Source organism: Nonomuraea sp. NPDC048881 (assembly GCF_040649795.1).
Taxonomy (GTDB): domain Bacteria; phylum Actinomycetota; class Actinomycetes; order Streptosporangiales; family Streptosporangiaceae; genus Nonomuraea.
Genome location: NZ_JBEZGC010000002.1, coordinates 618855 through 847740, shown reverse-complemented (window position 1 = coordinate 847740; position 228886 = coordinate 618855). Strand labels below are relative to the sequence as shown.

The 228886-nt window shown below is 73.2% G+C and carries 192 protein-coding genes (2 of these 192 only partly in view); 87 read left to right on the top strand and 105 right to left on the bottom strand.

Going from position 1 to position 228886, the window contains the following annotated elements:
- On the bottom strand, window positions 1-705 hold the 5' portion of the coding sequence (locus tag AB0C33_RS09430; RefSeq protein WP_358285363.1) for a thiamine pyrophosphate-dependent enzyme. 1062 nt of this gene lie to the left of the window's left edge; only the first 705 of its 1767 coding nucleotides appear in the window; it begins with the start codon at window positions 703-705; the stop codon falls past the left edge of the window.
- An 87-nt stretch (window positions 706-792) separates the two neighbouring features.
- On the opposite strand from AB0C33_RS09430, the gene AB0C33_RS09425 reads away from it, so the two are divergent.
- From AB0C33_RS09425 to AB0C33_RS09415, 3 genes are all read left to right on the top strand, one after another.
- Window positions 793-1680, top strand: a complete 888-nt coding sequence (locus tag AB0C33_RS09425; RefSeq protein WP_358285360.1) for an NAD(P)H-binding protein — start codon at window positions 793-795, stop codon at window positions 1678-1680.
- A 166-nt stretch (window positions 1681-1846) separates the two neighbouring features.
- Window positions 1847-2473 carry a cupin domain-containing protein gene (locus AB0C33_RS09420; protein WP_352356863.1) on the top strand — a complete coding sequence of 209 codons (627 nt, stop codon included), beginning with the start codon at window positions 1847-1849 and terminating at the stop codon, window positions 2471-2473.
- The gene (locus tag AB0C33_RS09415; protein ID WP_358285358.1) at window positions 2470-3888 is read left to right on the top strand and encodes an FAD-binding oxidoreductase; all 1419 of its coding nucleotides are present in this window, start codon (window positions 2470-2472) and stop codon (window positions 3886-3888) included. The genes AB0C33_RS09420 and AB0C33_RS09415 overlap by 4 nt, the downstream gene beginning before the upstream one ends.
- Window positions 3889-3909: 21 nt before the next feature.
- Here AB0C33_RS09415 and ligD read toward each other — a convergent pair whose 3' ends face one another.
- Window positions 3910-5106, bottom strand: coding sequence for a non-homologous end-joining DNA ligase (ligD, locus tag AB0C33_RS09410; RefSeq protein WP_358285356.1), 1197 nt, complete (start codon window positions 5104-5106; stop codon window positions 3910-3912).
- 29 nt (window positions 5107-5135) lie between these two features.
- Window positions 5136-8339 (bottom strand): BTAD domain-containing putative transcriptional regulator, encoded by a 3204-nt coding sequence (locus AB0C33_RS09405; RefSeq protein ID WP_358285354.1) that lies wholly within the window; start codon window positions 8337-8339, stop codon window positions 5136-5138.
- Window positions 8340-8394: 55 nt separating this feature from the next.
- Here AB0C33_RS09405 and AB0C33_RS09400 point away from each other — a divergent pair, with 55 nt between their 5' ends.
- Complete coding sequence (locus tag AB0C33_RS09400; protein ID WP_358285353.1) at window positions 8395-9675, top strand: FAD-binding protein; 1281 nt, start codon at window positions 8395-8397, stop codon at window positions 9673-9675.
- A 5-nt stretch (window positions 9676-9680) separates the two neighbouring features.
- On the opposite strand, the gene AB0C33_RS09395 is transcribed toward AB0C33_RS09400, so the two are convergent.
- Window positions 9681-10535 carry a crosslink repair DNA glycosylase YcaQ family protein gene (locus AB0C33_RS09395; protein ID WP_358285350.1) on the bottom strand — a complete coding sequence of 285 codons (855 nt, stop codon included), beginning with the start codon at window positions 10533-10535 and terminating at the stop codon, window positions 9681-9683.
- A gap of 5 nt (window positions 10536-10540) precedes the next feature.
- Window positions 10541-11665 (bottom strand): epoxide hydrolase family protein, encoded by a 1125-nt coding sequence (locus tag AB0C33_RS09390; protein WP_358285348.1) that lies wholly within the window; start codon window positions 11663-11665, stop codon window positions 10541-10543.
- Between the two features lie 110 nt (window positions 11666-11775).
- Here AB0C33_RS09390 and AB0C33_RS09385 point away from each other — a divergent pair, with 110 nt between their 5' ends.
- Window positions 11776-12750 (top strand): YafY family protein, encoded by a 975-nt coding sequence (locus AB0C33_RS09385; RefSeq protein WP_358285346.1) that lies wholly within the window; start codon window positions 11776-11778, stop codon window positions 12748-12750.
- On the opposite strand, the gene AB0C33_RS09380 is transcribed toward AB0C33_RS09385, so the two are convergent.
- Together AB0C33_RS09380 and AB0C33_RS09375 are read right to left on the bottom strand one after the other, a co-directional pair.
- A complete protein-coding gene (locus AB0C33_RS09380; RefSeq protein WP_358285344.1) occupies window positions 12747-13490 on the bottom strand; it encodes a crotonase/enoyl-CoA hydratase family protein in 744 nt (247 codons plus the stop codon). The two genes, AB0C33_RS09385 and AB0C33_RS09380, sit on opposite strands and share 4 nt — an antisense overlap.
- Window positions 13491-13548: 58 nt before the next feature.
- Window positions 13549-15201, bottom strand: a complete 1653-nt coding sequence (locus AB0C33_RS09375; protein WP_358285342.1) for an acyl-CoA dehydrogenase family protein — start codon at window positions 15199-15201, stop codon at window positions 13549-13551.
- A gap of 31 nt (window positions 15202-15232) precedes the next feature.
- Between AB0C33_RS09375 and AB0C33_RS09370 the strand changes: the two genes are divergently transcribed.
- Complete coding sequence (locus AB0C33_RS09370) at window positions 15233-15952, top strand: PaaX family transcriptional regulator C-terminal domain-containing protein (protein WP_358285340.1); 720 nt, start codon at window positions 15233-15235, stop codon at window positions 15950-15952.
- 13 nt (window positions 15953-15965) lie between these two features.
- On the opposite strand, the gene AB0C33_RS09365 is transcribed toward AB0C33_RS09370, so the two are convergent.
- The 3 genes from AB0C33_RS09365 to AB0C33_RS09355 all read right to left on the bottom strand — a co-directional run bounded on the left by AB0C33_RS09365 (window position 15966) and on the right by AB0C33_RS09355 (window position 19224).
- Window positions 15966-16994 carry a hypothetical protein gene (locus tag AB0C33_RS09365; protein ID WP_358285338.1) on the bottom strand — a complete coding sequence of 343 codons (1029 nt, stop codon included), beginning with the start codon at window positions 16992-16994 and terminating at the stop codon, window positions 15966-15968.
- Between the two features lie 86 nt (window positions 16995-17080).
- Entirely contained in the window at window positions 17081-18478 is a 1398-nt protein-coding gene (locus tag AB0C33_RS09360) for a glutamate--cysteine ligase (protein ID WP_358285336.1), read from the bottom strand.
- Between the two features lie 35 nt (window positions 18479-18513).
- Complete coding sequence (locus AB0C33_RS09355; RefSeq protein ID WP_358285334.1) at window positions 18514-19224, bottom strand: SDR family oxidoreductase; 711 nt, start codon at window positions 19222-19224, stop codon at window positions 18514-18516.
- Window positions 19225-19456: 232 nt separating this feature from the next.
- On the opposite strand from AB0C33_RS09355, the gene AB0C33_RS09350 reads away from it, so the two are divergent.
- A complete protein-coding gene (locus AB0C33_RS09350) occupies window positions 19457-20170 on the top strand; it encodes a helix-turn-helix transcriptional regulator (RefSeq protein WP_358285332.1) in 714 nt (237 codons plus the stop codon).
- A gap of 1 nt (window position 20171) precedes the next feature.
- Complete coding sequence (locus AB0C33_RS09345; RefSeq protein WP_358285330.1) at window positions 20172-21209, top strand: zinc-dependent alcohol dehydrogenase family protein; 1038 nt, start codon at window positions 20172-20174, stop codon at window positions 21207-21209.
- A 33-nt stretch (window positions 21210-21242) separates the two neighbouring features.
- Here AB0C33_RS09345 and AB0C33_RS09340 read toward each other — a convergent pair whose 3' ends face one another.
- Window positions 21243-21731: a carboxymuconolactone decarboxylase family protein gene (locus AB0C33_RS09340; RefSeq protein WP_358285328.1), complete on the bottom strand. Its 489-nt coding sequence runs from the start codon at window positions 21729-21731 to the stop codon at window positions 21243-21245.
- A gap of 143 nt (window positions 21732-21874) precedes the next feature.
- On the opposite strand from AB0C33_RS09340, the gene AB0C33_RS09335 reads away from it, so the two are divergent.
- Window positions 21875-22483 (top strand): response regulator transcription factor, encoded by a 609-nt coding sequence (locus AB0C33_RS09335; protein WP_358285326.1) that lies wholly within the window; start codon window positions 21875-21877, stop codon window positions 22481-22483.
- A gap of 34 nt (window positions 22484-22517) precedes the next feature.
- Here the strand turns inward: AB0C33_RS09335 and AB0C33_RS09330 are convergent, their stop codons facing one another.
- The 6 genes from AB0C33_RS09330 to AB0C33_RS09305 form a co-directional block, all read right to left on the bottom strand.
- Window positions 22518-24509 carry a prolyl oligopeptidase family serine peptidase gene (locus tag AB0C33_RS09330; RefSeq protein WP_358285324.1) on the bottom strand — a complete coding sequence of 664 codons (1992 nt, stop codon included), beginning with the start codon at window positions 24507-24509 and terminating at the stop codon, window positions 22518-22520.
- Complete coding sequence (locus AB0C33_RS09325; protein WP_358285322.1) at window positions 24506-26266, bottom strand: ABC transporter ATP-binding protein; 1761 nt, start codon at window positions 26264-26266, stop codon at window positions 24506-24508. The genes AB0C33_RS09330 and AB0C33_RS09325 overlap by 4 nt, the downstream gene beginning before the upstream one ends.
- On the bottom strand, window positions 26263-27927 hold the full coding sequence (locus AB0C33_RS09320) for an ABC transporter ATP-binding protein (RefSeq protein WP_358285319.1): 1665 nt from the start codon (window positions 27925-27927) through the stop codon (window positions 26263-26265). Before AB0C33_RS09320 ends, AB0C33_RS09325 begins: the two co-directional genes overlap by 4 nt.
- A 69-nt stretch (window positions 27928-27996) precedes the next feature.
- Entirely contained in the window at window positions 27997-28128 is a 132-nt protein-coding gene (locus tag AB0C33_RS09315) for a SapB/AmfS family lanthipeptide (protein WP_352327332.1), read from the bottom strand.
- A gap of 4 nt (window positions 28129-28132) precedes the next feature.
- Window positions 28133-30688 carry a class III lanthionine synthetase LanKC gene (gene lanKC, locus AB0C33_RS09310; protein ID WP_358285317.1) on the bottom strand — a complete coding sequence of 852 codons (2556 nt, stop codon included), beginning with the start codon at window positions 30686-30688 and terminating at the stop codon, window positions 28133-28135.
- A 127-nt stretch (window positions 30689-30815) separates the two neighbouring features.
- Window positions 30816-31946 carry a histidine kinase gene (locus tag AB0C33_RS09305; RefSeq protein ID WP_358285314.1) on the bottom strand — a complete coding sequence of 377 codons (1131 nt, stop codon included), beginning with the start codon at window positions 31944-31946 and terminating at the stop codon, window positions 30816-30818.
- Between the two features lie 183 nt (window positions 31947-32129).
- Here AB0C33_RS09305 and AB0C33_RS09300 point away from each other — a divergent pair, with 183 nt between their 5' ends.
- Both AB0C33_RS09300 and polX read left to right on the top strand, forming a co-directional pair.
- The gene (locus tag AB0C33_RS09300) at window positions 32130-33110 is read left to right on the top strand and encodes an aldo/keto reductase (RefSeq protein ID WP_358285312.1); all 981 of its coding nucleotides are present in this window, start codon (window positions 32130-32132) and stop codon (window positions 33108-33110) included.
- A gap of 38 nt (window positions 33111-33148) precedes the next feature.
- Window positions 33149-34828 carry a DNA polymerase/3'-5' exonuclease PolX gene (polX, locus tag AB0C33_RS09295; protein ID WP_358285310.1) on the top strand — a complete coding sequence of 560 codons (1680 nt, stop codon included), beginning with the start codon at window positions 33149-33151 and terminating at the stop codon, window positions 34826-34828.
- A 518-nt stretch (window positions 34829-35346) separates the two neighbouring features.
- Here polX and AB0C33_RS09290 read toward each other — a convergent pair.
- Window positions 35347-36012, bottom strand: coding sequence for a hypothetical protein (locus AB0C33_RS09290; protein WP_358285308.1), 666 nt, complete (start codon window positions 36010-36012; stop codon window positions 35347-35349).
- Window positions 36013-36502: 490 nt separating this feature from the next.
- On the opposite strand from AB0C33_RS09290, the gene AB0C33_RS09285 reads away from it, so the two are divergent.
- The 3 genes from AB0C33_RS09285 (at window position 36503) to AB0C33_RS09275 (ending at window position 40116) form a co-directional block, all read left to right on the top strand.
- Window positions 36503-37210 (top strand): hypothetical protein, encoded by a 708-nt coding sequence (locus AB0C33_RS09285; RefSeq protein WP_358285306.1) that lies wholly within the window; start codon window positions 36503-36505, stop codon window positions 37208-37210.
- Between the two features lie 172 nt (window positions 37211-37382).
- Complete coding sequence (locus AB0C33_RS09280) at window positions 37383-38456, top strand: sulfite oxidase (protein ID WP_358285304.1); 1074 nt, start codon at window positions 37383-37385, stop codon at window positions 38454-38456.
- Window positions 38457-38634: 178 nt separating this feature from the next.
- The gene (locus tag AB0C33_RS09275) at window positions 38635-40116 is read left to right on the top strand and encodes a wax ester/triacylglycerol synthase family O-acyltransferase (protein WP_358285302.1); all 1482 of its coding nucleotides are present in this window, start codon (window positions 38635-38637) and stop codon (window positions 40114-40116) included.
- On the opposite strand, the gene AB0C33_RS09270 is transcribed toward AB0C33_RS09275, so the two are convergent.
- Window positions 40054-40599: a TetR/AcrR family transcriptional regulator gene (locus AB0C33_RS09270; protein WP_358285300.1), complete on the bottom strand. Its 546-nt coding sequence runs from the start codon at window positions 40597-40599 to the stop codon at window positions 40054-40056. The two genes, AB0C33_RS09275 and AB0C33_RS09270, sit on opposite strands and share 63 nt — an antisense overlap.
- Window positions 40600-40719: 120 nt before the next feature.
- On the opposite strand from AB0C33_RS09270, the gene AB0C33_RS09265 reads away from it, so the two are divergent.
- From AB0C33_RS09265 to AB0C33_RS09255, 3 genes are all read left to right on the top strand, one after another.
- Complete coding sequence (locus tag AB0C33_RS09265) at window positions 40720-41292, top strand: TetR/AcrR family transcriptional regulator (protein WP_358285297.1); 573 nt, start codon at window positions 40720-40722, stop codon at window positions 41290-41292.
- Complete coding sequence (locus AB0C33_RS09260) at window positions 41292-42797, top strand: MFS transporter (protein ID WP_358285296.1); 1506 nt, start codon at window positions 41292-41294, stop codon at window positions 42795-42797. Before AB0C33_RS09265 ends, AB0C33_RS09260 begins: the two co-directional genes overlap by 1 nt.
- Window positions 42798-42874: 77 nt before the next feature.
- A complete protein-coding gene (locus tag AB0C33_RS09255) occupies window positions 42875-43804 on the top strand; it encodes an aldo/keto reductase (RefSeq protein ID WP_358285294.1) in 930 nt (309 codons plus the stop codon).
- 43 nt (window positions 43805-43847) lie between these two features.
- Here AB0C33_RS09255 and AB0C33_RS09250 read toward each other — a convergent pair whose 3' ends face one another.
- Window positions 43848-44870: a polyprenyl synthetase family protein gene (locus tag AB0C33_RS09250; RefSeq protein ID WP_358285291.1), complete on the bottom strand. Its 1023-nt coding sequence runs from the start codon at window positions 44868-44870 to the stop codon at window positions 43848-43850.
- 186 nt (window positions 44871-45056) lie between these two features.
- Here AB0C33_RS09250 and AB0C33_RS09245 point away from each other — a divergent pair, with 186 nt between their 5' ends.
- From AB0C33_RS09245 to AB0C33_RS09215, 7 genes are all read left to right on the top strand, one after another.
- Window positions 45057-46328, top strand: coding sequence for a cytochrome P450 (locus AB0C33_RS09245; RefSeq protein ID WP_358285289.1), 1272 nt, complete (start codon window positions 45057-45059; stop codon window positions 46326-46328).
- On the top strand, window positions 46325-47152 hold the full coding sequence (locus AB0C33_RS09240; protein WP_358285287.1) for a hypothetical protein: 828 nt from the start codon (window positions 46325-46327) through the stop codon (window positions 47150-47152). Before AB0C33_RS09245 ends, AB0C33_RS09240 begins: the two co-directional genes overlap by 4 nt.
- Window positions 47149-48660, top strand: coding sequence for a prenyltransferase/squalene oxidase repeat-containing protein (locus AB0C33_RS09235; RefSeq protein ID WP_358285285.1), 1512 nt, complete (start codon window positions 47149-47151; stop codon window positions 48658-48660). The genes AB0C33_RS09240 and AB0C33_RS09235 overlap by 4 nt, the downstream gene beginning before the upstream one ends.
- Before the next feature lie 187 nt (window positions 48661-48847).
- On the top strand, window positions 48848-51133 hold the full coding sequence (locus tag AB0C33_RS09230; RefSeq protein WP_358285283.1) for a nitrate- and nitrite sensing domain-containing protein: 2286 nt from the start codon (window positions 48848-48850) through the stop codon (window positions 51131-51133).
- Window positions 51134-51167: 34 nt separating this feature from the next.
- Window positions 51168-51587 (top strand): roadblock/LC7 domain-containing protein, encoded by a 420-nt coding sequence (locus tag AB0C33_RS09225; RefSeq protein WP_358285281.1) that lies wholly within the window; start codon window positions 51168-51170, stop codon window positions 51585-51587.
- Window positions 51584-51961, top strand: a complete 378-nt coding sequence (locus AB0C33_RS09220; RefSeq protein ID WP_352356948.1) for a DUF742 domain-containing protein — start codon at window positions 51584-51586, stop codon at window positions 51959-51961. The genes AB0C33_RS09225 and AB0C33_RS09220 overlap by 4 nt, the downstream gene beginning before the upstream one ends.
- A complete protein-coding gene (locus AB0C33_RS09215; RefSeq protein WP_352324453.1) occupies window positions 51942-52529 on the top strand; it encodes an ATP/GTP-binding protein in 588 nt (195 codons plus the stop codon). Before AB0C33_RS09220 ends, AB0C33_RS09215 begins: the two co-directional genes overlap by 20 nt.
- A 61-nt stretch (window positions 52530-52590) precedes the next feature.
- Here AB0C33_RS09215 and AB0C33_RS09210 read toward each other — a convergent pair whose 3' ends face one another.
- From AB0C33_RS09210 to AB0C33_RS09200, 3 genes are all read right to left on the bottom strand, one after another.
- Complete coding sequence (locus tag AB0C33_RS09210) at window positions 52591-54210, bottom strand: cation acetate symporter (protein ID WP_358285986.1); 1620 nt, start codon at window positions 54208-54210, stop codon at window positions 52591-52593.
- Between the two features lie 17 nt (window positions 54211-54227).
- On the bottom strand, window positions 54228-54557 hold the full coding sequence (locus AB0C33_RS09205) for a DUF485 domain-containing protein (RefSeq protein WP_358285279.1): 330 nt from the start codon (window positions 54555-54557) through the stop codon (window positions 54228-54230).
- 165 nt (window positions 54558-54722) lie between these two features.
- Window positions 54723-55901, bottom strand: coding sequence for an aminotransferase class I/II-fold pyridoxal phosphate-dependent enzyme (locus AB0C33_RS09200; protein WP_358285277.1), 1179 nt, complete (start codon window positions 55899-55901; stop codon window positions 54723-54725).
- An 11-nt stretch (window positions 55902-55912) separates the two neighbouring features.
- Here AB0C33_RS09200 and AB0C33_RS09195 point away from each other — a divergent pair, with 11 nt between their 5' ends.
- Window positions 55913-56905, top strand: coding sequence for a LacI family DNA-binding transcriptional regulator (locus AB0C33_RS09195; RefSeq protein WP_358285275.1), 993 nt, complete (start codon window positions 55913-55915; stop codon window positions 56903-56905).
- A 1696-nt stretch (window positions 56906-58601) separates the two neighbouring features.
- Here AB0C33_RS09195 and AB0C33_RS09190 read toward each other — a convergent pair.
- From AB0C33_RS09190 to AB0C33_RS09165, 6 genes are all read right to left on the bottom strand, one after another.
- A complete protein-coding gene (locus tag AB0C33_RS09190; RefSeq protein WP_358285273.1) occupies window positions 58602-60089 on the bottom strand; it encodes a cation acetate symporter in 1488 nt (495 codons plus the stop codon).
- A gap of 19 nt (window positions 60090-60108) precedes the next feature.
- Window positions 60109-60579, bottom strand: coding sequence for a hypothetical protein (locus AB0C33_RS09185; protein ID WP_358285271.1), 471 nt, complete (start codon window positions 60577-60579; stop codon window positions 60109-60111).
- Window positions 60576-61325 carry a LytTR family DNA-binding domain-containing protein gene (locus AB0C33_RS09180; RefSeq protein ID WP_352324464.1) on the bottom strand — a complete coding sequence of 250 codons (750 nt, stop codon included), beginning with the start codon at window positions 61323-61325 and terminating at the stop codon, window positions 60576-60578. The genes AB0C33_RS09185 and AB0C33_RS09180 overlap by 4 nt, the downstream gene beginning before the upstream one ends.
- A gap of 112 nt (window positions 61326-61437) precedes the next feature.
- Window positions 61438-62616 carry a histidine kinase gene (locus AB0C33_RS09175; protein WP_352356966.1) on the bottom strand — a complete coding sequence of 393 codons (1179 nt, stop codon included), beginning with the start codon at window positions 62614-62616 and terminating at the stop codon, window positions 61438-61440.
- Between the two features lie 46 nt (window positions 62617-62662).
- On the bottom strand, window positions 62663-63076 hold the full coding sequence (locus tag AB0C33_RS09170) for an HIT domain-containing protein (RefSeq protein WP_358285268.1): 414 nt from the start codon (window positions 63074-63076) through the stop codon (window positions 62663-62665).
- Window positions 63073-63780, bottom strand: a complete 708-nt coding sequence (locus AB0C33_RS09165) for a DUF1838 family protein (RefSeq protein ID WP_358285265.1) — start codon at window positions 63778-63780, stop codon at window positions 63073-63075. Before AB0C33_RS09165 ends, AB0C33_RS09170 begins: the two co-directional genes overlap by 4 nt.
- Window positions 63781-63832: 52 nt before the next feature.
- Between AB0C33_RS09165 and AB0C33_RS09160 the strand changes: the two genes are divergently transcribed.
- Window positions 63833-65389 (top strand): MFS transporter, encoded by a 1557-nt coding sequence (locus AB0C33_RS09160; protein WP_358285262.1) that lies wholly within the window; start codon window positions 63833-63835, stop codon window positions 65387-65389.
- Between the two features lie 5 nt (window positions 65390-65394).
- Window positions 65395-65991 (top strand): helix-turn-helix domain-containing protein, encoded by a 597-nt coding sequence (locus tag AB0C33_RS09155; RefSeq protein WP_358285260.1) that lies wholly within the window; start codon window positions 65395-65397, stop codon window positions 65989-65991.
- Here AB0C33_RS09155 and AB0C33_RS09150 read toward each other — a convergent pair.
- From AB0C33_RS09150 to AB0C33_RS09130, 5 genes are read right to left on the bottom strand one after another with little or no spacing between them, the layout of a single operon-like run.
- On the bottom strand, window positions 65978-66427 hold the full coding sequence (locus AB0C33_RS09150) for a protease inhibitor I42 family protein (protein ID WP_358285258.1): 450 nt from the start codon (window positions 66425-66427) through the stop codon (window positions 65978-65980). The genes AB0C33_RS09155 and AB0C33_RS09150 overlap by 14 nt on opposite strands.
- A complete protein-coding gene (locus AB0C33_RS09145; protein WP_358285256.1) occupies window positions 66424-67362 on the bottom strand; it encodes a YihY/virulence factor BrkB family protein in 939 nt (312 codons plus the stop codon). Before AB0C33_RS09145 ends, AB0C33_RS09150 begins: the two co-directional genes overlap by 4 nt.
- Before the next feature lie 2 nt (window positions 67363-67364).
- On the bottom strand, window positions 67365-67997 hold the full coding sequence (locus tag AB0C33_RS09140; RefSeq protein WP_358285254.1) for a DUF3618 domain-containing protein: 633 nt from the start codon (window positions 67995-67997) through the stop codon (window positions 67365-67367).
- Window positions 67994-68371, bottom strand: a complete 378-nt coding sequence (locus AB0C33_RS09135) for a phage holin family protein (protein ID WP_358285252.1) — start codon at window positions 68369-68371, stop codon at window positions 67994-67996. The genes AB0C33_RS09140 and AB0C33_RS09135 overlap by 4 nt, the downstream gene beginning before the upstream one ends.
- Before the next feature lie 51 nt (window positions 68372-68422).
- Window positions 68423-68587 (bottom strand): hypothetical protein, encoded by a 165-nt coding sequence (locus AB0C33_RS09130; RefSeq protein WP_358285249.1) that lies wholly within the window; start codon window positions 68585-68587, stop codon window positions 68423-68425.
- Between the two features lie 79 nt (window positions 68588-68666).
- Here AB0C33_RS09130 and AB0C33_RS09125 point away from each other — a divergent pair, with 79 nt between their 5' ends.
- Both AB0C33_RS09125 and AB0C33_RS09120 read left to right on the top strand, forming a co-directional pair.
- Window positions 68667-71594 carry a DEAD/DEAH box helicase gene (locus AB0C33_RS09125; RefSeq protein WP_358285247.1) on the top strand — a complete coding sequence of 976 codons (2928 nt, stop codon included), beginning with the start codon at window positions 68667-68669 and terminating at the stop codon, window positions 71592-71594.
- 2 nt (window positions 71595-71596) lie between these two features.
- Complete coding sequence (locus AB0C33_RS09120) at window positions 71597-72370, top strand: SWIM zinc finger family protein (RefSeq protein ID WP_358285245.1); 774 nt, start codon at window positions 71597-71599, stop codon at window positions 72368-72370.
- Window positions 72371-72372: 2 nt separating this feature from the next.
- Here AB0C33_RS09120 and AB0C33_RS09115 read toward each other — a convergent pair whose 3' ends face one another.
- The 3 genes from AB0C33_RS09115 to ctaD all read right to left on the bottom strand — a co-directional run bounded on the left by AB0C33_RS09115 (window position 72373) and on the right by ctaD (window position 78039).
- The gene (locus tag AB0C33_RS09115) at window positions 72373-73311 is read right to left on the bottom strand and encodes a diacylglycerol kinase family protein (protein WP_358285242.1); all 939 of its coding nucleotides are present in this window, start codon (window positions 73309-73311) and stop codon (window positions 72373-72375) included.
- A 78-nt stretch (window positions 73312-73389) separates the two neighbouring features.
- Entirely contained in the window at window positions 73390-76140 is a 2751-nt protein-coding gene (locus AB0C33_RS09110; protein ID WP_358285240.1) for an immune inhibitor A domain-containing protein, read from the bottom strand.
- Between the two features lie 201 nt (window positions 76141-76341).
- Entirely contained in the window at window positions 76342-78039 is a 1698-nt protein-coding gene (ctaD, locus tag AB0C33_RS09105) for a cytochrome c oxidase subunit I (protein ID WP_358285238.1), read from the bottom strand.
- A gap of 184 nt (window positions 78040-78223) precedes the next feature.
- Here ctaD and AB0C33_RS09100 point away from each other — a divergent pair, with 184 nt between their 5' ends.
- A complete protein-coding gene (locus AB0C33_RS09100; protein ID WP_358285236.1) occupies window positions 78224-79429 on the top strand; it encodes an aminotransferase class I/II-fold pyridoxal phosphate-dependent enzyme in 1206 nt (401 codons plus the stop codon).
- On the opposite strand, the gene AB0C33_RS09095 is transcribed toward AB0C33_RS09100, so the two are convergent.
- Entirely contained in the window at window positions 79426-79899 is a 474-nt protein-coding gene (locus tag AB0C33_RS09095) for a hypothetical protein (RefSeq protein WP_358285234.1), read from the bottom strand. The genes AB0C33_RS09100 and AB0C33_RS09095 overlap by 4 nt on opposite strands.
- Before the next feature lie 151 nt (window positions 79900-80050).
- Between AB0C33_RS09095 and AB0C33_RS09090 the strand changes: the two genes are divergently transcribed.
- From AB0C33_RS09090 to AB0C33_RS09060, 7 genes are all read left to right on the top strand, one after another.
- Window positions 80051-81412 carry an FAD-linked oxidase C-terminal domain-containing protein gene (locus AB0C33_RS09090; protein WP_358285232.1) on the top strand — a complete coding sequence of 454 codons (1362 nt, stop codon included), beginning with the start codon at window positions 80051-80053 and terminating at the stop codon, window positions 81410-81412.
- Window positions 81413-81575: 163 nt separating this feature from the next.
- Window positions 81576-83939 (top strand): protein kinase, encoded by a 2364-nt coding sequence (locus tag AB0C33_RS09085; RefSeq protein WP_358285230.1) that lies wholly within the window; start codon window positions 81576-81578, stop codon window positions 83937-83939.
- A 60-nt stretch (window positions 83940-83999) separates the two neighbouring features.
- The gene (locus tag AB0C33_RS09080; RefSeq protein WP_358285228.1) at window positions 84000-84629 is read left to right on the top strand and encodes a TetR/AcrR family transcriptional regulator; all 630 of its coding nucleotides are present in this window, start codon (window positions 84000-84002) and stop codon (window positions 84627-84629) included.
- A gap of 53 nt (window positions 84630-84682) precedes the next feature.
- On the top strand, window positions 84683-86215 hold the full coding sequence (locus AB0C33_RS09075; protein WP_358285984.1) for an acyl-CoA carboxylase subunit beta: 1533 nt from the start codon (window positions 84683-84685) through the stop codon (window positions 86213-86215).
- On the top strand, window positions 86212-88101 hold the full coding sequence (locus AB0C33_RS09070; RefSeq protein WP_358285226.1) for a biotin carboxylase N-terminal domain-containing protein: 1890 nt from the start codon (window positions 86212-86214) through the stop codon (window positions 88099-88101). The genes AB0C33_RS09075 and AB0C33_RS09070 overlap by 4 nt, the downstream gene beginning before the upstream one ends.
- The gene (locus tag AB0C33_RS09065) at window positions 88098-88859 is read left to right on the top strand and encodes an enoyl-CoA hydratase-related protein (protein WP_352320246.1); all 762 of its coding nucleotides are present in this window, start codon (window positions 88098-88100) and stop codon (window positions 88857-88859) included. The genes AB0C33_RS09070 and AB0C33_RS09065 overlap by 4 nt, the downstream gene beginning before the upstream one ends.
- The gene (locus AB0C33_RS09060) at window positions 88859-90571 is read left to right on the top strand and encodes an acyclic terpene utilization AtuA family protein (protein WP_358285982.1); all 1713 of its coding nucleotides are present in this window, start codon (window positions 88859-88861) and stop codon (window positions 90569-90571) included. The genes AB0C33_RS09065 and AB0C33_RS09060 overlap by 1 nt, the downstream gene beginning before the upstream one ends.
- On the opposite strand, the gene AB0C33_RS09055 is transcribed toward AB0C33_RS09060, so the two are convergent.
- Window positions 90497-91402 carry an ROK family protein gene (locus AB0C33_RS09055; RefSeq protein ID WP_358285224.1) on the bottom strand — a complete coding sequence of 302 codons (906 nt, stop codon included), beginning with the start codon at window positions 91400-91402 and terminating at the stop codon, window positions 90497-90499. The two genes, AB0C33_RS09060 and AB0C33_RS09055, sit on opposite strands and share 75 nt — an antisense overlap.
- 169 nt (window positions 91403-91571) lie before the next feature.
- On the opposite strand from AB0C33_RS09055, the gene AB0C33_RS09050 reads away from it, so the two are divergent.
- The 4 genes from AB0C33_RS09050 to AB0C33_RS09035 all read left to right on the top strand — a co-directional run bounded on the left by AB0C33_RS09050 (window position 91572) and on the right by AB0C33_RS09035 (window position 94179).
- Window positions 91572-92585, top strand: coding sequence for a phosphotransferase family protein (locus AB0C33_RS09050; RefSeq protein WP_358285222.1), 1014 nt, complete (start codon window positions 91572-91574; stop codon window positions 92583-92585).
- Window positions 92586-92671: 86 nt separating this feature from the next.
- A complete protein-coding gene (locus AB0C33_RS09045; RefSeq protein ID WP_358285220.1) occupies window positions 92672-92932 on the top strand; it encodes a hypothetical protein in 261 nt (86 codons plus the stop codon).
- Window positions 92933-92991: 59 nt separating this feature from the next.
- The gene (locus AB0C33_RS09040) at window positions 92992-93843 is read left to right on the top strand and encodes a helix-turn-helix transcriptional regulator (RefSeq protein WP_357964569.1); all 852 of its coding nucleotides are present in this window, start codon (window positions 92992-92994) and stop codon (window positions 93841-93843) included.
- Window positions 93844-93912: 69 nt separating this feature from the next.
- Entirely contained in the window at window positions 93913-94179 is a 267-nt protein-coding gene (locus AB0C33_RS09035) for a hypothetical protein (RefSeq protein ID WP_352320256.1), read from the top strand.
- 45 nt (window positions 94180-94224) lie between these two features.
- On the opposite strand, the gene AB0C33_RS09030 is transcribed toward AB0C33_RS09035, so the two are convergent.
- From AB0C33_RS09030 to AB0C33_RS08995, 8 genes are all read right to left on the bottom strand, one after another.
- Window positions 94225-94842, bottom strand: coding sequence for a TetR family transcriptional regulator C-terminal domain-containing protein (locus AB0C33_RS09030; RefSeq protein ID WP_358285218.1), 618 nt, complete (start codon window positions 94840-94842; stop codon window positions 94225-94227).
- 54 nt (window positions 94843-94896) lie between these two features.
- The gene (locus AB0C33_RS09025) at window positions 94897-96900 is read right to left on the bottom strand and encodes a glycosyltransferase family 39 protein (protein WP_358285216.1); all 2004 of its coding nucleotides are present in this window, start codon (window positions 96898-96900) and stop codon (window positions 94897-94899) included.
- Window positions 96897-98072 (bottom strand): bifunctional glycosyltransferase family 2/GtrA family protein, encoded by a 1176-nt coding sequence (locus tag AB0C33_RS09020; protein ID WP_358285215.1) that lies wholly within the window; start codon window positions 98070-98072, stop codon window positions 96897-96899. Before AB0C33_RS09020 ends, AB0C33_RS09025 begins: the two co-directional genes overlap by 4 nt.
- A gap of 9 nt (window positions 98073-98081) precedes the next feature.
- Window positions 98082-99446, bottom strand: coding sequence for a HAMP domain-containing sensor histidine kinase (locus AB0C33_RS09015; protein WP_358285213.1), 1365 nt, complete (start codon window positions 99444-99446; stop codon window positions 98082-98084).
- Entirely contained in the window at window positions 99443-100141 is a 699-nt protein-coding gene (locus tag AB0C33_RS09010; RefSeq protein WP_358285211.1) for a response regulator transcription factor, read from the bottom strand. The genes AB0C33_RS09015 and AB0C33_RS09010 overlap by 4 nt, the downstream gene beginning before the upstream one ends.
- Window positions 100142-100241: 100 nt before the next feature.
- Window positions 100242-101747, bottom strand: coding sequence for an NAD(P)/FAD-dependent oxidoreductase (locus AB0C33_RS09005; protein WP_358285209.1), 1506 nt, complete (start codon window positions 101745-101747; stop codon window positions 100242-100244).
- A 112-nt stretch (window positions 101748-101859) separates the two neighbouring features.
- Window positions 101860-102162 (bottom strand): hypothetical protein, encoded by a 303-nt coding sequence (locus AB0C33_RS09000; RefSeq protein ID WP_358285207.1) that lies wholly within the window; start codon window positions 102160-102162, stop codon window positions 101860-101862.
- A gap of 113 nt (window positions 102163-102275) precedes the next feature.
- Entirely contained in the window at window positions 102276-103166 is an 891-nt protein-coding gene (locus tag AB0C33_RS08995) for a LysR substrate-binding domain-containing protein (protein WP_358285206.1), read from the bottom strand.
- Between the two features lie 70 nt (window positions 103167-103236).
- Here AB0C33_RS08995 and AB0C33_RS08990 point away from each other — a divergent pair, with 70 nt between their 5' ends.
- From AB0C33_RS08990 to AB0C33_RS08975, 4 genes are all read left to right on the top strand, one after another.
- A complete protein-coding gene (locus tag AB0C33_RS08990) occupies window positions 103237-104343 on the top strand; it encodes a putative sulfate exporter family transporter (protein ID WP_358285204.1) in 1107 nt (368 codons plus the stop codon).
- A gap of 120 nt (window positions 104344-104463) precedes the next feature.
- A complete protein-coding gene (locus AB0C33_RS08985) occupies window positions 104464-105390 on the top strand; it encodes a pseudouridine-5'-phosphate glycosidase (RefSeq protein WP_358285202.1) in 927 nt (308 codons plus the stop codon).
- Window positions 105387-106316, top strand: a complete 930-nt coding sequence (locus AB0C33_RS08980) for a sugar kinase (RefSeq protein WP_358285200.1) — start codon at window positions 105387-105389, stop codon at window positions 106314-106316. Before AB0C33_RS08985 ends, AB0C33_RS08980 begins: the two co-directional genes overlap by 4 nt.
- An 82-nt stretch (window positions 106317-106398) precedes the next feature.
- Entirely contained in the window at window positions 106399-108582 is a 2184-nt protein-coding gene (locus AB0C33_RS08975; RefSeq protein ID WP_358285198.1) for a hypothetical protein, read from the top strand.
- Window positions 108583-108595: 13 nt separating this feature from the next.
- Here the strand turns inward: AB0C33_RS08975 and AB0C33_RS08970 are convergent, their stop codons facing one another.
- The 6 genes from AB0C33_RS08970 to AB0C33_RS08945 form a co-directional block, all read right to left on the bottom strand.
- Window positions 108596-111508 (bottom strand): AAA family ATPase, encoded by a 2913-nt coding sequence (locus AB0C33_RS08970; protein ID WP_358285196.1) that lies wholly within the window; start codon window positions 111506-111508, stop codon window positions 108596-108598.
- A 58-nt stretch (window positions 111509-111566) separates the two neighbouring features.
- Window positions 111567-112001, bottom strand: a complete 435-nt coding sequence (locus tag AB0C33_RS08965) for a GNAT family N-acetyltransferase (protein ID WP_352320284.1) — start codon at window positions 111999-112001, stop codon at window positions 111567-111569.
- Window positions 112002-112081: 80 nt separating this feature from the next.
- A complete protein-coding gene (locus AB0C33_RS08960; RefSeq protein WP_358285193.1) occupies window positions 112082-113218 on the bottom strand; it encodes an acyl-CoA dehydrogenase family protein in 1137 nt (378 codons plus the stop codon).
- Between the two features lie 2 nt (window positions 113219-113220).
- Complete coding sequence (locus tag AB0C33_RS08955; protein ID WP_358285191.1) at window positions 113221-114126, bottom strand: hydroxymethylglutaryl-CoA lyase; 906 nt, start codon at window positions 114124-114126, stop codon at window positions 113221-113223.
- Window positions 114126-116075, bottom strand: coding sequence for a biotin carboxylase N-terminal domain-containing protein (locus AB0C33_RS08950; protein WP_358285189.1), 1950 nt, complete (start codon window positions 116073-116075; stop codon window positions 114126-114128). Before AB0C33_RS08950 ends, AB0C33_RS08955 begins: the two co-directional genes overlap by 1 nt.
- A gap of 2 nt (window positions 116076-116077) precedes the next feature.
- On the bottom strand, window positions 116078-117646 hold the full coding sequence (locus AB0C33_RS08945) for a carboxyl transferase domain-containing protein (protein WP_358285187.1): 1569 nt from the start codon (window positions 117644-117646) through the stop codon (window positions 116078-116080).
- A gap of 109 nt (window positions 117647-117755) precedes the next feature.
- Here AB0C33_RS08945 and AB0C33_RS08940 point away from each other — a divergent pair, with 109 nt between their 5' ends.
- Together AB0C33_RS08940 and AB0C33_RS08935 are read left to right on the top strand one after the other, a co-directional pair.
- On the top strand, window positions 117756-118307 hold the full coding sequence (locus tag AB0C33_RS08940) for a TetR/AcrR family transcriptional regulator (RefSeq protein ID WP_358285980.1): 552 nt from the start codon (window positions 117756-117758) through the stop codon (window positions 118305-118307).
- 231 nt (window positions 118308-118538) lie between these two features.
- Complete coding sequence (locus AB0C33_RS08935) at window positions 118539-120674, top strand: thiamine pyrophosphate-dependent enzyme (RefSeq protein ID WP_358285185.1); 2136 nt, start codon at window positions 118539-118541, stop codon at window positions 120672-120674.
- Here AB0C33_RS08935 and AB0C33_RS08930 read toward each other — a convergent pair.
- Together AB0C33_RS08930 and AB0C33_RS08925 are read right to left on the bottom strand one after the other, a co-directional pair.
- A complete protein-coding gene (locus AB0C33_RS08930; RefSeq protein WP_358285182.1) occupies window positions 120663-122252 on the bottom strand; it encodes a protein kinase in 1590 nt (529 codons plus the stop codon). The two genes, AB0C33_RS08935 and AB0C33_RS08930, sit on opposite strands and share 12 nt — an antisense overlap.
- Window positions 122253-122298: 46 nt before the next feature.
- A complete protein-coding gene (locus AB0C33_RS08925) occupies window positions 122299-123003 on the bottom strand; it encodes a M50 family metallopeptidase (protein WP_358285179.1) in 705 nt (234 codons plus the stop codon).
- Between the two features lie 34 nt (window positions 123004-123037).
- Here AB0C33_RS08925 and AB0C33_RS08920 point away from each other — a divergent pair, with 34 nt between their 5' ends.
- The 8 genes from AB0C33_RS08920 to AB0C33_RS08885 all read left to right on the top strand — a co-directional run bounded on the left by AB0C33_RS08920 (window position 123038) and on the right by AB0C33_RS08885 (window position 131993).
- Window positions 123038-123925, top strand: a complete 888-nt coding sequence (locus tag AB0C33_RS08920; RefSeq protein ID WP_358285177.1) for an amidohydrolase family protein — start codon at window positions 123038-123040, stop codon at window positions 123923-123925.
- Window positions 123926-123929: 4 nt separating this feature from the next.
- Window positions 123930-124406 (top strand): nuclear transport factor 2 family protein, encoded by a 477-nt coding sequence (locus AB0C33_RS08915; RefSeq protein WP_352357058.1) that lies wholly within the window; start codon window positions 123930-123932, stop codon window positions 124404-124406.
- Between the two features lie 29 nt (window positions 124407-124435).
- Window positions 124436-125554, top strand: coding sequence for a magnesium and cobalt transport protein CorA (locus tag AB0C33_RS08910; RefSeq protein WP_358285175.1), 1119 nt, complete (start codon window positions 124436-124438; stop codon window positions 125552-125554).
- A gap of 162 nt (window positions 125555-125716) precedes the next feature.
- Window positions 125717-126322, top strand: coding sequence for a TetR/AcrR family transcriptional regulator (locus AB0C33_RS08905; RefSeq protein WP_358285173.1), 606 nt, complete (start codon window positions 125717-125719; stop codon window positions 126320-126322).
- 11 nt (window positions 126323-126333) lie between these two features.
- Window positions 126334-128559: a glycoside hydrolase family 3 C-terminal domain-containing protein gene (locus AB0C33_RS08900; protein WP_358285170.1), complete on the top strand. Its 2226-nt coding sequence runs from the start codon at window positions 126334-126336 to the stop codon at window positions 128557-128559.
- Window positions 128560-129151: 592 nt separating this feature from the next.
- A complete protein-coding gene (locus tag AB0C33_RS08895) occupies window positions 129152-129388 on the top strand; it encodes a hypothetical protein (protein WP_358285167.1) in 237 nt (78 codons plus the stop codon).
- Window positions 129385-131451, top strand: a complete 2067-nt coding sequence (locus tag AB0C33_RS08890; RefSeq protein WP_358285164.1) for a hypothetical protein — start codon at window positions 129385-129387, stop codon at window positions 131449-131451. Before AB0C33_RS08895 ends, AB0C33_RS08890 begins: the two co-directional genes overlap by 4 nt.
- Window positions 131448-131993: a hypothetical protein gene (locus AB0C33_RS08885; protein ID WP_358285161.1), complete on the top strand. Its 546-nt coding sequence runs from the start codon at window positions 131448-131450 to the stop codon at window positions 131991-131993. Before AB0C33_RS08890 ends, AB0C33_RS08885 begins: the two co-directional genes overlap by 4 nt.
- A 56-nt stretch (window positions 131994-132049) precedes the next feature.
- Here AB0C33_RS08885 and AB0C33_RS08880 read toward each other — a convergent pair whose 3' ends face one another.
- On the bottom strand, window positions 132050-132802 hold the full coding sequence (locus tag AB0C33_RS08880; protein ID WP_358285159.1) for an IclR family transcriptional regulator: 753 nt from the start codon (window positions 132800-132802) through the stop codon (window positions 132050-132052).
- A 452-nt stretch (window positions 132803-133254) separates the two neighbouring features.
- Between AB0C33_RS08880 and AB0C33_RS08875 the strand changes: the two genes are divergently transcribed.
- Window positions 133255-134076 carry a fumarylacetoacetate hydrolase family protein gene (locus AB0C33_RS08875; RefSeq protein WP_358285157.1) on the top strand — a complete coding sequence of 274 codons (822 nt, stop codon included), beginning with the start codon at window positions 133255-133257 and terminating at the stop codon, window positions 134074-134076.
- Between the two features lie 577 nt (window positions 134077-134653).
- Here AB0C33_RS08875 and AB0C33_RS08870 read toward each other — a convergent pair.
- The 8 genes from AB0C33_RS08870 to AB0C33_RS08835 all read right to left on the bottom strand — a co-directional run bounded on the left by AB0C33_RS08870 (window position 134654) and on the right by AB0C33_RS08835 (window position 145702).
- Window positions 134654-136168, bottom strand: a complete 1515-nt coding sequence (locus AB0C33_RS08870) for a heparinase II/III family protein (RefSeq protein ID WP_358285155.1) — start codon at window positions 136166-136168, stop codon at window positions 134654-134656.
- A gap of 99 nt (window positions 136169-136267) precedes the next feature.
- Window positions 136268-137359: a hypothetical protein gene (locus AB0C33_RS08865; protein ID WP_358285153.1), complete on the bottom strand. Its 1092-nt coding sequence runs from the start codon at window positions 137357-137359 to the stop codon at window positions 136268-136270.
- Window positions 137352-137936 carry an RNA polymerase sigma factor gene (locus tag AB0C33_RS08860; protein WP_358285151.1) on the bottom strand — a complete coding sequence of 195 codons (585 nt, stop codon included), beginning with the start codon at window positions 137934-137936 and terminating at the stop codon, window positions 137352-137354. Before AB0C33_RS08860 ends, AB0C33_RS08865 begins: the two co-directional genes overlap by 8 nt.
- Window positions 137937-138311: 375 nt before the next feature.
- Window positions 138312-139262, bottom strand: a complete 951-nt coding sequence (locus tag AB0C33_RS08855; protein WP_358285149.1) for a winged helix DNA-binding domain-containing protein — start codon at window positions 139260-139262, stop codon at window positions 138312-138314.
- Window positions 139263-139270: 8 nt separating this feature from the next.
- A complete protein-coding gene (locus AB0C33_RS08850; RefSeq protein ID WP_358285147.1) occupies window positions 139271-141331 on the bottom strand; it encodes a DUF3488 and transglutaminase-like domain-containing protein in 2061 nt (686 codons plus the stop codon).
- A 116-nt stretch (window positions 141332-141447) separates the two neighbouring features.
- Window positions 141448-142548, bottom strand: a complete 1101-nt coding sequence (locus AB0C33_RS08845; protein WP_358285119.1) for a DUF58 domain-containing protein — start codon at window positions 142546-142548, stop codon at window positions 141448-141450.
- Complete coding sequence (locus tag AB0C33_RS08840) at window positions 142549-143547, bottom strand: MoxR family ATPase (protein ID WP_358285117.1); 999 nt, start codon at window positions 143545-143547, stop codon at window positions 142549-142551.
- A gap of 13 nt (window positions 143548-143560) precedes the next feature.
- Complete coding sequence (locus AB0C33_RS08835; protein WP_358285115.1) at window positions 143561-145702, bottom strand: hypothetical protein; 2142 nt, start codon at window positions 145700-145702, stop codon at window positions 143561-143563.
- A 151-nt stretch (window positions 145703-145853) separates the two neighbouring features.
- On the opposite strand from AB0C33_RS08835, the gene AB0C33_RS08830 reads away from it, so the two are divergent.
- Genes AB0C33_RS08830 through AB0C33_RS08820 form a run of 3 tightly spaced genes read left to right on the top strand, consistent with a single transcriptional unit; the run spans window position 145854 to window position 151470 of the window.
- Window positions 145854-147053 carry a hypothetical protein gene (locus tag AB0C33_RS08830; RefSeq protein WP_358285113.1) on the top strand — a complete coding sequence of 400 codons (1200 nt, stop codon included), beginning with the start codon at window positions 145854-145856 and terminating at the stop codon, window positions 147051-147053.
- Window positions 147050-148378: a hypothetical protein gene (locus AB0C33_RS08825; protein ID WP_358285110.1), complete on the top strand. Its 1329-nt coding sequence runs from the start codon at window positions 147050-147052 to the stop codon at window positions 148376-148378. Before AB0C33_RS08830 ends, AB0C33_RS08825 begins: the two co-directional genes overlap by 4 nt.
- Window positions 148379-148422: 44 nt before the next feature.
- Entirely contained in the window at window positions 148423-151470 is a 3048-nt protein-coding gene (locus tag AB0C33_RS08820; protein WP_358285108.1) for a chromosome partitioning protein ParA, read from the top strand.
- 19 nt (window positions 151471-151489) lie between these two features.
- Here AB0C33_RS08820 and AB0C33_RS08815 read toward each other — a convergent pair whose 3' ends face one another.
- Window positions 151490-152806 carry an FAD-dependent oxidoreductase gene (locus tag AB0C33_RS08815; protein ID WP_358285106.1) on the bottom strand — a complete coding sequence of 439 codons (1317 nt, stop codon included), beginning with the start codon at window positions 152804-152806 and terminating at the stop codon, window positions 151490-151492.
- A 74-nt stretch (window positions 152807-152880) separates the two neighbouring features.
- Window positions 152881-154170: an MFS transporter gene (locus tag AB0C33_RS08810; RefSeq protein ID WP_358285104.1), complete on the bottom strand. Its 1290-nt coding sequence runs from the start codon at window positions 154168-154170 to the stop codon at window positions 152881-152883.
- Window positions 154171-154299: 129 nt separating this feature from the next.
- Here AB0C33_RS08810 and AB0C33_RS08805 point away from each other — a divergent pair, with 129 nt between their 5' ends.
- Entirely contained in the window at window positions 154300-154926 is a 627-nt protein-coding gene (locus AB0C33_RS08805; protein ID WP_358285978.1) for an HAD family hydrolase, read from the top strand.
- 433 nt (window positions 154927-155359) lie between these two features.
- On the opposite strand, the gene AB0C33_RS08800 is transcribed toward AB0C33_RS08805, so the two are convergent.
- Complete coding sequence (locus AB0C33_RS08800; protein WP_352357102.1) at window positions 155360-155554, bottom strand: hypothetical protein; 195 nt, start codon at window positions 155552-155554, stop codon at window positions 155360-155362.
- Window positions 155555-155629: 75 nt separating this feature from the next.
- Between AB0C33_RS08800 and AB0C33_RS08795 the strand changes: the two genes are divergently transcribed.
- Entirely contained in the window at window positions 155630-156679 is a 1050-nt protein-coding gene (locus AB0C33_RS08795; protein WP_358285102.1) for a LacI family DNA-binding transcriptional regulator, read from the top strand.
- 28 nt (window positions 156680-156707) lie between these two features.
- On the opposite strand, the gene AB0C33_RS08790 is transcribed toward AB0C33_RS08795, so the two are convergent.
- Together AB0C33_RS08790 and AB0C33_RS08785 are read right to left on the bottom strand one after the other, a co-directional pair.
- On the bottom strand, window positions 156708-160277 hold the full coding sequence (locus AB0C33_RS08790) for an AAA family ATPase (protein ID WP_358285099.1): 3570 nt from the start codon (window positions 160275-160277) through the stop codon (window positions 156708-156710).
- Window positions 160278-161387, bottom strand: a complete 1110-nt coding sequence (locus tag AB0C33_RS08785; protein WP_358285097.1) for an exonuclease SbcCD subunit D — start codon at window positions 161385-161387, stop codon at window positions 160278-160280.
- A gap of 107 nt (window positions 161388-161494) precedes the next feature.
- Here AB0C33_RS08785 and AB0C33_RS08780 point away from each other — a divergent pair, with 107 nt between their 5' ends.
- Window positions 161495-162988, top strand: a complete 1494-nt coding sequence (locus AB0C33_RS08780; protein WP_358285095.1) for a prolyl oligopeptidase family serine peptidase — start codon at window positions 161495-161497, stop codon at window positions 162986-162988.
- Here AB0C33_RS08780 and AB0C33_RS08775 read toward each other — a convergent pair.
- Both AB0C33_RS08775 and AB0C33_RS08770 read right to left on the bottom strand, forming a co-directional pair.
- Window positions 162961-163923 carry an alpha/beta hydrolase gene (locus tag AB0C33_RS08775; protein ID WP_358285092.1) on the bottom strand — a complete coding sequence of 321 codons (963 nt, stop codon included), beginning with the start codon at window positions 163921-163923 and terminating at the stop codon, window positions 162961-162963. The genes AB0C33_RS08780 and AB0C33_RS08775 overlap by 28 nt on opposite strands.
- Window position 163924: 1 nt before the next feature.
- Window positions 163925-164794 (bottom strand): enoyl-CoA hydratase-related protein, encoded by an 870-nt coding sequence (locus tag AB0C33_RS08770; RefSeq protein WP_358285072.1) that lies wholly within the window; start codon window positions 164792-164794, stop codon window positions 163925-163927.
- 143 nt (window positions 164795-164937) lie between these two features.
- Between AB0C33_RS08770 and AB0C33_RS08765 the strand changes: the two genes are divergently transcribed.
- Window positions 164938-166368 (top strand): LCP family protein, encoded by a 1431-nt coding sequence (locus AB0C33_RS08765; RefSeq protein WP_358285069.1) that lies wholly within the window; start codon window positions 164938-164940, stop codon window positions 166366-166368.
- 71 nt (window positions 166369-166439) lie between these two features.
- Window positions 166440-166712, top strand: coding sequence for a hypothetical protein (locus AB0C33_RS08760; protein ID WP_358285066.1), 273 nt, complete (start codon window positions 166440-166442; stop codon window positions 166710-166712).
- Here the strand turns inward: AB0C33_RS08760 and AB0C33_RS08755 are convergent.
- Complete coding sequence (locus tag AB0C33_RS08755; RefSeq protein ID WP_358285064.1) at window positions 166698-167579, bottom strand: alpha/beta hydrolase; 882 nt, start codon at window positions 167577-167579, stop codon at window positions 166698-166700. The two genes, AB0C33_RS08760 and AB0C33_RS08755, sit on opposite strands and share 15 nt — an antisense overlap.
- 104 nt (window positions 167580-167683) lie before the next feature.
- Between AB0C33_RS08755 and AB0C33_RS08750 the strand changes: the two genes are divergently transcribed.
- Entirely contained in the window at window positions 167684-168658 is a 975-nt protein-coding gene (locus tag AB0C33_RS08750; protein WP_358285063.1) for a BtrH N-terminal domain-containing protein, read from the top strand.
- A 31-nt stretch (window positions 168659-168689) separates the two neighbouring features.
- Here AB0C33_RS08750 and AB0C33_RS08745 read toward each other — a convergent pair whose 3' ends face one another.
- The 4 genes from AB0C33_RS08745 to AB0C33_RS08730 all read right to left on the bottom strand — a co-directional run bounded on the left by AB0C33_RS08745 (window position 168690) and on the right by AB0C33_RS08730 (window position 172672).
- A complete protein-coding gene (locus AB0C33_RS08745; RefSeq protein ID WP_358285060.1) occupies window positions 168690-169346 on the bottom strand; it encodes a class I SAM-dependent methyltransferase in 657 nt (218 codons plus the stop codon).
- Between the two features lie 38 nt (window positions 169347-169384).
- A complete protein-coding gene (locus AB0C33_RS08740; protein ID WP_357964663.1) occupies window positions 169385-170389 on the bottom strand; it encodes an enolase C-terminal domain-like protein in 1005 nt (334 codons plus the stop codon).
- A gap of 100 nt (window positions 170390-170489) precedes the next feature.
- On the bottom strand, window positions 170490-171881 hold the full coding sequence (locus AB0C33_RS08735; protein WP_358285058.1) for an MFS transporter: 1392 nt from the start codon (window positions 171879-171881) through the stop codon (window positions 170490-170492).
- 62 nt (window positions 171882-171943) lie between these two features.
- Window positions 171944-172672, bottom strand: a complete 729-nt coding sequence (locus AB0C33_RS08730) for a TetR/AcrR family transcriptional regulator C-terminal domain-containing protein (protein WP_358285057.1) — start codon at window positions 172670-172672, stop codon at window positions 171944-171946.
- Window positions 172673-172771: 99 nt separating this feature from the next.
- Here AB0C33_RS08730 and AB0C33_RS08725 point away from each other — a divergent pair, with 99 nt between their 5' ends.
- Window positions 172772-174220, top strand: a complete 1449-nt coding sequence (locus tag AB0C33_RS08725) for a DHA2 family efflux MFS transporter permease subunit (RefSeq protein ID WP_358285055.1) — start codon at window positions 172772-172774, stop codon at window positions 174218-174220.
- 108 nt (window positions 174221-174328) lie between these two features.
- On the opposite strand, the gene AB0C33_RS08720 is transcribed toward AB0C33_RS08725, so the two are convergent.
- Genes AB0C33_RS08720 through AB0C33_RS08700 form a run of 5 tightly spaced genes read right to left on the bottom strand, consistent with a single transcriptional unit; the run spans window position 174329 to window position 181538 of the window.
- Window positions 174329-175468 (bottom strand): VWA domain-containing protein, encoded by a 1140-nt coding sequence (locus tag AB0C33_RS08720; protein ID WP_358285975.1) that lies wholly within the window; start codon window positions 175466-175468, stop codon window positions 174329-174331.
- 4 nt (window positions 175469-175472) lie between these two features.
- On the bottom strand, window positions 175473-177812 hold the full coding sequence (locus tag AB0C33_RS08715) for a DUF5682 family protein (protein WP_358285053.1): 2340 nt from the start codon (window positions 177810-177812) through the stop codon (window positions 175473-175475).
- On the bottom strand, window positions 177809-178873 hold the full coding sequence (locus AB0C33_RS08710) for an AAA family ATPase (RefSeq protein ID WP_358285051.1): 1065 nt from the start codon (window positions 178871-178873) through the stop codon (window positions 177809-177811). The genes AB0C33_RS08715 and AB0C33_RS08710 overlap by 4 nt, the downstream gene beginning before the upstream one ends.
- Window positions 178870-180207 (bottom strand): DUF5691 domain-containing protein, encoded by a 1338-nt coding sequence (locus AB0C33_RS08705; RefSeq protein ID WP_358285049.1) that lies wholly within the window; start codon window positions 180205-180207, stop codon window positions 178870-178872. Before AB0C33_RS08705 ends, AB0C33_RS08710 begins: the two co-directional genes overlap by 4 nt.
- Window positions 180204-181538, bottom strand: a complete 1335-nt coding sequence (locus AB0C33_RS08700; protein ID WP_358285047.1) for an SWIM zinc finger family protein — start codon at window positions 181536-181538, stop codon at window positions 180204-180206. The genes AB0C33_RS08705 and AB0C33_RS08700 overlap by 4 nt, the downstream gene beginning before the upstream one ends.
- A 100-nt stretch (window positions 181539-181638) precedes the next feature.
- Between AB0C33_RS08700 and AB0C33_RS08695 the strand changes: the two genes are divergently transcribed.
- The 7 genes from AB0C33_RS08695 to AB0C33_RS08665 all read left to right on the top strand — a co-directional run bounded on the left by AB0C33_RS08695 (window position 181639) and on the right by AB0C33_RS08665 (window position 190220).
- Window positions 181639-182190 (top strand): cupin domain-containing protein, encoded by a 552-nt coding sequence (locus AB0C33_RS08695; RefSeq protein ID WP_358285045.1) that lies wholly within the window; start codon window positions 181639-181641, stop codon window positions 182188-182190.
- Window positions 182191-182217: 27 nt separating this feature from the next.
- Window positions 182218-185460, top strand: coding sequence for an NACHT domain-containing protein (locus tag AB0C33_RS08690; protein ID WP_358285043.1), 3243 nt, complete (start codon window positions 182218-182220; stop codon window positions 185458-185460).
- A gap of 234 nt (window positions 185461-185694) precedes the next feature.
- Window positions 185695-186621 carry a hypothetical protein gene (locus tag AB0C33_RS08685; protein ID WP_358285041.1) on the top strand — a complete coding sequence of 309 codons (927 nt, stop codon included), beginning with the start codon at window positions 185695-185697 and terminating at the stop codon, window positions 186619-186621.
- A gap of 78 nt (window positions 186622-186699) precedes the next feature.
- Window positions 186700-187299 (top strand): hypothetical protein, encoded by a 600-nt coding sequence (locus AB0C33_RS08680; protein ID WP_358285039.1) that lies wholly within the window; start codon window positions 186700-186702, stop codon window positions 187297-187299.
- Window positions 187300-187358: 59 nt separating this feature from the next.
- On the top strand, window positions 187359-187622 hold the full coding sequence (locus tag AB0C33_RS08675; protein ID WP_357964681.1) for a DUF1876 domain-containing protein: 264 nt from the start codon (window positions 187359-187361) through the stop codon (window positions 187620-187622).
- An 82-nt stretch (window positions 187623-187704) separates the two neighbouring features.
- Window positions 187705-188595, top strand: a complete 891-nt coding sequence (locus AB0C33_RS08670) for an aminoglycoside phosphotransferase family protein (RefSeq protein ID WP_358285037.1) — start codon at window positions 187705-187707, stop codon at window positions 188593-188595.
- A 113-nt stretch (window positions 188596-188708) separates the two neighbouring features.
- The gene (locus tag AB0C33_RS08665; protein WP_358285035.1) at window positions 188709-190220 is read left to right on the top strand and encodes an aldehyde dehydrogenase family protein; all 1512 of its coding nucleotides are present in this window, start codon (window positions 188709-188711) and stop codon (window positions 190218-190220) included.
- A gap of 52 nt (window positions 190221-190272) precedes the next feature.
- Here the strand turns inward: AB0C33_RS08665 and glnII are convergent, their stop codons facing one another.
- Window positions 190273-191292, bottom strand: coding sequence for a glutamine synthetase (gene glnII / locus AB0C33_RS08660; RefSeq protein ID WP_358285033.1), 1020 nt, complete (start codon window positions 191290-191292; stop codon window positions 190273-190275).
- Between the two features lie 206 nt (window positions 191293-191498).
- Here glnII and AB0C33_RS08655 point away from each other — a divergent pair, with 206 nt between their 5' ends.
- Window positions 191499-192998: an LLM class flavin-dependent oxidoreductase gene (locus AB0C33_RS08655; protein WP_358285031.1), complete on the top strand. Its 1500-nt coding sequence runs from the start codon at window positions 191499-191501 to the stop codon at window positions 192996-192998.
- Window positions 192968-194188, top strand: coding sequence for a TerC family protein (locus AB0C33_RS08650; protein ID WP_358285029.1), 1221 nt, complete (start codon window positions 192968-192970; stop codon window positions 194186-194188). The genes AB0C33_RS08655 and AB0C33_RS08650 overlap by 31 nt, the downstream gene beginning before the upstream one ends.
- On the opposite strand, the gene AB0C33_RS08645 is transcribed toward AB0C33_RS08650, so the two are convergent.
- Genes AB0C33_RS08645 through AB0C33_RS08635 form a run of 3 tightly spaced genes read right to left on the bottom strand, consistent with a single transcriptional unit; the run spans window position 194181 to window position 199422 of the window.
- Window positions 194181-195641 carry an MFS transporter gene (locus tag AB0C33_RS08645; RefSeq protein ID WP_358285027.1) on the bottom strand — a complete coding sequence of 487 codons (1461 nt, stop codon included), beginning with the start codon at window positions 195639-195641 and terminating at the stop codon, window positions 194181-194183. The genes AB0C33_RS08650 and AB0C33_RS08645 overlap by 8 nt on opposite strands.
- A 27-nt stretch (window positions 195642-195668) precedes the next feature.
- Window positions 195669-198764, bottom strand: a complete 3096-nt coding sequence (locus AB0C33_RS08640) for an AAA family ATPase (RefSeq protein WP_358285015.1) — start codon at window positions 198762-198764, stop codon at window positions 195669-195671.
- A 10-nt stretch (window positions 198765-198774) separates the two neighbouring features.
- On the bottom strand, window positions 198775-199422 hold the full coding sequence (locus AB0C33_RS08635) for a hypothetical protein (protein ID WP_358285013.1): 648 nt from the start codon (window positions 199420-199422) through the stop codon (window positions 198775-198777).
- A gap of 292 nt (window positions 199423-199714) precedes the next feature.
- Between AB0C33_RS08635 and AB0C33_RS08630 the strand changes: the two genes are divergently transcribed.
- Window positions 199715-200050, top strand: coding sequence for a carboxymuconolactone decarboxylase family protein (locus AB0C33_RS08630; protein WP_352324894.1), 336 nt, complete (start codon window positions 199715-199717; stop codon window positions 200048-200050).
- Here the strand turns inward: AB0C33_RS08630 and AB0C33_RS08625 are convergent.
- Entirely contained in the window at window positions 200010-201167 is a 1158-nt protein-coding gene (locus tag AB0C33_RS08625) for a PQQ-dependent sugar dehydrogenase (protein WP_358285011.1), read from the bottom strand. The genes AB0C33_RS08630 and AB0C33_RS08625 overlap by 41 nt on opposite strands.
- Window positions 201168-201213: 46 nt before the next feature.
- Between AB0C33_RS08625 and AB0C33_RS08620 the strand changes: the two genes are divergently transcribed.
- Window positions 201214-201966 (top strand): SDR family oxidoreductase, encoded by a 753-nt coding sequence (locus AB0C33_RS08620; RefSeq protein ID WP_358285009.1) that lies wholly within the window; start codon window positions 201214-201216, stop codon window positions 201964-201966.
- A 114-nt stretch (window positions 201967-202080) separates the two neighbouring features.
- Here AB0C33_RS08620 and ugpC read toward each other — a convergent pair whose 3' ends face one another.
- Complete coding sequence (gene ugpC / locus AB0C33_RS08615; protein ID WP_352357172.1) at window positions 202081-203292, bottom strand: sn-glycerol-3-phosphate ABC transporter ATP-binding protein UgpC; 1212 nt, start codon at window positions 203290-203292, stop codon at window positions 202081-202083.
- 174 nt (window positions 203293-203466) lie between these two features.
- Here ugpC and AB0C33_RS08610 point away from each other — a divergent pair, with 174 nt between their 5' ends.
- Window positions 203467-204549 carry a LacI family DNA-binding transcriptional regulator gene (locus AB0C33_RS08610; RefSeq protein ID WP_358285006.1) on the top strand — a complete coding sequence of 361 codons (1083 nt, stop codon included), beginning with the start codon at window positions 203467-203469 and terminating at the stop codon, window positions 204547-204549.
- A gap of 18 nt (window positions 204550-204567) precedes the next feature.
- Here the strand turns inward: AB0C33_RS08610 and AB0C33_RS08605 are convergent, their stop codons facing one another.
- Window positions 204568-205365, bottom strand: a complete 798-nt coding sequence (locus tag AB0C33_RS08605) for an alpha/beta hydrolase (protein WP_358285005.1) — start codon at window positions 205363-205365, stop codon at window positions 204568-204570.
- A 156-nt stretch (window positions 205366-205521) separates the two neighbouring features.
- Here AB0C33_RS08605 and AB0C33_RS08600 point away from each other — a divergent pair, with 156 nt between their 5' ends.
- Together AB0C33_RS08600 and AB0C33_RS08595 are read left to right on the top strand one after the other, a co-directional pair.
- Window positions 205522-206472: an alpha/beta hydrolase gene (locus AB0C33_RS08600; RefSeq protein ID WP_358285003.1), complete on the top strand. Its 951-nt coding sequence runs from the start codon at window positions 205522-205524 to the stop codon at window positions 206470-206472.
- A 37-nt stretch (window positions 206473-206509) separates the two neighbouring features.
- Window positions 206510-207664, top strand: coding sequence for an acyltransferase (locus tag AB0C33_RS08595; protein WP_358285001.1), 1155 nt, complete (start codon window positions 206510-206512; stop codon window positions 207662-207664).
- Here AB0C33_RS08595 and AB0C33_RS08590 read toward each other — a convergent pair.
- The gene (locus AB0C33_RS08590) at window positions 207661-208146 is read right to left on the bottom strand and encodes a glutathione peroxidase (RefSeq protein WP_358284999.1); all 486 of its coding nucleotides are present in this window, start codon (window positions 208144-208146) and stop codon (window positions 207661-207663) included. The genes AB0C33_RS08595 and AB0C33_RS08590 overlap by 4 nt on opposite strands.
- Window positions 208147-208333: 187 nt before the next feature.
- On the opposite strand from AB0C33_RS08590, the gene AB0C33_RS08585 reads away from it, so the two are divergent.
- Both AB0C33_RS08585 and AB0C33_RS08580 read left to right on the top strand, forming a co-directional pair.
- The gene (locus AB0C33_RS08585; protein WP_352324904.1) at window positions 208334-208729 is read left to right on the top strand and encodes a transglycosylase SLT domain-containing protein; all 396 of its coding nucleotides are present in this window, start codon (window positions 208334-208336) and stop codon (window positions 208727-208729) included.
- 333 nt (window positions 208730-209062) lie between these two features.
- Window positions 209063-209518, top strand: a complete 456-nt coding sequence (locus AB0C33_RS08580; RefSeq protein ID WP_358284997.1) for a transglycosylase SLT domain-containing protein — start codon at window positions 209063-209065, stop codon at window positions 209516-209518.
- 42 nt (window positions 209519-209560) lie between these two features.
- Here AB0C33_RS08580 and AB0C33_RS08575 read toward each other — a convergent pair whose 3' ends face one another.
- Window positions 209561-210193, bottom strand: coding sequence for a TetR/AcrR family transcriptional regulator C-terminal domain-containing protein (locus AB0C33_RS08575; protein ID WP_352357184.1), 633 nt, complete (start codon window positions 210191-210193; stop codon window positions 209561-209563).
- 88 nt (window positions 210194-210281) lie between these two features.
- Between AB0C33_RS08575 and AB0C33_RS08570 the strand changes: the two genes are divergently transcribed.
- Window positions 210282-211400 carry a ferritin-like domain-containing protein gene (locus tag AB0C33_RS08570; protein ID WP_358284995.1) on the top strand — a complete coding sequence of 373 codons (1119 nt, stop codon included), beginning with the start codon at window positions 210282-210284 and terminating at the stop codon, window positions 211398-211400.
- Between the two features lie 26 nt (window positions 211401-211426).
- Here the strand turns inward: AB0C33_RS08570 and AB0C33_RS08565 are convergent, their stop codons facing one another.
- Window positions 211427-211906: a nucleoside deaminase gene (locus AB0C33_RS08565; protein ID WP_358284993.1), complete on the bottom strand. Its 480-nt coding sequence runs from the start codon at window positions 211904-211906 to the stop codon at window positions 211427-211429.
- A gap of 280 nt (window positions 211907-212186) precedes the next feature.
- Here AB0C33_RS08565 and AB0C33_RS08560 point away from each other — a divergent pair, with 280 nt between their 5' ends.
- A complete protein-coding gene (locus AB0C33_RS08560) occupies window positions 212187-213908 on the top strand; it encodes an ABC transporter ATP-binding protein (protein ID WP_358284991.1) in 1722 nt (573 codons plus the stop codon).
- On the top strand, window positions 213905-215737 hold the full coding sequence (locus AB0C33_RS08555; protein WP_358284989.1) for an ABC transporter ATP-binding protein: 1833 nt from the start codon (window positions 213905-213907) through the stop codon (window positions 215735-215737). Before AB0C33_RS08560 ends, AB0C33_RS08555 begins: the two co-directional genes overlap by 4 nt.
- Window positions 215738-215780: 43 nt before the next feature.
- On the opposite strand, the gene AB0C33_RS08550 is transcribed toward AB0C33_RS08555, so the two are convergent.
- From AB0C33_RS08550 to AB0C33_RS08525, 6 genes are all read right to left on the bottom strand, one after another.
- Window positions 215781-216221 (bottom strand): hypothetical protein, encoded by a 441-nt coding sequence (locus tag AB0C33_RS08550; RefSeq protein ID WP_358284987.1) that lies wholly within the window; start codon window positions 216219-216221, stop codon window positions 215781-215783.
- 166 nt (window positions 216222-216387) lie between these two features.
- A complete protein-coding gene (locus AB0C33_RS08545; RefSeq protein ID WP_358284985.1) occupies window positions 216388-216693 on the bottom strand; it encodes a hypothetical protein in 306 nt (101 codons plus the stop codon).
- Window positions 216694-216752: 59 nt separating this feature from the next.
- Window positions 216753-217082, bottom strand: coding sequence for a DUF202 domain-containing protein (locus AB0C33_RS08540; protein ID WP_357964720.1), 330 nt, complete (start codon window positions 217080-217082; stop codon window positions 216753-216755).
- Window positions 217083-217409 (bottom strand): DUF202 domain-containing protein, encoded by a 327-nt coding sequence (locus AB0C33_RS08535; protein WP_352363977.1) that lies wholly within the window; start codon window positions 217407-217409, stop codon window positions 217083-217085.
- A 47-nt stretch (window positions 217410-217456) separates the two neighbouring features.
- Window positions 217457-217843: a hypothetical protein gene (locus tag AB0C33_RS08530; RefSeq protein WP_358284983.1), complete on the bottom strand. Its 387-nt coding sequence runs from the start codon at window positions 217841-217843 to the stop codon at window positions 217457-217459.
- Between the two features lie 45 nt (window positions 217844-217888).
- Window positions 217889-219073, bottom strand: a complete 1185-nt coding sequence (locus AB0C33_RS08525; RefSeq protein WP_358284980.1) for an aminotransferase class I/II-fold pyridoxal phosphate-dependent enzyme — start codon at window positions 219071-219073, stop codon at window positions 217889-217891.
- A 174-nt stretch (window positions 219074-219247) separates the two neighbouring features.
- On the opposite strand from AB0C33_RS08525, the gene AB0C33_RS08520 reads away from it, so the two are divergent.
- Window positions 219248-219505, top strand: a complete 258-nt coding sequence (locus AB0C33_RS08520; protein ID WP_358284978.1) for a UBP-type zinc finger domain-containing protein — start codon at window positions 219248-219250, stop codon at window positions 219503-219505.
- A gap of 42 nt (window positions 219506-219547) precedes the next feature.
- On the opposite strand, the gene AB0C33_RS08515 is transcribed toward AB0C33_RS08520, so the two are convergent.
- Complete coding sequence (locus AB0C33_RS08515; RefSeq protein WP_358284976.1) at window positions 219548-221152, bottom strand: Na+/H+ antiporter; 1605 nt, start codon at window positions 221150-221152, stop codon at window positions 219548-219550.
- A 63-nt stretch (window positions 221153-221215) separates the two neighbouring features.
- Window positions 221216-222301 carry a hypothetical protein gene (locus tag AB0C33_RS08510; protein WP_358284974.1) on the bottom strand — a complete coding sequence of 362 codons (1086 nt, stop codon included), beginning with the start codon at window positions 222299-222301 and terminating at the stop codon, window positions 221216-221218.
- 371 nt (window positions 222302-222672) lie between these two features.
- On the opposite strand from AB0C33_RS08510, the gene AB0C33_RS08505 reads away from it, so the two are divergent.
- Window positions 222673-224646, top strand: coding sequence for an ATP-dependent DNA helicase (locus AB0C33_RS08505; protein WP_358284972.1), 1974 nt, complete (start codon window positions 222673-222675; stop codon window positions 224644-224646).
- A gap of 227 nt (window positions 224647-224873) precedes the next feature.
- Here the strand turns inward: AB0C33_RS08505 and AB0C33_RS08500 are convergent, their stop codons facing one another.
- The 6 genes in view from AB0C33_RS08500 to AB0C33_RS08475 are tightly spaced (at most 43 nt apart) and all read right to left on the bottom strand, a layout consistent with a single transcriptional unit that may run on beyond the window.
- Window positions 224874-225626: an SGNH/GDSL hydrolase family protein gene (locus tag AB0C33_RS08500; RefSeq protein ID WP_358284970.1), complete on the bottom strand. Its 753-nt coding sequence runs from the start codon at window positions 225624-225626 to the stop codon at window positions 224874-224876.
- Window positions 225623-226057, bottom strand: a complete 435-nt coding sequence (gene aroQ / locus AB0C33_RS08495; protein ID WP_352363963.1) for a type II 3-dehydroquinate dehydratase — start codon at window positions 226055-226057, stop codon at window positions 225623-225625. The genes AB0C33_RS08500 and aroQ overlap by 4 nt, the downstream gene beginning before the upstream one ends.
- The gene (gene aroB, locus AB0C33_RS08490; RefSeq protein WP_358284968.1) at window positions 226054-227124 is read right to left on the bottom strand and encodes a 3-dehydroquinate synthase; all 1071 of its coding nucleotides are present in this window, start codon (window positions 227122-227124) and stop codon (window positions 226054-226056) included. The genes aroQ and aroB overlap by 4 nt, the downstream gene beginning before the upstream one ends.
- Window positions 227121-227621, bottom strand: a complete 501-nt coding sequence (locus tag AB0C33_RS08485; protein WP_358284966.1) for a shikimate kinase — start codon at window positions 227619-227621, stop codon at window positions 227121-227123. The genes aroB and AB0C33_RS08485 overlap by 4 nt, the downstream gene beginning before the upstream one ends.
- A 37-nt stretch (window positions 227622-227658) precedes the next feature.
- Window positions 227659-228840 (bottom strand): chorismate synthase, encoded by a 1182-nt coding sequence (aroC, locus tag AB0C33_RS08480; protein ID WP_358284964.1) that lies wholly within the window; start codon window positions 228838-228840, stop codon window positions 227659-227661.
- A gap of 43 nt (window positions 228841-228883) precedes the next feature.
- Window positions 228884-228886, bottom strand: the 3' portion of a protein-coding gene (locus AB0C33_RS08475) for an A24 family peptidase (protein ID WP_358284962.1). Its footprint extends 579 nt past the window's final position; 3 of the gene's 582 nt are visible here — the last part of the coding sequence; its start codon lies off the right edge, out of view; its stop codon occupies window positions 228884-228886.

Genomic DNA, 228886 nt, shown 5'->3' with positions numbered 1-228886 from the left:
CGCCTCGGCCACGGCCAGCACCTCCTGCCGGGCGTGCAGCGCGCCCTGCCCGGCCAGGATGGCGGGCCGTTCGGCGGCGTTGAGCACCTCGGCGGCGCGCGCCAGGTCCTCCCGGCGCGGCAGCCCCGAGGGCCGCAGGTAGATCGGCGCGGTCTCCGGCGCGCGCACCGGCGCGACCGTCCGGTACGGGTCCTCCCCCGCGTCGGCCACCTGGATGTCGTTGGGCAGCGTGAGGTGGGCGACGCCGCGCCGCGCGTACGCCGTCCGGACGGCCAGGTCCACCAGCGAGGGCAGCTGGGCCGGGTTGGTGATCATCATGTTGTACTCGGCCACGTCGGCGAACAGCTTGTCGAGGTGGACCTCCTGCTGGTAGCCGGTGCCGAGCACGGCGGTCTCCTGCATGCCGGTGATGGCCAGCACGGGGACGTGGTCGAGCTTGGCGTCGTAGAGGCCGTTGAGCAGGTGGATGCCGCCGGGGCCGGAGGTGGCCAGGCAGACGCCGATCCGTCCCGTGGCCTTGGCGTAGCCGGTGGCCATGAAGGCGGCGGCCTCCTCGTGGTGCACCAGCACGAACCGCACCCGGTCACGATGACGGCGCAGCCCCTCCATGATGCCGTTGATGCCGTCGCCCGGCAGGCCGAAGACGGTGTCCACGCCCCACTCGGCGAGCCGTTCGATCAGGGATTCGGATGCGATACGAGCCATATTGGCGGCTCTACCCCGCACCGCCGTCCACAGACCTCGTCACGAAAATCATTGTCATCTCTGGGGATTCGCGGGTATGGACCCGGCATGCGCATTCTGGTCACAGGAGCCACCGGCACCCTCGGCAGGGCCCTCGTGCCCGTCCTGCTCAAGGCGGGACATCGGGTACGGGCGCTCAGCCGTACCCGGCACGAGGACCGCGGGGGCGTGGAGTGGGTGTGGGGCGATCTGGCCTCGGGCAAGGGCGTCGCCGAGGCCGTCCGGCAGGTCGAGGCCGTCGCGCACCTGGCCACCGGCGGCCGGCAGGGCCGCGCCCAGGTGGACCTGGCCGGCACCCGCACGCTGACCGCGGCGGCCCGCGCGGCCGGGGCCTCGCACGTGCTGCTGCCCTCGATCGCCGGCGCGGACCGCGCGCCCGGCCACCGGCACAAGCTGGAGGCCGAACGGCTGGTCAGGGAGAGCGGCATGGCCTGGACGGTCGTCCGCGCCACCCCGTTCCACCAGTCGGTGGACCGGCTGCTGCGCGACCTGGCGGCGCTGCCCGTGCTGCCCATGGACCGCTCGCTGCTGTGGCAGCCGGTGCACGTGGACGACGTCGCCGGCCGCCTGGCCGCGCTGCTGGCCGGCGGCCCGGCCTGCGCCGTCGTCGAGTACGGCGGCCCGCAGGTCCTCGGCACCGAGGAGCTGACCAGGACCTGGCTGGACGCCCGCCGCCTGCGCCGCCTGTGCCTGCCGGTGCGCATCCCGGGCAGGCTGGCCGCCGCGCAGCGCGCGGGCGCGTTCACCACCGAGGCCGACCCCAAGGGCCGGATCACCTGGCACGACTACCTGTTCCCGCCGCCGCCCGTGCCCTCGGACGACTTCGCCGAGGAGCACACCGCCTCGCCGACCAGCCCGGCCACGCAGCCCGAGCGGGACCCGTCGGTGCGCGTCTACGGCGGCGACGAGGGCTACCAGCGGCCGACCCGCGGCTGACCCGCGGCCGATTCGCGGCCGATTCGCGGCCGATCCGCGCCGACCTGCGCCGACCCGCGGCTGGGACCGGTTACCGATTCGTTAGGCACCCCCCTCTTGCTGGGCTTTCTCAGCCGTCGGTACCGTCACTGAACAACTTGTTCAGCCTGACCGATCGAGAGGTTCGATGACGGACCTGGGCACCCGCATCCGGGTCTACCGAGGCATGCGCGGCATGACCGTGCGCGCCCTGGCCGGCGAGGCCAAGGCGAGCCCCAGCTTCATCAGCCAGCTCGAACGCGGGCAGACCAGCGCGAGCATCGGCATGCTGCGCAGGATCGCCTCCGCGCTCGGCATCACCGTGGCCGACCTGTTCAACGAGGACGACGAGCCCGCCCACCGCGTGGTGCGCCGCGCCGAGCGTCCCGAGCTGGCCACCGCGCCGGGCACCCGCAAGTTCCTGATCTCCCAGCGCCCGCTGCGCACTGTGGAGATGTACGCCGGCGAGTTCGACCCCGGCGCCTCCACCGGCGACGAGCCGTACACGCACGGCGACTCGCAGGAGATCTTCCTCGTGCTGCGCGGCAGCCTCACGCTCTGGCTGGGCCCCGCCGGGTCCGCCGCCGCGCACCCGCTGGGGCCCGGCGACAGCGTGGAGTACCGCACATCGGTCCCGCACCGGGTGGTCAACGACGGCGACGAGACCGCCGAGGTGCTCTGGGTGATCAGCCCGCCCACCCCGTCCGCCGGGGACAGAGCGGATGGGGAATCAGCGGAGGGGCACGTAGCAGCCGTGGAGGCAGAACAGTCATGACAGGCATCCCGCTCACCGACGACTACGCCAACGGGGGCGTCTCGTTCTGGTACCGGCAGATCGGCCTGCCCGCCAGGCGGCCCGCGCTGCCCGGCTCTCGCGAGTACGACGTGGCGATCGTCGGCGGCGGCTACACCGGCCTGTGGACGGCGTACTACCTGAAGAAGGCCCAGCCCGACCTGCGGATCGCGATCCTGGAGAAGGAGTTCGCCGGGTTCGGCGCCTCCGGGCGCAACGGCGGCTGGCTGTCGGCCGAGTTCGCCGGCTCCCGCGAGCGGCACGCCCAGGCCCGCGGCCGGCAGGCCATGATCGACCTTCAGCACGCCATGTTCCGCGCGGTGGACGAGGTCATCGACGTCACCCGCGCCGAGGGCATCGACGCCGACGTGCACAAGGGCGGTCTGGTGCACGTGGCGACCAACCCGGCCCAGCGGCGGCGGCTCCGCGAGGAGGTCGCCGACCTGCGCTCCTGGGGCTACGGCGAGGACGACATGCGGCTGATGGACCGCGACGAGCAGCGCGAGCGCCTCCAGGTGGCGGGCACGCTGGAGGCCGCGTACTCGCCGCACTGCGCCCGCGTGCAGCCGGCCAAGCTCGCCGTCGGACTGGCCTCGGCCGTGGCCGCGCTGGGCGTGGACGTCTTCGAGGGCACGACGGTGACCGAGATCCGGCCGCGCGTGGGCGGCGGCAAGGCGACCGCGCACACGCCGCTCGGCATCGTCTCGGCCGACTACGTCATCCGCGCCACCGAGGGCTTCACCGCGTCACTGGCCGGGCAGCACCGGCAGTGGCTGCCGATGAACAGCTCCATGATCGTCACCGAGCCGCTGCCCGCCGAGGTGTGGAAGCACATCGGCTGGGCCGGGCACGAGCTGCTCGGCGACCAGGCCCACGCCTACGTCTACGCCCAGCGCACGGCCGACGACCGGATCGCGATCGGCGGGCGGGGGGTGCCGTACCGGTTCGGGTCGCGTACCGACCGCCGGGGGGCCACCCAGGCGCGGACGGTGGCGCTGCTGTGGCGGATGCTGGTGAAGCTCTTCCCGGCGGCGGCCGACGCGCGGGTGCAGCACTCGTGGTGCGGCGTGCTCGGCGTGCCGCGCGACTGGTGCTCGACCGTGCATCTCGACCACGCGAGCGGGCTCGGCTGGGCCGGCGGGTACGTCGGCAGCGGCGTCACCACCACGAACCTGGCCGGGCGCACGCTGCGCGACCTGGTGCTGCGGCGGGACACCGAGCTGACGGCGCTGCCGTGGGTGGGCCGGCAGGTGCGGCAGTGGGAGCCGGAGCCGCTGCGGTGGGCGGGCGTGCAGCTCATCTACACGCTGTTCCGGGCCGCCGACCGCCACGAGAACGACCGCGGCACCGGCACCTCGCTGTACGCCCGCCTCGGCAACCTCGTCTCGGGCCGCTGACCTCCACTCTCCGGTGAGAGGTCAGGGGCCGCCGGCGCCCTGCCAGGGGTCGTAGTCGACCTCCAGCGGCTCCTGCGCCGGCCGCTCGCCCTCCGGCACGTGCTGGAGGTTGACCCGGATCCGGTACCACACGCTGCTGCGCCCGCGCATGCCGTCGACCAGCACGTCGGCGGGCTCCAGCAGGGCCGCGACCTCGGGGTGGCGGGCCTTCCAGCGGTCGAGCCCGGCCAGGGCCTCCTCCTTGTGCTGGGCCCTGGCGATCTCGATGACCGGCATGGTCTGCTGCCTGCGCCCGCTGCCCTTGGGCGGCTTGGGCGCGGGCCCCAGCTCCTCGGCCAGCTCCAGCAGGCCGTCGAGCGACCCGGCGTGCAGGTCCATGTCCTCCCACGGGTCGCCGAGCTCGGCCAGCCGCTTCGGCACGCTGTCGACGGTGAACTCCTCGGGCCGGCAGCCGGGCACCTCCTCCCAGCTCAGCGGGGTGGACACGCGGGCGTCGGGCACCGCCCGCACCGAGTACGCCGAGGCCACCGTGCGGTCGTAGGCGTTCTGGTTGAAGTCGACGAACACGCCGTGGCGCTCCTCCTTCCACCACCGGCTGGTCGCCAGGTCGGGGGCCCGCCGCTCGACCTCGCGCGCCACGGTCTCGGCCGCCTTGCGCACCTGGGCGAACGACCACCGCCGGTCGATCCGGGCATAGACGTGGAAGCCCCGCGACCCGGACGTCTTGGGCCAGGCGACCAGCCCGTGGTCGGCCAGCACCTCGCGCGCCACCTGCGCGGTCGCCAGCACGTCGGCCCACCCGACGCCCGGGACGGGGTCGAGGTCGATGCGCAGCTCGTCGGGCCTGGCCAGGTCGTCGGCGCGGACCGGATGGGGGTTGAGGTCGACGCAGCCGAGGTTGACCACCCAGAGCAACTGCGCCAGATCGGTGCAGACCACCTCTTCGGCGCTCAGCCCGGACCGGTAGCGCAGCTCGGCCACCTCGATCCAGTCGGGCCGCTTGGCCGGCGCGCGCTTCTGGAAGAACGCCTCCTGCTCGATGCCGTGGACGAACCGCTTGAGCACCATCGGCCGCCCGTGCACGCCGCGCAGCGCCGCCTCACCGACCGCCTGGTAGAACCGGATCAGGTCGAGCTTGGTGTGGCCGGACTGCGGGAAGACCACCTTGTCGGGGCTGGTGACGCGGACGGAACGGCCCGCGACCTCGATGTCAGGCATGAGATCACGATACGCGGCGGGTCCGACAGTCAGCCGGGACGCCACCCCCGGCTGCGCGCCTCCCAGTAGGTCAGCCCGAGCCGCCGGTGCAGCTCGACGGCGGCCTCGTTGTGCTCGCGCGCCTCCCGTCCACGGCCGAGCCGCCGGGCCAGCTCGGCCAGCACGTCGTGCACCGAGCCCCAGGCGGCGCTGCCCATGCCCATGACGATGAGCTGGCCGGCGATGGGCAGCAGCCGTTCGTACAGCTCGGCGGGGTCGGGCGTGCCGAGGCGGGCGGCCACCAGCCCCCAGACGGGGTGCAGGAAGTCCGCGGCCCAGTCCTCGCGCAGCTCCACCCCCCACCGGCCGATCAGCTCCCGGGCCAGCTCCGGCCGCCCGGCCTCCAGCGCCGCGAGCACGGCCAGCGGCCGCACCGGGCTCATCAGCGGCCGCTCCCCCGCCGCCACCAGCTCCTCCAGCAGCTCCGCGCCCCGGCCCCGGCCGCGCCTGCAGGTGTAGAGGGTGCCCAGGCGGCGCGCCTCGATCCCCCACAGGCTGCCGCCGAACGCGAGCCCCGGGAAGCGGGCGAGCAGGGCCTCGGCCTCGTCCCAGCGGGCGTGCAGGGTGTGCGCGGCGGTATGGGAGACGCGGACCATGGCCTCCAGCTCGGGCCGGGCGACCTCGTGCAGGAGCTGCTCGCAGCGGTCCAGGTCCCTGGCCCACTCGGCCAGGTCGCCCGCGCGCAGCAGGCACGACATGCGCAGGACGCGCCCGACCAGCCGGGCCTCCCTGGGCAGGCCGGGCACGGCCAGCATCTCCTCGGCCGCCCTGCGCCGCGCGTCGTTGCGGCCCGGGACGAACCCGGCGATCAGGTAGTTGTTCAGCGCCTTGGCCAGCAGCATCGGGTCGTCCAGGCCGCGGGCCAGCTCGACGGCCTCCAGCGCCAGCCGTTCGCCCTCCGCGCGGCGCGGGCCGTAGTGCAGCTCGATGCCGAGCGTGCCGAGCAGCGCCGCCCTGGACGCCGGGTCCTGGCCGCCGGCGAGCAGGTCCTCCAGCACCGCGACCATCGTCTCGTCCACGACGCCGTACGGCCGCCAGTTCCACACCGACAGCCCGCCGAACACCGAGACGGCGGCCACCAGCGCGTCCCGGTCGCCGAGCCGCTGGGCCTGGGCGACGGCCTCGTCCAGGTCGCGGTGGGCGCCGGCGGCGTCGCCCAGGCTGCGGCGGGCCCGGCCCAGCTCGGTGAGCAGCCGGCAGCGCCGCGGCGAGTCGCCGGGCGGGAGGTGGGCGAGCGCCAGCTCCCACAGCTCGACGGCCTCCTGGTAGCCGTGCCGGGCGGCGGCCTGGGCTGCGGCCTCGCAGGCGTGCGTGACGGCCTTGGGCGCGCCGCCCAGCCTGGCCGCCGCGGCGAAGTGGCCGGCCAGCAGCGCCGGGTCGGCGCCGGGCACGCTCTCCAGGTGCAGGCCGGCGCGCAGGTGCAGCCGGGCGCGGGCGAGCGTGGTCAGGCCGGCGTCGAGGGCCTGGCGGACGAGGGCGTGCGAGAAGCGGTAATCGGCGGCCTCGGTCAGCAGCCCGGCGGCCAGGGCCGGTTCCAGGCCGGTCATGACGTCCTCGACCGGCTGCTCCACGAGCGCGGCCAGCAGGTCCAGCTCGACCTCGCGGCCCGCGACGGCGGCGGCCCTGAGCAGGTCCAGTGTCGTCCCGGGCAGCCTGGCGAGCCTGCGGTCGATCACGTCGCGTGCGCCGGGCGGGACGAGATGGCGTTCGCGTTCGGGCAGCCGCAGCAGCTCGGTGAGGTAGAACGGGTTGCCGCCGGAGCGGTCGAGCAGCTCTTCCGGGTCGGCGCTCACCTCGCGCAGGCGCAGGAAGTCACGCACCCCGTCGGCGTCGAACGGCGCGAGCGGCAGCCTGCGGCCCTCCCTGGACAGGGCGGCCAGGGTCTCGCCGAGCTGGGCCGGGTGGCCGTCCGGCTCGGGCCTGAGCGTGGCCAGCACCAGGGCGGACGTGCCCGCCAGCTCGCCGGCGACGTGGCCGAGCAGCTTCAGCGAGGAGGCGTCGGCCCAGTGCAGGTCCTCCAGCACCAGCAGCAGCGGGCCGCCGCGCAGCGAGTCGAGCACGGCGTCGTAGAGGTCGAACAGCTCGGCGTGCGGCGACGGCGGGATCATGCCCGCGCGCGTCCACGGCCAGAACGCCGGGGCCCTGGCGTCGTCCAGGCACCTGCCCCACTCCACCCGGAATCCGCGGGCGGCGGCCAGGTCGGCGGCGGCCCTGGCCAGGCTGGTCTTGCCGATGCCCGGCTCGCCGGTGACCAGCGCCAGCCCGCCGCGCCCAGCCCGCGCCGCGCCCAGCAGCTCCTCCAGGGTCCGCAGCTCCGCCTCCCGTCCCACCAGCCGCTCGCCCGTGCCCCGGCCCGCCATCGGTACGGGCTCCGGGGCGGCCTCCGTGTCCTTGTCCGGTCGCCGGTCCGCCGCCGGGCGGGCGGTCGTCGCGCCGGGGGCGTCCAGGGCCGGGGACTGGTCGAAGACGGCCTGTTCCAGGCGTCTGAGCTCCGGGCCCGGCTCGATGCCCAGCCGTCCGGCCAGCAGGCCGCGCACCCGGCGCAGGGCGGCCAGCGCGTCGGCCTGCCGGCCCGCCCGGTAGAGCCCGAGCACCAGCAGCCGCCACGCCCGCTCCCGGTACGGGTACGCCTCGGCCAGCGCCTCCAGGTCGGGCACGGTGGCCTCGCCCAGCTCCAGCCGCGCCTCCAGCCGGTCCTCCTCGGCCGCCAGCCGCAGCTGCTCCAGCCGGGCCGGCACCTCGGGCGCGAGCCCGGGGAACTCCGCCAGCGGCTCGCCGCGCCACAGGCCGAGCGCCCGGTCGAGCACCCGCGCCGCCTCGCCGTGCCGTCCCCGCCGCACCAGCCGGGCGCCGTCGGCCGTCCAGGAGGCGAAGCGGGCGACGTCCGTCTGGCCGGGCGCGATGTCCAGCAGGTAGCCGGGCTCGCGGGTGAGCAGCACCCGGGGCGGCGTGCGCGGCCTGCGTCCGGGTTCGAGCACCCGCCGCAGGTGCGACACGTACGCCTGGAGCGTGGCGGTGGCCCTGGCCGGGGCCTCCCCCGCCCACAGCTCGTCGATCAGCCGGTCGAGCGGCACGATGCGGCCCGGTTCCAGCGCCAGCATGGCCAGCACCGCGCGCTGCTTGCGGGTGCCGAGGTCGAGCCGGACGCCGTCGGCGTCGTCCACCTCAAGCGGCCCGAAAAGTCTGAACTCCACAGACCTCAAGTCAACCCCAATTCCCACGCAAGTGGGACGACGCATCATCGATCACATGAACGAACTGAGGAACATGACGGCCGGCCCGGTGCTGCTCCCCGGCGACGACGGCTTCGACCAGGCGCGACGGCCCTGGAACCTGGCGGTGGACCAGCCGGTGCGCGCGGTGGTCGAGGCGGCCGACGCCGACGACGTGGCCGCCGTGATCGGCTACGCCCGCCTGCACGGCCTGGCGGTCACCGCGCAGCCGAGCGGCCACGGCGCGTCGGGCGACACCGAGGGGACGATCCTGCTGCGCACCGGCCGGCTGGGCGGGGTGGAGATCCGCGACGGCGTGGCGCGCGTCGGCGCGGGCGTGAAGTGGGGCGAGGTGCTGGCGGCCGCGAGCCCGCTCGGGCTGACCGGCCTGGCGGGCAGCTCGCCGGTGGTGAGCGTGACCGGTTACACCCTGGGCGGCGGCCTGAGCTGGTTCAGCCGCAAGTACGGCTTCGCCGCCGACAGCGTGCGCGCCGTCGAGGCCGTGGACGCCGACGGCGGCCGGGTCCGGGTGACCGCCGAGCACGACCCCGAGCTGTTCTGGGCCCTGCGCGGCGGCGGCGGCGACTTCGCGATCGTGACGGCGCTGGAGTTCGACCTGCACCCCGCGCCCATGCTGTACGGCGGCCGGATCATCTGGCCGGCCGACCGCGCCGAGCAGGTCATGGCGGCCTTCCGCGAGGTCACCGCCGGCGCGCCGGAGGAGCTGTCGGTGTGGTTCCAGCTCCTGACGCCGCCCGGCGCCCCCGGCTTCGTCATGGCCGACTGCACCTACCTCGGGGCCGACCCCGGGGCGCTGCTGCGGCCGTTCGAGGCGGTGGGCGGGGCGATCGCCGACACCAGGCGGCGGCTGCCGGTGGCCGAGCTGGCCTCGATCTGCGACGAGCCGGTCGACCCGAGCCCGGGCGTGGGCCACACCGAGCTGCTGACCAGGCTGGACGACGAGGTCGCCGGCGTGCTGGCCGGCGAGCCGATCGAGCCGCTGCTGGCGGTGCAGGTCCGGCACCTGGGCGGGGCCGTGGCCAGGCCGGTCGAGGGCGGGGGCGCGGTGGAGCGGCTGGCGGAGCCGTACCTCGTGCACGCGCTGGGCCTGCCGTCGCCGGAGGTGGCGGAGCGGATGGAGCGGCTCGGCAAGTCGCTGGTGCCGTTCAGCACCGGGCGGCGTCCGTTCACGATGCTGCACGGCGGGGAGCAGGCGGCGGCGGCGTTCTCGCCCGAGACGCTGGCCCGGCTGCGCGACCTCAAGCGCGCCCGCGACCCGCTGAGCGTCATCAGGTCCAACTTCCCGGTGCTGGGCTGACCGGCCTACGGCTCTTCGAGGACCAGGTCGCACGTCGCCCGGGGGTCGAGGAAGGCGCACAACCCGGCTGCCTCGGTCAGCAGGGCGTCGCGATCCGTGCGGCGCAACGGGGTGAACGGCCGGATGCGCAGCGTCCGGTCCCGGATCCGCCAGGTGCCCTGCCACATGCCGTCGATCAGAAAGGTGCCGGTGGTCGCGAAGGTGCCGGTGGTCGCGAAGGTGCCGGTGGTCGCGCCGTTGCCCGGAGGGAGCGGGACGGGGCGGTTGCCGGGGATCACCCGGGTCCGGTCCTTGTGTGACAGCAGCACCTCGCGCAGGTGGGTCAGCCCGGACCACAGCTGCACGTCCGCGACGCTCGCCGGGCCGAACGCGCCGAGATAGCGCAGGACCAGCGCGTCCACCGGCACCGGGCGCAGCGGCGCGCCCAGCCAGCTCTCCACCGGCGCCCACGCGGCGGGGCCGGTGCCGCCCCAGACGCCCCGCGGCGGCACCTGGCACAGCGCGAGGTGATGCGTGACCGCGTAGGCCAGCGCGCTCGGATCGGCGCCCGGCCGGCTCCGCGCGAGCAGCCTGCCGAGCTCGCCGCGGGTGCGCGGCCGCTCCGCCAGCAGCCGCCCGGCCTGGTCGAGCAGCGCACGCATCAGGTGCAGCCGCACCACCTGGCGCTGCTCGGTCAGCGCCGACAGCTCATCCGGTGCGAAGCCCCGCAGCCGGGTCCACAACCCCACGTACGGGGCCAGCGGCGCCTGGGACTGCATGCCGCCCAGGTGCTCGATCGTGTCGATCGCCCGGCCCGGCGCGTGTTCCAGCAGGTACTGGCGGGCCAGCGTGGCCCGGTTGAGGCGACGCCGGCTCAGCACGTCGCTCACCGCAGCGGCCCGAAGAAGGCCCGCAGGTCGGCCGCCAGCAGGGCGGGGGCCTCCATCGCGGGGAAGTGCCTGCCGCGCTCGAACTCGCTCCAGTGCGCGCCGGCCGGCGCGGGCACCAGCCGGCGCACGGTCTCGTCGGCGCCGAAGACCGCGAACCCCTGCGGCACGGCGGGCGGCGCGCCCCAGTCGGCGGAGTGGGCCTGCTCGTACAGGGTGTGCGCGGCGGAGGCGCCGGAGCCGGTGAACCAGTACAGGCTGACCGTGGTGAGCAGCTGGTCGCGGTCGACCGGCAGGTCGGTCCATTCGTGGACCTTCTCGGCGATCCAGGCGAGCTGCAGCAGCGGCGAGTCGGCCAGGCCGTAGCCGATGGTCTGCGGCCGGCTGTTCTGGATCGCCAGGTAGCCGGAGCCCTCCGTCCGGAAGGCGTCCATCCGGCTCAGGATCAGCTTGTCGACCGGGTCGTCGGCGTCGAGCCGGTCGGCGATCCCCGGCATGAAGGTGGCGACGTTCGCGGCGGTGAACGGATCGGTCACCACGTGCACGCCGACGACGTGCTCGCCGTCGAGGCCGGCGAGCAGGCCGGACACGCCCGCGCCGACGTCGCCGCCGTGCACGCCGTACCGCTCGTAGCCGAGGCGGCCCATCAGCTCGGCCCAGGCGCATGCGGTGCGCCCCATCGACCAGCCGGTCCCGCCCAGCGGCGTGGAGAAGGCGTAGCCGGGCAGCGACGGCGCGACGACGTGGAAGGCCGGGCCCTCGTCCGGGGTGACCAGCGGCTCGATCAGGTGCAGGAACTCGGCGACGGAGCTCGGGTAGCCGTGGGTGATCAGCAGCGGCCTGGCGTCGGGCCGGTCGGACCTGACGTGCAGGAAGTGGATGCGCTGGCCGTCGATCTCGGTGGTGAACTGCGGGTACCGGTTGAGCCGGGCCTCCTGGGCGCGCCAGTCGTACTGCGTGCGCCAGTACTCGGCGAGCTCCTTCAGGTGGCCGAGCGGCACGCCGCGGGTCCATCCGACGCCGGGCAGCTCGCCGGGCCAGCGGGCGTGGGCGAGCCGGTCGTGCAGGTGGTCGACGTCGGCCTGGGGGATCTCGACGCGGAAGGGCTGGATGTCGTCGCGCACGGCGCTACTCCTTGTGAACGGCTCGGCCATGAGTGCTCTTGCGCTCATGCGGAGAACACTAGGAACATTCGCGGAAAGGATCGTTCCTAGATCGTCGTCAGGATCGAAGAATGCTGGAAACCTCGGCGCGGCTGCTGCGCCTGCTGTCCCTCTTCCAGGCCCGGCGCGACTGGACGAGCACCGAGCTGGCCGCCCGGCTCGGCGTCACCACCCGCACGATCCGCAACGACGTCGGACGGTTGCGCGCGCTCGGCTACCCGGTCGACGCGCGGCCGGGCGTGGCCGGCGGCTACCGGCTCGGCTCGGACGGCGCCCTGCCGCCGCTGCTGCTGGACGACGACGAGGCGGTGGCGGTCGCGATCGGCCTGCGCACCGCCGCGAGCGGCTCGATCGCCGGGATCGAGGAGACCTCGATGCGGGCGCTGGCCAAGCTGCAGCAGGTGCTGCCCGCGCGGCTGCGTCACCGGGTGAGCGCCTTCCAGTCGTACGCGCTGCCGATGCCGTCGCGCGGCTCGCAGGTGGATCCCGACGTGCTGACCGTGATCGCGAGCGCGTGCCGCGACCATGAGCGGCTGCGGTTCGACTACCGGGCGCATTCCGGGGCGGCCGGCCGGCGCTCGGTGGAGCCGTACCGACTGGTGCACGACCGGCGGCGCTGGTACCTGGTGGCCTGGGACGTCGACCGGGACGCCTGGCGCACCTTCCGGGTCGACCGGATCGAACCGCGGACGCCGGCGGGGCCGCGTTTCACGCCCCGCGAGCTGCCGCCCGACCACGAGATCACGGCGCGGGTGGCCCGCGGGGCCGGCGAGGCGACCTGGCGCTACCGGGCGCGGGTCATCGTGCACGCGCCCGCCTCGCACGTGCGCGACCGGCTGCCGATCCCGGTGGACGTGCAGCCGCTGGGCGAGGACCGGTGCGTGTTCGAGCCGGGCTCGGACCACCCGGAGACGCTCGCCCTCCACCTGGGCCTGCTCGACGCGGACTTCACGGTCGAGGACTCGCCGGAGCTGGTGGCCGCGCTGCGCACGCTGACGAGCCGCTACCAGCGCGCGATCGCCGCCGCCGACCAGCCACCCGGCTAGGCGAGGTCGCCGTGGCGGCCGGCGCCGGCAGCGAATCTGGCGGCGCCCTCCGCGGCGTCCGGCAGCGAGACCAGGCCGTGGCGCAGCTCGTTGCGCATGGCCTCGTCCTCGGGCAGGCCGTGCTGCTCCAGCAGCGACATGCGGTCGCCGCGCAGGCACGTCTGCGGGAACGCGGCGATCCGCGCGGCCAGCTCCTCGGCGTGCCGCCGGGCCGTGCCGGTGGGCACCAGGCGGTTGACCAGGCCCATGTCACGGGCCTCCGGGGCGCTCACCGCGCGGCCGGTGAGGATCATGTCCATGGCGCGGGAGGCGCCGACGAGCCGGGGCAGCCGCACCGTGCCGCCGTCGATCAGCGGCACGCCCCAGCGGCGGCAGAAGACGCCGAACACCGCGTCCTCCTCGGCCACCCGCAGGTCGCACCAGAGGGCGAGCTCCAGCCCGCCGGCCACCGCGTGCCCGGCGACGGCCGCGATCACCGGCTTGGACAGGCGCATCCTGGTGGGCCCCATGGGGCCGTCGCCGTCCTCGCCGACGTGGTTGTCCAGCGCCTTGAGGTCGGCTCCGGCGCAGAACGTGCCGCCCTCGCCCCACAACACCGCCACGGCCGCGTCGGAGCGCTCGAAGCCGGCGAACGCGTCCGTGAGCGCGTCGGCGGTCTTCCTGTCCACCGCGTTGCGCGCCTCCGGCCTGCTGATCACGACGGTGGTGACGGGCCCCTCGCGCTCGACGCGTACGGTCATGCGCCCCTCCTCCGGGGAACGTGCGGCTTCGCCTCGGGGAAACCTGCCGAGCGTACCCTCAGGCGAGGGCCCCGGCCAGCAACGCGTCGAAGTGGTCGGCGGCCGGGGCGTCGATGCCGCGCAGCGGGCCCCGCTCGGCCAGGTGCGCCTCGGCGTACAGGCGGGCGACCAGGGCCTTGCGCCCGTCGTCGAGGCCCCATCCGGCCTGGTCCTCCAGCAGGGCGGCGGCGTAGACGTCGGCCATGAACTGGGCCAGCGGATAGAGGCGCTCCTCGGCGAGCGCCGGGTCGAGCCCGTGCCAGGCCGCGACGGCCTTGGACAGGTCGTCGATCCGCGCGTGCACCAGGTCGGAGGTGGCCAGGGCGCGCAGGCGGGCCAGGAACGGCACGTGGGCCTCCTCGCGGAGCATGGCGCGGCGCACGTCCAGGCACAGGATGTTGTCGCCGCCCTCCCAGATCGGGTTGACCTGGGCGTCGCGCAGCAGCCTGGCCACCGGCCACTGCTCGATGTAGCCGTTGCCGCCGTGCACCTCGATCGCGTCGCTGGCCGCCGTCAGGCCGAGCCGGGCGGCGCGCAGCTTGATCAGCGCGGGCCCGAGCCGCAGCCGGGGGCCGACCAGGCCGTCGAACACCATCGCCTGGGCGGCCTCGACCTCGACGATCAGCTCGGCCAGCTTGCGGCGCATCAGGGGCTGGTCGATGAGCGGGCGGCCGAACGCCTCGCGGGAACGCGCGTAGCAGACCGACTCGACCAGGGCCCGCCTGGCCACGCCGACGCCCATCATGGCCACGCCCAGCCGGGAGGCGTTGGTGAGCTTCATCATCGTGCCGAGCCCGGAGCCGGAGCCCCGGCCGGCCAGCAGGAACGCCTCGGCGTCGGTGAACTCGACCTCGGCCGAGGCGACCGAGCGGGTGCCCAGCTTGTCCTTCAGCCGCCGGATGCGCACCCCGTTGCGCGAGCCGTCGCGCCGCTCCCACAACGCCAGGAACGGCGCCACCGACCCGTCGGGCGTGCGGGCGAGCACCACGAACGCCGAGCCGTTGGCGTTGGAGGCGAACCACTTGAACCCGGTCAGCCGCCACGCCTCGCCGTCGGGCTCGGCCCACGCCTCCAGGGCGGCCAGGTCGGAGCCGCCGGTGCGTTCGGTGAACATCTGGGCGGCCTCGCCGGAGTAGTAGCCGTCGGCGAAGATCTCCCGGACCCGGTCGCGCACGTCCGGCGGCGCGTGCTTCTCGGCCAGCGAGACCACCATGTCCCCGCCGGTGCCGAGTGCGCAGCCCATCCCGATGTCGGCCTGGTCGAGCAGGTACGTCCAGGCCGCCGCCAGCGCGGACGGGTCCGCCCCGTTCGCCCGTGCCTCCTCGGCGAACGACGGCGAGGTGAAGTTGTCCTCCATGAGCGCCGCGCGCGCGGCCTGGAAGGACGGCGGCATGACGACCCGGCTGACGTCCCTGCCCCACTTGTCGTACTTCTCCAGGCGGGGCGGGTTGCGGTCGGTCTCCTCGGCACACTCGGCGACCAGGCCGCCCATCAGCGCGCCGAGCCGTTCGAGGTGGGGCTCGGCCCAGGCGAAGCCGTCGCCGAGGTGGCGCCGCATGAGCAGGCGCAGCGTGGGGTCGCAGGTCCACCAGTTGCGCCCGGCCGCCCCCTGGTAGCGCTCGGTGGCGTAGCGGTCGCTGTGGTCGAAAGGTTCGATGAGATACCGGCCCATACTCGCGAGTGTTACATATAATCAACACGCGATGGAAGACCGTAACACCTCACTCAGCGCCCGGTCGGCGGTGCTGAGCGCGCTGCTCGGCAGCCACCCGCCCCGGCTGCCCGCCCGTCACCTGGTGCGCATCGGCGCGCTGTTCGGCATCGCCGAGGGCACGGTCCGGGTGGCGCTGTCGCGCATGGTGGCGGCCGGCGACCTGACGCAGCAGGGCGGCCGCTACACGCTGTCCGAGCGGCTCGTCGAGCGCCAGGCCCGGCAGGACGAGAGCCGCGACCCGCACACCAGGCCGTGGGACGGCACGTGGGAGGTGGCGGTGGTCACCGCCGAGCGGCGCGCCCCGGCCGACCGGGCCGCGTTCCGGCACACGATGTCCGCGCTGCGCATGGGCGAGCTGCGCGAGGGCACCTGGCTGCGTCCGGCCAACCTGGTGCGCGAGTGGCCCGAGACCGTCACCGCGCAGTGCACCCTGATCGACGGCCGCCCGCACGGCGACCCCACCCCGCTGCTGTGGGACCTCGACGGCTGGGCGGCCGAGGCGGGCCGGCTGGAGCGGGCGCTCGACCGGGCCGACGGGCTGGCCGAGGGCTTCCTGGTCTCGGCCGCCGTGCTGCGCCACCTGCTGGCCGACCCGCTGCTGCCCGCCGAGCTGCTGCCCGCCGGCTGGCCGGGAGCCGCCCTGCGGGCCCGCTACGACGCCTTCGACCGCCGCTACCGCGAGGTCCTGCGCGCGCACATGGAGGGCTGAGCCCCCTCCTGAATCAGAGTTCGACGCCGAAGACGATGCGCTTGTTCCTGAACTCGGTGACGCTCCACACCTTGCCGCCGCGCACCGTCAGGTCCTCAGGCCCGATCGGGTACGGCCTGGTCAGCAGCTTGTCGCCGCTGTGGACGAGCAGTCTGCCGTTGGTGGCGGCGTCGGCCGCCTGGCTCAGGTACCACTTGCCGCCCCACGAGACCGCGCCCTGGATCTTGGGGTGGCCCATGACGAAGGCGTCCTTGGGCGTGCCGTCGGTCAGCGGCAGGTTCCAGCGGGCGACCCACCCGCCGGGGTCGTTCTCCCGGTACTCGCCCGCGACCAGCGCGGGCGTGCCGCCGCTGCGGTCGACCGACAGGAACGAGAAGTGCGGCCCGCCGCGCGCAAGCTTCCAGCAGTCGGTCTGCGGGAGCAGGTAGCGGTAGCCGAAGGCGTGGAACCGGCCGCCGGAGCGCCCGATGCGCGCGGGGTCGCCCAGGTCGGGCTGGGCGGTGCGCAGGTCGAGCAGGTTGCCCAGGTCGAAGACGCGCAGGCCGTTGTAGGTGTCGGCGACGTAGAGCAGGTCGCCGTGGCAGGCCAGGCCGCCCGCGTGCACGTCGATCGGCCCGTACGAGCCGTCGGGCCTGGCCTCGACCAGCAGCGCGTGCTGGTACTTCAGCGTCCGGGGGCTCAGGAACGACAACCTGATCCCCCGCTCGCCCGCCGCCGGCTTGAAGTACCAGCTCACCAGCAGCACCGGCACGCCGATGTTGCCGGACTCCTCGCCGCAGGTCACGCCCTGCGGGTACCAGTCGACCGTGTCCTGGTCCTTGGCGTCGAAGGCGTACCAGTCCGCCGGCCTGGGCCGCATCGAGCCCAGCGCCGCCGTCGCGCCCTTGTGGACGGCGGTCCTGTTGGCGTGGGCCAGCAGGGCCTCGACCCCGGTCGCGCCGATCTCCCCGGCCAGCTTCGCCGCCCCCGTGGCCAGCGTCCCCGTGGCCCGCGTTAACGCGTAGGGCGCCTTGTCGGCCGGTACCATCCCCGTCGCCGCCATATCTGCCTCACTTCGTCCGTCTCTCGGAGTAGTTTGACGGACGCGCGGCGGCATTTGTTGGCGTTCAGTCCCAGTTCAGTCCCAGTTCAGTCCCACAGGTGCACCGGCAGGCCCGACAGGGCCAGCTCGCGGTAGCGGCGCACGAGCCGTTCCCGGTCGCCGCCGAAGCGCGCCAGCGCCTCGCGCTGCCAGACGGCGCCGGTGCGCCGCAGCCGGGTGCGCTGGGCGATGACGTCCAGCGCGGTGTCGGCGTCGTGCGGGGTCACCCCGGCCGCCAGCAGCGCGGCCCGCGCCTCGGGCAGCAGCCTGAGCACCAGGTCGGCGGCCTCGAACTCGCCGTCCAGCCCCGGCCAGGTCAGCTTGGCCTCCAGCCCGTCCTGGGCGGCGCGGTAGAAGTTCTGGTACGCCTCGGCGAACCGGTAGCCGGTCAGGTCCCGCTCGGCCTGCGACAACGTCAGCCCCAGCAGGAACGCCGTGTTCGCGGTCATGTCCGCGCACGAGGGCCCGGCGGGCAGCGCGCGCATCTCGACCCGCAGGTGACCGCCGTCGGCCGGGTCGTAGACGGGCCGGTTCCACTGCCAGATCGTGCCCTGGTGCAGCCGCAGCTCGGGCACCTCGTGCGGCTCGGCGTCGTCGGACAGGTCGGGCACGATCGGCTCGTAGTCCTGGACGTACCGCTCGAACAGCTCGTGCGCGCCCTCCCGCACCCAGTCCGAGCCGAACGTGACCCGCCCGTCCCTGCGCCCGCGCCGCTCCACGTCGCGGTCGTCGGCCGCCTCCTCCATCAGCGCGATCCGCGTCTCCGCCCACAACTGCCTGCCCAGGAAGAACGGCGAGTTGCCGCACGCGGCCAGCACCGGCCCGATGGCGAGCTGGGCGGCGTTGAACAGCCGGGCGAAGCGGTCGGGCGGCGTGCGGATGTGCACCTGCCAGGAGGTGTTGGCGCTTTCCAGGATCACGTCCTCCACCGACAGCTCCAGGTCCTCGATCTTGACGAGGAACGGCTCCAGCCGCAGCCGCCTGATGCCCCTGCTCATGGCCCGGTAGCGGTTCTGGTCGCTCATCGCGCCGATGGTGAAGTCCTCGGCGGCCAGCGTGGGGAGAATGCCGATCGGCAGCGCGCCGCCGTCCTCGACGGCGGCGTCCACCTTGGTCACCGTCTCCTGGATCTCGGCCCCCATGCGCTCGAAGGGCGCGCCGGCCAGCGGCATCGGGGTGAGGTTCACCTCGATGTTGAAGCGGCCCAGTTCGAGCACCACGCGTGGGTCGCCGAGCTTGTCCCGCACCTCGTCGTTGCGCGGCAGCGGCCGTCCTTGCTCGTCAATGAGGAACAGCTCCAGCTCGGCCCCGATGGTGGCCGGCCCCTGGCCGAAGCCAGGGGTTTCGAGCAGCTCGCGAAGAGTGCCGAGCTGCTCCCGGATGCGTTCTCCGAAGCGCGCGTACTCCGCCTCGGAGAACCGCTCTTTGTCCAGATCTCGTCCCATCGCCCCCTTCTGTCCAGTACGCAAGTGTCCACACCTCACCAGCCGATCGGTCCGTCGTCCTCCAGGTAGGCGCCGGTCGGTCCGTCGGCGTCCAGGGTCGCCAGCCGTACGGCGATGGCCGCGCCCTGCTCGGCGGTGCGGAAGCCGGTGTGGGCGTTGAGGTCGGTGGCGCAGTAGCCCGGGTTGGCGGCGTTCACCTTGACGGAGGTGCCCATCAGCTCCTTGGCGTAGCAGACGGTGATCATGTTGAGCGCGGTCTTGGAGGAGTTGTAGGCGGCGAAGTTGAGGTCCCAGAACGGGCTGTCCGGGGTGAGCGCCAGGCTGATCGAGCCCAGCTCGCTGGACATGTTCACGATCCGGCCCGCCGGCGATTCGAGCAGCAGCGGCAGCATGGCGTTGGTCACGGTGACCACGCCGAACACGTTCGTCTCGTAGACCTCCCGCAGCTCCCGCGCGGTGACGGCGCTCGGGGCGCCGCCGTCCAGCCCGCCGGCGACGCCCGCGTTGTTGACCAGGATGTCCAGCGAGCCGTACTCGGCCTCGATCCACTTGGCGGCGGCGGCCACGCTCTCCTCGTCGGTCACGTCGATCCGCACGTACGGCAGGCCCAGCCGCCCGGCGGCGGCCCGTCCGCGCTCCTCGTCGCGGGCCCCCACGATCGCGGTGATCCCCCGCTCCGCAAGCAGCCGCGCGATCTCGTGGCCGATCCCCTTGTTCGCGCCCGTGATCAGGGCAGTCGTCGTCATGGCCCAACGTTCTCCCAGGCCGCTGCGGGGACGGGAGAGACCCGCGGAGGCTGGGATCAGCGGTACCACCTTCGCGCGCCCGCTCACCTGGCCTCAGGACGGAGGATGGAGGCATGAACCGCGACGAACTGGCCGGCTTCCTGCGCAGCAGGCGCGCCCGCGTCACCCCGTCCGACGTGGGCCACCTCCTGGCGGCGGACGCCGGCGCACGCCCGGCCTGCGCCGCCAGGAGGTGGCCCAGCTCGCCGGGATGTCGATCGACTACTACATCCGGCTGGAGCAGGGCCGGGGCCCGCACCCGTCGCGGCAGGTGCTCGGCGCGCTCGGCCGGGCGCTCATGCTGGACCAGGACGAGCGCGCCCACCTGTTCCGGCTGGCCGGCCAGGTGCTGGAGACGCCCCGGATCAGGCAGGACGTGCCCGCGGGCATCCTGCACCTGCTCGCCTTCCTGGAGGACGTCCCCGCCTACGTCCTGGACGCCCGCTACGACCTGCGCGCCTGGAACCCCCTCGCCGGCATGCTCATGGGCGACCTGGACTCCCTCCCGCCCGACGGGCGCAACGTGATCCGCTGGGTGTTCAGGTCACCCGGCATCGCCGAGCACCTGTCGGACGAGGAGAAGAGCCGCTTCGCCCGCGCCTCGGTCGCCGACCTGCGCGTGGCCGCCGGCCGCTACCCCGACGACCGGGCGCTGCAGGCGCTGGTGGCCGAGATGCTGGCGCTCAGCCCCGAGTTCGCCGAGCTGTGGGCCCGGCACGAGGTGGAGGTGCGCAGGGAGCAGCGCAAACAGGTCACCCATCCGGCCGTCGGCACGATCGACGCCATCTGCCAGGTGCTCCCCGTGCCCGACCGCGACGACCTGCGGCTGGTGCTCTACACCACCGAACCCGGCTCGCCCTCCCACCGGGCCTTGCGCGACCTGCGGCGACTCACTCTAAGCTCATGAGATGCGAGCGGTTGCCTTTGACATCTTCGGCGGGGAGCTCGACGTGCGCGAGCTGCCCGATCCCACTCCCGCGCCCGGCGGGGCGGTGATCCGGGTCGAGGCGACCGGGCTGTGCCGCTCCGACTGGCACGGCTGGCAGGGGCACGACCCCGACATCAAGGTCCTTCCCCACGTGCCCGGCCACGAGCTGGCGGGCGTGATCGAGGCCGTGGGCCCCGACGTGCGCGGCTGGCTGCCGGGGGCGCGGGTCACCGTGCCGTTCATCTGCGCCTGCGGCACCTGCGCGGCCTGCGCCACGGGCCAGCAGCAGGTGTGCGAGCGGCAGACCCAGCCGGGCTTCACCCACTGGGGCTCCTTCGCCGAGTACGTCGCCGTCGACCACGCCGACGTCAACCTCGTCCCGATCCCCGAGGAGATGGCCTACGCCACCGCCGCCGGGCTCGGCTGCCGCTTCGCCACCGCCTTCCGGGCGATCGTCCAGGTGGGCGAGGTGCGCCCGGGAGAGTGGGTGGCCGTGCACGGCTGCGGCGGGGTCGGGCTGTCGGCCGTGATGATCGCGGCGGCGTCCGGGGCGCGGGTGGTGGCCGTGGACATCAGCACCGACGCGCTGGAGCTGGCCGAGCTGGCCGGGGCCACGCACTTCGTCAACGGCTCGGCCGGCGACGCGGCGGCCCAGGTCAGGGAGCTGACCAGGGGCGGCGCGCACGTCTCACTCGACGCGCTGGGCAGCCCCCGCACGTGCGCGGCCTCGGTCGAGAGCCTGCGCAGGCGGGGGCGGCACGTCCAGGTCGGCCTGCTGCCGGGCGGCGCGACGCCGGTGCCGATGGACCGCGTGATCGGCCACGAGCTGCGGCTGCTGGGCAGCCACGGCATGGCCGCGCACGCCTACCCGCCCATGCTGGAGCTGATCAGGGCCGGGATCCTGCACCCCGACCAGCTCGTCACCCGGACGATCGGCCTGGCCGACGCCGGCAAGGCGCTGGCCTCGATCGGCTCGGTCCCGGGCGTGACGATGATCCTGCCGCGGGCGGGCGCGTGAGGGCCGGGGCGCGTACGGGCGAGTGAGGGGGGCTCACTCCTCCAGTTGCACGCCGAACGTCCTGAGCACCAGCGCCAGCATGGCGTAGTGCGCGACGAGGACGACCAGCTCGATCCTGCGCACCTCGTCGTAGCGGTCGCACAGGGCCGCCCAGGTGGCGTCGGTGAGGTCGCCCGCGTAGTGGAGGTCGTCGGCCACCTGTAACACCAGGCGGTCCTCGACCGACCAGAGGGCGTCGAGCTGGCGGACCGACTCGATCTCGACGTCGGTCAAGCCGACCTCGCGGGCGATGCGGGCGTGATGGGCCCATTCGTAGGCGCTGCCGCTGTGGAAGGCGGTGCGCAGGATGGCCAGCTCGCGGTCGCGGGCCGGCAGCGTGCCGTTGAGCAGCGCGCCGCCGAAGCGCAGCCAGCCCTGGTAGAGCGCGGGGTGCCGGCCCAGCGTCGTGAACACGTTCTGGGGGTTCGCCTGCTGAAAGTCGTCCCATTCCGCAGGAGGCAGGGGCTTCACTCGAGGCTTCATGGCCATGAGCATTCCCCAAATGAGCGTCCACTTGTCCGGTGGCGGCTTTACCGTCACTTAGGAGGACTTTCCACAGTGCGGGCTTTACGTCAGGATTGAGTGGCCCGCAGGACGTTGCAAGCCTGGTCGACCGCAAGGACCCCATGGTGATTCGAACGTTGCTCGCTGAGGACATGAACCTGGTACGAGGGGCGCTCGTGGCGCTGCTGGCCTACGAGGAGGACATCGAGGTCGTCGCCGAAGTCGAGCGGGGCGACCGCATCCTGGCCGCCGCCCAGTCGTGCCGTCCGGACGTGGCGGTGCTGGACATCGCCCTGCCCGGCATGGACGGGCTCGCCGCGGCCGGCGAGCTGCACGAGAAGCTGCCCGGCTGCGGCGTGCTGATCCTGACCGGCGTCGGCACCCCCGGGCTGCTGAAGCAGGCGCTGGAGGTGCACGTCCGGGGGTTCATGGCCAAGGACGCGCCGCCGGAGCGGCTGGCCGACGCCATCCGCCGGGTCGCCGACGGCGAGCGGGTCATCGACTCGGAGCTGGCCATCGCGGCCATGCGCCCGCCGGAGCCGCCGCTCACCCCCCGCGAGCTGGACGTGATCGGCGCGGCGGCCGACGGCGCCTCCATCGGGGAGATCGCCGCGTCGCTGTTCCTGGCCGAGGGAACGGTCCGGAACTACCTGTGCCGGACGACGTCCAAACTGGGCGCGCGCAGCCGCATCGACGCCATCCGCATCGCCCGCGAGTCCGGCTGGATCTGACCTCCCTCCGCCGTCCAGGCCCGCCCCCGCCCGCTCAAGGGCGGGTGTGGGCGGCCAGGAAGGCCAGGACGTCGGCGGCGAGCGCGATGGACCGGCTGACGGCGCGGGCGCCGTGGCCGACGTCGCGCTCGTGGCGCAGCAGGACAGGACGGGAACCGGCCCCCCTGGTCCCCTGGGCCCACTGCATGGCCGCGCACATCTTGCGGGCGTGCATCGGGTCCACCCGGGTGTCGGCGGCCGAGACCGTGAACAGCGTCGCCGGGTAGCCGGCGTCCGGCCGGACGTGGTGGTAGGGCGAGTAGGCCATCAGCCAGGCCAGGTGGTCGGGGTCGGCGGGGTCGCCGTACTCGCCGGTCCAGGACGGGCCGAGGCCGCTGAGGTGGTAGCGGGCCATGTCCAGCAGCCCGGCCGAGCAGACGGCGGCGGCGAACAGGTCGGGGCGCTGGGTGAGGGCCGCGCCGACGAGCAGGCCGCCGTTCGACTCGCCCCAGATGCCGAGCTGCTCCGGGGTCGTCCAGCCGTCGGCGACCAGTTTCTCGGCCGCGGCGACGAAGTCGTCGAAGACGTTCTGCTTGCGTTCCAGCATGCCGTCGCGGTGCCAGGACTCGCCCTCCTCGCCGCCGCCGCGCAGGTTGGCGATGGCCAGCACGCCGCCCGACTCCACCCAGGCCAGCGAGTCGGCCGCGTAGCCGGGCATGAGGGGGATGCCGAAGCCGCCGTACCCGTTGAGTATCGCCGGGCGCGGGCCCGAGCCGGAGGACAGCGCGACCACGACCATGCGCACGGGGGTGCCGTCGGCCGAGGTGTACTCCACGTGGTGGCTCCGCACGTCGGGCAGCGCGACCCGGCCGGGTGGGGCGGCCCACAGGGTGGCGGCGCCGGTGCGGGCGTCGTAGCGCCAGATCTCGGCGGGCGTGACGGCGTCGGTGTAGGTGAACCAGGCCTCGTGGCCGCCCTCGGGCCGGGAGCTGAGCGAGGCGATCGAGCCGCTGCCGGGCAGGGGCACCTCGCCCAGCCGCTCCCCCGTCCTGGCGTCGTGCACGGCGATCTCGCCGATCGCGTGGCGGGTCCTGGAGACCAGCAGGCGGTCGCCGTCCAGCAGGGTGAACGCGCCGAGCACCGCCCGGGGGTCCTCGGGAACCAGCTCGCGCCACACCTCGGGCTCGGCCGGGTCGGCCACGCACAGCCGGCGCCGGGGGGCGTTGCGGTCGGTGAGCAGGTACAGGCGGCCGTCGGAGGCCACCGCGCCCGCCGTGCGCACGTGCGTCCCCTCCTGGACGACCCGCAGCCGCGGCCGGGCCGGGTCGCCGCCGGACAGGTCCGCCAGCCAGAGCGAGTTGCCGGCCGTGCCGCCCGCGGAGATCGTCAGCCAGCGGCCGTCCGCGCTGAGCTGCACGCCGTACGAGATCGGCCCGCCGGTCAGGACGGGCACGTCGTCGGGGACGCCGAGCCGGTGCAGGTGCACGCCCTCGTGGAAGCGCACGTAGTAGAAGGCCTCGCCGCCGGGCAGCCAGGCGACCGGCGAGTAGCGGCAGCCGCCGATGGGGCCGTCCACGAGCTTGCCGGTGTCGACCTCCTCGACGTACAGGTCGGCCTTCTCGTCGCCGCTGCGCGAGATCTGGTAGGCGACCAGGCGGCCCTGCGGGTCGGGCTGCCAGTCGTCCAGGGTGGTCAGGCCGGTGGGGTCGCGGTCGGCCGGGTTCAGGAAGGGCCGGTCGTCGCAGTACAGGACCGGGTGCTCCTGGCAGCCGGTCTGCCGCAGGTGGAAGCGTCGGCCGCCGCGCCAAACGGGCGGGGTGACCAGGCCGGTGACGCTCAGCTCGGTGAGCCTGGCCAGGAAGCGCTCGCGGTCCGGCAGGCGCGCGGCGGCCGCCCGCCACAGCCGGTCCTGCGCGGCCAGCCATTCCCCGGTCCGCGGGTCGAGGGGGTCCTCCAGCCAGCGGTACGGGTCGGGGATGTCGCGCCCGTGGAGGCGGTCGGTGACCGGTTGACGTTCGGCGGGCGGGTACTCGTCTGCAAATGTCATGACACGGGCTCCGGTTGCCAGTGGCCGGCCAGGTCGGCGTACAGGGGCGAGACCCGGATCAGCTCGTCGTGCGTGCCGATCGTGATCCGGGGTCCGTCCATGAGCAGGACGCGGCGGGCGCGCAGCGCGGAGGTGAGGCGGTGCGCGACCACGATGAGCGTGCCGCCCCTGGCCGCGAAGGCGTTCTCGGCCAGGGCTTCGGCGGCGGGGTCCAGGTGACAGGTGGCCTCGTCCAGGATGACCAGCGGGGCATCGGTCAGGTGGGCGCGGACGAGGGCGAGGAGCTGGCGCTGCCCGGCCGACAGCGCCGCCGGATCCAGCGTGGCGTCGTACCCGCCCAGGCTCTCGACCAGGTCCGTGGCGCCCAGGGCGGCCACGGCCTCGTCCAGGCGGCCGGACCCGGGCGCGAGGTAGGCGAGGTTGTCGCGCAGCGTGCCGCGGAAGACGTACGCCTCCTGGGGGATGAGCACGCGGGCGGCGGGGTCGGCGCGGTCGGCGGGCACACCGCCGACCAGCACCTCCCCCTCGCCGGGCGGCAGGATGCCGCTGAGCAGGGCGGCGAGCGTCGACTTGCCCGCGCCGCTCGGGCCGACGACGGCCAGGTGGTCGCCCTCGGGGACGGTGAGATCCAGGCGGTCCAGGACCGGCGCCGAGTGCGGGCCGTAGGCGAAGGTGACCGACCGCAGCGTGACGTCGCCCCCGGACGGACGGACCTTGGGCGGCGACGGCGGCCGGGGCGGCGCGGCGGCGGCGATCCGGCGCAGCGTGGCCACGAGCCGCACGCCGCTCACCCCGAGCCCCTGGACGAGCCCGCCGAGCGCGGGGGCCAGCGACTGGGTGACGTAGGCCAGCGCGCCGACGATCACGCCGGGCCGGGCGCCGCCGTCGAGCAGCCAGGGCGTGCCGGCCAGCAGCAGGACGACGGGCAGCCAGCCGCCGACGGCCAGCGCGGCGGTGCGCACCGCGGTCACCCTGGCCAGGGCGCGGGCGGCGTCGCGCTGCGCGCCGACCTGGCGGGCCAGCCGCTCGTCCTCGCGGTCCTGCAGGCCGCACGCCTCGATGTCGCGCAGCCCGGCGGCCGTCGCGGTCATCGACCGGGCCAGCTCCTCGTCGGCCAGCAGGAACGCGCGCTGCCGCCGGGCCAGCGCGGGCAGCGAGGCCAGGAAGAACGCCAGCCCGGCCGCGAACGGCGGCAGCACCAGCACGAGCGTGCCCGGCGCCAGCGTCAGCAGCCCCAGCACCACACTGACCAGCGTGAACGCGAACCCCCTGACCGTGGTGACGACGGCGGCGAAGGCGTCCCTGGCCAGCTCGACCTGGAGCCCGGCCCGCGCGGTGGCCGCGCTGTCGGGGCGCTCGTCGAGCGGGCGGCGCAGCGCTCCCTGCACCACCCGCGTCAGGAGGTCGTCGCGGAACGGCTCGGCCACGGCGGCCACGGCCAGCACCACCTGACGGGCGCCGACGGCCGAGACCAGCCACGCCAGCCCGAGCGCCGCCAGCCAGGCCAGCCCGGTCAGCGGCCGGGCGCGGGCGAAGCCGTCCTCGATGGCGCGGGCGACGGCGTGCCCGACCAGGAAGGCGGGCGCGGCCTCCAGCACCGACCAGAGCAGGATGGCGACCAGCCGCCGCGGGTCGCGCACGAGCGCCCGCCGAAACCCGGCCGCCGCGCCGGGGACCGCGGGCACGCCGGGAGCCGCGGGGACGCCGGGAGCCGCGGGGACGCCGGGAGCCGCCGGGACGCCGGAGTCGGGGGTCATGGGCGGGCCTCCTGGAAGACTGCCCGGTAGGCGGGGTCGCGCCACAGCACGTCGTGCGGGCCGGCGGCGCGCACCCGGCCCTCCTCCAGCCAGACGACCTGGTCGGCGCGGGCGGCGGTGGCCAGGCGGTGGGCGGTGATCAGGCGGGTGCGGCCCCTGGGGTCGCCGGTGAGCGCCCGGCTGACCTCGCGTTCGGTGACGGTGTCCAGGCTGGAGGTGGCGTCGTCGAGCACCAGCAGCCGATCCCCCCGCGCGAACGCCCTGGCCAGGCCGAGCCGCTGCCGCTCGCCGCCGGACATGGGCGTCTCGGCCAGCGGCGTGTCGTAACCGGCGGGCAGCCGGCGGACGAACCCGTCGGCGCGCGCCGCCAGGGCGGCCTCCCGTCCCGCCTGGGAGCCGGGGACGGCGCTGATCGCCTCGCCGACGGTGTCGCCGACCAGCACCGGCCGCTCGAAGGCGTAGCCGATGGCCGAGCGCAGGCCGTCGCGGGTCAGCTCGCGCAGCGGGACGCCGTCGAGCAGCACGTCCCCGCGTTCGGGGTCGGCCAGGCGGCCGGCGAGCGCGGCCAGCAGGGACTTGCCGGAGCCGGACCGTCCCACCACGGCGGTGACCGTGCCGCCGGGGATCGTCAGGTCGCCCACGGTGAGCCCGTCGGCGGCGACGTCGCGGAACTCGACCGTGCCGGGGCCGGGCGGCAGCGCGCGCGAGCCGTGGCGGACCGGGGGCAGGGTGAGGACGTCGGCGACGCGGGCGGCGGCGGCCCGCGCCCTGGCCAGGCCGCCGACGTAACCGAGCGAGGTGCTGAGCGCGGCCCCGAGGGCGGCGTAGCGGGCGGCGGCGTACAGGTCGCCGACGGTGAGCCGCCCGGCGGCCAGCATGAGCCCCCCGGCGGCCAGCACGGCGACCTCCAGCAGCGGGATCATCAGCCCCGACCGGACCCCGGCGGAGGCGTTCGCGCGCCACAGGGCCATGCCGTGCGCGCGCAGCCGGGGCAGGGGCGCGAGCACCCGGCGGGCCTCCTGGTCGGCGGTCCCGGCGGCGGCGATGGTGCGGGCGCCGTCGAGGGCGTCCACGAGGCGGGCCGCGATCTCGCCCTGGATCTCCTGGTAGCCGCCGGAGATGACGGTCGTGACGCGCAGGAAGGCCCGCAGGACGAACACGATGACGACGATGCCCGCCGCGAGGGTGAGGGTCAGCAGCGGATGGATGAGGGTGAGCGCGACCAGGGCGCCGACGGTCGGCACCAGCAGCGCCAGGGCGCCGGTGACCGTCTCGGGGGCCCGTCCGGCCTCCTCGGCGTTCAGCCCGGCCCGGGTGACGAGGTCGCCCTCGGGGAAGCGGCGGGTGGCGGCCCGGCCGACGCCGAGCACGTGCCGCAGCACGCCGAGCCGCAGCCGGGCGGCCGCGTACGCGCTGCTCGCCCCTCTGGCCCAGCCGCCGAGGCTCTCGCAGAGCACCACCACGGCGACCACGCCCGCGCACAGCGCCAGGGCGGTGGCGGCGTCCGGCGAGCGGGCGAGGAGCAGGTCGAGCGTGCGGCCGACGAGGAACGGGACGGCCAGCTCACCGGCCGCGCCGGCGACGGCGGTGACCGCCAGCACGGCGGGCCACGGGCCGCAGCGCCGTACGGCGTCCGTCACCAGGCGGTCTCCCGGTCCCACCTGCCGGCCTCCTTCAGACTCGGGAGGTCCCCGCGCCACCACGAAACGGCGCGGGGACCCTGTCAGCTATCAGTGGCAGAGAGCGACACTGAGGTTGCTCGGGTGACCCGAGTGACACGTGAGAGCAGTGAGCGAGCTGCCGCCGCTGGCCACGTCGCTGGCCGCGGGAGCCTCCAGACCCTGCAGGTCGAGAAGAACCATGTTCTTACACCTCCTTCCGCGGTTGATCATGCGCAGGCCGCTCTGGTGCGGCCTCCAGGAACGGCAGGCGTGCCGGCTGGTCTCCCAGCACCGCCCCGAGGGCGAACAGCACGCCGGCCGTACCGGTCGCGAAATCCATGGACAGGCGCAACAGCCCGTCGCCGGGGAAGGCCAGGCCGCCGCCGTACGGCATGGCGTGCCAGCTCAACCCCTTGATCAGCTCGCGGGCCACCGGATCTCCGGCGAGTGCCGCGATGATGCCCGCGCGGCCGGTGAACAGCCCCGGCTGGACGAAGAACCCGGCGCGGGCGACCAGTTTGAGCCGGTCCAGCTCGGCGGCGAGCTCGTCGTCGTCGCGGTGCGTGAGATAGCGTCCGAGCACCATGGCGATGCCCACGGAGCCCTCGTCCAGGTAGGGCAGCATCCGCCAGCCCTGGTTCACCTGGAGCGAGCCGTCCTCCGAGGCCCGGCAGCGCCGCAGGTCCTGCCTGAGCGCGATCTCGGCCAGGTCGAGCAGCGCCCGGTCGCCGGTGTGCTCGTAGGCGTGCAGGAAGAGCAGGGCGGAGCCGGACGAGCCGTACATGAGGCCGGCTCTGGGGTTGTCGCCGCCGCTGATCTCGGGCACGTCCTCGGGGCCGCCGAGGCGGTCGGCGCAGATGTCCACCGCGCGCATGGCGTGCCCGGTCAGGGCGGGCTCGGTCCGGCCGAGGCGCAGGAGGTTCAGCCCGATGCCGGGCAGGCCGGAGAACAGCGCCGTCTCCAGGCGGTCCCACTGCTCGCGCAGGGCGATGTCGACGACGTCGAGCGCGTCCTGGCGGTGTCCGAGCCGGTCGAGGACGTGGGCGATGCCGTGCAGGCCGTCGTACAGGCCGATGCCGGAGCCGGGGGCCGGGCGCAGGGCGCGCTCGCGCAGCCAGGTCTCGTACTCGGGGAAGGGCCCGAGGCCGGTGGCCGACAGGGCGAGCAGCACGCCGGCCGCGCCGGTCGCCACGTTGAGGCCGCCACCGGGCTTGAACTGGGCGACGTCGCCGGGGAAGAGGCGGTCGTCGCGCCCGGGGGTCGCGCCGGCCCGGATGGCCCGGCACATCGCCTCCCGCAGCTCGGCCCAGGTGGCCGTCCCCGGCGTCGGCACGGGGGTCTCCACGGCCTGGTCACCCGCGATGGTCGCGGCGGCGGTGTCCATGAAGGCACCGGGGACGGGGAAGGTCTCCTTGACGATCCGCGCGAGCTGGACGATCTTCGGCCGGTGGATCGGCAGCATGATCGTGCACTGCGGGGCGAACAGGGCGAAGCGCAGGCAGGCCAGCGCGTACCGGTCGACCTCGACGCCGTGGCGGTCGCGCGGGGCGGCGAAGGCGGGATGGGCCAGCGCGGCCCTGGCCCGGTCCGCGGCGAGGGTGGCGACCTCGTAGTCGATGAGCACGACCCGGCCGTCCTGGGTGAGCAGGATGTTGTCGGGGTGCAGGTCGCCGAAGACGACGCCGCGTCCGTGCAGCGACTCGACGGCCTCCTCGACGCTCTCCAGGGTCGTGGTGGCCCAGGCGGTGTAGTCGGCGAGGTCCTGCTCGTCGCAGGTGGCGCTGGTCAGCGGGAAGCGGCGCACCAGCCGCCGCTGGAGCGGGGTGCCGTCCACGAACTCCTGGACGAGGAAGTGGTGGCCGCCGATGGTGAAGTAGTCGCGCAGCTCGGGGGCGGCGGGCAGGCCGGCCAGGCGGCGCAGCATGTCGCGCTCGTGTTCGAGCCTGGCGACCGCGTCCCGGCCGGCCACGTCGAGGCCGGCGTGCGGCCTGCCCTCCTTGAGCACCACCCGTTCGTCGGTGCGGGTGTCGCGGGCCAGGTAGACGCCGCCGCCGTTGGAGAAGTGCAGCACGCTCTCGATCCGGTACGGCAGCCCCTCCATGGTCACCGCGTTGCGCGCGGCCAGGTGGGGTTCGAGGAACTCGGGCAGCGTGGTCCAGGGCGGCACCGAGAACGTCGCGCCGCGCACGTCGGGGATCAGCTTGCCCTGGCCGTCCTCGACGGCCAGCACCCGCTCCCCGGACGGGGACAGGCAGTGCCGCTCGGCGAAACCGCCGTAGCGGACGAACATCGGCCCGTCGCCGTAGCGCAGGTCGCTCAGGATGTACGGCCCCTCGACGCCGCGCAGCAGCTCGTCGAGCTCCTTGAGCACGAGTTCGAGCTGCCCCTCGTCCCGGGGGTAGATGGTGACCAGCTTGCCGCTGGAGGCCCGGGAGGCGGCCTTGGAGTTGACCATGACCAGCACCGCCGGGCCGCGCAGGAACTTGAAGGCGACCCCGCGGGGCACGCAGTAGTCCCACACGGTGTCGACGACCTTCTCGGCGTCCTCGACGCGGGCCGACACGTGGATCTTCCAGCCCTGGGTCGGCAGGGGCGCCTCACCGGTGGGCATGTAGTACGCCCAGGTGTCGCTGAGCTCGTGGGCCCAGCCGTCGGGGACGGGCCGGCGCAGATGGGCGAAGTCGACGTCCGCCGCCGTGCTGTGGTCGGGAGTGTCGTAGAAACACTGGTCCACAAGGCAGTAGAGCTCGTACTTGTCCATTTGGCGCGGCCCTCCGAGGCGGTGTGCTTAGAGCCTGCCGCACCCGCGCCGGGTCGGACTAGTAACACGCAACATGAGCCATATATGGCTATGAAATGTGCTTTGATGCGTTTTTCACAAATGGTAATTATATGCGCGGGGCATAAACACTGAACGAGAATTCCCCGCTGCGCGACGTGGACGCCTCCAGCCAGCCGCCCAGCGCCGAGACGCGTTCGGCCAGGTTGAGCAGGCCCTGACCGGCGTCTCCCGGCCGGCGCGGCGGGCGCACGCCGTCGTTCCTGATGGACAGGCGGACCACATTGTCGCGTTCCATGAGCTGGATCCAGCACTGCCCGGCCTCGGCGTGCCGCAGCACGTTCGTCACCCCCTCGCGCAGCGCGTGCGTGAGGGCCTCCTCCACGTCGGGATGCAGGTCACGGCAGGCCACCCTGATCTGGCAGCGCACCCGCGCCGACTCCAGCAGCGCCCGCGCCGCGCCCAGCTCGGCCGCCAGCGAGGAGCTGCGCAGACGGCCGTGCGCGACGGCCCGGACGTCGGCCGACAGGTCCCGCAGCAGTTCGAGCGTCTCGCCCACCTCCTGCCGGGCCTTCTCGTCGTCCTCGGCCACCAGCCGCTGGATGAGCTGCGCCTTCAGCGTCAGGACGGTCAGCCGGTGCCCGACCAGGTCGTGCAGGTCGCGGGTGAAGCGGCGGCGCTCCAGCGTCACGGCCTGGCGCATGACGTCGGTACGGGCCCCGGACAGCCGGCGCACCCGGGCCAGCAGGCTCAGCAGCGCGAACTCCACGACGCCGATCAAGGGGGTGACCAGCGCCCACACCGGCTCGACCTGCCACGAGCCCGGCGCGGCCAGCAGCACCGGCCCGCACGACAGCGCCAGCGCCACCAGCACGAGCGACCTGACCCGGGACGCGACCACGAGCAGCGCGCCGGCCAGCAGCCCGCACACCGGCGTCCAGGCCGGCCCGAGCACCGCGAGCGGCACGTACGTCAGCCACGCCTGGACGGCCACCAGCCACCACGAGCCGGCCCGCCGCACGGGCTCCTCCAGGACGAACCTGCCGTGCAGCGTGAGCAGGACGGCCAGCGCCACCGACCCCTCGACCACCAGCCCCGATCCGGCCAGCCCGGCCTGCACCGGGATCACCAGCCCGACGCCGCCGGCCACCAGGCCGAGCCCGCCGGCCCAGCCGGGCGACGCCAGGACGTGCGCCTTGGAACGTAATCGAGGCGCCGGGCCACGGCGTGTGGCGTCCACCTCACCCCCGGTGTGCGGTTGACGTGACGGGACAGTACGCGTGGCGAGTGCGCTCACCGCTCCCTCGTTCCTCTAATCGACCTGACACGGCCACCTTGTGTAAAGACCGAGGCCGCTTCCGGACACGCTGACTTCCCACCCCACAAGGGGTTAGGCAGTTCATATCAGTCATAGGGTGTCGGTATGGAATACATGCGACTTGGCACCACGGGTATGAAAGTTTCTCGCATCTGTTTGGGGATGATGAGCTACGGCGATCCGGCGCGCCAGGAATGGGCATTGCCGGAGGAACAGGCCGAGCCGATCATCCGGCGGGCCGCCGACGCGGGCGTGACGTTCTTCGACACCGCCGACATCTACAGCCGCGGCCAGAGCGAGGTCGTCACCGGGGCCGTGCTGCGCCGGATCTTCCCCCGCCGCGAGGACTACGTGCTGGCCACCAAGGTCTACTTCCCGATGGGCAGGGGCGCCAACGACGGCGGGCTGTCGCGCAAGCACATCCTCGCGGCCGTCGACGCCTCGCTCGCCCGGCTCGGCACCGACTACGTGGACCTGTACCAGATCCACCGGTGGGACGACGAGACGCCCATCGAGGAGACCATGGAGGCGCTGCACGAGGTGGTCAGGTCGGGCCGGGCCCGCTACATCGGCGCGTCCACGATGTGGGCCTGGCAGTTCGCCAAGGCCCAGCACGTCGCCGAGGCCAACGGCTGGACGCGGTTCGTCTCGATGCAGAACCACTACAACCTGCTCTACCGCGAGGAGGAGCGGGAGATGCTGCCCCTCTGCGCCGACCAGGGCGTGGGCGTGATCCCGTGGAGCCCGCTCGCGCGCGGCGTGCTGGCCAGGGCGGGCGCGGCCGGCCCGGCGGCCTCCGCGACCGCCAGGACCGGCTCCGACGCGCGCATCGACTTCCTGTACGACCCCGACAACGACCGGCGCATCCTCGACCGGGTCGCCCAGCTCGCCGCCGAGCGGGAGCTGCCGCCGGCCCAGATCGCCCTGGCCTGGCTGCTGCACCAGCCGGGCGTCACCGCGCCGATCGTCGGGGCCACCAAGGACGGGCACGTGGACGACGCCGTGGCGGCCGTCGGGGTGGAGCTGTCGGACAAGGAGCTGGCGTTCCTGGCCGAGCCGTACCGGCCGCGGGAGGTCAAGTTCTGAGCACCGGGATTGTCGGTCGGAGATCCTAAGGTAGGGGCATGCGGGCTAATGAGGAGGCGGCGGCGGCGCTGCAGGAATACGCGGAGCTGTTCGCGCTGAGCGGCGGCGACGCCTTCCGGGTGCGGAGCTACCAGAAGGCGGCCAAGGCGATCGCCGGGTTCCCCGAGGACATCTCGGAGGTCGACGTGCGCGGCGTCCCCGGCGTCGGGGAGGCCATCGCCAAGAAGATGGAGGAGTTCCTCCAGCGCGGCAGCTTCCGGCAGCTCGACGACCTGCGGGGCCGCGTGCCCGAGGGCGTGCGGCGGCTCACCCGGGTGCCCACGCTCGGCCCCAAGACGGCCATCATGCTGTTCGAGGACTACGGCATCGACTCCACGGTGGCGCTGGGCGAGGCCATCACCTCCGGCCGGCTCGACGGCGTCAAGGGCCTCGGCCCCAAGACGCTGGCCAACCTGCTCAAGGGCATCGAGCAGCTTGAGCAGGCGGGCCGCCGGGTGCACATCGGCGTCGCCATGGCGCTGGCCGAGCAGGTCATCGGCTCGCTCAAGACCGAGCGGGTCGCGTACGCGGGGTCGCTGCGGCGGATGAAGGACACGATCGGCGACATCGACATCCTGGCGGTGGCGCCCGAGTCGATCATGGCCGACTTCCGCGCGCAGCCCTACGTCGCCGACGTGATCGCCGCGGGCGAGAAGAAGACCTCGATCCGCACGACCTCCGGCGTCCAGGTCGACCTGCGCCTGATCCCGGCCGGGTCGTGGGGCGCGGCGATGCAGTACTTCACCGGCTCCAAGGAGCACAACGTGGCCATCCGGGAGATGGCGGTGAAGAAGGGCTGGAAGCTGTCCGAGTACGGGCTGTTCGAGGGCGAGCGGGTGATCGCCGCGGAGTCCGAGGAGGACATCTACGAGGCGCTCGGCATGCAGTTCGTGCCGCCGCCCATGCGGGAGGACGGCGGCGAGGTCAAGGCGGCGCTGCGCGGCGAGCTGCCGGTGCCGGTGGAGCTGGCCGACCTCAAGGGCGACCTGCACACCCACACCGACCTCACCGACGGCATCGCCTCCCTGGAGGACATGGTGGCCGCCGGCGCCGCGCGCGGCTACTCCTACTACGCGGTCACCGACCACGCGCCCGACCTGGCCATGCAGCGCATGACCCTGGACAAGGCGCTGGAGCAGCGCGGGCGGGTGGCGGAGCTGCAGAAGAAGTATCCGCACATGCGCATCCTGCACGGGTCGGAGCTCAACATCGCGCCCGACGGGTCGGTCGACTGGCCGGGCGAGGTGCTGCGCGAGTTCGACGTGTGCGTGGCCTCCGTCCACTCGCACTTCGGCATGTCGCGGGAGGAGATGACCCGCCGGTTCATCACCGCCTGCGAGAACCCGTACGTCGACATCATCGGCCATCCGACCACCCGGAAGATCGGCAAGCGGCCGCCGGTCGACGCCGACTGGGACGCCGTCTTCCGGGCGGCCGCCCGTACGGGCACCGCGATGGAGATCGACTCCTACCCCGACCGCTCCGACCTGCCGGCCGACCTGGTGCGGCTGGCCAAGCACCACGGGGTGAAGTTCTCCATCGACAGCGACTCGCACGCGATCCCCCACCTGGCCCACCAGCGGTTCGGGGTCGGGATCGCGCAGCGGGCCTGGCTGACGAGCGACGACGTCATCAACACCTGGCCCCTCGACCGCCTCCTCGCCTTCCTGGGCCGGTAACCCTCCGCCCGGGTCGAGGCGGGCGGCCGGGCACGTCCAGCGTCGGGATGCCCAGTCCGGCAGGGCCCGCCATGGCCTGTCGGGGGTGCGGCCCGCATCGGGGCTCGGAGTGGGCCGCACCCCTGGTTGGCGCGCGGGTCTGCGCGGGCCGCATCAAGGCGCCGGTCGGGTGCGGCCCGCACCCAGCGCGGGCCGCACCCGAGCCTCGACGGGGGCATCCGCCGCGGATGGTCGCGGCCCTGCTCCAGGAGCGGGCGTCCACCAGAATTCCTGCTCTCAAATTCGGACTTAACACCCCAAAACGGGACATTTGCCGTAGCCTTGGAGCGGCGCCGCTCCTTGGAGTGCGGGCCGGCGCACACACCCGGCGTCCGGTCGAGCGGCACGCGCCGGCCCCTCCGACGGACGGCACGCGTACGGCTCCGCCGCGCGAGCGGCGCACCCAGACCTTCTGGCGCCCGCGCGGACCGCGTGCACACGAGCCCCACCCGCAGGCAGTGCGCGCCCGGACGACGCCGTCACTCGCCGACTCGGCCGCCGTCCGGGCCCCGGACCCCGGGCCGCAGGACCGGCAGCCCGGCCCGCAGCCGGTCCAGGAACTCGTCGACGTTCAGGCAGCGGTCCTCCGCGTCGACGACCTCGGGCACGAACGCCTCGACGATGCCGTCCCCGACGGCGAAGTCGGCGTCGTCGTCATCGTCGTCGTAATTGTTCACCCAGCGCCCGCCGGGGGCGTACACGTCCATGGCGTGGTCGTAGTCGATCACCCAAGGGGTGTCGACGATCCCGGTCCGCAAAGAGCCGTGGTTGTACCAGCCGTAGACCAGGTGGGTGAAGGCGCCGTCGTGGATGTAGATCTCCGCTTCGCCGCCCTCCAGGGTCTCCGCCTCGGTGTGACCGCCGACGTACAGGCCGGGCCGGTCCTCATAGAGCGCGATCGGGCCGTTGACCTTCAGGTCGCCGGTGACCACGATCAACTCGACGTTGCCCTCGGTGTCGCCGCCGCGCAGTTCGTTGACGGCGTCCAGGAAATCCCCGTCGAGGGTGAGGTCGCCGTCGAAGAACAGCACCTCGTCGTAGCCGGGCGACGCTCCCGCCCCCTCGAACACGGCGGACAACGCGCCGCCCAGACGGGCATCGGCATCGGCATAGGACAGGGATGCGGCGATGGCGGATATCGGCATGGGGAAGAGCCTAAGCCCGTGTACTGACAATCCGGCGTGCGGCGTATGCGGGGTTCCTCAGGAAGTGTGCGCGTGGCCCCGCCGACAGATGGCGCGCGCACGGTCGTCTCGGCAGATGACGCGCGCAGGAACCCTCCTGCGGTCGGTGCGCCAGGAAGCCAGTCCGGCAGCCCGCGCGGCACCCGTCCGGCGGAAGGGGACGGGGTCCGGCTGGTGGCGGGACAGCGCCCGGCCGTCGGCGGGTGTGCGCGTAGATCCTTCTGCTTCGCTAGCTTGGACGGCGATGGAGGACAACCAGCCCCCGCGCCCCGCAGCCCCGGACCCGGCCTCCGCGCCCCGGCCCGCCGACTCCGCCGCCGGGCCACCCCGCGATCCGGCCAACCCTCCCGCCGCCGCGCCTGATTCCAGCAAAGGTCCCGCCGTCGGGGCGCCGGGCGGTCCTGCCGGGGCGTCCGCGCCGCGCCTCAGGACGGGGCGCCGGGGGCGGCGAGTGTGGAAGGTCGTCGTCGTCGCGCTGGCCGGGCTGGTGGTCGCCGCCGTCGGCGGGGTCGCCCTGGCCTATCCCTCGCTCGCCGCCACCACCTGCCCCGGCTGCTACGGCCTGACCGAGCTGAGCCCGGGGGTGCACGTCGAGGACGGCCTCACCCCCGCCCAGCGTGAGCGCGTCGGCGAGGTGGCCGACCAGGCCGCCCGCCGGGTCACCGCCTTCTACGGCGGCCGACTGAGCTCCCCCGGCCTCCTGGTCTGCCTGACCGAGGCGTGCTACCGGCGCATCGGCGGCGGCCAGGAGCGCGGCGTCGCGGTGCTCAACCGGTCGGTCATGCTCTCGCCGCGCGGCCTCGACCCGGTGATCGCCTCCCACGAGATGTCCCACGTCGAGCTGCACGCCAGGCTCGCCTCCTCCGCCGAGGTGCCGCAGTGGTTCGACGAGGGGCTGGCGGTGGTGGTCTCGGGCGACCCGCGCCACCTGGCTCCGGAGTCCGCGCCGGACCGCTGCCTGGTGGCGCCGTCCGGGCCGCTGCCGGTGACGCTCGAGGAGTGGCTGCGCACGGCGAGCGCCGACCCCGCCACGTACGCCAGGTCGGCCTGCCAGGTGAGCCGCTGGCTGGGTGAGAACGGCGGCCGTGCCGGGCTGCTCGGCCTGGTGACCAGGCTCAACGCCGGCGAGCCCTTCTCCGCCCTCGTCCGGACGCGCTGACGAACCACCTCGAAAGGCACGGTTGCCGCACCCGTGCCGCTGGGTAGGTCTTCGTACGGCTGGAACGGTCCCAGGATCGGGACAGCATTCGGCGAGCACGCGCACGCGGAGACAGCGCGAGGAGATTAAATGGTTTCCAGGTAGGAAATACGTCTTGCGAGAGGTGGCTCCCATGAAGCAAGTCGCGGCGACGATCGTCAAACCGCTGCCCGACCACCTGTTCCGGGTCCACGACGGGAACGCGGAGATGCGGTGGGAGGCGATGTCCGGGGTCGGCTACCACACGCCGAACGACCGCTTCTTCGTCAGGAACCACACCTCCACCCCGCTGATCGACGCCGCCGGCTGGCAGCTCCACCTGCACGGCGCCGGGCTGCGCGGGCCGCGCGCCTTCACCTACGACGAGCTGCTGTCGATGCCCTCGCGCACCCACGACGTGGCCATCGAGTGCGCCGGCAACGGCCGCGCGTTCTACGGCACCCAGCAGGGCGACCCCGCGCCCGGCACGCAGTGGGGCCTCGGGGCCGTCGGCGTGGCGAGGTGGCGCGGCGTGCCGCTGCGCGACCTGCTCGCCGAGGCCGGCCTGCGTCCCGAGGCCGTGGACGTGCTGCCCACCGGCCTCGACGCGCCCTTCGAGGACCACGGCCACGTCCGCCGCCCGCTGCCCGTCGCCAAGGCGGTGCGCGACGTGCTCGTGGCGTACGAGATGAACGGCCGCCCGCTGCCGCCCGACCACGGGTTCCCGGTGCGGCTGGTGGTGCCGGGATGGGTGGGGATCGCCTCCATCAAGTGGCTGGGCGACATCGAGGTCTCGACCAGCAAGCTGTTCACGCCGTGGAACACCGTCTTCTACCGGGACGTCGCGGCGCAGCCGGTGAAGAGCGCCTTCGAGCTGCCCTGGGACGCCCGGCTGCCGATCCGCGGCCCGCACGCCTGGCGCGGCCGTCCGGGGCCGCACGTGCTGCGCGGCCGGTCGTGGTCGGGGCGCGGGCGGATCGTCGCGGTCGAGGTCAGCTTCGACGGCGGGCAGTCCTGGCACCCGGCCGAGCATCACGGCCCGCACCTGGTCGGGGCGTGGTTGCCGTGGCACGTCCAGTGGGCGCCGAAGCACACCGGGCCCGCCGTGCTGATGGCCAGGGCCACCGACGAGACCGGCGCCACCCAGCCGCTGCGCACGCCCAAGCACCCCTTCGGCTACTCCTTCGACGCGGTCGTGCGGCATCCGGTGCAGGTGGTCAACGGATAGATAAGTGTCACGAACGCGGCTGAGCTGGCCGTTCATCAGGAAGTGGTTCGGAGGTGTGCATTTCATCTGAAAGACTCTCGCGGAAACGTTACGGAAATGACACCGTGCGAGGCTTTCGCACAAGACGAAGCAGTCATCGAAGCATCCGTCGAAGAACGCAACGGAGAAGGGAGAGCAGATGCGCCAGCTGACCCCGTTGGACGCCCAGTTCCTCCATGTCGAGTCCGAGACCACCGCGGCGCACGTCGCCGGGCTGGCGGTCCTCGACCCGGCCGGCGGCGCGGTGGACCGGGACGCGCTGGCCGAGCTGCTGCTGGACCGCGTCCACCTCTCCCCCGCGCTCAGCCTGCGCCTGGTCGAGGTGCCGTTCGGGCTCGACCGTCCCTACTGGTGCGCCGACCCGGACTTCGACCTGGCCGACCACCTGTTCGAGACGACGCTGCCGGCGCCCGGCGACGACGCCGCGCTGGCCGAGGCGGTGGCCGCGATCCACGAGCGCCGGCTCGACCGGTCGCGTCCGCTGTGGGAGATGCACCTGATCAAGGGGCTGGCGGGCGGCCGGGTCGCGGTCTACACGAAGGTGCACCACGCGGCCATCGACGGCGTGTCGGGCGCGGAGACCCTGGCGACCCTGCTCGACCTGAGCCCGGAGGGCGTGCGGGAGCGCGGGCCGCGCCCGGCGCCGCCGCGTCAGGACCCGCCGGGCCTGGTGGAGATGCTGGCCGGGGCCGCCGTGCGCTCGCTCACCCATCCGGTGCGCGCCGCCCGCTCGGTGGTCAGGGCCGCGGGCGACCTCGACGCGATCCCGCTGGCCGGCGCGCTGCCCGGCGCGCAGGCGATCGCCAGGGCCGCCCGGCTGGTGACCGGCGACCAGAAGCAGCGCCCCGAGCTGCCGGGGCTGACCGCGCCGCGCACGCCGTTCAACGGGCCGATCAGCGCGCGGCGGGAGCTGTCGTTCGGGTCGGTGCCGCTGAAGGAGGTCAAGAAGGTCGCCAAGGCCAACGGCATCAGCGTCAACGACGTGGTGATGGCGCTGTGCGCCTCGGCGCTGCGGTCGTGGCTGGACGAACGGGACGCGCTGCCCGCCGAGCCGCTGGTGGTGGCCGTGCCGGTGTCGGTGCGTACGGGCGGGGCCACGGACGTGGTCGGGAACCAGATCTCGGCCATGGTGGCGCCGATGCCGACGAACGTCCCCGACGCCGGGGAACGGCTGCGGGCGGTCGGCGAGACCATGAGCAGGGCCAAGCGGCGCTTCGCCGTCGCGCCGGCGAGCTGGCTCGGCGAGCTGTGCTCGCTGCTGCCCGCGCCGGTCACCAGCCTGGCCACCCCGGCGATCTTCCGGCTGGCCGGGACGGCGTTCCCGCCGATCAACCTGATCATCAGCAACGTGCCGGGCCCGCAGTTCCCGCTCTACATGTGCGGCGGCCGGGTGCTGGCCTACTACCCGCTGTCGGTGCTGACCGACCTGTCCGGTGGCGTGAACATCACCTGCTTCTCCTACGACGGCATGCTCGACTTCGGCATCGTGGCCTGCCCCGAGCGTATGGACGACGTGTGGGGCCTGCTCGGCCACCTGCGCGACGCCCTCGACGAGCTGCTAGCCGAGGGCGTGGGCGATGAGTTCGGCGACGGCGTCGGGGTCGATCTGGTGACCGGTTAGCTGGCAGAGGTTCTCCTGGTAGAGCAGCACGGCGGCGAACGTCGCCGCGGCCACCTCCAGGCGGGCCGCGTCGCCGCGCGTGCCGGGCAGCGCCAGCTCCAGCGCGAACCTGGCCCTGCTGATCAGCTCGCCGTTGAGCCGGCCGAGCCGCTCCTTGACCGAGCCGTGCGTGTCGGCCTCGCGGAACAGGATGCGCCGCATCGCCGGTGAGGCCCGCAGCGGCAGCCCGCGCGCCAGCTGGGCCAGCGTGCCGGCCGGGTCGCCGGGCACGGCGTCGACCTCCCGGCCCTCCTCGACCAGGGTGCGCTCGTCGACGAGGGCGACGAGTACGTCGATCTTCCGCGGGAAGTAGTGGAAGATCAGCCCTTTGGGGACTCTCGCGAGCCTGGCGATCACCGCGGTCGGAGTGGCCTCGTAGCCGCTGCCCGCGAACAGTTCCTCGGCCGCGTCCAGGATGCGCGTGCGCGCGTCACCGATCGACACAGCTCGCACCCTAACGCCACCTGCGGCTTCATCGCCATCCCGCCGGGGCGAGAGCCTGCTGCCCTCCGGCCCCCGTGTAGGATTGAGACGTAAATGTCTCATATTTGACGGAGTTGTCTCATGGTGGTGAGCCGGGAGCAGATCATGACCGCGGCGATCCAGCACCTCAACGAGCATCCGGCCGCCTCGATGGCCCAGCTCGCCGAGGCGGTGGGGATCAGCAGGGCCACGCTCCACCGGCAGTTCAGCAGCCGGGAGGAGCTGATGACGGCGCTCGGCCACCGCGCGCACGACCGGTGGCACGACCTCCAGGCACGCGCGGACGTGCCGGCCGCCGCCGCCTCCGACGACCCGGGCGTGCTCCGCGAGTCCCTGGAGATCCTGCTGGAGGGGTGGATCGAAGTGGCCGACGAGTACGGATTCGGCCTCACCGACTACGCGATGGCCGTGCACCCGGAGCTGCTGCGCCGCGCCGAGGAGCTGGAGGAGCGCGAGATCGCGCTCTTCGCCGCCGCCCAGCGGGCCGGCCTGCTGCGTGCCGACCTGCCGCCCCGCTGGATCAGCAACACGGTCTACGGCCTGCTGGTGGCCGTCCGGGAGAGCCTGCGACGCGGCGACGTCGCCCGCCGGGACGTCGCCAGGCTGCTGCGGGAGACGTTCCTGACCGGCGCGGGCGCCGGGGGGTGGTCGTGATGACGGTCACCGGCCTGTCGGCGCGCCGGCGGTGGGCGGGTCTGGCCGTGCTGTCGGCCAGCGTGCTGCTCGTGGTCATGGACATGACCGTGCTGAACGTCGCCCTGCCCGCGATCACCGAGGACCTGCGGCCGACCTCGGTCGAGCTGCTGTGGATGGTCGACGCGTACTCGCTGGTGCTGTCCGGGCTGCTGGTCACGGCGAGCGCGCTCGGCGACCGGTGGGGGCGCAAGCGCATGCTGCTGGCCGGGTTCACCGTGTTCGGGGTGGCCTCGACGGCGGTGCTGCTGGCCGACTCGGCCGCCGAGGTGATCGCCGTACGGGCGCTGCTCGGCGTGGGCGGCGCGATGATCATGCCGTCCACGCTGTCGATGATCCGGAACCTGTTCACCGACCCGGGCGAGCGGGCCAGGGCGCTCGGCGTCTGGTCGGCGATGGCGGCGATGGGCGCGGCGCTCGGCCCGATCCTGGGCGGGTTCCTGCTGGAGCACTTCTCCTGGCAGTCGGCGTTCCTGGTGAACGTGCCCGTCATGGCGGCGGCCGTCGTCGCCGGGCTGCTCCTGCTGCCCGAGACGCGCAACCCCAGGCCGGGCCGGTGGGACGCGCCGGCGACCGTCCTGTCGATGGCGGGCATGGCCGCGCTGCTGTACGCGGTCAAGACGTTCGGCAAGGACGGCCTGACCTCGCCCGCCGCCCTGGCCGCCACGGTCGTCGCGGCGGTCGCGCTGGGCTGGTTCGTGGTGCGGTGCGCGCGCCGGCCCGATCCGCTGCTGGAGATCAGGCTGTTCCGCAGCGCGCCGTTCTCGGCGGGCGTGGTGACGGCGCTGACCACGTCGATCGCGATGGCCGCCGTGCTGCTGCTGCTCGCGCAGTGGATGCAGCTCGTCCAGGGGTACGCGCCGCTGGAGACGGGGGTGCGGCTGCTGCCGGCCGCGCTGGCCGCGCTGATCGCCTCGCCGCTCGCGCCGGTCCTGGCCGAACGCGTCGGCGCCCGGACGGTGCTGGCGGGCGGGCTCGCGGTGACGGGGCTGGGGTTCCTGCTGGTGTGCCTGGCGCCGGAGCCGCTGGGCTACTGGCCGGTCGCCGTCGCGCTGGCGCTGATCGGCGCGGGCAACGGCGCGCTGGCCATCGCCTCGGCGGTGATCATGGCCGGTTCGCCGCCGGAGAAGTCGGGCAGCGCGGCGGCCATCGAGGAGACCAGCTACGAGGTGGGCGCGGCGCTCGGCGTGGCGGTGCTGGGCAGCGTGGCCGCCGCGGTCTACCGCAACGGGCTGGACTACGCGGGCCCCGGCGCGGGCGCGGCGCGCGAGTCGCTGGGCGGCGCGCTCGACGTGGCCGCCGAGCTCGGGGCGCAGGGGGCGCGGCTGGTGGAGACGGCCAGGGCGGCCTTCACCGACTCGCTGGCGCTGACCTCGGGGGCGGGGGCGGCGCTGATGCTGGCCGGCGCGCTGGTGGTCTGGCTGCTCACCCCGCGCACCCTCGACCTGGCCTCCGTGGAGCACTGACCGCACGTCTCCCACCAGCGCGGACGTGACCGGGGCGCCGTCCGTGCCTGTTCGCGGGGGGCACGGATAATGGCCGTATGAGATCAATAGGCACGACGGACCTGTCCGTTTTCCCGATATCGCTCGGCACCAACGTCTTCGGCTGGACCGCGGACAAGGAGACCTCGTTCGCGATCCTCGACGCCTACGTCGAGGGCGGCGGCAACTTCATCGACACGGCCGACGTCTACCCCCACTGGGTGACCGGCGAGTCCACGTCCGAGCTGATCATCGGCGAGTGGATGGCCGACCGCGGCAACCGGGACTCGGTGGTCGTGGCCACCAAGGTCGGCATGCTGGAGGGGCTCGAAGGGCTGGCCCCGGCCACCATCCGGACGGCCGTCGAGGACTCGCTGCGCCGCCTGCGCACCGACTACATCGACCTGTACTGGGCGCACGTGGACGACCGCGACACGCCCCTGGTGGAGTCGCTGGCCGCCTTCGACGCCCTGGTCAAGGAGGGCAAGGTGCGCCAGATCGGCGCGTCCAACTACGGGCCGGCCCGGCTGGCGGAGGCCCTGCGGATCTCCCGGGAGGAGGGGCTGGCCGCGTACGTCGCGCTCCAGCAGCCGTACAACCTGGTCGACCGGGGGTACGAGGGCGAGCTGCGGGACGTGGTGGCCTCGGCCGGCCTGTCGAGCACGCCGTACTTCGGGCTGGCCCGCGGGTTCCTGACCGGCAAGTACCAGCCGGGCGTCACGGTCGACAGCCCGCGGGCCGGGAAGGCGGCCGAGTACCTGGACACCGAGCACGGGCGCAGGGCGCTCGAAGGGCTGCTGAAGGTGGCGGCCGAGCGCGGCGCCGAGCCCGCCTCCGTGGCGCTGGCCTGGCTGGCCGCCCAGCCCACGGTCACCGCGCCGATCGCCAGCGCGCGCGACCCCCGCCAGCTGAAGCCGCTGCTCGCGGCGGCGGAGCTGGAGCTGAGCGAGGAGGAGCTGGCCCTCCTCGACGAGGCCTCCCGCCCCTGATCGGCCGGTGCCGGCCCCTCACGGGCAGCGGCAACCGGCGGGGTCAGCGGGCGCGGCCGGCCAGCGAGACGCACAGCTCCCTGAGCTCGACTGCGTCGGGGAGGCACTCGTCCAGCACGTCCAGCGCCGCCTTCAGGTGCCGGGCGGCCAGGCGGTCCGCGATCGTCCGGCCGCCCGCCTCCTCGATCAGGCAGGCGGCCAGGGTCAGGGTCGCGTCGTCGGTCTCGCCCGAGGCCAGCGCGTCGGCCAGGCGGCCGGCCGCGGGCTCGCCCGATCCCAGCGCGGCGAGCACCGGCACGGTCTTCTTCCGCAGCCGCAGGTCGCCGTGCACGGGTTTCCCGGTGACCTGCGGATCCCCCCAGATCCCCAGCATGTCGTCGGCGATCTGGAAGGCCACGCCGAGCTCCACCCCCATGCGCCACATGCGCTCGGACAGATCCGGCCGGCCGCCGAGCGCGACCCCCGCGGCCGTGGCCGCCCCCAGCAGGGACCCGGTCTTGCCCGCCGCCATCTGCGTGTACTCGGCCACGCTCACCTCCTCCGGCCCGCTCCACGGCCTGCTCTCGAAAGCCATGTCGGCGGTCTGGCCCTGGACCAGCTCGACGAGGGCCGCCGACAGGTGGCGCATCGCCTCGGGGCGGTCGGCGAGCCGGGCGACGGCCAGGGCCAGCAGCGCGTCCCCGGCCAGCAGGGCGGGCCCCACCCCGTACGCCTTCCACAGGGCGTCCCGGTGCCTGCGCTGCTCGTCCTGGTCGATGATGTCGTCGTGCACGAGCGAGAAGGCGTGCACGAGCTCGATCGCGACGGCTCCCGGCAGCGCCTGTTCGGCGGTGCCGCCGACGGCCTCGGCGCTGAGGATGGCCAGGGCCGGGCGCACGCTCTTGCCGCCGGTCCCCTCGTCCGGCCGTCCGGTGGCGTCCGACCAGCCCAGGCTGTAGGAGACCATGGCGGCCCCCCAGGGATGCAGACCCTCGACCGCGGCTCGCATGGCGGGCTCCACCAGGCGACGACAGCGGGCGATCACGTCGGCGTCCGACAACCGGGCGCCGGGGTGGCTGAGGTTCACGAGATGCTCCTGCCAATGTTCGATCTTGAATCTACATGCACGCTCATGTGATACTCCAGCCTAGGTTTTTACGTTCGTCATCAAATGTCCGTTATGCAAGACGGGCGCAAGGGAGACACACTCGTGGCGGATACTGCCACTGCCACCAGGACTATCCCTTTCCTCACCAGGCTCACCAGACACCGGGTGCCGGTCCACGCGCTCGAAGCGGCCGGCGCCGAGGCCGGCGGCCGGGTCGTACGCCTGAACATGGGCCCCTTCCGCCCCTACCTCGTCACCCACCCCGACCACGTCGAGCGGGTGCTCACCACCAACCAGGCCAACTACCTGCGCGAGGGCATGTTCTGGGATCCGCTGGCGCCGCTGCTCGGCAAGGGGATCCTGTCCGACGGCGAGAACTGGGCCGAGAGCCGCCGCATCCTCCAGCCGCTGTTCACCGCCCGGCACGTCAACGCCATGGCCGAGAACATGGCACGGATCATGGACGAGCTGATCGACACGACCATCGTCCCCGGGCAGCCGTTCGACGTGGCCAAGGGCATGTCGGCCATCGTGCACCCGGTGATCGTGCGGCTGTTCTTCGGGGCGAAGATCTCGCTGGAGGACATCAACCGGCTGGTGCCCGCCTACGACGTCGCCGTCACCGCCAAGGCGCTGCGCCTGGTGCTGCCGTTCGTTCCGGAACAGGTCCCGATGCCCGGCGACCGGGCGTTCAGGCAGGCGATCAAGGCCATCGACGAGGTCGTCTACCCCCGCATCGCCGAGGCCCGCGCCCAGCGGCAGGAAGGCGACGACGTCGTCTCGCGCCTGGTCAGGGCCCGGACGCAGGACGGCGGCGCCGACGTGGACCGCCGGATCCGGGACGACCTCGTCGCCATGCACGGCGCCTCGACCGAGACCTCGACCACCGCGCTGTCCTGGGTCTGGCCGGTGCTCCAGGCCCACCCGGAGATCGCCGCCAAGGTGTACGACGAGGTGGACCGCGTCGTCGGGGACGACCCCGTCGGCATCGGCCACCTGCCGCGCATGCCGTACCTGAAGATGTTCGTCAGCGAGCTGATGCGGCTCTACCCCTCGGGCTGGATCCTGCCCCGCACGGCGATCGCGACCGACGTGATCGGCGGGGTCACCGTCGAGGCGGGTTCCACGGTGATCCTCAGCCCGTACCTGACGCACCGGCTGGCCGAGTTCTGGGACCGTCCCACCACGTTCGACCCCGAGCGCTTCGCGCCGGACGGCGCCGCGCCGCGCCACCGCTACGCCTACTGGCCCTTCGCCGCCGGGCCGCACGTGTGCCTGGGGCAACACCTGTTCGCGATGGAGGCGCCGCTGCTCATCGCCGGCATCCTGCGCAGGTACCGCCCCCACGTGCACCTGGACCGGCCGCCCGTCCCGCGCCTGGCCTCCTCGCTGCGCCCGCCGCGCGGCCTGACCATGACGCTGGAGGCACGGCGGTGAACGCCCTCGACACCGGCCGCGCCTGCGCACTGGCCGTGTCCGGCGGCCGGGAGCTGGCCCGGCACGCCGCGCGCTTCGGCGACCTGTTCCCGGCCGCCGCGTTCGACGCCGGGCTCTACACCTCGCTCGGGCTGGCGAGCGCGTTCGGCTCGCCCTGGGCGACGGCCGCGGAACTGCGGGCGATCAACCGGGCCTCGCTGCTGGTGTTCGCCGCCGACCGGCTGATCGACCACGAGGCCGGTACGCGCGAGGAGGTCGCCGCGCTGGTCGCCGACTGCCTGTCGCCGGCCCCCGCCGCCCCCGCCGGGGCCTTCACCGCCGACCTGCGGGCGACGCTGGGCACCACGCCGGAGCTCGAAGCCGCCTGGCGCGACCAGCTCGGCCGCATGCTCACCGCCATGGCCCGCGAATGGGAGTGGAGCCGCGCCGACCGGCCGCCCGCCGTCGAGGAGTACCTGGCGAACGCCGGCAGTTGCGGCGCGTACTTCGTGGCCGTCTCCCACTGGATCGCGACCGGGCAGGTGGGCGCGCCCGACTCCCTGGAGCTCCTGCGCCCGGCCGGAGAGGCGGTGCAACGGTACCTGCGCCTGCTCAACGACCTGGCCACGCACCACAGGGAGAAGGCGTACGGCGACCTCAACGCCTTCACCCTCGGCATGACCCACGACGAGGTGACCGGGCGGATGGCCGCGCTGGCCCGCGAGGCGCACGCGCTGATCGGCCCCCTGCGCGACGCCCATCCGCGCCCGGCCTCGTACCTGACATGGCAGCTTGACTACAGCGCCGGCTTCTACGGCCTGTCCGACTTCTGGGCGACGACGTGAACCTCTCCGAACAGGCCGGCCTCCTGGTGGGCGAGCTGATGGCGCAGCCGTGGGGCCAGGTGTCGCCGTCGGTCTACGAGACCGGGCGCCTGGTCTCGCTCGTCCCCGACCTGGCCGGGCACCGCGAGCGGGTGGCGTACCTGCTGGCCGGGCAGCGCGGCGACGGCGCGTGGGGCCCTCCCGACGGCTACGCGCTGGTGCCCACGCTGAGCGCCACGGAGGCCCTGCTCAGCTCGGTCGCGCGCGGCGAGGGCGACCCCCGCGCGCTGCTCCCGGCGGTCAAGGCGGGGCTGGAGGCGTTGCGTCCGATGCTGGCCGAGGCGTCGGACCTGCCGGACACGCCGGCCATCGAGCTGATCGTCCCGGCCCTCGTCCGGCTCGTGAACGAGCACGTGGACGGGCCGCCCCTGCCCCTGCCGCCCGGCATGGACACCACGCGGCTCGGCCGGATCAGGCGGCTGCTGGAGTCGGGCGGCGAGCCGCCGCAGAAGGTCCAGCACGTGCTGGAGGTCGTGGGCGCGACGGGCGGGGTGCGGCCCACGCCCATCGGCACCGTCGGCGCCTCGCCGGCCGCGACGGCCGCCTGGCTGTCCGCCCGGCCCGAGGCGGAGGGCGCGGGGCCGGCCAGGCACCACCTGGAGGCCGTCGCCCTCCGGTACGGCGGCCCGGTGCCCGTGGGCCTGCCGATCACCGTCTTCGAACGGGCCTGGGTGCTGAGCTGGCTGCTCAGGGCGGGCGTGCCGGTGGACGTGCCGCCGGAGATGGCCGCCGACCTGAGGGCCGCCATCGGGCCCGAGGGCACCCCCGCGGGAGCCGGCCTGCCCGCCGACGCGGACACCACCAGCGTCGCGCTCTACGCCCTGGCCCTGCTCGGGGTGCCGCACGAGCCCTCGTCGCTGGCGGCCTTCGACGCCGGCGCGCACTTCTGCACCTGGCAGGGCGAGGACGGCTCCTCCGTCAGCGTCAACGCTCACGTGCTCGACGCGCTGGGCCAGTACGCGCGGGCCAGGCCCGCGGCGGCGCGGCCGTACCGGGCGCGGATCGAGCGGGTGGCGCGCTGGCTGGCCGAGCGGCAGCGGCCGGACGGGAGCTGGAGCGACAGGTGGCACGCCTCGCCGTACTACGCCACGCTGAGCTGTGTGCTGGCGCTGGGCGAGTTCGGCGGCCCCCGGTACGCCGAGGCCGTGCGCCGGGCCCGGGAGTGGATCCTGTCGACCCAGCGGGCCGACGGATCCTGGGGCCGGTGGGCGGGCCGGCCGGAGGAGACGGCGTACGGGATGCAGGCTCTCCTGCTGTCCGGTCCCGAGCCGGACGAACGATGCGAACGGGCCGCGCGACGCGGTTATGAGTACCTGATTCGGTCGGCCAATTTATCCGACTATCCACCACTGTGGCATGACAAGGACCTTTACTCACCGACAGCCATCGTGCGGGCCGCGGTCATCGCCGCTCAGCATGTCACAATATGTCACACCGAAGGAAATTCCAGGTGTGAAAATAGGACATAGTACGCCTTATGGTGCTCTAGCGTGTTGAGGCAGTATTCAGGCGTTGCTAGGGTGACCCGAGTGTCGGAATCCTGGAGTACCTCTTTCTCCGTCTTGACATGGCCTGCTGACCGAGCGGTTCTTTCTTCCGGAGGGCTTCATGCGCTTCCGTAATGCCAGTGTGCGGGCCAAAGTCACGGCGCTAATCGTGTCGCTCACCCTGTTGTGGGCGTTCGCGGCGTGGGTCACGCTGAGAGAGGGCGTCAACCTGCTCTGGGCGGCGACCGTCGACAGCAGGATCGTCGAGCCGAGCGAGCCGCTGCTGGTCGAGCTGCAGCGTGAGCGCCGGCTGACCGTCGCCCACCTCGGCGCGGGCTCGCGGGCCGTCGACAAGGGCATGCGCGACCAGCGGGCCAAGACCGACTCTTTGCGCGCGGAGTTCACCTCCACGGCCCAGGGCAACGTGGTCGATCTCGCCGCCGACGAGCCGCTGCTCGAACATATCGCCGAGGTCAACGTCGAGCTGGACAAGCTCGTGGCGGCACGGAAGGCGATCGACAGCGGCAAGGCGGACCTGTCCCAGGCGACGCGGCAGTACAACAACGCCATCGACGCGATGTACCGCATGTACGACTCCGTGGCCGCCTTCGACGACAAGGAGATCGCCAAGATCGGCCGTACGCTGTCGGACATGTCCCGCTCGCGGGAGTTCCTGGCCCGGGAGGACGCGCTCCTGTCCGGTGTCTTCGCCAAGGGCGCGTTCACCGAGAACGAGCACGCCGAGTTCGTCAAGACGTCGGGAATCTTCCACTACACGCTGACCGCGGCGCTGGACAGGCTGCCCGACGAGGACAGGGCCGGGTTCGACGCGTGGCTCAAGAGCGAGTCCGTCGTGCGGCTGCAGGCCATGGAGGCGCAGCTCGTCCAGCACCAGCCGGGCATGGGCCCGCTGCCGATGAGCGGCGAGAGCTGGCGCGTGGCGGCCGACGGGACGCTCGCCGGCATGCAGGCCACCACCCTGGCGGGCGGCGACCGCCTGTACGACCGGATCGTCCCCGTCGCCGTCGGCGTCATCGTGCGGCTGCTCCTGGCCGGTGGTCTCGGCCTGATCGCCGTCATCGCCTCGATCGTGTTGTCCATCACCACGACCAGGCAGCTGCTCGCCCAGCTCCAGAAGCTGCGCGACGCCGCGCACGAGCTGTCCGACGAGCGCCTGCCCGGCATCGTCGAGCGCATCGGCCACGGCGAGGAGGTGGACGTCGCCAAGGAGGCGCCCGCGCTGGAGTTCGGCGACGACGAGATCGGCCAGGTGGGCCAGGCGTTCAACACCATGCAGCACACCGCCGTCAGCGTCGCGGCCGAGCAGGCCGAGCTGCGCCGCAGCATCCGCGACATCCTGCTCAGCCTCGCCCGCCGCACCCAGGGCCTGGTGCACCGGCAGCTGACCGTCCTCGACGTGATGGAGCGCCGGGAGACCGACCCCGAGGAGCTGAAGGAGCTCTTCCGCCTGGACCACCTGGCCATCCGGATGCGGCGCAACGCCGAGAACCTGATCGTCCTGTCCGGTTCGTCGCCCGCCCGTACGTGGCGGCGGGCCGTCCCCATGGTGGACGTGGTGCGCGGCGCGCTGGCCGAGGTCGAGGACTACACCCGCGTCACGCTCATGCCGATGGGCGAGGTCGTGCTCGTCGGCCGGGCCGTCGGTGACGTCATCCACCTGCTGGCCGAGCTGATCGAGAACGCCGTGTCGTTCTCGCCGCCGTACACGAACGTGCAGGTCAGCGGCCAGCTCGTGGCCAACGGGTACGTCATCGAGATCGAGGACCGCGGGCTCGGCATGAAGCCCGAGGACCTCGACGCGGCCAACGAGCGCATCGCCGACCCGCCGGAGTTCCGCATCTCCGGCACCGCCCGGCTGGGGCTCTACGTGGTCAGCCAGCTCGCCCGGCGGCACGACATCCAGGTCGTGCTCAAGCCCTCCCCGTACGGAGGGACCACGGTCGTGGTGCTGCTGCCGCAGGAGCTCGTCGAGCTCGACCCCGCGCCGCGGCACCCCGAGGGCGACACCCGGCCGAGCCTGCCGCGCCGGACGAGCACCGGGACCACGCTGGCGACGGTCGCGCGGCCCGCCGAGAACGTGCGCACCCTGACCCCGCCGCGTCCCGCCCCCATGTCCGCCCCGCTCCACGCGGTGGCCACCCCCTTCCCAGCACCAGCACCCTCGCCTTCACCTGAACCAGAACCGCCCGCGGAACCGGAGCAGCAGCCTGTGACCGAGTTCACGCCGTCCGGCCTGCCGTTCCGAGTCCCTCAGGCCAACCTGGCGCCAGCGCTGCGGGACGACACGCCGACGCAGCCCGACTTCGAGGAGGACGATGACGAGCGCTCGCCCGAGGAGATCCGCGCCATGATGGGATCCCTGCAGTCAGGCACCCGTCTTGGCCGCAACGAGGCGGCCAGGCTGATGGAAGAGCAGCCGGGAGGCGAGGCATGACCGCCGCGGCCCGGCTCCCGACGGGAGGCCCGACATGACGCCCACCGCGGGCACCGACCTCAACTGGCTGCTCGACGACCTGATCGGCCGGATCAAGGAGGCCGAGCACGCCATCGTGCTGTCCTCCGACGGCCTGCTCATGGCCTCGTCCGCCGGTCTGCAGCGCACCGACGGGGAGCACCTGTCGGCCGTCGCCTCCGGCCTGCAGAGCCTGGCCAAGGGCGTCGCGGACCACATCGCCGGCGGCGCGGTGCGGCAGACGGTCGTGGAGTGGAAGTCGCAGTTCCTGATCGTGACGACCGCGGGCGAACGCGCCTGCCTGGCCGTGCTGTGCGCCCAGAACGCCGACATCGGGCTGGTGGCGTACGAGATGGCGATGCTGGTGGCGCGGGTCGGCCAGTACCTCACCTCCGGCGCGCGCAACGCCGAGGCCGTCGCCAGGAGCGACCGGTGAGCACCACGGAGGAGTCCACGGACGAACACTGGATAGATCCGGAGATCATCCGGCCCTACGTCGTCACGCGCGGGCGGACCCAGCCCGCGCACGGCAAGTTCGACCTCATCTCCATGGCGCTGGCGGTGGGTCCGCCGCCGGGCCCCGACGCCGGGCTGGACCCCGAACACCTGCGCATTCTCCAGCTCTGCCGTGAACCCAAGTCCGTCGCCGAGATAGCCGCGCACCTCAACCTGCCGGCCGGCACGATCCGCGTGCTGCTCGGCGACCTGTTCGACCGCGAACTCGTCTCTGCCCAGGAACCGCAATCCGAGGTGGACATGCATGACATGAAGATGTACAGGGCGGTGCTCGATGGTCTTCGCTCGCTCTGAGCGCCCGCGCCTCCCGACGGCGATCAAGATCCTGATCGCCGGAGGGTTCGGGGCGGGCAAGACGACGATGGTCGGAGCCGTGTCCGAGACCCGGCCGTTGCGCACCGAGGAGGTGCTGACCGACCGCAGCGTGGGCGTCGACGACCTGACCTCCGTGGAGGCCAAGCGCACCACCACGGTGGCCATGGACTTCGGGCGCATCACCCTGGGCACCGACTACGTCCTGTACCTGTTCGGCACCCCCGGGCAGGAACGTTTCTGGTTCGTGTGGGACGAGCTGGCCGAGGGCTCCCTGGGGGCCGTCATCCTGGCCGACACCCGCCGCCTGGCCGACTGCTTCCCCTCGGTCGACTACTTCGAGCGGCGCGGGACGCCGTTCGTGGTGGCGGTGAACTGCTTCGAGGGGTCGCCGACGTTCGAGCTGGACGAGGTGCGGCTGGCGCTGCAGCTCAACCCGTCGATCCCGATCGTGATGTGCGACGCGCGGAAGCGGGACTCCAGCCGCGAGGTGCTGATCACGCTGGTCAAGCACTCGGCGCGGCTGCGCGCGGAGCCGGTCGGAAGCTGACCGAGCACGCGGACGGGGCCCGGCCGGTGAGCGGCCGGGCCCCGTCACGCACAGGGCGAGGTCAGTGCTCGGTGGCCTTCTCGGCGCCCACGCCGGTCAGCGAGCGCACCTCGATCTCGGCGTACTTGGCGGCGTTGTACTCCTTGCTGAGGATCGTGCCCAGCCAGCCGAACAGGAAGCCGAGCGGGATGGAGACGATGCCCGGGTTGCTCAGCGGGAACCAGTGGAAGTCCACGCCGTGGATCAGCGCGGTCACCGCGGCGCCCGCGGGCGGCGGCGGGGCCGAGACCACCGGCGAGAAGATCACCAGGATCAGCGCCGAGCCGAGTCCGCCGTAGATGGCCGCGACCGCGCCCGCCGTGTTGAACCTCTTCCAGAACAGGCTGTAGAGGATCGCCGGCAGGTTGCCCGAGGCCGCGATGGCGAAGGCCAGGGCGACCAGGAACGCCACGTTCTGGCCCTGGGCGAGGATGCCGAGGCCGATCGCGATGGCGCCGATGACCAGCGCCGAGACGCGGGCCACCACGACCTCCTGCCGCTCGCTGGCGCCGCCGCGCTTGAAGACGTGCGCGTACAGGTCGTGGGCGAAGCTGGAGGAGGAGGCCAGGGTCAGGCCGGCGACGACGGCCAGGATCGTGGCGAAGGCGACGGCGCCGATGAGCGCGAGCAGGATCGTGCCGCCGACGTCGCCGAAGATCTGCGCGCCGATCCGCTCGGCGAGCAGCGGGGCGGCGGTGTTGGCCGCCTTGTCGGCCTTGAGGATGTCGGTCTTGCCGACGATGGCCGCCGCGCCGAAGCCGAGCACCAGGGTCAGCAGGTAGAACACGCCGATGATGCCGATGCCCCACAGGACCGACTTGCGGGCGTCCTTGGCGGTGGGGACGGTGTAGAAGCGGATGAGGATGTGCGGCAGGCCCGCCGTGCCGAGCACCAGCGCGAGGCCGAGGCTGATCAGGTCGATCTTGCCCGCGAGCCCCTGGGCGTCGGTGCCGTACTTCAGGCCGGGGATGAGGAAGTTGCCGGGGTTGGCCTTCGGGCCGCTGGTGGCGGCGGCCTGGCCGAGCAGGGACGACAGGTTGAAGCCGAACTTGCCCAGCACCAGCAGCGTCACCAGCGCGGCGCCGGTCATCAGCAGCACGGCCTTGACGATCTGGACCCAGGTGGTGCCCTTCATGCCGCCGAACACCACGTAGACGATCATCAGCGCGCCGACGCCGATGATCGTCCAGACCTTGCCGGCCTCGGTGGTGATGCCGAGCAGCAGGCCGACCAGCGCGCCCGCGCCGACCATCTGGGCCAGCAGGTAGAAGATGCTGACCACGATCGTGGACACGCCCGCCGCCGTGCGCACCGGGCGCGGGCTCATCCGGAACGCCAGCACGTCGGCCATGGTGAACTTGCCGGAGTTCCGCATCAACTCGGCCACCAGCAGCAACGCCACCAGCCAGGCGACCAGGAACCCGATGGAGTACAGGAACCCGTCGTAGCCGGAGACGGCGATGATGCCGGCGATGCCGAGGAAGGAGGCGGCCGACATGTAGTCGCCGCCGATCGCCAGGCCGTTCTGAACGCCGCTGAAGGACCGGCCGCCCGCGTAGTAGTCGGCGGCCGTCTTGGTCTGGCGGCTGGCCCAGAACGTGATGGCCAGGGTGCCGGCGACGAAGGTGAGGAAGAGGATCATTCCCAGCGTCGTGGAACTCACTGCGTCTTCTCCTCGACCTCGTGACGGAGCTTGTCGGCGATCGGGTCGAGCTTCCTCTCGGCGTGCCGGGCGTACGCCCACGCGATGAGGAACGTCGAGACGAACTGCAGCAACCCGAAGATCAGCCCGACGTTGATGTCGCCGAACAACTTGATGCCCATGAAGCCGCGGGCCCAGCCGGACAGCACCACGTACAGCAGGTACCACACCAGGAAGGCCACCGTCATGGGGAAGGTCCAGCGGCGGAAACGCCGCTTCAACTCCTGGAACTCACTGCTCTCCTGAACCTGTTCATAGACGGACGCGTCATGTTCTCTGGTCGTCACGAGACCTCCACTGTGATGCGGATCACGCTCAACGTAAGAGCGCAACCTACCCGTCGTGGAGAGCCGTGGGGGTGCTGTTCGGCGAGCCGCTCGCGTACCGCGATTAGTTGGGGATGGCCTGCGGTGAAAGGTCTGTTCGGCGCGATGAGCGGTCGGGTATTCCGTTCACCCCGATATCGGACGCGGCGGGCCGGGCAGGGCGCTCAGCGCCTGATCCAGGTCCTCGACGAGGGTCGCGGCGGGCTCCAGGCCGATCGACAGGCGGGCCAGGCCGACGGGGATGCCCATGGTGGCCCGTACGCTCTCCTCGACGGTCAGGGCGGGGGCGTTGACCAGGCTCTCGAAGCCTCCCCAGGACACCCCGATCCTGAAATGTCGTAATTTATCGAGGAAAAGTGCGGCCTGCTGGCGATCGTCCGTGGCGAGTTCGATGCTGAACAGGCTGGAGAAGCCGGACATCTGCCGCAACGCGGTCGCATGGCCCGGATGCGAGGGCAACCCCGGATGGTTCACCGCCCGTACGGCGGGATGCCCCTCCAGGAACGCCGCCACGGCCAGCCCCCGCTCCTGGTGGGCGGCCATGCGCACGGGCAGCGTGCGCAGCCCCTTGATCACCTTGGCCGCGTCGTGCGGCGACATGGCCGCGCCGTAGAGCTGGTACTCCGTCAGCGCCAGCGGCCGGATCAGCCGGGCCGGCCCGACCACCACGCCGCCGACCAGGTCGCTGTGCCCGCCGACGTACTTGGAGAGCGAATGCACGACCAGGTCCACGCCCAGCGTCAGCGGTTTCTGGAACAGCGGCGTGGACCAGGTGTTGTCCATGACCGTGACCAGCCCGCGCCCGCGCGCCCAGGCCGCCACCTCGGCGATGTCCACGATCGCGTACGCCATGTAGGAGGGCGACTCGAAGTAGAGTAGGCGGGTACTCGCCCTGATAGCGCTGTCACATCCCGCGAGGTCGTCGACGTGCGTATGCGTGACGCCGTACTTCTCCAGGTAGCGCAGGAACTGCGTGGTCGGCCCGTACACCGCGCCGAGCACCAGCACATGGTCGCCGGCGGAGACGAGCGAGGAGATCGTCGCCGAGATGGCGCCCATCCCCGAGCCGAAGCACTTGGCCCGCTCACCGCGCTCCAGCGCGGCCAGCTTGCGCTGCGCCACGTCGACGGTCGGGTTGGTGCCGCGGCCGTAGACGTACCGCTCGTCCTCGTCCCGGATCGCGGCTCCCAGCTCGGCCGCCGTCCCGAAGGTGAACAACGAGTTCTCGAACACCGGCGGGTTCACCGCGCCCAGTGTCCACGGCTCGTCCTCGCCCATCCGGCCGCAGATCCATTCATCCTCCATGGGGGCAGACTATGACAACGCGTAAGCCCACCATGGCGGACGTCGCCCGGCACGCGGGCGTCAGCCTGAAGACGGTGTCCCGCGTGGTCAACCAGGAGCCGCACGTCCGGGCCTCGCTGCAGCAGCGGGTGCACGACTCGATCAGCGCGCTCGGCTTCCGCCGCAACGAGGCCGCCGCCCGGCTGGCCCGCGGTGCGACCATGCTCACGCTCGGCCTGGTGATGGAGAACATCTCCAACGAGTTCTATGCCCGCCTCGCCGCCGCGGTGGAGGCGGCCGCGGCCGAGCACGAGGCGCTGGTGGTGTTCGGTTCGTACGAGGAGCGTCCGGACAAGGAGCGCATGCTGATCGAGTCGATGCACGCGCGGGGCGTGGACGCGCTGATCGTCGTGCCCTCGCCGGCCGACCACTCCTGGCTGGCCGAGCACGGCGGCCCGCGCACGGTCTTCGTCGACCGCGTGCCGCGTGGGCTCGACCGGGCCGACGTGGTGAAGCTCGACGACGAGCGCGGCGGCCGGACGGCCACCGCGCACCTGCTCGCCCACGGGCACCGCCGCATCGCGCTGATCTCCGACGACGACGGACTGAGCTCGGTGCACGACCGGGCCCGCGGCTACCGGGCGGCGCTGCGCGAGGCGGGGGCGGCGGCCGACGAGGCGCTGGTGGTGCGGGGGGTGTTCGATCCCGGGCGGGTGTCGTACGAGGTGGGGCGGCTGCTCGACCTGCCCGACCCGCCGACGGCGTTCTTCGCGACGAACAACCGGGCGGCGATCGGCGTGCTGGAGGCGTTGCGGGAGCGTCCCGAGCGGCCGGCGTACGTGGGGTTCGACGACTTCGCGCTGGCCGGCCTGTTCAGCCCGGGGGTGACGGTGGTGCGGTACGACATCGGCCGGCTGGCGCGCGGCGCGGTGGAGCTGCTGCTGGATCCCGTCCGCGAGCCGCGGCGGATCACGGTTCCCGTGGAGCTGGTCGTCCGGGGGTCCGGGGAGTTGCCGCCTGCCTGACCTTCCGGTCAAACCTCCCCCAAGTCCCCTTATGTCGGAGCCTGATGGGATACGGGAGGGGTAATCGCAGGTCATGGCCGAGAGCAGCCCGTACCGCGATGACCGTACGCCCGAGGAGCAGGCGCTCGGCTCCGGCGCGTCGGCGCCCGCCCGTCCGAGCCCTGAGGTCTGCCTGGAGATCTCCGAGATGCGGGTGGAGGAGGCCGGGCCGGAGGGCCGGGCCCCGGGTGCCCGGCGCGGCGGCGCGCAGGCGCGGGCGACGCTGCGGGTGCGGCTGGACGACGTGGCGCACCTCATCGACCACCTCCTGAACGCCGCCCCCCGCCTCCTGGACCACCTGCCCTCGACCACCGCCACTCCCCCACCCCGCACCGCCCGCCACGCCTTCCCCACCACCACCCCACCCTCCACGCCCACACCCTCCCTTCGGGACTCCCTGTCCTCGGGGAAGACCGCTGCGGGGACGCCTGCCTCGGCGGCGCGGGGAGGCGGGGTGCGGGGAGGCCGACCGGAGGAGGGCGGCGGGGTGCGTCGGGGGTGGCCGAGGGGTGGCGCCCCCTCCTGGCGACCGGAGCGGAAGCACGCGGGCGACCTGGGAGCGGCCACCGGACGGACCATCCACCACGCGGCCCCCGGCGAGGAGGCCCCGCACACCGTCCCGGGACACGAGGTGCTCGACGTCGAGACCCACGCCGGCACGGCCGCCAGACCCATGACCGAACAGGCCGCCCGGCACAGCGACGCCTCCCACCCGACGCCCCCGACCAGACCGTACTTCGCCCCCGACGAGGGAACCCTCCCGGACGAGCTGCCCTCGCCCGCGGGCAGTCGTTCCCGCGCGGCCCGGTCCGGCGGCCGAGACCCGGGGCCCGGCCGTTCCAAGACACCGCCCACCGGCGTCGGTCACCGCCCGGGGCTGGACCCTCCGCCGCAGGAGCCGTCCCATCCGGGCCTCGCCCACCGGATACCGTCCCAACCCGGCCCTCGGTCACAGGCGTCGGCCCAGCCCGCCCACGCGCCGCAAGCACCAGCCCAGCACCAGCCCGGCCGGCCCGCGACCCATCCCGGCAGCACGCCGCAGGAGTGGACCCCTTCGCACGTCCCACCCCAGGGGACCGCCCAGCCGCGCCCAGGCCGAACCCCGGCCCCACCCGACACCGAGCCAGAGGGGTCGGCCCGGCCGGACGTCGCGAGGGAAGGGGCGAGTCAGCCCTGGCCCGGCCGAAGCACGTCCGCACGCGCCGCCGGCCCGTACCGCCCCGGCCTGGACCCACCACCCCAGAGCGAACAGCATGACGACCAGGGCGGCATCCCGCGCCCCACGCCAAGCGACCGCAAGCCCCGAGCCGCGAGCGCCCCGGGAAGCCCAGCCACATCAAGGGCAGCAGGCGGCGCGGGGGCCGTGGGCGGCGCTGGGACCGAAGGCGGCCCTGGGAGAGGACGAGGTGCCGGAGCCGGGGCGGGTGCCGGCGATGTGGCGCACAACGAGGGTGCCAGTGGAAACGGGGTGGCGTCGGAGCGCTTGGGAGGCGTCGCCGCGGGCTGGTCGTGAAGGGCGGGAGGGCGCAAGGGCGGGCAGACGCCCACCGGCACGCTCCCGCGCGTCGGCCGCCCGCGCAACCGACGGCCCGGGCACGGGACCGACGGGCGGACGAGGGACCGGCGCGGGACGAGGGACCGGAGGGCCGGGGGCGGGTCATGGGGAGCGGGGGTGCCAGTCGCCGCGGTCCAGGTCGAGGTTCTCCGGGGTGTGGAGGCGGACCATCGTGCGGGCCACGCCGGGCGGCACGCGGTGTGGCGTCAGGAACGACACCGACACCATCACCGTGAACGCGATCGGCACCGTCCAGGCCGCCGGCTGGGCCAGCAGCGCCCCCGTGAGCCCCTCGTACGGCCCCCCGGTGATCGTGGCGAGCACGGCCGAGCAGGCGAGCCCGCCCCCCACGAACAGCCCCGCCAGCGCCCCGGTGGTGGTGAGCCGCCGCCACCAGATGCCCAGCACCAGCAGCGGGCAGAACGACGAGGCGGCCACCGCGAACGCCAGCCCCACCACGTCCGCGACCGGCAGCGCCCGCGCCCACAGCGCCAGCGCCAGCGGCACGGCGACGGCCATGAGCGTGGCGATCCGGAACGAGCGCACCCCGCCCTTCAGCAGGTCCTGCGCGATCACCCCGGCGACGGACACGGTCAGCCCCGAGGAGGTGGACAGGAAGGCCGCGAACGCCCCGGCCGTCACGAGGGCGGTGAGCAGGTCGCCGAGCGTGCCGCCGATCATGCGGCTGGGCAGGGTGAGCACGACCGCGTCGGTGCGCACGAGGTCGGGGGCGTAGAGGCGGCCGAGCCAGCCGTACAGGGCGGGCAGCAGGTAGAACGCGCCGAGCAGGGTCAGCACGACCAGCGTCGTACGGCGGGCGGCCCGGCCGTCGGGGTTGGTGTAGAAGCGCACGAGCACGTGCGGCAGGCCCATCGTGCCGAGGAACGTGGCCAGGATCAGCGAGTACGTCGAGTAGAGCCCGTACTCCTTGGCCCCGGCCAGCGGCATCTGCCAGGTGGTGGCGTCCTGGACGCTGAGGGCGGGCGCGCCGTCGCCCTTCCAGGCCAGCAGCAGGAACACCAGCGGCACGGCCAGCGCGGTCAGCTTGAGCCAGTACTGGAACGCCTGCACGAACGTGATCGACCGCATGCCGCCGGACAGCACGTTCACCGCCACCACACCCGCGACCAGCAGCCCGCCCGCCCACACCGGCGCCCCGGTGATCGTGCGCAGCACCAGCCCGGCGCTCTGGAACTGCGGCATCAGGTACAGCCATCCGATCAGGACGACGAGCACGCTGGCGGTCCTGCGCACGGTCATCGACTCCAGCCTGGCCTCGGCGAAGTCGGGCAGCGTGTACGCCCCCGAGCGCCGCAGCGGCGCCGACACCAGCACCAGCAGCACCAGGTAGCCGCCGGTCCAGCCGACGGGCAGCCACAACATGTCCACGCCGTAGGACAGGACGAGCCCGGCGACGCCGAGGAAGGAGGCCGCCGACAGGTACTCGCCGCCGATGGCGGAGGCGTTCCACAGGGGGCTGACGGTCCGGGAGGCGACGTAGAAGTCGGAGGTGGTGCGGGAGAACCTGATGCCGTACGCGCCGATGAGCACGGCCGCCGCCATCACGACGACCACCGCGGTGAGGCTCACGAGGGGCCCTTCGCGCCGGTCACCGGCGTTCCACCAGCTCGGCGAAGTGGCGTTCGTTGCGCTCTGCCTGGCGGACGTACAGCCAGGCGCCGATGACGAAGGCGGGGTAGATGAGCCCGGCCAGCACCGCCCACGGCAGGGAGACGCCGAGGACGTCCACCTCGCGCAGTTCGGGGATGAGCAGGAACAGCAGCGGCAGGCCGCCGACCACGCAGGCCAGCACGGTGCAGACGAACAGGGCGAGCCGGAACTGGGTGCGCAGGAGCGAGCGCATGTAGACCTCGCCGAGGCGGGTCTGCTCGTCGATCTCCCTGGTGGCCGGGTAGCGGGGGCGGCGGGCGGCGGCGGTGCGCGGGCTGGTGACGCTGACCCGGCGCGGCGTCTCGGAGCGGCGGAAGGCGTCCATGCGGCGGGCGGCGTCGGTGCGGCGGGCCGCGGGGTCGGTGCGCGGCGACCCCGCCGGACGCCCCGGCCGGGGATCGGAGGTCATTCCGTCCTGCCCTTCCTGGCGCGGCGGACCAGCAGGTCGCGCAGCTCGCGGGTGTGCCGCCGGCTCACCGGGAGCTCGGTGTCGCCGACCCGCACGCTGCACCGGCCCGAGTCGATGTGCAGTTCCTCGATGTGCTTGACGGCGACCAGATGGCTGCGGTGCACCCGGACGAACCCGGCCGGGGCCCAGCGCTCCTCCAGCGTGGCGAGCGGGATGCGGACGAGGTGGCTGCCGTTCGCGGTGTGCAGCCGGGCGTAGTCGCCCTGGGCCTCCACGTAGAGGACGTCGGCGCTGGAGACGAACCGGGTCACGCCGCCCAGCTCGACGGGGATGGTGTCGCTCTCGCCGGTCTCGGCGGGCACGTCGGCCGAGACCGCCACGCGCCTGATGGCCTCGGCGAGCCGTTCGGGACGTACCGGTTTGAGCAGGTAGTCCTCGGCCTTGATCTCGAAGGCGTCCACCGCGTGCTCCTCGTACGCGGTGACGAACACGACCCGCGGCGGGTTGGCGAACTGCGACAGCAGCCGTCCGAGCACGACGCCGTCCAGGCCGCGCATGCGGATGTCGAGGAAGACGGCGTCGATCGGGCGGCCCTCGGCGATGCCGCGGTCCAGCAGGCGCAGCGCGGCCGCCCCGTCGCGCGCCGTCACCACCTCGCCGATGCGGGCGTCGGCGCGGAGCAGGTAGGACAGGTCCTCCAGCGCGGGGAGCTCGTCGTCCACCGCCAGGACGCGCAGCCCGGTCACACGTCACTCCTCACACCTCGAATGCATTAGACAGTGATGAAACCGGCACCAAACGTCAAGGCCGTCACGGCGGGGTCACAGGTGGGGGCAGGTGTGGGAAGTCGGCGGGAGGTCAGCGGGCCGAGACGCCGGGGTGGTACTTCGGCAGGCGCACGTTGACCTTGGTGCCCGCGCCCGTGCCGGTCTCGACGACCAGGCCGTACTCGTCGCCGTAGACCTGGCGGAGCCGTTCGTCGACGTTGGCCAGGCCGACGCCGCCGGTGGGGGCGATCTCGCCGGCCAGGATGCGGCGCAGCCGGTCGGGGTCCATGCCGAGGCCGTCGTCCTCGACGCTGATGCGGCACTCGGCGCCGGCGTCCTCGGCGATGATCGTGATGCGGCCGACGCCGTTGCGGCTCTCCAGGCCGTGCCGGACGGCGTTCTCGACCAGCGGCTGCAGGCACAGGAACGGCACCGCGACCGGCAGCACCTCGGGGGCGATGCGCAGGGTGACCTGCAACTGGTCGCCGAACCTGGCGTGTTCCAGGGTGAGGTAGCGCTCGATCGAGTGCAGCTCCTCGGCCAGCGTGGTGAACTCGCCGTGCCGCCGGAAGGAGTAGCGGGTGAAGTCGGCGAACTCCAGCAGCAGCTCGCGGGCGCGTTCGGGGTCCGTACGGACGAAGGAGGCGATCGTGGTGAGCGAGTTGTAGATGAAGTGCGGCGAGATCTGCGCGCGCAGGGCCCGGACCTCGGCCTCCATGAGCAGCGTGCGCGAGCGGTCGAGCTCGGCCAGCTCCAGCTGCGAGTTGACCCAGCCGGCCACCTCCTGCGCCGCCCTGACCAGGCCGGCCGAGGCGTTCTGCCCGTAGGCGGCCAGCGCGCCGACCAGGCGGTCGTCGGTGGTCAGCGGGACGACGACGGCGTGCCGGATCGGGCATTCGAGCAGCTCGCAGTCGATGGTGAGCACCTGGGTGCGGCCGTCCCGCAAGGTGGCCGCGGCGTGCTCGAACGCCTGGGCGGCGTGGTGGTCGCCGGCGCCGTCGTAGACGAGCAGGCGCTCGCGGTCGGTGATCGCGAGCGCGGCCGAGCCGAGCAGCGCGCGCAGGTGGCGGGAGGCGCGCTCGGCGCCCTCGGGGGTCAGCCCGGCCCGCAGCGGCGGCCCGGCCATGGAGGCGGTGTGCAGGGTCTCGAACGTGGCCCGCTCGGCCGGGCTGGTGCCCAGCTCGCGGCGGCCTCGCATGACGCGCCAGAGCACGATCGCGGGCACGCCCACCAGCACGGCCACGACGGCGACGCCGACCAGGTACTCCACGCGCCCCGAGCCTAGCGCCCACCGCCGCCCGTGCCGCCCGCCGCCCTCACTCGGCCGCCAGCGCCTTGGCGACGGCCGCCGCGTAGGTCTCGGCCTCCTGCGCGGACTCGTAGGTGGTGCGCGGCCAGAAGAAGCCGCGCAGCCCGTCCTTGCGGTTGCGCGGCACGACGTGCACGTGCAGGTGGGGCACGCTCTGGCTGACCCGGTTGTTCATCGCCACGAACGTGCCGGCCGCCTCCAGCCCCTCCTCCACGGCCCCGGCCATGGCCTGCACCCGGGAGAAGAACGGCCCGACGTCGGCGAGGTCGGCCAGCGTCTCGACGTGCAGCCGGGGCACGACGAGCACGTGCCCCTTGAAGACCGGGCGGGTGTCGAGGAAGGAGACGGCCACCTCGTCGGCGCTCACCACGTGGGCGGGACGCGCGCCGGCGATGATCTCGCAGAACAGGTCGGTGCTCACCGCCCGACCTTATCGGCGAAGGCCGTCCAGCTCGTCATGTTGGGCGCGGTCCACTCGTCGGGGGCGTGCAGGAAGCGCTCGCCGACGCGGTCGCGCAGCCGCCCGGGGACGTCGGCGACCTTGGCCCCCCGGCAGTGGTAGACCAGCCCGCCCGGCCGCTGTCCCATGGCCATCCAGGGCAGCCAGGGCGAGACCCGGCACCAGGAGAAGACCGCCGGCACGTCGGGCATGCCGGACTCGACGTCGGCGGCCGAGGCGAAGAACTGGAAGAGCTCCAACGCCCGATACGTATCCCGAGCCGAGTTTTCCGGATATTTCGCGACAGGTAGTGGCGAAGGGTAGGAAAGGCGGATGTCGGCGTTGTAGACGACCTGCTCCCCCAACCGCGTCACCGGCACCGGATAGGCCCCGAGCCGCTGGTTGACCGGGTCGTTGAAGACGTGCTGCACCTCGACGGACCGCCCGGTGAGCGGGTTGTCCCACACGTCGATCGGTTCCCTGGTCCTCGGGTCGAGGTAGAGCGCCGCCTCCCTGGTCAGCAGCTCCCAGCCGCCGTCGGCCGGGCGCGCCCGCGCCACGTTCAGCCCCTCGAAGCCGAACAGGTGATGGGGGCCGTCGTCGTCCTGCCAGCCGTAGACGTCGCCGGTCCAGTAGGAGATCGTCTCGGCGCCGTCGGCCGAGGCACGCACCCGGATGAAGTCCATGATCCGGAGCTTACCCCTTGTTTCGAGACAGCATGTTGCTATCTTTAGAGACATGGTGTCGCTAAATGAGCGGACCCGGCAGAGCTGGCTCCCGCTGATCGTGCTCGGCGTCGGGATGTCGATGATCATCATCGACGCGACGATCGTGAACGTCGCCGTCCCCGCGATCATGGGCGATCTGGGGTTGTCGGCCACGGACGTCGAATGGGTCAACTCCATCTACTCCCTGGCCTTCGCCTCCCTGCTCATCCCCCTCGGCCGGACCGGCGACGTGCACGGCAGGCGCCGGATGTTCGCCGTCGGCCTGGTGGTGTTCCTGGCCGCGAGCATGCTGGCCGCCTCCGCGCCGAGCGGCGCGCTGCTCATCGCCGCCCGCGTCGTCCAGGGCGTCGGGGCGTCCATGGTGGTCCCGATGACGCTGGCGATCATCAACTCCCTCTACACGGGCTCGCGCCGGACGATCGCCTTCGCCGTCTGGGGCTCGATCATCGGCGGCATGGCCGCGCTCGGCCCGCTGCTCGGCGGCTGGGTGGTGACCGACTTCGGCTGGCGCTGGGCGTTCTGGGTGAACCTGCCGATCGGCCTGCTCGTGCTGCTCGGCACGGCCCGGGTGCCCGAGTCGAAGGACGCGGCGGCGGGCGGCTCGGACGTCCCCGGCGTGCTGCTGTCGGTGGTCGGCCCGGCCGCGCTGGTGTTCGGCCTGATCGAGGGCCAGCGCTACGGCTGGTTCACGCCGACCGGCGAGGCCACGCTGTTCGGGTGGACCTGGCCGCTCGGCGGCATCTCGCCGATCCCGTTCGCCTTCGCGCTCGCGGCGCTCGCGCTGGCCGCGCTGCTGCTGGTCGAGCGCTCGCGGGCACGATCGGGCCGCCCGGTCGTGCTGGACCTGTCGCTGTTCGCCATCCCCTCCTTCAGGTACGGCGGCGCCGCCGCGATGATCATCAGTCTCGGCGAGTTCGGCCTGATCCTGGTGCTGCCGCTGTTCCTGCAGGCGGCCATGGGGTTCACCGCGTTCGCCACCGGCCTGATCATCGCCTCGCTGGCCGGGGGCACGTTCCTGGCGGGCGGCCTCGTCCCGCGGCTCGACCTGGCGCCCAGGGTCATCGTGCGGCTGGGGCTCGTCCTGGAGGCCGTGGGCGCGATCGCGATCGGCCTGGCCGTCTCCCCCTCGCTCGGCCCGTGGACGCTGGTGCCGTGGCTCGTCCTGTACGGCGTCGGCGTCGGCTTCGCCTCGGCCCAGCTCCCGAACGTGATGCTCGCCGACGTGCCCGCCCGCCGCTCCGGCGTGGCCTCCGGGCTCCAGAGCACGATCCGCCAGCTCGGCGCCGCCGTCGGCATCGCGGTGCTGGGCGCCGTCCTGGTCACCGGCCTGGACGCGGCGATGGCCGAACGCCTGCCCGGCGAGCCCGCGCTCGGGCAGGCCGTCCGGGAGAGCGCCGGCGCGGCCATCGCGGCGATCAGGGAGCCGGCCGACCACGCCGCCGCGGTCGCGGCGGGCGCCGACGCCACCCGCCGGGTCACGATCGTGACCGGCCTCGTGCTGTTCGGCGGCGTCGGGGCGACGTTCCTGCTGCCCGATACTGGGAGGAGACGACGCGAGGAGGAGTGAGTCCGGTGCCGAGGATCAGCGCGGCGACGGTGGCCGACCATCGGGCCAGCCAGCACGCGGCCCTGCTGGCGGCCGCCATGGAGGTCCTGGCGGCCGAGGGCCCGGCCGGGCTCACCCCCGCGGCCGTGGGCGCGCGGGTCGGGCTGGCCCGCTCCAGCGTCTACCGCTACTTCTCCTCCACCGCCGACATCCTGGCCCAGCTCGTGGAGGACGCGATCCCCCGCTGGGCCGACCGGCTCGTCACGGCCACCCGCGACGGCGGCCTGGAGGAGCGGGTGCGCGCCTTCGGCGCCGTGTCGCTGGCGTTCGTGACCAGCCCCGACCACGCGCTGCTGCGCGCGGTGGCCGCGGTCGACCTGCCCGCCGAGTGCCGCCACCGGCTCGACCAGCTGCACGAGTCGATGATCGAGCCGCTGCGCGGGCTGCTCGCCGAGGCCGGGGAGCCGCATCCCGACCTGGTGGCCCACCTGGGGTGGAGCATCCTGGGCGAGGGCCGCCGCCGCCTGGCCGCGTGCGCCGGCTCCGGCGAAGGCGCCGAGGCCGAGGTGATCACCGCGACCACCCTCGACGTGTTGTGCCGGGCCGTGCTCAGCGCACGGTGATCTCGAAGACCGCCTCGCCCGACTGCCGCCTGCTCTGCTCGTCGGGCGGCGTCGAGCTCTGGCCGCACCGCCAGCAGTCGCGCAGCGTGATCTGGGCGGTGCCCGGGCTCTTGGTGTTGAAGACGAAGTAGGCGGTGCCGCCGCTGCCGGGGCCCTGGCCCGCGCTCTTGCGCTCCTCGCTGATGTAGGAGGCCACCCTGGCGTCGGGCACCGCCGCCAGCCGCCAATCGTCGCCCACCGAGGGGTTGTCCGGGACGGCCAGCGAGAACCGCTGCCCGGGGCGCAGCTCGGCGCGCACGGTCGTGCCCTTGGCGCCCCTGACGACGGTGCCGAAGTCGCTGACCGCCGAGCCGTCGCCGCAGCCGGCCACCAACCCCGAGGTCAGCCCCGAGGTCAGCAGGGCGAGTGCGGCGACGACGGCCTTTCCACGCTTCACTCGGGAAGGCTATCCGCCTTCGGCGGGTCCCGGGGCTCCACGTACGGCTCCTGCCCGACGGGCTCGCCCTCGGCGATCTGGCGTTCCCTGATGAGCTCGGCGTCCAGCTCGGCGCCCAGCAGCAGGGCCATGTTCGACAACCACAGCCAGATCAGGAACACCACGACGCCGGCCAGCGTGCCGTAGGTCTTGCCGTAGGACCCGAAGTGGGCCACGTACAGGGCGAAGCCGGCGGAGACCACGACCCAGAGCACCACCGCGAGCAGCCCGCCGGGGGTGATCCAGCGCACGCCGGGCTGGCGCACGTTCGGCGCGGCCCAGTAGAGCACCATGATCAGCCCGGCCGCGACGAGCGCGAGCACCGGCCATTTCAGGATGTCCCAGGCCGTCACCAGCGCGCTGCCCAGGCCGAGCGCCTTTCCGACGCTCCTGGCCAGGTCGCCGGTCAGCGCGACGGAGATCGCGCCGAGCGCCAGCAGCACGGTGGCCAGCACGGTGAGCCCGATCCGGAGCGGGGTCACCTTCCAGAACGGACGCCCCTCGTCGATGTCGTAGATGGTGTTGCCGGCCCGGATGAACGCGCCGATGTAGCCCGACGCCGACCAGAGCGCGACCAGCAGGCCGACGATCGCCACCAGGCCGGCCGACGCCGCGTTCTCCTGGACCGACCGCACGCCCGTGACGATCAGGGAGCGCACCTCGTCGGGCGCCAGCACCACGAGGTTGCCGACCAGGGTGGCGGTGTCGCGCCTGCCGAGCAGGCCGAACACCGACACCAGCACGATCAGCGCGGGGAAGATGGACAGGACGGCGTAGTAGGTGAGCGCTGCCGCGAGGTCCTGGACGCCGTCGTTGCGGAACTCGACGACGGTGCGTTTGAGCACGCTCCACCAGGCCCTGCGCGGCAGTTCCGCAGGTCTTTCGGGGGAACGCACGCCTACTTCGCCCTGTTGCGCTTCCTGAGCCGCCGCACGACGAGGGCCGTCACCGCCGCCGCCGCGGCCAGCAGCAGCACCGGACGCTTGCGCGCCCCGGTGGCGGCGTCCTTGACCTGGTGGGGGGTGGCCTCGCGGACCTTGCCCGCGACCTCGCCGGCCATGCCCTTGGCCGTGCCGGTCACCTCGGCGGCCTTGCCCTTGGCCACGCCGGTCATCTCGGCGACCTTGCCCTTGGCCATGCCGGCCGCCTCGGCGGCCCGGCCCTTCAGGTCGGCCTTGTGGGCCAGGGCGCTGACCGTGTCGCCCAGTTCGTTCCTGGTCTCCTTGATGCTTTTTCGCACGTCGTCCTCTTCCTCGTCGTCCTCGCCACGGCCCCCGCCCCCGCCCAGCGACTCCTCCTCGACCGCGCGGCTCTCCACCGCCTCGGTCCGGTCGTCCGGCATGGGGGTCTCGGGGATGAAGGTCTCATGTTCCTGCCGGGCCAGTTCGGCCCGTTTCGCGTTCTCCGCAGCCCCCGGTCTCGTCGGAGGCACGTTGATCGACTCGCGTTCGGTCGGCGTGCCGACGGTCGCCCTGCGGGCGCCCACGTCACCGGCGTGCTGCTCGCTGTATCCGGGGTCCGTCTCGCTCATCGGCGTGCCCTCTCCTTGACCATGTCGATATCGGCCTTGACGCTCGCGATGGTCTCCTCGGGGACCGGCGTGGCCTGTTTCACCTGGTTCTTTCCGGTCAGGCCGAGCAGGGCGGCGGCGATGAGCAGGACCGCCCCCACGATCGCGGCGGCCGCCCACGCGGGCATGACCAGAGCGAGGAGCAGGACGACGGCGGTCACCAGCGCGGCAGCGCCGAAGAACGCGGCCATCCCGGCCGCGCCGAACAGCCCCGCGCCGAACCCGGCGCGCCTGCCCTTCTCCGCAAGCTCCAGCCTGGCCAGGCGCAGCTCGTCCTTGACGAGCCTGGAGACCTGGTCGGACAGATCACTGACCAGCTTGTGGGTATCGTTCACGACGTCGCCTCCTCCGCTGAGGAAGGCGACTACCCAGCTGACCGCCTGTTATTACCTCTTGGCGGCCTTCAGCAGGAACCGGAGGACGGACGCCACCGGCGACTCGGGCGCCTCGCACCAGTTGTCGGGCTGCTTCGGCTTGCTCCACGGTGCGGGCAGCTCGCACGAGGGAGCCTGCGGCTCAGGCCGCTCACACCACGATCCGGGAGTGTTCATCCTTCGATGGTACGACCTCCGGCCCGGCCCGCAGAAGACTCGCGGACCGGTCGCTCCAGGCCGGCGGTAACCTGCCGGGGTGCTGGTACACGGGGTGTGGGCGGGCGACGGGCTCGCCTTCTGGGGAGAGGTTCCCGGCCGGGCCGCCGCCGTGTCCCGTGGGGCGGGCGCGCGGCCCCATCCGTTCGCCGCGTCCCCTGCCGAGCTGGCCGGCGCGCCGGGCCTCGGGGTGGGCGGGCCGTCCAGGGAGCTGGAGCTGCTGCTGCCGGGGGCGGCCAAGGGGCCGCTGCCCTCGCCGGAGACGGGGCTGCTGACGGAGGTGGTCAGGCCGCGGCTGCTGCCGTGGCGGGTGCCCGCGGTCGTGCTGCCGCCCGCCGAGGCCCTTGCCGCGCTGGACGGCCTTCCGGGCGACGCCACCGCCACCGTCCGCCACTGGGCCGCCGTCGCCGCGCTCGCCCGCGACCTGGTGGGCCGTGGCCGGGTCGTCCCCCAGCTCGTCCCCGTGCCCGATGCCGACGGGGCCTTGCCGGGTGCCGACGGCGCCGCGCTGGCCCTGTGGCGGCCCGTGCTGACCGGGGCCGACGCCGCCTACTTCCGCGACCTGGCCCTGGCCATGCCGCCCGCCTGCCGCACCTGGGCCGCCGAGCGCCCGGCCGCCGGGGTGCAGCTCCAGGCGCTGGAGGCGTTCACCGACGCGCTCGTCCGGCAGGCCGTCACCACTCCCCTGGCCGCCCCCTCCGCCGCCGCCCCGGCGACGCCGCGGGAACGGTGGCTGGCCGCGCTGACCGGCGACCCGGCCTGCCCCGACGACCCGGGGCTGCGCGAGGAGCTGGACCGCTGGCGGGCGGCCGTCACGGCGGCCGAGGGCGCCACCCGCGTCTGCTTCCGCCTGCTCGAACCGGCCGACGGCGACGACTGGCGGGTCGAGCTGGCGCTGCAGGCCGCCGACGACCCCAGCCTGTACGTCCCGGCCGCCCGCGTCTGGGACGGCGAGAAGGGCCTGCCCGGCCGGCCGGAGCGCGAGCTGCTGGCCGGGCTCGGCCGGGCCGTGCGGCTCTACCCGGAGCTGGACCGGGCCCTGCGCGTGCCGGAGCCGAGCGAGCTGGCCCTCGACACGGCGGGCGCGTTCGGCTTCCTGCGCCAGGCCGCGCCGCTGCTCCAGGCGGCCGGGTTCGGGGTGCAGCTGCCGCGCTGGGCGGGCCGTACGCGGCTCGGGCTCAAGCTCACCACCAGGACCAAGCCGCAGACGGCGGCCGTCAGCCAGGGCTTCGGGCTGCGCGAGCTGGTCGACTTCCGCGTCGACCTGGCGGTGGGCGAGGAGACGATCAGCGAGGCGGAGCTGGCCGAGCTGGCCAGGCTCAAGGTGCCGCTGGTCCGGGTCCGCGGCCAGTGGGTGGAGCTGGACGACCGGCAGCTCAAGGCCGCGCTGCGGGCCGTGGAGGGGGTGCGCGCGGGCGAGGCGGCCGCGGCCGACCTGCTGCGCCACGTGATCCAGGGCGACGACGAGCTGCCGTTGCTGGCGGTCGACGCCGACGGCGTGCTCGGCGACCTGCTGTCGGGCCAGGCCGAGCGGCGGCTCACCCCGCTCGCGACCCCGCCGGGCCTGGACGCCGTGCTGCGGCCCTACCAGGAGCGTGGGCTGGCGTGGCTGAGCTTCCTGTCGGAGCTGGGCCTCGGCGGGGTGCTCGCCGACGACATGGGCCTGGGCAAGACGGTCACCACGCTGGCGCTGCTCGTCCACGAGCGGGCCGGCGCGCCCACGCTGCTGGTCTGCCCGATGTCGCTGGTGGGCAACTGGCAGCGGGAGGCGGCCAGGTTCGCCCCGGGGCTGCGCGTGTACGTCCACCACGGCCCCGGCCGGGACGCCGCCCGCATCGCGGCGGCCGACCTGGTGATCACCACGTACGGCACCGCCCACCGCGACCTGGAGATCCTGCGGGAGCACGAGTGGCGCCGGGTGGTGTGCGACGAGGCCCAGGCGATCAAGAACAGCGGCACCCTCCAGGCCCGCGCCGTCCGGTCGATCCCCACCGGCACCCGCCTGGCCCTGACCGGCACGCCCGTCGAGAACCACCTCGCCGAGCTCTGGTCGATCATGGAGTTCGCCAACCCCGGCCTGCTCGGGCCGCGGGCCCGCTTCCGCACCCGGTTCCAGGAGCCCATCGAGGCCCGCCAGGACGAGCAGGCCGCCGATGCGCTGAAGCGGGCGACGGGCCCGTTCATCCTGCGCCGCCTCAAGACCGACCGGTCCGTCATCTCCGACCTGCCGGAGAAGATCGAGATCAAGGAGTGGTGCCCGCTCACCCCCGAGCAGGCCACCCTCTACCAGGCCGTCGTCGACGACATGCTGGCCCGGATCGACGACAGCGAGGGCGTCGAGCGGCGCGGCCTGGTGCTGTCGGCCATGGCCAGGCTCAAGCAGGTCTGCAACCACCCGGCCCACCTGCTCAAGGACGGCTCCCGCCTGGCCGGCCGGTCGGGCAAGCTGGCCCGGCTGGAGCAGCTGGCCGAGGAGGTCCTGGCCGAGGGCGAGAAGGCGCTGCTGTTCACGCAGTACGCCGAGTTCGGCACGATGCTCCAGCCCTACCTCGCCCAGCGGCTCGGTCGCCCGGTCCTGTGGCTGCACGGCGGCCTGCCCAAGAAGACCCGCGACCGTCTGGTCGAGCGCTTCCAGCACGACCCGGAGCCGATGTTGTTCCTGCTGTCGCTCAAGGCGGCCGGCGTCGGGCTCAACCTGACGGCGGCGAGCCACGTCGTCCACGTCGACCGCTGGTGGAACCCGGCCGTGGAGGACCAGGCCACCGACCGGGCCTTCCGCATCGGCCAGCGCAGGAACGTCCAGGTGCGCAAGCTGATCTGCGCGGGCACCCTCGAAGAGCGCGTCGACCAGATGATCGAGCGCAAGAAGGCGCTGGCCGAGCGGGTGGTCGGCGCCGGCGAGGAGTGGCTGACCGACCTGTCCACCGACGAGCTGCGCGAGGTGTTCCGCCTCACGGGAGGGTCCTGACCATGCCCGGCTGGTACGACGGCGGCGGCCCCATCGAGGTCGAGGGCGGCCTGCGGGCCCGGTCGCGGCGCGGCAGCATCGGCTCGGCCTGGTGGTCCAGGCGCTTCGTCGACATCCTGGAACGCGTCTGCGACAAGGGCCGCCTGTCCCGCGGCCGCGCCTACGCCCGCAAGGGCCAGGTGCTCTCGATCGACCTGTCGGCGGGGCTGGTCCGGGCGTCCGTGCAGGGGTCGCGGCCGAAGCCGTACGACGTCGTGGTCAGGATCGACGTCTACGGCGAGGACGTGTGGGCGCGGCTGGAGGAGGCCGTCGCGGCGCAGGCCGTCCACCGGGCCAGGCTGCTGGCCGGGGAGATGCCGGTCGAGATCGAGGAGCTGTTCGCCGCCCATGGCGCCGACCTGTTCCCGCGCGACCTGGACATGGAGTGCTCGTGCCCCGACTGGAGGTTCCCGTGCAAGCACCTGTCGGCCGTGCTCTACCTGCTGGCCGAGTCGTTCGACGACGACCCGTTCCTGGTGCTGGCCTGGCGCGGGCGCACCCGCGAGCAGCTGCTCGGCTCGCTGGCCGACGACCCGCCCGCGCCCGACCCGCTGGAGGTGGCCGACGTGCCGTTCGCCGACCGGCTGGCCGACTTCTACGCCCCCGGCGCCACCGCGCACCGCCCGGAACGCCGCCCCGCCGCGGCCGCCCCCGACCTGCTGCCGCGGGTCTTCCCGCCGCCCGCCGGCCTGGCGGACGCGCTCGCCCCCGCCTACCGGGCGCTGGGCGAGGGCTGAGGTCAGTTGTCCTCGAAGGAGTCGGGGACCATCACGCGCACGCCGTTGGGCACCACGCGCAGCGTGATCGGGGTGCGCAGGCGCACCTCGCCGTCGACGTCGGCGGCCATCGGCGGGTCGGTCTCCAGCAGCATCTCCCGGCCGACCACGAACGGGCCGCCCGCCAGGCTGCGCCAGCGGCCGGTGGTCGCGCGCAGCAGCGTCTCGCCGAGCAGGCGCAGCTTCTTGCCCGAGCCGAGCTGGTAGGCCACCAGCATGCCGTTGTCGATGCTGATGTCCTTGGCCACCTGCCAGCCGCCGTGGAAGCGGCCGTTGGCGATGTTGAGCTGGTGGGTGAGCAGCTCGTGGCGCTGGCCCTCGACGGTGATGTAGGCCCGGAAGGGCCGGTGGCCCGGCAGGACGGTCAGCGCGGTCATCGGGTAGGCCGGACGGCCCACGATGCGCTTGAGCCACGGCTTGACCCGGCCGGCCACCTCGACCGAGACGCCGAAGCTGGCCAGGTTGGCGAAGGGCCGGTCGCCGGCCATGCCGAGGTCGATGTCGGCGACCTTGCCGGTGGAGAACACCCGGATGGCGCCGGCCAGGTCGAGCGGCAGGCCGAGGCTCCTGGCGAAGTTGTTGGTGGTGCCGAGCGGCAACACGCCGAGCGCCACGTCGCGGTGGGCGACGTGGCGCACGGCCGAGGAGAGGGTGCCGTCGCCGCCGCCCACGATCAGCAGGTCGGGGTCGGTGGCGAGGGCGGTGTCGAGCAGGTCGCGCAGCCGCTTGGGGTTGTAGACCGACAGCTCGGCCAGCGGCTCGAACCCCAGGTTGTGCAGCTGCTCGATGACCTCGAAGTAGTGGCGGCGGCCGCGGCGTGAGCGAGTGTTCACCACCACCGCCACCCGGCGATCCCGCCGGATCGCCTCAGTGTGCTCGATCTTGGTGCGCAGTTCGCTCATGGTCATCAATCGTAGGCGCTGTGTCCGCCGCTCCGTGCTGGATCGGGGGGCCGCCGGAGACCCGGCGGCCCCCTCACGCTACTTCTTGGGCGGGACGACCTGGACGATGGCGCCCAGGTTGCCCGGCAGCTGGCTGATCAGCTTGAACTGCACGCCCAGCGCCTTGCCCTCGTCGCCGGGGTTGCCCGAGCCGGCCACGTGGCCGTCGCCGAGGTCGGTCCCGTACAGCTCGGTGGCGGGGGTGCCGTCCAGGTGCACCACGCGGGTGCTGTACGGCTGGTCGCCCTTGCTCGGCACCACCGCGGAGGCGTCGAAGTCACGGTAGTAGAGCGAGCCGTTCTGCAGCTCGAAGCCCGGAACCCAGGTCTTCGCGTCGGTGAAGGACGACACGCCCCTGAGCGCGGGGATGTTGGTGCAGTACTCGCTGAACGGCTCGTCCGGCGCCTCCAGGCACTCCTTCAGCGGGTACGTCTGGTCGAAGGAGAAGGCCGCGTTCGAGGACTGCGTGCGGCCCTCCAGGTTCTTGTGCCTGGTCGGGTCCTTCTGGGCGGCGGTGCCGGTGCGGCGCAGCGGGTCGTAGTGCGAGTCCACGACCAGCAGGCTGCCCTTGGAGCCGATGCTCGGCGGCAGGGTCAGGTTGTTGGCCACCGAGTTGTTGGTGAAGGTCGAGTCGCGGTACCAGACCAGCAGGCCGGGCGCGTTGTACTTGACCTTCTCGACCTTCCACGCCCCGTCGCGGGAGTAGTTGGTGTCGTAGGCGTACTGCAGGCCCTTGTCGAAGCCGTCGAAGTTGCGCCACTCGGCGAGGTAGAAGCGGGAGATCTCGCGCGAGCCGTTGTTGACGGTCCAGCCCTGGCCGCTGGTGTTGGTGAACGTGCCGCCGGTGGCCTTCCAGCCGTTCTCGCCGTTCTCGACGTCGTCGCTCCAGACGGCGGTGCCGCCGTTGGTGAGCGAGAAGTCGTCGGCGTGCCAGCCGCGCGGCTCGAAGGCGGCGTCGGTGTTGTAGGTCAGGCGCAGCTTGATCGACTGCCCGGCGTACGGCGTCAGGTTGACGTAGTCGTGCCGCCACTGGCCGCCGGTGTCACCGGTGAGCCCGTACTTCTTGTTGCCGAACGTCTTGAGGTTCTTGTTCGGGTCGGGGTAGCCGTCGGGGGTGGTGACCTCGGCGCCGGCCTCGTCGTAGACCTTGAGCTGGGTCCAGGTCTGGCCGCCGTCGGTCGAGACCTCCACGAAGCCGAAGTCCCAGTCCTGCTCGATCTCGTAGTTGTTCCACATCCAGAACCGCACGTCGGAGCCGGCGGGCACCGGGACGTCACGGGTCAGGGTCTGGTTGGCCCAGTCCTGGTCGAGGTTGGACCACCAGGCCTTCGTGCCGCTGTGCGGGTCGATCATCTTCAGCGGCGTGGAGGCCAGGTTCACCCGGACGCCGTCCTCGGTGTACTTGGGCGTGCGCGAGGACTGCCCGACCGTGACGGACTGGGCGGCGTCACCCGGGTTGAACGTCTTCGGGTTGGCCCAGCCGAGCACCCACTTGTCCCACAGGCCCATGTGCGTGGGCATGGACTGGAAGATGGGGCCGGAGTGGGAGCCGCTGGACATCAGGTCCCAGAAGTCCACCGCGGAGCTGGCCTGGCCGCTGGTGTCGTACAGGTCGGGCAGGCCCAGGTCGTGGCCGTACTCGTGGGCGAAGACGCCGACGCCGGAGTCCTCGGGCTGCACGATGTAGTTGGAGATCTTCTTGTCGCTGCCGGGGATCTTGTAGCCGCCCGCGACCGCGCTGGAGTGCGCCCAGATGGCGTAGGTGCCCTCGGCGCCGCCGTCGGAGGACTTGTCCTTGCCGGCGTGCACCATCACCAGGTGGTCGATGACGCCGTCGGGCTCGTTGAAGTTGCCGTCGCCGTCGGAGTCGGCCACGTCCTCCTGGTCGTAGTCGGCCCACGGGAAGTTCGGCTGGGCCGCGGCCAGGGCGTTGACCGTGTCGATGGCGAGCTGGCCCGCGCCGGTCGGGTTGCTGGGGTGCCCCGACATGTCCTGCGGCTGGCCGCCACAGGCCGCGGCGCCGTAGTACGCCTCGGAGTGGGGGGCCTTGATCCAGCCGACGGCCGAGCCGGTGACGGAGTAGGCGCCCTTGGACAGCTCCTCGTACATCTTCTTCATCGTGAAGCCGGAGATGTCGATGCCGGGCTTGCCGTCGCGCGGGTCCTTGAGGTCCTTGCGCACGCGCTCGGTGATGCCCTCGTCGCTGTAGAGCATCTTGTTGAAGTGGTCGGTGCTGAAGTCCTTGAGCCAGAAGGAGTTGTTGTCCTTCTGCGGCAGCGTCGCCGGGTCGGGGATGTTGTTGTGCAGCGGGCCGTTCTTCAGCGTGCCCGGCGGCTCGACCACGCAGTCGTCCGGCGGGCTGTCGGTGGTGCGCAGCCGGTTGAAGCCGGAGAAGTCGTCGTTCGCCTGCTCGTTGAACTCGACCAGGACGGTGAGCAGCTTGGCGGTCTTGACCTGCTTGGAGTTCTTGAAGATCCATTCAGCCGGGTTGCGGCCGGTCCTGATCGCCTGGTTCTCGCGGGCGGCGAGGACGCGGGCCGCGGCGGGGTTCCCGCTGACGAACTTCCTGTCGAACTTCTCCGCCGGTGAGAGCGAGCGGGCCTTGCCCTTGTTCAGGCCGGGTTCCTGCGGCTCCTTCTCGACCCGCGGGGGAGCGTAGTTGATGTAGTAGTCCGCCGCCGTGGGCTGGTAGCTGGCCACTGACGTGGCCTGGGCCGCCGGGACGGTCAGCGCGGCGCCGAGGAGGGCGACCGCCGGGAACACGACTAACAGGCGCTTTGAGCTTGGCACCAGGTACCCTCTCTGCCCGGGGTCGCCGGGCGCATGGCCATAGGGTGTGCAATGCCGGACGCTAGAGGGTGGATAAACGGGTCGTAAAGTACGTTGTTGAAACGTGATCAAACTACGACATTTTGACCAACAGAATTGCCGTGGCGGCGTCGCCCGCAATCGCCGCGCATAAACGGAACGACGCGATCTTGAAACGCCGTACTAGTCGGCGGCGAGCACCGGCGGCGGCTGCTCGGGGCCGGGGTCCGGCTCCACGGCGGGCGTCGCGTCCTCGTGCGGGTAGTGCAGGTCGAACGCGGGCCGCTCCGAGCGGATCGGCGGCATGCCGGTGAAGTTGTGCCGCGGCGGCGGGCAGGAGGTCGCCCACTCCAGCGAGTTGCCGTAGCCCCAGGGGTCGTCGAGCGTGACCCTGGGCGCGTGCCTGGCCGTCCGGTACACGTTGTAGAGGAACGGCAGCGTCGAGGCGCCGAGCAGGAACGCCCCGGCCGAGGAGATCTCGTTGAGCGCGGTGAACCCGTCGGCCGCGCTGTAGTCGGCGTACCGGCGCGGCATGCCGAGCTGGCCGAGCCAGTGCTGGACGAGGAACGTGGTGTGGAAGCCGGCGAACAACGTCCAGAAGTGCACCTTGCCGAGCCGGTCGTCCAGCATCTTGCCGGTCATCTTCGGCCACCAGAAGTAGAAGCCGGCGAACATGGCGAACACCACCGTGCCGAAGACCACGTAGTGGAAGTGGGCGACGACGAAGTAGGTGTCGCTGATCTGGAAGTCCAGTGGCGGCGAGGCCAGGATGACGCCGGTCAGCCCGCCGAGCAGGAACGTGACCAGGAACCCCACCGCGAACAGCATCGGCGTCTCGAACGACAGATGGCCGCGCCACATCGTGCCGATCCAGTTGAAGAACTTCACCCCCGTCGGCACCGCGATGAGGAACGTCATGAACGAGAAGAACGGCAGCAGCACCTGCCCGGTCGCGAACATGTGGTGCGCCCACACGGTCATCGACAGCCCGGCGATGGCGATGGTGGCCCCGACCAGGCTCAGGTAGCCGAAGATCGGCTTGCGGCTGAACACCGGGATCACCTCGGTGACGATCCCGAAGAACGGCAACGCGATGATGTAGACCTCGGGATGGCCGAAGAACCAGAACAGGTGCTGCCACAGCAGCGGCCCGCCGTTCGCGCCGTCGAAGACGTGCGTGCCGAGCTTGCGGTCCGACTCCAGCACCAGCAGCGCGGCGGCCAGCACGGGGAAGGCCATCAGCACGAGCATGCTGGTCAGCAGCACGTTCCAGGTGAAGATCGGCAGGCGGAACATGGTCATGCCGGGGGCCCGCATGCCGATGATCGTGGAGATGAAGTTGACCGCGCCGAGGATCGTGCCGAGGCCGGACATCACCAGGCCCATGATCCACAGGTCGCCGCCGACCTGCGGCGAGTGGATGGCCGACGACAGCGGCGTGTAGGCGAACCAGCCGAAGTCGGCGGCCCCGCCCGGGGTGAGGAAGCCCGCCAGCACCATCAGCCCGCCGAACAGGAACAGCCAGTACGCCACCGCGTTCAGCCGGGGGAAGGCCACGTCGGGCGCGCCGATCTGCAGCGGCATGACCACGTTGGCGAACCCGGCGAACAGCGGCGTGGCGAACAGCAGCAGCATCACCGTGCCGTGGATGGTGAACAGCTGGTTGTACAGCTGCTGGCTGACCACCTGCATGCCGGGCCGCGCCAGCTCGGCCCTGATCAGCATGGCCATGACGCCCGCGACGAGGAAGAAGCCGAAGGAGGTGATCAGGTAGAGGTACCCGATGACCTTGTGGTCGGTCGTCGAGAGCCAGGAGGCGATGACGGTCCCGGTACGGCGGCGCCTGACCTGCTCGATCGAGGTGTCCCGAACAGTCGTCACGGCTGCTCCCTCCTTCGCGGAGTTGTGCCTGCCCCGATGTCCTCCATTCCACTCCGGCGATCGCCGGACGGGAAGCGCTTCTTTAGAACGTCTTTGAAGCGGTGTCCCACATGCCGGGCGATTACCGGACCCCTTGGGGACTTCTTCTATCCTTTGGACCGAACCGACTCGGAGGAGAGATCTCGTGACCGCACAGAGTGACTACGCCGCCCTCGTCCAGCGGGGGCTCTCGCTCGACCTCACCCGGGGCAAGCCGTCACCGCGCCAGCTCGATCTCTCCGACGGCATGCTCAAGCTGCCCACCTCCGTCAAGGCCGCCGACGGCACCGACGGCCGCAACTACGGCAACCTCCAGGGCCTGCCCGAGCTGCGCGAGCTCTTCGCGCCGCTGGTGCAAGTGCCCGCCGGTCAGCTCGTCGTGGGCGGCAACTCCAGCCTGACGCTGATGCACGACACGATCGTGCACGCGCTGCTGTCGAAGGTGCCGGGGGCCGAGCGCCGCTGGGTCGAGGAGCCGGAGATCACGTTCCTGTGCCCGGTGCCCGGCTACGACCGGCATTTCACCATCTGCGAGCGGCTCGGCATCAAGATGACGGCCGTCCCGATGAACGCCGACGGCCCCGACATGGACGTCGTGGAGCGCCTGGTCGCCGCGGACCCGGCGGTCAAGGGCATCTGGTGCGTGCCGAAGTACAGCAACCCGTCCGGCGTCACCTACAGCGACGAGACCGTGCGCAGGCTGGCCGCCATGCCGACGGCCGCCCCCGACTTCCGGATCATGTGGGACAACGCCTACGCCGTCCACCACCTCACCGACACGCCGGACGAGCTGGCCGACCTGCTCGCGCTGGCGGCCGAGCACGGCAACGCCGACCGCGTGTTCGTCTACGCCTCCACCTCGAAGGTGACGTACGCGGGCTCGGGCGTGTCGTTCTTCGGCTCCTCGCCGGCGAACGTGGAGTGGTTCCTCGCCAACACCGCCAAGCAGTCCATCGGCCCCGACAAGCTCAACCAGCTCCGGCACGTGGAGTTCCTGCGCGACGCCGCGGGCGTGGCCGCGCACATGCGGCGGCACGCCGAGCTGATCGGCCCGAAGTTCGAGCTGGTCGACAAGGTGCTGACCGAGCGCCTCGGCGACCTGGCCACCTGGACCAGCCCGCGCGGCGGCTACTTCATCAGCCTGGAGGTGCCGCACGCCGCCGAGGTCGTGGCCAGGGCCAAGGCCGCGGGCATCGCGCTCACCCCGGCCGGCGCCACCCACCCCTACGGCCAGGACCCGGAGGACCGCACGATCCGCATCGCCCCCACCTTCCCCGAGCTGGACGAGCTGGAGCAGGCCATCGACGGCCTGGCCGTCTGCGTCCGCCTGGTGGCGGAGGAGCGCGGCTAGATCGCCCGGCCCCGGAAGCCGAAGATGTACTCGCGCGTCTCGCCCGGATGGAACGAGACGCCGACCCCCGGCTCGAACGCGACGTTGTCGCGGGCGCAGTAGTACAGCCGTTCCCACACGGCCAGCGCCTTCTCCCGGGCCGGGGCCTCGGCGTGGTCGCGCCTGCGGGCGCCGCGCGCGCCGAGCACGAAGAACAGCCCGAGCCCCCAGAACAGCCCGGTGAGGCAGAACGGCGCGAGCAGCACCTCGCTCCACTGCGAGTCCTTGCCCATCGCGATCACCAGCGACACGACGAGGTGCACCAGGGCCGCCACGCCGAGCATGATCCACCCCTGGTTCCTGGCCCAGGGCGTGTAGTGGCGGCTGGGGAACGACATCCACACCGCGAGCTGCGTACGGCTCATGACGTGCTTCGACGCGCCCATCGACGGCGCGGTCGGCAGGTCGGCGACCTCGCGCTGGCCGGGCAACCTGACCCTTCCGATCCGGTATGTCGTCCCCGCGGCGACCGCGCCCGGAACCGAGACGAGCTGGTCAGCCTGCGTACATACCGGGCACCTGACTTCCACCCAGGGCAGTCTGGCCTTAAGGAACGGTCCGCGCAAACCGTAGGGTGCAGGTGTGAGACCGATTGATGCCCTGGTGAACTCGCTGTCCGAAGCTCGCGTGCTGACCGACCCGGACGTGATCGACTCCTACGCCCGCGACCGCACGTTCGTCGAGCCGGGCAAGCCGCTCGGCGTGGTGCTCGCCGCCTCGCGCGAGGACGTGGTGACGACCCTGCGGTGGGCCACCGAGCACCGGGTGCCGGTCGTGCCGCGCGGCGCCGGCACGGGCCTGGCGGGCGCGGCCACGGCCGGCGACGGGACGATCGTGTTGTCGCTGGCCAGGATGACGGCCATCAGGGAGCTCTCCCCCGCCGACGAGATCGCCGTGGTGGAGCCGGGGGTCATCACCGCCGACCTCGACCGCGCCGCCCGCGAGCACGGGCTCATGTACGCGCCGGACCCCTCGTCGTACGAGATCTCCACGATCGGCGGGAACCTGGCCACCAACGCCGGCGGCCTGCGCTGCGTGAAGTACGGCGTCACCAGGGACGCCACGCTCGGCCTTGAGGTCGTGCTGGCCGACGGGCGGATCCTGAACACCGGCCGGCGCACGATGAAGGGGGTCACCGGCTACGACCTGACCGGCCTGTTCGTCGGCTCGGAGGGCACGCTGGGCGTGATCACCGCGGCCACCGTGCGACTGCGGCGGGCTCCGGCCGCGCCGCCGGCCACGTTCGCCGCCGAGTTCGGCTCGCTGCGCGAGGCGGGCGCGGCCGTGTCGGCGATCATGGCCGCGGGCTGCCAGCCCTCGCTGATGGAGCTGCTGGACCGCGCCACGCTGGAGGCCATCGACGACTGGCGCAACATCGGGCTCGAACCGGCCACGCAGGCCATGCTGATCGGCCAGTCCGACGCGACCGACGGCCAGGCCGTGGCCGCCCGCATGGAACGGCTCTGCCTGGACAACGGCGCCTCGTTCGTGGCCGTCTCCTCCAGTCCGCAGGAGACCGAGGAGCTGGTCGGGCTGCGCAGGATGGCCTACCAGGCCAAGGAGCGGCTGGGGGCGTGCCTGGTCGAGGACGTGTGCGTGCCGCGCTCGGCGCTGCCCGAGATGATCACCGCGATCGAGGCGGCGGCGGCCCGGCACGGCGTGCGGATCTGCACGGTCGCCCACGCCGGCGACGGCAACCTGCACCCGGTCTTCATCTTCGAGCACGGCACGACCGAGCCGCCCCCGCAGGTGTGGGCCGCGGCCGACGAGGTGTTCCGGCACGCTCTCTCGCTCGGCGGCACGCTGACCGGCGAGCACGGCGTGGGCGTGCTCAAGCGGCGCTGGCTGGGGCTGGAGTCCGGGCCGGTGGCGGCCGAGGTGCAGCAGGGCATCAAGGCGGTCTTCGACCCGCTGGGCATCATGAACCCGGGCAAGGCCATCTGAATTTGCCAAGCCGTGACCTTGGGGCTCCGGCGCGGACACGACCTGCGACGAAACACTGACATGTTCCGTCAAAAGGTGGAACTTACTTACAGGTCCGGCAGACGTCCCACATGTCACGCTGGTAGCGTTTTGCCCCATCTATTGGTTGTCATGGGGGTCCGACGTGAATCAGTTCCAGCCGCTGGCGGCGGACGACCCGCGGCGGCTGGGGGCGTACGACATCGTCGCCCGGCTCGGCGAGGGTGGTCAAGGCGTCGTCTATCTGGGCAAGAGCGACTCGGGTGACCAGGTCGCCGTCAAGCTGCTGCACAACGCCCTCGTGGCCGACGCCGACGCGCGGACCAGGTTCCTGCGCGAGGTGGCGGTGGCGCAGCGGGTCGCCCGGTTCTGCACCGCGCCCGTCCTCCACGCCGATCTCGACGGGAGCCGCCCGTACATCGTGAGCGAGTACGTGCCCGGCCCCTCGCTGCGCGAGCTCGTCATCAACGAGGGCCCGCGGCGGGGCGCGGCGCTGGAACGGCTCGCGATCAGCACGGCCACCGCACTGGCGGCCATCCACCGGGCCGGGATCCTGCACCGCGACTTCAAGCCCGCGAACGTGCTCATGGGCCCCGAGGGGCCGGTCGTGATCGACTTCGGCATCGCCCGCGCGCTGGACTCCCCCGGCGCGACGGCCACGGGGATGGCGATGGGGACGCCGTCGTACCTGGCGCCGGAGCAGCTCAGCGGGGCCGCCGTGTCGGAGGCGGCCGACGTCTTCGCGTGGGGCGTCACGATGGTGTACGCGGCCACCGGCAAGCCCGCGTTCGGGGCGGACTCGATCCCCGTGGTGATGAACCGCATCCTGAACGAGGAGCCGCAGCTCGGCGGGATGGAGGGCGAGCTCGGCGCGCTGGTGGGCCTGTGCCTGTCGAAGGACCCGGCGCAGCGGCCGAGCGCCGACGAGCTGATCGTCCGGCTCACGGGGCAGCCCGCTCCCAAGGCCGCCATCGAGCCGGTCACCGGCGCGACCGCCACCCCGGCCGTGCCCCACCAGGCCGGCCCTGCGAACAGCCCTGCGAACAGCCCTGCGAATGGCCCTGCGAATGGCCCTGCGGCCGGCTCCTCCGGTGCGGCGCAGGACGCCTACCCCGGTCCCTGGACCCAGCCCACCGGCACCAACGCCGTGCCCCGGCAGCCCGGCCCCGACAACCGCCCCGCCCCCGGCGTCCCGCAGGGACCGGCGGGCCCCCAGGGCGCGACGGGCCCCCAAGGTACGGCGGGCCCTCAAGGTGCGGCGGGCGGTCCTCAGGGCGGCCCGGCCGGGCCCGGCGCGCCAGGCGGCCACGCGGGCGCCATGCCCGGCGCCGCCCAGGGCGTCCCCCACCCGGGCGTCCCGCAGGCCGGAGCCCCCGGCGGTCCGCAGGCCGGCGTCCCCGGCGGCCCGCACACGCCGAGCGGCGTTCCCGGCGGCCCTCAGGGCGGGGCTCAGGGCGGGCCGGCCGCGCAGGGTGCGGTGCCGCACGGGCACCCGCACGGCGGCATTCCAGGCGCTCCTCAGCCGGGACATCCCGGTGGACCCCAGGCGGGGCACCCCGGTGGACCTCAGGCGGGGAACGCGGGGGCGACCAGGGTCGGCGGTCCCAGTGGTCCCGGAGGTCCGCAGGGCGAGACGTCCGGCAAAGCGCCCGACAAGCAGCGGCGGACGCTGACGCTCGCCCTCTCCGGCGCGGCCGCCGCCGCGCTGCTGGTGGTGGCGGGCGCCGTCGTGGTGCAGGCCAACAGCGACAAGGTCGCCGTGACCGCCACCGGCAGCACCTCCGAGAACCCCACGGGCGACGGACAGGGCGCGGGACAGCCCGAGCCGCCGGTCGCCGAGGTGACCCCGGACCCGATCCTCCCGGCGGAGACCGGCGAGCCCGTCCCCACGCTGGACGTCGGCGAGGCCGAGCCGCCCAAGAAGGTCAAGCACACCAAGGACCCCGTCATCGCGGTCCCGAACCCGGTGACGACCGTGACGGCGACGGCCCACCCGGCGACCAAGCACCCCACGCCCAAGCCCACCCCCACCAAGACGAAGAAGCCCACGGGGTTGATCGACGGCGAGGACCAGCCGGACGCCACGCCGACCCCCGGCCCCACGACGACGGTCCCGGCCAAGAAGCCGACGACGAGCAAGCCGACCGTGAAACCGACCGTCAAGCCGACCGCCACGCCCAAGCCGAACACCTACAACGTGGTGACCGTCTGCGGCTCCGGCTACAAGGTGATCGACAAGCACGCGCTGGGCACCGCGGCCACGATCTACCTGCTCTACAACACCAGCGCGGGCAAGAACTGCGTGGTCACGATGTCGAAGCTGGTCTATCCCGGCAAGGTCTCCATGAACGCCACCCTCCAGGTCCAGGGCGGCGCGAGCGGCGGCAACCCGGGCACGTTCACCGCGTACGCGGGCCCGGTCCGGCTGGCGGCCGTGAAGAAGTGCGTGATCTGGGGCGGTTCGTGGAGGTCGCTGAGCTGGAAGTCCGGCTGGAGCCACTGCACCTGACGTGACGGCGCGCGGCGGGACCCCTTCCTTCCGCGCGCCCCGCTCGCTACGGTGACTGACGTGATCGTCAGGTCCCTGACCCTGCGCGGCAAGCGCACGCGGGCCACGTTGCTCGCGGCCGGGCGTGAGGCGTTCGAGGAGCACGGGTTTGACGCCGTGCGGATCGACGACGTGTGCGCGCGGGCCGGGGTCTCCCACGGCACCTTCTACACGTACTTCGACTCCAAGGAGTCGCTGTTCGGGGAGGTGGCGCAGACGGTGGTCGGCGAGATGTTCGCGGCGAGCGCGGTCGGCGACGCCGCCTCCGGCGACCCGTACGCCCGCATCGAGGCCGCCAACCGCCTCTACCTGCGGGCCTGGGCGGCCAACTCGCGCCTGGTCCGCATGGTGGAGCACGCCGCCGACGCCGACGCCCGCTTCGGGCGGCTGGTGCTGGAGCTGCGCGAGGCGTTCGTCCGGCGCGGCGCCGACGGGCTGCGCCGGCTGCAGGAGCAGGGCCTGGCCGACCCCGCGCTCGACCCGCGGCTGACGGCCGTCATGCTGGGCGGCATGGTCGAGCACTTCGCCCACGTGTGGCTGGATCTCGGGGAGCGGGCCGGCGAGCAGGACGCCGTCGACCACCTGACCCGGCTGTGGGCGCGGGCCATCGGGCTGACGCCCGCGTCGACTTCGCGACAGGAGGCCCCGTGATCAGGAGCCGGCTCGACCCGCGCGACGCCGAACATCTGGCCCGGCGCGCGGCCATGCTCGCCAAGCTGGCCGAGCTCGACGCCGAGCACGCCAAGGCGGTGGCCGGCGGCGGCGAGAAGTACGTCGAGCGCCACCGCCGGCGCGGCAAGCTGCTCGCCAGGGAGCGCGTCGAGCTGCTGATCGACCCCGATTCGCCGTTCCTGGAGCTGTCCCCGCTGGCCGCGTGGGGCAGCGAGTTCCAGGTGGGCGCGGGCATGGTGACCGGCATCGGGGTGATCGAGGGCGTCGAGTGCCTGATCACCGCGAACGACCCCACGGTCAGGGGCGGCGCGTCCAACCCGTGGACGCTGCGCAAGTCGCTGCGCGCGGCCGACATCGCGCTGGCCAACCGGCTGCCGTACGTCAACCTCGTCGAGAGCGGCGGCGCCGACCTGCCGACGCAGAAGGAGATCTTCATCCCGGGCGGCCGGATCTTCCGCGACCTGACGCGGCTGTCAGCGGCGGGCGTGCCGACGGTGGCGCTGGTCTTCGGCAACTCCACGGCCGGCGGCGCGTACGTGCCCGGCATGAGCGACTACGTGGTGATGGTCCGCGACCGCGCCAAGGTGTTCCTGGGCGGGCCGCCGCTGGTGAAGATGGCCACCGGCGAGGAGTCCGACGACGAGTCGCTGGGCGGCGCCGAGATGCACGCCAGGACCAGCGGCCTGGCCGACTACCTGGCCGAGGACGAGCACGACGCGCTGCGCATCGGCCGCGCCGTCGTGCGCTCGCTCAACTGGCGCAAGCAGGGCGTGGCGCCGCTGCCCGCCCGCGAGCCCGCCTACCCGGCCGACGAGCTGCTGGGGATCGTCCCGGAGGACCTGAAGATCCCCTTCGACCCGCGCGAGGTGATCGCCCGCGTGGTGGACGGCAGCGAGTTCGAGGAGTTCAAGCCCCTGTACGGCCCCTCGCTGGTCACCGGCTGGGCGCGCGTCCACGGTTACCCGATCGGAGTGCTGGCCAACGCGCGCGGGGTGCTGTTCAGCCAGGAGTCGCAGAAGGCCACCCAGTTCATCCAGCTCGCGAACCAGTCGCGCACGCCGCTGCTGTTCCTGCAGAACACCACCGGCTACATGGTGGGCAAGGACTACGAGCAGGGCGGCATCATCAAGCACGGCGCCATGATGATCAACGCCGTGTCGAACTCGACCGTGCCCCACCTGACCGTCGTCATGGGCGCCTCCTACGGCGCCGGCAACTACGGCATGTGCGGGCGCGCCTACGACCCCCGCTTCCTGTTCAGCTGGCCGAGCGCCAAGTCGGCGGTGATGGGCCCGGCCCAGCTCGCCGGGGTGCTGTCGATCGTCGGCCGGGCCGCGGCGCAGGCCAGGGGGCAGGTCTACGACGAGGAGGCCGACGCGGCGATGCGTGCCATGGTGGAGTCCCAGATCGAGGCGGAGTCGTTGCCGTTCTTCCTGTCGGGACGGCTCTACGACGACGGGGTGATCGACCCGCGCGACACCCGTACGGTGCTGGGGATGTGCCTGTCGGCGATCAACAGCGCGCCGGTGCCGCCCGCGGCGGGGTTCGGGGTGTTCCGCCCGTGATCACCCGTCTGCTCGTGGCCAACCGGGGCGAGATCGCCCGCCGGGTCTTCCGCACCTGCCGCTCGCTCGGCGTCTCCACGGTCGCCGTCTTCTCCGACGCCGACTCCGGCGCGCCGCACGCCCGCGAGGCCGACCTCGCCGTCCGCCTGCCGGGGGCCCATCCGGCCGAGACCTACCTGGCGGTGGACCGGATCATCGAGGCGTGCCGGGTCTCCGGCGCCGACGCGGTGCACCCGGGCTACGGGTTCCTGTCGGAGAACGCCGCGTTCGCGCGGGCCGTGCTGGACGCCGGGCTCACGTGGGTGGGGCCGCCGCCCGAGGCGATCGAGGCGATGGGCTCGAAGATCGCGGCCAAGCGGCTGATGGTCGAGGCCGGCGTGCCGGTGCTGCCCTCGCTCGACCTGGCCGCCCCGGACGAGTTCCCGCTGCTGGTGAAGGCGTCCGCGGGCGGGGGCGGGCGCGGGATGCGGATCGTCAGGCACGCCGGCGAGCTGGCCGCCGAGGTGGAGTCGGCGCGGCGGGAGGCGGAGGCGGCCTTCGGCGACGGCGCCGTGTTCGCCGAGCCGCTGCTGGAGGCCGCCCGGCACGTCGAGGTGCAGGTGCTGGCCGACGGGCACGGCACGGTGTGGGCGTTGGGCGAGCGGGAGTGCAGCGTCCAGCGCAGGCATCAGAAGGTCGTCGAGGAGTGCCCGTCGCCGGGGATCTCGGAGCGCACCCGCGAGCTGCTGTGCGCGGCGGCCGTGCGCGCGGCCCGGCGGATCGGCTACGTCGGGGCCGGCACGGTGGAGTTCCTGGTCAAGGGCGAGCGGGTGGCGTTCCTGGAGATGAACACCCGGCTCCAGGTCGAGCATCCGGTCACCGAGCTGGTGTTCGGCGTCGACCTCGTCCGGCTGCAGCTGGAGGTGGCCGAGGGCGCGGCGCTGCCGTCCGGGCCGCCCGCGCCGCGCGGCCACGCGATCGAGGCGCGGCTGTACGCCGAGGACGCCGCCTACGTGCCCCAGACGGGCGTGCTGCGCCGGTTCGAGGTGCCGGGTGACGTCCGGGTCGACTCGGGCGTCGAGTCCGGGTCGCGGGTGTCGCCGCACTACGACGCGATGCTGGCCAAGATCGTCGCGTACGGCGCGACGCGGGCGGAGGCGGCGCGGAAGCTGGCCGCGTCCCTGCGCGGGGCCCGGCTGCACGGCCTCACCACCAACCGCGACCTGCTGCTGGAGATCGTGACCGACCAGGCCTTCCTCGCGGGCGAGACGAACACCGCCTTCCTCTCCCCCGGCGGCCCGCTGTCGCCGCCGTCGCCGCCGTCGTCCCCGCCTTCCGGCGACAGCGGGCTGCCGGCGCTGGCCGCCGCGCTCGCCATGGCCGCCGGGCGCCGGCGCGAGGCCACCGTCCTGGCCGGGCTGCCCGGCGGCTGGCGCAACGTGCGCTCGCAGCCCGCCCGTGCCCGGTTCGAGGAGGCCGACGTCGTCTACGACCCGCTGCCCGCGGGCGTCACGGTGGTCTCCGCGCGGCCGGAGGAGGTGGTCCTGGAGCGCGACGGCCTGCGGCGGACGTTCCAGGTCGCCCGGTACGACGGCGACGAGCGCGTCTACGTCGACTCCTCCATGGGCGCGGCCGTGCTGACGCCGGTGCCGCGCCTGCCCGAGCCGGTCGAGCACGTCGCCCCGGGCTCGCTGCTCGCGCCCATGCCGGGCAGCGTGCTGCGGGTCGAGGTGGCCGAGGGCGACACGGTGGCCCGGGGCCAGCCGGTGCTGGTGCTGGAGGCGATGAAGATGGAGCATCGCATCGCCGCCCCGGCGGGCGGCGTGGTGTCGGACGTACGCGTCGAGAAGGGGCAGCAGGTCGAAGCCGGGGCCGTGCTGGCGATCATCCAGGAGGAGACCACATGACGAGCCTGGTGCACAGGGAGCTGGCGGACGGCGTGGCCACCGTCACGCTCGACTCGCCGGCCAACCGCAACGCGTTGTCCAGGCGGCTGCTGGCCGAGCTGGCCGAGCACCTGCGCTGGGCGCTGGCCGAGCCGGGGGCCCGGGTGATCGTGCTGACCGGCACGGGCCGGGTGTTCTGCTCGGGCGCCGACCTGAAGGAGCAGCGCGGCGACGCGGACGCGCCGGTGACGGCGTCCTTCCCGGAGATCATGACGCTGCTCTGGGAGAGCCCGAAGCCGGTGATCTGCCGCCTGAACGGCACGGCCCGCGCGGGCGGCCTCGGCCTGGTCGCCGCGTGCGACTTCGCGATCGCGCCGGACACGGCGTCGTTCGCGTTCACCGAGGTGCGGCTCGGGGTGGTGCCCGCGATGATCTCGGTGCCCGTGCTGCGCAGGCTCGACCCGCGGGCGGCGGCCGAGTACTTCCTGACCGGCGAGGTGTTCGACGCCGCCACGGCGGCCCGCATCGGCCTGCTGACCAGGGCCGTCCCGGAGGACGAGCTCGACGCGACCGTGCGCCACTACGCGGGGATGCTGGCCAGGGGCGGCCCGGAGGCGCTGGCCATCACCAAGCGGCTGGTGCGGGAGGTCCCGGCGGTGTCGTTCGAGGAGGGCCTGCGGCGGATGAGCGAGCTGTCGGCCGAGCGCTTCACCTCGGCGGAGGGGCAGGAGGGCATCGCGGCGTTCATGGACAAGCGTCCGCCCAAGTGGGTGCCGTGATGGCGCTGCGCGTCGCGAACTGCAGCGGTTTCTACGGCGACCGGCTCTCGGCGGCCAGGGAGATGGTCGAGGGCGGCCCGATCGACGTGCTCACCGGCGACTGGCTGGCCGAGCTGACCATGCTCATCCTGGCCGGCAACCGGCTCAAGGGCCGTCCCGGCTACGCCCCGACGTTCCTGCGCCAGCTTGAGGACGTGCTCGGCCCGTGCCTCGACCGCGGCATCCGGATCGTGACGAACGCGGGCGGCCTCGACCCGGCCGGGTGCGCCGAGGCCGTGCACGAGCTGGCCGCCCGGCTGGGCCTGTCCCCCAAGGTCGCCCACGTGACCGGCGACGACCTCATGGGCCGCCCGCTCGACCTGGTCCACGCCGGCACCGGCGAGCGCGCGCCGGCCGCGCCGCTGACCGCGAACGCCTACCTCGGCGGCCGTCCGATCGCCGCCGCGCTGTCGGCGGGCGCGGACGTCGTGGTGACCGGCCGGGTGACGGACGCCGCCCTGGTCACCGGCCCCGGCATCTGGCGGTACGGGTGGGGCCCCGGCGACCTCGATCCGCTGGCCGGCTCGGTCGTCGCGGGCCACGTCATCGAGTGCGGCTGCCAGGCCACAGGCGGCAACTACGCCTTCTTCCAGGACGTGCCCGACCTGGCTCACTGCGGCTTCCCCATCGCCGAGCTGCGCGCCGACGGCTCGGCGGTGATCACCAAGCACCCGGGCACGGGCGGCCTGGTCTCGGTCGGCACGGTCACCGCGCAACTCGTCTACGAGCTGGGCGGCCCGCGCTACCCGGGCCCCGACGTGGTGGCCAGGTTCGACACGATCACGCTCTCCGACGACGGCCCCGACCGGGTGCTGATCTCCGGCACGCGCGGCGAGCCGCCGCCGGACACGCTCAAGGTCGCCGTCAACTACCCGGCCGGCTACCGCAACACGATGACGCTCGTCCTGACCGGCCTGGACGTCGAGGCCAAGGCGCGGGTCGCCGAGGAGGCCGTCTGGGCGCGGGTGCCGCGCGAGACCTTCGACCAGGTGGACGTGACGCTGACGGACGCGGGCCTGCTGCGGATCACCGTCATGGACGCCGACCGGCGCACGGCGGGCCGGGTCTTCTCCTCGGCCGTCGTGGAGACGGGCCTGTCCAGCTACCCGGGCTTCCACGGCCTCACCCCGCCCGGCGACGCCTCCCCGTACGGGGTGTACTGGCCGGTCCTGGTGCCGGCCTCGCAGGTGCGCCCGCGGGTCTTCCTGGACGGCGTGGAGCTGCCCGTCCAGGAGGAGCCTGCGGTTCCCCAGGGCGGGCCGGTCCCCGAGCCGCCCGCGCCGCCGCTTCCCGCAGCCCCCGGCGGGCCTGCCGTGCGCGTGCCCCTGGGCCGGGTGGCGGGGGCGCGCTCCGGCGACAAGGGCGGCGACGCCAACCTCGGCGTCTGGGTCGCGACCGACGAGCAGTACGCCTGGCTGGCGGCCACCCTCACCGCCGACCGGCTCACGTCCCTGCTGCCGGAGCTGGCCGCCCACCGCGTCGAGCGGCACGAGCTGCCCAACATCAGGGCGCTCAACTTCGTCGTGCACGGGCTGCTGGGCAGAGGCGTGGCGGCCAGCCCGCGCATGGATCCGCAGGCCAAGGCCCTGGGCGAGGAGCTACGCGCCCAGATGGTCGACGTGCCGGCCGCCCTGCTGCCCCAGCGCCCGCAGGCCGAGCAGCCCGGCGCCTAGCAGGCCCGCGTCCACGCCGAGCGCCGACACCCGCACCTCGGGCGCGGGGCGGAAGGCGAGCCGCGCGGCCAGCCGGGCGCGCAGCGGGGTCAGCAGGGCGTCCCCGGCCAGCGACAGGCCGCCGCCGACGACGATCACCGCGGGGTCCAGCACCAGCGTGTACGTGGCCAGTGCCAGCGCCAGCGCCTCCACGGCCTCCGCCCACACGCGGGCGGCCGGCTCGTCCCCGGCGGCGGCCCGGCGGACGACGTCCTCGGCGGAGGTCTCGCCGGCGCGGGCGGCGACGGAGGCGGCCGAGGCGTAGGCGGACAGGCAGCCGCGTTGCCCGCACGGGCACGGGAGCCCGCCGGGACGCACCGGGATGTGCCCGATCTGCCCGGCCCAGCCGGCGGCGCCGCCGTACAGGGAGCCGGTCAGGACGACGGCTCCGGCGATGCCGGTGCCGATGGGCAGGTACAGCGCGTCGGGGGCCGCCGATCCGTAGGCCAGCTCCGCCTCGCCGGCCGAGCGCACGTCGTGGCCGAGGGTGAGGGGGAGCGTCCCGTCGGCGAAGGCCGCGGCGGGCACGTCCCGCCAGCCGAACGCGGCCGAGAAGACCGCCCGCCCGGACGCGACCAGGCCCGGCACGGCCAGACCCACGGCCGCCGGGCGCAGCAGGGCGCCGGCGACGGTCCGCGGCGCGCTCAGGTCGGCGACGAAGGCGGAGATCGCCGCGATCACGCGTTCCGGCCCCTCGGTGCGGGGGGTGGGGCGGCGTTCCCGGTAGAGGATGCCGCCGTCCTGGGCGATCAATCCGCCCTTGAGGGTTGTCCCGCCCACATCGACTGCCACAACACACGTCATCCACCCATATTGTCCCAATGAAGGATGATGGCGGCCAGAGCGAGCCGTCGGGCCGTCCTGCCGTTCATGCCGGCCCTCATGCCGGCACTGGGTTGACCGGGCGTCGGGGCTCTCGTAGGTTGAAGCCTCCAGAATATCGTTCTGCCAGAGGGCGGCCATGACCTCCACCCACATCGACGTCAGCGCCATCGACCTCGACGACCTCGGCGCGTGGATGGACGCCGAGGGGCTGCCGGGCGGGGCGATCACGGAGGTCGCGCCGATCCCCGGCGGCACCCAGAACGTCATGGTCCGCCTCGAACGCGGCGGCCGGCCGTACGTGCTGCGCAGGCCGCCCCTGCACGCCCGGGCCAGGAGCAACGAGGTGCTGCGGCGCGAGGCGCGGCTGCTGGCGGCGCTGAGCGGCACGGCGGTGCCGGCGCCCCGGCTGGTGGCCGCGCAGACCGTCCGGGAGCCGGTGTTCTACCTGATGGAGCCGGTGGCCGGGTTCAACCCCTCGACCGGGCTGCCCGAGCCGCACGCCTCCGACGCCGCGATCCGGCACCGGATGGGCCTGGAGGCCGCCGCCGCGCTGGCCGAGCTGGGACGGGTCGATCCGGCGGTGCTGCCCGGGTTCGGCCGTCCAGAGGGCTTCCTCGACCGGCAGGTGCCGCGCTGGCTGAAGGAGCTCGACTCCTACGGCGAGCTCGACGGCTACCCCGGCCCCGACATCCCGGGCCTCGACGCCACCGCCGACTGGCTGACCCGCCACCGGCCCGCTGCGTTCGTCCCGGGGATCATGCACGGCGACTACCACTTCGCCAACCTGATGTTCGCCCTCGACGGGCCCCGAGTGGCGGCGATCGTCGACTGGGAGATGTGCACGATCGGCGACCCGCTGCTCGACCTGGGCTGGCTGCTGGCCACCTGGCCGGTGAACGACGGGCACGTGCCGGGTCTGCCGTCGGAGCGGGAGCTGGTCGCGTACTACGCGGCGCTGTCGGAGCGCGACCTGTCGGCGATCGACTGGTACGCGGTGCTGGCCTGCTTCAAGCTCGGCATCGTGCTGGAGGGCACGCACGCGCGGGCGTTCGCCGGCAAGGCGCCCCGGGACATCGGCGACGTGCTGCACGCGACCACCCTCGGTCTGTTCGGCCGCGCCCACGACATCATGGAAGGCTTGTTGCGCTGAACCCGATGCGGGAAAAGGATCACGCCGGACGCCCAGATGCGTACAATTGCGCGCAATTGCATCTGGCATTCGGGGAAAGGATCGTCATGCGCATGCGGTTCCTCGGCTCCACCTCGGAGGCGGGCGCCTGCCCCACCCTGTACGAGACCGATCGCGGCACCATCGTCGTCCAGGGGCTTCACGTCACCGACCCCGAGGCGCTCGCGGACCTCCGCGACGTGCTCGACGGCGAGGCCGCCGTCGAGGTGCCCCGCGAGCTCATCACGGAGATCGCCCGCCGGGTCCTGCTCGACGGGTCAGCCGCCGCCCGGCCCACCAGCGACGGGACACCGTCGGCAACCGCTTGATCACGATTGCGCGGCTGGGCCTGGCATGATCGGTGCCCGCGGAGCTAGCCTCTTGCCGCGTGACGTCCTATCAGCAGGCGCGCATCGACCTCGGCGGCCAGCTTCGCCAGTTGCGCGAAGCCGCCCACCTGTCGGGCAAAGACCTGGCCGAGCGGCTGCGCTGGCAGCCGTCCAAGGTCTCCCGCCTGGAGAACGCCAGGCAGACGGCGACCGAGGACGACGTGGTCGTGTGGGCGCAGGCCGTGGGAGCCGCGCCCGACACGACCGACGAGCTCATCAGGCAGGCCATCGCGCTGCTGGAGCGGCACGACGACTGGAAGCAGCGGCACCGCAGCGGCCTGGCCGCCATCCAGGAGGACATCCGCGACCTGGAGGCGCGCACGAAGCTGTTCCGCGTCTTCGAGCCCGGCATCGTCGTCGGCCTGCTGCAGACCTCCGAGTACGCCCGGCACGTGTTCCGCAAGGTCAAGCGCCTCTACAGCGCGGCCGACCAGATCGACGCGGCCGTCCGCGTGCGCATGCAACGCCAGGAGATCCTCTACGACCGCACGCGCACGTTCCGGTTCGTGGTGCCGGAGTCGGCGCTGCGCAGCGCGCTGGCCCCGGCCGACGTCATGCGCGGCCAGCTCGACCGGCTGCTGGCCGTCAGCACGCTGCCCAACGTGGAGTTCGGGGTGATCCCCTTCGGCACCGAGCTGCCGTCCGCGCCGATCAACGGGTTCTGGATCTACAACGAGGCCATGGTGGGCGTCGCCACGATGACCAAGGACCTCGTGCTGCGCGACCCCGACGACATCGCCTTCTACGTGCGGGCCTTCGACGACTACGCCAAGGTGGCGGAGTTCGGCGAGCCCGGCCGAGAAGTCATCATCCGTATTCTTCGCGAATACCTGCAACAAACCCCACATTAACCTCAGCAATTGCTTGCCACCCGCAGCAAGATCGTGCAATTCTGTCGCGAGACGTTGCGGAGGTGACGCATGATGCTTGATACCGCGCTCTGCCTTGAGCGGTTCGCGTGGCACGCGGGCCGTCACGCCGATCTTTCGGTGCAGAATGTCGCGCTGGCCAGCGACCCGGCGTACGTGTCGGTGCGCAACCGGTTCTCCGCCACCCTGGCCGAGACGGTGACCTGCTCCGACGACGGCGCGTACATCACGTCGTGGGGCTACCGCCTCGGCACCGCCGAGGACGTCGAGTCGGCGGCCGCCCGCCTGGCCTTCCTGCTGGCCGCCCTGCCCGCCTGACTCGGGCCGGACCCGAGTCAGATCCAGGCCCACCCCGAGCCGGGCTCAGCCGAACCGCTCCACCGCGATGCCGGCCTCCCCGGCGGCGGCCGTGCGCGCGTGGGCCAGCAGCCGCGCCCGGTCGAGCACGTTGGGATGCAGGGTGTAGCGGATGATCAGGCCGTCGAGCATGGCGTCGATGCGCTCGGCCGCGCCCGCCGGATCGGCGCAGGCGAACTCCCCCGCCTCGGTGCCGACCGACAACACCTGGGCCAGCGCGTCGAGCCAGGCCGTCTCCAGCTCCAGCATGATCGCGTTGACCGCCGGCTCGCGCAGCGCGGTGTTCCAGGCGTCGATCCAGAGCAGCCAGCTCTGGTCGGAGCGCGACTCGGGGATGTAGTAGCGCAGCACCCGGTCGAGGCGCTCCACCGCCGTGCCGGGGCCGTCGGCCAGTTCCTTGAGCCGGGCGCTCTCGATGTCGAGCGTGGCCCGCAGCATGGCGGTGATCAGCTCGTCCTTGGTCGCGAAGTGGTAGTGGATCAGGCCGCCGCTGACGTTGATGGACTTGGCTATGTCGGCGATGCGCGTGTTGGCCAGGCCGCGTTCGAGCACCACTTTGCGGGTGGCCTCAAGGAGCTCTGCTCTGCGCTGGTCGGCCTGATCGGCCCGGGTCGTACTCGCCACCCGATCAGCCTATAGCGCGCCGCGGGGACGGGCCCCGCGGCCGCCGTCGCTTCCTCAGGGGGCGCAGTCGTACAGGCCGGTGTGGCCGTCCACGGCCGCGCAGTCGGCGGTGACCCAGGTGGTCACCGCGGTGTCGCCGCCGCCGGGGCCGCCCCGGCCGCCGGGCAGCACGTACCTGAGCCGTCCCGACGAGACGAGCTCCCGCAGGCGGGGGACGGTCATGGCGGGGTCGGAGCCGGTGAAGCCGCCCATGGCGATCACCGGGCGGCCGGTGGACAGGATGATCGAGGACGCCTGCTGGGCGCTGCCCACGGCCACCAGCCACGTCGCCCGGCCCTGGTTGGCGACCAGGTACCGCACCGTCGAGTCGGCCACGCCGCCGCCCATGGAACCGCGCTCCCGGACGCCCGGCTCCCCCTGCGGTGGCTCGCCGCTCTGGAGGGCGTCCGTCCGGGCGCCGGGGAGCTCGCCGCCCGGTGGCGGGCCGCCGAAGCCGCCGAAGCCGCCGGGGCCGCCCGTGCGGCCCGTGGACGGGCCCGCCGTGGGATTGGTCCCGTTCACCCGCGCCCCCAGCGGTGAGACGGCATAGGCCGCCGGACCGGCGAGCCCCGCGACCACAGCGGCCGCCAGCGCCACGACGGTCACCCGGCCCGCCATCCGCCCCCTGCCCGCCACGAGCCCTGTCGCGGCCCCTGTCGCGGACGCCGGCACGAGCCCTGTCACGTGCCCTGTCACGATCACCGTCACGAACCCCGCCACGGCCACTGTGGTCGCCCCGAGCACGACCCAGGCCAGCCACGGCAGCCACTCCGGCGTGCGGCGCAGCACCACGAACGCCCACCCGCCGGTCACCGCGACCGCCACGGGCAGCGCCCACGCCCAGCCCCGCGACCCGCGGTACGCCTGCCACATCGCGGTCGCCCCCATGCCGGTCAGCGCGGCCACGGCGGGCGCCATCGCGGTCGTGTAGTAGGGATGGAACGTTCCACGGGAGAAGCTGAACACGGCGTGGTGCACGACCAGCCAGCCACCCCACAGCAGCCAGGCGGCCCCGTCGAAGAGGGTCCCGCGCGCCCGCAGCAGCACGGCGAAGGCCAGCGCCACCGCGCAGAACGGCAGCAGCCAGGAGATCTGCCCGGCCATGACGTCGTTGAACAGCCGCCCGGCCCCGGCCTGCCCGCCGAAGTTCGCGCCGCCGGACCCGCCGCCGGCCCGATCCTGGCCGAAGATCCGGCCGAGCCCGTTGTAGCCGATCACCAGGTCCCGGACGGTGTTGCCGGTCGAGCCGCCGACGTAGGGCCGCGAGGCGGCGGGCCAGAGGTCGACGACCACCATCCACCAGGCGCTGGACGCGACCAGCACGACCCCGGCGGCCAGCAGGTGCCCCACCCGCCGGGCCAGGCCGTGGCGGGCGCACACCAGGTACGCCATCCCGAACGCGGGCACCACCAGGTACGCCTGCAACATCTTGGCGTTGAACCCGAGCCCCACGAACAGCGCGGCGAGCAGCAGCGGCCGCAGCCGGGCCGTGCGCAGCGACTCCAGGCAGAACCAGGCCGCCAGCACCAGCAGCAGCACGAGCACGGTGTCGGGGTTGTTGTCCCGGTTGATGGCCACCGTGATCGGGGTGAGCGTCATGACCACCGCCGCGACCAGCGCCGCGACGTGCCCCTGACGGGTGCGCCCGAAGGACCGGCGGACCGCCGAGTACACCGTCCCGACGGCCGCCACTCCGGCGAGGACCTGCGGCATCAGCATGCTGTACGTGCCGTGGCCGAAGATCCGCGCCGACAGCCCCATGACCCACAGCGCGAGCGGCGGCTTGTCCACGGTGATGAAGGACCCGGCGTCGATCGCGCCGAAGAAGAACGCCTTCCAGCTCCGCGTGCCCGACAGGACGGCGGCGGCGTAGTACTCGTTGGCGTTCCCGCCGAGCGCCCACGCGTACAGGACGAAGGCGGCGGCCAGCACCGTCCACATCGCGGGCCGCGACCAGCGCGGGTCGCCCGCGGCGCCGGTCAGCGCGCGCACCCGGGCGGGCGCGGCCACGGCGGTCATCGCCCGCTCCTGCGCCGGGGGTTGAACACCCACACGCGCAGCAGCAGGAACCGGACGAGGGTGGCCGCCGCGTTGGCCGCGATGACCGCCACCAGCTCCACCCCGTGCGAGACCCCGCCCGGCAGCAGCGCGAGGCTCCCCGACGTCAGCGCCAGCCCCACCAGGAACGCGATCAGGCCTTCGAACTGGTCGCGCAGCGCCCCGCCCGAGCCCTTGACCCCGAACGTGAAGCGGCGGTTGGCCGCCGTGTTGGCCACGGCCGTGACGAGCAGCGCGACCGCGTTGGCGAGCTGCGCCGGGACGACCTGCCGCGACATCGAGAACAGCGCCAGGTAGGCCAGCGTGCTCACCACGCCCACGATCGCGAACCTGGGCAGCTGCCTGGCCATCCCCTTCGGCAGCTCGGCCCGCCGCACCCGGGCGGGCATCGGCAGGCGCGCCGCCCCCGACAGGGTCCTGCGGGCCACCCTGGCCAGCCCGCGCAGGTCGTCCAGGGCGGTCCGCAGGAGGTCCACGCGGCTGTCGGGGTCGTCCACCCAGTCGACGGGGACCTCGTGGATGCGCAGGCCGTGCCGCTCGGCCAGCAGCAGCAGCTCGGTGTCGAAGAACCACTGCTCGTCCTCGACGGCGGGCAGCAGCGCCTGCGCGATCTCCGTGCGCACGGCCTTGAACCCGCACTGCGCGTCGGAGAACCCGGCACCCATCACCGAGCGCAGCAGCAGGTTGTACGAGCGGGAGATGAACTCCCGCTTGGGCCCGCGCTCCACCCGCGAGGCTCTGGCCAGGCGGGTGCCGATGGCCAGGTCGCTGTGGCCCGACAGCAGGGGGGCGACCAGCGGGAGGAAGGCGTCCAGGTCGGTGGACAGGTCGACGTCCATGTAGCTGACGACGTCGGCCTCGCTGGTGGACCAGACCTGGCGCAGGGCCCGGCCGCGGCCCTTCTCGTCGAGGTGCACGGCCCGTACCTGCGGCAGCTCACGGGCCAGCTCGATGGCCAGCCGCCAGGTGTCGTCTGAGCTGGCGTTGTCGGCGATGGTGATGCGGAAGCCGTAGGGGAACGTGGTGGCGAGGTAGGCGTGCAGCCGGGCGACGCTCTCCCGCAGCGCCCGCTGCTCGTTGTGGACCGGGACGACCACCTCTACCAGGCGCGTCCTTACCGCTGTTGTCTCCATGCAGCCAGCTCACGATTCGGGTTTTTGAGAGGACTTATCCGATTGTGAGTGACGCGTGAGAGTTCCGGGAAGATCGATCGTCGCGATCGCGCCGCCGCCGGGCGCGTTGGACAGCCGTACCTTGCCGCCGGTCTCGGACACGGCCTGCGCCACGATCGCCAGGCCCAGCCCGGAGCCGGGCAGGCCGCGGGCCGAGGGCGAGCGCCAGAAGCGCTCGAAGACGTGCGGCAGCTCCTCTTCGGGGATGCCGGGGCCGTGGTCGCGGACCGTCAGCCGGCCGTCCTTGAGCGAGACCTCGACCTGGCCCTCGGGGCTGAACTTGCGGGCGTTGTCGATGAGGTTGAGCACGGCGCGTTCGAGCGAGGCGGGGCTGCCGACGACGTACCAGGGGTGCAGGTCGGTGCGCACGTCGGCGCCGCGCAGCCGGGCGCGTTCGGCGGCGGCCGTGACGACGTCGTGCAGGGCCAGCTCGACGTGCGGCTCGTGGTCGGTGTCGCCCCTGGCGAGCTGGAGCAGGTCGCCGACCAGCGTGGACAGCTCCGCGAACTGCGCCTTGACGTTGACCAGCAGGCGTTCCTTGGCGCCCGGGTCGAGCTGCCTGCCGGTCTGCTCGCTGCGCAGCAGCAGGTCGATGTTGGTGCGCAGGGTGGTGAGCGGGGTGCGCAGCTCGTGACCGGCGTCGGCGACGAGCTGCTGCTGGCGTTCGCGGGAACCGGCCAGGGCGGCGGTCATGGCGTTGAAGGAGGAGCTGAGCCGGGCGATCTCGTCGTTGCCCTGGACGGGGATGCGGGTGTTGAGGTCCTCGGTCTCGGCGATGTGCTCGGCCGCCTTGGTCAGCCGGCCCACGGGACGCAGGGCCGTACGGGAGATGGCCCGTCCCGCCAGTGCGGCGCCGATCACGCCCACGGCCGCGATGGCGGCGAGCGCGAGCGCGGTGTTCCGCAGGGTGATCTTGATGTGATAGAGCGGCCTGGCCTCCAGGACGGCCACGCCGGGCGCGAAGTTGACGGCCACGACGCGGACCTCGCTGCCGTCCCGCGTCACGCCGTAGCGGTAGACCGGCTCACCGCCACCGGATGTCGCCCTTTTGTCCTCCTCCGCCGGCACGATCGGCGAGCCGAGCGAGCAGGTCCTGCCGTCGGCGAACAGCAGCGTGGCCATGTCGTGGTAGTCGGAGGCGCCCTCCGGTGTGCAGTTCTTCTGGAGGAACCGCTTGTCCCCCTCGCCCTCCGGCTCCAGGATGGTCTGGTCGAGCTGCCTGATGACCTGGTTCTGCACGATGAACCAGGACAGCCCGGCGCACACCGCGATCGCGATCGCGACGGCGGCCGCGACCAGCAGCGTCAGCCGTGTGCGCAGGCTGTTGCGGATCACGGTGTGGCCCGCAGGACGTACCCCACCCCGCGGACCGTGTGGATCACCCGGGGCTCTCCCCCGGCCTCGGTCTTGCGGCGCAGGTACATGACGTACACGTCGAGGGAGTTGGAGGTCGGCTCGAAGTCGAAGCCCCACACCTCGTTGAGGATCTGGTCGCGGGTCAGGACCTGACGGGGGTGGGCCAGGAACAGCTCCATCAGCAGGTACTCGGTCCTGGTCAGGTCGAGCGCGCGGGCGCCGCGGGTGACCTCCCTGGTCGCCGGGTCCATGCGCAGGTCGCCGTAGGACAGCGTGCCGCCGTCGGCCGAGCCCGCGTTGAGCGCGCCGCGGCGCAGCAGCGCGCGCACCCGGGCCAGCAGCTCGTCCAGCTCGAACGGCTTGACCAGGTAGTCGTCGGCCCCCGCGTCGAGCCCGGACACCCGGTCGCCGACGGCGTCGCGGGCGGTGAGCATGAGCACGGGGATGTGGTTGCCCTGGGCCCGCAGCCGCCGGCAGGCGGTGAGCCCGTCGAGCCGCGGCATCATCACGTCGAGCAGCACCGCGTCGTACGGCTCGCCGGCCAGCGCCTCCAGCGCCGCCTGGCCGTCGTTGGCGGTGCCGACCCGGTAGCCCTCGAACTCCAGGCTCGACTGCAGCGCCTCGCGCAACGCGGGCTCGTCGTCCACCACCAGCAACCGTGCGGGCTCACTCATGTGTCACAAGATATGAGCCCACTATGAGAGCACGATGAACGGGATCATCGATGTGCCCTGAGAAATCGCCGCGGGGGAACGGCGGTCCTCCCGGCTCGGTTCAGGGCCGCAGCAGCGCCATGGCCGCGTTGTGGCCGCCGATCCCGCTCACGCCGCCGCCCCTGCGGGCCGCGGCGCCGCACAGCAGGATGCGTTCGTGCCCGGTCTCGACGCCCCATCCCCTCTCCTCCGCGTACGGCCAGCTCAGGTCGGCGTGGAAGATGTGGCCGCCCGGCAGTCCCGCGTCCCTCTCCAGGTCGACGGGGGTTTTGACCTCGACGCACGGGGTGCCGTCTGGGGCGCGGAGCAGGCAGTCCTCGATGGGCTCGGCGAGCACCGCGTTCATGGAGGCGAACGTGGCCCGCAACGCATCCTCACGCGCTTTTTCTGGATTTTCCCGGAAAAGTCGGGCGGGCATGTGGAGGCCGAACAGGGTCATCGTCTCGGCCTTCCCCCGCAGTTCCGGCCCCAGAATGGACGGGTCCGTCAAGGAATGGCAGTAGACCTCCGCGGGCGGCGATTCCGGGATCTCCCCTCGCGCCGCCTGCTCGTACGCCTTCGCGAGCTGGTCGCGCCCCTCGTTGATGTGGAACGTGCCGCTGAAGGCGGCCCGGGGGGCGGCCGAGGGGTCCTTCAGCCGGGGCAGCCGGGCCAGCACCATGTTGATTTTGAGCTGCGCGCCCTCCGGCACGGTCGCGGGCCCGCCGAGCACCCGCTCCAGCACCGCCGGGGGCAGGTTGACCAGCACGTGGCGGCCGTCCACGGTGTGCTCGCCGTCCTCGGCGACGTACGTGACCTCGCCCGACGGCGAGATGCCGACGATCTCCGCGCCGGTCCTGATCTCCGCCCCGGCCCGCCTGGCCGCCCGCTCCAGCGCGCCGGAGACCGCGCCCATGCCGCCCACCGGGACGTTCCACTCGCCGGTGCCGTCGCCGATCACGTGATAGAGGAAGCACTTGTTGGCCAGCAGGTCGGCGGACGTGTCGGCGAACGTGCCGATCAGCGCGTCGGTGAGCACGACGCCGCGCACGGTGTCGTCGGCGAACCGCTCGTCCACGGTCTGGCCGACGGGCCGGGCGAACAGGTCGCGCCAGGCCGCCGGGCCGACCAGGCGTTCGATCTCGGCGGGCGTGCGCAGGGGTTCGAGCAGCGTGGGGGCCAGGACGCGGGCCACGTCCGCCGTCATGGCGTAGAAGTCGCGCCAGGCGCGGTGGTCGTGCTCGCCGCCGGTGACGGCGCGGAAGGAGGCGGCGGTGCGGGCCTCGTCCTCGTTGTCGACGAGCAGGCCGGTGTCGCCCTTGGGGGTGTAGGAGGCGTACCGGCGGCGGCGCAGGTCGAGGTCGAGGCCGAGGTCGCGGACGATCTGAGTGGGCAGCAGGCTCACCAGGTAGGAGTAGCGGGACAGGCGGACGTCCACGCCCGGGAAGGCCCGCGTGGAGATCGCCAGGCCGCCGACGTGCCCCAGGCGCTCCAGCACCAGGACCCGGCGGCCGGCTCCGGCGAGGTAGGCGGCCGCGACCAGCCCGTTGTGCCCGCCACCTGCCACGACGACGTCATACGCACCCATCCCCGCACCTTATGACCCGACCTGTGCCCTTAGTCAACGGTTCGTGCGGAGATGGCGCGGCCACTCGCGGGTGGGCCCGGCCGGGGTCCCCTCCCGGCCGGGCCCGGATCCGTCAGCCCGTCCTGTTCACCCAGACGCGCTTGACCGGCCACGGCGTGAGCCGTACCGAGGAGACCCCGCCGACGGCCGTCCAGCCGCCGGTGAGGACGATCGGCCCGGCGTACGGGTGCGACTGCTCCACCCCGACGGCGTGCTGGCCGGTGCCGGAGGTGCAGCTGCTGTAGGCGTAGCCGCCGCTGACCCAGGCGGTGCAGTCGGTGGGCGCGGCCAGGGCGGGCGATGGCGCCAGGCCCGCCGCGGCGAGGCACATCACCGCCGATCCGGCCAGGGCGGCGAGGGGACGACGAAGGCTCATGCGGAGTCTCCTGAGGTTCGGGGGGTGAACGCGCTCTTACTTATAGGAAACTTTCCTAAGGGAAAGCTAGATCGCGTTCCAGGCGGCGTCAACGGCCACCTTCGGGGACGTGCTCACGGACGGCTGGCGATGGCCAGGAGCGTGGCGGCCGGCGCGGTGAGCGAGCGCCCGCGCCGCCACACCGCGCGCAGGTTCCGGACCAGGTTGAGCCCGGCGAGGGGCACCTCGACCAGGCGTCCGGTCGCGATGTCCGCCTCGACCGCGTAGCCGCTGAGCACCGCGGGCGCGGCCCCGGCCTGCGCCGCCCCCTTGACCGCCGAGTTCGACCCGAGCTCCAGGCGAGGGCTGGCCCGGTGGAGGCTCTTGAACGCCACGTCCAGCGTCTCCCGGGTACCCGAGCCCGGCTCACGTACCACCAGCGGCGTGGCGGCCAGCTCGGCCCCGCGCAGGGCCGTGCGGCGGCGTGCCCAGGGATGGCCGGGGGCCACCACGACGACCAGCCGGTCGGTGCCCACCACCCGGCTGTCCAGCCCCTCCGGCACGGTCGGCCCCTCGACGAAGCCGAGCTCCACCTCCTCGCCCAGCACCCTGGCCGCGACGTCGGCGGAGTTGACCACGTCCAGCCCCACCTGGACCTCGGGCTCGCGGTTCTGCAGCTCGCCGAGCCAGCGCGGCACCAGGTACTCGGCCACCGTCATGCTGGCGGCCACCCGCAGGTGGGCCGCCTCGCTGTGCCGCACGGCCTCCACGGCCCGCATCAGCTCCTCGGCCGCGGCCAGCACCTGGGCCGCCCATCCGGCCACCATCCGGCCCTCGGCGGTGAGCGTGGACCCGCGCGGCGTGCGCTCCAGCAGCGGGACGCCGAGGCGGCGCTCCAGCATGGCCACCCGCTTGCTGGCCGACGGCTGGGCCATGCCCGCCGCCTTGGCCGCCTGGCCCAGGCTGCCCAGCTCGCCCACGTCGACCAGCAGCTTCAGCGAGTCGAGATCCGGCAGCGCACTCATAGCCACAGGCTATGGCCTCCCAGTCAACGCGTGTCTACCGGCCGGTACGAAGGGCCCGAAGACTGGGATCATGCCTCTCCCCGACCAGCGGACACCCCCGCTCACCGCGCCCCGGCCGACCCCCGACCCCCGAGGCGGCCAGGCGCCGGCCGTCCCCGCGGCGTCGGTGTGGCCAGGCATCGGGCTGGCGGCCGCCGCCGTGGTGGTGGCCATGGTGGCGAACCGGTTCGCCCCGGCGTTCAGCCCTGCGGTGATCGCGGTGCTGTCCGGGGCGGTCCTGGCCAACCTCGCGGCCTGGGCGGCGACGTCCGCGCGATGGGGCGGGGCGGGGGCCGTCTGGGAGCGGTTCAGGCCGGGGCTGGCGTTCGTGGCCCGGCGGGTGCTGCGGGTGGCGATCGCGCTGCTCGGGCTCCAGATCGCGCTGCCGCAGGTGCTCGCGCTCGGCTGGCAGACGCTGGTGATCGTGGTGACCGCGACCGGCGTGACGTTCACCGTGACGCCGCTGATCGGCCGCCGCCTGGGCCTGTCGTCCGGCACGTCGCTGCTGGTGGCGACCGGGGTGTCGATCTGCGGGGCGGCGGCGGTCGCGGCCATGCGCGAGAGCGCGGAGGACGCCGACGACGACGACGCGGCCGCCGCGCTGAGCGTGGTCGTGCTCTACGGCAGCGCGGCCATCGTGGCCGTCCCGGCGCTGGCGGCGCTGCTCGGGCTGTCGCCGGCCCAGCTCGGCGTCTGGACCGGCGCGGCCGTGCACGAGGTGGCGCAGGTGGCCGCGATCGGCGCGGCGTCGGGCGTCCTGGCCGCCGCGGTGACGGTGAAGCTGGCCCGCGTCGTCCTGCTGGCCCCCATCGTCGCCCTGACGTCCTTCCGTGCCCGCCGCTCCGTGACTGCGCCCGCGGCCGACCGGCGGGAGGGGCGCCGGACGCCCGTCATGCCGCTGTTCGTGGCGGCGTTCCTCGTCATGGTGGCGGTACGCAGCACCGGCTGGGTCCCGGACGTCGTCACGCGGGCGGTCCCGCAGGTCACCAACGTGCTCATGGCCGCCGCCCTGTTCGGCCTGGGCACCGGGATCGACGTGCGCAAACTCGTCAAGGGCGGGCGGGCCGTGCTGCTCGGCGCCATCGCCACCGGGCTCATCGCCGCCGTCTCGCTCACCGGGGTCGCCGTGCTGCTGTGAGGCCGCCCGAGTGGACGTCCTGGCCAGGCCACCGTACGCTGCTCTGTTCGGAACAAATTCCGTCAGGCACGCCGTTCTCCCTGAACCGGCCAGGACCACTCAAGGAGCTTGAAACCCGTCATGCGCAGCGCCACCGACCCCCTTCTCCAGCCGTCCGACGAGGTCGCCGAGGCCCTGGCGGGCGGCGCGCCCGTCGTGGCCCTGGAGTCCACGATCATCTCCCACGGCCTGCCGCAGCCGCGCAACCTGGAGGTGGCCCGCGAGCTGGAGGGAGTGGTCCGCGCGGCGGGCGCGGTCCCGGCGACGATCGCCGTCCTCGACGGCGTGGCCAGGATCGGCCTGAACGAGCTGGAGCTGGAGCGCATCGCCACCGAGTCCGGGCTGCGCAAGCTGGGTCAGCGCGACCTGCCGCTGGCCGCCGCGCTGAAGGCGAGCGGGGCCACCACCGTGTCGGCCACGTCGTTCCTGGCCGCCCGCGCCGGCGTGCGGATCTTCGCGACCGGCGGCCTGGGCGGCGTGCACCGCGGCTGGACCGAGGACCAGGACGAGTCCGCCGACCTCGACACCCTGGCCCGCACCCGCATCACGGTCGTCTGCGCGGGCGTGAAGTCGATCCTCGACGTGCCGGCCACGCTGCAGCGGCTGGAGACGCGCGGCGTGACCGTGGCCGGATACCGCACCGACACCTTCCCCGGCTTCTACCTCAACTCCTCCGGCCAGCCGATCGACTGGCGGATCGAGTCGCCCGAGGACGCCGCCGCCGTCATGCGCGGCCAGGACGCGCTGGCCGGCCCGGAGACCGCGTTCATCGTGGCCAACCCGGTGCCGCGGGACCAGCAGCTCGACCCGGCGCTGCACGACCGCGTGCTGGCCGAGGCGCTGGCCGCCGCCGAGCGGGAGGGCGTCAAGGGGCAGGCGATCACGCCGTTCCTGCTCAGCTACCTCGTCAACGGCACCGGCGGCGCGTCGCTGGAGGCCAACCTGGCCGCCGTGCGCGGGAACACCGCCCTGGCCGCCGAGATCGCCGTGGCCTGGTCGCGGGCGTGAGCGACACCGGCCTCCTGGTGATCGGTGATGTCGTCACCGACGTGGTGGCGCTGCACGGCTCCCCGGTCATGGCGGGCACCGACACCGCCGCGGAGATCGTGCTGCGGCCCGGCGGCTCGGGCGCGAACACCGCCGCCTGGGCCGCCCACCTGGGGGCCGACTCGCGGCTGCTGGCCAAGCTCGGCTACGACAGCAGCGAGTGGCACACGACCGAGCTGGTCAGGACCGGGGTCCGGCCCCACGTGCTGGTGGACCAGGAGCACCCCACGGCGGTCGTCATCGCCATGGTGGACAAGACCGGCGAACGTTCCATGCTCACCAACCGCGGCGCGGGCGGCCTGATCTCCGACGCCGACTGGGACCCGTCCCTGCTGGACGGGGTCGGCCGGCTGCACCTGTCGGGTTACACGCTGTTCGCGGCCCCCGGTCTCCGCCTGGCCAGGGCCGCCGTCCGGGACGCCGTGGCCGCCGGGGTGCCGGTCAGCATCGACCCGGCCTCGACGGGCCCGCTGCGGGACTTCGGCGTCGAACGTTTCATGCGGGAGACGTCCGCGGCCGACCTGATCATCCCGAACCTGGACGAGGCGCTGGTCCTGACCGGCGTACCGGCGCCGGAGCGGGCCGCCGTGCTGCTGAGTGAGACGTACGGCACAGCGGTCGTGAAACTGGGCGCCGAGGGCGCGCTGGTGGCGGTGGACGGCAAGGTCACGGCGACGTGCGCGGGCGTGTCCGCCGAGGTCGTGGACTCCACGGGCGCCGGTGACGCCTTCGCGGCCGGGTATCTCACCGCCACCCTCCAGGGGGCGGACGCCGCGCTCGCGCTGGAGGCGGGTTGCCGTGCCGGTGCGCAATGTGTGGCCCAGGTGGGCGGCCGTCCACGGTACGGTTTGGATCTGAACCGTCTTTACCCTATTCACACTGATTGATAGCTTGCCGCGTAGGCTGCACCATTAGCCACATGCGTACCGGGTTGCCCACGCGGCCCACTGGGGAGGATAAGGTCCGCCGATGGAAGTCGAGTCATCGATCTGCCTGAGCGACCTCGTCCCTGCTCTGCGCTGGAGCCGCCCTCAGCAGGTGGCCGAGGTGCTGGGTGATCCGCGGCTGCCGGCGGGGTGGTGGTCCTCGCTCGCGGTGTCCAGGGCGCTCGGCACGGCGGGTCTCGACTGGGTCTGCGAACGGCTCGCCCGGCTGATCTCCTCCCGCTGGGACCATCTGCCGCTGGTGGACCTGCTTCCCGCGCTCGCCGTCCATCAGGTCGATCCGGCGCTGCCCGGCTGGCCGGAGGCCACCCGTACGGCGATCACCGGGCTCGGCGGCTGGCAGCGGCTGCGCCGCCTGTCACCCGGCGATCTCGGCACTCCGTCGGCGACGCCCGAGGTGGTGGTCGGCTCGGTCCTGCGCGAGGTGCTCGGGCGCATCCCGGCGCAGCGGGGGGCCGTACCCGCCCAGCAGTCCGGCTCGCCGGACGTCACCCGTCCGCTCGCGCGCGGCGCGACGGGGTCCTTCCCGGCCGTCCCGGCGGCCGAAGCCGGTGCGTACGCCGCCCAGCCCGCCAGCGGCCCCCAGCGCCCGCCCGCCGCCTTCACCCCGCACAGCGACGCCTTCCCGGCCCAGCCCCAGGGCGCCCCGCGCCCGGCCCCGGCCGGTGAGGGCGGCCTGCCGCAGCGCCCGGCCGCGGCCCGCCCCGCCGCCCAGCAGCCCGGCTCGTTCCCCCCGCCGCCGGAGAACGCCCAGGGACACCAGACCGGCTCCTTCACCGCCCAGCCCGACGCCACCCGCCAGACCGGCTCGTTCCCGGCGCAGTCCGAAGGCGGCCGCCAGACCGGCTCGTTCCCGGCCCAGCCCGCCAACGGCCCTCAGACCGGCTCGTTCCCCGCGCAGCCGTCCAGCGGACCTCAGACCGGGTCCTTCCCCGCGCAGCCGTCCAGCGGACCTCAGACCGGGTCCTTCCCCGCGCAGCCGTCCAGCGGGCCTCAGACCGGGTCCTTCCCGGCGCAGGGTGGTGCGCGGCTGCCGCAGCGGCCCACCGCCGGGCGTCCGGACGGCGGCCCGCAGGCCGGCGCCGACGGCCCCCCGTACACCGCCCCCGTCCCCGGCGGGACGGCCGCTCCCGGCCCGGTGCCCGCCGACCCCGACCACGCGATGGTCCGCGTCGTGGACGGCCTGTTCCGCGGCCTGGACAAGCTGGAGCTGGCCGTCGCCGTGCACCGGCTGTTCGCCGAGGACCCGGTCAGCCTGCGCACCCTGGCGCACAAGCTGCTGGTGGACCGCGACGTGCTCTCCCAGGCCCAGCGCACCGCCGAGGAACGCGTCCTGCACTGGCTGCGCTCGTCGGAGTCGGCGCCGGTCACCGGCCACATGTTCCGGCTCACCGAATGGCTCGGTGCGGCGGCCACCGAGGAGCAGCTCATCGGCGCCGACCCGGCCCACCCGGCGATGGTCCCGTCGCTGCGCACGCCCCTGTGGCGGGTCCTGGTCACGCTCATGCCCGACCGCCGTCTCCAGGACGGCTGGCTGGTCGTCGGCGACATCCACGGCCTCCAGGCCCGTACGCGGCAGCTCCTGGCCGCCGCCCCGCCGGACACCGACGTCGTCGAGCTGCTGGCCGAGCTGGGCATCCGCGCCCACTCCGCCAAGGCGTGGCTCGACGCCCTGCCCTCGGAGTCGGCCCCCGGCCCGGCGGACGCCTCCCCGCAGCCCGCCCAGCCGCTCCCCCGCCGTACGCCCGGCGCCAACGGCCACCACCACCGGGGCGGCCAGCCCATCCCGACGGCGGGCGCGAACTCGATCGACCCCTCGGCGGCCCTGGCCACGTTGTCGGCGCTGTCCGGCGGCCGGTCCGGCATGCTGCCCGGCAGCCTGGCCGGAACGCCGTCCACGCCGCCTCCGCCGCTGCCGAGCCCGTCGTCGGACCCGCGCCGCTGGCAGCGCATCGAGGTCACCCCGGAACACCTCAGGGGCGGCCCGGTGCCGGTGCCGGAGGGTTACGCGGCCCAGCTCGGCATGCGTCCGGGCACCCTGCTGTCGGTGACCGGCCCGGGCGACAACGCGATCGTGCTGGTCTGGCAGGGCCACCAGCCGGTCTTCGACTCGCTGCAGCCGGTGCTCATGCGCCTGAACGCCCGCCCCGGCGACCAGGTCTACGTCACGGTGGACGGCTACCGCCTGGAGGCCCAGCTCACCGGCTGACGCTCCGCCGCGGTCACCCGAACAGGCCCAGCCGGTGGGCCGTGGCCGCCGCCTCGCCGCGGGTGGCGACGCCCAGTTTGGCCAGGATGTTGGAGACGTGCACGCTGACCGTCTTCACCGAGATGAACAGCGCCGCGGCGATCTCCCGGTTGCTGCGCCCGTTGCTCACCTCGCGCAGCACCTCCAGCTCGCGCGCGGTCAGCCCCAGCGGCGGCCCCTCGGGCTCGTCGGCGCCGCCGACGCGGGCCCGCCGTCCGAACACGTCGAGCTGTTCGAGCAGCGGCGTGGCGCCCAGCTGCGCGGCCAGCTCCCGCGCCCGCGTCACCATCCCGGCCGCGGCGCGCCGGTCGCCCTCGGCCAGCGCCGCCTGGGCGGCCCCCACCAGGCACTGCGCCTCCGCGTACGGCTGCCGCAACCCCGCCCAGGCCGCCACCGCCGACTCCCACGCCTTGAGCTGGGCCGCCCCGCCGAGCCCCTCCTCCGGCCCGGTCAGCGCCGCGAACGTCAGCCGCTGCGCCTCCTGCAGGTCGCCGTCCACGGCCAGCTCCCGCGCGACCTCCCGCAGCCGCGCCACGAGGGCCGCCGCGACCCCCGCGCACGGCGCGCCGCCCTCGCCGAGCGCGGGCCGGGCGAGCTGCGCGAACGTCACCAGCAGCGGCCAGGCGTAACGCGGCGAGGGCAGCAGGTCCTGGTTCTCCAGCCCCCGGGACGCGGCCTCCAGCGCCTCGCCGAGCCGCCCCTGCGCCCGCAGCAGCAGGACCTGCCTGCGCAGCTGCGGCAGCACGGTCTGGTCCCGGTAGGTGCCGCGCGCGAACACGCTGGCGGAGGACGACAGCAGCTTGTCGGCCCGGTCGATCTGTCCCCGCGCGAGCGCGATGTCCACCAGGAACCCCTGGAGACTGGCCCGGTAGGGGGCCGGCGGCGCGAGGTCGAGCGCCTGCTCGACCACCTGGAGCGCCTCGTCCCAGCGGCCCAGCGAGAGCAGCGGCTCGGTCAGGTTGATCGCCAGGAAGGTGCCGGACGTGCGCGCCAGGCCGTAGTGCCCGGCCTCCTGCACGCCCTCGCGGGCGACCTGGGCGGCCCGCTCGTGCCGTCCGGCGCCCTCCAGCGCGTCGGACTCGGAGATCGCGCAGCGCATCAGCGCGTTGTAGGCGCCCTGGGCGCGGGCGACCCGGCGCGCCTCGGCGAACTGCCCGAGCTGGGCCTCGATGTCGGAGAAGCGCGACCGCGCCCAGGCGAGGCTGATGAGCGCGTGGGCCTCGACGTTGGCGTCGCCCATCTGGTGGCCGATCTCCATGGCGAGCTGCGCCGTCGCCAGCTTCTCCGGCCAGTCCTCGGGACGGTGCAGCATGCGCGCCAGCGTCTCCAGGACCTGGCCGCGCAGCTTGCTCGGCGGCTCGGCGGGCACCAGCTCGGCCGCCTGGCGCAGGTCGTCGAGATAACCGGCGCGGCCCAGGTCGTAGCGGGTCAGGCCGCGCTGGCGCAGCAGGGTGGCCGCGGTGATCGGGTCGGCGTCGAGGTCGACCTCGGCGAGCGCGGCCCCGGCCAGGGCCAGGCTGCGCTCGTACTCGCCGGCGAGGTGGGCGACCGTGGAGGTCTGCCTGAGCACGTCGAGGCGGCCGCAGCCGATGCGCTCGGCGGCGTCGGGCACCTGGTCCCACAGCTCCAGCACCCGCGAGAGCATCCTGAGCTGCTCGTCGTAGGCGGTGGACTTGCGGGCCGCGGCGGCCGCGCGCCAGGCGCTGACCAGCGCCCAGGTGGAGTCGTGGGCGGAGTGCCAGTGGTGGGCCAGCTCGATCGCGCCGCGCGGGGCGGGCAGGATCGACAGGTCGCGTTCGAGTGCCTGCGCGTAGCGGGTGTGCAGGCGGGTGTGCTCGCCGGGCAGCAGGTCGTCGTGGAGCGCCTCGCGGATGAGCGCGTGCCGGAAGCCGTAGCCCTCGCCGTCGACCACCAGCACGTTGCCCGCCACGGCGGGGCGCAGCGCCCGCGACAGGGCGGTGTCGTCGAGCCCGGCCACCGCGCTCAGCAGGTCGTGCTCGATGCGCTGGCCGCCCGCGCTGGCCACGCGCAGCAGCTCCTGGGTCTCGTCGGGCAGCCGCTCGACACTGGCCAGCAGCAGGTCGCGCAGGGACTCGGGCAGCATGTCGCCGCCGTCGGCCTCGCTCAGCAGCGCCTCGACGAACAGCGGGTTGCCCTCGCTGCGGGCGTAGATGAGGTCCATCGCGGCGGCCGACGGCTCGCGCCGCAGGATGCTGGCCGCCTGCGCGACGGCCTCCCTGCGGGTGAGGCGGCGCAGCTCGATCCGGCTCACCCACTCGATGCGGCCCAGCTCGGCCAGCATCGGCCGGAGCGGATGGGTGCGGTGCAGCTCGTCGGTGCGGTAGGTGACCACGATCATCAGCCGGGCCGCCGTGCGCTGGTAGCGGACCAGGAACGACAGCAGGTCACGGGTGGAGCGGTCGGCCCAGTGGGCGTCCTCGACCACCAGCAGCACCGGACGCTCCTCGGCCAGCCGCTCCAGCAGCCCGAGCACCTGCTCGAACAGCCGGGCCCGCGCCTCGGCGCCGTCCTTGTCCGGCTCGCCGAACTCGGGCAGCAGCCGGGCCAGCCCGCGCGTCGTGCCGCCGGGCACCAGCGCCGCCACGCCGTCGCGCCCCAGCTCGCGCACGAGCCCGCGCAGCACGGCCGTGAACGGCGCGAACGGCAGGCCCTCGGTGCCCAGCTCCAGGCAGCCGCCGACGAGCACCCGCGCCTCGCCCGCCCGGTCGATGAACTCGCTGATCAGGCGGGTCTTGCCGACCCCCGCCTCGCCGCCCACGAGCACGGTGGACGACGCGCCCGCACGTGCTCTGGCCAGGGCGTCGCCCAGAGCGTGCAGCTCGCGGGCGCGCCCGACGAACAGGGGGCTGACGGTGTGAATGCTCACGCCCCAAGGATGCCATCAAACACCGACAAAACGGACCGAAACTCCGGGCCGTCGTCTGTCAGCGCAAAACCTTGCGGAAGAAGGTGGCCGACGCCTCGTAGCCCAGGGCGTGGTAGAACTCCGGCGCCCGCCGGGTGGCCATCGCCACGTACCCGGCCTGACGGGTACGGGCCCACGCCTCGAACTCCTCCAGCAGCCGGCGGCCGATGCCCTGGCGGCGCGAGCCCGACTGGACCATCGCCTCCTCGACCCAGGCGACCGGCCCGTTGGCGAACAGCGTCAGGTGCACGAACCCCAGCAGGTACCCGTGGACGCGCCCGCCCACCACGGCCGTGAGCAGCAGGGCGTCCTCGTTGCGCAGGAGCTGCGGGAGCGCGGCGTCGAAGGCCGCGCGCTCCGGCCTGAAGGTCAGCCCGAACTCGCGCGCCAACGCGAACACCTCGTCCGCGTCCGCCTTCTCCGCCCTCCTGATGAGAAGATCGTCCGCCGTCATGAGGTACGACACTAGAACCTCTGTGCCCTTTCGTCCATCGTGCCACGGGAGTGTGCCGTGACGTCCGGTACGGCCTCCGGTCAGAGGTCGCCGAGGCCGAGCTGGCGGGCGATGAGCATGCGCTGCACCTCGCTGGTGCCCTCGCCGATCTCCAGGATCTTGGCGTCGCGGTAGAAGCGGCCGACCGGGAACTCGTTCATGAAGCCGTACCCGCCGAACACCTGGGTGGCGTCGCGGGAGTTGTCCATGGCCGCGTTCGAGGACACCAGCTTGGCGATCGCCGCCTCCTTCTTGAACGGCACCCCGGCCAGCATCTTCTCGGCCGCGTGGTAGTAGGCCAGCCGGGCGGTGTGGGCGCGCACCTCCATGTCGGCGATCTTGAACTGGATGGCCTGGTAGTGGCCGATCGGGTGGCCGAACGCCTTGCGGTCCCTGACGTACTTGAGGCATTCGTCCACGCAGCCCTGGGCCAGGCCCACGCTGAGGGCGGCGATGGCGATGCGGCCCTCGTCGAGGGTCTGCAGGAACTGCGCGTAGCCGCGTCCGCGCTGGCCGAGCAGGTTGGCGGCGGGCACCCGGCAGTCGGAGAAGGACAGCTCGCGGGTGTCGGAGGCGTTCCAGCCGACCTTGGAGTACTTCTTGGAGACCGTGAACCCCGGCGTGCCGCTCGGCACCAGGATCGTGGAGATCTCCCGCTCGCCGGTGAGCGCGGCCACGCCGATCACGCCGGTGATGTCGGTGCCGGAGTTGGTGATGAACGCCTTCGTCCCGTTGATCACCCATTCGCCGCCGTCGAGCACGGCGGTCGTCCGCATGCCGCCCGGCACGTCGGAGCCGCCGCCGGGCTCGGTCAGCCCGAACGCGCCCAGCATCTCGCCGGAGGCCAGCCGGGGCAGCCACTCCTGGCGCTGCTCGTCGGTGCCGAACCGGTAGATCGGCATCGCGCCCAGCGAGACGGCGGCCTCCAGGGTGATCGCCACGCTGGAGTCGGCGCGGGCCAGCTCCTCAAGGGCCAGGCACAGCGCGAAGTAGTCGCCGCCCATGCCGCCGTACTCCTCCGGGAACGGCAGGCCGAACAGTCCCATGTCGGCCATCTTGCGCACGATGTCGTAGGGGAACTCCTCGCGCTCGTAGTAGTCGCCGATCACGGGGGCCACCACGTCGCGGGCGAACGCCTCGACGGTCTTGCGCAACTCTTGGTATTCGTCGTTCAGCATGATCAGCCTTTCGCGAGGGCCTGGACGACGCGCGAGGGGCTGGGCCGGCCCAGCCGCTCGGCCAGCCAGGTGCTGGTGGACACGAGTTTGTCCAGGTCGAGCCCGGTCTCGATGCCGAGCCCCGACAACATCCACACGAGGTCTTCGGTGGCCAGGTTGCCGGTGGCGGACTCGGCGTACGGGCAGCCGCCGATGCCGCCGGTGGAGGCGTCGACGGTGGTCACGCCCGCCTGCAGGGCGGCGAGCGTGTTGCCGAGCGCCTGCCCGTAGGTGTCGTGGAAGTGCACGGCGAGCCGCTCGGGGCCGCCGAACGCGCCGATCAGCTCGGTGACGTGGCCGGGCGTGCCGACGCCGATCGTGTCGCCGAGCGACAGCTCGTAGCAGCCGAGCCCGAGCAGCCGCTCGCCGACCGCGACGACCTGCCCGACCGGCGTGGGCCCCTCCCAGGGGTCGCCGAAGCACATCGACACGTACGCGCGCACCCGCAGCCCGTGCTCCAGCGCCCTGGCCACGACCGGCTCGAACATGTCGAACTGGCTCTCCAGCGTGCGGTTGAGGTTCTTGGCGGCGAACGTCTCGGTGGCGCTGGCGAAGATCGCGATCTCGGTGACGCCCAGCTCCAGCGCGCGGTCTAGCCCGCGCTCGTTGGGCACCAGCACCGGGTAGCGCACGCCGGGCCTGCGGTCGAGGCGGCCGAGCAGCTCACCGGCGTCGGCCAGCTGCGGCACCCACTTGGGGTGCACGAAGCTGGTCGCCTCGATCACCTGGTGGCCGGCGTCGGCCAGCCGGTCGACGAACTCGGCCTTCACCTCGACCGGCACGATCGCCGACTCGTTCTGCAGGCCGTCGCGCGGGCCCACCTCGTAGACCGTGACCCGCTCGGGAAGCCCTCGCATGCGGTACGGCATCACGCCTCCTCACCGGTGACCACGGCCAGCACGGCGTCCATGTCGACCGGCCTGCCCGGCTGGACGGGCAGCTCGGCGACCACGCCGTCACAGGGGGCGGTGACCGTGTGCTCCATCTTCATGGCCTCGACGACGACCAGCGGCTGCCCCTCGCTCACCCGGTCGCCGGGCTGCACCTTGACCAGCAGGACGGTGCCGGGCATGGGGCTGCGCACCACGCCGTCGGCCGCCCCCGCGGCGCCGGGCCGGTCGCCCGGGTCGCCGATGAGGTGGCGGGTGAACGCCCACGACTCGCCGTCCTTGCCGAGCCAGAGCGTGTCGCCGTGACGGGCGGTCAGGTAGCGGGCGGTCCGGCCGCCGAGCGTGACGGCCGCCGCGCCGCCGTCGGTCGTGATCCGGGCGGGCACCGCCGCTCCGTCGAGCAGCACCTCGGCCGACCGGCCGGGCAGGCCGCGGACGGGCACCGCGTGCACGCCGTCGCGCGACTCCAGCCGCCAGGTCGTCCAGGCGGGCGCGCCGACCCGCCAGCCGTCGGTGACCTGCCAGGGGTCGGGGCCCTGCGGCAGCGTGTGGAAGATCAGCGCCGCCGCCGCGGCAACCTCGCGCGGCACGCCGGACTCCGGCAGCAGCCCGGGCAGCACCCGTTCGACCAGGCCGGTGTCGAGCTCGCCCGCCACGACCGCGGGGTGGCGGGCGAGCCCGCGCAGGAACGGCACGTTGGTGACCACGCCCAGCACCGCGGTGCGGGCCAGCGCTCGGTCGAGCGCTCTGAGCGCCGCCTCTCGGTCCGGCGCCCAGGCGATCACCTTGGACAGCATGGGGTCGTAGTCGCTGCCGACGACCCCGCCCTCGGCCAGGCCGGAGTCGACCCGCACCCGGCCCGGCCCGTCGTCGCCGGGCTCGCGCAGGGCCAGCACGCGCCCGCCGCTGGGCAGGAAGCCGCGCGCCGGGTCCTCGGCGTAGACGCGCGCCTCGACCGCGTGGCCGTCGAGCCGCACCTGCTCCTGGCCGAACGGCAGCGGCTCGCCGGCCGCGACGCGCAGTTGCAGCTCCACCAGGTCCAGGCCGGTGACCAGCTCGGTGACCGGGTGCTCGACCTGGAGCCGGGTGTTCATCTCCATGAAGTGGTAGGAGCCGGTGGTGCCGTCGACGATGAACTCGACCGTGCCCGCGCCGACGTACCCGACCGAGCGGGCGGCCTCGACGGCCGCGGCGCCCATGTCGGCGCGCATGCCGGGGGTCACGAAGGGCGACGGCGCCTCCTCGATGATCTTCTGGTGCCGGCGTTGCAGGCTGCACTCGCGCTCGCCCAGGTGCACGACGTTGCCGTGGGCGTCGGCCATGACCTGGATCTCGATGTGCCGGGGGTTCTCGACGTAGCGCTCGATGAGCAGGGTGCCGTCGCCGAACGCCGCCCGCGCCGTACGGCGGGCCGACTCCAGCGCGTCGGGCAGCTCGGCGGCCGAGCGCACCAGCACCATGCCCTTGCCGCCGCCGCCCGCGGACGGCTTGATCAGCGCCGGGAAGTCGGCCCACTGCGCCAGGTCGTCGCCCGGCTCGGCCCCTCCGGGGACGACCGGCACCCCGGCCGCCGACACGGTGGCCTTGGCGCGGATCTTGTCGCCCATGGCGTCGATGGCCTCGGGGGACGGGCCGACGAAGACGAGCCCGGCCTCGGCGCAGCGCCGCGCGAACGCGGCGTTCTCGGCCAGGAAGCCGTAGCCGGGATGCACGGCCTGCGCGCCGGCGGCGAGCGCCGCCTCGACAATCGCCTCGATGTCCAGATATTTCGAGACTTCGAGGGCGATGTCTGCTTCGCGGGCGTGCCTGGCGCCCGCGTCCGGCGGCGTGAACACCGCCACCGACTCGATGCCGAGCGCGCGCAGCGTCCGGATGACCCGGACGGCGATCTCGCCCCGGTTGGCGATGAGAACACGGTCGAAGAACATGATCACATCCGGAAGACGCCGTAGCCGGCGGGTTCGAGCGGCGCGTTGGCCGCCGCGGACAGGGCCAGCCCGAGGACGGTGCGGGTGTCGAGCGGGTCGATCACGCCGTCGTCCCAGAGCCGGGCGGTGGAGTAGTAGGGGTTGCCCTGGTGCTCGTACTGGGCGCGGATGGCGTCGGGGTCGGCGTTGCCGACCGTGGTCAGCACGTTCGCCGCCTGCTCGCCGCCCATGACCGAGATGCGGGCGTTGGGCCACATCCACAGGAACCTGGGCGAGTACGCCCGTCCGGCCATGGCGTAGTTGCCCGCCCCGAACGAGCCGCCGATCACCACCGTGAACTTGGGCACCCGCGCGCACGACACGGCCGTGACCATCTTGGCGCCGTGCTTGGCGATGCCGCCCGCCTCGTACGCCTTGCCGACCATGAACCCGCTGATGTTCTGCAGGAACACCAGCGGGATGCGGCGCTGGTCGCACAGCTCGATGAAGTGCGCGCCCTTCATCGCCGACTCGCTGAACAGGATGCCGTTGTTGGCCACGATGCCCACCGGGTGACCGTGCAGGTGGGCGAAGCCGGTGACGAGGGTGGAGCCGTACTCGGCCTTGAACTCCAGGAAGCGCGAGCCGTCCACCAGGCGGGCGATGACCTCGCGCACGTCGTAGGGCTGGCGGGTGTCGGCGGGGACGAGGCCGTAGAGGTCGCGCGGGTCGTGCCGCGGCTCCTCGGGCTCGACCGTGTCCCAGGGACGGGGGGCCCGGGGGGCCAGCGTCGAGACGATGTCGCGGACGATGGCCAGGGCGTGGGCGTCGTCCTCGGCCAGGTGGTCGGTGACGCCGCTGACCCGGGAGTGCAGGTCGCCGCCGCCCAGCTCCTCGGCCGTGACCTCCTCGCCGGTGGCCGCCTTCACCAGGGGCGGACCGCCCAGGAAGATCGTGCCCTGGCCGCGGACGATGACCGCCTCGTCGCTCATGGCCGGCACGTACGCGCCGCCGGCGGTGCACGAGCCGAGCACGGCGGCGATCTGCGGGATGCCGCGGGCCGACATGGTGGCCTGGTTGTAGAAGATGCGCCCGAAGTGCTCCCGGTCGGGGAAGACCTCGTCCTGCTTGGGCAGGAACGCGCCGCCGGAGTCGACCAGGTAGACGCAGGGCAGGTGGTTGTGCAGGGCCACCTCCTGCGCGCGCAGGTGCTTCTTGACGGTCATCGGGTAGTACGTGCCGCCCTTGACGGTCGCGTCGTTGGCCACGACCACGCATTCGCGCCCGGCAACCCTGCCGACGCCGGTGATGATCCCGGCGGCGGGCGCCTGGTCGTCGTAGAGGCCGCCGGCCGCCAGCGGCGACAGCTCCAGGAACCGGGAACCCGGGTCGAGCAGCCCGTCGACGCGGTCGCGCGGCAGCAGCTTGCCCCGCTCGACGTGGCGCTGCCGCGACCGCTCGGGACCGCCGAGCGCCGCCGCGGCCAGCCGTTCGAGCAGCTCGGCGGCCAGCCGCTCGTTGAGCTCGGCGTTGCGTTTGTACGCCTCGCTCCCGGGCTCCACGGCCGACTTCAGCACCGGCCAGTCGCTCATGAGTCCCCTCTCGTCATGGCCGAGATGTTAGTCATCATTAACGTAATCGTCTAGCATGTGAGACGTGACCACTGCCTCCCCACCTACCCGCGAGCGCGGCAGAAGGCGCATGGAGATCCTCGCCGCGGCCGCCCGGCTGTTCGCCGCCCGCGGTTTCCACGGGGTCTCCATCGAGGACATCGGGGGCGCGGTCGGCGTCTCGGGTCCCGCGCTCTACCGGCACTTCAGCGGCAAGGAGGCGCTGCTCGCCGAGATGCTGCTCGACGTCAGCTCGCGGCTTCGGGAGTCGGCGGTGGCGGTGGCGACCTCCTCGGACGGCCCGGCCGAGACGCTCGACGCGCTGCTCAACGTGCAGATCACGTTCGCGCTCGACCAGCCGGCGCTGATCACCGTGCACGACCGCGAGCTGGGCAACGTGCCCGAGCCGGAGCGGCGCAGGATCAGGCGGCTGCAGCGCCTCTACGTCGAGGAGTGGGTGACCGTGCTGGCCGAGCTGCACCCGGCGTGCCCGCCGGCCCGGCTGCGCGCGGCCACGCACGCGGTCTTCGGCCTGCTCAACTCGACGCCCCACAGCGCGGGCGAGCTGCCCCCGCACGACATGCGCCCCCTGCTGCACACGATGGCCCGCGCCGCGATCGAGGCCAGCGTTAACAATCACTAACTGACCGACGGCGATTCACGCGGCACGAAACCCCCCGAAACGCCGTAGATCTCTGCAAACGGTCCTGGATCAGGGTTAAACGGACCGGACCACAATCTGTCATGCACTCCGGCAGACGGCGGCGGCGATGACGGACATAATCAGGGTGTGGCGCGCGACACTGTTGAGACACATTTCATCCAATCCGTTGAGGCGCTGAAGTCAGGCCCCGCCCGAGATCCCGGCGGCCCGGTGCGCGAGGGCACGTCGCTCACCGGCGACCGGTGCCGGACCCTGTTCCAGCGCCAGCTCGACAGCCGCCTGCTCGACATCGCCGCCCGCTGGCTCCGCGAGCAGAACGAGGGCTTCTACACGATCGGGTCGGCCGGCCACGAGGGCAACGCGGCGGTCGCCGCCGCGGCCAGGGCGAGCGACCCGGCGCTGCTCCACTACCGGTCCGGCGCCTTCTACCTGACCAGGTCCGAGCAGGCCGGCCGGCTGCCCGAGCAGGGCCTTCGCGACGTGCTGATGGGCCTCACCGCGGCGGCCGACGAGCCGATCGCGGGCGGCCGGCACAAGGTCTTCGGCCACCCCCACCTGGCCGTCATCCCGCAGACCTCGACGATCGCCAGCCATCTGCCGCGCGCCGTGGGCGTGGCCTTCGCCATCGAACGGGCCGCCGCGCTCGGCGACCGGTCGGCCTGGCCGCCCGACGCCATCGCCGTGTGCAGCTTCGGCGACGCCTCGATCAACCACGCCAGCGCCCTGACCGGGCTCAACACCGCCTCCTACGCCACCTTCCAGGGGCAGCCGCTGCCCATCCTGTTCGTGTGCGAGGACAACGGCATCGGCATCAGCGTCCGCACCCCCAAGGGCTGGGTGGAGGCGGCGGCGCGGCGGCCGGGCATCGCCTACTTCGCCGCCGACGGCTGCGACCTGGCCGACGCCTACGACGCCGCCACGCTCGCCGTCCAGCACGTCCGCGCCAACCGCTCACCCGCGTTCCTGCACCTGTCCACCGTGCGGCTGATGGGGCACGCCGGGTCCGACGTCGAGTCGGCCTACCGCACCCAGCGGGAGCTGCGGGCCGACATGGAGCGCGACCCGCTCGTCCGCACCGCGCGGCTGCTGGTGGAGGCCGGCCTGGAGACGCCGGAGGACCTTCTCAAGACGTACGAGTCGGCGCGCGAGCACATCCTGCGCATCGCCCTGGAGACCACCCGCGCCCCGCGGCTCGGCTCGGCCGCGGAGGTCATGGAGCCGATCGCGCCGCGCCGTCCCGACCTGATCGCCAACATCAGCCCGACCGCGGCCGAGGGCCCGGTCAGGGAGAAGGCGTTCGCCGGCACGCTGCCCGAGACGGAGAAGCCGCTGACCTTGTCGCAGACCATCAACCGCACGCTCGCCGACGCGCTGGTGGTCTACCCCGAGATGACGGTCTTCGGCGAGGACGTCGCCAGGAAGGGCGGCGTCTACGGCGTCACCCGGGGGCTGCAGAAGCGGTTCGGCGGCTCGCGGGTGTTCGACACGCTCCTCGACGAGCAGGCCATCCTCGGCCTCGCGCTCGGCTCGGCGGTGTCCAACCAGCTCCCGGTGCCGGAGATCCAATACCTGGCCTACCTGCACAACGCGCTCGACCAGATCCGCGGCGAGGGCGCCACCCTGTCGTTCTTCTCGCGCGGCGCCTACACCAACGGCATGGTCGTCCGCGTCGCCGGCTACGCCTACCAGAAGGGCTTCGGCGGCCACTTCCACAACGACAACGCGGTGGCCGCGCTGCGCGACATCCCGGGCCTGGTCCTCGCCTCGCCCGCGCGTCCCGACGACGCCGCCGCCATGTTGCGCACCTGCCTGGCCGCCGCCCGTACGGCCGGGTCGGTCTGCGTGTTCCTGGAGCCGATCGCGCTCTACCACACGCGTGACCTGTTCGAGGAGGGCGACGGCGGCTGGCTGGCGCCGTACACGCCGCCGGGGCGCTGGCGCGAGACGCACGTGCCCGTCGGCCGGGCCCGCTCGTACGGCGAGGGCCGTGACCTGACGATCGTGACGTTCGGCAACGGGCTGCGGATGAGCCTGCGCGCCGCGGTCCGGCTCACCCAGGAGGGCTACGGCTGCCGCGTCCTCGACCTGCGCTGGCTGGCCCCCCTGCCGGTGGACGACCTGCTGCGGGCGGCCGAGCTGACCGGCAAGGTGCTGATCGCCGACGAGACCCGCCACTCCGGCGGCGTGTCCGAGGGCGTGACGGCCGAGCTGATCGACGCCGGGTTCACGGGGCAGGTGGCCCGGGTGACCTCGGCCGACAGCTTCATCCCGCTGGGCGACGCGGCCAACCACGTGCTGCTGTCGGAGGAGGAGATCGAGCAGGCGGCGCGCAAGCTACTGGGCTGAGCGCGCCCCTCTGACGCAGGCCGGCTTCGACCAGGCGACCGTGGTGGCCGCCGAGATGCGCAGCGGCACCCCCACCAGGAAGCAGTAGCCGGTGTCCGGGTCGAGCCCGGCGACGCGGCCGCTGGTGGCGCCCGTGCCGAGGGCGACGACGGTCACCTCGCCCCCGCCCGCCCGCGAGCGTTGCAGGACGACCGGGTAGCGGCGGGCGTCGGCCGGGAGCGCCCAGCTCAGCTCCACCAGGGCGCCGCGGTCGGCGGTGACCTTGAGCCTGCGGGGGGCGAGCGCGGCGACGTCCCGCTTGCTGATCGGCGGCGGGGTGGTGGCGGCGGTCGCCGCGGGGGTGGCGGCCTCGGGGCGGCGCTCGGCGGGGCCCGCGGCGGGCGGGCGCAGCGACAGGTAGACGGCCAGGCCGGTGCCGCCGATCGCGACGGCTGCGACCGAGCCCCCGATCAGCAGACGCCTCCCGAGGCTTCCGGCCCCGGCGGGCGGCGTCGTGACGGCCTCCCGCCGGGCCCCGCCCATGTGCCCCGCCGTGGGGGCGTCCCGCCTCGCCACGCCCGCGTTCCCCGCCAGGCCCGGCTGATGCGGGGCGGGGGCTTGGGGGTGAGGGTGGGGGAGCCGGCTGCCGGTGGCGGGGAGGGAGGAGTCGCCGGGGTGCGGCGGAGGCTGCGGGCCGCCGCGCGGGCGGCGCGGGACGGTGGACGTCGCCGGCCCCGGCCCCGGATCCTGGCCCACCAGGTCGGTCACCGACAACCCCAGCTCGGCCTGCACCTCCTGCAACCGCCGCGCCAGCTCCCTGGCCGACCCGGGCCGCAGCTCGGGCTGTTTGGACATCGCGTGAAGGATCGTCCCGAACACCGCCGGCGGCACGTCCGGCCGGTTGATCGGCGGCGGGTCGAGGCTCAGCACCCGGTACATCAGCGGCGCGATCGACGGGTCGGCCGGGTTGTGGAAGGCGGGCTGCCCGGCCAGCAGATGGTAGAGCGTGGAGCCCAGGGAGTAGATGTCACCGGAGACCGAGTGCGGCTGCCCGGTGAGCACCTCCGGGGCGGCGTGCAGCGGGGTGAACGCCTGGGAGGTGGCCGAGATCTCCGCGTTGTCCACCACCCTGGCCACGCCGAAGTCGGCGATGGCGGGCTCGCCGTAGCGGGAGATGAGGATGTTCTGCGGCTTGATGTCGCCGTGCAGCACCCCGGCCTCGTGCACGGCGGCCAGCGCGCCGGCCAGTTTGACGCCCGCGCGCAGCACGTCGGGCACCCCGAGCGGCCCCTCCTTGCGGACCTTGTCGCGCAGCGAGCCGTTCTCGAAGAAGTCCATCGCGATGTACGGCTTGCCCGAGCGGGTCACGCCGGTGTCGAAGACGGTCACGACGTTGGGATGACCGGTCAGGCGGCCGGTGAGCCGGAGCTCGCGCTGGAAGTGGCGCATGGTGCGCTGGTCGACCCGGTCGACCGACAGGACCTTCAGCGCCACGATCCGGTCGAGGCGCTCCTGATAGGCGCGGTAGACGAAGGCGAAACCGCCCTGGCCCGCCTGATCGAGCACCCGGTAGCCGGGCGCGTCCTCGGCTGGCAACACGGCACTCCCCCCTGTTGCCGGTGAGTTTAATGTGAAATTTCGGCTTTCAGGGGGTCAACGGGTTCATCAAGTACGCGCCGAACACCACCGACACGGCGGCCACGACCAGGAAGAAGAAGACGTAGAAGCCGCCAGGCAGGAACGTCAGCCGGGCGAGCTGGTCGGCGTCGGAGTCTCTGGCCTGCCGCCTGCGCCGCTTGCGCTGCAGCTCGACGATCGGCCGGACGCCGCCGAACAGCAGGAACCACGTCGCGACCATGGCCACGATCTGCTGGACCTGGGCGGGGGCGTACATGGACAAGGCGAACACCGCGCCGCCGGTGACCAGCAGGATCAGCGCGCCGTAGAGGTTGCGGATCAGCAGCAGCATGCACACCAGGAAGAGCAGCACGCTCCAGATCAGCAGCGTGATGCGGCCCTGCTCGGTGAGCCAGGCGGCGGCCAGCCCCAGCAGCGAGGGGGCCAGGTAGCCGGCGAGCGCGGTCAGCACCATGCCGGGACCGTTGGGGCGGCCCCTGGTCAGCGTGACGCCGGAGGTGTCGGAGTGGAGCCGGATGCCTTCCAGCTTGCGCCGGGTGAGCAGCGCCATGACCGCGTGGCCGCCCTCGTGGGCGATCGTGATCAGGCCCCTGGACACCTGCCAGGGGGTGCGGAACGCGACGACCGCGAGCGCGGCCAGAGCCGAGACCAGCACGACCCAGGGGTCGGGGTCAGGCTGAACCTTGATCAGGTGGGCCCAGAGCATGTCCATCGAGGAGAAACACTAGCCGGGTAAAGTCTCGGCTGTGGCCGCAGAACTACATTCTGACGCGGACGTTCCGGCGTGGTGGCGCGACCTCGGGCTGCCGGGCCTGATCGACCTGCATGTGCATTTCCTGCCCGAACGAATGGAACGCCGGGTCTGGCATCACTTCAACCACGGCGGCCCCTTGATGGGCGCCGGCTGGAAGATCGAGTACGAACGCCCGGTCGAGGAGCGGCTGACGAGGCTGCGTGAGATGGGCGTACGGCGCTTCCCCGCCCTGGCGTACGCGCACCGGCCGGACATGGCGCGCGACCTCAACGCCTGGACGCTCGACTTCGCCCGCCGCAACCCCGACTGCCTGCCGTCGGCGACGTTCTACCCCGAGCCCGGCGTCGCGGACTACGTGCGCGCGGCGCTGGCGGACGGCGTCCAGATCTTCAAGGTGCACCTCCAGGTCGGCGGCTTCGACCCGGCCGCGCCCGAGCTGGACGAGGTCTGGGGGCTGCTGGCGGAGTCGGGCGTGCCCGTCGTCGTGCACGCCAGCTCGGTGCCCGTGCCCGGCGGCCACGTGGGGCCGGGGCCGATCGGCGCGGTGCTGGCCGCCCATCCGCGGCTGCGGGCGGTGATCGCGCATCTGGGCATGCCCGAGTACGAGCCGTTCTTCGAGCTGGCCGTCCGCCATGAGCGGGTCGCCCTGGACACCACCATGGCCTTCACCGACTTCTCCGAGCGCGGCATGCCGTTTCCCAGCCGATTGCGCCCGGTTCTGCGTGATCTCGGGCTTTCGGGGAAGGTGGTGCTCGGCAGCGATTTCCCGACGATCCCGCACCCCTACGCGCACCAGCTCGACGCACTCGCCCGCCTGGACCTCGGCGAGCAGTGGCTGCGGGCGGTGTGCTGGGACAATGGTGCGGCCATGATTCGATAGCAAGGTGAACGATCGGCACGTGGCGCTCATCAGCGCCTTCTACGACGCTCTGGGCCGCGCGGACTTCGCGGCCATGGAGCGCTGCTACCACCCCGAGATCAGTTTCGGCGACCCCATCTTCCAGGAGGTCGAGGGCCGCGACCGGGTGATGGCGATGTGGCGGTTGCAGCTCGGCGTGCGCGACGGACTGAGATCCGGCTACCGCGACGTCCAGGCCGACGAGTTCAGCGGCTCGGCCCACTGGACGGCCAGCTACACCTTCTCCTCCACCGGCCGCACGGTCGTCAACGAGATCGACGCGCTGTTCAGGTTCGAGGACGACCTCATCGTCCGCCACCACGACGAGTTCGACTTCAGGCGCTGGTCCAGAATGGCTCTCGGCAGGCCGCAGGGGCTGCTGTTCGGCTGGACGCCGATGTGGCGCAAGACCATCAGGGACCGGGCGACCCAGGAGCTCGACAGCCTGGTGTCCTCGCAGTAGTCAGCAACGGCAACCGGATCGGAGGGTGCATGGCCAGGGTGAAGGGGTTCAGGCGCAGCGGTGACCACCGCGAGGAGGCGCCGGAGCACTCGATGGACCCGCGCGCCACCGAGGAGCACCCCTACCGGCCCACCGTGATCGACAACGCCGTCTACCAGAACGGCGAGCGGGTCGACAACCCCGGCTCGCTCGCCGACGCCTTCGAACGCCTCAAGCAGATGCCGGACAGCATGGCCTGGATCGGCCTCTACCGTCCGAAGGAGTGGGAGCTGGTCAAGCTCGCCGAGGAGTTCGAGCTGCACGAGCTGGCGCTGGAGGACGCGATCGTCGGCTCCCAGCGGGCCAAGGCCGACCGCTACGGCGACACGCTGTTCGTGGTGCTGCGCGCCGCCCGCTACCTCGACGACGTGGAGGAGGTGGCCTTCGGCGAGCTGCACGTCTTCGTCGGCCCCAACTTCGTGATCACTGTGCGCCACGCCGAGGCCCCCGACCTGCAGGGGGTGCGCAAGCGCATGGAGTCCGACCCCGACCTGCTGCGCCAGGGCCCGCAGGCCGTCCTGTACGCGATCCTCGACGCCGTGGTCGACGGCTACGCGCCGGTGGTCGCCGGGCTGCAGAAGGACATCGAGGAGATCGAGGTCGAGGTCTTCAGCGGCGACCCCTCGGTGTCGCGGCGCGTCTACGAGCTGTCCGGCGAGGTGATCGAGTTCCAGCGGGCCACCGCGCCGCTGGTGGGCATGATCCACGGCTTCATCGCCGGCGCCGCCAAGTACGGCGTCAACGACGAGCTGCAGAGCTACCTGCGCGACGTCGCCGACCACGCGATCACGGTGACCGAGCGCATCTCGGCCTTCCGCCAGATGTTGCAGAACATCCTGGTGGTCAACTCGACGCTGGTGACCCAGGCCCAGAACGCGGAGATGGCCCGCATGACCGAGGCCAGCATCCAGCAGGGCGAGGAGGTCAAGAAGATCTCCGCGTGGGCGGCCATCCTGTTCGCCCCGACGCTGGTCGGCACCATCTACGGGATGAACTTCGACTTCATGCCCGAGACCCACTGGGTGTTCGGCTACCCGTTCGCGATCCTGCTGATGGCGGCGGTGTGCATGGTGCTCTACATGGTCTTCAAGCGCCGCGACTGGCTCTAGGGTCCGCCGCGTCCGCCGCGTCCACTGCGTCCGCCGCGGGCGTGGGCCGCGAAACTAACCACGTGGTAGATTCTTGGACGAGCCGGTGGACGGCCGATCTCGCCGTACCCCGGCACGTTTGCGCAGCCCGCGTGCCCCCAGACCGCCAGAAAGGGCCGGCCGGTGACCGAACCGACACCACGCCGAGGGCGCAAGGGCGAGCGCACGCGCGCCCGCATCCTCGACTCCGCCACAGAGCTGTTCTCCCGCTCGGGCTTCCACGCGGTGTCGCTGCGCGACATCGCCGCGCACGCGGGCATGACCCACGCGGGGCTGCTGCACCACTTCCCCGGCAAGGAGAGCCTGCTCATCCAGGTGCTCAGCCGCCGCGACGAGGTGGACGGCGAGCTGATGGGCGGCCCCGACGACGGGCTCTCGCCGCAGGAGCTGCTCGACCGCGCGGTCGAGCAGGTCGCCAGGAACATGGGCACGCCCGGCCTGGTCGGGCTGTACGTGAAGATCTCCGGCGAGGCCGCCGATCCCGGCCATCCCGCCCACGACTACTTCGTCCAGCGCTACCGCAGGCTGCGCCGGCAGGCCGCGTGGCTGCTCGGCGCCCTGTTCGAACGCGCCGCGCCGCCGCTCGACCACGATCCCGACGCCGTCGCCCAGCAGCTCATCGCGCTCGTCGACGGCCTGCAGACGCAATGGCTGCTCGACCCGGACCAGGTGGACATGCGGGCCGCCGTCATCACCTTCCTCAAGCAACTAGGACTGCAGCCCAGATAACGAGGTGTCCCATGGCTCTTCCCCCCGACCTCACCACGGCAGAGAAGGCGTCGCTCACGTCCGGGAGCGACACCTGGCACACCACGGCCGTCCGCGACGCGGTGCCCGCGATCACGCTGTCCGACGGGCCGCACGGCATCCGCCGCCAGCGCGCGGACGCCGGCGACGCGCTCGGGCTGACCCGCAGCGAGCCCGCCACGTGCTTCCCGCCCGCCGTGGCCCTCGGCTCCTCGTGGGACCCGGCGCTGGCCCGCCGGGTGGGCGCGGCGCTGGCCAAGGAGGCCGCCGCGCTGGGGGTGGACGTCGTGCTGGGCCCGGGGGTGAACATCAAGCGGTCGCCGCTGTGCGGGCGCAACTTCGAGTACTTCTCCGAGGATCCGTACCTGACCGGGGTAATAGGGGCGGCGCTGGTCACCGGCGTCCAGTCCCGCGGCGTCGGGGCCTGCGTCAAGCACTTCGCGGTCAACAACCAGGAGACCGACCGCATGCGGATCAGCGCGGACGTCGACGAGCGCACGCTGCGCGAGATCTACCTGCCCGCCTTCGAGCACATCGTCCGGGAGGCCCGCCCGTACGCGATCATGTGCTCCTACAACCGCGTCAACGGCGTGTACGCCTCCCAGCACCGCTGGCTGCTGACCACCCTGCTGCGCGACGAATGGGGCTTCGACGGCCTGGTGATGTCGGACTGGGGCGCGGTCAACGACCGGGTGGCGTCCCTCGAAGCGGGCCTGGACCTGGAGATGCCGCCCACCGGCACCGACGGCCTGATCGAGGACGCGGTGCGCTCGGGCCGCCTGCCCGAGTCCGTGCTCGACCTGGCGGCGGGCCGCGTCGCCGGGCTCGCCGACCGCGTCGCCGGCCGCGAGCGGCACGACGGCTGGGACGTCGACGAGCACCACGAGCTGGCCCGCGAGGCCGCCCGCGCCTCCGCCGTGCTGCTGAAGAACGACGGCGTGCTGCCGCTGGCCCCCGGCCTGCGCGTGGCCGTGCTGGGCGAGCTCGCCCGCACCCCGCGCTACCAGGGGCACGGCAGCTCGCACGTGGTGCCCACCCGCCTGGACACCGCGCTCGACGCGCTCGGCCAGGCTGTCGAGGGGCTGACGTTCGCCCCCGGCTACCGGCTCGACGGCGAGGCCGACGACGATCTGGCGCGGGAGGCGGTGGAGAGCGCGGCGGCGGCCGAGGTGGCGGTGGTGTTCCTCGGCCTGCCCGAGGCCGCCGAGTCCGAGGGCTTCGACCGCACGTCGATCGACCTGCCCGGCGTCCAGGTCGAGCTGCTGCGGCGGGTGGCCGAGGTGTGCCCGCGGGTGGTCGTCGTGCTGTCCAACGGCGGGGTGGTGTCGGTGGCCGGGTGGCGGCACCTCGCCTCGGCCGTCCTGGAGGGCTGGCTGCTCGGCCAGGCGGGCGGCGCGGCGCTGGCCGACCTGCTGCTCGGCACGCACAGCCCGTCCGGACGGCTCACCGAGACGATCCCGCTGCGCCTCGCCGACGTACCGTCCCACCTGCACTTTCCCGGCTCAGACGGCCACGTCGTGTACGGCGAGGGCCGCTACGTCGGCTACCGGCACCACGACACGCTGGGCACCGAGGTCGCCTACCCTTTCGGCCACGGGCTGACCTACACCCGGTTCGAGTACTCCGACCTGGACGTGCGTGAGACCGGCCCCCACACCTGGGACGTCGCCTTCACCGTCGCCAACACCGGCGACCGCCACGGCCAGGAGGTGGCCCAGCTCTACGTCGCCTTCGAGGCCGAACACCCCTCGCGGCCGCGGCACGGGCTGCGCGCCTTCGCCAAGGTCGGCCTGGCCCCCGGGGCGAGCGAGCGCGTACGGCTCGCCCTCGGGCCGCGCGACCTGGCGTGGTGGTCGGCGACGCGCGGCGGCTGGCGGATCGACCCCGGGCCGTTCACCGTCGAGGTGGGCGCGTCGTCACGGGACATCCGGCTGCGCGCGGAGCTGAGCACGCCCGGCGACGGATATGTGGGCGAGCTGAGTGAGATGTCGACGCTGGGCGAGTGGCTGGCGCACCCGGTGGGCGGCCGGGTGCTGAGGGAACGGCTCCGGCAGGCCCCGGGGCTGCCCGACCTCGACCGGACAGATTCGCCTCTGGTGGGGCTGGCGCTCGGCATCCCGTTGATCAAGTTCCGGACGTTCGGGATCGGGCTGACGGCCGACGTCGTCGCCGACCTCGTCGCCGCCGCTCGGAGCGCGCTTCCGGGAGATGATCGTTAGGTCTTCCCGTCCTGGCGGACCCCATGTGCGTCCGTTCCTCCTGGAGGACCCGCCTCCCCGGCACCCCCATCTCCCCAGCCTCACCAGCAGCACCGCACGCCGCCTGGTGGCTGAACGAGCGGCGGGCCCCCCTCCTCCCCGAAGAACGCCCTTCCCCAACCCCCACCCAGCCTCACCACCAGCCCTTCCACGCGCCCCCAGTCCAGTCTTTCGGCCCCCACCCGCCACCCACCTGAGCCTTTTGGCCCCTCACCCAGCCCGTAGCACCCTCACCCGACACCCAGCTCAGTCCGTAGGACCCTCAGCCGACACCCCCACCCGCCGCCACCTCCAGCCACCCTCACCCCCGGCACCCAGCGCTCATCTCCCCTCACCTGACACCACCCCAAGGCTTCTTCCCCCTCCCTCCCATTCACCAAATACAACGAAATTAAAGCATTTAGCCTCTTTATCATCACAAACCTTCGCCCAATTCATCAGCCCAGAGCCGAATCACGCGAGGACTCCTTTTCCGTTTCACCGGCGCCGACGCGGCGGGCTAATATTCCATCGACCACCCCTCCCCCGCCCCAAAGCGCAACGAAATCGGGTGATGATGGCGACGCAGCACGAAATAACCGCCGCCCGGCGTCACATCGAACGACTGCGCGACGAACACGCCAACGACCTGACCGCTCTGATCCGCCTGGTGGACGGCGGCGCGCTCAAGGGCCCCGCCGGCGACAGGCTCGCCGCCGACCTGCGCACCTGGGACCACGGCTTCAAGGACCTGTTCACCCGGGCCCTGAGGCTGCTCGACACGCTGCACCCGTCCGAGCCTGCCTCATGACCCCTCCCGTGGGCATCGACCCCGCCCTGATGACCCAGCTCATCAACGGCATGAAGCGAGCAAGCAGCACACTTCCCGACATCGGCCTCCAAGTCGAACGAGCCCTCACCGCCCTCGGCGTAGCCCTGTGGGGGCCGGCCCAGCTGTCGACCATCGGCCGCCAGCTGCACGACCAGATCCCCACACTCCAGGGCCGCCTCGACCTCATCCTCGCCACCCCAGACCGGCGCCCCGGCGAAGACGGCGTCCTCTGGGCCGACGAATCCCCACGGCTGTCGAAATCCCCCTCCGAAGGCGCGGCCGCGGCCACCGCACTGGCCGCCCGACTCCGTGCGCAAATCGCATCCCATTCACTCGACGCAGAATCCGTAGCCGAACTCGAACGTCACAAGAACGACCCGTTCTTCGCCGTGGCCTTTCTCACCCTGATGCCGCCGCGTGAACTCAAATCGCTCATCGCCCGCGCATACTCCTACGACCTCCCGCCTGGCGACCGCCCCCTCCTCTACGACACGGCCACCCAGGACCGGTTCCTCACCATGCTCAGCACCCTGTTCGGCACCGCCTCCCACGGCGTCGGCCGGACGCGCCTGACCGCCGACTACGCCGACCGCCTGATCGAGGACATCGACCACCCCCAGGACGCGTTCGCCGTCAAGAGACTCCTCCAGGACGGCGACTTCGACCACACCTTCCTGCTCACCCTGGTCCGCAAGCTGCACGACCTGGACCTCGCCCATCCCCCCGACCTGTCCCTCCCCCGAGACCCCTGGACGCTCCCCGGCCCCAGAGACATCTCCCCCGGCGACCTCAGCCCCATGGGCACCGCCCTGATCGCCCTGGCCCACCACCCCGCCGTGGCCCAGGACTTCTTCACCGACCCCGCCCGCAAACCCCTCGCCTACCTGATGCGCACCCACCCCTGGCTGGGCGACGCCGACGCCGACCTCGGCTGGGCCATCCAGGCCGCCACCACAGAATTCCGCGACCACGACCTGCCACCGGGCGGGTCACGCGGCTACAAGTCCGCCCTGATCGCCTCCTGGGCGGTCCGCTTCTGGAGCGACCCCAAGGTCCAGACCAACCTCCCCTCCACCCGCCCCCACCTCGGCACCGTCCTCAGCCAGTACATCGGCGACGTGCACCGCGACGCCCAGTCGTTCACCGACAAGAGACCCGGAGTGGAGACAAGCGCCAATGCGGACAAGAACCTCCTCGGCGGCGACCCCTACGGCGCCAAGTTCAACGCCAAGGACATGAAGCAGGCCATGGCCTGGGGGTTCGAGGACGACGACGCCTTCCGGAAGGTGACCGCCGCGCACGGCCTGTACGCCGCCCGGATGCTGGACGAACTGGCAGCCAAGATCGAAGCGGAGGTCGAGGCCGATGTCACGGCCTGGCGCCAGTCGCACCCCGGCGCCACGCGGCAGCAACTGGACGCCGCACGGCAGGACATCCTCGAGGAGCGGATGACCCGGAGCGGAGGCGCGGAGTTCGCCCGAGCGGCACGCGGCCTCAGCGTGACGACCTGGATGATCAGCGATGCGGCCAACCTCTCCGGCATCGAGAAGGCTAAGGCGGAAGACGCCCGTTTCTCCGCATTCAGGGAGATGACGGAGGCGGTCGTCGGGCTTGCCCCCGGCCCTCCAAGCAAGTTCATCGGACTGCTGGTCGACACGGCCAAGGGAGAGCTCTTCGGCAAGATCAAGCCCGGCCGGGAGGAACAGGCCCGCATAAACGCCGACGATGCGCTGGGGGCCGCCAAGCACATGTTCTCGGACCTGACCGCGGCCACCATGATGCGCCACGGCTTGTTCGGGGACGGTTCCGTACCGGCCAGGACGCATCCGTACCGTCACAAGGACTTCTCGCCGGGGGCTGCCGGGCACTTCCTGGTCAATGGAGAGATCAAACCTTGGGACGAGATGAACGCGGACCAGCGGGAGTCCTACGACGAGTGGCTGCATCTCAACGAGACCGGCCGCGTGTTCGACCGCCCGGACGCGGCCATCGTGCTCGGTTTCAAGGAGTCCGAGGCCAACTATCAGGAGCGAGACTCATGAGAATCTCGTTCTTGGTGGCCTTCCTCAGCGCTCTCGTGGTGTCAGCATGTTCGGCCTCCCCTGCGCTGCCGTCGGACAACCGGCCATTGGGTAACGTGACCGCAGCCCCCCTGGAATGCGACATGATCTCGGCGGACGCCATCAAGATCGCCACAGGCTTGAAGAACTACAGTGCCGTCGGGACGAAGATGGACCAGGGCCGGTTCGCGTCATGCTCCGTGGCCACGGATCTGACTGCAAAAGGCAAGCTGAGTCTCGTCATCGAAGTATTCGATCCCTCGCCGGATGATGCGGAAGATCTGGAGAACACAAGGCGATCCACCAATGGAACCGATCTTCCTGATGGTCTCGGGCCGGGTTTCGCTGCTCGGCGGAAGAATGGTCAGGATCAGAGCATTGCGTTTGTCTACGGGTGGACGTCTGACTACAAGCGCCTGCTTACCGTGAACATCATCGAAGGGGCGCCCGGGAGGGATTCGTTGGCGGATGCGGTGGAGTTTTTTCGGCAGCTCAAGCCGCTGTTGCTCACGTCGTCTCGATAGTGGGTTGTCTTGTGGTGGTTGGAGCAGGTGGGCGGCTGTCCAGGGCGTCCGGCGGGTCAGGTGGGGAAGTTGGTGAGGTGGGGTTCGGCCTCGGTTATGGATTGGCGGAGGTCGGTCAGGAGGGACGGGAGGCGGTCAGGGGTGTAGCGGGCCGAGGGGATCGAGATGGACAGGGCTCCCACGGGGGTGCCGCGGCCGTTGCGTAGCGCCGCTCCGATCGCCGAGACGCCCTGTTCCGTGCCGTCGAGGTTGAGGGCGTAGCCGCGGGGGCGGATCTCGTCGAGTTCGCGGAGCAGGGATGCGCGTTCCTGCTCGGGCAGGTCCTGGTAGAGGTCGGCGAGTTGGTCGCGGGGCAGCGAGGACAGCAGGACCTTGCCGCCGGAGGCGCGGTGGGCGGGCAGGATCGTGCCGCGGCGGTCGCCGACGTACAGGATCTGCGGGGACTCGATGCTGTCCAGGAAGCGTACTTCGGTGCCCATTCTGACCATGAGGTTCACGGTCTCCCGGACGCGGGCGCACAGGGCCTCCATGGCGGGCCGGACGTGCGCGCGCAGCTCGCGCAGGGACGAGCCGCCGCCGTCGCCCGCCGCCGGGCCGAGGAAGGGGCCCGGCAGGTAGGTGTGGTGCTCGTCCTGGACGGCGAAGTCGCGATAGACCAGCATCGCCAGCAGGCGGTGCGCGGTCGAGCGGGCGATGCCGAGCTCCTTGGCGACGTCGGTGACCTTGAGACGTCCTTGGTCACGCAGCATGTGGAGGAGAAGCAGCGCGTTGTCGACCGAGCCCAGGGGGTACGCGGGCTTGTTCTTCACAGCAGAACGCTAGTGCAGTACGCGGAATTACTCCCTAGCGTTGGGCAGCATGAATCCCGATGAGACGTTGTACGTGGACGTCGCTGTCGTGCATCTGTCCTGTTCTGGGCGCAGGTCGGCGACTTGATGCCCGTACGTCCTGGGTTCAGGGCGCGGCTGCATGGGAGACGCTCCATCCGACGGTTCAACGGGCGGTCCAGCGGACGGGTGAGGTGGGTTCGGTGGGTGGGGGTGGCGAGCGGCGGGCCGTCGTGCCGGCCCGCTCCGGTCTGGACGGTCTGCCGGGTGTCACCGCGGCCGTCAGGGCGGGCATCCCGTGCCCTGGGGCTGCTGTTGCCTGAGCACCGCTGCATCCGGGGGCGCGGTTGGTTCAGGCGCGCGGGCCGGTTCGAAGTGTTCTGTTTTCCGACACGCCCTCTTGAGGGCCTGCACCAGTATCGAGAGGAGCTCGCGTGAAGCTCGCGACGCTGCGACTGCCGCGCCGTACGGCCGCCGTCCGGATCGACGGGGAGCACGCCGTTGAGGTCGGGGCGCCCGACGTCGGGATGTTGCTGGCCGACCCGCGCTGGCGGGAGGTGGCCGCCGCGGCGGACGGTGCACGGCATCCGCTGTCCACGGCCGACTTGGCGCCCGTGGTGCCGGTGCCGGGGAAGATCATCTGTGTCGGGCTCAACTACCGCGATCACATCCTGGAGATGGGACGGGAGTTGCCGCGGTATCCGACGGTGTTCGCGAAGTTCGCCGAGGCGCTGATCGGGCCGTACGACGACATCGAGCTGCCCGCGGTGTCGGATTCCATGGACTGGGAGGGTGAGCTGGCCGTGATCGTCGGGGCGGAGGTGCGCGACGCCTCGCGTGCGGAGGCCGAGGCGGCCATCGCCGGATACTCGGTGCTCAACGACGTGACGGCCAGGGACTACCAGAACCGTACAGCGCAGTGGTTGCAGGGCAAGACGTTCGAGGGGACGACGCCGTTCGGGCCCTTCCTCGTCACGCCGGACGAGATCAGCGGGGCGATGACCCTGGAGTGCGAGGTGGACGGAGAGGTCGTGCAGCAGGCGGACACGGCCGGCCTGGTGTTCCCGCCGGGTGAGCTGATCGCGTACCTGTCGCAGATTCTCACGTTGCGGCCGGGCGACGTCATCGCGACCGGCACGCCCGGGGGCGTGGGCCATGCCCGGAAGCCGCCCCGGTATCTGATGGACGGGAGCAAGGTCGTCACCCGGATCGCGGGGGTCGGCGAGCTGGTGAACACGGCTCGCCGCCTGGCCTGACCCGGCCTCACTGAACGCCGGGGCGACGTACTTCCCGGACCGCCTCGGCCCGACCTGGTCTCGCTGGATGCCGCGACGACCTACTTCGCCGGTTTCATGTGGGCAGCCGACCTCGACCGTCTCTCGGTGCTGCCGGGGTGCGTGGGGGCTCGGCGGCCGTCGTGGGCCTCTGCCGAACTGCACGAGGGTTCGGCAGAGGCCCGAGAGACGGGACGCAGGGGCGGTCCCCGTGGGCGGATGCAGTGGGGGTTCCGGCGGACGAGTGGGGTGGCTGGCAAGGCGCGCGGTGGCGTCCCGCCTGCGGATGTCGTGGCGGTACCGGTGGACGGGGGCAGTCGGGGCGGTGAGCCCTGGTGCCGGTCCCAGGTCGGTACGTGGGGCAGGGCCGCCTGGTCTTTCCCCGGTGACGATGTGCGGGCGGTGATGCGGTGTCTGGTGGGCGACATCGCGCGCCCGGCGCCGTGGTTCCTGGTCCGGGGGTCTGCGCCGGGTCGTAGGGGTGTGCGAGGCGGTCGTGGGGGCTGGTGGTGACGAGGGTGCGGTGGCTGGGTGCCTGAGAAGGTGCACGGGTTGTGGGTCAAGGAGAAGGGGTCCATGGCAGGGGGAGGTGGGTGGTGGCTGGGGTGTCGGTGCCGGGGAGGATCATGGTCAGTACCTCGGCTGCGCTTCCTGACGTGACCGTCACCGCCTCCGCCGTGCGCAGGTAGCCGGTGGAGACCGTCGTGGTCCCCACCTCCATGCCCGTCGCGGGCCGCTGGAGCAGTGTGACGCGCCAGTCGCCGTCGCCGAGGACCACGGCGTCCGTCCGCCGTTCGACCAGCCGTAGCGCGGGGTCGAAGTGCCACAGGCTGCGCAGCGTCCCGGACGGGACCGAGTCGCGTACGGCCATCACGTCCTCGCCGTGCCCGACCAACACGCGGCGGGTCCTGGTCACCCCGTAGGCGTCGTCGGCCAGCTCGAACTCCTGGCGTCCGGGGGCGAGGTCGGCGTGCACCAGGCGGGTGGCCGTGCCGGGACGGAAGTCCCCGTCCGGGACGGGCACGTTGTGGGCCTGCGGGGTACGGGTCCAGGCCGCGTACTCGGTCCGTTCGTAGGAGTGGAACCCGGCCTCGACCAGGATGCGGCGGCCCTGGGCGCTGTAGGTGACGCCGAGGTGGTCCTCGTGGCCGTGCAGACGGCGGCCGGGGCCGAACCTGAGCGAGTAGTGGGCCGAGCGCGGGTCGTCCCAGGCGGTCCTGCCGAAGACGTATCCGGCGTCGAAGACGCGTACGAGAGGGCCCTCGTGGGGGAAGCCGGGGGCGCGGGTGTCGGCCGGGCTGTCGCCGATGGGGGTCAGGCAGCCGTCGGGCTGGGTGGCGTGCGCGATGTAGCCCTCCAGGGCGGTCCGGCGGGCGGCGAGGCGGGCCGGGGGCTCGGCGCCGCTCTCGCTGATCGCGCGCAGGGCCACGCCGAGGCGGCGGTGCACGTACAGGCCGTAGCGGGGGGCCTGTTCGTGCAGCACGCCCTGGGCGTCGACGGCCAGTTCGGCGGACCCGGTCATCCTGCGTACGGCCAGGTCGCGCCACTTGGCGCGGCCGAGGCGGCAGCCGATGAGCAGCAGCCCGATGTCCTGGTCCAGCCCATGGTTGTGACCCGCGCGGTAGAGCGCGGGGTCGGCCAGGACCTCGCCGTGCTCGGCCAGGCTCGCCCACAGCTGCGGGGTGCGCACGTGCTCGCTCAGGCAGACCAGCACGGGCGCGCGCAGGGCGACGGCGTGCTCGGCCCACGCCCACGGGCTCAGCTCGTGGCCGCCGCGCGGGTTCCGGCTGATCCACTGCGCGGTCACGTCGGCGGCGCGCTCCAGGCAGGCCCGCTCGCCCGTGCGCTCGTACGCGGCGACCAGCCGGCCCGCCCAGCGTAGCGTGTGCAGGTTCAGCGCCCAGGAGCGGTTGCCGTACGGGTCGGCGGTCCAGTCGATCTCCGTGCCGAGGTCGGCGGGCGGCAGGCCGGCGAAGCGGACCCGTCCGTCCATCACCTCCGCGACGTCGGCGGCGGGGAACTGGTCGCTCAGGCAGATGGCCCTGCCGGTGGTCGTGCGGGCACGCCAGAACACGTCGCGGCTCCTGTTTCGGGGCGCGCTGAACTCGCCGCGCGGCGGTCACGCGCCTGCCGGGGTGGGGTCAGTGCAGGTCGGGGTGGGAGGGAACGCGGCTCAGTGCAGGTTGGGGGCCTGGTCGGTCCAGCCTGCCGTGAGGACGATCTGCGAGCCGCCGGTCCCGCCCGCGTCGGTGCCGGCGAGGACCTGGGAGGTGGCCGGATCGATGATCAACGTCCGCCGGACGCCGGTGGGGAGCGGATAGCTGAACGCCTCCCCGGGACGGCCCAGGGGGTCGGCGCGACCGCCCAGGTAGCGGACGTCGGGCAGGTCGGCCAACGCCCGGTAGGCGGCGGCGCGTACGGCGGGAGGCGACGGCTTGCTCCACAGCAGGCCGCTGAGCGCGTCGGCGAGCAGGCCCGCCGAACCGGCGGGCAACATCGCGGCCACCCGCTCCTTGAGCGCCGCGGGGTCGGCGGGCAGCTCCTGGATCTGGCGGAACGTCAGGTCGCGGCCCGCCATGGTGAACGGCGCCCGGCCCGTCACCGGGACGACCCGCCCACGCCCCGCACAGCTTCCCTCATGGGCCGGTCCCGAGGGGGGCGCGGGGGTGGCGACGCGGCCCAGGTGCGACGCGGAGGCGGCAGGGGTGGAGGTGGGAGCCGTAGGAGCGGCGGTGGAGGTGGGAGCCGCAGGGGTGGAGGTGGGGGCCAGGGTGGAGGTGATGGTGAGGGCGGAGTTGGCGGCCGGGGTGGAGGTGCAGGTCCAGGCTCGGCCGTCTCTGGTGGCCCAGAGCTCGGTGAGGCGGTCGCCGTCGTGCAGCCGGCTGATGTGCCAGTAGGTCGCCTGCTGCCCGGAGGCCGCCGTACTGGCCGCCGCGAGCAGGATCGAACGGCCCGGCACGGCGGACGGCGTCCCTCTGACCAGCATGAGGGCCACGGCGAGGGCGGTGGCCGCGGCCAGGGAGAGCGCCGAGAGCCGCGTCAAGCGCCGGCGGCGGCGCGCGGCCGCCACCCGCCGCCACACCCTGGCCTGGGCGTAGGGTGCGGGCGCCGGATGCCCGTACAGGTCCCGGACGACCCGCAGGTCGTCACCGCCAGGGAACGAGCGCGGGTCAGGAGCGGGCCCGGACTGCTCGGGAACGGAGGACGAGCGCGGGTCGGCAGCGGGCCCGGGCTGCTCCGAGGCGGGAGGGCGGGGGTCAGCCATGGGTGGGCTCCAGGACGTGCGTGCCGAGCAGGCCGCGCAGCTTCTTGCGGGCCCGGCTGAGCCGCGACCCCACGGTCCCGTACGGGATGCCGAGGACGGTGGCGATCTCGTCGTGGCTCAGCCCGGCGAGCGCGACGAGCAGCAGCACGTCGCGGTCGCGCCGGTCGAGCTCGGCCAGGGCGGCGGCCAGGTTGGGACGCAGGCTCTGGGCGCTGACCCGCAGGGCGACGGCCTCCTCGTGGCCGGGCGCGTCGCCGTCGGGGCCGCAGCGTCCGAGCGCCCGCAGTGTGCGGGCCTCCAGCCGGCGCTGCTTGCCGATGAGGTTCGTGGCGATGCCGTAGAGCCAGGCGCGCACGCCCGCCCGCGACGGGTCGTAGAGCGCGCGCTTGCGGAAGGCGGTCAGGAAGGTCTCGGCGACGATGTCCTCGGCGTGGTCGGGGCCGAGCCGCTGGGCGACGTAGGCGTGGATCTCGCCGAAGTACCGGTCGAACACCTCCTCGAAGCGCTCGTCGAGCGTGCGCTCGCCGGGCGCGCGGGCGGCCCACGGCACCGCCGTCGTGATGGTCTCCCCCGTCATGTCCAGCCTCCGTGCGTCAAGTGGTTCTTCTCTTATCACCCGATGTGCCGGATCGCGTTCACGACCATTCCCTCCCAACGGTCACATGCCTTTCTTCCGGGTAGGCGGATGGCACGGGGGAGCTGGTCATCGCCCTGGTCGGGGTGGGCCACGGGGACGGGCGGGTGTGGCGGGCCGGCCAGCCTGCGTTACCTGCCGAGCGGGAACGAGCCCCGGCTGCTGGCGGTGTCGCGCGGCGGGCTGCCGTTCCTGGCCCGGCCGTCCGTGCCCGTCTTCCCGGTGCCGGCGGTGCCGACGCCGTGGCCGCCGCCCTGCTCGGCCAGGACAGTCCCGGCGAGGACGGGCTCGGCCAGGAAGAGTGCGGCGAGGACGCGGTCAGCGGCCGCTGAGGAAGCGGCGGACGTCCTCGATCTCCGCCCGGACCGGTTCCTCGGGCAGCTCGCCGAACGGCTGCACGCTCACCTGCGCGCCCTTCCTGGACCACACGCCCGCGACCGTCCCCCCGGCCAGCACGACCGGGCGCAGGACGCCGCCGCCGGGGAACACCTCGGCGGCGTGCTCGGGGGCCAGGACGCCGTCCCGGCCGCGCCAGCCCATCAGGAACTCGTCGAAGGCGGGCGCGAGGCGCAGCACGGGCTCGCCGGGCTCGGGCTGGTCCTGGGCGGCGCTCGTCCGCCAGGCGGCGCGGGCCTCGCCGAGCGGCAGGCCGGACCAGGCGGCCAGGTCCTCGGGGGTGGCCGGGTGGTGGGCGCGGCGGTAGCGCACGGCCAGCTCCTTCAGCGCCTTCCCGCGGTCGGGCTCGGGCACGACGGGCGCGCCGAGCCAGTCGCCCGCGTGCACGTACGTCGGCTTGCCCGCCCTGGACGGGCCGAGCACCGCCAGGCCGTGATGGGCGGCCAGCGCCATCAGGTGCACGACGCCCTGGCCGCGGGCCCGTCCGGCGAGGCGTTCCGTCAGCTCGGCCTTGGTCAGCGGGCCCTGGCCGGCGAGCGCGTTCACGGCGAGCGGGAGCAGGTCGTCTCCCGTGACACCCTCCTGCCGCAGGCGGCGCAGGGCCGCGGTGTCGCTGCTGGTGAGGGCGTGGATCCAGGGGAGGTCGTCGGCGTGCACGAAGTGCAGCGTGCCGCGCGGGCCCCACGTCCTGACGATCTCGCGGGCCCGCCAGGCGGCCTCGATGCCGGACGGTGTGAGGGTGGCCGAGCGGGCGCGGAAGGCGAGCAGGGCGGAGGGCACGTCCTGGGCCTGGATCGCGGTCAGGTGCCGGACGACGTCGGCCGCGGTGAGGCCGGGCGGGCGGTGCAGGAGCTGGGCCTCGACGCTTCTCATGGACGGGATCATCGCAGGAGGAGGCGGTCGCGCAGGCGGGTGGGGAGGGGGGTGCGCGAGCGGGCGGCGCGGCGGACGGCGTCGCTGCTGTCCCATGCGCGGGCGGCGTCGGCGTCGGTGACGTCGTCGGGGGCATACCTGACGAAGTTCGAAATTTCTGCCAACGGCCTGAGATGGGTGGTGATGTCGGGTGGCTGGCCGGTCAGGACGTCCTCGGCGGTCAGCGTCCGCCTGCCGCCCAGCCGCAGGTCGTCGCAGGTCTGCCGCCAGGCGCCGAGCACCCGGTCGCCGGGCGCCCCGCCGCGTCTCCTGGACCGCCTGCGCCACCAGGGCAGCACGGCGGCCGTCACCGCGTACGCCACCAGCAGGCCCCCGCCCACGGCGGCGGCGAGCACCCAGGGCGACGGCCCGCCGCCGGGCCGCGCGCCCTGTTCCCCGGCCTTCGGGCGGGCCGTGCCGGACCGGTCGCCGCCCCCGCGCGTGAACTCGCCCTCCAGCTGCTCGCTCTCCTTGATCGACGAGGAGACGACGTCGTGGTCGTCCTTGGCGCCGCTGCGGCCGGGCGTGGGGTAGAACGGCCGCCAGCCCAGCCGCTCGAACTTGATCTCCGCCCACGCCATGACGTGCCCCGACCTGACGTGGTAGACGCCCCCGGACGCCTGTCCCGGCCGGAAGCCCACCACCACCCGCGACGGCAGCCCGAGCGTCCTGGCCATGAGCGCGAACGTCGCCGCGAACTGCTCCGAGGTGCCCCGGTGCGTGGTCCGCAGGAAGAACTCCAGGCCCTTGAGCGAGTGGCCGGGCGGCGCGGTGACGTCGTAGGAGGCGCTGGTGCGCAGGTAGCTCTGCAGCCGGTACGCCTGCTTGATCGGCGCGTCCGCGCCCTTGGTCGCCTCCCGCGCGAGCTCGCGGAACAGCTTCTCCTGCGGCCCGGGCGGGAACGCGGTCAGCGCGGTGTCGTCGTGCGCGGGGGTGGCCGCCAGCAGGTCCTCCTTGGACGGCTCCGGCACCCTGGACGTCACCTCGTAGGCGAAGCCCTTGCCGGGACGCCTGCCGGTTCCCGCGGCGGGGTCGGCCAGCAGGGCGCCGCTCTGCGGGTCGGCGGCCAGCCCGGGGACGCCGTCGACCTCGACCGGCCGTTCGGCGGCGGGCAGCCACGTCCCCGGCAGCCCGGTGAAGGTCACCCGCTGCCGGACGACCCGCGCGGCCCCCGTCCACTCCCCCTCCGGGACCCGGCCGCCCGTGGGACGGAAGCGGGCCCCGGACGTCCAGCGCACGCCGTCGTAGCGGTCGAGCACGGCCAGCCGCCAGTTGAGCGGCTTGTCCGCCTTGACGGTGAACAGCTCCCTGTCGGGGATCTGCAGCCAGCCCGACACGCGGTCGAGCGGGCTCACGCTGTCCACCCGCCGGGGCGGCGGCAGATCGGCGTCCTGCCTCGGGTCGTACGGCTGCGCCGCCACGGGCAGCAACGGCCCCACCACCAGCGCCAGTGCGGCCAGGACGGCGGCGGCGGGCAGGCCGCCGAGCAGCCAGAGCGGCGAGCGGTCGTCGCGGACCAGGGCGAGGGCGGCGACGAGCACGAACAGGGCGGCGGCGACCGGCAGGTTCGAGCCCTCGCCGTCCACGCCGAGCAGCAGCGCGGCGGCGAACACGGCCAGGGCGGGGACGGCGGCGGCGATCCTGGTGCGGGTGCGGGTGAGGGTCTCGGCGCCGATGACGGCGGCGGCCCAGACGAGCGTGTGCACGAGGACGAGCAGGCGCGGCTCCGGCTGGGCGGGGAGCAGTGTGGTGAGCAGCGCGTGCCAGGCGTCGGCCACGTCGGCGAGCACGCCGGGGGCCAGGCCGTGGTAGAGCGGGATCGTCCCGGCGAGCCAGGCGACGAGGTCGAGCGCGAGCGCGAGCCACAGGGGCCGCCGCGCGGTGAGCGCCGCCACCAGGACGGGGGCGACTGCGGCGGGCGCGATCGCGAGCAGGAGCTCCGCGCCGGGGAAGACCCGGTGGAACCCCCACCCGGCGACCCCGGCCACGGCCGCCACCACCACCAGCCCGACGCCTCTCCGCCACCCCACCCCGAACGCGGACGCAGAAGGGACAGGGGCGGGCGCGGGCGCGGGCGCGACAGGCGCGGGGGAAGCGGGGGCGGGCGCGGGAGAAACCGGAGCGGGGGTGGGGGGTTCTGGGGGTGTCATCGGGGGGTCCAGGCGAAGGGGAGGGCGGCCAGGTCGGTGAGGGGGAGGACCGTGACGCCGGGCACGCTCACCGGCCCCGGACCGGTCAGCACGCAGATCACCCGGTCGAAGCGCCGCCGGACCCCCGCCGCCCGTCCCGCCTCGGCCGCGTCACCGGTGACCAGCACCAGCGACCCGCCGCCGCGCGCCACCCGCATGATCTCCCCCACGCCCGCCGAGCCCGGCCGCGCCAGGGCGAGCCGGTCGAGGATCGCGTCGGGGTCGGCGTCGGCCTTGGCGTCGGCCGCCGCCCGCTCGCCGGCCAGCACCCGCACCGGGAACCCGGCGCGGGCGGCCGCCACCGCCACGGACGCCGCCGCGTCGACCGCCAGTTCGGTCAGCTCCCGCGTGTCCAGGACGACGGTCGTGGTGGGCAGGCTCGCGTCGATGAGCTGGCGGACCATCAGCGTGCCGGTCCTGGCGCTGGAGCGCCAGTGGACGTGCCGCAAATCGTCGCCCACGACGTACTCGCGCAGGGTGTGGAAGGTGACGGTGCCGCTGGGGGCGTTGTCGCTGGTGGGCCCCTCCAGGTGGTGGGCCCGGCCGGACGGCGGCACGGACAGCGCGACGGTGCGCGGGCGGACCAGGAGGGTGACGGCGTCGCCGTACCGGCGCACCCGGCGCGTGAGGCCGAACGGGTCGGCCCGGACCAGCAGCAGCGGCCCGACCGGGATCTCGCCGCGCACGTCGGTGGGCAGCGGGTAGGAGACGGTGCGCGCGGCGTTCCTGGGCAGCCGCGGCAGGCCGATCAGGTGCTCCGACGTCCCGACGCGGTCCTGGACGCGCAGCCCCGACAGGCCGCGCCGGCCCCGGTTGACCACGTTCAGCACCGCGACCGCCGCCTCGCCCCTCGGCACCTTGAGCGGCGTCACCTCGCGCCGCACCTCCAGGTCGGGCGTGGGGGCCGTCCAGGCGAGGGCGGCGGCCAGGGCGAGCACGCCGCCGGTGGCCAGCACGACCGGCTCGGGGTAGCCGAGGGCGAAGCCCGCCGCGTAGAGCGCCGCCGAGCCCGCGAGCGTGGCCCACCCGAGCGGGGTGAACAGGGCCGTGAGCCGCATCTACGCCGCCTGCGGCACCGGCATCCCGGCGAGGATCTCGCCGAGCGCGGACGCCGCGCCGATCTCGCGCAGCTCGGCCTCAGGCGTGACGATCAGCCGGTGTGCCAGCACCGGGACGGCCAGCGCCTTGACGTCCTCGGGCACCACGTAGTGCCGTCCGGCGGCGGCCGCCCTGACGCGGGCGGCGCGCAGCAGCGCGAGGCTTCCCCGGGGGCTCGCGCCCAACCGCAGGTGCGGGCTGGTACGGGTGGCCGCGCACAGCCCGACGATGTAGTCGTAGACCGGGTCGGCCACGTGGATCCGGGAGGCGAAGTCGATCATCCCGGCCACGTCCGTCGCCCGCGCCACCACCGGCAGCCGCTCGACCTGCGGCCCGGTCGGCCCGCCCTTGAGCACCTCGACCTCCGAGACGTGGTCGGGGTAGCCGACGGAGATCTTCATCAGGAACCGGTCGAGCTGGGCCTCGGGCAGCGGGTACGTGCCGTCCATGTCCACCGGGTTCTGCGTGGCCACCACCAGGAACGGCCGCGGCACCGGGTGCGGCTCGGCGTCCACGGTGACCCGGCGCTCCTCCATGACCTCCAGCAGGGCCGACTGGGTCTTGGGCGAGGCCCGGTTGATCTCGTCGGCGAGCACGATGTTGGCGAACACCGGGCCCTGGTGGAACTCGAACTTCTGGTGCGCCTGGTTGAAGATCGACACGCCGGTGATGTCGCTCGGCAGCAGGTCGGGGGTGAACTGGATGCGCCGCCACTCGGCGTCCACGCTGGCCGCGACCGAGCGGGCGAGGGTGGTCTTGCCGGTGCCCGGGACGTCCTCGACGAGCAGGTGGCCCTCCGCGAACAGGCAGATCAGGGCCAGTTCGACGGCCTCGCGCTTGCCGCGGACGACGCGCTCGATGTTGCCGGCCAGGAGCTGGAACCGCTGGGCGAACTGGCCGGCCAGGGCGGCGGGCTGCTGGGCCTGGGCCATCTGGTCCGGGTAGTTGTACTGGGTCAACCGGTCCCCCTCCTCAGTCGGTGCACTCGAAGAGCGGCGGCGCCGGGAACGAGCCGCGGGGCGTGGTCATGAGCGTCTCGCTCAGATAGGCCACGCCGCCGTTCCACTCGATCCTGTTCCAGACGTCGCTGGTCTCCTTGCTCTCGTCCTCCGTGACGCTCTGGCCCTTGACCTGGCAGATGACGGTGATCGAGAGGTACTGCCCCTTCGGGATGCGGCCCGCCTCGCCGGTCTTCGTCGCGGCGGGGCGGACCAGCGTGTCCACCACGTTGTTGTTGGCGTTCTTGTACTGCTGCCTCGGGTAGGTCAGGTCCACCTCGACGGAGGCGACGTCCGGGCTCTCCCCCGCCTGGTTCGTGGCCTTGAGCTTGAAGGCGTACTTCGCGTTGTTCTTCAGCCCGTCCACGCTGAACGACGTCCCCTTGATCGCGTCGTTCGCGACCGCGCCGCTGAGCTGGTAGGTCACGCTCGGGTCGCCGTTCTCGGGGGCGCTCCAGGTCAGCTCGGCGCCCCGGTTCCTGGGTCTGGCGGCGAAGTTCGACGGCGCCGCGGGCGCCACGCAGGGCCTGGCCCCCGCGCTCCGCTCCGACTCCACCTCCCCGCCCGGCCAGTGGGCGACGACGACGAAGGTGTACTCCTGGGCGCAGTCGCCGCCGGTGAACTCGAACTGGAAGGGCCCGTCGGCGTTCACCGACTGCGGTTCCGGCCGTCCCTCGCCGGACGCCTTGAGCGTGTAGCGCTCGACCTTGCCGCCGGTGGACGGGCTGAAGGTGACGGTCACCCGGCCGGGGCCCGACCGCGCGGTCACCGCGCCGGGCGCGCCGGGGGCGGCGGTGGGCGTCGGCGTCGGCGTCGGGGTCGGGGTCGGGGTCGTCGCAGGGGTCGGCGTGGCCGTCCTGGCCGGGTGGCGGGGCCGCTCGGTCTGCTTCGTCCTGGTCGGGTCGGGTTCGCTGGTCTCGGGCGGATCGTCCGGCGGCGGGTCGGGGATCGTGGGGTCGGGGAGCGGGGTCTGCTTGGGCTTGGGGGTGTTGGTCGGCCCCGGTACGTCGGAGTCGTCCTTGTCCACGTCGTGCTTGCGGCCCTCGGGGTCGATGACCAGGGCCTTGTCGCCGTTCTCGTCGTTGGCCCAGAGCAGGCCGTCCTTGACGAACACGTCCACCGGGCCCGGCCCGTCCGCCACCTGGAGGGTGGTGGGCCGCCCGCCGGCGGCGCTGTCCCAGACGATCAGCGCGCCACGGCTCTTGTCCGGTACGTACACCTTGGACCCGAGCACCTGCGGCACCCCGAGCCCGGCGGGGTCGCCGGTCGCGAACCTGGTGCTGAGCACGGCGTTGGAGGAGGTGTCGAGCACGACGAGCAGCCCCGAGCCGCCCGGCGTCAGCACCGGGACGAGCGGGCCCTCGGTCGAGGCCGGAGTGAGCACGCCGCCCTTGGCCGCCCGCGCGACCTCCTTGGGCAGGGCGATCTCGCCGACGCCGCCGTCCGCGCCGACGGTGACGGCGGTGGCGGCCCGTGTGTTGACCACGACGGGCAGTCCGCCGGCGATGGTCACGGCCAGTTCCTCGCCCGGTTCGCCCACCTTGACGGGGGTCGCGGCGACGCCGTCGGACACCGGCACGACCTCGCCCCTGGCGGTCACCGGCACCCACAGCCTGCCGCCGCCGTCGATCCTGGCCGCGCCGAGCGGGCCGGGCAGGGTGACGGGCGCGCCCACGGCGTTCAGCGTGACCGGGTCGATGCGCTGGACGCGGCCCGCCGCCGGATCGACGGCGTAGGCCGTGCCGCCGGAGACGGCGAGCTGCGTCCCCGCCGCGCCGAGGTCGCGGGTCTGGGTGACGGTGAGCTGGCTGGGCTCGACCCGGCTGACGAAGCCGGTGCGGTCGTCGACGAGCAGCACGTTCGTGCCGTCCTGGACGACGCGCAACTGCTTGCCGGCCTTGTCGTCGAGGTAGCCGTCCACCTCGCCCGACAGGCCGTTCACGTGCACGACCCTGCCCTTGGCCTTGGTCCACAGCCACGCGCCGACGTCGGCCAGCTCCGGATTGGCGCTGGAGACGCCCACGCCGAACCACGCCGCCGCGGCCACCAGGAGCACGGCCGCCCCACCGGCCATCAGGGCCGTCGCCCGGTCCCCGCCGAGCACACGGATGGACAACCGTTACTCACCCCGTATGTGCGATCACAGAGAGTTTGCCCCGCTTTAACCTGGTTCACCCTAGCGGGCGGGAGTCCCATCCGCGTCCGTACCGGCTGGTAGCCCGCGCCGGGTTCCGTGTCTGTCGGTGTGAAGCCGTACCTTAGTGCGCGTGTCCGAACAGCCCCTGACCCTCGACGCCGCCCTCTCCGAGGAGGCGGTGCTGTCGACCTACCGCCGCATGTTCGCCGCGCTGGCCCGCGACAGCGGCGCGGTGGTCGACGACCCCGCCCTGGTCGACATCGCCGAGACGCTGTTCGCGGCGTTCGCCGAGGCGGGCGAGGAGTGGCTGACGCACGAGCAGATGCGCTTCGCCTGCCGGGCCTACCCCAGCGACCAGTTCGACAACCGGCTGCGGGTGCTCAAGGGGCTCGGCGCGATCCGCGAGGTGTTCCCCAAACCCAACCAGCTCCGCTACCGCGCCTCGTTCACCAGCGTCGTCGGCCTGATGTTCATCCGCCGCATGATGGACGACGGCGGCCAGTCCGAGATGCACCGCCTGCTCGCCCTGGAGGACCTCAACGTCGCCGACCCCCGCACCACCGGCGAGGAGGCCCGGCAGAGCGCGGTCAACCTGGCGCGCGCGTTCCGGCTCTGGGCCCTGGAGCTGATCACGCTGACCACGGGCACCATCGAGGAGCTGCGCGAGCAGGCCCCCAAGCTCTGGGGCACCGAGGAGATCGCCCGGCGCGCCCAGGGCCTGCACGGCACGATCCTGACCCGCTGGCCCGAGCTCGACCGGGTCTGCACCGACCTGCGCGCGTCCATCTACTCCTACAGCGACGCCTCGCGCCGCGCCGCCGGCCGCCTGGCCGACTCGGCGGGCACGACCCGCAACCTGACGCTGCTGCCCACCGAGACGTGGCGCACGTTCGCCCAGACCGCCTCCAAGGAGCGGCTGGCCTCGGTGCTCGACGGGTTCGTCTTCGACGCGCCCGCGCCGTGGCACGATCCGGCCGCCGTCGCGCGGGCGGTCGACGAGGCGCCGCGGCCGGCTCCCGTCCAGCCCACTCCCCCGCGTTCGGCGCTGCCCGACCCCGGGCCCGAGGGCTCGCTCGACTCCTCGCCGGGGGCCGCCGTCGAGCGGCTCACGCAGGTGGCCGAGTCGCTGCTCGGCGCCGCCTCCCGGGTCGCGCTGGCCGACGTGATCGGCTCCGACTGGCCCGCCGCCCGCCGCCTGCTCGCCGACCTGACCACCGCCGACCTGCGCCCCGAGCTCCCCTACCGGCTCACCTGGTCCGACGGCCTGACCGTCGACCCCGACGGCGAGCCCGCCTGGCTGTCCCACGGCTACCTGGAGCGCACCTCATGACGTCCACCGGTTCTCCGGCCTCCGAGCGCGGCCGGTCCGCCGGTCAGGCGCTCGCCCACGCGCGGGCGCGCTCCGGCGGGCCGCTGCGGCTGGGGGCGGGCGTGCCCGCGCCCGCCGGGATGACCCGTCTCACCCGGCCCGACTCCACCGGGCACGCGCTGCCGGTGTGGCCCGACGGGGTGACACCGTCGCTGCTGGAGGAGTACCAGATCGCCGCCGTCCCGGTGGAGCGGGCCGGCGAGACGCGGCGGGTGCTGGCGGCCACGCTCAAGTGCTGCTGGAACGATCTCTCCGTCGATCCGTGGCCCGGCGACCCGGCGCCCGTCGAGCTGGTGCTCGACACCTACCGGGCGCTGATCGGGCGTACCGACGACCTCATGCGCAACTGGGCGCGCGGCGCGCTGCGGCGGCTGCACGACTCGGCGTGGATCGTCCTCGACGACGGGGTGGTGACGCTCGGGCCGCGCTGCGCGCTGTGGCCGGCGGAGTCGCACGCCCAGTTGCAGGAGCTGGTCCGCCGCCTGCCCGAGCCCGAGCGGCCGGAGCTCACGGTGGTGGGCGACGCCGACATCGTGGCCGCGGCCGTCCTGCCGCTGCCCGGCGCGGGCGGGCGGGCCGAGCTCGGCGTGTCCGAGTTCGACGACCTGCTGGGCGCCTACGACGAGCGGCGGCGGGCCGAGCTGGTGGCCGCGTACATGGTGGTCGAGCACGCCGCCGAGCCGGTCGCCGAGGGCCGCTTCGCCGCGCTGCGCGACCCGGCGCTGCGCCACACGCTGGGCGAGATGCTGGCCCGCCGCGGCCGCGTCCTCATCCAGCTGCGCGAACGCTGGACCTCGGGCTACGACGACACCCACACGGCCGCCCTGGCCCAGCCCCCGTCCCCCGCCCCCGAGCCGGAGGCGGCCCTGGAGGCTGCGGGCGCGGCGGCGGATCGCCCGCCGGCGGGCGCGGCGGGCGCGGGGCTCGGCGTGAGCGAGCGGGCGGTGCTGACGCTGGTGCTGGTCCACTCTGTCGCGATCCCCCGGGCCGAGGGCCTGCTGCCGGAGGACTCCTGGCTGTCGCCGCACCCCACCCCGGTCGAGGAGCTGCGCCGCCACACCCAGGTCCCGATCGGCGAGCTGGAGTCGGCGCTGCGCACGCTGCGCCACGCCGGCCTGCTGGCCCAGGTGAAGGCCGGCGAGGAGGCAGGCGGCTACGTCCCCGGCCCGCAGTTCCACCGGCTCACGCCGGCGGCCCGGCGGCGGCTGCAGGAGGAGCTGATCCTCGCCGCCGGCCCGCACACGCCGCTCGCGGCGGCCGTACGCGCCCGCAGGTCGGCGCAGTGAACGTCATGACAGATGGAAGGGTTACGGGGGTTCGGGTGTCGCAGATGGAGAACGTCGTCGGAGACCGGGTGCTGATCGCCGTGCAGGCGGTCAACATCTCACGGCTCTCGACCCATCCGGTGCCCACGGTCCCCGGCACGCTCATCGTCGTCGCGGGCGCGGGCCCCAAAGACTCCAACGGCGCGGGCAAGTCGTCGTTCATCGCCTCGATCACGGCGCTGCTCGGCGACGAGCAGTGGCGCTTCGCCTCGGGCGCCAAGGCGGTCTCCGAGCTGCTCTTCAACGCCGAGCTGGCCAGCGGCGCGGGCGCCCGCCAGTGGGCGAGCGCCGACCACGGCTACATCGTGGGCGTCTTCGGCCCGCCCGGCATGGACTCCTTCGCCCCGCCGCCGGCCCCGCCCGAGCCGGTCGCCGCGCCCGACCTCACCCTGACCGAGGCGGGCGAGGAGGGCGAGCAGGACAGCGGGGAGCTGTTCGAGGTGCCCGACACCTCGGGCGGCGCGATCACCGTGTGGCTCAAGGTCAACCAGGAGGCTCCGCACCTGGAGATCCGCTGGCGGGAGGGCGTCCATCTGGCCGCCTCGCCGTCCGAGGCCGAGCGGGTGGCGCGGGCCGACGAGATCTGGGCGTCGCTGCCGAGGTCGGCGGGCAAGCGCGACGTCGTGGCCCGCGACCTGACCAAGGTGCTCTACGGCGACCGGGTCAGGTGCGTGTCGTTCCTGTCCACGTCCGTGCGCAGCAAGGTCGCCACCAACCTGCTCTCCCAGCCGCTCAACGAGATCTCCCCCGAGCGCGTCTTCGAGGCCATCGCGGCGCTCACCGGCCTCGACGCCGAGCTGGAGCAGGAGCGCGAGGCCCGGCGCGACGAGCACGCCAAGCGGGTTCGGGCGGCGCAGGCGGCCGACCGGCTGGCCGAGTTCGAGGTGGAGTCCAAGGCGCTGCTCGGCACGTTCGACCGCCGCGACCAGGCCCGGGTGCGCCTGGCCGAGGCGTTGCGCTGCTGGCGCGGCAGGCAGGCGCGCAAGCTCGCCGACGCCGCCGCCAAGGACGAGCTGCTGGCCGCCGACCTCGGCCGCCACCGCGCCGCGGGCGAGTCGGCGGCCGAGGAGATCGCGCTGGTCAAGGCCGAGATCGCCACGCTGCGCGAGGACACGCTCGACCGCCAGGTGTCCCAGGCCCGCAAGGAGCTGGCCGCCCTGCAGGCCCGTACCACCAAGCTCGACGCCGACCGCGCGGTGGCCGAGAACTCCGCCGACGAGCTGCGCGCCGCGATCCCGGCGCTGGAGGAGACCCGCAGGTTCGCCGACGGGCGTGACGTGCCCGCCGCCGAGGCCGAGCTGCGGCAGGCCGGGCTCCGGCTCAACGAGGCGCTCAAGGCGCTCGGCGTCGCCGACCAGGAGGTGTCCTCGGCGCGGGCGGCGCTCGACGACGCCGAGGGCGGCCCGGCCGCGGCCCAGCTCGACGCGCTGTCGGCGGCGGGTGTCGGGGCGACCGGCCTGCTCGACGCCCTTGACGTGGCCGAGCAGGCCCGCGACGCCGCCCTTCCCGGCGCCCGCCTGCGCGGCTGGCCGCACGAGCACGCCGTCATCGTCGACGCCGCGCGGCTCGGCGAGGCGGCGCAGGCCCTGGCCGGGCTGCCCGGGTCCGTGCTGGTCAGCGCGGCCGGGGTGAGCGTGGTGGGGGCGTTCGACGGGGTGGCGACCGGGCGGGAGGCCCGCATCAAGGCCGCCGGCCAGCGGCTCAACCGCGCCGAAGACGCCCAGGAGAGCGCCGCGGAGGTGGTGCGCGAGGCCGAGGAGGCCGTCGCCGAGGCGCAGCGCCGGCTGGAGGGCGCGCGGGCCGGGGTGCGGCTGGCGGAGCTGGAGGCCAGGCTGGCCGAGCGGCGCGACCGGCTCGTCGGGCTCAACGCGGCGATCGAGGAGCTGGCGCCGAAGGTCGCCGAGGCCGAGCGGCAGGCGGGCGCGCTCGACTTCCGGGCCCGTACCCGCGACATGGAGATCGAACGGCTCGACGGGCGGCGGCAGCGGCACGAGAGCGAGCGGGCGCAGGCCCGCGAGCAGGAGGCCAAGGTCACCGCCGAACGCGAGGCGCTGCGGCTCGACGCGCTGGCCGCCGACTGGGGCGGCACGGTGGAGACCGCCCGCGAGTGGATCGCGGCGCTGCCGGAGGAGGAGCGTCCGCGCGCGGCCGAGGAGTGGTGGCGCGTCGCCGAACGCCACTTCGACCAGGCGCTGCGCGACACCTTCCCCGAGGAGGACGCCGAGATCCCGGAGGAGCTGGCGTTCCTGCTGTCGGAGCGGGGCGGCAGCACGGCGCGCGAGCAGGCGACGTTCGCGGCGGTGTGCGGATCGCTGGCCTCCTACCTGCGCGGCCAGGAGGAGTACGAGAAGCACCAGCGGCGGCAGATCGAGGCGCAGGTCGTCACCCGGCAGCGCGACCTGGCGGCGGCGGCCCGGGGCGCGGAGGAGGCGGCGCAGTCCACGGCCGTCCACCGGGCGGCGCTGACGGCGGCGATCAAGGCGAGGCTGACGCGGGTGGCCGAGGAGTTCGAGAAGCTCGACACCTCCTACGGCGGCTACGGCGCGACGCTGGAGTTCCCGGTGCCGCCCGCGCCCGCCGACCCCGAGCAGCGCTGGCAGTGGCGGGTGACGCCGAAGTGGCGGCGGGGCGAGGGGCAGGGGTTCGTGCCGTACAACCGGCGGGCCAACACCGCGCTCATGGACGAGAAGGCCGTCAAGCTGGTGTGCGCGGCGGCCATCGCGTCCTCCGGCGGCGGCCATCTGTGCCTGGTGCTCGACGAGCTCGGCCGCAACCTGGGCAAGGAGCACCGCAGGGAGGCGGTCGCGCTGTTCCGGCGGATCGGCGAGACGTACGGCATCACGGTGATCGGCGCGCTCCAGGACGACATGGAGCCGTACGCGATCGACGCCTGCGGCCAGTACGTCAAGCTGCGGCGGTCGTCGGACGCGATGCCGTACAACGAGCCGCCGGTGATCGTCGGCCACGACCAGCACGCCGAGCGGGTGCGCGCGCTGGCCGCGTACGTCGACCGGGGCCAGCCGGTCAGCCAGCCGGTCGAGCAGCCGGTGTAGCGGGCGCGGGGAGGGCGGGTCAGGCGGCGCGGCCGAGGTCGTCGGCCGCCAGCGCCCGGCGGAAGTCCTCCCCCGCGTGCTCGACGGCCGTGAGCTGCACCGCTTCCCGCCGGAACACCATCGACAGCCCCCAGTCCGCCAGCACCCGCGCCTTGTGGTTGAAGGTCGGCACCCAAGCCAGGTGGTACGCCCGGTGCGCCAGCCACCCCAGGAACCCGGTCAGCCGGATCGCGTGCACCTGGGCCACGCCCTGGTGGTGGCCGAGCCCGGCCACCGACCCCAGGTACGCGTGCCGGTACGCCTTCAGCCGTCCACCCCTGACGTGGGCCGCCAGGTTGCGGGCGAGCAGCTTGGCCTGGCGCACCGCGTGCTGGGCGTTGGGCGCGGTGAACCGGCCCGGACGGGTCAGGTCGGGCACCGCCGCGCCGTCGCCGGCCGTGAACGCGTCCGCCAGCCCGGCCACCGTCAGGTATTCGGTGGCCCGCAGCCGTCCGGCCTCGTCCACGGGCAGCCCGCTGTCGGCGGCGAGCGGGCTGGGCCGGCCGCCGGCCGCCCACACCAGCGTCCCTGCCTCCAGCGACGTGCCGTACGACAGCCGGGCCACGCCGCCCTCGGCCGAGTTCAGCCGGGTCTCCAGCCGCACGTCCACGCCGCGGGCGCGCAGCGCGTCCACGGTCCAGCGGCCGAGGCCGGGATGGAGTTCGGGCAGGATGCCGCCGGTCGCCTCGACCAGGGTCCAGCTCAGGTCGGCGGGCTGGATCCCGTCGTGGTAGCGCAGGGCCTCGTCGGCCAGCCCCTGCATCTCGGCCAGCGCCTCGACGCCCGAGAACCCGCCGCCGACCACCACGAACGTCAGCGCCCTGCGCCGTACCAGCGGGTCGTCGGTCGAGGCGGCCGCGGCGAGCTGGGCCAGGACGTGGTTGCGCAGGTGCACGGCCTCGCCGAGGCTCTTGAACCCGACCGCGTGCTCGGCCAGCCCCGGGATGGGCAGCGCGCGGGTGATCGACCCGGCCGCCATCACGAGGATGTCGTACGTGAGCGTCCTGGCCGGCCCCTGGACCGGCTGGAACCGCGCGGTGCGGGCCTCGTGGTCGACCCGGGTGACGTGGCCGGTGAGCACGCGCGCGCCCTTGAGCACCCGGTTGAGCGGGGCGACGACGTGGCGGGGCTCGATCGTCCCGCCGACCGCTTCGGCCAGGAACGGCTGGTACGTCATGTACCCCCGCGGGTCGACCACGGTGACCGTCACCTCGCCCGACCGGATCAGCCGCCGCAGCCCGCGGGCCGCGTACATCCCGACATATCCACCGCCGACGATCAGAATGTGCTTGCTCATCGTCCGCTCCTCCTCATCAGGTTCTTCACCAGGAGGACGGGACAGCCCCGGCGGATGTGACAGGAGAAGCCGGTTCATCGCAGGGAGATGTCGCCGGTCTCCGGCAGGGCGAGCAGGCAGAGCAGGCTGAGCAGGGCCATCGCCGAGACGTAGAGGCCGACGCCCATGACGCCGATGCCGCTGGTCTGCAGGCTGGTGGCGACCAGCGGCGGCACCGCCCCGCCCAGCACGCCGCCGAGGCTGTAGGCGACCGAGGCGCCGCTGTAGCGGAACTCCGTCCTGAACAACTCGGGCAGGTACGCCCCCATCGGCCCGAAGATCAGCCCCATCAGCCCGAGCGCGCCGGCCAGCGCCACCCCGGCCAGGACGACCGACCCGGTCTCCATCAGCGGGAACATCACCAGCCCCCACGCGACGGCGACGGCCGTGCCGGTGAGCAGGGTGCGGCGGCGGCCCAGCCGGTCGCTGACCACCGCCGAGACGACCGTGCCCGCCGCCATGAACAGCACGCCGACCATGGTCAGGGTCAGCATGGTGGTCTTCGGGATGCCGAGGGTGGCGGTGCCGTAGGACAGGCAGTAGGTGGTGGCGGTGTAGAAGAGCGTGTAGGCGACGGTCATCGCCCCGGCGGCGAGCAGCACCCGCCGCCACTGGTGGCGCATCAGCCCGGCGAACGGCACCTTGGCGATGCGGCGCTGGTCGAGGGCGGCCCGGAAGACCGGCGTCTCGGAGATCCGCAGCCGCACGTACAGGCCGACGACCACGAGGAGCAGGCTGGCCACGAACGGCAGCCGCCAGCCCCAGCCGCCGAACTGCTCGTCGGTCAGCGTCTCGCCGAGGATCAGGAACAGCCCGTTGGCCACGATGAACCCGGCCGCGGGGCCGAGCTGGGGGAACATCGCGTACAGGCCGCGCCTGCCGGGCGGGGCGTGCTCGGTGGCCAGCAGCGCCGCGCCGCCCCACTCGCCGCCGAGGCCGATGCCCTGGGTGAAGCGCAGCAGCACCAGCAGCACGGGCGCGGCCACGCCGATGGCCGCGTACCCCGGCAGCAGCCCGATCGCCACCGTGGACAGGCCCATCACCAGCAGCGAGACGACCAGCATCGACTTGCGCCCGACGCGGTCGCCCCAGTGACCGAACACCGCCGACCCGAGCGGACGCGAGACGAACGCCACCGCGAACGTCGAGAACGCGGCCAGCCGGCCGGCCACGGGGTCCATGCCGGGGAAGAACGCGGTGTTGAGCACCAGCGCGGCGGCGGTCCCGTAGATGTAGAAGTCGTAGAACTCGATCGCGGTGCCGATGAGGCTGGCCATGGCGATCCTGGTCGTGCTGGGCGCCGAGACCCGGGGGGAAGTCTTCACTTCATGTCTCACTATCCGGACTGACATCTTGTCAAGCGGTACAACGACGCTACCACCTGCGCAATGTCACACAGCCGCCCGATAGATTCGTCGGCAAACGTCGCCTTTTGAGAGGACCGCACCTTGGCCGTGGAACTGGTCATCTTCGACTGTGACGGGGTACTCGTCGACAGCGAGCGCATCTCGGTGCGCGTGGGCACCGCCGCCCTGCGCCGCCTGGGCTGGACGATCGACGAGAGCGAGTACGCCGAGCGCTTCGTCGGCTGCAGCAACGAGTACTGGGACGAGCAGGTCGGCGAGACGCCCCCGGGCTGGCACGACCAGATCACCCAGGAGTACCTGGCCGCGATGGAGGCCGAGCTGCGCGCCATCGAGGGCATCGAGTCCGCCCTCGACCGCCTGGACATCCCCTACTGCGTGGCCTCCAACGGCCGGCACGCCAACGTCCGTAACAGCCTGGAGCTCACCGGTCTGGCTCGGCGTTTCGACGGCCGCGTCTTCAGCGCCGAGGACGTCGCCCGCGGCAAGCCCGCCCCCGACCTGTTCCTGCACGCCGCGGCGACGATGGGGGCCGCGCCGGAGGAGTGCGTGGTGATCGAGGACAGCCCGTTCGGGGTGCGGGCGGCGATGAGCGCGGGGATGCGCTGCCTGGCGTTCGCGGGCGGCCTGACGCCCCCCTCGCGACTGTCCGGCCTCGGCGCCACCCTCTTCCACGACCCCACCACAATCCCCGACCTGATAGCCACCCTCCCCTGACCCCGACACCCGCCCCTCAACCTGCCACCCGGCCCTGCCCATGCCCCCCGGACCAGTCCCGCCCCTTACGCCGCCCTGACCGACTGCTCCCCTCCCGCCGGCCCAGAGGGACGCACCCCCTCCTAAACCCGGAGGAATGCACCGCCCCTCCTGACGCGCCCACCCGACCCTCTGCCTCGTTACGCCCCCACCCATCCCCCCTCAACGCCCCCACCGGACTCCCCCAACCTGATGCCCCACCTCCCCGTCGGAGGCAGGGGGCGGGCAGCCGGGTCCAGGCAATGGAGGCGGGCGAGGAAACAGGGGCTGCCGGGTCTCACGAGGACCGGTCACACCTCGCCGCACCGGCCGAACGGTCCAGCCCGAACGGCCGGGGCGCGTCCAATCTGGGCGACCGGCAGGGGGACGTCGGGGCACGCGAGAAGGGGACCGGTCACAGCTCGCCGTAGCGGGTGGGTGGGCAGGTGGGGTCGAGGCGGTCGGCGGTGCGGCGTAGGGAGTGTGCGAGCCGCGCCCGTACGGCGACCCGCTCCGGATCCCGCCTGCGCGGCGCCCCCGGCAGGGCCGCGTCGAGCGAGTCGCGGAACCCCATCGCCGTCCGGTGCGCGAGAACCTGCATGGCATCCATGTCTCTCCTCCTTAATCAATTAAGACCTTAATCAATTAAGAACGCACCGGCAAGGCCGTTCGATACGGTTGGACGATGGCAAGGGTCACCCTGCAGACGATCGCCGACAGGCTCGGCGTGTCCCGCGCCACCGTGTCGTACGCCTTCTCCCGGCCCGACCAGCTCAGCGACGGGCTGCGGCGGCGCATCCTGGAGGTGGCCGACGAGCTCGGCTACGCGGGCCCCAACCCGACGGCGCGCTCGCTCCGGCTCGGCCGCGCCGGCGCGCTCGGCCTGCTGTTCAGCGAGACGCTGGCCTACGCCTTCGCCGACCCGTACGCGCTCGGGTTCTTCCAGGGCCTCGCCACGGCGGCCGAGGAGGCGGGCGTGGGCCTGCTCATCCTGCCGCTGCCGCACGGCGACCGGCGCAGCGACACCGTGCGCGACGCGGTGGTCGATGCGTTCTGCGTGGTCTCGCTGCCCGACGGCCATCCGGCGCTGGCCGAGGTGCTGGCCAGGAAGCTGCCCGTCGTGGTGGTGGACGAGCCGTACGTGCCCGGCCACCCCTTCGTCGGCATCGACGAGCCCGCCGCCGGAGCCGCCGCCGCCGCGCACGTGCTCGGCCTCGGGCACCGGCGGGTCGCGGTGGCGATGGTCGGCCTGCACGACGACGGCCACACCGGCTGGGCCGACCGCGCCCGCCAGGAGGGCGCGGTGTTCGCGGCGATGCGCGCCCGGCGCGGCGGTTACCAGACGGCTTGCGAGCAGGCCGGCCTCGACTGGGACGACGTGCCGTTCTACGAGGTCGCCAGGAACTCGCGGGAGGCGGGCAGGAAGGCCGGCCACGCGCTGCTGCGGCTGGACCCCCGGCCCACGGCGATCCTGACCAACACCGACGTGCTCGCCCTCGGCGTCCTCGACGCCGCCGCCGACCTGGGCCTCGACGTGCCGGGCGAGCTGTCGGTCGTCGGGTTCTCCGACAGCGCGGCGCAGGAGGCGGGGCTCACCACGATCCGGCAGGCCAAGCAGGAGATCGGGGAGGCGGCCGGGCGGCTGCTGCTGTCGGGGGCCGCGGCCCGGCCGGAGCGGCGGCTGTTCCCGTACGAGCTGATCGTGCGGGCCTCGACCGCGCCGCCGCCCAGCTGACCGCCCAGCTGACCGCCGGGCTGACCGCTTAGCTGACCAGGGTCGACCCCCTGCGGGTCTTGCCCACCTTGAGCTGCACGGGGATCCGGGTGCGCAACTCGCCGACATGGCTGACGATGCCGACCGCGCGTCCGCCGTCGCGCAGCCCGTCGAGGATGTCGAGCACGTCGTCGAGGGTGTCCTCGTCGAGGGTGCCGAAGCCCTCGTCCACGAACAGCGTGCCGACCTCCGCGCCGCCCGCCTCCGCCGTGACCACGTCGGCCAGGCCGAGCGCGAGCGCGAGCGAGGTGATGAAGCTCTCGCCGCCCGACAGGGTCGCCGGGTCGCGGTCGACCCCGGTCCAGGCGTCGGCCACCTTCAGGCCCAGGCCGCCGCCGGACCGCGCCCGGGATCCGGCGGTCTTGCGCAGGTCGTGCCGGAGCAGGTAGCGGCCGGACGACATGTGGTCGAGGCGCTCGTTGGCGGCGTCGACCACCTGCCTGAGCCGCTCCCCCAGCACGAACGACGTCAGGCTCATGTTCCACTGGTTGTCGCCGGACGTGCCCGAGGCCAGCGCCGCCATGCGTTCGGCCAGCCGGTGCCGCTCGGCCGCGGGACGCCACCGCTCGATGCGCGCGGCCAGCTCCTCGCGCAGTTCGGCGAGGCGGGCGGCTCTGGCCGCCGCGCGGTCGCGCTCGCTCGCCAGCCGGGTGTGCGCCTCCTCCGCCGCGTCTCTGCCGGCCTCGGCGGCCGCCAGATCGGGCGCGGGCTCGGCGGCCGCGGCGATCAGCTCGGGGTCGGCGAGCAGGGCGGTGACGGCGGCGTGCTGGTCGTCGAGCCGCCGTAGCAGCTCCGCCTTGCCCTCCCGCTCGGCCGGGCTCCGGTACGCCTCCTCGGCCTCCCGCACGTCGGCGAACCCCGCCTCGGCCGCCGCCCGCCCGGCCGCCTCGGCCGCGGCGTCGAGCTCGGCGGCCGCCGCGACCGCCGCCCTGGTGGCCTCCAGCGCCTCGCGCAGCAGCTCGGCCTCGTCGTGGAGCCTGGACAGGCGGGCCGTCAGGGTCGGGTCGCCGCCCCGGGCCGCGTCGAGCCGCGCCCCCAGCCGCCCGGCGTCCGCGCTCAGCTCCTCATGTCTGGTACGGCCGGCCGCCACCCGCGCCGCGATGCGGCGTCCGCGCTCCTCCAGCTCGGCACGTTCGCGGCCGAGCGCGGCCACCTCGGCCGCCAGCCCCGCCTCCTTGGCCGCCACCGCGGCCAGCCGCCGCAACTCCTCCTCGGCCGCGGCCAGCACCCGCCTCCCGTCGACCTCGCCCGGGGTCTCAGGAAGGGCGTCTGCCGTGAGCGGACGCTCGGAGAGAAGGGTCTCGGGGTGCAGGGTCTGGGCGAGACGGGTGTGCAGACGGGTGCGTTCGGCGGTGAGCCGGGTGCGGTGGGCGTGGTGGGCGGCGAGCGCCTCGGCGATCTCCCTGGCCCGGTCGCGGACGTGGTCGCGGTCGCCTTCGAGGCGGTCGAGCGCGTCGGCGAGGGCGGGCTCCCGGTCGGCGACCGACCGCAGCCGGGCCAGCTCCTCCTCGGCCGCGAGCACGTGCCCGGCCGCGGTGTCGGCGGACAGCCCCTCGGTGGCCTCCGAGGCGTCGGCGAGCCGGGACTCGATGGAGGCCAGAGCGCGTTCGGCGGCCTCCCGGTCGGCGGCGGCCGCCTCGTGGGCGGTCTCGGCGGCGTGCTCGTCGTCGGGCGAGGGCGCGCTGGGGGCCGCGGCGGCGGGCACGGGGTGGTGCTCGGAGCCGCAGACCGCGCACGGACGCCCGTCGGTCAGGTCGCGGGCCAGCTCGGCCGCCATGCCGTCGATCCTGGCCTGACGCAGGTCGAGCCAGCGTTCGCGGGTCTCCTGGGCGCGGTCCACCAGCACCTGGTGGGCGGCGGCGGCCGACTCCAGCTCGGCGGCCAGGGCGTCGCGGCGGTGGGCGGCCTCCAGGACGGCACGGGCGGCGTCGAGACGGGCGGCGGCGGCCGGCACGGCCGCCGCCTCGGCGCGCACCTCGGCCAGGGCGGCGCCCGCCGCGGCCAGCCGGGCGGGCAGCTCGGCCTCGGCCGCCGCCACCTCGGCCTCGCGCTGGGCCAGCGCCTCCAGCTCACCGGCCAGTGCGGCGAGCTCCCGGTCGACGTCGATCAGGTCGGCGGCGGCGTCGCGTACGGCCTGGGCCGCCGGGATGCGCGCCGCGGCCACTCGCGCGCCGGCCAGCCTGTTCTCGGCGTCGGCGACCAGGCCGGGCAGGACGGCGAGCCGCGCGGCGGCGGTCTCGTCGGCGCTGACCAGCTCGGCCAGCTCCTGCGCCACCCGCGACAGGTCGCGCCGGACGACCGACAGCCGGGCCTCCTCGGTGAGCAGCTCGGACAGCCGGGCCAGCTCGGCGCGGCGCTCCCGCTCCAGGCCCTCCAGCTCCTCCACCGACGGCTCCGCGGCACTCGCGGGCCCCTCGACGCCTGGCGTGGATCGGCGGGTGAGGAGGGGACGGGCGCGGGCCAGGGCGTCGGCGACCATGGCGCGGGCCTTGGCGGCGGCCTCGGCGCGCTGCCCGGCGGCCGTGATGAGCGGGAGCACGCGGTCGGCGCGGGCGGCGTCGTCGATGACGGCCTGGAGGTCGGCGCGTTCGTCGGCGCGCTCGTCGAGGGTGCGGCGCAGGGTCAGGGCCTCGGCGTGGCGGCGGCGGCGGTCGGCGAGGGCGGCGGCCTGCTCGAAGCGCGACCGCGCCGCGCGTACGGCGTCGCCCGCGGCGGCGTGCCGCTCCTCGCACCGGTGGACGACGGCCCGCGCCGCGTCCAGCAACGCGCCGGCCCATCCGAGCGGATCGTCCGCCGCCGACGGCAACCCCCCGTCGCCGGCACCGCCGTCCGGCGCGGAGGCGAGGACGGGCCCGGCGCCCGCACCGCCGTCCGGCGCGGAGGCGAGGAGGGGCCCGGCGGCCTCCTCCAGGCGTTCGACGGCGAAGGCGACCTCGCGCCCCAGCTCCTGCTCCTCCCGCCCCGTGGCCCGCCGCCGCTCGGCCAGCCACGCCTCGGCCTGGGTGAACACCTTGACGGTGAACAGCCGCTCCAGCAGCCGGGCGCGGTCGTCGCCGTCGGCGCGCAGGAACTTGGCGAAGTCGCCCTGCGGCAACATCACCACCTGGCAGAACTGCTCGGCGTTCATCCCGAGCAGCCCGCCCACCAGGTCGCCCGCCTCGTCGAGCCGGGTCGTGAGCCCCTGCCAGGCGGCCCCGCGGCGCTCCTCGACGACGACCTTGGCCTTCTCCTCGGTGAACCCGGCGCCGCGCAACTTGGGACGCTGCCACGACGGCGACCGCCGGATGCGCAGCGAACGGCCCCGGATCGTGACCTCCAGCGTCACCGAAGGGCCGGCGCCGGCGGGCGCGTGGTCGCAGCGCAGGCTGCGGGCGCTGTTGCGCTGGCCGGGCACGACGCCGTAGAGGGCGAAGCAGAGCGCGTCGAGGATCGTGGTCTTGCCCGCCCCGGTGGGCCCGTGGATGAGGAACAGGCCCGCCTCGGTGAGGGTGTCGAAGTCGACCGTCTCGGTGCCGGGGAAGGACCCGAAGGCCGTGAGGGAGAGCAGGTGCGGCCGCATCTACGCCATCGTCTCCTTCATCCGCGACGCCTCGACCGCCTGTCTCAGCAGCTCTTCCTCCTCGGGCGCGGCGGGCTCGCCGCGCACCTCGCGGACGAAGTCGAGGGCGACCTCGGCCTCGGGCCGCCCGCTGACCCGCACCGGCCCGGCGGCGGGCGCCGCGCCCACCGGGTCGAAGGACAGGGCGAGGGCGTGCGGGAACCGGGCCCGCAGCCGGTCCATGGCCTGCTTGGGCCGGACGGCGTCGGTCAGGGTGATCTGCAGCCAGTGGTCTTCGTAGGCGGCGAAGGCGGGCAGGGTCAGCAGGTCGTCGAGGTCGCCGCGGAGCCGCCCGACCGGCCGGGGCACGGGCGCGGGCACGAACTCCGCGCCCGAGCCGAGCGTGACCAGCCAGCAGCCCTTGACGTGGCCGGTCTCGGAGAAGGAGTAGGCCAGCGGGGAGCCGGAGTAGCGCACGGTCTCGGACATGCGCTGCCGCCCGTGCAGGTGACCGAGCGCGACGTAGTCGACGCCGTCGAAGGCCGACAGGGGAACGTGGGACACGCCGCCCACGCTGATGTCACGCTCGCTGTCGCTGGCCTGGCCACCGGTCACGAAGCAGTGGGCCAGCACGACGGCGGCCCGACGGCGGACGGCGTCGGCCCGGACGCGGCTCATCGCGTGGGAGATCGCGGCGGTGTGGCCGCGGTCGGGCAGCTGCCAGGGGGTGCGCACCAGCTCGGGCTCCAGGTAGGGGATGCCGTAGAAGGCGACGTCGCCGACCAGCACCGGCTCCCACGACTGCGCGGGCTCGGTGCGGACGTGCACCCCCGAGGACTCGAACAGCGCCGACCCGAACCCGAGCCGCAGCGCCGAGTCGTGGTTGCCGCTGATCAGCACCACCCGCGCCCCGGCGGCGCGCAGGCGGGCCAGCGCGTCGGAGAGCAGGGCCACCGCGTCGACCGGCGGCAGGGCGCGGTCGTAGACGTCGCCGGAGACGGCCACGACGTCGACCCGCTCGGCGCGCACCGTCTCGACCAGGTGGTCGACGAACGCGGCCTGCGCCCCGAGCAGGCTCTCCCGATGGAAGGAGCGCCCGAGGTGCCAGTCGGAGGTGTGCAGGATCCGCATGTCGCAGGAAGCTAACATCTCTCACCGACAAATGCGGCCCCTCCCGTCACAGAAGCCGGGAGTAGGCTGGATGATCAGCGGGCAAACCAACGCACATGGGGAGGCCGATGCGCACTGGCCGTGGCACCTTGAGCGTCGCCGCCGGCCTGGTGCTGGTGGCTCTCGCGTCGGTCGGCTACGTGTTGCCGCCCGCGTTCGACCCGCCGCCGCTGAAGGCGGATCCGGCGTTCGCCGCGATTCCCCCGCAACCGGCCGACGAGCTGCGCCCGGTGGTCGCGGCAGCCCCCGTGCGGCGGGAGGAGATCTCGCTGCCGGCCGAAGGCCAGCGCCTGGAGGGCACCTTACGCGTGCCGCTCTCGCCCGGCCCGCACCCGGCGATGGTGTTCGTGTCGGGGTCGGGCAACGGGTCGCGGACGGAGTTCACGCCGCAGGCGGAGTTCCTGGCCAGGGCGGGCGTGGCGACGATCGCGTTCGACAAGCGCACGGTCGGCTACGACTTCCGCGACCGCGACTTCGGGCTGCTGGCCGACGACGCGCTGCGCATGGTGGAGTACCTGCGCACCCGGCCGGAGGTGGACGCCTCGCGCGTCGGGCTGTGGGGGGTCAGCGAGGGCGGCTGGGTCGTCCCGATCGCGGCGGCGAAGAGCGCGGCGGTCGGCTTCGCGGTGCTGGTCTCCTCGCCGAACGTCTCGCCGCTGCGGCAGGTCGCCTGGGCCCTGAACGAGCAGCTGCTGCGGCTGCACGCCCCCATCGGCGCCCGCGACCTGCTGACCAGGGCGATGGGCGGCGTGGGCTTCACCTTCCTGCGTTACGACGCGATGCCGGCCTTACGTCAGGTCAAGCAGCCGGTCCTGGCGTTCTACGGCACGACCGACCCCTCGATCCCCTTCGTGGAGTCCACCAAGGCGCTGGTCACGGCGCTCACCGAGGCGGGCAACGACCGGTACACGATCCGTTTCATGGACAAGGGCGACCACGCGATGCGGGTCAACGGCGGCCCGTTCACCAAGGGCTACCTGGAGACGCTGGCCAACTGGATCACCGGCCTGCCGGGCACCGCCAGGCCGTCGGCGCACATGGCGGGCAGCACGCCGGTCCAGCGGTTCGAGGCCAGCGACGTGCCCGCGGCCCCCTGGTACGCGGGCGGCACGATGCTCGGGCTGACCATCTGCCTGGCCGCCGTCGGGTACGTGGCCGGCCCGGTGGCGGCGATGGTCGTCCGGCTGCGCGGCCACGGCAGGGAGCCGGTCGAGACCAACGCCCGGCTGTGGCCGCCGATCAGGCGCAGGCTGCGCAGGATGGCGTGGACGGGCCTCGGCCTGCTGGCCTCGGTCGTGGCGTTCATCATGCTGCTGGTGCTGTTCTCGGTGAACCAGGCGGGCGCCTGGCCGGCCGTGCTGGCGGGCTGGCTGGTGGTCCGCGTGCTGGCCGCGCTCATGCTGGTCCAGGAGGTCACGGCGGTGGCCGCGTACGTGTCGGCGCTGCGCGAGGGCATGCAGCCCACGCGGTGGCAGTACGTGGCGATCGGCGGCGTGCTCGGCGGCACCGGGCTGCTCCTGGTGGCGGCGGCCTACTACGGCCTGTTCTCGTTCCCCTGGTAGGAAGTGCCCGAGGTGGAGGTGCCCTGGGTGGAGGTGCCCTGGTAGGCGTTCATCCAGCGGTCGAGCTCGGCGAAGACCTGCTTGCGCGCGGGCTCGGCCGACAGCACCAGGTCGTGCACGCCGTCCTGGATGCGCACGCAGGTGACGTGGGGGCCGATCGAGGTGGCCCAGCGGGCCATGTGCTCCGGGTCGAGCACGATGTCGGCCGAGCGCGCCTCGGGCACGAAGTCGCGTACCCGCAGGCCCGTGGAGGAGGCCAGGACGAGCACCGGCACGTCCACCGCCAGCCCGCGGTGCAGCCGCCGCTGGGCCCGCCGGATGGCGGCCAGCCACATGGCGTGCACGGAGAACCCGACCAGCGGCTTGAGGTCCAGGTCGTAGTCCCATTCGCCCTGTTCGGTGCGGTGCAGGCTCTGGCCGTAGGCGGTGCTGATGCCGAGGGGCAGCGGCCGCCGGACGTAGGACATCGGGGTCTTGAGCAGGTCGGCGGCCAGCCGGAGCGGGGCCGGCACGTTGAGGTCGAGGAACGGGCTGTTGAGCACGAGCCCCTGCACCAGGCCCCGGCCGCGGACCCGGTCCGCCCACAGCGCGGCGATCAGGCCGCCCGTGGAGTGGGCGTTGACGGTCAGCTCGTCGTGGTCGCGGCGGATGAGCCGGACTGCCTCGTCGATCTCGGGGAAGTAGTCGGTGACGCTCCTGATCAGCCCCCTGGTCTGGTGCGGGAGCAGTGAGCGGCCGTACTTGCGCAGGTCGAGGGCGTAGAAGTCGATGCCGCGCTGGACGTAGTGGTCGGCCAGATGGTCCTGGAAGAAGTAGTCGGTGAACCCGTGGACGTAGAGCACCGCCCTGCGCGAACCGGTCTTCCTGGAGATCAGGGTCGCGACGACCTCGCCCTCGAAGTCGGGCTGCATGGGGAGAACGGTGATCTCGTACATATCAGACAGAATATGGATTGTCCGGCCATGTGGGGACGCCGGGCGGAAGGTCGGTGCTCACCTTCATCGGGAAGTCGGCCGGACGCTTCTCCAGGAACGCCGTCACCCCCTCCACCGTGTCGGCCGCGCCCCCGAGTTCGGCCATGAGCCTGGAGTCGGCGGCGTGCGCCTCCCACGGCGAGGCGGCCGACAGGCCCGACCACATCAGCCTGCGCACGGCGGCGACGGAGACGGCCGAGGTGTTGTCGGCGATCTCGCGGCCCAGCGCGTACGCGGCGGGCAGCAGCTCCTCGTCCGGCAGCACCCGCGAGACCAGGCGGCCCTCCAGCGCCTCGGCGGCGGGGAAGACCCGGCCGGTCACCGCCCACTCCATGGCCCGGGAGATGCCGACCACCCGGGGCAGGAACCAGCTCGACGCCGCTTCCGTGACGATGCCGCGCCGGGCGAACACGAACCCGAACCTGGCGCTCTCGGCGGCCAGCCGGACGTCCATGGGCAGCGTCATCGTGACGCCCACGCCCACCGCCGGGCCGTTGATCGCGGCGATGACGGGCTTGAGCGAGGCGGCGATCCGCAGCGCGACCGTGCCGCCGCCGTCGCGCGGCGCGCCCTCGATCAGCTCGGCCGGCTCGGCCTCCGCCCGGTGGCCGAACGTGCCCCCGCCGCCGCCCAGGTCGGCCCCAGCGCAGAAGGCCCGCCCGGCTCCCGTGACGACCACCGCGCGCACGTCGTCGTCGGCGTCGGCGAGGTCGAACGCGCTGATCAGCTCGGCGCGCATGGTCAAGGTGAAGGCGTTGAGCCGCTCGGGGCGAGACAGTGTGATGGTGGCGACGCGATCGGCCACGTGGTACGCGATCTCGGAGAAGGCCATGACCCGAATCTTATTCGGTTACCGATGTTCACCCTCCGATAAAGACATATTTCGCATCCAATGCGTAGGCTGCCCGCGCTGTCCGTGCCTGCGGGTTACGGTGGAGTTCGGGGAACGGGGATGCCGTGCAGGGTAAGGAACCGGTGAGCGCGGGAGCGGTCCTCGGCTGGCTGGCGCTCTCGGCGCTGGCGCCCGGGGCCGCCCATCTGCGTGCCGGCCGGCGCACGGCCGGCCTGATCCTGCTGTCGTGCTACTTCGCCGGCCTGCTGGCGCTGCTGGCACTCGCGCTGACGACCGACAACCTGCTGGGCTCGCTGACCCAGGACTCGTGGCTGACCGCGATCGTCGTCGGAGCCGCGGCGCTGGGCGTCGCCTGGTTCGCGGTGATCGTGCACTCCTTCGTGGTGCTGCGTCCCGGGCGGCTGCCGCAGAACGGCCAGATCCTGGCCGGCACCCTCGCGGGGCTGCTCGCCGTCGCCGTGGTGGTGCCGTTCGGGCTGGTCGCGCAGTACGTGTGGACGTCCCAGCAGACCCTCGGCGACATCTTCACCGGCCCCGAGCCGGCCGAACCCGCCGTCCCGGACGGGCAGGAGCCGCCGCGGGACCCATGGGCCGGGCGCGACCGGGTCAACATCCTGCTCCTCGGCGGCGACGCCGACGACAACCGCACCGGCGTGCGCACCGACAGCATGAACGTGGCCAGCATCGACGTGAAGTCCGGCAACACCGTGCTGGTCAGCCTGCCGCGCAACCTGGAGAACGTGCGCTTCCGCCCCGGCACGCCCATGGCCCAGCGATTCCCCGATGGCTTCCGCCTGCCGCCCGACCCCGGCGGCGGCCGCAGCGACCTGCTCAACAGCGTCTGGGAGTACGCCGACGCCCACCCGGAGATCTTCGGCGGCCGCCGGCAGCAGGGCCCGCAGGTGCTCATGGACACCATCGGCTACACCCTCGACCTGAAGATCGACTGGTACGCCCTGGTCAACATGTGGGGCTTCGCCCGGCTCATCGACGCCATCGGCGGCATCACGCTCACCGTCGAGCAGGACGTGGTGTTCGGCAAGTACAACGAGGGCCTGGTCAAGGCCGGCACCAGGAAGCTCAAGGGCGCCGACGCGATGTGGTACGCCCGCTCCCGCACCTTCAGCGACGACTACACCAGGATGCGGCGGCAGCGCTGCGTGCTCGGCGCGCTGCTGGACCAGGCCGACCCGGCGACCGTGCTGGCCCGGTTCAACCGGATCGCGCTGGCCGCCAAGGAGCTGATCAGGACCGACATCCCGCGCTCGATGCTGACGAACCTGGTGCCGCTGGCGCTCAAGGTCAAGAACGCGAAGGTGACGAGCCTGCAGTTCGTGCCGCCGCTGATCCGCACCGGTTACCCCGACTGGGACAAGATCCGCCGGCTGACCGCCAAGGCCGTGCGCGACTCGGCCGCGACCACGTCCGCCGTCGCCGCCTCGGCGACCCCGTCGGCGAGCCCGTCCGCCACGGACGGACCCGCCCCCGGGAAGTCCGGCAAGCCCTCCGCGCCGCCGACCAAGGGGCTCACCGAGGGATGCGGCGCGGGTTGAGCCGGACGCCCTGACGACCCCGGTCACGGATGGCATGCTGGGGGACCCGGCAAACCTGGAGGAGATTCGCGATGTCCCACCCCCTCGGCAGCTCGCCCGCCGTCCGGCGCACCCCTCTCGACGCCGAGGAGAGAGTGCGGGCCGAGGCCGGGTTCGTCCCCCTCGTGGCCCAGCAGCTGGCCGAGAACGGCCGGTTCAGGGTGAGCGCCGACAGCGCCGAGCTGGTGGAGGTGTTCCAGGGGGTCGCCCGCAAGGTGGGCGAGCTGCTCGGCCGGCCGGTGGTCAGCTACTCCAACGGCCGGTACATGGTGATCACCTTCGCCCAGGACTCACCGGTGGGCTGAGGCCGGACTGCGGTCCAGCAGGACGCGCAGGACCTGGTGGGGGTGCGTCCACAGCAGCGCGCCGCCGGCGCCGGGCACGACGTGCCGCACGGCTCCCGGGATGCGGGCGGTCAGGCCCTCCCCCAGGTCGGGCGAGTGGGTGGCGTCGTGCTCGCCGTACCAGACGTCGACCGGCGCCGTGATCGACGACAGGTCGACGCCCCAGCGGCCCATCGCCAGGACGGTGTCGCGGGCGTAACCGGCCGGCCCCTGCGCGAACGCCTCCGCCAGCGCCTCGCGGTATCCGGCGGCGAACTCGGGCCGCTGGTAGACGGCCAGGTCGCAGGCCGGGCTGCCGCCCATCACCAGGTCCCACATCGCCTGCGGGGTGAAGCCCGCGAAGATCCGCTCGGCCGCCTCGGGGTCGTGCGTGGACAGCTCCGTCAGCTGCCGCAGCTCGGCGGGCAGCACGCCGGCGAAGCGGGCGTCGGCCACCTCGTCGGCGGCCGAGACCAGGGCCAGCGCGCCGGTCACGCCGGCGGCGGCGCAGGCGAGCGCGAACGGCGCGCCCTGCGAGTTGCCCACCATGGCCGGACGCCCGAGGCCGCGCAGCCCGGCGAAGACCTCGACGTCGGCGGCGAACCCGGCGAACGTGCGGCCCGGCGCGGGGGTGGAGGCCCCCAGGCCGGGCCGGTCCAGGGAGATCAGGCGCACGCCGAGGTCGTCGGGCGCCGCCGCGCCCATGCCGAGCCGGCGGCTGGTGGCGGCCCCCGGGGAGAGCAGGACCGGCCTCCCGTCCGGCGGCCCCCACTCGGCCCAGCCCAGGAGGCGGCCATCGGGCAGCCGTTCGGCGCCCGTGCGGGCAGGAGGTGCGACCAAGGTGTTCATGCGCCCATCATCCCGTGCGCACCTCGGGGTGCTTCCACCGGTTTTCCGTGGCACGCCGGGCCGCCCGGCAGGTGAATCCGCAGGTCATCCTGCACACTGGGCTTGTGCTCATCGATCTCGTTCCGCCCTTCGAAGGGCGTCACTGTGAGACGACCACCGCCGGCACGCTGCTGCGGCACGCGGGCGTGGAGCTGTCGGAGGCGATGCTGTTCGGGCTGGGCGAAGGGCTGAGCTTCATCTACTGGGACAGCGGCTCGCTGGACGTCCCGCTGATCGGCGGACGGGTCAAGCCGCACGCGCTGACCGAGAAGCTGGCCACCGCGCTCGGGTTCACGCTGGACACGCAGGAGACCTCCTCCCCCATCACGGCCTGGTCGAACGTCCGCCGGCACCTCGACGAGGGCACCCCCGTCGGGATCCGGCTCGACTGCTTCCACCTCGACTACATCAGGACGCCCTACCACTTCGGCGGCCACTACGTGGCGATGGTCGGCTACGACGAGGGCCACGCCCACCTCGTGGACACCGCCCAGCAGGGCACCCGCAACCGGGTCCCGCTCGACTCGCTCGAACGGGCCCGCGCGGCGACCGGGCCGATGACGGCGCACAACCTGTCGTACACGCTGGGGCCGTGCGCCGAGCCCGACCTGCCGCAGTCCGTCAGGACGGCCGTCCGGTCCACCGCCGCCGCCTTCCTCAACCCGGCGATGAGGAACATCGGCTACCGGGGCATCGAGCAGGCCGCCGCGCTCATCCCCACCTGGCTGGAGCGCGGGCCGACCGCGCAGCTCACGCGTACGGCCAACCTCATGGAGCGGGGCGGCACGGGCGGCGCGTTCTTCCGCAACCTCTACACCGAGTTCCTGGCCGAGGCCCAGATGATCGCGCCCGGCAAGGCCCTGGAGACGGCCTGCCAGGCGTACATGGCGCTGGCGCCCAAGTGGAGCGAGGTGGCCGACCTGCTGGCCCAGGCCGGGGAGACCGGCCGGCAACAGCCGCTCGACCAGGCGGGGACGCTGCTGTACGACCTGGCCGTGCGCGAGCGGCTGGCCATGGAGACGCTGTACGAGGCGGCGTAGCGGGAGCGGGGACCGGCGGGGTCAGCGGGGGTCAGCGGGGACGGCGGAAGGTGGCGCGCCAGCGGTGGCGTCCGCCGTCGCGCAGGTCCTCGATCCGCTCAGCCGTCAGCCCGCCGGTCGCGAACGCCGCGATCTCCGACGCCGTCAGCGGCCACGGCGGGGCGCCGACCGGCCCGCCGTCCTCGCGGCCGGACGCGATCACCAGCAGTGTGCCCCCGGGGCGGACGAACCCGGCGACGCTCTCGGTGGCGCGGGCGTGCAGCTCCTCCGGGAGGGCCTGCACGGTCATGATCTCCACCACCAGGTCGAAGGCGTGCCGCCAGGCGGCGGGCGGGTCGAGCAGGTCGGCGGTGACGTAGTCGACCGGGCTGTCCGGGAACCGCTCGCGGGCCAGGCGCACGGCCGACGCGCTCACGTCGAAGGCGACCGTCGCGTGACCGAGGGCCGCCACGTGCTCGGCGTCGTCGCCCAGGCCCGCGCCCACCACGAGCGCCCGCCCGCCGCCGGGGCCGCGTCCGGCGGTCCACTCCACGAGCAGGAAGTGCGGGGTGCGCGAGTCCCAGGGCACGATCGCGTCGCCGGTCGCCGACTCGGCGTAGAGGTGCTCGAACCAGCCGGTCGGGTCGTCGGCGGCCAGCGATCGGGCGGCCAGCCGCCTGGCGTCGGCGTCGGGGTCGCGCTCGGTCATCGGCTCTCCGGGTCGGTCATGCGGGTCGTGCGGGCCGGTCATGCGTGGAAGGACTCCTTGGCCAGGCGGCCGAGGCGGGTCTCGTCGATGGTGTGGCCCAGGCCGGGCTGGGTGAGCGGGACGGCGATGACGCCCGCGTTCGCGCCCACCAGCGGCGTGACGATCTGGTTCTGCTTCGGCGGCTGGGTGACGTCGCACGGCAGCGTGCAGCCGGGCAGGCTGGCGACCGCCACCGTGGCCGCCCTGGCCAGGCCGGCTCCCTGGCCGCCCGCGCACTGGATGTCCCAGCCGGCGGCGGCGGCCCGGTCGTGCGCCCGCCGGGCCTCCGACAACGACGGGAAGGCGGTGGGGCGCAGCAGGAGCACCCTGGCGGCGCGCAGGGTCAGGTAGTCGTCCAGCTCGGCGGTCGAGCGCACCTCGACGGCGACCGAGGCGGCCACGTCGTCCTGGAGCGCGGCGTGCGCGTGCACGTCGCCGAGCGGGAAGGGCCGCTCGATGACCTCCAGGCCGTAGGAGTCGAGGGCGACGAGCTGGCCGAGGTCGGTGTAGGCGTTGCCGCCGTCGACTGCCAGGGTCAGGGCGGGGTAGGCGCGCCGGACCGCGCGTACGGGCTCGACGTCCCAGCCGGGCCTGATGTCGAGGGTGACGTGCCCGTAACCGGCGCAGACCTGCTGGTTGACGCGGGCGACCAGGCTCTCGACGGACGGGTCGGGCGCCAGGCGCACGGTGGCCATCACCGAGGTGCGGGTGCCGCCGATCGCGTGCGCGAGCGGCACGCCGCGCATCCTGGTCCACAGGTCCCAGCACGCCATGTCGACGGCCGGATCGCCGCTCGGCACGGCGTCGGGGTGCTCCCAGTCGACGCCGATCAGCAGCGCGGCCAGCGACTCCTCCAGCCGCGACCAGGCCTTGGGCTCCGGCGAGACGGCCTCGCCCCAGCCGGTCATGCCGCCGTGGTCGGTGAGCTTGACGAGCAGGCTCTCCGACCTCGCGCCGTACGGCAGGACCAGCCGGAAGACCTCCAGCTCCCGCACTCGCGGCATGAACCCCCCTTAAGCCATGACGAGAGAGTCGTCGCGCCTGGTGAAGGCCGTCCACGCCGATGCGTTTGGCAGCGTTCTCAGCACTATGACGTTCTCATCACTATGACGCGGTCCCTTCCATAGTGCCTGCCTTGGCGGACTGCACAAAACGGGGGGCCAGCACGACGGCCAGGACGGCGAGCACGACGGTGAATCCGAGCCCCACGGCGTAGTTCTCGCCCGTGGCGGTGAACAGGGCGCCGCTGACGGCGACGGCCACGACGGTGAACACCGACTCGCCGACGCCCACGGCCGCGCTGTTCTGCCCTTCCTCGCCCTCCTTGGACATCTCCAGCACCAGCACGGACACCGTGGGGTGCAGCGCGCCGATGCCGAGGCCGGAGACGGCCATGGCGACGTAGGCGACCGCGATGGGCAGGGAGTCGACGAGCACGAGCGAGACCAGCGCGATGCCGACGGCGATCATCGCGGCGCCGCCGCGGATGGCGACCATGTGGCTGATCGTGCCGCGGCCCTTGATCCAGGAGCCGGTGGACCAGCCGAGCGCCCCCACCGTGAGGACGACGCCCGCGCCGGTGGCGGTCAGGCCGCGCTCGTTCATCAGCATGAGCGGGATGAGCACCTCGGCGGCCATGAGCGAGCCGTAGGCCAGGCCGCGCAGCACGGGGGCGGTCGGCAGGCCGCGGGCGGCGCGCAGCGAGCCGGGCAGCAGCAGCTTGGGCAGGGCCACGGCCAGCAGGACGACGCCGGCCACGAGCAGCGGCAGGCCGGCCAGCTTCAGGGCGCTGCCGTACTGGATGAGGGCGGCGGCGACGGCGGTCAGCGTGGCCCAGACGAGCTTGCGGCCGAGGCCCGGGGCGGGTTCGGCGGAGCCGCGCTCGGCCGAGCGGCCCGCGGTGCCGCGCCACAGCAGCAGAGCCGCGGGGATGACCAGCGCGGAGACGCCGAGGAAGATCCAACGCCAGCTCACGTTCTCCACGACGAACCCGGCGATGGCCGGGCCGATCATGGAGGGCACCACCCAGGCGGCCGAGAACAACGCGAACACCTTGGGATGCATGGCCCCCGGGAAGACCCGGGCGACCAGCACGTACAGGGAGACCTGGATCAGCCCGGCGCCGAGCCCCTGGACGAACCGCCCGGCGACCAGCACCTCCATCGTGGGCGCGAACCCGGCGACCAGCAGCCCGGCCACGAAGGCGACCACGCCGACGGCGATCGGCTGCACCGGCCCCCGCACGTCGCTCCACCTGCCGCCGAGCACGGTCGCGATCACGCTGGCCGCGAGGGTGGCGCTGAAGGCCAGGTTGTACAGGGACATGCCGCCAAGGTCGCGGGCCACGATCGGCATCGCGGTCGCCACCGCCATCGCCTCGAAGGCCACCAGCATGACGAGCGCGACCAGGCCGACGCTGAGCGCCCGGTACTGCGCGGACAACACCCCGGCCGGGGCCGGGGCGACGTCCTCGATCGGATCAACAGTCGTAGTCATGACGGTAAAGCTACGAGGAAGCCGGGACCGGCACATCGGGCGCGGGGCCTAGGCAATTGGGCCTAAGGCATGCGTGACTCGATGCCGTCGAGCAGCAGTTCCAGGCCGTAGCGGAAACGTTCCTCGCCGCCGGCGTCGATCAGGTCGTCGATGTGCTCGACCAGGTACGGGAAACGGTCGCGCGGCAGTCCCCGGTAGTAGTCGGCGATCTGGCCGGCGAAGGAGGCGAAGTACTCCTCCTGCGAGGCCACGCCCGCGGCGCGCATCCGGCTGATGTGCACCGAGCCCTCGTAGGCGTCGCCGATGAGGTAGAGGGACAGGCGGTCGAGGCACAGGGCGGCCTCGCGCGGCGGCATGCCGGCCTCCAGCAGCAGCCCGTAGACGAACTCGCCGGTGCGCAGGGAGTTGCCGCCCGAGGGGATGTTCGCCAGGGCCGCCCTGGCGACGTCGGCGTGCTTGTTCAGCACCCGGTAGACCTCCAGCGCGTACGACCTGAGCTGGTCCTTCCACTGGCCTGGGTCGCGCTCGGGCAGGCGGATCTCGCCGAGCACCCGGTCGTAGACCAGTTCGAGCAGCTCCTCCTTGTTGGCCACGTGCGCGTACAGCGAGGCGGGGCCGGTGTCGAGCTCCTGGGCGACGCGTCTCATGCTGAGCGCGTCGAGCCCTTCGGCGTCGAGGACGCGCAGCCCGGTCTCGACGATGAGGTCCTGGCTGAGCTGCCGCCTGATCTGCGGTTGCTTGCGGGACTTGCGCCACGGCGGCACCGGCACGGCTTCTTCCTTGCTCCCCATGGCGAACACTGTACTTGACACGAACGGTGTTCGCCACTAAAACGGTGTTCGTAAACGAACAGTGTTCGTACCTAAGAACGGCGTTCTGAAGGAGTTCCTGTGACAGTGACCAATGCGGGGCAGGCCACGGAGGCCGTCGCGCCCTACCGGTGGCGCTGGGCCGCCCTTTTCGTGATCCTGGCCGCCGAGGTGATGGACCTGCTCGACGCGCTGATCACCACGATCGCCGCCCCCACCATCCGCGCCGACCTGGGCGGCAGCGACAGCCTCGTGCAGTGGCTCGGCGCCGGTTACACACTGGCCATGGCCGTCGGCCTGGTCACCGGCGGGCGGCTCGGCGACCTGTTCGGCCGCAAGCGCATGTTCCTCATCGGCGCCTTCGGCTTCACCGCCGCCTCGCTGCTGTGCGGCGTGGCGGGCAGCCCCGAGATGCTCATCGCCAGCCGCGTGCTGCAGGGCCTGTTCGGCGCCGTGATGTTGCCACAGGGGCTGGGGCTGATCAAGGAGATGTTCCCGCCGCAGGAGATGGGCAAGGCGTTCGGCATGTTCGGGCCCGTCATGACGATCTCGTCGGTCGGCGGCCCCGTGCTGGCCGGCTGGCTGGTCGACGCCGACTTCTTCGGCACCGGCTGGCGCATGATCTTCCTGATCAACCTGCCGATCGGCCTGGCCGCCGCCGTCGCCGGCATCCGCTTCCTGCCCGAGTACCGCCTCTCGAACGCCACCAGGCTCGACCTGGTCGGCGTCGGCCTGGTCTCCGTGGCCGGGTTCCTGCTGATCTACCCGCTGATCCAGGGCCGGGAGCTCGACTGGCCCGCCTGGACGTTCGTCTCGATGGCCGCCTCGCTGGTCGTCTTCGCCCTGTTCGGCCGGTACGAGTCGCGCCGCGCGGCGTCCGGCAAGGACCCGCTGGTCACGCCCAGCCTGTTCCGCAAGCGGGCCTTCTCCGGCGGCCTGGTGGCCGGTCTGGCGTTCTTCTCCGGCATGATCGGCCTCAGCCTGGTCTTCAGCATCTACATGCAGGCCGGCCTGCACTTCAGCCCGCTCAAGGCGGGCCTGGCCAGCCTTCCCCAGGCGGTCGGCGGCGTGCTCGGCTTCGGCCTGGCCATGTCCGGGCTCCAGGAGAGGCTGGGCCGCGGGCTGCTGCAGATCGGCGTGGTCGTCATGGCCGCCGGCGCCGCCGTGCTCGGGGTGACCATCCAGCTGGCCGGCACCGACGTCGGCGTCTGGCAGCTCGCCCCCGGGCTGGCGCTGGTCGGCATCGGCATGGGCCTGACCATGGCGCCGTTCTTCGACATCGTGCTGGCCGGCGTCGAGCCGCACGAGTCGGGGTCGGCCTCGGGCACGATGACCGCCGTCCAGCAGCTCGGCGGCGCGCTCGGCACCGCCGTGCTCGGCACGCTCTTCTTCAACCTGCTCAAGCAGGAGTGGAGCTTCGGCTCGGCGATGCAGGTGACCGTCTGGGTCGAGGTCGGGCTGCTGGCCGTGACGTTCGCCCTGTCGTTCCTCATGCCGCGCAAGGCCCGCCCCGAACAGGCCGGCCACTGAGCGCCGGCCCGGCCGCGGCTCCCCTGCGGGGGTGGAGCCGCGGCCGTCCGCGCGCCCGGGTCAGCTGCTGACGCGGCGTCCGGAGCCGCCGTCTTCCGCGTGCCCTGCTCAGGTGCCGACGTGGCGTTCGGCCCAGCGCGCGATGTCGCGGCGTTCGATGGCGGCGGCCATCAGGTCGGGGAAGGCGTCGGGGGTGCAGGCGAACGCGGGCACGCCCATCGCGGCCAGCGCGGCGGCGTTGTCGTGGTCGTAGAAGGGCGCGCCCTCGTCGGAGAGCGCGAGCAGCACGATCACCTGCACGCCGGCCTGGGTCATCGCCGCCACCCGACGCAGCATCTCCTCGCGCACGCCGCCCTCGTACAGGTCGCTGACCAGGACGAAGACGGAGTCGGCCGGGCGGGTGACGAGGCCCTGGCAGTAGGCGATCGCCCGGTTGATGTCGGTGCCGCCGCCGAGCTGGGTGCCGAACAGCAGCTCGACCGGATCGTGCAACTGCTCGGTCAGGTCGACCACCGCCGTGTCGAACACCACCAGCGACGTCTTCAGCGACCGCATCGAGGCCAGGACCGCCCCGAACACGCTCGAATACACCACCGAGGCCGCCATCGAACCGCTCTGGTCGATGCAGAGCACCACCTCGCGCTGCACCGACCGCTGCCGGCGGGCGTAGCCGACGAGCCGCGACGGGACGACCGTGTTCCGGTCGGGCAGGTAGTTCTTGAGGTTCGCCCGGATCGTCCGGTCCCAGTCGATGTCGGCCACCCGCCTGGGCCGGTGGGTGCGCGCCGAACGGTCGAGCGCGCCCGTCACCGCCGCCCGGGTGCGGTCGGCCAGCCGGCGTTCGAGCTCTTCGACGACCTTGCGCACCACCGCCCTGGCCGACTCGCGGGCCTGCGCGGGCATCACCCGGTTGAGCGCCAGCAGCGTGCCGACCAGGTGCACGTCGGGCTCCACGGCCTCCAGCATCTCCGGTTCGAGCAGCAGCCGGGTGAGGTTCAGCCGCTCGATCGCGTCCTTCTGCATGACCTGGACGACCGTGGACGGGAAGTACGTGCGGATGTCGCCCAGCCAGCGGGCCACCCGCGGCGCGGACGCCCCTAGGCCGCCCTCGCGCCGGCTCTGCCCCTCGCGGCCGTCGTGGTCGTAGACGGCGGCCAGGGCCGCGTCCATCTGCGCGTCGGCACCCTGCAGGGCGCAGCCGGTGCCGTCGGCGTCGCCGCCCCCGAGCACCAGCCGCCACCTGCGCATGCGCTCATCCACGGTCTCTCCCGATGATCGCCAGCACGGTCGCCACGGCTCCCGCCGCGCGCCGCTCGTCGATGTCCGGCTCGTTCCCGTCGCCGGCGCCGCCGGTGCCGCCTGCGCGGCCCGCCGCGCTCACCCGCTCGCCGACGGCCCGCCGCTCCGGCACGGCGAAGCCGCCGAACGTGCGGCGCAGCAGCGGCAGCACGTCGGTGAACTGGTCGGCGGGCAGCGCGGTCAGCCAGGCGTCGACCAGGCCCAGCAGGCGCGGGTCGTGCACCAGGAGCAGGCCGCCGCCGGACAGGAACCCCTCGACCCAGGCCGCCGCCCTGACCGGGGTCTGCCCCCGGGACATGGCCCTGGACATGCGGTCGCCCGCGTCGGCGAGCTCGCCGCAGTCGAGCAGGACGCGGGTGAGCCGGCCCTCGATGAGCCCGTGCAGGTCCTGCCGGTCGGCGATGCCCCGCAAGGTGCCCAGCCACCGGGCCCGCGGCGAACCGCCGGCCCCGCCGTCCGCCTCCCCCGCGCCGCCGCCGCCGTCCGTCCCCACCGCGGGCCCCTCGCCGTCCGCCTCCGCCGCCTCAGCGCCGCCGTACGCCCCGGCCGCGTCGGCCGCCATGGGCGGCGGCGGGGCGGTGGGGGGTTCGGTGAGCAGGGCGACGGCGGCGTGCACGGCGTCGACGTGTTTGAGCAGCTCGGCCGCCGCGTCGTCGTCGAGCGCGGTGACCGCGACCGGCAGCCCGACGCAGATCCGGTCGAGCATCGAGCGCACGATCACCGCCAGCCCCTCGGCCGAGGTGCCGCGCACGTCGCCGTACCGGTGGGCGCGGACCATCGCGGGCAGCGCCGCCATCAGCTGGGTGACGTCGGTGTCCAGCGCCGCCTTGGCCGACAGCGCGGCCAGCACGCCGGGCAGCGCCTGCGGCAGGTCGGCCAGCAGGCACTGCTCCACCAGCGCGGTCAGGTCGGCGAGCGCCGCCGACGCGGCCCCGGCCAGGTCGCGGGCGCGCCGCGCGGCCGCGGCGGCGACGGTGGTGCCGAGGGCGGCGTGCTCGATGAGCGCGAGGTCGTGCTCGGGCCGCCACTGCAACGTCCAGGACTCGCGGAACGTGCCCTTGCCGCGCGCCTGCCCCGGCGTGCCCCAGCCCACCTCCAGCAGCCGCAGCCGGTGCAGCAGGTGGCTGCGCTCCAGGTCGAGCGGCTTGCGCAGGTCGAGGTCGAGCTCCCGGTCGAGGGCCTCGGGCCGCAGCTTCAGCCGCCGCCGCTGCTCGCGCAGGTCGCGCTGGAGCGGGACCATCGGGGTGCCGTCGGTGACGTGGCCGAGCCGGTCGCCGACGACCATCCGCCGCTGGATCAGCTCGACGGCCAGGTCGTCGCCCTCGCACAGCACCGCCCTGGCCGCCTCGGTCACCTCGCCCAGCCCGGCCAGCGGCCTGCCGCGCAGCCCGGCCAGGGTGTCGGCCAGGCGGACGGACTCGATGACGTGCGCGGAGGAGACCGGCAGCCCCTCCTCGCGCAGCACGGCGGCGGCCTCGGTGAGCCAGCGCTCGACCGGCCGGTCGGGGGCGGTGAACAGGTGGTGGTACCAGCCCGGCGAGGTGATGCCCGCGCCGTAGCCGCTCCAGGAGGCCAGCCGCCCGTACGTCCAGGGCACCCACGTCAGCTCGGCCTTCACCTTCGGCATGCCGCGCAGCAGCGCGTTGTCGGCGGCGGCCGGGGGCAGCGGCCCGGCGAGCGCGGGCACGTGCCAGGCGCCGCAGACCACCGCGATCGTGCCGAACCCCTCCTTGATCGCGGCCCGCAGCGCCTTGCGCATGTACGCCTCGCGCCTGGCCTCCCGGCCGGCCGGCACATGGCCCTCGCGCACGGCGGCCATGGCCTCGGCGATCACCTCGAAGGGGGTGTCGCCGCGGTGCTCGACGACGTCCTCCCACCAGCGTTCCGGGTCGTCGTGCCCGGCCGCGGCGGCCAGCGCGCCGATCGGGTCGGCCCGCAGTCCGTCGCCGGACTCGTCGTGCTCCTCGTGCTCCTCGTCGTCGGCCAGGGAGTGGGCGGCGGGCAGGTCGCAGAAGCGCACCGGGACGCCGGCCGCGACGCCGTACAGGATCGCCTGCCATTCGGGCGAGAACTGCGCGAACGGCCAGAACGCGGCCCTGGCCGGCGCGCCGGGCACGTGCGCGAGCAGCGCGACCGGCGGCTCCAGGTCGGGGGCGAGCGCCACGATCGCGTCGGCCTCCGGCGGCCCCTCGACGAGGATCGCGTCGGGGCGCAGGCGTTCGAGCTCGCGCCGCAGCGCGCGGGCCGAGCCGGGGCCGTGGTGGCGCACGCCCAGCACGGAGACGGCGCTCATGACACCTCGCGGCAGGCGCGGTAGAAGTCGCGCCAGTCGGGACGCTCGCGCACCACGGTCTCCAGGTACTCGCGCCACACCACCCGGTCGGAGACCGGCTCCTGCACCACCGCGCCGACGATCCCGGCCGCGACGTCGGAGGGCCGCAGCACGCCGTCGCCGAAGTGGGCGGCCAGCGCGATGCCGCTGGTGAGCACCGAGATCGCCTCGGCCGTGGACAGGGTGCCGCTCGGCGACTTGACCTTGGTGCGGCCGTCCTCGGTGACGCCGGCGCGCAGCTCGCGGAAGACGGTCACCACGCGCCTGATCTCGGCCAGGCCGGTGGAGGTCTCCGGCAGCTCCAGCGAGCGGCCGAGCTGGGTGACGCGGCGGGCGACGATGTGCACCTCCTCCTCGGCGCTGGCGGGCATGGGCAGCACGACGGTGTTGAACCGGCGGCGCAGGGCGCTGGACAGCTCGTTGACGCCCCGGTCGCGGTCGTTGGCGGTGGCGATGACGTTGAAGCCGCGCTCGGCCTGGACCTCGCGGTTGAGCTCGGGGATCGGCAGCGTCTTCTCCGACAGGACGGTGATCAGCGCGTCCTGGACGTCGGACGGCATGCGGGTCAGCTCCTCGACGCGGGCGACCCGCCCCTCGGCCATGGCCCGCATGACCGGCGAGGGGGTCAGCGCCTCGAACGAGGGGCCCTCGGCCAGCAGCCTGGCGTAGTTCCAGCCGTACCGGACGGCCTCCTCGGCGGTGCCCGCGGTGCCCTGGACGAGCAGCGTCGAGTCGCCGCTGACGGCGGCGGCCAGATGCTCCGACAACCACGTCTTGGCCGTGCCGGGCACGCCGAGCAGCAGCAGCGCGCGATCGGTCGCGAGCGTGGCCACGGCGACCTCGACGATGCGGCGGGCGCCGACGTATTTGGGGGTGACGCGGTCGTCGTCGCCCAGGATGTAGCGGGTCACCGCCCACGGCGACAACTTCCAGCCGGGGGGCCGGGGGCGGTCGTCGTCCTTGGCCAGGTAGGCCAGTTCCTCGGCGTACTGGTCTTCGGCGTGGGGACGCAGGACGGTCATGCGAGCTCCTTGTACATGTCGGCACGGAAACGCAGGAGGGCGGCGACCTGCTGGATCGGCGCCACCGGCGAGTAGCTCTCGGCCAGCGGGAACAGCGCGGGGTCGATGTGCTCGCCCGCCAGCTTGACCAGCTCGCCGAGGTTCCACGGCTGGACGGCCGCCACCTTGACGATCTTGTGCAGGACGGCCGTGGCCAGGCCCTCCCGCCAATGGGACGAGACGCCGCCGAGCACCATGATCAACTGGCTGTCGAGGTCGTGCTTCTGGACGAAGCCCGCGGCGAGCTCCTGCTGCTCGGCGGGCGGGAGCGCTTCGAGCAGGTCGGCGATCGGGTCCCAGCCGAACATCGCGCGTGCCCACTCCGGGTCCTTCTGCAGCACCGCGGCCCGGACCCAGGCGGCCTTCACCTCGGCGTCCCAGTCGGGGATGCGCATCTTCAGCAGCGCGGACGGCGGCCGGCCCCAGAAGCCCAGCGGGGCGCGGGCCAGGATCTGCTGCAGCCACCAGGCCCGCTCGCCGATGCCGCGCGGCGGCTTGGGACGCACGCCGTCGCGCTCCATCGCCCGGTCGCACTCCAGGGGCGCCTCGACGGCGATGGCCGAGCCGGAGATCGACACGCAGGCTCGCGCCCGCTCGGCCATGCGCCTGGACAGGCGGGAGCCGGGCAGCCGGGTCAGCAGGTTGGCGGCGGCCTGGCGGACCTCCCGGCGGCGGTCGTCGAGCGCGGCCTCCAGGAACGGCTCGTCGCCCATGGCGAGCCCGTCGGCCAGCAGCTCGACGAACTCGGCCCGGTCGTCGGGCGTCTCCCGCTCCCAGGTGCTCTCCAGCAGCTCCCTGGCCGCGGCGGGGTCGGCGGCGCGCAGGGCGCGCAGGTGGGCGCGGCGGTCGGCGGGGCCGCCGAGCTCCCAGGTCTCGCCGGTGGGCTCCTCCAGCAGGTAGCCCCACGCCGGGTTGAGGCCGGCCAGCCAGCGGCCGCGCTGCCCGGCCAGCACGCCCAGGTGGGCGCGGATCGAGCGGTCGCGCCGGCCCCGTTCGAGCAGGTCGGGCAGCACGTCGCAGGGCACCCTGCGGCCGGTCGCGGCGGCCGCGGCCAGCCATTCGGGCAGCAGGCGGTCGTAGTCGCCGCCCATGATCCGGACCAGCCGCTCGGCCGCGCGCCTGCCCACGGCGGGCAGCTCCTCCGCCGGGGCGGGGGACGGCGGCGCGGCCTCGACCGGGCCGCGGCCCGCGCGCCGCCGGGCCGTCTCGACGGCGGCGGCCGCCAGCAGGTCTCCCCGGTACGGCCTGCGGTCGGTGCCCACCAGGGCCGTCGAGGCCAGGTCGTCCCAGGTCACAGGAGCACCGCCGTTCCGTCGTCGTCGTAGGTGGTGAGCGGGCGCAGGCCCTGAGGCGTCCATTCGGCGGCCAGCGTGACGGGGCGGCCGCCCGAGACGGCGATCAGCCGCCAGGGGTCGCGGGCCCGGGGATGCAGCGGCAACCCGCCGACCGCCGTGCGGCCGGGGACGACGCCGGCCAGCACGAGCGGCCACGACTCGGTCCAGGGATCGTCGGCCAGCACCCGCGCCACCTCCTCCAGCGCCTCCCCGGCCGGCACCCCGGCCGGCACCCCGGCCGGCAGGGCGCCCTCGCCGGGAAAGGGGTCGGTGTCGTGGCGCGCGGCGACGAGGGCGCGGAGGGGCGCGGCGCCGGGGTAGAAGGCGAGGTCGGCGTCGATCGTGGTGCCCGTGACCAGCGAGGCGTCGAGGGCCTGGCCGGGCGGGGCGAAGGAGAGGATCAGCGCCGCCCGGCCGGTGGCGCGGCCCTTGAGCCAGACGCGGCGGGCGGTCAGCCGGTCGTGCTCGTCGTCGCGGCGGCCGAGCACGTGCCAGTGGTCGCGCACCGCCGGCCCGGCCAGCACCTCTTCCCGGGTGACCGGGAAACCGGTGCGGATGCGGACGGTCTCGGCCAGGGGCGCGGGCAGCTCGGCGCGGCGGCGGTGGGCGACGGCGAGCAGGTTGATCAGCGCGTACTCCTCTAGGAGCCGGCCGGGCCAGTCGTCCTCCGCGCGCACCTGGGTCAGCCGGGACACCAGGCCGGCGACGCCGGGGGCCTGGGCGTCGATGAGGCGCTTGGCCAGGCCGTCCCAGTCGTGCTCGGCGGAGGACGCGAGGCCCTGGCGGATCTGGTCGGCCAGCCAGCGCTCCAGCTCCGCCAGCCCGGCCCCCACCCGCGCCTGCCGCACCGACTCCGCCTTCCCCGCCCCGGCGCCGGCGCCGGTCGCGGCCCCAGCGCCAGCTCCGGTCGCGGCGGCATCGTCGCGAGTGGTCTCGGCGCGGGCCGCGGACCTGGCGGCGCGCTCGGCGCGGCCGTCGAGCCACTCGGTGACCCACTGCGGCGCGGCCTCCTCGGCGGGCACGCCGTCGGCCGACCACAGCAGCAGCAGGCCCAGCGCGTGTTTGCAGGGGAACTTGCGGCTGGGGCAGCTGCACCGGTAGGCGGGCTCGGTCAGGTCGACGCACGCCAGGTAGGGCTTGGACCCGCTGCCCGCGCACTCGCCGTACAGGACGCTGCCCGTCGTGCCGCGCGAGGACCACTTGCCCGCCGCGGCCACCCCCTGAGCCGCCTTCCTGGACGACGCGTCGGGGGCGAGGGCGAGCACCTGATCAAGGCTCCACCGTTCGATCACCTGCCGCAGACTAGCCAGGCCGACCGACAGTTCGCGCGGCGGGCGGCCCGTCCGCCGGACGCGGTCCCCGCGCGCCCCGGGCCCTCGTAAGATCGGCCATGTGGAGCTGAGGATCTATCCCGACGGCGCGCCCACCGAGGTCGCCGACGAGGCCGCCGCCCTGGCGCTGGCCGCCGCGCTCGACGGCCAGGCCGTCCTCGACGGCACCCGTTTCCTGCGGCGCGACGTCACCGGCGCGCCCGTCGCCTTCGCCGAGCGGCCGCCCGTGGCCGCCGCGCTCGACCTGCTCCCCCATCCGGAGGGCGGCTGGTACCGCGAGACCTGGCGCTCGCCCGTCACGGTCCGGCCCGACGGCTATCCGGGGCCGCGCGCGAGCGCCACCGGCATCTACTTCCTGCTCCAGCCGGGCGAGGAGTCCGTCCCGCACGTCGTCAGGTCCGACGAGGTGTGGTTGTGGCACCGGGGCGGCCCGCTGAGCCTGACCGTGGGAGACCGCGACGTCGTCCTGGGCCCGCTGGTCGAGCGGGGGCAGGTGCCGCAGGCGGTCGTGCCCGGCGGCGTGTGGCAGTCCGCGCGCCCGGCGGGTGACGAGGCGGTGCTGGTGAGCTGCGTCGTGTCGCCGGGGTTCGACTTCGCCGATTTTACCGCGTGATCGTAAAGATCGTCTTATATAGAAGGCATGCCGGGCATCGAGGCGGCCCTGACCGCCGCTGGGAAGAGCGTCGCGGAGCGCGCCATGCGCGAATGGCTGGCCGTCCGGGCCGCGCGCAAGGACCGGACGAGTGAGCTGAAGGACCTGGTCCAGAGCGGCTTTCGCGACCGGCTGGCGCCACGCAAGATCGACAACCAGCTCCAGGGCATCGCGCTGGCCGTCGAGGGGCGGCTGTCGCGCCTCATCGAGCAGGAGTTCCGCGGGCTGGACGAGTCCGCGCGGGCCGCCGTCCTGCTGGAGACCGTGGCCGCGCTGCGCGCCGCCGACCTGTCGGACGAGGCGCTGTTCGAGTCCGACGCCGACCCGGCCAAGCTCGCCGAGCGCATCCTGGCCGCCCTCCCGGAACCGCGCCTCGGGGAGGCCGAGGACCGCCTGTACGCCGTCCTGCTCGCCGAGTCCGTCGACTGCCTGGTCGGCCTGATGCGGCAGCTCCCCCAGTACGTGCCGCGCGCCGCCACCGAGACGCTGGGCAGGCTGAGCGGCCTGGCCGAGGGCGTGGAACGGCTGCTCGCCAGGCTGCCGCAGCGCACGCTGGAGGCCCCCGAGGGCACCCAGGACGACGCCGCGTTCGAACGCCTCTACCTCGGCTTCGCCAGCCGCACCCTCGACGAGGTCGAGCTGTTCGGCGTCCGGGTGGAGTCCTACCGCCCGCGCACGTCGCTGAGCATGGCCTACATCAGCCTCAACGTCTCCTCCGGCGAGCGCGGGCGGCGCGCGCCGGAGCGGCTGTCGATCGCCGCGCTCACCGGCGGGCATCCCGCCGAGCGCGGCGCCGAGCGCATCGAGTCGGCGCTCGGCCGCGCCCGGCTCACGCTGCTGCGCGGCGACGCGGGGTCGGGCAAGAGCACGTTGCTGCGCTGGCTCGCGGTGACCGCCGCGCGCGGCGGCTTCTCGGGCGACCTGGCCGCCTGGAACGGCTGCGTGCCGCTGATGATCAAGCTGAGGAGCCATTCGTCGGGACGGCTGCCCGCGCCCGCCGCCTTCCTCGACGACGTCGCGCGGGAGGTCGCCGGGCGCATGCCGCGCGGCTGGGTGGAGCGCGTGCTGGACTCCGGCCGCGGCCTGCTGCTGGTCGACGGGGTGGACGAGCTGCTCGTCCGGCACCGGACGGCCGTGCGGGAGTGGTTGTCGCGGCTGCTGGCGGCCTATCCCGGGCTGCGGGTCGTGGTGACCTCGCGTCCGACCGCCGCCGACGCCCGCTGGCTGGCCGACGAGGGGTTCGCGGCGTCCACGCTGGAGCCGATGACGCCCGACGACCAGCGGGAGCTGATCCGCCAGTGGCACGTCGCGATGCGCGACTGCCCGAGCCTGCCGTGCGAGCCCGGCGAGCTGGAGGGCTACGAGGTCGCCCTGCTGGCCCGCATGGAGTCCAATCCGCACCTGGGCGTGGTCGCCTCGACCCCGCTGCTGGCCGCCATGTTGTGCGCGCTCAACCTCGACCGCCGCACCCAGCTGCCGCGCAGCCGGATGGGCTTCTACGACGCCGTGCTCAGCCTGCTGCTGGAACGCCGCGACGCCGAGCGGCGGATCGACGACGACGTGTCCCTCGACCCCGGCCAGAAGGTGTGGATCCTGCGCGACCTGGCCTGGCGGCTGGTGTCGATGGGCCGTTCCGAGCTGTCGAAGTCGACCGCGCTGCGCCGGGTCGAGCAGAAGCTCGCCTCGATGACCCGCGTCTCACACACCGCCTCCGACGTGCTGGAACACCTGCTGCGCAGGAGCGGCGTGCTGCGTGAGCCGGTGCCCGGCCGGATCGACTTCGCGCACCGGACCGTGCAGGAGTACCTGGCCGCCGGGCAGCTCGTGGAGGACGAGGACGTCGAGGCCGCGGTCGAGCGGGCCCACCTGGACCAGTGGCGCGAGGTCGTGGTGATGGCCGCCGGGCACGCGAACGGCCGGCTGCGCGGTGAGCTGCTGCGCGGCCTGCTGGACCGGGCCGACCAGGGCGGCAAGCACGCCCGCCGGCTGCGGCTGCTGGTGGCCGCGTGCCTGGAGACCGTCCAGGAGATCCCGGCGGGGCTGCGCGACCGGGTGGAGGCGTGCCTGGCGGAGGTGATCCCGCCGCGTACGGAGGAGGAGGCGACCCTGCTGGCGGCGGCGGGCGAGGAGATCCTGCGCCGCCTGCCCCGCGACCTGACGGCCCTGCCGGTGCGGCGCGCGGCGTGGACGGTCCGCACGACGTTCCTGATCAACGGCCCGGAGGCCCTGGACCGCCTGGCCGGCTACGCCGCCGACCCGCGGTGGCAGGTACGGGAGCAGCTCCGCCAGGGCTGGGAGTACTTCGACGCCGACGTCTACGCCCGGCGCGTCCTGGCCGACATGGAGGACGTCACCTTCTCCAGCGCCCGCCATCTGCGCAGCGCCTGCCTGCTGAAGGCGACAGACGTGCGGGTCACCGTGCCCACTCCCCTCGCCGACCTGCGGTTCCTCCGCGACATGCCGCAGACGGAGTCGCTGAGCCTGCAGGACGCCCCGATCCGGTCCCTGGACGGGGTGGAGTCGCTGCCCCGGCTGACCCACCTCGGCCTGTACTTCTACAACGAGCCGCACGCCGTCGACGTGGCCTGCCTGGAGAAGTTGCGGCATCTGCGCGACCTGGGGCTGTGGGGCGTCCAGCTCGACGATCCGGCCTTCCTCGACCGGCTGCCCCGCCTGAACGATCTCCTCATCGACCTGCTCGACGACGATCGGGAGTCCTGGCACGCGCCGCTCGCCCGGCAGGACGAGCTGGAGTCGCTGCACGTCAGGCGCGAGGGCCTGCCGCTGCCCGGCTCGGTGCTGTCCGGGATGCGGGGGCTGCAGCGGTTGTGGCTGGACGGCGTCGCGGAGGCCGGCGCCTGCCTCGACGCCGCCGGCCGGACCTGCCCGGCCGTCACGGAGGTGTCCCTCGACGGGGTCGGCGGGCTCGACCTCGCGCCGCTCGACCGGTTCTCCCTGACCCGGCTGCGCCTGCGCCACTGCCCGACCCTGACGGATCTCAGCCCGCTGCGCGGGCAGACGCGGCTCTCCTCCCTGACCCTGGCCCTGTGCCCCGGCGTGACCGATCTGTCGCCGCTCACCGCGCTCCCTCAGCTGCGCAGCCTGAGCCTGTTCCTCATGCGCCCCGACCTCGACGTGAGCCCGCTGGCCGGGATGCCGGGGCTCACCGTCCGGCTCGGGCACTCGCAGCGGGTCGTCAACGGGAACGGCGTGCGGATCAGGAGGGTGTGACGTCCCGGCAGGGGTGGGCGGCGCCTTTAACTACCCGGAATTTCGTGCTAAACGTGGCAATATCCCGTTCGGAGTTCCCACCAACCGGCCTTGTCCGGCCTGGCGCCCTGCCCTGATCACGTCCAGGCCGTCGTCACAGAACTTGCACGGCGTGTACACGTTCACCCCCCCGGGACGCCCGGCGTCCGCCCGTGCGCGGGCGCCGCCTCCCGCTGGACGAGAAGGGGAACCACCATGACCCTGCCCCTCGCCGCGACCCCCGCCGTCGACTCCGCCCCCGCCCGCCGCCGCGGACTCGTGCTGCTGCTCAGCGCCCTGGCGGGATTCCTGCTGACCGTGGTGTGGTCGGCCGAGTTCGTGGACCAGACGATCGGCTCGACGGTCGCCGACACGATGCTCGGCCGCGACGCCGACGCCACCCCCATCGCCGGGACGCTCTCCGGCATCGTGTTCGCCTTCGCCTCCGGCCTGGCGGGCTCGTTCACCGCCTGCAACATCGCCGCGCTCGGCGCGGTCGCGCCCCTGGTCGGGGCCAGGCCGTCGGTCGGCGAACGGATCCGCGGGACGCTGCGCCCGCTCGGCTGGCTGGCGGCCGGCGCGCTGGCCGTGTCCGGCGCGTACGGCGTCGTGGTGGGGATCGTGGGCACCGCCATGCCGCAGTTCGCCACGGCCAGGCCCGCGCCGGGCACCCTGTCCCCCGGCCTGATCCAGGCGATGGTCACGTTCGGGCTGATCGGGCTGGCCTTCCTCTACCTGGGCCTGGCCGCGCTCGGCTACCTGCCCGACCCGCTGGCCCGTCACCCGAGGGCCCGCATGGCCGTCATGGGCGCGCTCATCGGCGGCTTCCTGATCGGCCGCCCGTTCCCGCTGTTCCGCCAGCTCTTCAGGGACGCCGCCGAGAGCCACAACCCCCTGTACGGCGCGCTGGCGTTCATGCTGCAGTCGGCCGGCAACATCGTCGTCATGTCGGTCCTGTTCGTGCTGCTCGCCCTGGCCACCGGGGGCCGCGCGCACCGCTGGCTGACCGCCACCCCGACCCGCCTGGCCCTCATCACCGGCGCGGCGCTCGTCGTGGCCGGGGTCTTCACCCTTCTGTACTGGGACGTCCGGATCCTGGCCCGCCGCGACCTCATCTGGTACCCGACGGCGCCCTGGAGCTGACCTGCGCGGCGGCGGCCCGCGGGCGGGCTACCGGCCGTTTCTGCGGGAAGGAGGAAAGGTGACCGTGGGAGGTGCGCGATGAGGGCCGTCATGAACGCCGCGATGTTGCGGATCCGCAGGCACCGGCCGGACCGCAACCCGTTGCGCCGCCGCTCCGACCGGCTGGAGAGCGCCGGGCTGGCGGTGGCGGTGCTCCTCGTCCTGCTGAGCGTCTGGCCGGCCGTGCTGGCCGGCCGCATCACCTACGAGGGCGGCCTGCGCGAGGCCCGCGTGGGCCCCGGCATCCGGCAACAGGTGACCGCGACGACGCTGCGGGAGCCGCGGCCCGTGCGGCCGTCGTTCGGCGAGGCGGCGAGCACCATGGTCCCGGCGAGCTGGACCACCCCGGCGGGCGTGGCCAGGACCGGGCAGGTGCAGGTGCCGGCCGGCACGCGGGCAGGCCAGACCGTCCCCCTGTGGATCGACGGCGAGGGCGACCCCACGACGCCGCCGCCGAGTCGCACCGACATGGTCCTGCGTGGCGTGGGCATGGCGGCGTTCGTCCAGGTGCTGGCCTTCCTGCTGGTGCTGGGGGCCGTCGCGGCGCTGCGCTGGCTGCTGGACCGGCGCAGGTACGCCGACTGGGACGCGGCCTGGATCCGCGCCAACGACCGGTGGCGCCGCCCGCGCCGCCCGTAGCCGGGTCATGCGGTTTACCGCCGTGTGTCCGGGCAGCCGTACGCGGGAGGAGGCGAGCCATGGAAGCCAAGGAGTGGACGGTCCGGATCAGTCTCGCCGAGGACGGCGACGACACCTCGGCGCGGGCGGTCCTGACAGTCCCGGACGGCACGCGGGTCGAAGGGTCGGGCCACGCCCGCCGCAACCCCGCCGACCCGTCCATGCCCGAGGTCGGGGACGAGCTGGCCGTCGCGCGGGCGCTGGCCGACCTGGCCGGCCGGCTGTCCAGCGACGCCCGGCACGAGCTCGGCGACGGCGGCCCGGTGCCGACCAGGTCGTGGTGAGGGCCGCGATATCGACTTGACGCACCCGCCCCCGGTCCGCTGACATGGCCCCCGCGGATCGTACGGACCGGAGGGGACGCGCATGGGCGGCAGGATGCACGCGGACGAGGCCGACATCGACGAGGCCCTCGTCCGGCGGCTGCTGGCCGCGCAGTTCCCGCGGTGGGCCGGTCTCCCGCTGCGCCGCTTCCCCTCCTCCGGCACCGTCAACGCGGTCTTCCGGCTCGGCGACGACCTGGCCGTCCGCCTGCCGCGCGTCAAGCAGGGCGTCGGCGACGTCGCCAGGGAAGGGCGGTGGTTGCCGCTGCTGGCCCCCGCGCTGCCCGTCCCGATCCCCGCGGTGCTCGGCCAGGGCCTGCCGGGCGAGGGATTCCCCTGGCCGTGGTCGGTGTGCCGGTGGCTGGACGGCGACAACCCGGAGGCCGGGGCGCTCTCCGGGGACGGGGAGGCGCTGGCCGCCGATCTGGCGGCGTTCGTCGCCGCGCTGCGCGAGGTCGAACCCGCCGGCGCGCCCGGCGCCTACCGGGGCGGCCCGCTGTCCCGCCTCGACGAGGCCACCCGGGCCGCGGTCGGCGAGCTCGACGGCATGATCGACACCGCCGCCGCCACGGCCGCCTGGAAGGACGCGCTGAGCGCGCCCGAATGGCAGAGCGGGCCCGTCTGGGTGCACGCCGACCTGATGCCGGGCAACCTGCTGGTCCGCGACGGCCGGCTGAGCGGGGTCATCGACTGGGGCACGGCCGGCGCGGGCGACCCGGCCTGCGACCTGATCCCGGCCTGGAACCTGCTGCCGCCCGCCGCCCGCGAGGTCTTCCGGGCCGCGCTCGGCGCCGACGACGCCACCTGGGCGCGCGGCCGCGGCCGGGCCCTGTCCATGGCGCTCATCCAGCTCCCCTACTACAAGGACACCAACCCGGCCATGGCGGCCAACGCCCGGCACGTGATCCGCGAGGTGCTCGGCAGCCCGCGCTGAACCGCACACTGAAGCGCACGCTGACGGGATTCTTGGGTTTTTTCCGGCGAGATGATTGTCTGTCCGGAGGAACTACGAGGAGGCCACCGGTGAGCCGTCAGATCGTGTCAATCGTGGGTGGGAAGGACACCACCGGCGAGAGCGTGTACGAGTCGACCAATCCCGCCCGCCCCGGCGAGGTCGTGGCCCGGGTCGGCCTGGCCGACGCCGCCGCGTTCTCCGCCGCCTGCCGCACCGCCAAGGAGGCCCAGCGCGAGTGGGCCAAGGTGCCGCCGCCGGTGCGCGGCCGGGTGATCGCCTCCATCGGGCGGCTGGTCGAGGCCAACGCCGAGAGCCTGGCCCGCCTGGTCACCCGGGAGATCGGCAAGCCGTACGCCGAGGCGCTGGGCGAGGTGCGGGAGATCGTCGACACCTGTGACTTCTTCCTGGGCGAGGGCCGCCGGCTCTACGGGCAGACCGTTCCGTCGGAGATGCCGGACAAGAACCTGTTCACGTTCCGCAACCCGGTCGGGGTCGCCGCGGTGATCACGGCGGGCAACTTCCCCGTGGCCGTGCCGTCCTGGTACCTCGTGCCCGCGCTGCTGTGCGGCAACGCCGTGGTGTGGAAGCCCGCCGAGTACGCCGCCGCCTCCGCCGAGGCCATGTACCGGCTGTTCGCCGCCTCGGGGCTGCCCGACGGGGTGCTCAACGTGGTCTTCGCCGACGGCGCGCAGACCTTCGCGGGGCTGGAGCTGGCCCTGGAGGAGGGCAGCGTGCACAAGGTCGGCTTCACCGGGTCGAGCGAGGTCGGCAGGAAGGTCGGCGAGCTGGCCGGGCGCCACCTGCAGTCGGCGTGCCTGGAGCTCGGCGGCAAGAACCCGATGGTGATCATGCCGGACGCCGACCTCGACCTGGCCGTCGAGGGCGCGCTGTTCTCCGGCTTCGGCACCGCCGGTCAGCGCTGCACCAGCCTGGGCACGGTCATCGTGCACGAGAGCGTGCACGACGAGTTCGTCGAGCGGTTCGCGCGGGCGGCCGCGGCGGCCAGGATCGGCGACCCCGAGCAGGACGTGCTGGCCGGACCGCTGCTCGACCAGAAGTTCGCCGACCGGTACGAGGAATACCTGACCTGGATCCAGCCCCACCACGAGGTCGTCTCGGGCAGCACGGGCAGGATCACCGAGGACAACCCGCGCGGCGACTTCGACGGCGACGGCGGCCTCTACTACCACCCGGTCATCGTCGACGGCGTGCGGCCCGGCGACCGGCTGTTCCTGGAGGAGACGTTCGGCCCGATCGTCGGCGTGACCACCTTCTCCACCCTGGACGAGGCCGTCGAGCTGGCCAACCGCCCCGGTTACGGCCTGTCGAGCTCGATCTACACGACCAACCCCAAGCACGCCTTCCGCTTCCGCGAGGGCATCTCGGCCGGCATGGTCAGCGTCAACAACTCCACCTCCGGCGCCGAGGCGCACCTGCCCTTCGGCGGCAACGGCAAGTCGGGCAACGGCAGCCGCCAGTCGGGCATGTGGGTGCTCGACCAGTTCACCCGCTGGCAGGCGATGAACTGGGACTTCTCGGGCCGGCTGCAGAAGGCCCAGATGGACGTGGCGGAGATCGTCCCGGACCTGGAGTTCCGGATCTGAGACGCAGGAAGCCGCCCCCGGCCGGAGGCGGCTTCTCATTCGTGCGGGCGGATCAGACCTGGCCGGCCTTCTCCAGGGCCTCGCAGCAGGTGTTCACCAGCAGGCGGGTGACCACGTACGGGTCGACGTTGGCGTTCGGGCGGCGGTCCTCGATGTAGCCCTTCTTGTCCACCTCGACCTGCCACGGGATGCGCACGGACGCGCCGCGGTTGGACACGCCGTAGGTGTACTTGTTCCACGGGGCGGTCTCGTGGTGGCCGGTCAGGCGCAGCTCGATGTCGGCGCCGTACTGGGAGACGTGCTCCATGGGCTTGTCGCCCTCGCCGAGCGATTCGCAGGCGGTGATGATGGCGTCGTAGCTCTCGCGCATCGCCTTGGTGGAGAAGTTGGTGTGCGCGCCGGCGCCGTTCCAGTCGCCGCGGGCGGGCTTGGCGTCGAGGGTGGCCTCGACGCCGAACTCCTCGGCCGTCCGGTAGAGCAGGTAGCGGGCGACCCACATGTGGTCCGAGACCTCAAGGGGGCCGGCCGGGCCGATCTGGAACTCCCACTGGCCGGGCATGACCTCGGCGTTGATGCCGGAGACGGCGAGACCGGCCGTCAGGCAGCGGTCGAGGTGCAGCTCGACGATGTCGCGGCCGAACACGGCCTCGGCGCCCACGCCGCAGTAGTAGTGGCCCTGCGGGGCGGGGAAGCCGCCCTCGGGGAAGCCGAGCGGGCGGCTGCCCTTGAAGAAGGTGTACTCCTGCTCGATGCCGAACCAGGACTCCTGGTCGGCGTACCGCTCGGCGATCGGGCGCAGCAGGGCGCGGGTGTTGCTGGAGTGGGGCGTCCCGTCGATCTCCTCGACCTCGCACAGCACGAGCACGTTGTCGCCGCCGCGGATCGGGTCGGGGCAGGTGAACACCGGGCGGAGCACGCGGTCGGAGGCGTGGCCCTGGGCCTGGTTGGTGCTGGAGCCGTCGAAGCCCCAGACCGGAGGCTCGGCACCGTCGGCCAGGATCTTCGTCTTCGAGCGCAGCAGAGCGGTGGGCTCGGTGCCGTCGATCCAGATGTACTCAGCCTTGTAGCTCACGGTGATCCTTTCGGGATTTCTCTCAGCCACGCCGAGTCTTATGGATGGCCATTTCCCGGTTTTTGCCCGAATGTGAACGCCGTGTTAATCGTGCCGCCACCCGTCCCCCTATTAGGGGGTAAATCCAATAAAGACGGTTAGCTGGGGCAGGTCGGCCGTCCGGGGGACGGCGGCCGTACGACGATCGAGGCCGGGGGATGATGATCATGGAGGATGTCTGGTTCGGCGCGCTGCTCGCGCCCGAGGCGGCGGACGGCGACCGGGTCCTGCGGCACGCCGAGCTCGCCGACCGGCTCGGCCTGGACCTGGTCGGCGTCCAGGACCACCCCTACCAGGCGGGATTCCTCGACTCCTGGACCCTGCTGGCCACCATCGCGCAGCGCACCGAGCGCGTCCGGCTGGTGCCCGACGTGGCCAACGTGCCGCTGCGACCGCCCGCCGTGCTGGCCAGGGCCGCCGCCTCGCTGGACATCCTCAGCGGCGGCCGGGTGGAGCTGGGGCTCGGCGCGGGCGCGCTGTGGGACGCCATCGCCGCCATGGGCGGCCCCCGGCTCTCCCCCGGCGAGTCGATCGAGGCGCTGGCCGAGGCGATCACCGTCATCCGGGCGCTGTGGACGCCGGGCGACCCGGTGACCTTCTCCGGCGGCCACCACCGGCTGGCGGGCGCGCGGCCCGGCCCCTTCCCGCCGCACCCGATCGGGATCTGGATCGGCGCGACCGGGCGGCGGATGCTGGAGCTGACCGGCCGGACCGGCGACGGCTGGCTGACCTCGTCCTTCCACAGCCCGCCCGAGGCGGTGACCGCGCAGGCCAGGATCCTCGACGTGGCCGCCGCGGACGCCGGGCGCGACCCGGCGGCGATCCGCAAGGTCTACAACCTCGGCGGCAGCCTGTCGCCGCTGCCCGGCGCGGGCTTCCTCGACGGGCCCGCCGCCCTGTGGGCCGAGCAGCTCACGGAGCTGGTGTTCGAGGCGGGCATGAGCGGGTTCGTGCTGGCCCCGGGGGTGGAGGCCGAGCGCGATCTGCGGGTGTTCGCCGAGGAGGTCGCGCCCGCCGTACGGGCGGCCGTGGCCAGGGAACGCGGCCGGCCCGCGCCCGAGCCGGTCCGCCGGCCGGTGACGATCCCCGACCTGGACGAGCCCGGCCGGCCCAGGACGGCCGGCGGCGACCCGGCCGCCCTGACCCCCGACCAGGCCCGGCTTGGCCGCCGCCTGGTGGACGTGCACGACGGCTACCGCGCCCAGCTCCGCCAGGTCAGGGACGCGGTCGAGCAGGTCGCCGCCGAGACCACGGCCCCGCGCCAGGACGGGGACCGGCTCGCGCTGCGCCAGAACCACTGGACGCTCGGCGTGTTCTGCGCGACCTTCCGCCGCCTGCTGACCGTGCACCACGACGTCGAGCACGGCAGCACCTTCCCTGCCCTCACCGAGCGCGACCCCGCCCTGGAGCCGGTGGTCAAGAAGCTGGAACAGGAGCACGAGGTCATCGCCGAGCTGCTGGACCGCCTGGACCGGGCGTGCGCGGAGATGATCGCCGACCCGGCCAGGATCGACCGGGTCCGGGCCGGCGTCGAACGGCTCTCGCAGGCCCTGGCCTCGCACTTCGCCTACGAGGAGGCGGAACTGGCCGAGCCGGTCGGCCGCCTGGAGATCGGCCTCCAGCCCGAGGAGCGTTCGTGGACGTGTCCGCGCCCGTGTGGTGGCTGACGATCCTGGGGATCGCCGGCCTGCTGCTGTTCGACTTCTTCTTCCACGTGCGGCAGGCGCACGTCCCCGCGCTGCGCGAGGCGGCCGTCTGGTCGGCCCTGTACGTCGGGATCGCCCTGCTGTTCGGCGTGGGCGTGTGGGCGTTCGGCGGCGCCGAGCCGGGCGCGGAGTACTTCGCCGGGTACGTGACGGAGAAGGCGCTGTCGGTCGACAACCTGTTCGTCTTCCTCGTCATCATGGCGAGCTTCCGCGTGCCGCGCGCCGACCAGCAGAAGGCCCTGCTGTTCGGCATCGTCTTCTCGCTGATCGCCAGGACCGGGTTCATCCTCCTCGGCGCCGCGATGATCGAGACGTTCGCCTGGGTGTTCTACGTCTTCAGCCTGATCCTGCTGCTCACGGCGGGCAACCTGCTGCGGCCCGAGGGCGGCGAGGGCCCCACCGACAACGTCATGGTCCGCCTGGCCCGCCGGCTGTTCCGCGCCACCGACAGCTACGACGGCGACCGGCTGTTCACGGTGGTGGACGGCCGCCGGGTGATGACGCCGATGTTGCTGGTCATGATCGCCCTGGCCGGCACCGACGTGCTGTTCGCGCTCGACTCCATCCCGGCCATCTTCGGCCTCACCCAGAACGTCTACCTCGTCTTCACCGCCACCGCCTTCTCCCTGCTGGGGCTGCGGCAGCTCTACTTCCTCATCGACGGCCTGCTCGACCGGCTCATCTACCTCGCCTACGGGCTGGCGGTCATCCTGGCCTTCATCGGCGTCAAACTCGGGCTGCACGCGCTGCACGAGAACAACGTGCCGTTCATCAACGACGGCGAGCCGGTGAACGTCACCGAGATCAGCACCGGGCTGTCCCTGTCGGTGATCGTCGGCGTGCTGCTGGTCACCGTGGCCGCCTCGCTGGCCAGCCCCCGCGGCCGGGCGCAGAACGTGGTGTCGGCCGTCCGCCGGCACGCCCAGGACTACCTGGACGTGGAGAAGGACCCGGCGCGGCGCGAGGAGGTCTACCGCGACCTGCTCGCGGCCGAGGCGCGGCTGGGCGAGCTGCCGGAGCGGCAGCGGGCCGGCGTCGCCCGGGACGAGCGGCTGGCCGCCCTGGTGGCGCGGGCGCACGCCGAGCACCAGGCCGGGCACCAGGGCGGGCACCGGGGCGGGCACCAGGGCGGGCAGGACCCGGCTAGGTAGGGGTGGCCTGGCGGGAGGTCAGCGGGGCCGCGATGTGCTCCAGCGGCGTGCGCTCGGCCTTCACCCCGAAGACGATCTCCACCAGCCCGGCCGCCACCATCATCCCGGCGCCGAAGCAGTAGCCGTAGAACAGCCGGGTGGGGTCGGGGTTGCGCTGGTCGCCGATGAGCGAGGCGAAGACCGTCGGCCCGAACGCGCCCGCGACCTGCCCGAGCGCGAAGAAGATGGCGATGGCCTGGGCCCGCAGCTCGATCGGGAAGATCTCGCTCACGGTCAGGTACGCCGAGCTGGCCGCCGCCGAGGCGATGAAGAAGATCACCGACCAGAGCACGGTCTGCGTGACCGCCGTCAGCATCCCCTCCTTGAACAGCCACCCGGTCACCGCCAGCAGCAGCCCCGAGGTGATGTACGTGGCCGAGATCATCTGCCTGCGCCCGACCGTGTCGAACAGCCTGCCGAGCAGCAGCGGCCCGAGCAGGTTCCCGGCCGCGAAGGCGAACATGTACTGCGGCACCGAGCCCGCCGGGACGCCGTAGAAGTGCGTCAGCACCAGCGAGTAGGTGAAGAACACGGCGTTGTAGAGGAACGACTGGCAGATCATCAGCGTCGCCCCCAGCACCGAGCGTTCCGGGTACGTGCGGAACAACGTCCTGGCGACCTGCGACAGCGGCGCGTGATGCTCGGGGACGATCTCCAGCGCCTGCTCCTGCGGCACCGGCTCCAGCCTGACCCGGTCCTCCCGCTCGACCTCCCGCTCGATGCGGGCGACGACCAGCTCGGCCTCCTCCTCACGGCCGTGCGTCATCAGCCAGCGCGGGCTCTCCGGCAGGTGCCGGCGCAGCCCCCAGATGGCCAGGCCGATCACCGGCCCGACCGCGAACCCGAGCCGCCAGGCCCAGTCGGGGTCCAGCGGCCCGCCCGGGTGCAGCAGCAGGAACGTGGCCGAGGTGGCCAGCAGCGACCCCAGCCAGTAGGTGCCGTTGATGGCCAGGTCCACGTGGCCCCGGTAGTGGGAGGGGATCATCTCGTCGATGGCGGAGTTGACGGCCGCGTACTCGCCGCCGATGCCCGCCCCGGCCACGAACCGCAGCACCAGGAAGCTCCACAGGTCCCACGACAGAGCGGTCAGGCCGCTGGCGACCAGGTAGATGCCGAGCGTGAGGATGAACAGCTTCCGGCGGCCGAGCCGGTCGGACAGCCAGCCGAAGTAGAGCGCGCCGGCCACCTGGCCGATCAGGTAGACGGTGGCCGACAGGCCCACCTCGGCGGAGGTGAAGCCGAGCGTGTCGGGGCGCTGCAGGAACGCCCCCACGTTGCTGGCGATGGTGATCTCCAGCCCGTCGAGCACCCAGGCCACGCCGAGCGCGATCACCAGCCGGGTGTGGAACGGCGCCCACGGCAGGCGGTCCATGCGGGCGGGGACCAGGCTGCGTACGACGCCGTCCTTGCTCATACATCCTTACTCTAAGTGACCATATGATCACCCATCGGCCCGGGTCCCGTTGCCGTTGCCGTCGTAGCCGAGCAGCCGCATGGCGGTGTCCGGGTCCATGGCCGCGGCCAGCAGCTGGGCCCGCCGGTGGGCCTCGTCGCGCTCGCGTTCCGCCTTGGCCTGCGCCGTCCGTACGCCCCTGACCGCCACGAACGCGAGCCCGGCGCCCACGACCACCCCGACGACCACGACGAACAGCAGGAGCAGCAGGGCCGGCGAGGCGAGCGCGGGAGCCGCCGCGACGTCGGCGCCCGCGCCGGGCACCGCGCCCGTCACCGCCAGCGCCGCGATCAGGGCCAGCGCGATCAGCCCGAGCAGGCTGGCCACGACCAGCCAGGCCCGTCCGGCACGCCGCCGCGGCCCGGCCTCGGCGACCGCCCCGGGGACCGGCCCGAAGCCCGCGTGCGGGACGGCGGCCGAAATCCCCTCCGGGACCGCCTGGACCACCGACGGGACCGCTGACGGGCCCGCTGATGGGACCGCGGCGGCCCGCGGGGCTGGCGCCCACGGCACGAACTCGGGCCGATCACCACCCTGTTCGACGCCCTGCCCGACGCCCGGGTCGATCCGGGTGACCTCGGCCGTGATCACCTGCGCCGCGGCCGGGCCGGCGCCCGCGGCCGGGGCGGCGAAGGCGACCGCCCGCGGCGCGGCCTCCTCCTCCACCGGGCCGGGCAGCTCGCGCTCGATGCGGCTGTGCTCCTTGTGCGCCCTGGCCGCGTCGTGGTGGTAGTCCTCCAGCTGCTCGTAGAGCTCGTCGGAGGCGTAGATCGTGCCGTCCACGAGCGGTCCGCGCTCGCCGCGGATGACGGCCACCACGTCGTCGCCGTTGAGCGTCTTGTGCGTCTCCAGGGCGTGCGCCAGGCACAGCACCTGCCTGCGGTGCTCCTCCAGCAGCCGCTCGGTCTTCTCCAGCAGCCGCACCAGGTTGAACTCGATGCGCTCGCCCAGCACGTCGGGGGTCAGGTCGGGCGCGGCGCGCACCGGCTCGCGCTCGGTGATGCCGATGCCGCCGCCCCCGCCGCCCCGGCCGCGCATGGCCTTGCCGCCGTGGATCTCCAGCTCCTGGAGCGCGGGCAGCGACGTGACGCCGGAGCCCATCCCCCAGTACGACTCCATGAGCGCGGTGAGGAACGTGGCCGCGTGCAGGTCGCCGGAGACGCCGGAGGAGTTGTCCTCGCCGAAGAACATGCGCTCGCCGGCCAGCGAGGCCAGGGAGACCATGATGTCGGCCTCGTACTCGGACTTCCAGCGGGTGAACTGGTCCTCGGGCTTGATCGAGGCGACCATGCCCAGGTAGTCGGCGCCCTTCTCGATGGTGGCGATGTCGATCTCCAGATGGAACCGGGTCACGTACGCCACCACGGCGTGGCACGCCTCGTGCACGGCCACGGCGTGCCGCTCGCGCTCGATGTACTCGACGTCCTCGGGCGGGCCGAGCTGCTTGAGCCGCTTGGCGCGCAGCACGTCCGACCAGGTGATGACCTCCCGGCCGGCACGGATGGCGGTGATCAGCGACTCGTTGACCAGGTCCTTGATCGTGGCCCCGGTCGCGTACGGCGTGATCGTGGCCAGCTTGTCGATCTGCTCCCCGGTGAGCTCGTGCTCGACCTTGTCGAAATAGCCCTGGTACGTCCGGACCCGCCCGGCCTTGGACGGGTAGCCGACCTTGTAGATGCGGTCGATGCGGCCCGGCCGCAGCAGCGCCTCGTCCAGCGCGTCGGGCCGGTTGGTGGCCATCATGACGAGGATGCGGTATTTGGGCGGCGGCTTGGGCCGCATCCCGAGCAGCCGCCTGACCAGCCGGTTGAAGAAGCCGCGCGGCTTCTTGAGCCCGGACAGCTCGGTGAGCAGCGCCTGGAGGGTTCCGGGGTCGCCGCTGTTCATCATGCCGCCGCCGGCGAAGAAGCGCTCGCGCCAGCTGCCCGGCGGGTCGGCGGCGTCGGCGGCCGCGCGCCGGCCCCTGAAGGCCAGCACCGAGCGGCTCTCCTCCGACAGGTACGTCATCCCGTGGCAGCCGGAGTGCGCAGTGAAGCCGGAGTGCCCTGTGAAGCCGGAGTGCGCGGACAAGCCGGTGTGCGCCGAGAAGCCGCCCTGCCCGGGCGGACCCTGCTGGGCCAGCTTGCCGCGCTTGCCGAGCGAGTCGGCCTCGTCGAAGAAGACGATCACGCCGCCGTACCGCAGCGCCAGCTTGCGCAGCTTCCTGAACAGGCCCTTGACCTTCAGGATGCCGACGCCCATGAACATGTTCGTGAAGGCTCCCGGATCCACGAACACGTACGGCTTGCCGGTCTCGCCGGCCACGGCCTCGGCCATCAGGGTCTTGCCGGTGCCGGGCGGGCCCCACAGCAGCAGGCCGCTGGGCACGTACCCGCCGCGCCGCTCGATCTCGTCGGGCCGCTCCAGGAAGACGATGTTCTCCTGGACCCGCTCGACCACGTGGTCCTGTCCCCAGACGTCGGCGAAGCGGGTCTTGATGTCGTCGGGGAAGTACGTCTCCACGCCGCCCCTGGACAGGAACCAGAACAGGCCGACGAACTGGATGATGACGAAGAAGAACAGGAAGACGATCTGCAGCAGGAACGGCAGCGCCTGCCAGATCAGCGTCGGCGCCTGCAACAGGGCGACGAACGGGCTGACGTCCAGCACCGCCCCCGCCACCAGCGCGGTCAGCGTGACGAAGAAGGCGATCTTCAGGGCTCTGGAGATGCGGTACCTGGTCCAGTCGTCGAAGCGCCGGTGCGTCCACCGCTCGAACCCGCCGAAGACCTTCTGGCTCCAGAACCGGTGATAGCCCGACCAGTGCTCGCTGACCAGGAAGTGCAGTTGCCGCAGGGCCTCGGCGCCGAGCAGCCAGAAGATCCACTGGTACTCGTAGCCGATCTTCCAGGCCGCCTCGGGGAAGGTCACGACGCCCGTCCAGTCGGCCATCACCTTCCAGGTGAGGATCAGGTAGGCCAGGACCAGCGCGACGAGGAACTTGCTCCGGTCCCAGAACTGCATCTTCTTCCTGGTCACGGAGTCGGGGTCGGAGGGCCCGCTGCCGGGGGCGCGCAGCCCTTCGTGCTGAACGGTGGTGGTCACTGACGTCCCCTCATCCGGGCAGCCGGAGCAGCTTGAACGAACCCGCGATCTTGTCGAACTCGGCGGCGCGGTCGCGGTAGCAGGTCGCCCGGCAGCCGATGAGCATGACCGAGACCGTCGCGCCCTTCTCGTCGAGGATCGCGGTCTGGTCGAACGTCTGGACGTCGGCGCCGATCTGGTAGTTGAAGCGCACCCGCACGCCTCTGGCGCCGTTCTCCAGGGCGAGGACGTCGTCGCTGAGGAGCTCGAACTTGGCGAACATGGGCGGCCGGCCGGTGGTCATGGCCTGCTGCTCGTACAGCTCGCGCATCGGGTCCGTCACGGGCAGCACGAAGTCGCGCAGCCGGTTGAGCGAGATCGCGTCCCGCTGCTGCTCGGTGAGCTTGTGCACGGTGGCGTACACGAACGGGTCGGACGAGCTCAGCAGATGGTTGACCGACGGCTCGGCCGACTGGTCGAAGGCCGTGGACCAGACCCGCTGCGCGCGTGTCGCCGCCGCCAGCGAACCGGGCCGGTCACCCGTCAGATACAGTTCGATCGGATTGGCGTTGAGCTGCGTGAACGAGGCGGGCACCTTGAAATAGGTGGTGCCTTCCCTGTCCCGTACGTAGGTGAACTCCGGCTGCCCGCACGCCGGCAGCACGAAAACCGCGACCATGAGCGCGATCCAAGCCCGTGTCCTTTTCACCAGGGCTTACCTCCGCTTTACGGACCAACGCAGTTGTTGTGCCCGCTTTCATGCGGAATGAGGCCGGATGCACGATGAGAAATCTTGACCAAATCTTGGCCATTGATTGGCTTTACTTGTTACAGACCACCAAAAGGTGGTATGGGCCAGGTCGCCACACTCTACGGTCGCCCGGGATACAACGTTCGTGCAACCCCCATTGGTAGACCACAGGAAGTAGCAAAGGATATGAGGACGCCCATCCCGAGCCTCGGAGCGCACCATGAAAGAACCCGCGATGGAGACCGTCGACTCCTTCGGCATGACGGCTGAGCGGCAGTTCGCCGACCTGTGGTCGAGGACCGCCCTGTCGGTCAAGGAGCGCCGGCTGCTGCTGCTCGGGCTGCTCGTCGGACAGGGGCTCGACGAGCTGACCGCCGTGCAGCTCGACGTCGCGCTGCGGGCGGGCGACCTGAGCGAGAGCGAGCTGCGCGAAGTGGTGGTCTTCCTGACCCACTACGCCGGCTGGACCCGCGGATCGCGGCTCAACGACCAGGTCGAGGAGCTGATCGAGCGGGTCAGGCAGGCTCGATCCGGTAGAGCGGACCCCGCAGGCTGAGCGCGTAGAGCTCGCCGTCGAGCCCCTCCCCGAAGGAGGAGAGCTGCTCGACCCGGCCGATCTCGGCCGCCTTCGACGGCTCGGCCGCGGGCGCGGCCCTGACCCAGCCGGCGCAGAAGTCCCCGTACAGGAAGCTGCCGCGCAGCCAGGGCAGGGCGGCGCCGCGGTAGACGTACCCGGCGATCACCGAGCAGCTGCCGTCCTTGTGCAGGGGGTAGGTGATGACCGGCTCGGTCAGGCCGCGGCCCGTGCCGCCGCGGAAGGGCCGCCCGCCCTCGCGCAGGTTCCAGCCGTAGTTCTCGCCGCCCTTGGAGGCGGCCGGCTGGCGGTCGACCTCCTCCACCTCGTCCTGGCCGACGTCGCCGATCCACAGGTCGCCGCTGTGCCGGTCGAAGCCGAACCGCCAGGGGTTGCGCAGGCCGTAGGCCCAGATCTCGGGCCGCGCGCCGTCCTTCCCGGCGAACGGGTTGTCCCGCGGCACCTTGTACGGCCTGCCGCGCGGGTCGATGCGCAGGATCTTGCCCAGCAGCGTGCCGAGATCCTGGCCGTTGCCCTGCGGGTCGCCCGCGCTGCCGCCGTCGCCGAGCCCGACGTAGAGATGGCCGTCGGGGCCGAAGGCGAGCTGGCCGCCGTTGTGGTTGGCGTACGGCTGCTCCTGGGTGAGCACGTCGCGCCGGCCGGTCGCGCGCCGGCCGTCGAAGGCCCATTCGGTGACGTGGGTGGCGCCGCGGGTGTCGGTCCAGTCGAGGTAGAGCCAGCGGCCGGAGGGATGGAAGGCCACGCCGAGCAGGCCCTGCTCGTTGCCGCCGCTCACCTCGCCCGACAGGTCGACGATGACGTCGCCGTCCGTGGCGCGCAGCCGGCCGCCCTGCTCGGCGACGTAGAGCCGGGCGTCGCCCTTGCGCGCGGCGAGGGCGACCGGCCGTTCGAACCGGCCGAGCTCGCGGAAGCGCACCTGCCGGGGAGCGCTCTTCGGCTCGGGGCTCGCCGGCGGAGAAGCCCGGGTGGAGGCCGGCGGGGCGGGCGGGGCGGAGGACACGGTGGCCGGGCCGGGCGGGGACGAGGCGGCCGAGCAGGCGGTGAGGGCCAGGAGGAGCACGGCCGCGAGGGGGCGCACGCCGTCCATACTCGCACGCCCGACCGGGGACGTTAAGGTTCAGGACATGCCTACCGCATTGATCACGGGCGCCACCGCCGGCATCGGCGCCGCGTTCGCCCGCCGCCTGGCCGCCGACGCCTGCTCGCTCGTCCTGGTCGCGCGCGACGAGCAGCGGCTCGTCCAGGTCGCCGACCAGCTCAGGCTCAGGTACGGCGTGGACGTCGAGGTGCTGCCCGCCGACCTGGCCACCGAGGAGGGCCTGGCCAGGGTCGAGTCGAGACTCCGCGACGGCGTCGACCTGCTGGTGAACAACGCCGGTTTCGGCCACCCCGGCGACTTCCTGAAGGTGCCGGTCGAGGACGAGCTGCGCATGTTGAAGGTCCACTGCGAGGCCGTGCTGCGGCTCACCCTGGCGGCGCTGCCCGCGATGCGCAAGCGCGACCGGGGCGCGGTGATCAACGTGGCGTCGGTCGCGGCGTTCTTCTCCCGCGGCACCTACAGCGCCTCGAAGGCGTGGGTGGTCAACTTCAGCGAGTCGGCGGCCAACGACGTGCGCAACCCGCGGATCAAGATCATGGCGCTGTGCCCGGGTTTCGTGCGCACCGAGTTCCACCAGCGGGCGTCCATGGACACCTCGGGCATCCCGGGGTTCCTGTGGCTGAAGGCCGACAACGTGGTCAGGGACGCCATGCGCGACCTCGCGCTCGGCAAGCGGGTCTCGGTGCCCGACCTGCGCTACAAGGCCATCGTGGCGATCGGCAAGCTGGTGCCGCACAACCTGGCCGGGCGCGTCTCGGCCAGGCTCGGCCGCCGCTGACCTCGGGGCGTACCACAACAAGGTGGGCCCCCGCCGCGGGAGGGGGTCGCGGTGGGGGCCCGGGACGGCCGTGAGTGACTCACGGCCGGGAACCGGAAGATCCGGCGGGCTCTGCTAGCGGTTGGCCTCGTGGCCGATGGCCAGGCCGCTCGTCGGGTCGAAGAAGTGCAGGTTGTGCGTGTCCAGCACCAGGTCGATGCGCTGGCCGGGGCGCACGTGGCTGCGGGCGTTGACGCGGGCGGTCCACAGGGACTTGTCGCCCACGAGCGGCAGCGCCGCCTCCTCGTCGTCGCCCGTGTCGGCGGCGGCGACGGTGTCCTTGTGCTCGACCGGCGGGGCGTCGATCAGGAACAGCACGTTGATCTCGGAGCCCAGCTCCTCGGTGACCTCCGCCTTGACGGGCAGGGTGGCCCAGCCGTTGGCGTGGTTGCCGGCCGAGTTGGCGTCCTCGAAGTCCGACGGGCGGATGCCGAGGATGACCTTCTTGCCGATGTACTGGTCGAGGCCCGGCTTGTCGGCGAAGGCCGAGTCGGGGATCGGCAGGCTGATGTCGGCGAAGCGCACGACCGCGCCGTTGTCGCGGGCCAGCTCGGCGGTGACGAAGTTCATCGAGGGCGAGCCCATGAAGCCGGCGACGAACAGGTTGACCGGCTTGTCGAACAGGTTCTGCGGGGTGTCGACCTGCTGGAGCAGACCGTCGCGCAGGACGCAGACGCGGTCGCCGAGGGTCATGGCCTCGACCTGGTCGTGGGTGACGTACACGGTGGTGACGCCGAGGCGCTCGTGCAGGGTGTTGAGCGAGGCGCGCATGGAGACGCGGAGCTTGGCGTCGAGGTTCGACAGCGGCTCGTCCATGAGGAAGGCCTGCGGCTCACGGACGATGGCGCGGCCCATGGCGACACGCTGGCGCTGACCACCGGACAGAGCGGCCGGCTTGCGCTTGAGGTAGGTCTCCAGGCCGAGCATCTTGGCGGCCTCGTTGACCCGCTTCTGGATCTCCGGCTTGGGCATCTTGCGGAGCTTGAGGCCGAAGGCGAGGTTCTCCTCGACCGTCATGTGCGGGTAGAGCGCGTAGTTCTGGAAGACCATCGCGATGTCGCGGTCCTTCGGCGGAAGGTGGTTGACCACCTTGTCGCCGATGGCGATCTCGCCGCCGCTGATGTCCTCAAGGCCGGCGATCATCCGGAGCGCGGTCGACTTGCCGCAACCCGATGGGCCCACCAGCACCATGAACTCGCCGTCCTTGATCTCAAGGTTCAGCCCGTTCACGGCCTTCACGCCACCGGCGTAGATCTTGTCGACGTTCGTCAGAACGATGGATGCCATGACATTCCTTCGCGCTCCAGGGCGATCGGCCCGGACGTTGGTTCTCGGTTCCCGTGGATACGTTTTCACGTATCTCACCCGAAACGGACATCGGTGTCAAGGGGTACCGCGTGACCAGCCTTTGGAGGACCGATGGTCTTCCGGTGACCTGGAATCCATGATGGAATCGTTTCCATGGAGAAGCGGGCGACGATCAAGGATGTGGCCGAGGCGGCGGGCGTCGGCGTCGCGACCGTGTCCCGGGTGCTGTCGGGCGGCTCGGCCAGCCCCAGCACCAGGGAGCGGGTGCTGGCCGTCGCCGCCCAGCTCGACTACCGGCCCAGCGCGCTCGGCCGCAACCTGCGCCAGCGCCGCACCGGCGGCCTGGGCCTGCTGGTGCCCGACCTCACCGACACCTTCTACGGGCAGCTCTGCGAGGGCGTGCTCGCCTGCGCCCGGTCGGCGGGCGAGCCCGTCGTGCTGGGCTCGACGGGCGACGACCCCGAGCAGGAGGCCGAGCTGATCGGCATGCTGCTCGAACAGAGCGTCGACCGGGTGATCGCGGTGCCCTCCGGCGACGCCGAGACGTGGGCCCCCGCGCTCAGGGCGGGCATGACGGTGGTCTTCGCCGACCGCCTGCCGCCCGAGTCCGGGCGCGACGGCGACCGCGACCCCGCCGAGAGCGCCCTCGACGATCTCATGCTCCTCGACGGCGTGGCCCCGCGCGGGCGCGTCCCCGAGGGCGCCGCGCGTCCGCTCGACGTGCCCGCCGTGCTGGCCGACGACCGCGCCGGCATCCGTACGGCCGTGCGCTACCTGCGGGGCCTCGGCCACCGGCGCATCGCCTTCCTCGGCGGCCCCGGCCACGACCGGCGGGCCGCCGCCTTCCGCGAGGCCGTGGGCGCGCCGGTGGACGAGGAGCTGGTGGTGTTCGGCACCGGCAGCCGCGACTCGGCGTACGCCGCCGCCTCCGGCCTGTTCCAGAGCCGTCCCGACCTGTCGGCCGTCGTCGCGGGCGGGAACGTCCTGGGTGAGGCGGCCGTGCTGGCCGCCCGCGAGCTCGACCTGCGGGTGCCGAAGGACGTGTCGCTGGTGATGTACGACGACGTGCCCTGGGCCGAGCTGTGCGCCCCGCCGCTGACCGTGATCGCCCAGCCGGGCCGCGACATGGGATACCGGGCCTGCGAGCTGGTGCTGCGCGAGGGCATCCGGCGGGCGCGCACGGTGGTGCTGCCCACCGAGCTGATCATCCGTGGGAGCTGCGGCCCCCGCAGGTGACCGGCGAGCGGCACGCGCTCAGCTCTCGCCGAGGACGTCCCGCGCGTGCGCCTCGATCACCTGGGCCACCTCCGCAGGCGCTCTCAGGTGCGCGCCGTGCCCCTGCCCGTGCAGCGTGACGCGCCGGGCGCCGGGGATCGTCTCCCGCAGGGCGTCGAGCCGCGCGCCGAGATGGGCGGGGCTGCGGTCGCCGCCGAGCAGCACCACCGGCGTGCGGATCGCCGCGTACGCCGCCCGCCGGTCGCCCAGGGCGTCGATCGCCAGCAGGTCGTCGATCTGGCGGGGCGCGCGCAACCGCGTCGGCCGATGGCAGGCCACCGCCACGGAGGTCAGCCAGGAGATCGCCGGCGACAGGCCCACCACGTCCCTGAAGAAGATCCGCATCGCCCGGCCCGGCCGGCCCGCCGCCACCGCGGCCACGGCCGCCTGGCTGGCCGCGCCGCCGAGCGAGGGTCCGAGGGCGACGGGCGGCTCGTACAGGACCGCGCCCGCGAAGGCGTCCGGCGCGAGGAGCAGGGACTCCAGCGCGGCCACCGCGCCGGAGGAATGGCCGACGAGCAGGACGGGCCCGCCGAGCGCGGCCGCCACCGCCACCGCGTCGGCGGCCTCCTGTGCCATGGTGGCGGGCCCGGCCAGGTCCGGCCGGTACTGGCGGCGCCGGACGCGCACCACGCGGAACCGCGGCGCGAGCAGCACCGCGACCTTGCCCCACTGGGTGCCGTCGTCGAGCCCCGCGTGCAGGACGAGGACGGCCGGGCCCCGCCCCTCCTCGACCACCCGGACGTCGGTCCCGTCGGCGGATCTCACCGTGAGCATGGCGCCTCCTCAGTGCGGCCACTGTACGCCGCCTCAGCCCCGTAGTACCTCAGAGCTACGCGAAAGGTGCATCCCCCAGCGGGAAGCCGACTACAAGGCGTGATCCCTACCTTCGGTGCCGGAAGGAAGAACCGGCACGGAAGGGGACCATTCGCCATGGCATCGCTGAGGAACCGCCTGCTCGCCGCGCTCGTCACCGCTTCGGTGGCGGTGCCCGCGTCCGGCGCCGGCGGGTCCGCGGGGGTGCCCGCGCCCGTTCCCGCCGCCGTGGCGCCGCTGCGCGCCGCCACCCCGGCCGCGCTGTCCGACGAGCTGACCGGGCGGTACGCCGCCGGGCGCGCCGCCGTCCTGGCCGCCGAGCGCACCGCCGCCGCGCGGGGGCATCGCCTGCGGGCGGCGGCGCTGCGGGCCATGGCCGACCCGTCGCGCACGTTCCTGTCCTTCGACGGGCGCGACGGCGGCCGGACCGTGGAGGTCTTCGGCGACCTGGCGACGGCCCGGCGGATCGCCGTCCTGGTGCCCGGCTCCGACACGAACCTCGACCGGTACGGCCGCCTGCACGCCGGCGCGACGCGGCTGCGCGAGGCGCTCGGCGACGGCTCGGCGGTCATCGCCTGGGCCGGCTACCGCACGCCCGGCACGCTCAGCCTGGACGTGCTGACGCCCGCGCGGGCCGACGAGGCCGTGCCCGGATTGCGCGCGTTCGTCCGTGAGCTGCGCGCGGTCAAGCCCGGCGCCCGGCTGTCGCTCGTGTGCCACTCCTACGGCTCGGTGGTGTGCGGACGGGCCGCGCCCGGCCTGGACGTGGCCGACATCGTCCTGATGGGCAGCCCCGGCGCGGGCGTCCCCGACGTCGCCGCCATGCGCACCCGCGCGGTCGTGTGGGCCGGGCGCGGCGCCGCCGACTGGATCGCCGGCGTGCCGCACGCGCTGGTCGAGCTGCCGTTCGTCACGGTCGGGCTGGGGGCGGACCCGGTCTCGCCCGGGTTCGGCGCCCGCGTCTTCGCGGCGGGCGACGGCGGCCACAGCGACTACCTGCGGCCCGGCTCCCCCGCCCTGAGGGCCGTCGCCCGCATCGTCTCCGGAGAGGCCGCCCGCGATGTCTGACTCCTCCCCCCGCGTCGTCTCCGGAGAGGCGCCCGCGATGTCTGGCTCCTCCCTCCGCACCCGCTCCGGACCGCGCGGGCTCGCCGCCCGCGTCGAGGCCGGGACGCCGCCGGAGCGCGACCGGGCCCTGGACGCGCTGCGGGCCCTGGCCATCCTCGGGGTGGTGGCCGGGCACTGGCTGGTGACCGCCGTGGTCAGCGACAGCGGCAGCCTGCGCGTCACCAGCCCGCTCAAGTACCTGCCGCAGCTCGCCCCGATGTCGTGGGCGTTCCAGATGCTGGCGATCTTCTTCCTGGTGGGCGGCCTGGTCGGGGCGAAGGGCCACCGGTCGGCGCGGGCGGCCGGCATCGGCTACGTCCCGTGGCTGCGCGGCCGGTTGGGGCGGCTGTTCCGCCCGGTGGCGGTCGTCGCGGCGGTGTGGGCCGTGGCGGCGGTCGCGATGCTCGCCTCCGGCGTGCCGCTGGAGGACGTGCGGCTGCTGGTCAGGATGGCGGCGGCGCCGATGTGGTTCCTGCTGGTGTTCGCCGCGCTGACGGCGGCCACGCCGCTGGCCGCCCGGCTGCACCCGGCCTGGCCGCTCGCGGCGGTGGCGGCCTCCGACGCGGTGCGGTTCGGGCCCGGCGGCCCGGAGTGGTTGTGGTGGGTGAACCTGGCGGCCGGCTGGCTGGTGCCGTACTGCCTGGGCGCGGCCTGGGCCCGCGGGCGGCTGCGGAGCCGGGCCACCGGCTGGACGCTGCTGACCGGCGGCGCGGCCACGGCCCTGGCGCTGGTGGTGTGGGGCGGCTACCCGGCGACCATGGTCGGGGTGCCGGGCGCCCCGGTCTCCAACCTGGACCCGCCCTCGCTCGCGGCCGTCAGCTTCGGGCTCGCCCAGTGCGGCGCGGCGCTGCTGCTGCTCGGCCCGCTGCGCCGGCTGCTGCGCCGCTCCGCCGTCTGGGCGCCCGTGGCCGTGGCGAACCTGGCCGCGATGACGATCTTCCTGTGGCACCAGACCGCGCTGATCGCGGTGACCGAGCTCGGCCTGCTGGCGAGCCGGGCGCTACCGGAGAGCCGGGCGCTGCCCGGCCTGCACACCCCGCCCGAGGAGCTCGGGTGGGTGGCGGCCCGGCTGGCCTGGCTGCCGGCGTTCGCGGCGGCGCTGCTGGTGTGCTGCGCCGCCTTCCACGCCTACGAACGCCGGCGGCCCCGCTAGAGCAGCTTCTCGATGGCCGCGACGACGGCCGGGTCGTCGGGGGCGGTGCGGGGACGGAAGCGGGCCACGACGTTGCCCTCGCGGTCGAGCAGGAACTTCTCGAAGTTCCACTGGACGTCGCCCGCCGCGCCCTCCTCGTCGGCCGTCTCGGTGAGCTCGGCGTAGAGCGGGTGCCGGCCGGGGCCGTTGACGTCGGCCTTGGCCAGCAGCGGGAAGTCGACGCCGTAGGTCGCCGAGCAGAACTCCTGGATCTCCTCCGCCGTGCCGGGCTCCTGGCCGGCGAACTGGTTGCAGGGCACGCCGACCACGCTGAAGCCGCGCGGGCCGAAGTCCTGCTGGAGCTGGACCAGGCCGGCGTACTGCGGTGTCAGGCCGCAGCGGGAGGCCACGTTGACCAGCAGCACGGCCTTGTCGCCGGCGAGGTCGCCGAGCGTGGTGGGGTCGTCGGCGAGGGTGCGGAGCGGGATGTCGCGAAGGCTCATGATCTGAAGCTTACAGAACGACGCCCGCCGCAGATTGTGACCTATTCCTCATTTTTCCCGCGAAACCCCTGAATATCAATATGTCGCGATCTTGGAATTTCGCCTGATTTTTCATGGTCAATTAGGAAATGTGGGCGTTTGTCAGGCAGGGTGACGCGGTCCCCGTCCCCTTCGAAAGGGAATCCGCATGCCCATGCTCCGCCGTACCGGTGTCCTGGTCCTCGCCGCAACGCTCGCGACGGTGACCGGCACCACGGCCGCACAGGCGCAGAGCTCCCAGAGCAGTGGCAGGAACAAAGCCATCGCCAAGTCCCTGGTCGCCCAGCGCGGCTGGGGCGCCGCGAGCTACGGCTGCCTGGTCAGGCTCTGGGCCAGAGAGAGCGGCTGGAACCACAGGGCCGGCAACCGGTCGGGCGCCTACGGCATCCCGCAGGCGCTCCCGGGCCACAAGATGGCCTCCTCGGGCGCCGACTGGCGCACGAACCCGCGCACCCAGATCCGGTGGGGTCTGGGCTACATCAAGCAGCGGTACGGCTCGCCGTGTCGCGCGTGGGCGCACTTCCAATCCCACAGTTGGTACTGAGCCAAACCCCAGGTACGTCCGCGTTTTTACCCAAGGACATGCCATATGGGCGACGGGCCGGGCAATCCTGGCCCAGCGAGATCGCCCTTTATCCGAATTGAGCGCGCAAACACCTGTCCTTCGCGTGTCGAGATCGCGGCCCGCGGTCACGGCCCGTAATAGGAATCGTGCTTGAGGACACGTCGTGGCGCCTTCCGGGCCGTCCAGCACGATCGGGCGGTACAGGATCCCGGGAGGCCGCGCGGACCCTCCGCGTCCGAGCCACGGACGCGGACCGGCAGGGCGCCCCCGAGGGGGCGCCCGTCCGCACGCGACCCGAAAGCAAGGATCGCCTTGGACAGCAAACGCGTGCTCAGCGGCACTCTTCTCACTATCAGCGCGTTCGGCGTCAGCACCGGCCCGGCCTGGGCGGAGTCCCGGCCTCCGGTGATCAAGATGCGGACCTGGACAACGTCAGCGCAACCGAAGATCGCGGCCGTACGGCCCGCCGGAAGAAACAAGAAGATCGCCCTGGGACAGGTCGTCCGGCGCGCGTGGAACTACCGGGAGTTCCGCTGCCTGGACAACCTGTGGACCAGGGAGAGCAATTGGAACCACCACGCGCTCAACCGGTCGTCGGGCGCCTACGGGATCCCGCAGGCGCTGCCCGCGGGCAAGATGAGCGGCGCGGGCAAGGACTGGCGGTCCAACCCCGAGACGCAGATCCGCTGGGGCCTGGCCTACATCAAGGGAAGGTACGGCAGGCCCTGCGGCGCCTGGGGGCACTGGCAATCGCACAACTGGTACTGATCTCGCGTGCCGGAGGGCATCCGGGCCCGCCCGGGTGCCCTCCTACTGACCCGCGTGCACCGCGATGGCCTGGATGAGCAGTTCGACCCCGAACTCGAACTCCGCCTCGTGGTCGCACTCGGCCAGCAGCGGCGCCAGCGCGCTCACCTCGGGGAACAACGCCGGATCGACGACGGCTGCCTCGACCGTGCGGCTGTGGACGGGCGCGAAGGTGGGCGTCACGCCGACCTCGCGCAGCAGCGAGCCCACGATGAAGGCGATGAACATGCGCAACATCCGGACGGCGTCGGGCCCGTCGAAACCCGCGCCGCGCAGCGTGGCCAGCGCCCGCTCGACCGGCAGCAGCCCGGCGTGGGAGTGGAGCTGGCGGCTGACCACCACCATGGTCGAGCGCGGATGGTGATGGGCGATCTGCCGGAAGGCCCGCGCCTGCGCCCGCACCCGGTCGGTCCAGTGGGCGTCGGGGTCGTCGGTGAACTCGATGCCGCTCAGCACGCTCTCGGCCACGCCGTTGAGCAGCGCGTCCTTGTTCGGCACGTGGTTGTAGAGGGACATCACGCCGACGCCGAGCTCGGCCGCGATGCGGCGCATGGAGACCGCGTCGGCGCCCTCGCGCTCGATGAGGTCGATGGCCGCGGCCACGATGCGGGGCCTGGACAGGGGCTCGGTGGTCATAGCTCATTCTATTGACGCACGTACACCGTACGTGCAAGGGTCGAGCCGTGGACGTACACCGTACGTAATCCCCTCGCGGAGGTCCCCCATGTCGACGCACGATCTCTACACCCTCCCCGCCGAGCTCTCCACCTGGGACGTCGGCATGGCCGGCGCCAGCCGGTTCACCTGGGAGTACGACGAGGGCCGCGACCGCATGCTGGCCTTGTACCAGAAGGGCAAGGACAAGCAGTGGGACTCGGCCAAGCGCATCGACTGGGACCTGGAGGTGGACCCGTACAACGTGCTCGGGATCCCCGACAACACGATCGCCATCCACGACACCCCGCTGTGGCACCGGCTCGGCCCCCAGCAGCGCCAGGACGTGCGGCTGCACGGCGCGGCCTGGCAGTTCTCCCAGTTCCTGCACGGCGAGCAGGGCGCGATGATCTGCTCGGCCCGGATCGTGGAGTCGGTGCCCGACCTGGACTCCAAGTTCTACGCCGCCACCCAGACCATGGACGAGGCCCGCCACGCCGAGACCTACGCCCGCTTCCTCCAGGAGAAGGTGGGCCTGGCGTACCCGATCAACGAGCACCTCAAGGCGCTGCTGGAGAGCACGCTCAGCGACTCCCGCTGGGACATGCCCTACCTCGGCATGCAGGTGCTCATCGAGGGGCTGGCCCTGGCCGCGTTCGGCGTCATGCGCGACATCACCACCAAGCCGCTGCCCAAGCAGATCCTCGCGTACGTGATGCAGGACGAGGCCCGGCACGTCGCCTTCGGCCGGATGGCGCTGCGCGACTACTACAAGAACCTGTCGGAGTCCGAGCTGCGCGAGCGCGAGGACTTCGTCATCGAGGGCTGCTACCTCATGCGCGACCGGCTGCGCGGCGCGGAGTCCTGGGAGCACCTGGGCCTGTCCAGGGCCGAGACCGACGAGGTCATGCGGGCCACCGACCAGTCGGAGTACCTGCGGCTGTTCCGCTCGCTGCTGTTCAGCAGGATCGTGCCGTGCGTCAAGGACATCGGGCTGTGGAGCCCGCGGCTGCAGCAGGCGTACGCCGACATGGGCGTGCTGGAGATGGCCGGGCAGTCGCTCGACGCCCTCATGAAGCAGGACGAGGACATCGCCGACAAGCTGGACGCCGCCCGCTTCGCCGCCGAGGAGGCCGAGCGGCACGCCGAGGTCGCCGACACGATCGCCCTCGGCACGTCCGCCCCCTGACCGGCCCGCCCGGCCGGGCGGCGTCCTCAGCGTCCGCCGTGGAAGCGGCGGTGCAGTTCGTGCACCTGCCCGGCCAGCTCCGGGACGGGCCCGTCCACCGGGACGCCCGGCGCGACGGCGTTGACCGGCAGCGTGCTCACCGGCGGCGCCGGCACGCCCAGCTCCGCCAGCCAGCCGCCGAGCTGCTCCGACGACGCGACGTACACGATGCGCCCGAGGCCCACCCAGGCGTGGGCCGCCGCGCACATCGGGCAGTGCTCGCCGGAGGTGTAGACGGTGGCCGCCGCCCGCTCCTGCGGGGTCAGGTTGGCCGCCGCCCACCGCGCCAGCTCGAACTCCGGATGCCGGGTGCGATCGCCCCCGGCCACCCGGTTGTGGTCCTCGGCCAGCACGGCGCCGTCCGCGGCGACCAGCACGGACCCGAAGGGCTCGTCGCCCGACTCCAGCGCCTCGGTGGCCAGCTCGACACAGCGCCGCAGGTACGGCAGTTCACTTTCGTCGATCATCACGACTTTCCGTCCGGTGAGAATGGTGAGCGGAAAGGACAGCTCCGCCTTAGCCCGGGCCGCGCCCGAGCCGCAGGTGGCAGTGTGCCCGGCCGTCCGGACGGCGGCGGGCGCGGGGTCGCCGGACGCGCCGTGACGGTCTCGTTTCTGCCCGTAACCTGCAGAAACCCCCACATTTACCGCAAAAAATGGGTTGATCCCACGTATTAATGTGGATGGGATGCCTCCCGATACTGACACACCTCGCCGTCCCCTGCTCTCCTCCAACTCTCTGTGGCGGATGAAGTCCTACCTCCGCCCGTACGCCGCCAGACTGGTGCTCATCTGGCTGGCCGCGATCCTCAGCATCGCCGCGAGCATCGCGCTCCCCCTGATCAGCGAGAAGGTCATCGACGGTCCCGTGACGCGGGGCGACTCCGACGGGCTGCTCCCGCTCGGTCTCATCGCCCTGGGCGTGGGCGTCGTGGAGGCCGGGCTGATCTTCCTGCGGCGCTGGACCCAGGTCAAACCCGTCCTCGGGCTGGAGACCGCGATCCGCGACGACCTCTACGAGCACCTGCAGCGCCTGCCGATGGGCTTCCACGGCGACTGGCAGTCGGGCCAGCTGCTGTCGCGGGCCACGACGGACCTGTCCACGATCCGCCGCTTCCTCGGCTTCGGCATGCTCTTCCTGGTGATGAACGTCCTCCAGCTCATCACGGTGACCGTGCTCCTGCTGAACAAGTACTGGCCGCTCGGGCTGCTGGTGCTGGCCTCGGCCGTGCCGATCGTGTGGACGTCCCTGCGGTTCGAGAAGCGGTACATCAAGATCTCCCGCCAGGTCCAGGACGAGCAGGGCGACCTCGCCACGCTCGTCGAGGAGTCGGCCATCGGCATCCGTACGATCAAGGCGTTCGGCCGCCGCCACCACGTCTACGACCGCTACGACGAGGCGGCCCGCAAGGTGTACGGCAGCTCGGTCGACAAGGCAACCCTGTCGGCCCGGTTCTTCGCCTTCCTCGAAGTGATCCCCAACGTCACCCTCGCCCTGGTGCTGCTGCTCGGCGCGCTCGCGGTGGGCTCCGGCTCGATGACGCTGGGCACGCTGGTCGCCTTCACCACCCTGATGCTCCAGCTCGTCTGGCCGATCGCCAGCCTCGGCTACATCCTGGCCATGGCCCAGGAGGCGATGACCTCCGCCGACCGGGTCATGGAGGTCATGGACACCGTCCCGGCGATCGAGAGCGGCAGCCGCACGATCGAGCTGCCCCGGGGCCACCTGCGGTTCGAGGGCGTCGGGTTCGCCTTCCCCGGCGCGGACGAGCCGGTGCTGCGCGACGTCTGGCTGGACGTGCACCCCGGCGAGACGGTCGCGATCGTGGGCGCGACCGGCGCGGGCAAGACCACGCTGACCGCGCTGGTGCCCCGGCTGCTCGACGCCACCACGGGTCGCGTGACCATCGACGGCGAGGACGTGCGCGACCTCGACCTGACCACGCTGCGCTCGCTGGTGGCCACCGCGTTCGAGGAGCCGACGCTGTTCTCGATGAGCGTGCGCGAGAACCTCATGCTCGGCCGGCTCGACGCCACCGAGGAGGAGCTGGCCGCCGCGATCGCCACCGCCCAGGCCGGCTTCGTGTACGACCTGCCCTGGGGCCTCGACACCCGCATCGGCGAGCAGGGCCTGTCCTTGTCGGGCGGGCAGCGGCAGCGGCTCGCCCTGGCGCGGGCGGTGCTGAGCAGGCCGCGGGTGCTCGTCCTCGACGACACCCTGTCGGCGCTCGACGTGGAGACCGAGGCGCTGGTGGAGGAGGCGCTGCGGCACGTCCTGCGCGAGGCGACCGGCATCGTGGTCGCCCACCGCGCCTCGACCGTGCTGCTGGCCGACAAGGTGGCGCTGTTGCGCGACGGCACCATCACCCACGTCGGCCGCCACCACGAGCTGCTGGCCGACGTGCCCGAGTACCGCGAGCTGCTGGCCCAGGACGCCGACTTCGACCCCTCGGAAGGAGCCCTGCGATGACCGCCGCCCCCGTCTCCTCCTGGCGCGGCGTCGCCTCCGAGGAGCAGGACGAACTGCCGGAGAAGGTGTCGGTGCTGCTGCGGGAGCGCTCCCGCAGGCTGCTCGGCGACCTGCTGCGTCCCTACCGCAAGGCCATCGCGCTGCTCACCGCGATCATCGTCGTCTCCAACGCCGCGGCGCTGGCGATCCCGTACCTGGTCAAGGTGGGGATCGACGACGGCATCCCGCCGATGACCCGCGGGTCGGGGCCGTCGATCCTGCTGATCGTGGTCGGCGTGATCCTGGTCGCGGCCGTCACGCAGGCGCTCACCCGGCAGGCGTTCCTGCGCCTGTCGGGGAAGGTCGGCCAGAGCGTGCTGCTGGAGCTGCGCAGGCGGGTGTTCGACCACTTCCAGCGGCTGTCGCTGAGCTTCCACGAGAAGTACACCTCGGGCCGGGTCATCTCCCGGCTGACCTCCGACATCGAGGCCATCTCCGAGCTGCTCCAGTCCGGCTTCGACGGGCTGGTCAAGGCGGTGCTGACGATGTTCGGCACGGCCGCGCTGCTGCTCGTCCTCGACGTGCACCTCGGCCTGGTGGCGCTGGTCCCGCTGCCGCTGCTGCTGCTGTTCACGCGGTGGTTCCGGCGGCAGTCGGTGATCGTCTACCGGCGCACGCGGGAGACGGTCGCCCTGGTGATCGTGCACTTCGTGGAGTCGATGACCGGCATCCGCGCGGTGCAGGCGTTCCGCAGGGAGCCGCGCAACCAGGAGATCTTCGCCCAGCTCAACGACGACTACCGGGACGCCAACGCGCGCAGCATGGTCCTGGGCGCGGAGTTCATGTTCGGCATCAAGCTGATCGGCAACCTGACCGTGGGCGGGGTGCTGCTCTACGGCGGCTACCTGGCGATCCAGGGCGAGGTCACGGTCGGCGTGCTGGCCGCGTTCCTGCTGTACCTACGGCAGTTCTACGAGCCGATGCAGGAGCTCAGCCAGTTCTACAACACGCTGCAGTCGGCGGGCGCGGCCCTGGAGAAGCTGTCGGGCGTGCTGGAGGAGGAGCCGGGCGTGCCGGAGCCGCGCCGGCCCGAGCCGCTGCCCCAGCAGGCCCGCGGCATGGTCCGCTTCGAGGACGTGCGCTTCGCCTACGTCGAGGAGATGCCGATCCTGCCCGGCCTCGACCTGACGATCCCCGGCGGGCAGAGCGTGGCGCTGGTCGGCGCGACCGGCGCGGGCAAGACGACGCTGGCCAAGCTGATCTCCCGCTTCTACGACCCGACCGCGGGCCGCGTGCTGCTCGACGGGGTCGATCTGCGCGACCTGGACGAGACGACGCTGCGCCAGGCCGTCGTCATGGTGACGCAGGAGAACTTCCTGTTCAGCGGCACGGTGGCGGACAACATCAGGTTCGGCCGGCCGGACGCCACCGACCGGCAGGTCCGCGAGGCGGCCAAGGCGATCGGCGCGCACGAGTTCGTCGCCGGGCTGCCCGACGGTTACGACACCGAGGTCGGCAAGCGCGGCGGGCGCATGTCGGCGGGCCAGCGACAGCTCATCGCGTTCGCCAGGGCGTTCCTCGCCGACCCCGCGGTGCTCATCCTCGACGAGGCCACCTCCAGCCTCGACGTGCCGAGCGAGCGGCTGGTGCAGCGGGCGCTGCGCACGATCCTCGCCGACCGCACCGCGCTGATCATCGCCCACCGGCTCTCGACCGTGGAGATCGCCGACCGGGTGCTGGTGATGGAGGCCGGCCAGGTCGTCGAGGACGGGCCGCCCGACCGGCTCATCGCCGCCTCGGGCCGCTTCGCCGGGCTGCACCGGGCCTGGCTGGAGAGCCTGAGCCAGTGACCACGACGCCGCCGGCCCACCGCGCGAGCGGCGGGCCGGCGCGCTAGTGGTGGACGGGCGCGGCGGCCACGAGGCCGCGGTACAGCTCGTACCCGACGAACAGGGCGACGGGCACCCCGATCGCGACGAGCAGCCGACCGGCCAACGGCGCCCCGGCCAGGGGCGCCTTCGGCTCCTCCAGCACCGGACCCGACACGACGCCGAGCTCGGGCACGAGTTCGGGCCGCACCTCGGGATCCGGCCGCAGCTCGGGGTGCCTGGCCAGGTAGCCGTTCGGGAACGACGTCACGTGGTAGGCGCCGCATCCCGGGCAGCACGTGCCCGACGAGGGAGGCTGCACGGCAACGCCGGAGCTGAGCCAGATCTCGACCTGATTGCCGTGGTCGTCGGCGAAATGCCGGACGACGAATTCCTCCTCCCAGACACGCAGACAGCGCAGGCACTCGAAGGGCCAGGTCTCGCGGGTCTCGAACCCGTCGCGCACGAGGATCACCCCCGGCTGGGGTTTCAGTGGTCTAGACCTGAGTCTGCGCCTGGCCCCGCGCCTGCGCAAGACGCACCTTATGACACTTCAAGCTACGAAACGCTTACCAAGTGTCATGGTTTAGCGCCGTTTTTCGGCACTTGCCCGCCCGCCGTCGCGTCTCCCGTCAGTACGGACGCCGCGGCGGAACCGGGCTGAGCAGCGGCGTGGCGTCCGGCACGACCGGCTCGTCCGACCGGAACAGCTCCGGATGACGGGCGAGATAGCCGGCCGGGAACGTGGTGGTCTGCTGACAGCCGCAATGCGGGCAGATCACCCCGTACGACGGCGGCGGCACCACGAGCCCGTCCCTGAGCCAGATCTCGGCGGCGTTCCCGTGCTCGTCGTCGACGTGCCGGACGAGGTAGTCCTCTTCCCAGACGTGCCAGCAACCGCGGCACTCGAAGGGCAGGGTCCTGCGTTCTTCCTCCACTGAGGTCACCCCCTCACTACGAGTGTCCGCCTCCCCTCCGGAACATCGCAAGCCGGGGGTCACCGGACCGTGAGCACGAAGGTGACCGCGCCGAGCACGACGCTGAGGGTGCCGAGCCAGGCGAACAGCGCGTCGAGGCCCGCGTCGATGGGCCGTCCGCCGTGCAGGGCCTCCTGGACCCGGCGGAAGCGCACCCCCGTCCTGATCAGCAGGACCGCGCCGCACAGCGCGGCCAGCGCGAACCCGGCGACGGCCACGGCGGGCAGGCCGTGGCGCACCGCGAGCCCGGCGGCGCCGAGCCCGCCCGTGGCCAGCGCCACGGCGGTGCGGACCCAGGCGAGCCGGGTGCGCTCGCTCTGCAGGCCCTCGTCCCAGATCTCCTGCGACATCTACACCGACAGGATGATGAGCACGAGGGCGACGACGGCCACGGTGGCGACGCCGTACCCGAAGACCGCCGCGAGGGCGGGCGGCGGGAGCGGCGCCTGGTTGCGCAGGGCGCGCTGGATGTTGCGCCAGCGCGGATAGGCCATGCCCGCGGCCAGCGCGGACAACGACACCAGCATGACGGCCAGCACCGTGCGGACCCACGGAACGAACACGTCGGAGGGCACCGCCGCCATGGCCACCCCGCCCGCGCTGAGCGCCAGCGCCGTACTCAGCCACGTGAGGAAGGTGCGTTCGTTGGCCAAGGTGAAACGCGGGTCGGGCTCCATGCCTTATATGGTAATTCGTCCCCTTTTCCCCTAGAGAAGACGGGATTTCAGCTGCACGCCTTGGCGACCTGCTGGGCGTAGTCGACCGCCTCGCCGCCCACCTTCTGGGCCGCGTCGACGGCGTCGTTCACGTTCTGGACGTTGATCCCGCCCAAAGTCTTGGCAAGGTCTTCGCTGGCCTGCTTGAGCGTGGTGTTGGCGGCCTTGTCGGCCACGTCGTTGAGCTTGCCCGCGGCGTCGTCGAGCGCCTTCTCCATGGCCTTGGGGTCGTCGGTGAGGTCCTTGACCTTGGCGGCCAGGTCGGTGACGATCTTCGGCGCCTCCAGGCACGCCTGGGCCTTGTCGATCGTGTCGTTGACCTCGCCGCACCCGGCGGCCAGGACGCAGACGGCGAAGAGCGCCAGGGGCACGAACCGGCTCTTGATGAGTCGCATACCTCGACCTTACCCAGCGCCCCGCGCCCGTGGCGGCGCGCGCGATCAGTGAAGAAGCCCCGCTCGACGGCCGGCGACGGCGAAGGCGGCCGCGATCCGGTCGAGCTGCGCGTCGGTGTGGGTGGCGGTGAGGCTGACCCGGATGAGCGCCTGCCCCGGCGGCACCCCGGGCGAGATCATGGCCGTGGTGAACACCCCTTCGTCGAACAGCTCCCGCCACAACCGGAAACAGCGCAGGTCCTCCCCCACTGGCACGGCGATGACCGGACGGTCCGACGGCACGACGGCGTACCCCAGCCCGGCCAGCTCGCCGCTCAGCCGCCCGGCCGCGGTCCGCAACCGGCGCCGCCGCTCGGGCTCGGCGACGACGATCTCCAGGGCGGCCAGCGCGGCGGCGGCGCAGGCCGGTGACAGGGCGGCGGTGAACACCATGGACCGCGCGTGGTGGCGCAGGTAGAGGATGATCTCCTCCGGCCCGGCGACCGCGCCGCCGATCGTGCCGAACGACTTGGAGAAGGTGATGGTCTGCACGTCCACCGCCTCCTCCAGGCCGTGCGCCTCGGCGGCGCCGCGACCGGCGTCCCCCAGCAGGCCGGCGTCGTGGGCGCTGTCCATCACGACGCGGGCTCCGTACGTGCGGGCGAGCTTGGCGATGCCCGGCAGGTCGCACACGTTGCCCGAGGTGGAGAACATGCCCTCAGTCACGATCACCCGGCCGGCGTCCGGGTCGCCGGCGGCCAGCAGCCGTTCCAGGTGGTCCATGTCGTTGTGCCGGTAGCGGCGTAAGCGCGCCCCGCCCAGGCGTACGGCGTCGATGAGGCACGCGTGCACCAGCCGGTCGCCGATCACCACGTCGCCGGGCCCCAGCAGCGCGCCCAGCGCGAGGTTGGCCAGGTAGCCGGCGCTGGTCACCATGACCGCCGGACGCCCGAGGAACTCCGCGAGCCGCGCCTCCAGCTCCTCGTGCAGCGCGAGGGAGCCGTTCGTCAGCCGCGAACCGCCGCTGCCCGCCCCGAGCCGCCGGATCGCCGCGACGGCGGCCTCCTTGACGCGGGGATCCCCCGAGAGCCCGAGATAGTCGTTGGACCCGGCCTGCACCAGCACCCGCCCGCCGACCACCACCTCCCCGTCGCCCGGCCGCTCCTGGATCGGGTGGTAGTACGGATAGACGCCCAGCTCCTTGACCGGCTGGTACCCGGGCAGACGACACTTCGCGAACACATCGGCCATGCCTTCTCACTCCCCTGAGCGCGGACCCCCTGAGAAGAGTCTGATCGACCACCCCGCCGGCCGCGCGGAACCCCCTTCGCCGAAGGCCCGGCGCGCACGGCCTTCTCGCAGGTCAGGGCCCGGACAGCAGGTCTGCGCGGAAGGCATCGGCGGCCGGGTCCTAGGATCGGATCCATGGCAATGTGCGAGCATCTTTCCCAGGCCGACGACCCGGCGGCGAAGACCCCTGAGGGCTGCGAGGAGTGCCTGGCCAGCGGCAGCCGATGGGTGCACCTGCGGCGCTGCCTGGAGTGCGGCCACATCGGCTGCTGCGACTCCTCGCCCAACAAGCACGCGACCAAGCACTTCCACGCGACCACGCACCCGGTGATCCAGTCGTTCGAACCGGGCGAGAGCTGGCGCTGGTGCTTCGTGGACAACCAGATGGGCTGACTGCCCGGCTGACCTGCCCTGCGCGGGCGGCGCCCGTCGGGGTCAGCGTTCGAGGATGGCCTCCTCGAAGTCGAGCTGGGCCATCACCTCGCGCAGCACCTCGTCGTCGAGGCGGCGCTCGTCGCGCAGGCGGACGAACACCTCGCGCTCGGCCGTGAGCATGTCACGGCGCAGCCGCCGGTAGATGCTGCTGGGGGTCTCGGCGCCGCCCTGCGCGGTGCCGCCGCCCAGACGTTCCCACGCGGTCAGCGACCGCCGCCACGACTTCTCCCTGAGCTGGTCGATGACCTGCTTCTTGATCTCGTCGGGCTCGCCCTCCTGCTCGACCAGGCGTTCGAGCTCGGCCAGGCCCGCCTCCAGCGCGGCCTGCTGGGCGGCCGCCTCGGCCAGCGTGTCCTCGTAGCGCTCCTGCTCGCTCGACACGCGCAGCTTCCTGATCAGGGCGGGGAACGTCATGCCCTGGATCAGCAGGGTGCCGATCACCGTGGTGAACGTCAGGAACAGCAGCATGGCCCGGTCGCGGGCCGGGATCTCCGGCGGGATGGAGAACGCCGCCGCGAGCGACACCACGCCCCGCATGCCGGCCCAGCCCAGGATCACCGTCTGCTGCGGGCTGGGCGCCGGGCCCCGCCGGACGAGCTTGACCAGCGGGGTGAACGCGAACACCCACACGAACCTGGACACGATCGTCACCGCCAGCACCGCCAGCGCGTAGCCGGCGACCTGCCAGGGGCCGTAGCCGGTGATGCCCTTGATCACGGTCACGAGCTGCAGGCCGATGAGCGCGAAGACGATCGACTCCAGGAAGAAGTCGGTGACCTTCCACACCGCGTCGGACACCAGCCGGGTGCCGAACCCCCGCTGGTGCATGCGGTTGCCCAGGTAGAGGCCGACGACCACGACGGAGATCACGCCCGAGGCGTGCACCGGCTCGGGCCCGAGCCCGGAGACGTGCACGGACTCGGCCGCGAGATAGGCCGCGAACGGGATCAGCAGCATCAGCGTGTTCTCGACCAGCGAGTCGCGGGTGTGCTGGAACACCCAGGCGAACACGAACGCCAGCGCCAGCCCGATCGCCACCCCGCCGAGCGCCGCGAACAGGAACTGCGCCACGCCCTGGAACAGGTCGATGCTGCCGCCCACGGCCGCCCCGATGGCCACCCGGTAGGCCGTCAGCGCCGTGGCGTCGTTGAACAGGCTCTCGCCGATGAGGATCGTCAGCGACTTGCGCGGCAGCCCGAGCCGCCGGCCCACGGCGACGGCCGCCACGGCGTCGGGCGGCGCGATGATCGCGCCGAGCGCGAAGGCGGCGGCCAGCGGGAGCTGCGGCAGCAGCAGGTGGACGACCAGCCCCACCACGGCCGTGGTGAACAGCACCAGGCCGATCGACAGCAGCGCCACGGCCCGCTTGACGTCACGCAGGCGCAGGTAGGAGCTGTCGAGCGCGGCCGAGTAGAGCAGCGGCGGCAGGAACACGAACAGCACCAGTTCGGGCTGCAACGGCACCGCCGGCACCAGCGGCGAGACCAGCAGGCCGGCCGCGACCAGCAACAGCGGGGCCGGCCAGCCCCGCCGCCGTGCCACCGCCGCGACCGCGACCGCGCCACCGGCCATCAGCAGCAGTTGCAGGCCCATGGTCGGGTTCAACGACGTTCCTCCAGCTCGCCCGGGTGGATGCCGAGAGCGTACCCGGCGGGCGGGAGGAGGGTGTCACCACTCCCGGCGGTCGCGCCCGTCGCCGTAGTCCTGCTGCTGGTCGGGGCGCAGGCGTTCGCCGGTCGAGAACAGGGGGTCCGTCACGTACGGACGGCCCATGTTCGGGTCGGACGACTGCGGCGGGTACTCCTGGCGGCCGAGCGCCAGCAGCGGGTCCACCGGGTTGGGCTGCGCGGGCTGCTGGTAGCCCTGGTAGGCGTCGGCCGCGCGGTAGGGGTCCTGGGCGGGCGCGGGGTTGTGCCTGCGGCCGGCGCCGGGGATGCCGTGCATGGGCGTGCCGAGCCCGGCCGTGCTCTGCGGCTGCGCCGGAGGCTGCTGGGGCTGGGGCTGGGACGGCGGCTGCTGGTAGGAGCCGTACGAGTCCGGGGTGTACTGCTGGGCCGGCGGGTAGGGGTCGCCGGCCTGCGACGGGAAGCCGAGCGGGTCGGTGCTCAGCGGCGCCGGTCGGCGCTGGTCGGCGGGCAGCTGGTAGACGGGCTCGCTGCTCTCGACGTACTGGGGGCCGGTGAAGGGGTCGCCGGCGTACTGGGGGCCGCTCAGCGGGTCGCCCGTGTACTGCGGGCCGCTGAAGGCGTCACCCGTGTACTGGGGGCCGCTCAGCGGGTCGCCCGTGTACTGCGGGCCGCTGAACGGGTCACCGGTGTACTGCGGGCCGCTGAACGGGTCACCGGTGTACTGCGGGCCGCTGTGCGGGTCGCCGGGGTACTGGGCGGCGGGCTGCTCGACGTACTGGGGGCCGGTGAAGGGGCTGCGCTCGCCGTACGACGGCGTCTCCCGGGTGCCGGTGGTCTCGCTGTAGGAGGCCACCAGTTTGTCCTGCGGCGCGGGGCCGCGCGCGACCAGCACGTCGTTGGGCGACAACGACGCGGTGGGCCGCTCGTCGAGCGCGGGCGGCGGAGGCTGCTGCTGGGCGTGCTGGGGCGGCCGGTGGTACGTGCCGGTGCCCGGCATGACCTCGGTGCCCGGATCGGCCGCGGGCACCGCGGGCTGCTCGCCCGTGGCCTCGGCGTAGCCGTCGTCGAGCGTGTCGAGCAGCCTGCCGACGTCCTCCATCGGCATGCGGAAGCTCGCTGTGCACATCTCCCCACGCCACAGGCTGAGGACCAGTGTGCCCTCATGCCACGTGACCCGGAGGCACCGCTCCTGACCTCGTGCATCGAAGAAGACTTCGCCGAACGACGGCAACGGGACAACTTCCGACATGGCAGACATACTGCTTTAACCAGCCTTTATTCGTCCACTCAACCCCGGAAAACCCTACCTAACCGCTCTCACCATCGAGACCGTGAACCCCATCGATCACACCAGCAAGATCTCCCTGACCAGTTGGAGTTCCGCTCGACAGTGTGCCACGGGAGTCCCGCGGGGAGCCCGCGAACGCCGGGATGCGCATGACCGGACACAGGGCGTCCCGGCGCGTCGGCCCGGGATTGCGGGTACCGTTGACGACCGTGCCGGACTCCCATCTCCCGTCAGTGGACGAACTGCTCAGCATCGCGGTCGGCGCTCTCGGAGGGAGCGAACGGCAGGGCCAGGTCACCATGGTCAAGGCCGTCCAGAAGGCCATCGACGACGAGGAGCACCTGGCCGTCCAGGCGGGCACGGGCACCGGCAAGTCGCTGGCGTACCTGGTGCCCTCGATCCGGCACGCCATGGACAGCGACTCCCCCGTCGTGATCTCCACGGCCACCATCGCGCTGCAGCGCCAGCTCGTCGACCGCGACCTGCCCCGGCTCGCCGAGGCGCTGGGCAAGGAGCTGCCGCACGAGCCGACGTTCGCCATTCTCAAGGGCCGGCGCAACTACCTGTGCCGCTACAAGGCGACGGCGGGCTGGCCCGAGGAGGACGAGCAGGACCAGCTCTTCGACCCGCGTGAGGTGAGCGCGACCGGCCGCATGGTCCAGCGCATCCAGGAGTGGGCCGACGAGACCGAGACGGGCGACCGCGACGAGCTGGTGCCCGGCGTCAGCGAGCAGGCCTGGCGGCAGTTCTCGGTGAGCGCGCAGGAGTGCCTGGGCGCCACCCGCTGCCCGAGCGGCCCCGAGTGCTTCGCCGAGCTGGCCAGGGCGCGCGCGGGCGAGGTCGACGTCGTGGTGACCAACCACGCGCTGCTGGCCATCGACGCCATGGGCGACCTGCCGGTGCTGCCCGAGCACGAGGTCGTGGTCGTCGACGAGGCCCACGAGCTGGTCGACCGGGTGACCTCGGTGGTCACCAGCGAGCTGTCGGAGGCCTCGGTGATGCTGGCCGTGCGCCGCGTCGGCCGGCTGATCGAGCAGCCGCTCGCCGACCAGCTCATGGAGGCGGGCGAAGACCTCAAGGCGCTGCTGGCCGCCGCCCCGCCCGGCCGCATCGACGAGCTGCCGCAGGTGCTCGGCCTCACCTTGCAGCTCATCCGCGACACGGCCTGGCGGTGCATCACCGCCATGGGCCCGCGCAACGCCGACAAGGACGACCCCGACAAGGCCGGCCAGCGCAAGGCCGCCTTCACCGCGCTCGACGAGGTGCACGACACCGCCGTCCGCATGCTCGACGCCTACGGCCACGCCTCCGAGGCCGACCGCGCCGAGGTGGTCTGGCTCGACGGCGCCACCGACCGCCGTCCGCCCATGTTGCGGGTCGCGCCGCTGAGCGTGAGCGGCATGCTGCGCGACCGGCTGTTCGGCGAGCGCACGGTGGTGCTCACCTCCGCCACGCTCGCCCTCGGCGGCACGTTCGACGGGCTGGCCGCGCAGTGGGGCCTGGGTGACAGCAAGCGCTGGCAGGGCATCGACGTCGGCTCGCCGTTCGACCACCCGCGCGCCGGCATCCTCTACGTCGCCAAGCACCTTCCCCAGCCGGGCCGCGACGGGCTGCCGCAGCAGTATCTCGACGAGATCACCGAGCTCATCGAGGCGGCCGGCGGGCGCACGCTGGGGCTGTTCTCCTCGATGCGCGCCGCCAAGGCCGCCACGGAGGCGCTGCGCGAGCGGCTCGACGTGCCGCTGCTGTGCCAGGGCGACGACTCGACCATGCTGCTGGTCAAGCAGTTCGCCGAGGACGAGCCGACCTGCCTGTTCGGCACGTTGTCGCTGTGGCAGGGGGTCGACGTCCCCGGGCCGTCGCTGCGGCTGGTCATCATCGACCGGGTGCCGTTCCCGCGTCCCGACGATCCGCTCACCTCGGCCCGGCAGCGGCACGTCGCGGCGCGCGGCGGCAACGGGTTCATGGCGGTGGCGGCCAACCACGCCGCCCTGCTGCTGGCCCAGGGCACCGGCCGGTTGCTGCGCGCGCAGGACGACAAGGGCGTCATCGCGGTCCTCGACCCGCGCCTGGCGACGGCCCGGTACAGCGGTTTCCTGCTGGGATCGTTGCCGCCGTTCTGGCGCACCACCGACCCGGCCGTCCCCCGTGCCGCGCTCAAGCGCCTGTCCACCGAGTCCTGACCGTCGCGGGCCCCTTCAGGCGACAGTCTTTTCCTTCTTTTCCTTACGGCTCCGCCTGGTCAGGCCACCCGCCGTACGGGGCCGGCGGGCTTCCAGGAAACGCCCGCTGACCCTTCACCGGCCGGCCGCCGTCACGCGAGCCCGCCTTGCCCCACTCCGTGGCCCCCGTCGGCCGCGGGGAACGCCCTCCGAGCGGACCTGATCCGGTAATGGCCCGGGGAGAACGGCTAGAACGGGGTGAGGTCGGGGCGCTTCGGGGTGAGGCCGTCGCCGGAGGAGGTGCCGCGCAGGCGGCGGGACATCCACGGCACCAGGTGCTCGCGGATCCACTGGGCGTCCTCGCGGCGCCGCGCCCGCGGGTCGACCAGCCGCTCCGGCCAATCCTTGCGCCAGTCGTCGAACGGCACCCCGAGCACGTCGAGCACGCGGGCCGCCACCAGCCGGTGGCCGTCCTCGTTCATGTGCAGGCGGTCGGTGCTCCAGGCCCGCCAGTCGCGCAGCCCCTGCATCGACCACTGGTCGACCAGCCGGCAGCCGTAGAGGTCGGCGATGGAGCGGATGTGCAGGTAGAAGATGGCGAAACGGCCGCGCAGCCGCCGCATCAGCGGCGTGTCGCGCGGATCGACCCCGGTGAACAGCAGCACGTCCGCGCCTCCGGCCCGCAGGTCGCGCACCGCGCGGGCCAGGCGCTTGGCCATCACGTCGGGGTCGCTGCCCGGCCGCAGCAGGTCGTTGCCGCCCGCGCAGAAGCTGACCAGGTCGGGACCCATCTCGATGGCCCGCGGCACCTGCTCGGTGACGATCTGGTCGAGCAGCTTGCCGCGGACGGCCAGGTTCGCGTAGCGGAACGCCGGGTCGTCGGCGGCGAGCCGTTCGGCGACCCGGTCGGCCCAGCCGCGGTAGTGCCCGTCGGGGCCTGGATCGTTCAGTCCTTCGGTGAAACTGTCCCCGAGTGCGACGAAGGACTTGTATTGCCTCATGAGCTGCTGTTCATCTCCGCGATAGCGTGTAGCGCCAGGACGTAGGACTGTAGTCCGAATCCGGCGATCGTGCCCGTCGCCACCCCGGCGACGACCGAGGTGTGGCGAAACTCTTCCCTCGCCGCGGGGTTGCTGATGTGCACCTCGACGAGCGGGGCGGTGCGCTGGGCGATGGCGTCGCGCACGGCGTAGGAGTAGTGGGTGAAGGCGGCCGGGTTGAGCACGACGGGGATGCGGCCGTCGGCGGCCTCGTGCAGCCAGCCGATCAGCTCGGCCTCGTCGTCGGTCTGGCGCACCTCGACCTGCTCGCCGAGCTTGCGGCCGGTCTCGCGGCACAGCTCGGCGAGGTCCTCCAGCGTCTCGGCCCCGTAGACGTCGGGCTCGCGGGTGCCGAGCCGGCTCAGGTTGGGGCCGTTGAGCACGAGGATCATCGCGCGATCTCCTTGTAGGCGGCTTCGAGCAGCTCTTCGGCGGGGTCTTCGAGCCGCCCGGGCCTGGCCAGGTCGTCGAGGACGACGAAGCGCTGCTTGGCGCCCCGGTTCTTCTTGTCCAGCCGCATGTGGTCGCGCAGCCGCGGCCAGGCGCCGGCGTGGTAGGAGACCGGCAGGCCCACGGAGGTGAGGATCGCGCGGGTGCGGGCGGTCAGGTCGGCGCGGCCGGACAGCCGGGACAGCTCGGCGGCGTAGACCATGCCGATGGCGACCGCCTCGCCGTGGCGGATCGTGTAGTGCTCGTCGCGCTCGATGGCGTGGGCGAGCGTGTGTCCGTAGTTGAGGATCTCGCGCAGGCCCTGCTCGCGCAGGTCGGCGCCCACGACGTCGGCCTTGACGCGGATCTTGCGCTCGATCAGCTCGCGGGTGTGGGGGCCGTCGGGCCGGGTGGCCCCCTCGGGGTCGGACTCGACCAGCGTGAGGATCTGCGGGTCGGCGATGAAGCCGCCCTTGATGATCTCGGCGAGCCCCGCCACGTAGTCGGCCTTCGGCATGCCGGGCAGCACGGCCAGGTCGCAGAGCACCCCGGCGGGCGGCAGGAACGTGCCCACCAGGTTCTTGCCCTCGGGGGTGTCGATGCCGTTCTTGCCGCCGACGGCGGCGTCGACCATGGCCAGCAGCGTCGTCGGCACGAGCACGACCTGCACGCCGCGCAGCCAGGTGCCGGCCACGAAGCCGGCCAGGTCGGTCGTCGCGCCGCCGCCCACGCCCACGACGGCGTCGGAGCGGGTCAGGCCGTGGCGGCCGAGCGCGGACCACAGGCCGGCGGCCACCTCGGGCGTCTTGCACGCCTCGCCGTCGGGGACGGGCAGGTCGGCCACCTCGTAACCGGCCTCGGCCAGCGCCGCGAGGACCGGGCGGGACAGCTCGGGCAGGCCCTGCGGGCGGACGACGGCAACCGTGCGCACGCCCGGCCGGAACAGGCCCGGCAGCTCGGCCTGCACGCCGCTGCCCACCACGACGTCGTACGGGCTGTCGCCGGATACGGGGATCCGCGTCGCGGTCATGCCGGCAGGCCCTCCAGGATCTCGTCGGCGAGCTCGCCGGGGTCGCGCTTGTCGGTGGCGAGCGTGACCACGGCCAGACGCTCGTAGACCGGCCGCCGCTCCTCCATCAGCTTCTTGAGCTGGCTGCGCGGGTTGAGCACGAGCAGCGGCCTGGCCGAGCCGAGCCCGACCCGCTGGACCGCGTCGGCCAGGCCCACCTGCAGGTAGACCACGTGGTGACCGGCGAGCAGGGCCTGGGTGTCCTCGTTGAGCACGGCGCCGCCGCCGAGCGACAGCACGCCGTCGTGCTCGGCCAGCGCGCGGCGCACGGCCTGGTGCTCCAGCTCGCGGAAGCGGGCCTCGCCGTCCTCGACGAAGATGTCGGAGACCGGCTTGCCGGCCACGGCCTCGACGTCGGCGTCGGTGTCGCGGAAGGCGACGCCGAGCCGCTCGGCCAGCAGCTGCCCGATCGTGGTCTTGCCTGATCCGGGCGGCCCGATGAGCACGGCTCTGGTCACTGGTCGCTCACCCCTTCTCGTTCGCTCCGCGCGGCCGTCACTTGATCACCATCGAGGAGAGGTAGCCGGACAGGTTGCGGGCGACCTCCTCCACCGAGTCGCCGCCGAACTTCTCCAGGGCCGCGTCGGCCAGCACCAGCGCGACCATGGCCTCGGCCACGATGCCCGCGGCCGGGACGGCGCACACGTCGGAGCGCTCGTGGTGGGCCTTGGCCGCCTCGCCGGTCTTGACGTCGATCGTGGCCAGGGCCCTCGGCACGGTGGAGATGGGCTTCATGGCGGCGCTGACCCGCAGGACCTCGCCGTTGGTCATGCCGCCCTCGACGCCGCCCGCGCGGTTGGTGACGCGCTTGACGCCGTTCTCGGCGGTGTACTCGATCTCGTCGTGGGCGCGCGAGCCGGGCCGGCGGGCGGTCTCGAAGCCGTCGCCGACCGCGACGCCCTTGATCGCCTGGATGCCCATGAGGGCCGCGGCGAGCCGGGAGTCGAGCCTGCGGTCCCAGTGGGTGTAGCTGCCCAGGCCGGGCGGCAGGCCGTAGGCGAGCACCTCGACGACGCCGCCGAGCGTGTCGCCCTCTTTGTGCGCCTGGTCGATCACGGCGACCATGGCGGCGCTGCCCTCGGGGTCGGAGCAGCGGACCGGGTCTTCGTCGATCCTGGCCAGGTCGCCGGGGCCGGGCAGCACCTCGGTCGGGGTCTGCGCGCCGCCGATGGAGGTGACGTGGCTGACGATGTCGACGCCGAGCGCCTGCTTCAGGAAGCGCCTGGCGACCTCGCCGAGCGCGACGCGGGCCGCGGTCTCGCGGGCGCTGGCCCGGTCGAGCACCTGGCGGGCGTCGTCGAAGCCGTACTTCTGCATGCCGGCCAGGTCGGCGTGGCCGGGGCGGGGGCGGGACCGCGGCGCGTTGCGGGCCAGGCCCTCCAGCTCGGCCGGGTCGACCGGGTCGGCCGACATGACCTTCTCCCACTTGGGCCACTCGGTGTTGCCCACGCGGACGGCGACCGGGCTGCCCATGGTGCGGCCGTGGCGCACGCCGCCGACGATCGTCACCTGGTCCTGCTCGAACTTCATCCGCGCGCCGCGGCCGTAGCCGAGCCTGCGGCGGCGCAGGGCCTCGTCGATCGCGGCCGTGGTCACCTCGACCCCGGCGGGCAGTCCTTCGAGGATGGCAACGAGTTCGGGGCCGTGGGACTCTCCGGCCGTCAACCAGCGCAACATGACTCCAAGTCTTCCACGTGCGGCCGGGTGGGATGTCCGTCGTTCA

What these genes read in the sequence shown, in the direction of transcription:
- aroC (WP_358284964.1), bottom strand. Translation starts at nt 228,840, where the DNA reads ATGTTGCGCTGGTTGACGGCCGGAGAGTCCCACGGCCCCGAACTCGTT.
- AB0C33_RS08895 (WP_358285167.1), top strand. Translation starts at nt 129,152, where the DNA reads ATGATGGCGACGCAGCACGAAATAACCGCCGCCCGGCGTCACATCGAA.
- polX (WP_358285310.1), top strand. Translation starts at nt 33,149, where the DNA reads ATGCGGGCTAATGAGGAGGCGGCGGCGGCGCTGCAGGAATACGCGGAG.
- AB0C33_RS08845 (WP_358285119.1), bottom strand. Translation starts at nt 142,548, where the DNA reads ATGCGGCTCACGGCCCTGTTCACCCCGCTCGGGTGGGCCACGCTCGCG.
- AB0C33_RS09380 (WP_358285344.1), bottom strand. Translation starts at nt 13,490, where the DNA reads ATGACCGTACGCGTCGAGCGCGAGGGGCCCGTCACCACCGTCGTGATC.
- AB0C33_RS08530 (WP_358284983.1), bottom strand. Translation starts at nt 217,843, where the DNA reads ATGCGACTCATCAAGAGCCGGTTCGTGCCCCTGGCGCTCTTCGCCGTC.
- AB0C33_RS08525 (WP_358284980.1), bottom strand. Translation starts at nt 219,073, where the DNA reads ATGGCCGATGTGTTCGCGAAGTGTCGTCTGCCCGGGTACCAGCCGGTC.
- ligD (WP_358285356.1), bottom strand. Translation starts at nt 5,106, where the DNA reads ATGCCTGACATCGAGGTCGCGGGCCGTTCCGTCCGCGTCACCAGCCCC.
- AB0C33_RS09215 (WP_352324453.1), top strand. Translation starts at nt 51,942, where the DNA reads ATGGTCTTCGCTCGCTCTGAGCGCCCGCGCCTCCCGACGGCGATCAAG.
- AB0C33_RS08825 (WP_358285110.1), top strand. Translation starts at nt 147,050, where the DNA reads ATGACGTCCACCGGTTCTCCGGCCTCCGAGCGCGGCCGGTCCGCCGGT.
- AB0C33_RS09120 (WP_358285245.1), top strand. Translation starts at nt 71,597, where the DNA reads ATGCCCGGCTGGTACGACGGCGGCGGCCCCATCGAGGTCGAGGGCGGC.
- AB0C33_RS08565 (WP_358284993.1), bottom strand. Translation starts at nt 211,906, where the DNA reads ATGATCGACGAAAGTGAACTGCCGTACCTGCGGCGCTGTGTCGAGCTG.
- AB0C33_RS08535 (WP_352363977.1), bottom strand. Translation starts at nt 217,409, where the DNA reads ATGGAGCCCGACCCGCGTTTCACCTTGGCCAACGAACGCACCTTCCTC.
- AB0C33_RS08755 (WP_358285064.1), bottom strand. Translation starts at nt 167,579, where the DNA reads ATGAACACCTTGGTCGCACCTCCTGCCCGCACGGGCGCCGAACGGCTG.
- AB0C33_RS08620 (WP_358285009.1), top strand. Translation starts at nt 201,214, where the DNA reads ATGCCTACCGCATTGATCACGGGCGCCACCGCCGGCATCGGCGCCGCG.
- AB0C33_RS08630 (WP_352324894.1), top strand. Translation starts at nt 199,715, where the DNA reads ATGAAAGAACCCGCGATGGAGACCGTCGACTCCTTCGGCATGACGGCT.
- AB0C33_RS08590 (WP_358284999.1), bottom strand. Translation starts at nt 208,146, where the DNA reads ATGAGCCTTCGCGACATCCCGCTCCGCACCCTCGCCGACGACCCCACC.
- AB0C33_RS08910 (WP_358285175.1), top strand. Translation starts at nt 124,436, where the DNA reads ATGGCCAGGGTGAAGGGGTTCAGGCGCAGCGGTGACCACCGCGAGGAG.
- AB0C33_RS09185 (WP_358285271.1), bottom strand. Translation starts at nt 60,579, where the DNA reads ATGACCTCCGATCCCCGGCCGGGGCGTCCGGCGGGGTCGCCGCGCACC.
- AB0C33_RS08780 (WP_358285095.1), top strand. Translation starts at nt 161,495, where the DNA reads ATGCGCACTGGCCGTGGCACCTTGAGCGTCGCCGCCGGCCTGGTGCTG.
- AB0C33_RS08775 (WP_358285092.1), bottom strand. Translation starts at nt 163,923, where the DNA reads ATGTACGAGATCACCGTTCTCCCCATGCAGCCCGACTTCGAGGGCGAG.
- AB0C33_RS09115 (WP_358285242.1), bottom strand. Translation starts at nt 73,311, where the DNA reads ATGAGCGAACTGCGCACCAAGATCGAGCACACTGAGGCGATCCGGCGG.
- AB0C33_RS09375 (WP_358285342.1), bottom strand. Translation starts at nt 15,201, where the DNA reads ATGGGCCGGTATCTCATCGAACCTTTCGACCACAGCGACCGCTACGCC.
- AB0C33_RS08670 (WP_358285037.1), top strand. Translation starts at nt 187,705, where the DNA reads ATGGGCGGCAGGATGCACGCGGACGAGGCCGACATCGACGAGGCCCTC.
- AB0C33_RS08950 (WP_358285189.1), bottom strand. Translation starts at nt 116,075, where the DNA reads ATGTTCTTCGACCGTGTTCTCATCGCCAACCGGGGCGAGATCGCCGTC.
- AB0C33_RS08900 (WP_358285170.1), top strand. Translation starts at nt 126,334, where the DNA reads ATGGCTCTTCCCCCCGACCTCACCACGGCAGAGAAGGCGTCGCTCACG.
- AB0C33_RS09025 (WP_358285216.1), bottom strand. Translation starts at nt 96,900, where the DNA reads ATGACCGCCGTGGCCGCGCCCGCCCGGGTGCGCGCGCTGACCGGCGCC.
- AB0C33_RS09370 (WP_358285340.1), top strand. Translation starts at nt 15,233, where the DNA reads ATGGAAGACCGTAACACCTCACTCAGCGCCCGGTCGGCGGTGCTGAGC.
- AB0C33_RS09210 (WP_358285986.1), bottom strand. Translation starts at nt 54,210, where the DNA reads ATGATCCTCTTCCTCACCTTCGTCGCCGGCACCCTGGCCATCACGTTC.
- AB0C33_RS09385 (WP_358285346.1), top strand. Translation starts at nt 11,776, where the DNA reads ATGCTGGAAACCTCGGCGCGGCTGCTGCGCCTGCTGTCCCTCTTCCAG.
- AB0C33_RS08510 (WP_358284974.1), bottom strand. Translation starts at nt 222,301, where the DNA reads ATGTGCACAGCGAGCTTCCGCATGCCGATGGAGGACGTCGGCAGGCTG.
- AB0C33_RS08540 (WP_357964720.1), bottom strand. Translation starts at nt 217,082, where the DNA reads ATGTCGCAGGAGATCTGGGACGAGGGCCTGCAGAGCGAGCGCACCCGG.
- AB0C33_RS09280 (WP_358285304.1), top strand. Translation starts at nt 37,383, where the DNA reads ATGAAGCAAGTCGCGGCGACGATCGTCAAACCGCTGCCCGACCACCTG.
- AB0C33_RS08605 (WP_358285005.1), bottom strand. Translation starts at nt 205,365, where the DNA reads ATGCTCACGGTGAGATCCGCCGACGGGACCGACGTCCGGGTGGTCGAG.
- AB0C33_RS08635 (WP_358285013.1), bottom strand. Translation starts at nt 199,422, where the DNA reads ATGGTCGCGGTTTTCGTGCTGCCGGCGTGCGGGCAGCCGGAGTTCACC.
- AB0C33_RS08685 (WP_358285041.1), top strand. Translation starts at nt 185,695, where the DNA reads ATGACCCTGCCCCTCGCCGCGACCCCCGCCGTCGACTCCGCCCCCGCC.
- AB0C33_RS08500 (WP_358284970.1), bottom strand. Translation starts at nt 225,626, where the DNA reads ATGAGGCAATACAAGTCCTTCGTCGCACTCGGGGACAGTTTCACCGAA.
- AB0C33_RS09165 (WP_358285265.1), bottom strand. Translation starts at nt 63,780, where the DNA reads ATGGACTTCATCCGGGTGCGTGCCTCGGCCGACGGCGCCGAGACGATC.
- AB0C33_RS09330 (WP_358285324.1), bottom strand. Translation starts at nt 24,509, where the DNA reads ATGACATTTGCAGACGAGTACCCGCCCGCCGAACGTCAACCGGTCACC.
- AB0C33_RS09065 (WP_352320246.1), top strand. Translation starts at nt 88,098, where the DNA reads ATGACGAGCCTGGTGCACAGGGAGCTGGCGGACGGCGTGGCCACCGTC.
- AB0C33_RS08570 (WP_358284995.1), top strand. Translation starts at nt 210,282, where the DNA reads ATGTCGACGCACGATCTCTACACCCTCCCCGCCGAGCTCTCCACCTGG.
- AB0C33_RS09140 (WP_358285254.1), bottom strand. Translation starts at nt 67,997, where the DNA reads ATGAGCGAGACGGACCCCGGATACAGCGAGCAGCACGCCGGTGACGTG.
- AB0C33_RS09035 (WP_352320256.1), top strand. Translation starts at nt 93,913, where the DNA reads ATGATGCTTGATACCGCGCTCTGCCTTGAGCGGTTCGCGTGGCACGCG.
- AB0C33_RS09005 (WP_358285209.1), bottom strand. Translation starts at nt 101,747, where the DNA reads ATGGGTGCGTATGACGTCGTCGTGGCAGGTGGCGGGCACAACGGGCTG.
- ugpC (WP_352357172.1), bottom strand. Translation starts at nt 203,292, where the DNA reads ATGGCATCCATCGTTCTGACGAACGTCGACAAGATCTACGCCGGTGGC.
- AB0C33_RS09130 (WP_358285249.1), bottom strand. Translation starts at nt 68,587, where the DNA reads ATGAACACTCCCGGATCGTGGTGTGAGCGGCCTGAGCCGCAGGCTCCC.
- AB0C33_RS08715 (WP_358285053.1), bottom strand. Translation starts at nt 177,812, where the DNA reads ATGAGCGCCGTCTCCGTGCTGGGCGTGCGCCACCACGGCCCCGGCTCG.
- AB0C33_RS09420 (WP_352356863.1), top strand. Translation starts at nt 1,847, where the DNA reads ATGACGGACCTGGGCACCCGCATCCGGGTCTACCGAGGCATGCGCGGC.
- AB0C33_RS09290 (WP_358285308.1), bottom strand. Translation starts at nt 36,012, where the DNA reads ATGCCGATATCCGCCATCGCCGCATCCCTGTCCTATGCCGATGCCGAT.
- AB0C33_RS08985 (WP_358285202.1), top strand. Translation starts at nt 104,464, where the DNA reads ATGCGCAGCGCCACCGACCCCCTTCTCCAGCCGTCCGACGAGGTCGCC.
- aroB (WP_358284968.1), bottom strand. Translation starts at nt 227,124, where the DNA reads ATGACCGCGACGCGGATCCCCGTATCCGGCGACAGCCCGTACGACGTC.
- AB0C33_RS08610 (WP_358285006.1), top strand. Translation starts at nt 203,467, where the DNA reads ATGGAGAAGCGGGCGACGATCAAGGATGTGGCCGAGGCGGCGGGCGTC.
- AB0C33_RS08645 (WP_358285027.1), bottom strand. Translation starts at nt 195,641, where the DNA reads ATGAGCAAGGACGGCGTCGTACGCAGCCTGGTCCCCGCCCGCATGGAC.
- AB0C33_RS09360 (WP_358285336.1), bottom strand. Translation starts at nt 18,478, where the DNA reads ATGGGACGAGATCTGGACAAAGAGCGGTTCTCCGAGGCGGAGTACGCG.
- AB0C33_RS09335 (WP_358285326.1), top strand. Translation starts at nt 21,875, where the DNA reads ATGGTGATTCGAACGTTGCTCGCTGAGGACATGAACCTGGTACGAGGG.
- AB0C33_RS09160 (WP_358285262.1), top strand. Translation starts at nt 63,833, where the DNA reads ATGGTGTCGCTAAATGAGCGGACCCGGCAGAGCTGGCTCCCGCTGATC.
- AB0C33_RS08675 (WP_357964681.1), top strand. Translation starts at nt 187,359, where the DNA reads ATGGAAGCCAAGGAGTGGACGGTCCGGATCAGTCTCGCCGAGGACGGC.
- AB0C33_RS08885 (WP_358285161.1), top strand. Translation starts at nt 131,448, where the DNA reads ATGAGAATCTCGTTCTTGGTGGCCTTCCTCAGCGCTCTCGTGGTGTCA.
- AB0C33_RS08740 (WP_357964663.1), bottom strand. Translation starts at nt 170,389, where the DNA reads ATGCCGCGAGTGCGGGAGCTGGAGGTCTTCCGGCTGGTCCTGCCGTAC.
- AB0C33_RS08655 (WP_358285031.1), top strand. Translation starts at nt 191,499, where the DNA reads ATGGAGGATGTCTGGTTCGGCGCGCTGCTCGCGCCCGAGGCGGCGGAC.
- AB0C33_RS09265 (WP_358285297.1), top strand. Translation starts at nt 40,720, where the DNA reads ATGGTGGTGAGCCGGGAGCAGATCATGACCGCGGCGATCCAGCACCTC.
- AB0C33_RS08865 (WP_358285153.1), bottom strand. Translation starts at nt 137,359, where the DNA reads ATGGCTGACCCCCGCCCTCCCGCCTCGGAGCAGCCCGGGCCCGCTGCC.
- AB0C33_RS09340 (WP_358285328.1), bottom strand. Translation starts at nt 21,731, where the DNA reads ATGAAGCCTCGAGTGAAGCCCCTGCCTCCTGCGGAATGGGACGACTTT.
- AB0C33_RS08760 (WP_358285066.1), top strand. Translation starts at nt 166,440, where the DNA reads ATGTCCCACCCCCTCGGCAGCTCGCCCGCCGTCCGGCGCACCCCTCTC.
- AB0C33_RS08720 (WP_358285975.1), bottom strand. Translation starts at nt 175,468, where the DNA reads ATGCGCAGGTGGCGGCTGGTGCTCGGGGGCGGCGACGCCGACGGCACC.
- AB0C33_RS08790 (WP_358285099.1), bottom strand. Translation starts at nt 160,277, where the DNA reads ATGCGGCCGCACCTGCTCTCCCTCACGGCCTTCGGGTCCTTCCCCGGC.
- AB0C33_RS08770 (WP_358285072.1), bottom strand. Translation starts at nt 164,794, where the DNA reads ATGGCCTTCTCCGAGATCGCGTACCACGTGGCCGATCGCGTCGCCACC.
- lanKC (WP_358285317.1), bottom strand. Translation starts at nt 30,688, where the DNA reads ATGGACAAGTACGAGCTCTACTGCCTTGTGGACCAGTGTTTCTACGAC.
- AB0C33_RS09345 (WP_358285330.1), top strand. Translation starts at nt 20,172, where the DNA reads ATGCGAGCGGTTGCCTTTGACATCTTCGGCGGGGAGCTCGACGTGCGC.
- AB0C33_RS08800 (WP_352357102.1), bottom strand. Translation starts at nt 155,554, where the DNA reads ATGGATGCCATGCAGGTTCTCGCGCACCGGACGGCGATGGGGTTCCGC.
- AB0C33_RS09020 (WP_358285215.1), bottom strand. Translation starts at nt 98,072, where the DNA reads ATGGAGACAACAGCGGTAAGGACGCGCCTGGTAGAGGTGGTCGTCCCG.
- AB0C33_RS09275 (WP_358285302.1), top strand. Translation starts at nt 38,635, where the DNA reads ATGCGCCAGCTGACCCCGTTGGACGCCCAGTTCCTCCATGTCGAGTCC.
- AB0C33_RS08785 (WP_358285097.1), bottom strand. Translation starts at nt 161,387, where the DNA reads ATGCGGATCCTGCACACCTCCGACTGGCACCTCGGGCGCTCCTTCCAT.
- AB0C33_RS08975 (WP_358285198.1), top strand. Translation starts at nt 106,399, where the DNA reads ATGGAAGTCGAGTCATCGATCTGCCTGAGCGACCTCGTCCCTGCTCTG.
- AB0C33_RS08940 (WP_358285980.1), top strand. Translation starts at nt 117,756, where the DNA reads ATGGAGATCCTCGCCGCGGCCGCCCGGCTGTTCGCCGCCCGCGGTTTC.
- AB0C33_RS08890 (WP_358285164.1), top strand. Translation starts at nt 129,385, where the DNA reads ATGACCCCTCCCGTGGGCATCGACCCCGCCCTGATGACCCAGCTCATC.
- AB0C33_RS09195 (WP_358285275.1), top strand. Translation starts at nt 55,913, where the DNA reads ATGACAACGCGTAAGCCCACCATGGCGGACGTCGCCCGGCACGCGGGC.
- AB0C33_RS08555 (WP_358284989.1), top strand. Translation starts at nt 213,905, where the DNA reads ATGACCGCCGCCCCCGTCTCCTCCTGGCGCGGCGTCGCCTCCGAGGAG.
- AB0C33_RS09260 (WP_358285296.1), top strand. Translation starts at nt 41,292, where the DNA reads ATGACGGTCACCGGCCTGTCGGCGCGCCGGCGGTGGGCGGGTCTGGCC.
- AB0C33_RS08680 (WP_358285039.1), top strand. Translation starts at nt 186,700, where the DNA reads ATGAGGGCCGTCATGAACGCCGCGATGTTGCGGATCCGCAGGCACCGG.
- AB0C33_RS08990 (WP_358285204.1), top strand. Translation starts at nt 103,237, where the DNA reads ATGCCTCTCCCCGACCAGCGGACACCCCCGCTCACCGCGCCCCGGCCG.
- AB0C33_RS08585 (WP_352324904.1), top strand. Translation starts at nt 208,334, where the DNA reads ATGCCCATGCTCCGCCGTACCGGTGTCCTGGTCCTCGCCGCAACGCTC.
- AB0C33_RS08730 (WP_358285057.1), bottom strand. Translation starts at nt 172,672, where the DNA reads ATGGGGAGCAAGGAAGAAGCCGTGCCGGTGCCGCCGTGGCGCAAGTCC.
- AB0C33_RS09325 (WP_358285322.1), bottom strand. Translation starts at nt 26,266, where the DNA reads ATGACCCCCGACTCCGGCGTCCCGGCGGCTCCCGGCGTCCCCGCGGCT.
- AB0C33_RS08690 (WP_358285043.1), top strand. Translation starts at nt 182,218, where the DNA reads ATGCCGGGCATCGAGGCGGCCCTGACCGCCGCTGGGAAGAGCGTCGCG.
- AB0C33_RS08965 (WP_352320284.1), bottom strand. Translation starts at nt 112,001, where the DNA reads ATGACGGCGGACGATCTTCTCATCAGGAGGGCGGAGAAGGCGGACGCG.
- AB0C33_RS08860 (WP_358285151.1), bottom strand. Translation starts at nt 137,936, where the DNA reads ATGACGGGGGAGACCATCACGACGGCGGTGCCGTGGGCCGCCCGCGCG.
- AB0C33_RS08735 (WP_358285058.1), bottom strand. Translation starts at nt 171,881, where the DNA reads ATGACTACGACTGTTGATCCGATCGAGGACGTCGCCCCGGCCCCGGCC.
- AB0C33_RS08925 (WP_358285179.1), bottom strand. Translation starts at nt 123,003, where the DNA reads ATGGACATGCTCTGGGCCCACCTGATCAAGGTTCAGCCTGACCCCGAC.
- AB0C33_RS09255 (WP_358285294.1), top strand. Translation starts at nt 42,875, where the DNA reads ATGAGATCAATAGGCACGACGGACCTGTCCGTTTTCCCGATATCGCTC.
- AB0C33_RS09400 (WP_358285353.1), top strand. Translation starts at nt 8,395, where the DNA reads ATGAACGAACTGAGGAACATGACGGCCGGCCCGGTGCTGCTCCCCGGC.
- AB0C33_RS08520 (WP_358284978.1), top strand. Translation starts at nt 219,248, where the DNA reads ATGGCAATGTGCGAGCATCTTTCCCAGGCCGACGACCCGGCGGCGAAG.
- AB0C33_RS08710 (WP_358285051.1), bottom strand. Translation starts at nt 178,873, where the DNA reads ATGACCGTCCTGCGTCCCCACGCCGAAGACCAGTACGCCGAGGAACTG.
- AB0C33_RS09415 (WP_358285358.1), top strand. Translation starts at nt 2,470, where the DNA reads ATGACAGGCATCCCGCTCACCGACGACTACGCCAACGGGGGCGTCTCG.
- AB0C33_RS09425 (WP_358285360.1), top strand. Translation starts at nt 793, where the DNA reads ATGCGCATTCTGGTCACAGGAGCCACCGGCACCCTCGGCAGGGCCCTC.
- AB0C33_RS09045 (WP_358285220.1), top strand. Translation starts at nt 92,672, where the DNA reads ATGCGCATGCGGTTCCTCGGCTCCACCTCGGAGGCGGGCGCCTGCCCC.
- AB0C33_RS09225 (WP_358285281.1), top strand. Translation starts at nt 51,168, where the DNA reads ATGACGCCCACCGCGGGCACCGACCTCAACTGGCTGCTCGACGACCTG.
- AB0C33_RS09355 (WP_358285334.1), bottom strand. Translation starts at nt 19,224, where the DNA reads ATGACGACGACTGCCCTGATCACGGGCGCGAACAAGGGGATCGGCCAC.
- AB0C33_RS08795 (WP_358285102.1), top strand. Translation starts at nt 155,630, where the DNA reads ATGGCAAGGGTCACCCTGCAGACGATCGCCGACAGGCTCGGCGTGTCC.
- AB0C33_RS08960 (WP_358285193.1), bottom strand. Translation starts at nt 113,218, where the DNA reads ATGCTGAACGACGAATACCAAGAGTTGCGCAAGACCGTCGAGGCGTTC.
- AB0C33_RS08575 (WP_352357184.1), bottom strand. Translation starts at nt 210,193, where the DNA reads ATGACCACCGAGCCCCTGTCCAGGCCCCGCATCGTGGCCGCGGCCATC.
- AB0C33_RS09060 (WP_358285982.1), top strand. Translation starts at nt 88,859, where the DNA reads ATGGCGCTGCGCGTCGCGAACTGCAGCGGTTTCTACGGCGACCGGCTC.
- AB0C33_RS08955 (WP_358285191.1), bottom strand. Translation starts at nt 114,126, where the DNA reads ATGCCGTACCGCATGCGAGGGCTTCCCGAGCGGGTCACGGTCTACGAG.
- AB0C33_RS09075 (WP_358285984.1), top strand. Translation starts at nt 84,683, where the DNA reads ATGCTCGCCAAGCTGGCCGAGCTCGACGCCGAGCACGCCAAGGCGGTG.
- AB0C33_RS09300 (WP_358285312.1), top strand. Translation starts at nt 32,130, where the DNA reads ATGGAATACATGCGACTTGGCACCACGGGTATGAAAGTTTCTCGCATC.
- AB0C33_RS08815 (WP_358285106.1), bottom strand. Translation starts at nt 152,806, where the DNA reads ATGAGCAAGCACATTCTGATCGTCGGCGGTGGATATGTCGGGATGTAC.
- AB0C33_RS08995 (WP_358285206.1), bottom strand. Translation starts at nt 103,166, where the DNA reads ATGAGTGCGCTGCCGGATCTCGACTCGCTGAAGCTGCTGGTCGACGTG.
- AB0C33_RS08820 (WP_358285108.1), top strand. Translation starts at nt 148,423, where the DNA reads ATGGAGAACGTCGTCGGAGACCGGGTGCTGATCGCCGTGCAGGCGGTC.
- AB0C33_RS09050 (WP_358285222.1), top strand. Translation starts at nt 91,572, where the DNA reads ATGACCTCCACCCACATCGACGTCAGCGCCATCGACCTCGACGACCTC.
- AB0C33_RS08945 (WP_358285187.1), bottom strand. Translation starts at nt 117,646, where the DNA reads ATGAGCGACTGGCCGGTGCTGAAGTCGGCCGTGGAGCCCGGGAGCGAG.
- AB0C33_RS09200 (WP_358285277.1), bottom strand. Translation starts at nt 55,901, where the DNA reads ATGGAGGATGAATGGATCTGCGGCCGGATGGGCGAGGACGAGCCGTGG.
- AB0C33_RS09315 (WP_352327332.1), bottom strand. Translation starts at nt 28,128, where the DNA reads ATGGTTCTTCTCGACCTGCAGGGTCTGGAGGCTCCCGCGGCCAGCGAC.
- AB0C33_RS08600 (WP_358285003.1), top strand. Translation starts at nt 205,522, where the DNA reads ATGGCATCGCTGAGGAACCGCCTGCTCGCCGCGCTCGTCACCGCTTCG.
- aroQ (WP_352363963.1), bottom strand. Translation starts at nt 226,057, where the DNA reads ATGATCCTCGTGCTCAACGGCCCCAACCTGAGCCGGCTCGGCACCCGC.
- AB0C33_RS08855 (WP_358285149.1), bottom strand. Translation starts at nt 139,262, where the DNA reads ATGAGAAGCGTCGAGGCCCAGCTCCTGCACCGCCCGCCCGGCCTCACC.
- AB0C33_RS08560 (WP_358284991.1), top strand. Translation starts at nt 212,187, where the DNA reads ATGAAGTCCTACCTCCGCCCGTACGCCGCCAGACTGGTGCTCATCTGG.
- AB0C33_RS09365 (WP_358285338.1), bottom strand. Translation starts at nt 16,994, where the DNA reads ATGGCGGCGACGGGGATGGTACCGGCCGACAAGGCGCCCTACGCGTTA.
- AB0C33_RS08745 (WP_358285060.1), bottom strand. Translation starts at nt 169,346, where the DNA reads ATGACCGAGCGCGACCCCGACGCCGACGCCAGGCGGCTGGCCGCCCGA.
- AB0C33_RS09000 (WP_358285207.1), bottom strand. Translation starts at nt 102,162, where the DNA reads ATGAGCCTTCGTCGTCCCCTCGCCGCCCTGGCCGGATCGGCGGTGATG.
- AB0C33_RS08595 (WP_358285001.1), top strand. Translation starts at nt 206,510, where the DNA reads ATGTCTGGCTCCTCCCTCCGCACCCGCTCCGGACCGCGCGGGCTCGCC.
- AB0C33_RS09010 (WP_358285211.1), bottom strand. Translation starts at nt 100,141, where the DNA reads ATGAGTGAGCCCGCACGGTTGCTGGTGGTGGACGACGAGCCCGCGTTG.